This window comes from Enterobacter cloacae complex sp. 2024EL-00711 (assembly GCF_047529885.1).
Taxonomy (GTDB): Bacteria; Pseudomonadota; Gammaproteobacteria; order Enterobacterales; family Enterobacteriaceae; genus Enterobacter; species Enterobacter ludwigii.
This window is the reverse complement of the sequence record NZ_JBLIZC010000002.1, coordinates 230,130-460,815: the sequence shown is the minus strand read 5'-3', so window position 1 is coordinate 460,815 and position 230,686 is coordinate 230,130. Positions and strand designations below refer to the sequence as shown.

Annotated in this window: 204 protein-coding genes, 4 tRNA genes, 1 riboswitch and 1 other annotated feature (1 of these 210 running past the window's edge); of the genes, 74 read left to right on the top strand and 134 right to left on the bottom strand. The window is 53.9% G+C overall.

The window, feature by feature from the left end:
- From dgcQ to ACMVME_RS08515, 3 genes are all read right to left on the bottom strand, one after another.
- Positions 1–921: the 5' portion of a cellulose biosynthesis regulator diguanylate cyclase DgcQ gene (dgcQ, locus tag ACMVME_RS08525; protein ID WP_044867762.1), read on the bottom strand. Its footprint begins 780 nt before the window's first position; 921 of the gene's 1,701 nt are visible here — the first part of the coding sequence; its start codon is at positions 919–921; its stop codon lies beyond the left edge, outside the window.
- Positions 922–994: 73 nt separating this feature from the next.
- Positions 995–1,177: a YodC family protein gene (locus tag ACMVME_RS08520; protein ID WP_014170745.1), complete on the bottom strand. Its 183-nt coding sequence runs from the start codon at positions 1,175–1,177 to the stop codon at positions 995–997.
- Between the two features lie 78 nt (positions 1,178–1,255).
- Positions 1,256–2,167 carry a DUF808 domain-containing protein gene (locus ACMVME_RS08515; protein WP_020883330.1) on the bottom strand — a complete coding sequence of 304 codons (912 nt, stop codon included), beginning with the start codon at positions 2,165–2,167 and terminating at the stop codon, positions 1,256–1,258.
- Positions 2,168–2,345: 178 nt separating this feature from the next.
- Here ACMVME_RS08515 and yedA point away from each other — a divergent pair, with 178 nt between their 5' ends.
- Positions 2,346–3,260, top strand: coding sequence for a drug/metabolite exporter YedA (gene yedA, locus ACMVME_RS08510; protein ID WP_020883329.1), 915 nt, complete (start codon positions 2,346–2,348; stop codon positions 3,258–3,260).
- Here yedA and ACMVME_RS08505 read toward each other — a convergent pair.
- The 3 genes from ACMVME_RS08505 to ACMVME_RS08495 all read right to left on the bottom strand — a co-directional run bounded on the left by ACMVME_RS08505 (position 3,232) and on the right by ACMVME_RS08495 (position 5,882).
- Positions 3,232–3,723 carry a very short patch repair endonuclease gene (locus ACMVME_RS08505; RefSeq protein ID WP_020883328.1) on the bottom strand — a complete coding sequence of 164 codons (492 nt, stop codon included), beginning with the start codon at positions 3,721–3,723 and terminating at the stop codon, positions 3,232–3,234. The two genes, yedA and ACMVME_RS08505, sit on opposite strands and share 29 nt — an antisense overlap.
- Positions 3,704–5,119: a DNA cytosine methyltransferase gene (locus ACMVME_RS08500; protein ID WP_047355482.1), complete on the bottom strand. Its 1,416-nt coding sequence runs from the start codon at positions 5,117–5,119 to the stop codon at positions 3,704–3,706. Before ACMVME_RS08500 ends, ACMVME_RS08505 begins: the two co-directional genes overlap by 20 nt.
- Before the next feature lie 61 nt (positions 5,120–5,180).
- Entirely contained in the window at positions 5,181–5,882 is a 702-nt protein-coding gene (locus ACMVME_RS08495; protein WP_063924792.1) for a phosphohydrolase, read from the bottom strand.
- Positions 5,883–6,234: 352 nt separating this feature from the next.
- Here ACMVME_RS08495 and ompC point away from each other — a divergent pair, with 352 nt between their 5' ends.
- On the top strand, positions 6,235–7,401 hold the full coding sequence (gene ompC, locus ACMVME_RS08490) for a porin OmpC (protein WP_068794768.1): 1,167 nt from the start codon (positions 6,235–6,237) through the stop codon (positions 7,399–7,401).
- 57 nt (positions 7,402–7,458) lie between these two features.
- Here ompC and ACMVME_RS08485 read toward each other — a convergent pair whose 3' ends face one another.
- A complete protein-coding gene (locus ACMVME_RS08485; RefSeq protein ID WP_020883324.1) occupies positions 7,459–8,322 on the bottom strand; it encodes an N-acetylmuramic acid 6-phosphate etherase in 864 nt (287 codons plus the stop codon).
- A 164-nt stretch (positions 8,323–8,486) separates the two neighbouring features.
- Here ACMVME_RS08485 and ACMVME_RS08480 point away from each other — a divergent pair, with 164 nt between their 5' ends.
- On the top strand, positions 8,487–10,103 hold the full coding sequence (locus tag ACMVME_RS08480; protein ID WP_068794769.1) for a sensor histidine kinase: 1,617 nt from the start codon (positions 8,487–8,489) through the stop codon (positions 10,101–10,103).
- Entirely contained in the window at positions 10,100–10,819 is a 720-nt protein-coding gene (gene dcuR / locus ACMVME_RS08475) for a two-component system response regulator DcuR (protein WP_014170753.1), read from the top strand. Before ACMVME_RS08480 ends, dcuR begins: the two co-directional genes overlap by 4 nt.
- Here dcuR and ACMVME_RS08470 read toward each other — a convergent pair.
- Together ACMVME_RS08470 and ACMVME_RS08465 are read right to left on the bottom strand one after the other, a co-directional pair.
- Positions 10,800–11,762, bottom strand: coding sequence for an FAD:protein FMN transferase (locus ACMVME_RS08470; protein ID WP_068794770.1), 963 nt, complete (start codon positions 11,760–11,762; stop codon positions 10,800–10,802). The two genes, dcuR and ACMVME_RS08470, sit on opposite strands and share 20 nt — an antisense overlap.
- A 65-nt stretch (positions 11,763–11,827) precedes the next feature.
- Positions 11,828–14,608 (bottom strand): flavocytochrome c, encoded by a 2,781-nt coding sequence (locus ACMVME_RS08465; RefSeq protein ID WP_059306560.1) that lies wholly within the window; start codon positions 14,606–14,608, stop codon positions 11,828–11,830.
- 611 nt (positions 14,609–15,219) lie between these two features.
- Here ACMVME_RS08465 and ACMVME_RS08460 point away from each other — a divergent pair.
- Both ACMVME_RS08460 and fumA read left to right on the top strand, forming a co-directional pair.
- Positions 15,220–16,728 carry an anion permease gene (locus ACMVME_RS08460; protein WP_072126457.1) on the top strand — a complete coding sequence of 503 codons (1,509 nt, stop codon included), beginning with the start codon at positions 15,220–15,222 and terminating at the stop codon, positions 16,726–16,728.
- Positions 16,729–16,783: 55 nt separating this feature from the next.
- Complete coding sequence (gene fumA, locus ACMVME_RS08455) at positions 16,784–18,433, top strand: class I fumarate hydratase FumA (RefSeq protein WP_025203790.1); 1,650 nt, start codon at positions 16,784–16,786, stop codon at positions 18,431–18,433.
- Here the strand turns inward: fumA and ACMVME_RS08450 are convergent.
- Entirely contained in the window at positions 18,422–19,327 is a 906-nt protein-coding gene (locus ACMVME_RS08450; protein WP_044866315.1) for a LysR family transcriptional regulator, read from the bottom strand. The two genes, fumA and ACMVME_RS08450, sit on opposite strands and share 12 nt — an antisense overlap.
- Positions 19,328–19,422: 95 nt before the next feature.
- Between ACMVME_RS08450 and ACMVME_RS08445 the strand changes: the two genes are divergently transcribed.
- The 3 genes from ACMVME_RS08445 to ACMVME_RS08435 all read left to right on the top strand — a co-directional run bounded on the left by ACMVME_RS08445 (position 19,423) and on the right by ACMVME_RS08435 (position 23,114).
- Positions 19,423–20,730, top strand: a complete 1,308-nt coding sequence (locus ACMVME_RS08445) for a serine hydrolase domain-containing protein (RefSeq protein WP_044866324.1) — start codon at positions 19,423–19,425, stop codon at positions 20,728–20,730.
- 285 nt (positions 20,731–21,015) lie between these two features.
- Positions 21,016–22,329, top strand: coding sequence for an MFS transporter (locus ACMVME_RS08440; RefSeq protein ID WP_044866317.1), 1,314 nt, complete (start codon positions 21,016–21,018; stop codon positions 22,327–22,329).
- The gene (locus tag ACMVME_RS08435; protein ID WP_044866318.1) at positions 22,326–23,114 is read left to right on the top strand and encodes a substrate-binding domain-containing protein; all 789 of its coding nucleotides are present in this window, start codon (positions 22,326–22,328) and stop codon (positions 23,112–23,114) included. Before ACMVME_RS08440 ends, ACMVME_RS08435 begins: the two co-directional genes overlap by 4 nt.
- Here the strand turns inward: ACMVME_RS08435 and ACMVME_RS08430 are convergent.
- From ACMVME_RS08430 to flgB, 20 genes are all read right to left on the bottom strand, one after another.
- Complete coding sequence (locus ACMVME_RS08430) at positions 23,089–23,988, bottom strand: LysR family transcriptional regulator (RefSeq protein ID WP_014170763.1); 900 nt, start codon at positions 23,986–23,988, stop codon at positions 23,089–23,091. The two genes, ACMVME_RS08435 and ACMVME_RS08430, sit on opposite strands and share 26 nt — an antisense overlap.
- A 134-nt stretch (positions 23,989–24,122) precedes the next feature.
- A complete protein-coding gene (locus ACMVME_RS08425; protein WP_025203785.1) occupies positions 24,123–24,629 on the bottom strand; it encodes a chemotaxis protein CheW in 507 nt (168 codons plus the stop codon).
- Positions 24,626–26,560 carry a chemotaxis protein CheA gene (cheA, locus tag ACMVME_RS08420; RefSeq protein ID WP_251858755.1) on the bottom strand — a complete coding sequence of 645 codons (1,935 nt, stop codon included), beginning with the start codon at positions 26,558–26,560 and terminating at the stop codon, positions 24,626–24,628. Before cheA ends, ACMVME_RS08425 begins: the two co-directional genes overlap by 4 nt.
- Positions 26,547–27,452 carry a flagellar motor protein MotB gene (gene motB, locus ACMVME_RS08415; protein WP_025203783.1) on the bottom strand — a complete coding sequence of 302 codons (906 nt, stop codon included), beginning with the start codon at positions 27,450–27,452 and terminating at the stop codon, positions 26,547–26,549. Before motB ends, cheA begins: the two co-directional genes overlap by 14 nt.
- Positions 27,449–28,345, bottom strand: coding sequence for a flagellar motor stator protein MotA (gene motA / locus ACMVME_RS08410; RefSeq protein WP_025203782.1), 897 nt, complete (start codon positions 28,343–28,345; stop codon positions 27,449–27,451). Before motA ends, motB begins: the two co-directional genes overlap by 4 nt.
- A gap of 84 nt (positions 28,346–28,429) precedes the next feature.
- Positions 28,430–29,005, bottom strand: a complete 576-nt coding sequence (gene flhC, locus ACMVME_RS08405; protein WP_025203781.1) for a flagellar transcriptional regulator FlhC — start codon at positions 29,003–29,005, stop codon at positions 28,430–28,432.
- Position 29,006: 1 nt separating this feature from the next.
- Positions 29,007–29,357, bottom strand: a complete 351-nt coding sequence (flhD, locus tag ACMVME_RS08400) for a flagellar transcriptional regulator FlhD (protein WP_025203780.1) — start codon at positions 29,355–29,357, stop codon at positions 29,007–29,009.
- A 359-nt stretch (positions 29,358–29,716) separates the two neighbouring features.
- On the bottom strand, positions 29,717–30,442 hold the full coding sequence (gene fliA, locus ACMVME_RS08395; protein WP_025203779.1) for an RNA polymerase sigma factor FliA: 726 nt from the start codon (positions 30,440–30,442) through the stop codon (positions 29,717–29,719).
- Between the two features lie 158 nt (positions 30,443–30,600).
- On the bottom strand, positions 30,601–32,229 hold the full coding sequence (locus tag ACMVME_RS08390; RefSeq protein ID WP_047355491.1) for a methyl-accepting chemotaxis protein: 1,629 nt from the start codon (positions 32,227–32,229) through the stop codon (positions 30,601–30,603).
- A 75-nt stretch (positions 32,230–32,304) separates the two neighbouring features.
- The gene (gene flgL, locus ACMVME_RS08385; protein ID WP_251858786.1) at positions 32,305–33,198 is read right to left on the bottom strand and encodes a flagellar hook-associated protein FlgL; all 894 of its coding nucleotides are present in this window, start codon (positions 33,196–33,198) and stop codon (positions 32,305–32,307) included.
- Positions 33,199–33,208: 10 nt separating this feature from the next.
- Positions 33,209–34,852 (bottom strand): flagellar hook-associated protein FlgK, encoded by a 1,644-nt coding sequence (gene flgK, locus ACMVME_RS08380; RefSeq protein WP_251858756.1) that lies wholly within the window; start codon positions 34,850–34,852, stop codon positions 33,209–33,211.
- 108 nt (positions 34,853–34,960) lie between these two features.
- Complete coding sequence (gene flgJ / locus ACMVME_RS08375) at positions 34,961–35,881, bottom strand: flagellar assembly peptidoglycan hydrolase FlgJ (protein WP_134178644.1); 921 nt, start codon at positions 35,879–35,881, stop codon at positions 34,961–34,963.
- Positions 35,881–37,002, bottom strand: a complete 1,122-nt coding sequence (locus ACMVME_RS08370; RefSeq protein ID WP_324284838.1) for a flagellar basal body P-ring protein FlgI — start codon at positions 37,000–37,002, stop codon at positions 35,881–35,883. The genes flgJ and ACMVME_RS08370 overlap by 1 nt, the downstream gene beginning before the upstream one ends.
- A gap of 7 nt (positions 37,003–37,009) precedes the next feature.
- On the bottom strand, positions 37,010–37,723 hold the full coding sequence (locus tag ACMVME_RS08365; protein WP_025203773.1) for a flagellar basal body L-ring protein FlgH: 714 nt from the start codon (positions 37,721–37,723) through the stop codon (positions 37,010–37,012).
- Between the two features lie 49 nt (positions 37,724–37,772).
- On the bottom strand, positions 37,773–38,555 hold the full coding sequence (flgG, locus tag ACMVME_RS08360) for a flagellar basal-body rod protein FlgG (protein WP_040017866.1): 783 nt from the start codon (positions 38,553–38,555) through the stop codon (positions 37,773–37,775).
- Between the two features lie 21 nt (positions 38,556–38,576).
- Positions 38,577–39,314, bottom strand: coding sequence for a flagellar basal body rod protein FlgF (locus tag ACMVME_RS08355; protein WP_040017867.1), 738 nt, complete (start codon positions 39,312–39,314; stop codon positions 38,577–38,579).
- A gap of 9 nt (positions 39,315–39,323) precedes the next feature.
- Entirely contained in the window at positions 39,324–40,526 is a 1,203-nt protein-coding gene (flgE, locus tag ACMVME_RS08350; protein WP_251858757.1) for a flagellar hook protein FlgE, read from the bottom strand.
- A 23-nt stretch (positions 40,527–40,549) separates the two neighbouring features.
- Complete coding sequence (locus tag ACMVME_RS08345) at positions 40,550–41,257, bottom strand: flagellar hook assembly protein FlgD (protein WP_251858758.1); 708 nt, start codon at positions 41,255–41,257, stop codon at positions 40,550–40,552.
- 8 nt (positions 41,258–41,265) lie between these two features.
- The gene (gene flgC, locus ACMVME_RS08340; protein ID WP_059306718.1) at positions 41,266–41,670 is read right to left on the bottom strand and encodes a flagellar basal body rod protein FlgC; all 405 of its coding nucleotides are present in this window, start codon (positions 41,668–41,670) and stop codon (positions 41,266–41,268) included.
- A gap of 6 nt (positions 41,671–41,676) precedes the next feature.
- Positions 41,677–42,111: a flagellar basal body rod protein FlgB gene (gene flgB / locus ACMVME_RS08335; RefSeq protein WP_251858759.1), complete on the bottom strand. Its 435-nt coding sequence runs from the start codon at positions 42,109–42,111 to the stop codon at positions 41,677–41,679.
- Positions 42,112–42,336: 225 nt separating this feature from the next.
- Here flgB and flgA point away from each other — a divergent pair, with 225 nt between their 5' ends.
- From flgA to ACMVME_RS08320, 3 genes are all read left to right on the top strand, one after another.
- Positions 42,337–43,035, top strand: a complete 699-nt coding sequence (gene flgA / locus ACMVME_RS08330; RefSeq protein WP_134178642.1) for a flagellar basal body P-ring formation chaperone FlgA — start codon at positions 42,337–42,339, stop codon at positions 43,033–43,035.
- A gap of 72 nt (positions 43,036–43,107) precedes the next feature.
- Complete coding sequence (flgM, locus tag ACMVME_RS08325) at positions 43,108–43,407, top strand: flagellar biosynthesis anti-sigma factor FlgM (protein ID WP_025203765.1); 300 nt, start codon at positions 43,108–43,110, stop codon at positions 43,405–43,407.
- Positions 43,408–43,424: 17 nt separating this feature from the next.
- Complete coding sequence (locus ACMVME_RS08320) at positions 43,425–43,868, top strand: flagella synthesis protein FlgN (protein WP_414743409.1); 444 nt, start codon at positions 43,425–43,427, stop codon at positions 43,866–43,868.
- Between the two features lie 132 nt (positions 43,869–44,000).
- Here ACMVME_RS08320 and ACMVME_RS08315 read toward each other — a convergent pair whose 3' ends face one another.
- From ACMVME_RS08315 to fliD, 3 genes are read right to left on the bottom strand one after another with little or no spacing between them, the layout of a single operon-like run.
- Entirely contained in the window at positions 44,001–44,321 is a 321-nt protein-coding gene (locus tag ACMVME_RS08315) for a flagellar protein FliT (protein WP_040017882.1), read from the bottom strand.
- Complete coding sequence (gene fliS / locus ACMVME_RS08310) at positions 44,314–44,721, bottom strand: flagellar export chaperone FliS (RefSeq protein WP_025203762.1); 408 nt, start codon at positions 44,719–44,721, stop codon at positions 44,314–44,316. Before fliS ends, ACMVME_RS08315 begins: the two co-directional genes overlap by 8 nt.
- A gap of 45 nt (positions 44,722–44,766) precedes the next feature.
- Positions 44,767–46,236 (bottom strand): flagellar filament capping protein FliD, encoded by a 1,470-nt coding sequence (gene fliD, locus ACMVME_RS08305; protein ID WP_223399012.1) that lies wholly within the window; start codon positions 46,234–46,236, stop codon positions 44,767–44,769.
- Positions 46,237–46,539: 303 nt separating this feature from the next.
- Here fliD and ACMVME_RS08300 point away from each other — a divergent pair, with 303 nt between their 5' ends.
- Entirely contained in the window at positions 46,540–48,069 is a 1,530-nt protein-coding gene (locus tag ACMVME_RS08300; RefSeq protein WP_251858761.1) for a flagellin, read from the top strand.
- A gap of 73 nt (positions 48,070–48,142) precedes the next feature.
- Here the strand turns inward: ACMVME_RS08300 and ACMVME_RS08295 are convergent, their stop codons facing one another.
- From ACMVME_RS08295 to ACMVME_RS08280, 4 genes are all read right to left on the bottom strand, one after another.
- Positions 48,143–48,577: a hypothetical protein gene (locus tag ACMVME_RS08295; RefSeq protein ID WP_251858762.1), complete on the bottom strand. Its 435-nt coding sequence runs from the start codon at positions 48,575–48,577 to the stop codon at positions 48,143–48,145.
- Positions 48,578–48,880: 303 nt separating this feature from the next.
- A complete protein-coding gene (locus ACMVME_RS08290) occupies positions 48,881–50,776 on the bottom strand; it encodes a methyl-accepting chemotaxis protein (protein WP_025203758.1) in 1,896 nt (631 codons plus the stop codon).
- 52 nt (positions 50,777–50,828) lie between these two features.
- Positions 50,829–51,992: a methyl-accepting chemotaxis protein gene (locus tag ACMVME_RS08285; protein WP_251858763.1), complete on the bottom strand. Its 1,164-nt coding sequence runs from the start codon at positions 51,990–51,992 to the stop codon at positions 50,829–50,831.
- Between the two features lie 113 nt (positions 51,993–52,105).
- Positions 52,106–52,597, bottom strand: coding sequence for a DoxX family protein (locus ACMVME_RS08280; protein WP_251858764.1), 492 nt, complete (start codon positions 52,595–52,597; stop codon positions 52,106–52,108).
- Between the two features lie 451 nt (positions 52,598–53,048).
- On the opposite strand from ACMVME_RS08280, the gene ACMVME_RS08275 reads away from it, so the two are divergent.
- Together ACMVME_RS08275 and ACMVME_RS08270 are read left to right on the top strand one after the other, a co-directional pair.
- Positions 53,049–53,855, top strand: coding sequence for a winged helix-turn-helix domain-containing protein (locus ACMVME_RS08275; protein ID WP_241189985.1), 807 nt, complete (start codon positions 53,049–53,051; stop codon positions 53,853–53,855).
- Entirely contained in the window at positions 53,821–54,345 is a 525-nt protein-coding gene (locus tag ACMVME_RS08270; protein ID WP_251858765.1) for a hypothetical protein, read from the top strand. Before ACMVME_RS08275 ends, ACMVME_RS08270 begins: the two co-directional genes overlap by 35 nt.
- A gap of 5 nt (positions 54,346–54,350) precedes the next feature.
- Here the strand turns inward: ACMVME_RS08270 and fliR are convergent, their stop codons facing one another.
- The 13 genes from fliR to fliF form a co-directional block, all read right to left on the bottom strand.
- Positions 54,351–55,130, bottom strand: a complete 780-nt coding sequence (gene fliR, locus ACMVME_RS08265) for a flagellar biosynthetic protein FliR (protein WP_025203753.1) — start codon at positions 55,128–55,130, stop codon at positions 54,351–54,353.
- Positions 55,130–55,399: a flagellar biosynthesis protein FliQ gene (gene fliQ / locus ACMVME_RS08260; protein WP_251858766.1), complete on the bottom strand. Its 270-nt coding sequence runs from the start codon at positions 55,397–55,399 to the stop codon at positions 55,130–55,132. The genes fliR and fliQ overlap by 1 nt, the downstream gene beginning before the upstream one ends.
- 9 nt (positions 55,400–55,408) lie before the next feature.
- A complete protein-coding gene (fliP, locus tag ACMVME_RS08255; RefSeq protein ID WP_395290983.1) occupies positions 55,409–56,149 on the bottom strand; it encodes a flagellar type III secretion system pore protein FliP in 741 nt (246 codons plus the stop codon).
- Positions 56,146–56,517, bottom strand: coding sequence for a flagellar biosynthetic protein FliO (fliO, locus tag ACMVME_RS08250; RefSeq protein ID WP_241189988.1), 372 nt, complete (start codon positions 56,515–56,517; stop codon positions 56,146–56,148). The genes fliP and fliO overlap by 4 nt, the downstream gene beginning before the upstream one ends.
- A complete protein-coding gene (gene fliN / locus ACMVME_RS08245) occupies positions 56,517–56,900 on the bottom strand; it encodes a flagellar motor switch protein FliN (protein ID WP_025203749.1) in 384 nt (127 codons plus the stop codon). The genes fliO and fliN overlap by 1 nt, the downstream gene beginning before the upstream one ends.
- 7 nt (positions 56,901–56,907) lie before the next feature.
- Positions 56,908–57,900 (bottom strand): flagellar motor switch protein FliM, encoded by a 993-nt coding sequence (gene fliM, locus ACMVME_RS08240; RefSeq protein ID WP_040017897.1) that lies wholly within the window; start codon positions 57,898–57,900, stop codon positions 56,908–56,910.
- Positions 57,901–57,905: 5 nt separating this feature from the next.
- On the bottom strand, positions 57,906–58,412 hold the full coding sequence (locus ACMVME_RS08235; RefSeq protein ID WP_025203747.1) for a flagellar basal body-associated FliL family protein: 507 nt from the start codon (positions 58,410–58,412) through the stop codon (positions 57,906–57,908).
- A 129-nt stretch (positions 58,413–58,541) separates the two neighbouring features.
- Positions 58,542–59,591, bottom strand: coding sequence for a flagellar hook-length control protein FliK (locus ACMVME_RS08230; protein WP_251858767.1), 1,050 nt, complete (start codon positions 59,589–59,591; stop codon positions 58,542–58,544).
- On the bottom strand, positions 59,588–60,037 hold the full coding sequence (gene fliJ / locus ACMVME_RS08225) for a flagellar export protein FliJ (protein WP_047355509.1): 450 nt from the start codon (positions 60,035–60,037) through the stop codon (positions 59,588–59,590). Before fliJ ends, ACMVME_RS08230 begins: the two co-directional genes overlap by 4 nt.
- Positions 60,038–60,050: 13 nt before the next feature.
- The gene (gene fliI, locus ACMVME_RS08220; RefSeq protein WP_025203744.1) at positions 60,051–61,415 is read right to left on the bottom strand and encodes a flagellar protein export ATPase FliI; all 1,365 of its coding nucleotides are present in this window, start codon (positions 61,413–61,415) and stop codon (positions 60,051–60,053) included.
- Positions 61,412–62,116, bottom strand: a complete 705-nt coding sequence (locus ACMVME_RS08215; protein WP_221709471.1) for a flagellar assembly protein FliH — start codon at positions 62,114–62,116, stop codon at positions 61,412–61,414. Before ACMVME_RS08215 ends, fliI begins: the two co-directional genes overlap by 4 nt.
- Positions 62,103–63,089: a flagellar motor switch protein FliG gene (gene fliG, locus ACMVME_RS08210; RefSeq protein WP_025203742.1), complete on the bottom strand. Its 987-nt coding sequence runs from the start codon at positions 63,087–63,089 to the stop codon at positions 62,103–62,105. The genes ACMVME_RS08215 and fliG overlap by 14 nt, the downstream gene beginning before the upstream one ends.
- Positions 63,089–64,768, bottom strand: coding sequence for a flagellar basal-body MS-ring/collar protein FliF (fliF, locus tag ACMVME_RS08205; RefSeq protein ID WP_025203741.1), 1,680 nt, complete (start codon positions 64,766–64,768; stop codon positions 63,089–63,091). The genes fliG and fliF overlap by 1 nt, the downstream gene beginning before the upstream one ends.
- 264 nt (positions 64,769–65,032) lie before the next feature.
- On the opposite strand from fliF, the gene fliE reads away from it, so the two are divergent.
- From fliE to ACMVME_RS08165, 8 genes are read left to right on the top strand one after another with little or no spacing between them, the layout of a single operon-like run.
- Complete coding sequence (fliE, locus tag ACMVME_RS08200) at positions 65,033–65,356, top strand: flagellar hook-basal body complex protein FliE (protein ID WP_025203740.1); 324 nt, start codon at positions 65,033–65,035, stop codon at positions 65,354–65,356.
- 16 nt (positions 65,357–65,372) lie between these two features.
- Positions 65,373–66,227, top strand: a complete 855-nt coding sequence (locus tag ACMVME_RS08195; protein WP_025203739.1) for a CheR family methyltransferase — start codon at positions 65,373–65,375, stop codon at positions 66,225–66,227.
- A complete protein-coding gene (locus ACMVME_RS08190; protein ID WP_025203738.1) occupies positions 66,224–67,279 on the top strand; it encodes a protein-glutamate methylesterase/protein-glutamine glutaminase in 1,056 nt (351 codons plus the stop codon). The genes ACMVME_RS08195 and ACMVME_RS08190 overlap by 4 nt, the downstream gene beginning before the upstream one ends.
- A 12-nt stretch (positions 67,280–67,291) precedes the next feature.
- A complete protein-coding gene (gene cheY / locus ACMVME_RS08185) occupies positions 67,292–67,678 on the top strand; it encodes a chemotaxis response regulator CheY (protein ID WP_025203737.1) in 387 nt (128 codons plus the stop codon).
- Positions 67,679–67,680: 2 nt separating this feature from the next.
- Positions 67,681–68,322 (top strand): protein phosphatase CheZ, encoded by a 642-nt coding sequence (gene cheZ / locus ACMVME_RS08180; protein WP_040017906.1) that lies wholly within the window; start codon positions 67,681–67,683, stop codon positions 68,320–68,322.
- A gap of 18 nt (positions 68,323–68,340) precedes the next feature.
- Positions 68,341–69,486, top strand: a complete 1,146-nt coding sequence (gene flhB / locus ACMVME_RS08175; RefSeq protein ID WP_025203735.1) for a flagellar biosynthesis protein FlhB — start codon at positions 68,341–68,343, stop codon at positions 69,484–69,486.
- The gene (flhA, locus tag ACMVME_RS08170; protein ID WP_044857346.1) at positions 69,486–71,579 is read left to right on the top strand and encodes a flagellar biosynthesis protein FlhA; all 2,094 of its coding nucleotides are present in this window, start codon (positions 69,486–69,488) and stop codon (positions 71,577–71,579) included. Before flhB ends, flhA begins: the two co-directional genes overlap by 1 nt.
- The gene (locus ACMVME_RS08165) at positions 71,576–71,986 is read left to right on the top strand and encodes a flagellar protein FlhE (protein ID WP_251858768.1); all 411 of its coding nucleotides are present in this window, start codon (positions 71,576–71,578) and stop codon (positions 71,984–71,986) included. The genes flhA and ACMVME_RS08165 overlap by 4 nt, the downstream gene beginning before the upstream one ends.
- A 39-nt stretch (positions 71,987–72,025) precedes the next feature.
- Here ACMVME_RS08165 and ACMVME_RS08160 read toward each other — a convergent pair whose 3' ends face one another.
- The 4 genes from ACMVME_RS08160 to ACMVME_RS08145 all read right to left on the bottom strand — a co-directional run bounded on the left by ACMVME_RS08160 (position 72,026) and on the right by ACMVME_RS08145 (position 76,938).
- Positions 72,026–74,164 carry an autotransporter outer membrane beta-barrel domain-containing protein gene (locus ACMVME_RS08160; RefSeq protein WP_251858769.1) on the bottom strand — a complete coding sequence of 713 codons (2,139 nt, stop codon included), beginning with the start codon at positions 74,162–74,164 and terminating at the stop codon, positions 72,026–72,028.
- Between the two features lie 80 nt (positions 74,165–74,244).
- Entirely contained in the window at positions 74,245–74,922 is a 678-nt protein-coding gene (locus ACMVME_RS08155; RefSeq protein ID WP_414743408.1) for a class I SAM-dependent methyltransferase, read from the bottom strand.
- 89 nt (positions 74,923–75,011) lie between these two features.
- Complete coding sequence (gene traF / locus ACMVME_RS08150; RefSeq protein ID WP_251858771.1) at positions 75,012–76,217, bottom strand: conjugal transfer protein TraF; 1,206 nt, start codon at positions 76,215–76,217, stop codon at positions 75,012–75,014.
- Positions 76,218–76,557: 340 nt separating this feature from the next.
- Positions 76,558–76,938 (bottom strand): tail fiber domain-containing protein, encoded by a 381-nt coding sequence (locus tag ACMVME_RS08145; protein WP_251858772.1) that lies wholly within the window; start codon positions 76,936–76,938, stop codon positions 76,558–76,560.
- 577 nt (positions 76,939–77,515) lie between these two features.
- On the opposite strand from ACMVME_RS08145, the gene mtfA reads away from it, so the two are divergent.
- Entirely contained in the window at positions 77,516–78,313 is a 798-nt protein-coding gene (gene mtfA / locus ACMVME_RS08140) for a DgsA anti-repressor MtfA (RefSeq protein ID WP_014170764.1), read from the top strand.
- On the opposite strand, the gene ACMVME_RS08135 is transcribed toward mtfA, so the two are convergent.
- Positions 78,310–79,521: an MFS transporter gene (locus tag ACMVME_RS08135; RefSeq protein WP_068794772.1), complete on the bottom strand. Its 1,212-nt coding sequence runs from the start codon at positions 79,519–79,521 to the stop codon at positions 78,310–78,312. The two genes, mtfA and ACMVME_RS08135, sit on opposite strands and share 4 nt — an antisense overlap.
- A 138-nt stretch (positions 79,522–79,659) precedes the next feature.
- Here ACMVME_RS08135 and ACMVME_RS08130 point away from each other — a divergent pair, with 138 nt between their 5' ends.
- From ACMVME_RS08130 to ACMVME_RS08100, 7 genes are all read left to right on the top strand, one after another.
- Positions 79,660–81,402: an IucA/IucC family protein gene (locus tag ACMVME_RS08130; RefSeq protein WP_068794773.1), complete on the top strand. Its 1,743-nt coding sequence runs from the start codon at positions 79,660–79,662 to the stop codon at positions 81,400–81,402.
- Positions 81,402–82,349 carry a GNAT family N-acetyltransferase gene (locus tag ACMVME_RS08125; RefSeq protein ID WP_047744882.1) on the top strand — a complete coding sequence of 316 codons (948 nt, stop codon included), beginning with the start codon at positions 81,402–81,404 and terminating at the stop codon, positions 82,347–82,349. The genes ACMVME_RS08130 and ACMVME_RS08125 overlap by 1 nt, the downstream gene beginning before the upstream one ends.
- On the top strand, positions 82,346–84,088 hold the full coding sequence (iucC, locus tag ACMVME_RS08120) for an IucA/IucC family protein (protein WP_074439212.1): 1,743 nt from the start codon (positions 82,346–82,348) through the stop codon (positions 84,086–84,088). The genes ACMVME_RS08125 and iucC overlap by 4 nt, the downstream gene beginning before the upstream one ends.
- A complete protein-coding gene (locus ACMVME_RS08115) occupies positions 84,085–85,410 on the top strand; it encodes a lysine N(6)-hydroxylase/L-ornithine N(5)-oxygenase family protein (protein ID WP_047955799.1) in 1,326 nt (441 codons plus the stop codon). Before iucC ends, ACMVME_RS08115 begins: the two co-directional genes overlap by 4 nt.
- Positions 85,411–85,436: 26 nt before the next feature.
- The gene (locus ACMVME_RS08110) at positions 85,437–87,626 is read left to right on the top strand and encodes a TonB-dependent siderophore receptor (RefSeq protein ID WP_014170770.1); all 2,190 of its coding nucleotides are present in this window, start codon (positions 85,437–85,439) and stop codon (positions 87,624–87,626) included.
- 164 nt (positions 87,627–87,790) lie between these two features.
- A tRNA-Asn gene (locus ACMVME_RS08105) sits at positions 87,791–87,866 on the top strand.
- Positions 87,867–88,029: 163 nt separating this feature from the next.
- A complete protein-coding gene (locus ACMVME_RS08100) occupies positions 88,030–89,292 on the top strand; it encodes a tyrosine-type recombinase/integrase (protein ID WP_068794894.1) in 1,263 nt (420 codons plus the stop codon).
- A 262-nt stretch (positions 89,293–89,554) separates the two neighbouring features.
- On the opposite strand, the gene ACMVME_RS08095 is transcribed toward ACMVME_RS08100, so the two are convergent.
- The 4 genes from ACMVME_RS08095 to nac form a co-directional block, all read right to left on the bottom strand.
- Complete coding sequence (locus ACMVME_RS08095; protein ID WP_059305604.1) at positions 89,555–89,911, bottom strand: hypothetical protein; 357 nt, start codon at positions 89,909–89,911, stop codon at positions 89,555–89,557.
- Positions 89,901–92,222, bottom strand: coding sequence for a hypothetical protein (locus ACMVME_RS08090; protein WP_230941173.1), 2,322 nt, complete (start codon positions 92,220–92,222; stop codon positions 89,901–89,903). Before ACMVME_RS08090 ends, ACMVME_RS08095 begins: the two co-directional genes overlap by 11 nt.
- Before the next feature lie 480 nt (positions 92,223–92,702).
- Positions 92,703–93,653 carry an HTH-type transcriptional regulator Cbl gene (gene cbl / locus ACMVME_RS08085; RefSeq protein ID WP_025203722.1) on the bottom strand — a complete coding sequence of 317 codons (951 nt, stop codon included), beginning with the start codon at positions 93,651–93,653 and terminating at the stop codon, positions 92,703–92,705.
- A gap of 96 nt (positions 93,654–93,749) precedes the next feature.
- Entirely contained in the window at positions 93,750–94,667 is a 918-nt protein-coding gene (gene nac / locus ACMVME_RS08080) for a nitrogen assimilation transcriptional regulator NAC (RefSeq protein ID WP_014170773.1), read from the bottom strand.
- 320 nt (positions 94,668–94,987) lie between these two features.
- On the opposite strand from nac, the gene ACMVME_RS08075 reads away from it, so the two are divergent.
- Positions 94,988–95,063: transfer RNA gene (locus ACMVME_RS08075), tRNA-Asn, on the top strand.
- Positions 95,064–95,124: 61 nt separating this feature from the next.
- On the opposite strand, the gene ldtA is transcribed toward ACMVME_RS08075, so the two are convergent.
- Positions 95,125–96,024: a L,D-transpeptidase gene (ldtA, locus tag ACMVME_RS08070; RefSeq protein ID WP_063858302.1), complete on the bottom strand. Its 900-nt coding sequence runs from the start codon at positions 96,022–96,024 to the stop codon at positions 95,125–95,127.
- Positions 96,025–96,215: 191 nt separating this feature from the next.
- On the opposite strand from ldtA, the gene shiA reads away from it, so the two are divergent.
- The 3 genes from shiA to ACMVME_RS08055 all read left to right on the top strand — a co-directional run bounded on the left by shiA (position 96,216) and on the right by ACMVME_RS08055 (position 100,851).
- Positions 96,216–97,532, top strand: a complete 1,317-nt coding sequence (gene shiA / locus ACMVME_RS08065) for a shikimate transporter (protein WP_032680659.1) — start codon at positions 96,216–96,218, stop codon at positions 97,530–97,532.
- Between the two features lie 73 nt (positions 97,533–97,605).
- Complete coding sequence (locus tag ACMVME_RS08060; RefSeq protein WP_014170778.1) at positions 97,606–99,060, top strand: AMP nucleosidase; 1,455 nt, start codon at positions 97,606–97,608, stop codon at positions 99,058–99,060.
- 18 nt (positions 99,061–99,078) lie between these two features.
- A complete protein-coding gene (locus ACMVME_RS08055; RefSeq protein ID WP_063858301.1) occupies positions 99,079–100,851 on the top strand; it encodes an aminopeptidase P family protein in 1,773 nt (590 codons plus the stop codon).
- Positions 100,852–100,970: 119 nt separating this feature from the next.
- On the opposite strand, the gene ACMVME_RS08050 is transcribed toward ACMVME_RS08055, so the two are convergent.
- Both ACMVME_RS08050 and emmdR read right to left on the bottom strand, forming a co-directional pair.
- Positions 100,971–101,046 (bottom strand) — tRNA-Asn (locus tag ACMVME_RS08050).
- 80 nt (positions 101,047–101,126) lie between these two features.
- On the bottom strand, positions 101,127–102,602 hold the full coding sequence (gene emmdR / locus ACMVME_RS08045) for a multidrug efflux MATE transporter EmmdR (RefSeq protein WP_074439213.1): 1,476 nt from the start codon (positions 102,600–102,602) through the stop codon (positions 101,127–101,129).
- A gap of 193 nt (positions 102,603–102,795) precedes the next feature.
- Here emmdR and ACMVME_RS08040 point away from each other — a divergent pair.
- Positions 102,796–102,871 (top strand) — tRNA-Asn (locus ACMVME_RS08040).
- 53 nt (positions 102,872–102,924) lie between these two features.
- Positions 102,925–103,257 (top strand): gamma-glutamylcyclotransferase family protein, encoded by a 333-nt coding sequence (locus ACMVME_RS08035; protein WP_032680657.1) that lies wholly within the window; start codon positions 102,925–102,927, stop codon positions 103,255–103,257.
- Positions 103,258–103,306: 49 nt separating this feature from the next.
- Here ACMVME_RS08035 and ACMVME_RS08030 read toward each other — a convergent pair whose 3' ends face one another.
- From ACMVME_RS08030 to dacD, 4 genes are all read right to left on the bottom strand, one after another.
- Entirely contained in the window at positions 103,307–103,642 is a 336-nt protein-coding gene (locus ACMVME_RS08030; protein ID WP_008499467.1) for a DUF496 family protein, read from the bottom strand.
- 168 nt (positions 103,643–103,810) lie between these two features.
- Positions 103,811–104,869, bottom strand: a complete 1,059-nt coding sequence (locus ACMVME_RS08025) for an FUSC family protein (protein ID WP_032678500.1) — start codon at positions 104,867–104,869, stop codon at positions 103,811–103,813.
- Positions 104,870–104,961: 92 nt separating this feature from the next.
- Positions 104,962–105,435, bottom strand: a complete 474-nt coding sequence (gene sbmC / locus ACMVME_RS08020) for a DNA gyrase inhibitor SbmC (protein ID WP_068794777.1) — start codon at positions 105,433–105,435, stop codon at positions 104,962–104,964.
- 131 nt (positions 105,436–105,566) lie between these two features.
- Complete coding sequence (gene dacD, locus ACMVME_RS08015) at positions 105,567–106,733, bottom strand: serine-type D-Ala-D-Ala carboxypeptidase DacD (protein WP_068794778.1); 1,167 nt, start codon at positions 106,731–106,733, stop codon at positions 105,567–105,569.
- A gap of 198 nt (positions 106,734–106,931) precedes the next feature.
- Between dacD and sbcB the strand changes: the two genes are divergently transcribed.
- The gene (gene sbcB / locus ACMVME_RS08010) at positions 106,932–108,368 is read left to right on the top strand and encodes an exodeoxyribonuclease I (protein ID WP_369797549.1); all 1,437 of its coding nucleotides are present in this window, start codon (positions 106,932–106,934) and stop codon (positions 108,366–108,368) included.
- Between the two features lie 60 nt (positions 108,369–108,428).
- On the opposite strand, the gene plaP is transcribed toward sbcB, so the two are convergent.
- The 4 genes from plaP to ACMVME_RS07990 form a co-directional block, all read right to left on the bottom strand.
- The gene (plaP, locus tag ACMVME_RS08005) at positions 108,429–109,787 is read right to left on the bottom strand and encodes a putrescine/proton symporter PlaP (protein ID WP_014170786.1); all 1,359 of its coding nucleotides are present in this window, start codon (positions 109,785–109,787) and stop codon (positions 108,429–108,431) included.
- Positions 109,777–109,839 carry a membrane protein YoeI gene (yoeI, locus tag ACMVME_RS08000; protein ID WP_099458931.1) on the bottom strand — a complete coding sequence of 21 codons (63 nt, stop codon included), beginning with the start codon at positions 109,837–109,839 and terminating at the stop codon, positions 109,777–109,779. Before yoeI ends, plaP begins: the two co-directional genes overlap by 11 nt.
- Before the next feature lie 218 nt (positions 109,840–110,057).
- Complete coding sequence (locus ACMVME_RS07995; protein ID WP_014170787.1) at positions 110,058–110,987, bottom strand: LysR substrate-binding domain-containing protein; 930 nt, start codon at positions 110,985–110,987, stop codon at positions 110,058–110,060.
- A 41-nt stretch (positions 110,988–111,028) separates the two neighbouring features.
- On the bottom strand, positions 111,029–111,853 hold the full coding sequence (locus ACMVME_RS07990) for an SDR family oxidoreductase (RefSeq protein ID WP_063215330.1): 825 nt from the start codon (positions 111,851–111,853) through the stop codon (positions 111,029–111,031).
- 174 nt (positions 111,854–112,027) lie between these two features.
- Here ACMVME_RS07990 and hisL point away from each other — a divergent pair, with 174 nt between their 5' ends.
- From hisL to hisIE, 9 genes are all read left to right on the top strand, one after another.
- Complete coding sequence (hisL, locus tag ACMVME_RS07985) at positions 112,028–112,078, top strand: his operon leader peptide (protein ID WP_001364200.1); 51 nt, start codon at positions 112,028–112,030, stop codon at positions 112,076–112,078.
- Positions 112,054–112,177: a sequence feature (His leader region), on the top strand. (Overlaps the previous gene by 25 nt.)
- A 45-nt stretch (positions 112,178–112,222) precedes the next feature.
- Positions 112,223–113,122, top strand: coding sequence for an ATP phosphoribosyltransferase (gene hisG, locus ACMVME_RS07980; protein ID WP_000886595.1), 900 nt, complete (start codon positions 112,223–112,225; stop codon positions 113,120–113,122).
- A gap of 5 nt (positions 113,123–113,127) precedes the next feature.
- Entirely contained in the window at positions 113,128–114,432 is a 1,305-nt protein-coding gene (gene hisD / locus ACMVME_RS07975; protein WP_068794895.1) for a histidinol dehydrogenase, read from the top strand.
- Positions 114,429–115,490: a histidinol-phosphate transaminase gene (hisC, locus tag ACMVME_RS07970; protein ID WP_068794779.1), complete on the top strand. Its 1,062-nt coding sequence runs from the start codon at positions 114,429–114,431 to the stop codon at positions 115,488–115,490. Before hisD ends, hisC begins: the two co-directional genes overlap by 4 nt.
- Positions 115,487–116,554 carry a bifunctional histidinol-phosphatase/imidazoleglycerol-phosphate dehydratase HisB gene (gene hisB / locus ACMVME_RS07965; protein WP_025203709.1) on the top strand — a complete coding sequence of 356 codons (1,068 nt, stop codon included), beginning with the start codon at positions 115,487–115,489 and terminating at the stop codon, positions 116,552–116,554. The genes hisC and hisB overlap by 4 nt, the downstream gene beginning before the upstream one ends.
- Positions 116,554–117,144 carry an imidazole glycerol phosphate synthase subunit HisH gene (hisH, locus tag ACMVME_RS07960; protein WP_020883288.1) on the top strand — a complete coding sequence of 197 codons (591 nt, stop codon included), beginning with the start codon at positions 116,554–116,556 and terminating at the stop codon, positions 117,142–117,144. Before hisB ends, hisH begins: the two co-directional genes overlap by 1 nt.
- Complete coding sequence (gene hisA / locus ACMVME_RS07955; RefSeq protein ID WP_014170793.1) at positions 117,144–117,881, top strand: 1-(5-phosphoribosyl)-5-[(5-phosphoribosylamino)methylideneamino]imidazole-4-carboxamide isomerase; 738 nt, start codon at positions 117,144–117,146, stop codon at positions 117,879–117,881. The genes hisH and hisA overlap by 1 nt, the downstream gene beginning before the upstream one ends.
- The gene (gene hisF / locus ACMVME_RS07950) at positions 117,863–118,639 is read left to right on the top strand and encodes an imidazole glycerol phosphate synthase subunit HisF (RefSeq protein WP_414743407.1); all 777 of its coding nucleotides are present in this window, start codon (positions 117,863–117,865) and stop codon (positions 118,637–118,639) included. Before hisA ends, hisF begins: the two co-directional genes overlap by 19 nt.
- Positions 118,633–119,244 carry a bifunctional phosphoribosyl-AMP cyclohydrolase/phosphoribosyl-ATP diphosphatase HisIE gene (gene hisIE, locus ACMVME_RS07945; protein WP_014170795.1) on the top strand — a complete coding sequence of 204 codons (612 nt, stop codon included), beginning with the start codon at positions 118,633–118,635 and terminating at the stop codon, positions 119,242–119,244. The genes hisF and hisIE overlap by 7 nt, the downstream gene beginning before the upstream one ends.
- Positions 119,245–119,284: 40 nt before the next feature.
- Here hisIE and wzzB read toward each other — a convergent pair whose 3' ends face one another.
- Positions 119,285–120,265: an LPS O-antigen chain length determinant protein WzzB gene (gene wzzB / locus ACMVME_RS07940; RefSeq protein ID WP_068794780.1), complete on the bottom strand. Its 981-nt coding sequence runs from the start codon at positions 120,263–120,265 to the stop codon at positions 119,285–119,287.
- Between the two features lie 193 nt (positions 120,266–120,458).
- On the opposite strand from wzzB, the gene ACMVME_RS07935 reads away from it, so the two are divergent.
- Positions 120,459–121,463 carry an NAD-dependent epimerase gene (locus ACMVME_RS07935; protein WP_068794781.1) on the top strand — a complete coding sequence of 335 codons (1,005 nt, stop codon included), beginning with the start codon at positions 120,459–120,461 and terminating at the stop codon, positions 121,461–121,463.
- 51 nt (positions 121,464–121,514) lie between these two features.
- Here the strand turns inward: ACMVME_RS07935 and ugd are convergent, their stop codons facing one another.
- From ugd to ACMVME_RS07770, 33 genes are all read right to left on the bottom strand, one after another.
- Positions 121,515–122,681 (bottom strand): UDP-glucose 6-dehydrogenase, encoded by a 1,167-nt coding sequence (gene ugd, locus ACMVME_RS07930; RefSeq protein ID WP_068794782.1) that lies wholly within the window; start codon positions 122,679–122,681, stop codon positions 121,515–121,517.
- A 227-nt stretch (positions 122,682–122,908) separates the two neighbouring features.
- A complete protein-coding gene (gene gndA, locus ACMVME_RS07925) occupies positions 122,909–124,315 on the bottom strand; it encodes an NADP-dependent phosphogluconate dehydrogenase (protein WP_068794783.1) in 1,407 nt (468 codons plus the stop codon).
- A gap of 136 nt (positions 124,316–124,451) precedes the next feature.
- On the bottom strand, positions 124,452–125,333 hold the full coding sequence (locus tag ACMVME_RS07920) for a glycosyltransferase family 2 protein (RefSeq protein WP_068794784.1): 882 nt from the start codon (positions 125,331–125,333) through the stop codon (positions 124,452–124,454).
- A gap of 36 nt (positions 125,334–125,369) precedes the next feature.
- Positions 125,370–126,182: a glycosyltransferase gene (locus tag ACMVME_RS07915; RefSeq protein ID WP_068794785.1), complete on the bottom strand. Its 813-nt coding sequence runs from the start codon at positions 126,180–126,182 to the stop codon at positions 125,370–125,372.
- A 4-nt stretch (positions 126,183–126,186) separates the two neighbouring features.
- Positions 126,187–127,452 carry an oligosaccharide repeat unit polymerase gene (gene wzy, locus ACMVME_RS07910; RefSeq protein ID WP_068794786.1) on the bottom strand — a complete coding sequence of 422 codons (1,266 nt, stop codon included), beginning with the start codon at positions 127,450–127,452 and terminating at the stop codon, positions 126,187–126,189.
- Between the two features lie 5 nt (positions 127,453–127,457).
- Positions 127,458–128,543, bottom strand: a complete 1,086-nt coding sequence (locus tag ACMVME_RS07905; RefSeq protein WP_068794787.1) for a glycosyltransferase family 4 protein — start codon at positions 128,541–128,543, stop codon at positions 127,458–127,460.
- Positions 128,544–128,555: 12 nt separating this feature from the next.
- Complete coding sequence (locus ACMVME_RS07900) at positions 128,556–129,560, bottom strand: glycosyltransferase family 2 protein (protein ID WP_074439215.1); 1,005 nt, start codon at positions 129,558–129,560, stop codon at positions 128,556–128,558.
- A complete protein-coding gene (locus ACMVME_RS07895) occupies positions 129,553–130,146 on the bottom strand; it encodes an acyltransferase (protein WP_074439216.1) in 594 nt (197 codons plus the stop codon). Before ACMVME_RS07895 ends, ACMVME_RS07900 begins: the two co-directional genes overlap by 8 nt.
- Before the next feature lies 1 nt (position 130,147).
- Positions 130,148–131,248: a dTDP-4-amino-4,6-dideoxy-D-glucose aminotransferase VioA gene (gene vioA / locus ACMVME_RS07890; RefSeq protein WP_068794789.1), complete on the bottom strand. Its 1,101-nt coding sequence runs from the start codon at positions 131,246–131,248 to the stop codon at positions 130,148–130,150.
- A gap of 10 nt (positions 131,249–131,258) precedes the next feature.
- Complete coding sequence (locus tag ACMVME_RS07885; RefSeq protein WP_068794790.1) at positions 131,259–132,686, bottom strand: lipopolysaccharide biosynthesis protein; 1,428 nt, start codon at positions 132,684–132,686, stop codon at positions 131,259–131,261.
- 6 nt (positions 132,687–132,692) lie between these two features.
- Positions 132,693–133,559, bottom strand: coding sequence for a glucose-1-phosphate thymidylyltransferase RfbA (gene rfbA, locus ACMVME_RS07880; RefSeq protein ID WP_068794791.1), 867 nt, complete (start codon positions 133,557–133,559; stop codon positions 132,693–132,695).
- A gap of 1 nt (position 133,560) precedes the next feature.
- The gene (gene rfbB, locus ACMVME_RS07875) at positions 133,561–134,634 is read right to left on the bottom strand and encodes a dTDP-glucose 4,6-dehydratase (protein ID WP_068794792.1); all 1,074 of its coding nucleotides are present in this window, start codon (positions 134,632–134,634) and stop codon (positions 133,561–133,563) included.
- Positions 134,635–134,984: 350 nt separating this feature from the next.
- Positions 134,985–135,881: a GalU regulator GalF gene (gene galF / locus ACMVME_RS07870; protein ID WP_020883269.1), complete on the bottom strand. Its 897-nt coding sequence runs from the start codon at positions 135,879–135,881 to the stop codon at positions 134,985–134,987.
- Positions 135,882–136,058: 177 nt separating this feature from the next.
- Positions 136,059–137,450 carry a colanic acid biosynthesis protein WcaM gene (gene wcaM / locus ACMVME_RS07865; RefSeq protein ID WP_025203690.1) on the bottom strand — a complete coding sequence of 464 codons (1,392 nt, stop codon included), beginning with the start codon at positions 137,448–137,450 and terminating at the stop codon, positions 136,059–136,061.
- A gap of 12 nt (positions 137,451–137,462) precedes the next feature.
- Entirely contained in the window at positions 137,463–138,683 is a 1,221-nt protein-coding gene (wcaL, locus tag ACMVME_RS07860) for a colanic acid biosynthesis glycosyltransferase WcaL (RefSeq protein ID WP_068794793.1), read from the bottom strand.
- The gene (wcaK, locus tag ACMVME_RS07855; RefSeq protein WP_024908095.1) at positions 138,680–139,960 is read right to left on the bottom strand and encodes a colanic acid biosynthesis pyruvyl transferase WcaK; all 1,281 of its coding nucleotides are present in this window, start codon (positions 139,958–139,960) and stop codon (positions 138,680–138,682) included. Before wcaK ends, wcaL begins: the two co-directional genes overlap by 4 nt.
- A gap of 17 nt (positions 139,961–139,977) precedes the next feature.
- Positions 139,978–141,456 carry a colanic acid undecaprenyl disphosphate flippase WzxC gene (wzxC, locus tag ACMVME_RS07850; protein ID WP_068794794.1) on the bottom strand — a complete coding sequence of 493 codons (1,479 nt, stop codon included), beginning with the start codon at positions 141,454–141,456 and terminating at the stop codon, positions 139,978–139,980.
- A 1-nt stretch (position 141,457) separates the two neighbouring features.
- Positions 141,458–142,852 (bottom strand): undecaprenyl-phosphate glucose phosphotransferase, encoded by a 1,395-nt coding sequence (gene wcaJ / locus ACMVME_RS07845; RefSeq protein ID WP_014170813.1) that lies wholly within the window; start codon positions 142,850–142,852, stop codon positions 141,458–141,460.
- A gap of 62 nt (positions 142,853–142,914) precedes the next feature.
- Complete coding sequence (gene cpsG / locus ACMVME_RS07840; protein WP_032680630.1) at positions 142,915–144,285, bottom strand: colanic acid biosynthesis phosphomannomutase CpsG; 1,371 nt, start codon at positions 144,283–144,285, stop codon at positions 142,915–142,917.
- Between the two features lie 109 nt (positions 144,286–144,394).
- A complete protein-coding gene (gene cpsB / locus ACMVME_RS07835) occupies positions 144,395–145,831 on the bottom strand; it encodes a mannose-1-phosphate guanyltransferase (RefSeq protein WP_014170815.1) in 1,437 nt (478 codons plus the stop codon).
- A 3-nt stretch (positions 145,832–145,834) separates the two neighbouring features.
- Positions 145,835–147,058: a colanic acid biosynthesis fucosyltransferase WcaI gene (gene wcaI, locus ACMVME_RS07830; RefSeq protein ID WP_032678531.1), complete on the bottom strand. Its 1,224-nt coding sequence runs from the start codon at positions 147,056–147,058 to the stop codon at positions 145,835–145,837.
- Positions 147,055–147,534 (bottom strand): GDP-mannose mannosyl hydrolase, encoded by a 480-nt coding sequence (locus ACMVME_RS07825; RefSeq protein WP_074439217.1) that lies wholly within the window; start codon positions 147,532–147,534, stop codon positions 147,055–147,057. Before ACMVME_RS07825 ends, wcaI begins: the two co-directional genes overlap by 4 nt.
- Before the next feature lie 2 nt (positions 147,535–147,536).
- On the bottom strand, positions 147,537–148,502 hold the full coding sequence (fcl, locus tag ACMVME_RS07820; RefSeq protein ID WP_014170818.1) for a GDP-L-fucose synthase: 966 nt from the start codon (positions 148,500–148,502) through the stop codon (positions 147,537–147,539).
- A 2-nt stretch (positions 148,503–148,504) separates the two neighbouring features.
- Positions 148,505–149,626: a GDP-mannose 4,6-dehydratase gene (gmd, locus tag ACMVME_RS07815; RefSeq protein ID WP_014170819.1), complete on the bottom strand. Its 1,122-nt coding sequence runs from the start codon at positions 149,624–149,626 to the stop codon at positions 148,505–148,507.
- 24 nt (positions 149,627–149,650) lie between these two features.
- The gene (wcaF, locus tag ACMVME_RS07810) at positions 149,651–150,199 is read right to left on the bottom strand and encodes a colanic acid biosynthesis acetyltransferase WcaF (RefSeq protein WP_032678533.1); all 549 of its coding nucleotides are present in this window, start codon (positions 150,197–150,199) and stop codon (positions 149,651–149,653) included.
- A 15-nt stretch (positions 150,200–150,214) separates the two neighbouring features.
- Positions 150,215–150,961, bottom strand: coding sequence for a colanic acid biosynthesis glycosyltransferase WcaE (wcaE, locus tag ACMVME_RS07805; protein WP_014170821.1), 747 nt, complete (start codon positions 150,959–150,961; stop codon positions 150,215–150,217).
- A gap of 16 nt (positions 150,962–150,977) precedes the next feature.
- Positions 150,978–152,198 (bottom strand): colanic acid polymerase WcaD, encoded by a 1,221-nt coding sequence (gene wcaD, locus ACMVME_RS07800; protein ID WP_020883262.1) that lies wholly within the window; start codon positions 152,196–152,198, stop codon positions 150,978–150,980.
- Positions 152,173–153,390 carry a colanic acid biosynthesis glycosyltransferase WcaC gene (gene wcaC, locus ACMVME_RS07795; RefSeq protein WP_014170823.1) on the bottom strand — a complete coding sequence of 406 codons (1,218 nt, stop codon included), beginning with the start codon at positions 153,388–153,390 and terminating at the stop codon, positions 152,173–152,175. The genes wcaD and wcaC overlap by 26 nt, the downstream gene beginning before the upstream one ends.
- Positions 153,387–153,878 carry a colanic acid biosynthesis acetyltransferase WcaB gene (gene wcaB / locus ACMVME_RS07790; RefSeq protein WP_014170825.1) on the bottom strand — a complete coding sequence of 164 codons (492 nt, stop codon included), beginning with the start codon at positions 153,876–153,878 and terminating at the stop codon, positions 153,387–153,389. Before wcaB ends, wcaC begins: the two co-directional genes overlap by 4 nt.
- Complete coding sequence (wcaA, locus tag ACMVME_RS07785) at positions 153,878–154,720, bottom strand: colanic acid biosynthesis glycosyltransferase WcaA (RefSeq protein ID WP_014170826.1); 843 nt, start codon at positions 154,718–154,720, stop codon at positions 153,878–153,880. The genes wcaB and wcaA overlap by 1 nt, the downstream gene beginning before the upstream one ends.
- Positions 154,721–154,742: 22 nt before the next feature.
- Positions 154,743–156,905, bottom strand: coding sequence for a tyrosine-protein kinase Wzc (gene wzc / locus ACMVME_RS07780; RefSeq protein ID WP_032678534.1), 2,163 nt, complete (start codon positions 156,903–156,905; stop codon positions 154,743–154,745).
- A 2-nt stretch (positions 156,906–156,907) separates the two neighbouring features.
- Positions 156,908–157,351: a low molecular weight protein-tyrosine-phosphatase Wzb gene (gene wzb / locus ACMVME_RS07775; RefSeq protein WP_032678535.1), complete on the bottom strand. Its 444-nt coding sequence runs from the start codon at positions 157,349–157,351 to the stop codon at positions 156,908–156,910.
- Positions 157,352–157,357: 6 nt separating this feature from the next.
- Entirely contained in the window at positions 157,358–158,497 is a 1,140-nt protein-coding gene (locus tag ACMVME_RS07770) for a polysaccharide export protein (protein ID WP_014170829.1), read from the bottom strand.
- A gap of 692 nt (positions 158,498–159,189) precedes the next feature.
- On the opposite strand from ACMVME_RS07770, the gene ACMVME_RS07765 reads away from it, so the two are divergent.
- Positions 159,190–160,773, top strand: coding sequence for a TerC family protein (locus ACMVME_RS07765; RefSeq protein ID WP_068794795.1), 1,584 nt, complete (start codon positions 159,190–159,192; stop codon positions 160,771–160,773).
- A 46-nt stretch (positions 160,774–160,819) separates the two neighbouring features.
- On the opposite strand, the gene asmA is transcribed toward ACMVME_RS07765, so the two are convergent.
- The 3 genes from asmA to udk form a co-directional block, all read right to left on the bottom strand.
- On the bottom strand, positions 160,820–162,670 hold the full coding sequence (asmA, locus tag ACMVME_RS07760) for an outer membrane assembly protein AsmA (RefSeq protein ID WP_068794796.1): 1,851 nt from the start codon (positions 162,668–162,670) through the stop codon (positions 160,820–160,822).
- A gap of 22 nt (positions 162,671–162,692) precedes the next feature.
- Complete coding sequence (gene dcd, locus ACMVME_RS07755) at positions 162,693–163,274, bottom strand: dCTP deaminase (protein WP_020883257.1); 582 nt, start codon at positions 163,272–163,274, stop codon at positions 162,693–162,695.
- A gap of 91 nt (positions 163,275–163,365) precedes the next feature.
- Positions 163,366–164,007: a uridine kinase gene (gene udk / locus ACMVME_RS07750; protein ID WP_020883256.1), complete on the bottom strand. Its 642-nt coding sequence runs from the start codon at positions 164,005–164,007 to the stop codon at positions 163,366–163,368.
- 343 nt (positions 164,008–164,350) lie between these two features.
- Between udk and ACMVME_RS07745 the strand changes: the two genes are divergently transcribed.
- Complete coding sequence (locus ACMVME_RS07745) at positions 164,351–167,680, top strand: diguanylate cyclase (RefSeq protein WP_068794896.1); 3,330 nt, start codon at positions 164,351–164,353, stop codon at positions 167,678–167,680.
- Here ACMVME_RS07745 and alkA read toward each other — a convergent pair.
- Positions 167,645–168,517 (bottom strand): DNA-3-methyladenine glycosylase 2, encoded by an 873-nt coding sequence (gene alkA, locus ACMVME_RS07740; protein ID WP_068794897.1) that lies wholly within the window; start codon positions 168,515–168,517, stop codon positions 167,645–167,647. The genes ACMVME_RS07745 and alkA overlap by 36 nt on opposite strands.
- A gap of 130 nt (positions 168,518–168,647) precedes the next feature.
- On the opposite strand from alkA, the gene yegD reads away from it, so the two are divergent.
- A complete protein-coding gene (yegD, locus tag ACMVME_RS07735; RefSeq protein ID WP_032678538.1) occupies positions 168,648–170,000 on the top strand; it encodes a molecular chaperone in 1,353 nt (450 codons plus the stop codon).
- A gap of 41 nt (positions 170,001–170,041) precedes the next feature.
- On the opposite strand, the gene ACMVME_RS07730 is transcribed toward yegD, so the two are convergent.
- The 8 genes from ACMVME_RS07730 to ecpA form a co-directional block, all read right to left on the bottom strand.
- Positions 170,042–171,529 carry an EAL domain-containing protein gene (locus ACMVME_RS07730; protein WP_229216795.1) on the bottom strand — a complete coding sequence of 496 codons (1,488 nt, stop codon included), beginning with the start codon at positions 171,527–171,529 and terminating at the stop codon, positions 170,042–170,044.
- Between the two features lie 359 nt (positions 171,530–171,888).
- Positions 171,889–172,362 carry a hypothetical protein gene (locus ACMVME_RS07725; protein ID WP_020883251.1) on the bottom strand — a complete coding sequence of 158 codons (474 nt, stop codon included), beginning with the start codon at positions 172,360–172,362 and terminating at the stop codon, positions 171,889–171,891.
- Positions 172,337–173,065, bottom strand: coding sequence for a winged helix-turn-helix domain-containing protein (locus ACMVME_RS07720; protein ID WP_068794797.1), 729 nt, complete (start codon positions 173,063–173,065; stop codon positions 172,337–172,339). The genes ACMVME_RS07725 and ACMVME_RS07720 overlap by 26 nt, the downstream gene beginning before the upstream one ends.
- A 96-nt stretch (positions 173,066–173,161) precedes the next feature.
- A complete protein-coding gene (locus ACMVME_RS07715) occupies positions 173,162–173,857 on the bottom strand; it encodes a fimbrial protein (RefSeq protein ID WP_074439219.1) in 696 nt (231 codons plus the stop codon).
- On the bottom strand, positions 173,854–175,470 hold the full coding sequence (locus ACMVME_RS07710; protein WP_074439220.1) for a fimbrial protein: 1,617 nt from the start codon (positions 175,468–175,470) through the stop codon (positions 173,854–173,856). The genes ACMVME_RS07715 and ACMVME_RS07710 overlap by 4 nt, the downstream gene beginning before the upstream one ends.
- Before the next feature lie 4 nt (positions 175,471–175,474).
- The gene (locus tag ACMVME_RS07705; protein WP_068794798.1) at positions 175,475–177,967 is read right to left on the bottom strand and encodes a TcfC E-set like domain-containing protein; all 2,493 of its coding nucleotides are present in this window, start codon (positions 177,965–177,967) and stop codon (positions 175,475–175,477) included.
- Between the two features lie 55 nt (positions 177,968–178,022).
- A complete protein-coding gene (locus ACMVME_RS07700; RefSeq protein WP_032678543.1) occupies positions 178,023–178,700 on the bottom strand; it encodes a hypothetical protein in 678 nt (225 codons plus the stop codon).
- A 51-nt stretch (positions 178,701–178,751) separates the two neighbouring features.
- A complete protein-coding gene (gene ecpA, locus ACMVME_RS07695) occupies positions 178,752–179,336 on the bottom strand; it encodes a common pilus major fimbrillin subunit EcpA (RefSeq protein ID WP_020883247.1) in 585 nt (194 codons plus the stop codon).
- Between the two features lie 729 nt (positions 179,337–180,065).
- Between ecpA and ACMVME_RS07690 the strand changes: the two genes are divergently transcribed.
- From ACMVME_RS07690 to yegS, 9 genes are all read left to right on the top strand, one after another.
- Positions 180,066–181,274, top strand: a complete 1,209-nt coding sequence (locus tag ACMVME_RS07690; RefSeq protein WP_020883246.1) for an MdtA/MuxA family multidrug efflux RND transporter periplasmic adaptor subunit — start codon at positions 180,066–180,068, stop codon at positions 181,272–181,274.
- Positions 181,274–184,396, top strand: a complete 3,123-nt coding sequence (locus ACMVME_RS07685) for an MdtB/MuxB family multidrug efflux RND transporter permease subunit (protein ID WP_014170848.1) — start codon at positions 181,274–181,276, stop codon at positions 184,394–184,396. The genes ACMVME_RS07690 and ACMVME_RS07685 overlap by 1 nt, the downstream gene beginning before the upstream one ends.
- Positions 184,397–187,474: a multidrug efflux RND transporter permease subunit MdtC gene (mdtC, locus tag ACMVME_RS07680; protein WP_068794799.1), complete on the top strand. Its 3,078-nt coding sequence runs from the start codon at positions 184,397–184,399 to the stop codon at positions 187,472–187,474.
- Entirely contained in the window at positions 187,475–188,890 is a 1,416-nt protein-coding gene (locus tag ACMVME_RS07675) for an MFS transporter (RefSeq protein WP_068794800.1), read from the top strand. It begins immediately after the preceding gene.
- Positions 188,887–190,290, top strand: a complete 1,404-nt coding sequence (gene baeS, locus ACMVME_RS07670) for a two-component system sensor histidine kinase BaeS (RefSeq protein WP_020883244.1) — start codon at positions 188,887–188,889, stop codon at positions 190,288–190,290. Before ACMVME_RS07675 ends, baeS begins: the two co-directional genes overlap by 4 nt.
- The gene (gene baeR / locus ACMVME_RS07665) at positions 190,287–191,009 is read left to right on the top strand and encodes a two-component system response regulator BaeR (protein WP_068794801.1); all 723 of its coding nucleotides are present in this window, start codon (positions 190,287–190,289) and stop codon (positions 191,007–191,009) included. The genes baeS and baeR overlap by 4 nt, the downstream gene beginning before the upstream one ends.
- 135 nt (positions 191,010–191,144) lie before the next feature.
- Positions 191,145–191,477, top strand: a complete 333-nt coding sequence (locus ACMVME_RS07660) for a YegP family protein (protein WP_014170853.1) — start codon at positions 191,145–191,147, stop codon at positions 191,475–191,477.
- Between the two features lie 154 nt (positions 191,478–191,631).
- Entirely contained in the window at positions 191,632–192,993 is a 1,362-nt protein-coding gene (gene yegQ / locus ACMVME_RS07655; protein ID WP_014170855.1) for a tRNA 5-hydroxyuridine modification protein YegQ, read from the top strand.
- A gap of 248 nt (positions 192,994–193,241) precedes the next feature.
- Positions 193,242–194,141, top strand: coding sequence for a lipid kinase YegS (gene yegS / locus ACMVME_RS07650; protein WP_025203669.1), 900 nt, complete (start codon positions 193,242–193,244; stop codon positions 194,139–194,141).
- A 54-nt stretch (positions 194,142–194,195) separates the two neighbouring features.
- Here the strand turns inward: yegS and fbaB are convergent, their stop codons facing one another.
- Positions 194,196–195,248, bottom strand: coding sequence for a class I fructose-bisphosphate aldolase (fbaB, locus tag ACMVME_RS07645; RefSeq protein WP_014170857.1), 1,053 nt, complete (start codon positions 195,246–195,248; stop codon positions 194,196–194,198).
- A 251-nt stretch (positions 195,249–195,499) separates the two neighbouring features.
- Here fbaB and ACMVME_RS07640 point away from each other — a divergent pair, with 251 nt between their 5' ends.
- From ACMVME_RS07640 to ACMVME_RS07630, 3 genes are read left to right on the top strand one after another with little or no spacing between them, the layout of a single operon-like run.
- The gene (locus ACMVME_RS07640) at positions 195,500–196,777 is read left to right on the top strand and encodes a nucleoside permease (RefSeq protein WP_025203667.1); all 1,278 of its coding nucleotides are present in this window, start codon (positions 195,500–195,502) and stop codon (positions 196,775–196,777) included.
- The gene (locus tag ACMVME_RS07635) at positions 196,774–197,778 is read left to right on the top strand and encodes an ADP-ribosylglycohydrolase family protein (RefSeq protein ID WP_059306873.1); all 1,005 of its coding nucleotides are present in this window, start codon (positions 196,774–196,776) and stop codon (positions 197,776–197,778) included. The genes ACMVME_RS07640 and ACMVME_RS07635 overlap by 4 nt, the downstream gene beginning before the upstream one ends.
- Positions 197,775–198,728 carry a PfkB family carbohydrate kinase gene (locus ACMVME_RS07630; RefSeq protein ID WP_063924750.1) on the top strand — a complete coding sequence of 318 codons (954 nt, stop codon included), beginning with the start codon at positions 197,775–197,777 and terminating at the stop codon, positions 198,726–198,728. Before ACMVME_RS07635 ends, ACMVME_RS07630 begins: the two co-directional genes overlap by 4 nt.
- Here the strand turns inward: ACMVME_RS07630 and ACMVME_RS07625 are convergent.
- From ACMVME_RS07625 to thiM, 3 genes are read right to left on the bottom strand one after another with little or no spacing between them, the layout of a single operon-like run.
- A complete protein-coding gene (locus ACMVME_RS07625) occupies positions 198,702–199,448 on the bottom strand; it encodes a GntR family transcriptional regulator (protein WP_014170861.1) in 747 nt (248 codons plus the stop codon). The genes ACMVME_RS07630 and ACMVME_RS07625 overlap by 27 nt on opposite strands.
- Before the next feature lie 42 nt (positions 199,449–199,490).
- The gene (gene thiD, locus ACMVME_RS07620; protein ID WP_068794802.1) at positions 199,491–200,291 is read right to left on the bottom strand and encodes a bifunctional hydroxymethylpyrimidine kinase/phosphomethylpyrimidine kinase; all 801 of its coding nucleotides are present in this window, start codon (positions 200,289–200,291) and stop codon (positions 199,491–199,493) included.
- Positions 200,288–201,058: a hydroxyethylthiazole kinase gene (gene thiM, locus ACMVME_RS07615; protein ID WP_068794803.1), complete on the bottom strand. Its 771-nt coding sequence runs from the start codon at positions 201,056–201,058 to the stop codon at positions 200,288–200,290. Before thiM ends, thiD begins: the two co-directional genes overlap by 4 nt.
- A 35-nt stretch (positions 201,059–201,093) precedes the next feature.
- Positions 201,094–201,191, bottom strand: a riboswitch (TPP riboswitch).
- Positions 201,192–201,684: 493 nt separating this feature from the next.
- Here thiM and ACMVME_RS07610 point away from each other — a divergent pair.
- Positions 201,685–203,061, top strand: a complete 1,377-nt coding sequence (locus ACMVME_RS07610; RefSeq protein ID WP_014170865.1) for a diaminobutyrate--2-oxoglutarate transaminase — start codon at positions 201,685–201,687, stop codon at positions 203,059–203,061.
- An 18-nt stretch (positions 203,062–203,079) separates the two neighbouring features.
- Complete coding sequence (locus ACMVME_RS07605) at positions 203,080–204,546, top strand: pyridoxal phosphate-dependent decarboxylase family protein (protein WP_025203662.1); 1,467 nt, start codon at positions 203,080–203,082, stop codon at positions 204,544–204,546.
- 36 nt (positions 204,547–204,582) lie between these two features.
- On the opposite strand, the gene ACMVME_RS07600 is transcribed toward ACMVME_RS07605, so the two are convergent.
- On the bottom strand, positions 204,583–205,098 hold the full coding sequence (locus ACMVME_RS07600; RefSeq protein WP_032680611.1) for a protein disulfide oxidoreductase: 516 nt from the start codon (positions 205,096–205,098) through the stop codon (positions 204,583–204,585).
- Positions 205,099–205,168: 70 nt separating this feature from the next.
- Positions 205,169–206,089 carry a LysR family transcriptional regulator gene (locus tag ACMVME_RS07595; RefSeq protein WP_160890458.1) on the bottom strand — a complete coding sequence of 307 codons (921 nt, stop codon included), beginning with the start codon at positions 206,087–206,089 and terminating at the stop codon, positions 205,169–205,171.
- A gap of 122 nt (positions 206,090–206,211) precedes the next feature.
- Here ACMVME_RS07595 and ACMVME_RS07590 point away from each other — a divergent pair, with 122 nt between their 5' ends.
- Positions 206,212–207,990, top strand: a complete 1,779-nt coding sequence (locus ACMVME_RS07590; protein WP_068794805.1) for an adenine deaminase — start codon at positions 206,212–206,214, stop codon at positions 207,988–207,990.
- A gap of 20 nt (positions 207,991–208,010) precedes the next feature.
- Complete coding sequence (locus ACMVME_RS07585) at positions 208,011–209,354, top strand: NCS2 family permease (RefSeq protein WP_068794806.1); 1,344 nt, start codon at positions 208,011–208,013, stop codon at positions 209,352–209,354.
- Here ACMVME_RS07585 and ACMVME_RS07580 read toward each other — a convergent pair.
- From ACMVME_RS07580 to ACMVME_RS07570, 3 genes are read right to left on the bottom strand one after another with little or no spacing between them, the layout of a single operon-like run.
- A complete protein-coding gene (locus ACMVME_RS07580) occupies positions 209,351–211,549 on the bottom strand; it encodes a polysaccharide biosynthesis tyrosine autokinase (RefSeq protein WP_068794807.1) in 2,199 nt (732 codons plus the stop codon). The genes ACMVME_RS07585 and ACMVME_RS07580 overlap by 4 nt on opposite strands.
- Positions 211,549–211,998, bottom strand: a complete 450-nt coding sequence (locus tag ACMVME_RS07575; protein ID WP_020883220.1) for a protein-tyrosine-phosphatase — start codon at positions 211,996–211,998, stop codon at positions 211,549–211,551. Before ACMVME_RS07575 ends, ACMVME_RS07580 begins: the two co-directional genes overlap by 1 nt.
- A complete protein-coding gene (locus ACMVME_RS07570) occupies positions 211,998–213,137 on the bottom strand; it encodes a polysaccharide export protein (RefSeq protein WP_014170873.1) in 1,140 nt (379 codons plus the stop codon). The genes ACMVME_RS07575 and ACMVME_RS07570 overlap by 1 nt, the downstream gene beginning before the upstream one ends.
- A 489-nt stretch (positions 213,138–213,626) precedes the next feature.
- Between ACMVME_RS07570 and ACMVME_RS07565 the strand changes: the two genes are divergently transcribed.
- A complete protein-coding gene (locus ACMVME_RS07565; protein ID WP_068794899.1) occupies positions 213,627–213,959 on the top strand; it encodes an RcnB family protein in 333 nt (110 codons plus the stop codon).
- A complete protein-coding gene (locus tag ACMVME_RS07560) occupies positions 213,934–214,389 on the top strand; it encodes a GNAT family N-acetyltransferase (RefSeq protein WP_014170875.1) in 456 nt (151 codons plus the stop codon). The genes ACMVME_RS07565 and ACMVME_RS07560 overlap by 26 nt, the downstream gene beginning before the upstream one ends.
- 94 nt (positions 214,390–214,483) lie before the next feature.
- On the opposite strand, the gene apbC is transcribed toward ACMVME_RS07560, so the two are convergent.
- A complete protein-coding gene (apbC, locus tag ACMVME_RS07555) occupies positions 214,484–215,593 on the bottom strand; it encodes an iron-sulfur cluster carrier protein ApbC (protein WP_020883218.1) in 1,110 nt (369 codons plus the stop codon).
- A gap of 137 nt (positions 215,594–215,730) precedes the next feature.
- Between apbC and metG the strand changes: the two genes are divergently transcribed.
- On the top strand, positions 215,731–217,764 hold the full coding sequence (metG, locus tag ACMVME_RS07550) for a methionine--tRNA ligase (RefSeq protein ID WP_068794808.1): 2,034 nt from the start codon (positions 215,731–215,733) through the stop codon (positions 217,762–217,764).
- A gap of 64 nt (positions 217,765–217,828) precedes the next feature.
- Here metG and ACMVME_RS07545 read toward each other — a convergent pair whose 3' ends face one another.
- The 3 genes from ACMVME_RS07545 to ACMVME_RS07535 are packed head-to-tail and all read right to left on the bottom strand — an operon-like array spanning position 217,829 to position 220,750.
- Positions 217,829–218,299: a DUF1456 family protein gene (locus ACMVME_RS07545; protein ID WP_014170878.1), complete on the bottom strand. Its 471-nt coding sequence runs from the start codon at positions 218,297–218,299 to the stop codon at positions 217,829–217,831.
- A 52-nt stretch (positions 218,300–218,351) separates the two neighbouring features.
- The gene (btsR, locus tag ACMVME_RS07540) at positions 218,352–219,071 is read right to left on the bottom strand and encodes a two-component system response regulator BtsR (protein WP_020883216.1); all 720 of its coding nucleotides are present in this window, start codon (positions 219,069–219,071) and stop codon (positions 218,352–218,354) included.
- Positions 219,065–220,750: a sensor histidine kinase gene (locus tag ACMVME_RS07535; RefSeq protein ID WP_025203652.1), complete on the bottom strand. Its 1,686-nt coding sequence runs from the start codon at positions 220,748–220,750 to the stop codon at positions 219,065–219,067. The genes btsR and ACMVME_RS07535 overlap by 7 nt, the downstream gene beginning before the upstream one ends.
- A gap of 217 nt (positions 220,751–220,967) precedes the next feature.
- Here ACMVME_RS07535 and mlrA point away from each other — a divergent pair, with 217 nt between their 5' ends.
- Positions 220,968–221,708, top strand: coding sequence for an HTH-type transcriptional regulator MlrA (mlrA, locus tag ACMVME_RS07530; protein ID WP_044867647.1), 741 nt, complete (start codon positions 220,968–220,970; stop codon positions 221,706–221,708).
- 69 nt (positions 221,709–221,777) lie between these two features.
- Positions 221,778–221,891 (top strand): protein YohO, encoded by a 114-nt coding sequence (locus tag ACMVME_RS07525; protein ID WP_010433613.1) that lies wholly within the window; start codon positions 221,778–221,780, stop codon positions 221,889–221,891.
- Here ACMVME_RS07525 and ACMVME_RS07520 read toward each other — a convergent pair.
- The 5 genes from ACMVME_RS07520 to bglX all read right to left on the bottom strand — a co-directional run bounded on the left by ACMVME_RS07520 (position 221,866) and on the right by bglX (position 228,061).
- Positions 221,866–222,603 (bottom strand): ABC transporter permease, encoded by a 738-nt coding sequence (locus ACMVME_RS07520; protein ID WP_068794809.1) that lies wholly within the window; start codon positions 222,601–222,603, stop codon positions 221,866–221,868. The two genes, ACMVME_RS07525 and ACMVME_RS07520, sit on opposite strands and share 26 nt — an antisense overlap.
- Positions 222,587–223,537: an ABC transporter ATP-binding protein gene (locus ACMVME_RS07515; RefSeq protein ID WP_068794810.1), complete on the bottom strand. Its 951-nt coding sequence runs from the start codon at positions 223,535–223,537 to the stop codon at positions 222,587–222,589. Before ACMVME_RS07515 ends, ACMVME_RS07520 begins: the two co-directional genes overlap by 17 nt.
- Positions 223,530–224,687: an ABC transporter permease gene (locus ACMVME_RS07510; RefSeq protein ID WP_068794811.1), complete on the bottom strand. Its 1,158-nt coding sequence runs from the start codon at positions 224,685–224,687 to the stop codon at positions 223,530–223,532. The genes ACMVME_RS07515 and ACMVME_RS07510 overlap by 8 nt, the downstream gene beginning before the upstream one ends.
- A gap of 12 nt (positions 224,688–224,699) precedes the next feature.
- Positions 224,700–225,617, bottom strand: a complete 918-nt coding sequence (locus ACMVME_RS07505; protein ID WP_014170886.1) for an ABC transporter substrate-binding protein — start codon at positions 225,615–225,617, stop codon at positions 224,700–224,702.
- A gap of 146 nt (positions 225,618–225,763) precedes the next feature.
- Positions 225,764–228,061: a beta-glucosidase BglX gene (gene bglX / locus ACMVME_RS07500; RefSeq protein ID WP_068794812.1), complete on the bottom strand. Its 2,298-nt coding sequence runs from the start codon at positions 228,059–228,061 to the stop codon at positions 225,764–225,766.
- A gap of 189 nt (positions 228,062–228,250) precedes the next feature.
- Here bglX and dld point away from each other — a divergent pair, with 189 nt between their 5' ends.
- Together dld and ACMVME_RS07490 are read left to right on the top strand one after the other, a co-directional pair.
- The gene (gene dld, locus ACMVME_RS07495) at positions 228,251–229,999 is read left to right on the top strand and encodes a D-lactate dehydrogenase (RefSeq protein ID WP_020883209.1); all 1,749 of its coding nucleotides are present in this window, start codon (positions 228,251–228,253) and stop codon (positions 229,997–229,999) included.
- A gap of 111 nt (positions 230,000–230,110) precedes the next feature.
- Positions 230,111–230,665: a GNAT family N-acetyltransferase gene (locus tag ACMVME_RS07490; protein ID WP_068794813.1), complete on the top strand. Its 555-nt coding sequence runs from the start codon at positions 230,111–230,113 to the stop codon at positions 230,663–230,665.
- Positions 230,666–230,686: the final 21 nt, after the last annotated feature.

The following is a 230,686-nucleotide window of genomic DNA, read 5'->3' as shown; positions in this document are numbered from 1 at the left end:
CGTTTCGCGTTCGTCAAACCGGTTCACCAGGCTGCCGGTCTCTTCTGACGTGGCAATCATATTCAGCCGGGTGTCGTACAGCTGATATTCCCCCTCTGTACGCTCTTGCGTTGCCTCTTCCAGCAGATGTTTCATGGTCTTCAATGAGAAATCCATCGCCACAACGCCATACCAGTAATGGTCAAAATAGATCGGTACGCTGGCCGTGATCATCCGTTCACCACCGGTCCAGGGCGACGGGCTGGAGATAAACCAGCGCACCGCGCGAGCGCGATTGTTACGTTCAGACTGCTGGGTAAACCACGGCTGGGTAACCAGATAGTAATAGCGCTGGCTAATATCACTCGTCTGTTCAGGCGTGTCCGTCGCAAGGTAAAACCCGGCGCGTGACGCATAGATAACCCGCTCTTCACTTTGCCCCACCGAGGACGCCAGTCGGAGTAAATACCCCACTTCGAGGGCGGCAGAAATTTCATTGCTGATACGCTCAGGATCACGATTCAACAGCGTGGTTTTTTCGACGAACGCATCCGACACGCCGTTAATGGGGAGAGTGCGTTTTTTATCAACGGCGAGCTGCCAGCTGGGGCGCGTGCGAAAGGCGTTAAAGCGTGAAATCGCTTCATACAGGACATCAAAGGCCAGCGGCGTCTGGATGGCATCACGCATGCTTTTGCGGAAAAACAGCATTTTATCCACGCTGTACTGTAACTGCCGGTCCAGCGAAGTGGCTACCGTTTCCAGATGATTACGCTGGCTGGAGATATACGCATCTTCCAGTACCACCACCTCTCGCCAGGTCAGGAGCGTGGAAAATATCAGTACGATGAGAAAACAGAGATTAACAATCAACCCCGGATTGCTACGCATATGCAGCCATTGCAGAAAAGATCGTCTTACAACAAAGGTCTCGCGCTGCACACACACTCCCTGATTACTGCCCGACGCCGGATACGGAAGGTAAAAACGCCCGGCAAAGCCGGGCGTTATGTCATTAAGCCTTGTCTCGCTTGCGCTGCCCGTCTCCCGGCTGAAGCTCATCTTCACGGAACGCTTCCCGCTTGATGCTATAACCGTCGTGCCACCGGCATTCCACCATACCGCTGGAATACCCGGTGACAATCATACGTGGGCCGCCCTTCTTAGGCTTAACTTCATCACTGACCAAAAAGACCATACCTGCCTCCTGTATCAGGGTGAAACGTTTTCAATTTAGACGAGGAATGATCTTTTTGCACCCCGCAACAGGTAACAATTAGTGCGACGTTCCGCGGATTTTTTCGACCAGTTTTACGGCCCCAACCACGATAATGCCAATGATAAAGCCCAGCACAAGATTAAGCAGCGTGGGCAGAATTGCCGCCACTATGCTGCCCTGCGCCGAGGCGAAATGTTCAATAGCATGGTGCAGCGGCGCGATACCGTGAACCACAATACCGCCTCCGACAAGGAACATCGCCAGCGTGCCAACCACTGACAGGCTCTTCATCAGCCAGGGCGCGGTCACCAGCAGGCTTTTGCCGATACCTTTGGCGATAGCGCTCGATTTTTCTTCCAGCCAGTAGCCGATATCATCCAGCTTAACGATAAGCCCCACCAGCCCGTACACCCCCACCGTGACCAGAATGGCGATCCCTGAGAGGATCAGGACCTGGTTCAGAAGCGGTGCTTCAGAGACAATACCTAACGTAATGGCCACGATCTCCGCCGACAGAATAAAGTCGGTACGAATGGCACCTTTCACCTTATCACGCTCGAAGGTTTTAGGATCCTGCGCGGCCAGCGCCTCAAGACGCTGCTGGCGCATTTCCGGCGTGTCGCTGTTCTTACGTGCGGCGAACGAGTGCAGGATCTTCTCAGCGCCTTCGAAGCATAAAAATGCGCCGCCAATCATCAGCAACGGCGTGATCGCCCATGGGATAAACGCGCTGATCAGCAGCGCAAGCGGCACCAGGATCACCTTATTCAGGAATGAGCCTTTCGCTACGCCCCATACCACCGGTAATTCACGGTTGGCCCGAACGCCGCTCACCTGCTGGGCGTTGAGCGATAAATCGTCTCCCAGAACCCCGGCGGTTTTCTTCGCCGCCAGTTTTCCCATCACCGAAATGTCATCCAGTAAGGTGGCAATATCATCCAGTAATGTTAATAAGCTACTTCCTGCCAAAATCTCATTCCTTCTTTTTTTGGTAATTAAGTGAATAGTATGGAGCAAAAGTGTAAACCCGGAAACAGGCACCTCGCGTCAACAAAAAATTCACATCATCTACACAATTAAAGCGCTCGCCAGCCCGATAGTTTTGGCGTTTACTGTCAGCGACCTTTTCATTTTGTCGCGAGGGATTATGCGTTTCCGGCAACTGCTACCGCTCATTGGGGCACTTTTTTCGCTGTATATCATCTGGGGTTCCACCTACTTTGTCATTCGTATCGGCGTGGAGAGCTGGCCGCCGCTCATGATGGCGGGCGTACGCTTTCTCTCGGCGGGCGTGTTACTGATGGCCTTCCTGCTGTTACGGGGTCATAAGCTGCCTCCGCTTCGCCCGATGCTCAATGCCGCCCTGATTGGCCTGCTGCTGCTGGCCATAGGGAATGGATTTGTGACGGTCGCCGAGCACCAGAACGTGCCGTCCGGAATTGCCGCCGTCGTGGTCGCGACCGTCCCGCTGTTTACCCTGTGCTTTAGCCGTCTTTTCGGCATCCGCACCCGCAAGCTCGAATGGGTAGGGATTGGGATCGGGCTTGCCGGGATCATCCTGCTCAACAGCGGCGGTAACCTGAGCGGAAATCCGTGGGGCGCAGTGATTATCCTGATCGGCTCCATGAGCTGGGCATTTGGGTCGGTATACGGTTCACGAATTGAGCTGCCGACCGGCATGATGGCGGGCGCGATTGAGATGCTCGCGGCGGGAATTGTGCTGCTGATTGCCTCAACGCTGACGGGCGAAAAACTGACAGCCATGCCGGACCTTTCGGGCTTCCTGGCCGTGGGTTACCTGGCTCTATTTGGCTCTGTCATCGCCATTAACGCCTATATGTTCTTGATCCGCAATGTTTCGCCGGCGATCGCGACCAGCTACGCTTACGTGAACCCGGTGGTTGCCGTACTGCTGGGCACCAGCTTTGCCGGCGAAACGTTATCTCCCGTGGAATGGCTGGCGCTGGGCGTGATTGTCTTTGCCGTTGTGCTGGTAACGCTGGGGAAATATCTGCTTCCTGCGAAGCCGGTTGTTACGCCGTGTGAGGTGGAGAAACCGTAAGCGGGTGAATACCCTGGGTGTCGATCTGCGCGGCCTGCCCGCCGCCGCAGATCCACTCTTCCAACCGTTCTGTCAGGTCGGCATCGGTACGTCTTAATCTGCCGCGCAGCGCGCACTCCCAGACAATCAACACCCGCCAGCCCTGCGCGAGAAGCGTGCTAAGGTCACGGTTGTCCCGCGCGACGTTCTTGCCAATCTTCTCCAGCCAGAAATCCGTACGCGTCGCGGGAACCTTAAACAGGTAGCAGTCGTGGTGATGCCAGAAACAGCCGTGGGTAAAGATGATGCATTGATACGCATCGATAACGAAATCCGGACGGCCCGCAAGCGCGGCATCCTGCACGCGGAAATCAAACCCCGCCTCGGTCAGCAGCCCGGCTAGTCGCTTTTCAATGGCGGTATCACGCGTGCCGATGGCACGCATGTTTTTACTGCGCGTCGCCTTATTGTGAACATCCGTCATTGACGGCCTCACTCTCACGTAACGCCACGGCCTGTCTGATGCGGGAGGCCAGCAGTTTTGCCACCGCCGCAAACGCGGGAACGACCACCGAGTTACCAAACTGCCGATAAGCCTGGGTGTCCGACACCGGAATGCGGAAGGTGTACCCCTGCGGGGTCTCAAACCCCATCAGCCGAGCGCATTCACGCGGCGTTAAGCGGCGCGGACGATGACGCTGGTTATCGGGATCGTCAAAATCTTTCTCCCCCAGCGCTTTATCCCAGCCCCGGTCGATCAGGATCTCTGCGCCATCTTTATAGTAGCGAGCGGACAACGTGCGCGTCACACAGTGCGGATCGTTCGGATTAACCATCCCGAAGCCAAAACCGTTGCCTTTGGCCTGGTGTTTTTTCGCATAGCGGTAAAGGTATTTCCACAACACCGGGGTGAGGATAAATTTCGCGTCGACGACAGGTTCCAGCAGGTCGGCCACGGTTGGGCGACGCGCAGGATATAAAGAGGGAATATCCCGCAGGGTAAAATCCCCCTTCAGGTTGAGGTCGCGGCGAAAACCAACCAGCACAATGCGTTCGCGGTGCTGCGGCAGGAAATGCTTACCGTCGATGATTTTCGGGTCATCCGCGCCCATATGCTGAGCGTCCGCTACGTCATACCCCAGCTCATCGAGCGTTTGCATGATAATGCGGAAGGTCTTTCCGCCGTCATGGCTCTTGAGATTCTTGACGTTCTCCAGCACGAAAATCGCCGGACGACGGGCATCGATAATGCGGACAACATCAAAGAACAGCGTGCCTTGCGTATCGCAGGCAAAACCGTGAGCGCGTCCGAGGGCATTCTTTTTCGACACGCCGGCCAGCGAGAAAGGCTGGCACGGGAAACCCGCCAGCAGGACATCATGGGCCGGAATTGACTGGCGAATGTGCTCAGCCGCCTCTTCATCACTCACGCCGCTTTTGTGGCTCAGCGTAACATCACGGATATCGGCGTTGAAACGGTGTTCATGGGGATCGCAGTACCAGTTGGCTTTGTAGGTACGGACCGCATGTTTGTTCCACTCGCTGGTAAACACACACTGCCCGCCAATGGCCTCAAACCCGTGTCGAATGCCGCCAATGCCGGCAAACAGATCGATAAAACGGAAGGCATAGTTCGGGTGCGCGGCTGAAGGACGCGGAAGCAGGTTTTGCAGGTAACGAAACTCGCCCTCACTCAGACGCTGCCCTGCCCGCTCGCTGGTCAGCAGTCTCTTCAGGATTGCCGGGCTCCAGTGGCTCTCACCGTGCGCCACCAGCTGATTCGCCAGCGTTTTAGCATCATAGATATCCAGCAGCTGGCGCAATAAAGCCTGCACCGTTGCCGTTGATTTCTCAGCCTGCTCTGGCGCGGGCTCACTCACTGATCGATTTTCCTGCATTCTTTTAACCGGAGAATAAAGACTGGAAACAGATTACCACAGTTCACTCGCTCAAACTGCGACGGAAGCGGCTCAGCACCTGGCTATCCAGCCCCAGGCAGTCGCCCTGTAATTCGGCACTTAATTTCGCCATAAACTGGATGAGAAAATCGGCGTTGTGTTGCGCAAGTTCGCGCCCCACGTCTGTGTGCATTGTATCAGGCAAGCGCAGCAGCTTGGTCTGAAAATGGTCGAGGGCAAAGGCGCGGTCATTAAGGGTGCGCGCGTCGGCAAACGGGTCTTCAGCGTTAAAGAGCGCCACGCCCAGCGCCCCCGATACCGCAAAGACGCGCGCAAGACCAATAGCACCAAGCGCTTCCAGCCGGTCAGCATCCTGAACAATTTTGGCTTCAAGACTGTGCGGCGCGATACCGGCGCTAAAACTGTGCGCTTCAATGGCATGCTCCACGGCCGCATAGCGTTCAGAGGAGAAATCCGGAAAATCGCGACGCAGAATGTCGAGCGTCTTGCTGGCCGCCAGACGTGATGACTGGCTGCGTTGGGGATGGTTTTTCGGCAGGCTCACAATGTCATGAAAATAACATGCGGTCAGTACCACCAGTGAATCGACCGCCTGGTTCGCCATGATTTTTTGCGCCGTCATCCAGACACGACGAAAGTGCGAAATATCATGCGCAGCGTCGTGGGTCGCGTGGTTTTTATCGAGCCAACGCTCAAAGCGAGACTGCCACTGCGTAAGTTCCATCATCACGTCCTGTTGTTAAAACGGCTACAATAGCAACTTTCCCCGCCGCTATCACGGCTTGTCCTGACAGGGACGCGTGTACCCTGCATTCCCGAGGAAATATATTTAATATCAATTGGAGATATTAAATAATACTGCCGCTAAATACTTAATGATAATTTATTTCTATATATTCTAAACTCTAATTCACCAGAAAAATAAAGCGACAGATAGAAATGTTTTGCAATATTTCTACGATTTTAATTACATTTATTTTTGAACCAAAATGACATTGCGTAGAATAGTATCAATCCTGTAATGACAGAGAGTGATTACATATATTCATATTAATTATCTTTAAAGGGAATATATAATGAAAAGAAAAGTTCTGGCAATTCTCGCACCCGCATTATTAATGGCTGGCGCAGCACATGCAGCTGAAATGTATAACAAAAACGGCAATAAAGTTGATCTGTACGGTAAGATCGATGCGCGTCATACTTTCTCTGATCACCCTGGGGATGATGGCGATGAAACCTATGTACAAATTGGTTTCAAAGGCGAAACACAAATCACTAACGATGTTATTGGTTATGGCCAGTGGGAATATAAAACTTACGCCAATAATACCGAAAGTGCCGGTGATACTTCATTTAACCGTCTGGCGTACGCTGGCCTGAAATATGGCGAATACGGTTCGTTCGATTACGGTCGTAATTACGGCGTCGTGTATGATGTTGAAGCCTGGACCGATATGCTGCCCGTATTTGGGGGCGATTCTTATACCTGGACCGACAACTTCATGGTCGGCCGTGCAAACGGTGTGGCGACCTACCGTAATGCCGATTTCTTCGGCCTGGTTGAGGGGCTGAATTTTGCGCTGCAGTATCAGGGGGCAAACGAAGGTCAGGACGCAACAGAAGATCAGGAAGGGACCAAGAACGGTCATAACGACGTGCGTTTCCAGAACGGTGATGGCTTCGGTATGTCCACTAGCTATGATTTCTCCGGCGATCTGTCTGGCCTGACCTTAGGCGCGGCCTACTCCTCTTCTGACCGTACCAATGAGCAGGAAGCGAAGGGTATACAAGACAGCGCACGTTTCGCCGGCGGTAAGACTGCGGAAGTGTGGACCGTTGGCGCGAAATATGATGCCAACAGCGTTTATCTGGCGATGATGTATGCGCAAACCCGTAATATGACGCCATATGGCGATACCGGGATTGCGGATGAGACGCAGAACTTTGAAGCCGTGGCGCAATACCAGTTCGACTTCGGCCTGCGTCCGTCCCTGGCATGGGTTTACTCCAAAGGCAAGGACATGACTTATCCTGGCAATGCGGGTAACCCACAGGGCCAGCATGGCGACATGGATCTGGTTAACTATATCGACGTCGGTATGACCTACAACTTTAACAAAAACTTCTCCACCTATGTTGATTACAAAATCAACATGCTGGACAACGACGAAAGCTTCTACGAAGCAAACGGCATCTCTACAGATGACATCGTTGGCGTAGGTATGACGTACCAGTTCTAACTTCCCACTATGATAAAAGCCCGCATCGCGGGCTTTTTTTTATTCAACAGAGAAATGTTACGGAGCTTCCTGCAGTGCCAGACGAATAAAGCCGTTATTCTGCGCCAGCAGTTCATGCGCCTTCCAGGCATCCAGCCCTGTCAGCACCATCAGCACCGCTGTTTTACAGTTATGGTTGCAGCTCTCCAGCGCGGCTTTCGCCGCTGACCGGGTGCATCCCCCCGCTTCCATGACGATGGCAATTTGCCGTTCAGACCATTTGGTGTTGCTGGCGTCCAGATCCACGCGCAGGTTGCTGAACACGCGTCCGGTTCGAACCGCCAGGCCGGTGGTTATCATGGTCAGGATCATTTTTTGTGCGATCCCGGCTTTGGTATTGATATAACCCGCGATCGCGTCCGCGCCAAGCTCCGGGGCAATCACCATGCTCGCCAGCTGCGCGGCTTCACTTTGCGCGTCATCCGTAATAGCCGCGACCGGGGAACCCAACGACCACGCATGGCGCATCGCGCCCCAGACCCACGGTGTTTTGCCGCTGACGGTGACCGCCAGCATCATATCCTGTTCACCAAATTTGATGGCCTGCAGGTCGGCGACACCGCGCTCGTAGCTGCCCGCCTCCTCTCCCGCCGTTATGGCGATCACAGGCGTTTTTCCCGGGGCATACTCATCGGCTGCCTGCTGCGCGACACGGCCTGACGGGCCGGCGCCAACAATGACCAGACGTCCACCGTGACTCAGGGTCGCAGCGGCGTTATCCACCACGCGGGCGATCGTTGTTAAACATGGGGTTATTGCAGCGGAGATGAGGGCATCATCCTGGTGAATGACTTTCAGCATGTCCAGCGTGGACAATCTATCGATATTCATCGTGCTGGCGTGCCGTCTTTCCTTGACCGAACCGGTAAGCGTAATGCTCATAAACAACCTCCTTATTATGAGTACCCCTACACTATAAAGTGTTTTAGACAGGTGACCTGCGAGGAGGGTCACGAAAAGAGGACCGAATCCATGCCTTTACATGGCTTTAAGAAACGCGCGTCATCGGCGATAATTACCCCTTTCTTAATCATCGCGGAGTTTTGATGAGCGATTTGCAGCCCTTCCCCCTGACGCGCAAGCGCCCCATGAAACTGAACACCCTGGTCACGTTAATGGTGTGCGCGATTATCGGTTCTGTGCTGCTGGTGGTATTTGCGCTCTATTCCGTCCAAATCACCCGCGCCACCCGCGATGATGTTAAGGATACGGCCCTTGGTATCGCGCGAACGCTGGCCGACAGTCCCGAAATTCAACGCGGTCTGATGCAGGCTCCCCAGGCGGATATTATTCAGCCCATCGCCCAGGCGGTCACCAGGCGCAACGACCTGCTCTTCACCGTGGTCACCGACATGCGCGGTATTCGTTACTCGCACCCGAACGAAGCCCTGTTAGGTCTGCACTTTATCGGCGATGACCTGACGCCCGCGCTGGAAGGAAAGGAGCATGTCGCCGTTAACCGGGGTGCCCTCGCGGAAGCGCTTCGCGTCTTTACTCCCGTCTTTGATAGCCAGCACGAGCAGATCGGCGTGGTGGTGGTCGGCATCTCCCTTAAAAAAGTGGAAGATCAGATTGCCCGCGGGCGGCTTAACGCCGTCTGGACCATATTATTCAGTATATTGATGAGCTCGCTGGCTATCTGGGGTCTGGTTCGCGTGCTCAAACGTATCCTGTTCGGCCTTGAGCCGTATGAGATCTCGGCGCTGTTCGAACAGCGGCAGGCGATGCTGCAGTCGCTTCGCGAAGGGGTACTGGCCGTGGATATTCAGGGCCGGGTGACGATGATTAACCACACCGCCAGAGAAATATTGCTTCTGCCTTCCGGCAAACAGACCGAAAATGCCAGTGCTCCCCTGCTGGCAAGCCTGCGGGAAGTCTCGAAGAGTGGCATTGCACGCAAGGATCAGGAGATCAGCTGCAACGGGCGACTCTTGCTGTGCAACATGGTGCCTGTAAAAAGCCAGGAGCGGGTTATTGGTGCCATCACCACTTTTCGCGATAAAACGGAAATCAGCCAGCTGATGCAGCGTATTGATGGCATGGTCAATTATGTCGATGCCCTGCGCTCCCATACGCACGAGTTTATGAACAAACTGCACGTGATCCTCGGGCTGCTGCATATGAAGCGCTACGACAAACTTGAAGAGTACATCATCCAGACGGCGCATAATTATCAGACCGATATTGGTACCATTCAGAGCAAAGTTAAATCTCCGGTGATAGCCGGGTTCCTGCTGGGTAAAATCAACCGGGCTAAGGAAGCTGGGATCGCCCTGACGCTGGCCGATGAGTGCCAGATACCGGATACCGCCAACGAAGAGCAGGTTGCGGTGCTGATTACCGTGCTGGGTAACCTCATTGAAAACGCGCTCGACGCGATGGAAGGACAGCAGGAAGGCGAAATTGGCCTGCTGCTACATTATCAGAATGGCTGGCTCAGTTGCGAAGTCAGCGACGATGGCCCCGGTATTGTTCCGGCTCAGCTCGAGGCTGTTTTTACAAAGGGCTTCTCAACCAAAGGCGAAAATCGCGGCGTTGGGCTGTTCCTTGCTCGTCAGCAGATCCAGAACCTGGGCGGAGACATTACCGTCGAGTCTGAGCCTGGTGTATTTACCCAATTTTTTGTTCACATCCCCTGGGATAGCGAGAGGAATATCGCGTGATAAATGTGTTAATTGTCGATGATGACGCCATGGTGGCCGACCTCAACCGTCTGTATGTCAACCGTGTTGAAGGCTTTAGCTGCTGCGGCGTCGCCTCCACGCTCAACCAGGCCAGGGCCATCATTAACGACCCCAGCCAGCCTGTCGATCTGGTGCTGCTGGATGTCTATATGCAGCAGGATAACGGGCTGGATCTCCTTCCCGTCATACGTGCCTCAGGCCGGCCGATTGATGTCATTATGATCTCCTCCGCCGCCGATGCCGCCACCATCCAGACCTCCATCCATTACGGTGTGGTGGATTATCTGATTAAACCGTTCCAGTTCCCGCGTTTTGAAGAGGCGCTGAACGGCTGGAAGGCAAAGCACAGCCTGATGGGATCGCATCAGTACTATGAGCAGGCCGACGTCGACAGATTGATCCACGGCGGTGCGCCGGAACTGGCGGACAGTAAAAAACTGCCGAAAGGGTTAACGCCGCAAACGCTGCGTACGATTTGTCAATGGATTGATGCGCACCCGGAGACGGAGTTTTCCACCGATGATCTGGCAAACGCGGTTAATATCTCGCGCGTGTCCTGTCGCAAATACCTGATCTGGCTGGCGCAAATCAACATTCTGTTTACCAGCATTCACTACGGTGCCACCGGGCGGCCGGTGTATCGCTATCGCCTGCAGCCCGAGCAGACGGCACTGCTCAAGCAGTACTGTCAGTAACGCGGTAGCTGTTATCCAGCAAGGTAAAGCGGAAGTGGTGCGCTGAAGAGAGCACCACTTCTTTTGTTTTGGTCACGAAGATTGCTTCAATGTCGGGTCGTGCACGCAGCGCTGAACAGCCTTTACTGACGCCCATGCCGTACATCAGCGTGGTCCAGATATCACCGTCAATGGAGTTTTTCGAAATGATGGTGACGCTGTCCAGTTCGTTATCCAGCGGATAGCCGGTGCGCGGGTCAAGTATGTGGTGATAACGCCTGCCGTTCTGCTCAAAAAAGCGTTCGTAGGTACCCGATGTCACCACCGACATGTTCTCTACGGTCATCGTACCGAGCAGCGCCTCCCCGGCGAACGGTTTTTTGAGCCCCACGCTCCAGCCCCCTTCCGGTGAACCCAGCGTCTGGATATTACCGCCAAGATTAATAAGCCCCAGTTGAGCGCCCTCTTTACGCAGGTAATCGCGCACTCTGTCGGCGATATAGCCTTTGGCGATGGCCCCCAGATCAATCTCCATGCCCGCCCGGGTCAGGAACACGCTGCTGCTGGCCTCATCAAGGACCACATCCTCAGGATGGGTAATGGCGAGCAACGACGCGATTTCATCGGCAGGCGGAACGCTATCTCCCCGAAAACCGATTTTCCAGCGTTTCACCAGCGGGCCGATAGCCAGGTTAAATGCGCTGTCCTTGAGCTGGCTTGCCGCTTTCGCACAGCGGATAAGCTCAAAAACCGGGCGACTGACGGTGACAGGATGCTGACCGGCAGCATGGTTGATATCCATCACCTGCGAGCTGGCACGGTTGACGGTCAGCAGGTCTTCATACTGTTTAATCAGTCTAAAAACGCGAGAAGCGAGGGCTTCATCATGAGAGAAAAGCTTCAGGAGAATGGGCGATCCCATCAGAACGGCGGAGTAACTGTAGACGCGGTGGTCAGAAAACATGGTGCAAGCTCCCTGGTTGAAATGCCGGATACACGGTGCGTATCCGGCATACCCTTACGGCTGACTTACGCCCTTTTCGCGCGCATCGCCGCCTGATGTCCGGCAAGCGTACCAAAAATAATGATATCTGCCACCGCGTTACCCCCGATGCGGTTACCACCGTGGATACCACCGACCACTTCACCGGCCGCAAATGCCCCTGGCAGCACGTTGTGGTTGCTGTCCAGTACGCAGGTTTCGGTGTTAATGGTCACACCGCCCATGGTGTGGTGCACGCCCGGCGCAATCTGAATGGCATAGAATGGCCCTTCGTTGATCGGCGCACGCAGCGCGGTCGTACGGCCAAAATCGTCATCGTGCTGTTTTTCAACAAAGCCGTTGTAACGCTCCAGGGTCGCCAGGAAAGCGTGATAATCCATACCCAGGGCTTCAGCCAGCGCTTTAGGTGAGCTGGCGCTGGTGACAAACCCTTTGGCGATGTACTCATCTGCCGCTTTGTTTTTGGCGCGTACATGCTCATCAAAGACGATGTAAGCGTATTTCTCCGGCAGGGCGATAATTTGTGCAGAGACTTTATCGCGGGTTTCCATCTCGTTGAAGAAACGGTTCCCCTGCTGGTTCACCAGAATCGCCCCGCCACCGCGGATGGATTCGGAAATCAGGTACGAGGTTTTCTGCTCAACGGTTGGGTGGATCTGGATTTCACCCATATCGACCGTACCGGCGCCAATACGCTCCAGCAGCGCGATACCGCCCCCTGTCGCCCCTTTGTGGTTGGTGGTCACGAAACCTTCCAGGTCAGGACGGTACTTAACCACCATCTGGCTATTGGCGCTGAAACCACCGGTAGCCACAATGACGCTTTTGGTTGCTACGGTAAGGGTTTCGTTTTCTTCCGTGGTCAGACGTACGCCGGTGACTTCGCCGTTCTCGAAGAGAATATCGCTGACCGACGTATCGAGCATGACCTCGATGTTGCGTTTGTTGACGTTACGCACCAGGCCGCTAATCAGATAGCCGCCCACCGCAGAACCGTCTTTTGGACGGTGAGTACGGTCGATGCTCATCCCGCCGGTGGTGGTGATGTCGTTGAGCATAATGCCGCGGGTCGCCAGCCACTCGATCGCCTGTGGGGCATTTTCCACAAAGCGGCGCAACAGTGCCGGGTTGTTCTTGTTTTTACCGCCTTTCAGGCTTTCCTGATAGAACAGCTCTTTGCTGTCCTGAATTCCTTTCACCCGCTGGAAGCGTGTTTCCGCGGCGTTCATCCCCGCAGACGCTTTAATGGTGTTACCGCCGATGGAGGGCATTTTCTCAACAATCAGCACGCTTGCGCCTTCGTCATGCGCCTGGATTGCTGCGGCCAGACCCGCGCCACCGCTACCGACCACCACAACGTCAACGCTTCGGGTCTCGTTCGGGTCGACACCCTCTTCGGCTGCCAGCGCTTTGCTGGATTTCAGCATGGCTTTAGACACCGCTTTTTTGACCGCTTCACTCTGGCTGGTTGCACCGGTAATGGCATCCACGTGCGGGGTGTTTGCATCCAGAATACGGGTGCGGATCTCTTCGAAGCTGGTGACAAACTCAACGTCCTGGGTCGGGCCAGAAGCCAGTTCAATGTCGGCGATGCGGTCGGTCTCCAGGCTGACGTTAATCACCAGTTCGTTGCTATCGTCCCGAACATTCTCAATAAACATGCCCGGTTTAAATTTCGATTCACCCATGCTCATATCGCGGATCATCGCCTCCACCAGCGAGAAACGCCACAGCGGCTCAGGGATGCTTAGCGCTTCGCGTCGGGTGCTGTCCATAAACAGTTCCAGCGTTTCTCCCGCCGCGATGCGGTCTGTCCAGTCCGGATAGGCGATGGTCGCGCGGCCTACGGCGATAAGATCGTAGCCATGTTCCAGCGCCTCGTTCGCATCCGCGGCATTGACCACGCCACCGACGCCCATGACCGGCACCTGCGCCAGCGTGTCAGAACGCATTGCGCGGTATTTTTCGATAAGCGGGGTCGGATCCTGCGTGTCGACAATAGAAGGACGCAGGGTTGCGCCAACGGAGAAGTGCAGGTAATCCACACCGCGCGCGGCCAGCTTTTCCAGCAGGTACATGGTGTCTTCAAAGCGGATGCCCGGCTCTTCCAGCTCTTCAGGGGAGAAGCGATAGCCGATGATAAAGGCGTCATCGGCGTACTGGCGCACCATTTTATGGGTGATGTCGAGCACGGCCAGCGGGAATTTCGCGCGGTTATCGCGGCTGCCACCCCACTCGTCGTCACGCTGGTTAGAGTTTGGAGAGTAGAACTGCTGAATCAAATAGGTGTTGGCCCCATGGATTTCAACGCCATCGAAACCCGCCTGAATCGCACGGCGTACTGCTTCACCGAACTTACCGATCATCCCTTCGACTTCTTCTCCCGTCAGGGCAACCGGCGTGGCGGCGCCGTCACGCGGCGCGGCAACGGCACTTGGCCCCACCGGCGTGCGGCCACCGATCAGTTTCGGATCAACCATGCGGCCGCCGTGGTAGATCTGCAGCAGCGCTTTAGAGCCTTTGGACTTAATCGCCTCAGCGATCTTCGCCAGCCCGGCGATTTTCTCGTCGTTATCAATGCCAATCGCACCCGGGAAGGCGAGACCGAGATCGTCAACAAAGCAGCACTCAACAATAATGGTACCAATACTGCCTGAGCGGGCGCGATAGTACTCAACCAGCTCGCTGGTCACCGTACCGTCGTAATAACCGGTACAGGTCGTCATAGGGGCCATTAACAAACGGTTTTTCAGTTCGGTACCATTCGGTAATGTGAAGGGGCTTAGAATACGTTCGTTAGTGCTCATAATAGAAACTCCAAACTTTAAAATTAAGAATTCGTTATCGGGCTCAGTTTTATTTCGATTTTTTATTCCGATGTCATAATACTAATATAATGATTTTTTTAGTTTCTAAAGATATTACGTTAGTTAAAAAACTATTTAATCCCCTCAATAACATTAATAACACATTGGTGTTAGCAATATTAATTACTCTATTCACAATCCTTTAAACACTGTTAACGTATCAATGACCTTTTCACGATCCCAAGAGGCAAAAACAAACCATTAAAAACATAGAGTTATATGGAAATGATTATTTGAAATGTTAACAACATTGAGTAAAATCCATATCAAAATAAATAATACCCACATACGCCAGAGTGGTTATTATCAACTGGACAAAAACACCACCGCCACTCTATTTTTTTGATCGCGATCAATCATCGAGACAGTCAAAGGCGCAATATATAAATATCATCAATTTTTAATTTAGCGCATCAAAAATGCGTTAAATCGCTATTACTGAAATAGCAAATGCGCACCTTTAGTAACTAAATAAAATAAAAACAAACTAAAGAAAGCAAATGAATATTTCAGCGCATAACCGAATTCCTGACAACTTAAGACGCGAAACTATGAATACAAAAACTGCTGTAACGCCCCCTGTGGCGAGTCAAGCATCCAACGGAAAGGCAAAACGTCTGCTAATGATGGCATTGCCCATTGTCGTTGCCGTGCTGTTACTGTTTGTTCCGGTCCCGGAAGGGCTTCCTCCTTACGCGTGGCACTACTTCGCTATCTTTGTCGGCGTGATTGTCGGTTTAATCTTCGAACCGCTGCCAGGCGCGGTCATTGGCCTGACCGGCGTCGTGGCAATTGCGCTCTGCAGCCAGTGGGTGTTGTTCAGCCCGGAACAATTGGCCGACCCGAAATTCAAACTGGCGGGTGCCTCCTTTAAATGGGCCGTGAGCGGTTTTGGTAACTCTACCGTATGGCTGATTTTCGGTGCCTTCATGTTTGCCGCAGGCTATGACAAAACCCGCTTCGGCCGCCGTCTGGCGCTGATTCTGGTGAAATATCTGGGTCGTCGCAGCCTGACGCTCGGTTACGCTATCACCTTCGCGGACCTGCTGCTGGCACCGTTTACACCTTCCAACACCGCGCGTAGCGGCGGGACCATCTATCCGATTATCGCTAACCTGCCGCCGCTGTATGGTTCAAAACCGAACGATCCAAGCGCGCGTAAAATTGGCTCTTACCTGATGTGGGTGGCGATCACCGCGGCCTGTATTACCAGCTCAATGTTCCTGTCTGCCCTCGCACCGAACCTGCTGGCGCTGGCGCTGGTGAAAAGCACCGTGGGGATCGACATCTCCTGGGGCACCTGGTTTATCGCATTCCTGCCGCTGGGCGTGCTGCTGATTCTGACCATGCCGCTGCTGGCCTACTGGTTCTACCCGCCTGAAGTTAAAGTGAACAACGAAGTGCCACTGTGGGCGACCCGTGAACTGGAAAAACTGGGCAAACTGTCCCGTAACGAAATCCTGCTGCTGATTTTCGTCTGCTGCGCGCTGCTGATGTGGATTTTCGCCGCCGCGTGGATTGAACCGGCGATGGCTGCATTGTTAATCGTGGGTCTGATGCTGTGGACCGGGGTGCTGGAGTGGAACGATATCACCGGGAATAAAGCCGCCTGGAACACCTTCGTCTGGTTCGCCACCCTGGTTGCGCTGGCGGATGGCCTCTCCTCCACGGGCTTCATTAGCTGGCTGGGTAAAGAAGGCGGTCTGCTGATGAGCGGTATCTCGCCGGGTGTTGCCACCATCGTACTGCTGCTGGCGTTCTACCTGCTGCACTACCTGTTTGCCAGCACCACCGCACACACCACGGCGCTGCTGCCAGCGATGCTGACCATCGCCTCTACCATTCCTGGCATGAATATGGAGGTGTTCGTCCTGCTGATGGTGACCTCCCTGGGTGTCATGGGGATTATCACCCCTTACGGTACCGGCCCTAGCCCTATCTACTACGGTAGCGGCTACCTGCCAACCAAAGACTACTGGCGCCTCGGCACCATCTTTGGTGCCATCTTCCTGGCGGCCCTGCTGCTGATTGGTTATCCGTGGATGTCCATGATGTTCTGATCCCTGACCGCCGGGCTACCTCTCCGGCGGTTTTATTTTTTTGGAGCAATACGCTATGTCAAACAAACCGTTTTACTACCAGAACCCCTTCCCTCTCGCACACGACGATACCGAATACTATCTGCTGACCAAAGAACACGTCTCTGTTGCCGAATTTGAGGGTCAGGAGATCCTGAAAGTGGAACCCGAAGCGCTGACGCTGCTGGCACAGCAGGCCTTCCACGACGCCGCCTTTATGCTGCGCCCTTCGCATCAGAAACAGGTTGCCGCTATTCTTAACGACCCACAAGCCAGCGAAAATGATAAATACGTTGCCCTGCAGTTCCTGCGCAACTCTGAAATTGCGGCCAAAGGCGTGCTGCCCACCTGCCAGGATACCGGCACGGCGATCATCATGGGTAAAAAAGGCCAGCGCGTCTGGACCGGTGGCGGTGACGAAGCCGCGCTGAGTCAGGGTGTCTATAACACCTACATCGAAGATAACCTGCGTTATTCCCAGAATGCCGCGCTGGATATGTATAAAGAGGTCAATACCGGCACTAACCTGCCTGCGCAGATCGATCTCTACAGCGTCGACGGGGACGAATATAAATTCCTGTGCATGGCAAAAGGCGGCGGTTCCGCGAATAAAACCTATCTCTATCAGGAAACCAAAGCGCTGATTACCCCGGCGAAGCTGAAAAACTATCTGGTTGAGAAAATGCGTACCCTGGGTACCGCGGCCTGCCCGCCTTACCATATTGCCTTCGTGATTGGGGGAACCTCGGCTGAAGCGACGCTGAAAACCGTTAAGCTCGCCTCAACGCGCTATTACGACGCGCTGCCCACCGAAGGTAACGAACACGGTCAGGCGTTCCGTGATGTTCAGCTCGAACAGGAACTGCTTCAGGAAGCACAGAACCTCGGCCTGGGCGCACAGTTTGGCGGGAAATACTTCGCCCATGATATTCGCGTGATCCGTCTGCCGCGCCACGGTGCCTCCTGCCCCATTGGCATGGGCGTCTCCTGCTCCGCTGACCGCAACATCAAAGCCAAAATCAACCGCGACGGTATCTGGATTGAAAAACTGGAGCACAATCCGGGCCAGTATATTCCTGAATCCCTGCGTCAACAGGGTGAAGGCGACGTGGTCAGCATCAATCTGAATAAGCCGATGAAGGAGATCCTGGCCCAGCTTTCTGCTCATCCGGTCTCTACCCGCCTGTCGCTGAACGGCACCATCATCGTGGCGCGCGATATTGCCCACGCGAAGCTGAAAGAGCTGCTCGACAACGGTGAAGAACTGCCGCAGTACGTCAAAGACCATCCAATCTACTACGCAGGCCCGGCCAAGACTCCGGAAGGCTATGCATCAGGCTCTCTCGGCCCAACCACGGCAGGACGGATGGATTCGTACGTCGACCTGCTGCAGTCTCACGGTGCGAGCATGATCATGCTGGCGAAAGGCAACCGTAGCCAGCAGGTGACCGATGCCTGTCATAAGCACGGCGGTTTCTACCTCGGCAGCATCGGCGGCCCGGCGGCGGTACTGGCACAAAACAGCATCAAGCGTCTGGAGTGCGTGGCCTATCCTGAACTGGGTATGGAAGCCATCTGGAAAATCGAAGTGGAAAACTTCCCGGCGTTTATCCTGGTGGATGACAAGGGTAACGACTTCTTCCAGCAGATCCAGAATCAGCAGTGCAATGGGTGTTCACAGCGCTGAGTTTTTCCACAACGCCGGTAACAGCGACAGCATTTCAGCGATCCTCTCTCGCTTGTCGCTTCCCGGCTTCCAGATGGTCACCATCGTCTGACTTATCCCCTGGCTGCCCACTTCGGTGTGCAGCCTTTTTACCTTTTTCCACCCGGTCGGCTGGAAATGCGTCGGTAAAAATCCCCAGCCGCATCCCTGCTCCAGCAGGCCCCGCAACATCTCCAGCTCGTTGGTGAAAAGGGTGTGCCCCGAAATTTGCAGACGACGCGCCACCGGCTCATCCGAGGCGGCGTGCATAATCACCTGCGGCACCAGCGACAACTCAAGCAGCGACAGCGGCTGCGTGGCTTCGGCGAACAGCGTGTTGCAGGCGTAGAAATCCATATCGATCGCCCCGAGCGCCCGCCACTCCATTTCATTACCCACACTGCGATTACGTGCCTGGCAAATGCCCAGATCCGCCTGCCCGCTGGCCAGCATCGCTTCCGCCTCATCCCGGGAGGCGCTGACCAGGCTCAGACGTAAATGTCGCTTCGCCATCTCGCCAATCAGCGCCTGCAAAAATGGCCTCGAGGTAAAGGGATCGTAAACCAGCGTGATGTCCTGCGTAGCACGCTCCGGTACCGCGCTGGCAAATGCCTCAAAGGCTTTCACCTGGCGCATCAGCAGGTGCGCCTGCCGCTGCAGTTGCTCGCCCTCAGGGGTCAGACGCAGCGTGCGTCCTTCACGCACAAACAGCCTGTACCCTAATCCATCTTCGAGAAAATCAATCAGGTCGCGCAGCGTCGTACGATCTTTCCCGAGCTTCATCGCCGCTTTTGCCAGGCCACCGTATTCCACCACGGCGGTAAACGCTTCCAGTTGGGCAAAGGAATAAATTACCGTCGTCACGCCACTCTCCATTCAGTTTTCGGGGGGAATTTCCCCCATTACGCGTTTTTTATTATAAGTCGCGGGTTCTTAAACTGAAGGCGTTCCTATTCACAGCGAGAAAAATGATGAATTATCCTTCACTGAACCGCACGCTGCTGGCGGGCGTTGTAATTAGCCTGTGCAGCGGTCTGTTTGCGCCTGTCGCGCTGGCGGCCTGCGACGGTACTGACCTGAACACCTGCCCTGCTCCGTTCGACAAACAGCTTCCTGACACGCACAAGATGCTCACCTGGAGCCAGGCGGATCGCGTGGTCGGCTTTCGAAATGACTACCGCAACTACGCGGGAGATGTGTTCCATCACGGCAACGCCACGCCGCTGCCCAGCGCAGAGAAACCGCTCACTGACGCCCGCTATCAGGTCAACGGCAAGACCTATAACCTGCAGGACTACCTGAAACGTCAGAACGTGAGCGGCATGCTGGTACTGAAAGACGGCAAAATCGCGTGGAAATATCTCGGCGAAGGCAATACGGATACGACGCTCTGGACCTCCCGTTCGGTCGGGAAATCCGTGGTCTCAACGCTGGTTGGCGTGGCTCTCAAAGAGGGAAAAATTCGCTCACTCGACGACCTGGTCACGCAATACGAGCCAGACCTGAAAGGCACCGCCTGGGACGGTGTGACGTTAAAACAGCTGATCACCCACACCTCCGGCGTGGCATGGAACGAAGACTACACCAATCCCGCCTCCGATTTCGCACAGCTCACCGAGTGCGAAGCGAAACCAGGCACCTATGACTGCGTGCGTAAGCTGGTGTCCGGGCTGAAACGCGAACACCCGGCAGGCCAGCACTGGTCTTACTCCTCCGGTGGCGCCTGGCTGTTGGGTGACGTGCTTGAGCGTGCAACGGGCATGACCCTGGCCGCCTATCTTGAGAAGAGCATCTGGCAGCCGTACGGCATGGCGAGCGACGGTGTATGGCATGCCTACCGTAAAGGTCAGCATGATGTCGGCGCGCATGGCTTTAACGCCACGCTGGAAGACTGGGGACGCTTCGGGGAGTTTATCCTGCATAACGGCACACTATCGAATGGCAAACAGATCCTGCCTGACAACTGGGTGAAAGACGCCTCACGCTGGACGCAGGCTGATGGCTCTGTCTCTGACGCACACCCGACCGGCTTGTACGGCTATCAGTGGTGGAACAACGAAGTGCCCGTCACGGCCACGAAGGTGGTGCCCGCGGCGAATGAGTCGCTGAAAGGCTCGCTCTGGGCGCTGGGGATCTTTGGGCAGATGATCATGGTAAACCAGGCGGAAAATCTGGTGATCGTTCAGTGGTCCACCTGGCCGCAGGCCGAACCGTCGTTTAGCGCTCAGCCGCTGGAAGCCTCACTGATGTTCAGTGCGATTGCCAACGCGTTGCGGTAAGTCATCGTTAACAGCCAGGCATCGCCTGGCTTTTGTATTCGCTGCAAACAAGGGTGCCTCTGCGCGATGTCACAAAACGGCAATATCAGTGACTTACCCAAACTGGTGAATAAAAAATCAATTAATTGTTAAGTTGTTGTTACGACAATCACTCCCGATCGACCACGCGCTATTGATGCGTTAAATGCATCAGTCCATGTATTAATTGCGCTTATAAATTTGGGGTTCTTGATCCAGTTTTCAGAAACAGACGAGCAAAACGTCAACAATAAACTGGAGATAACCATGTTTTCCTCAACCTCAACTGCAACCGTTCGCTCGAAAGCGGGCGCGATACTTCGCGTGACGTCCGGCAACTTTCTCGAGCAATTCGACTTCTTCCTCTTCGGCTTTTATGCGACCTACATCGCGCATACCTTTTTCCCGGCGAGCAGTGAATTTGCTTCCCTGATGATGACGTTTGCCGTCTTCGGCGCAGGATTTTTAATGCGCCCCATCGGGGCAATCGTACTGGGTGCCTATATCGACAAGGTTGGGCGCAGAAAAGGACTCATCGTGACCCTGTCGATTATGGCGGCGGGTACCTTCCTGATCGTGCTTATTCCGTCTTATCACAGCATAGGTCTGTGGGCACCGTTACTGGTTCTGACTGGCCGACTGTTGCAGGGGTTTTCTGCCGGAGCGGAGCTGGGTGGCGTATCGGTCTATCTGGCAGAAATTGCCACGCCTGGCCGCAAAGGTTTTTACACCAGCTGGCAGTCCGGCAGCCAGCAGGTCGCGATTATGGTTGCGGCAGCCATGGGTTTTGCGCTGAATGCGCTGATGGCAGAGAGCGCCATTCGTGAATGGGGCTGGCGTATCCCGTTCCTGGTCGGCTGTTTAATCGTACCGTTTATCTTTTTCCTGCGCCGCAAGCTGGAAGAGACAGAGGAGTTCAACGCACGCCGCCATCATCTGGAGATGCATCAGGTCTTTAAAACCCTGCTCGGTAACTGGCAGGTGGTCATTGCCGGCATGCTGATGGTGGCAATGACCACCACGGCCTTTTATCTGATCACCGTTTACGCGCCGACTTTCGGGAAAAAAGTGCTGATGCTCAGCGCTTCGGACAGCCTGCTGGTCACGCTTCTGGTGGCAATTTCCAACTTTATCTGGCTGCCAGTAGGCGGTGCGCTGTCGGACCGCTTTGGGCGTAAACCGGTGCTTATCGCCATGACGCTGCTGGCTCTGGCGACGAGCTACCCGGCACTGACGCTGCTGGCGCAGGCACCGAGCTTCTCAATGATGCTGAGCGTCCTGCTGTGGCTCTCTTTCCTCTATGGCCTGTACAACGGTGCGATGATCCCGGCGCTCACGGAGATCATGCCTTCTGAAGTTCGCGTGGCGGGGTTCTCTCTAGCCTACAGTCTGGCAACGGCGGTATTTGGGGGGTTCACGCCGGTAATGTCTACCGCGCTGATTGAATATACCGGGGATAAAGCCTCTCCCGGCTACTGGATGAGTTTCGCCGCGGTATGCGCCCTGCTGGCAACGCTCTACCTGTACCGTCGTCGTGCAGTGACGCTGCAAAATACCGTGAAATCAGAGGGGGCGGCATGAGACTGATTCCTCGACTGACCACCAGCGCGTTGATACTGACCATCCTGAGCTTCAGTGCCGCAGCGAAAGAGGTGACGGTCATGATCTCAGGCGGTTTTAAAGCCGCCCTTGAAAAGCTGGCACCGGAATATGAACGCCAGACCGGAGATAACATTGTGCTCATTCCCGGCCCGTCTATGGGAACGACTCCGCAGGCAATTCCTAACCGGCTTGCGCGCGGGGAAAAAGCCGACGTGGTGATCATGGTGGGCGATGCGCTGGCAACACTTGAAAAGGACAACCTGACTCAGCCTGGCTCGCGCACGGAACTTGCGGACTCCCCTGTCGGTATGGTGGTAAAAAAAGGCGCAGACGTCCCGGATATCAGTAACGAGGCAAAACTTCGCCATACGCTGCTTCAGGCGGAGTCCATCGCCTACTCCGACAGCGCCAGCGGCAGATACGTCAGCCAGACGCTGTTCAAAACGCTGGGGATTGAAAAAGAGGCGATGGGTAAAGCAACGAAGGTTGAGCGCATCCCCGTCGCCGAAGAAGTGGCGAAAGGGAAATACGCGGTAGGTTTCCAGCAGGTCAGCGAACTGCTGCCGATTCCAGGGGTGACGTTTGTTGGCAAACTCCCGGACAACCTGCAATACATCACCCGCTTTGCTGGCGCCGTGACCCGCCACGCCGACCATCCTGGCGAAGGGAAAGCGCTGCTGGATTACCTTTCCTCGACACAGTCCAGCGCCGTGATTCGCGACACGGGGATGAGCCCCGTCACGTCCCGCGGTACTGCTCAGTAATGTGTTTTTCCAGTTCAGCCGCAATGTAAGACTGGATACGCCCCCGGCGTCGAATCAGCCCCACAGTGCGTTTCACCTCCGGTGCCACGAGCGGGACAGACGTCAGTAGCGAGTGCTCTGACGTCGGCATCGACATGGCGGGCACGGCAGCAATGCCGATGCCCGCCTCTACCATACCGAGCATCGTGGTCACATGGCGCGTTTCGCAAACGCTGGGACGCGCAGGCACGATATCCCCCAGCATCCGGTCGAGCAGGTTACGGTTGCCTGACGTTTTGTCGAGGATGATATAGTCCTGCTGATAAAACGCCTGCCACGTCAGGTGAGTCTTTTTTGCCAGCGGGTGATCGCGCCTGCACGCGGCGACATAGCTATCTTCCACAAGGGGGAAAAACTCGATTTCAGAGGGCAAACTCCCGGCGAAACAGATCCCGAAATCCGCCTGGCTACGGGCAACCGCGTCAATGACATTCCCCGCGCTGCTGTCGATGAGCTTAATCCGGACACGCGGATAACGGGACTGAAAGCGACGAATGACATCCGGCATAAAGTAATAGGCCGCAGACGGTACCGTAGCGACGGTAATCAGCCCGGTCCGCTCTTCACTCACTTTATCAATATCAGCCAGCATGGACTCAACGTTATCGAGCAACTGCGCTGAACGTTCAGCAAAGTTCTGCCCGTACAGTGTCAGAGCCACGTGGCGGGTGGTCCGGTCAAACAGCTTCGCTCCCAGCGCCGCTTCCAGTTTTTCAATCCTGCGGCTCAGTGCTGACGGGGACAAACAGATAGATTCAGCAGCAACCCGAAAGTTGCCGTATTCCACTAACGCTCTGAAAGCATAAAGATCGTTAAGGTCAAAATTTACGGGCATAGTATCGACATCTCTCCGTTTTGATGACGATCATCATGACGGGTTGACGCACATTTTAACAGGCCCTTAACGTTTCAACCTAACGTACAGCGGCAAAACGCCAGGCTGTTCTCTGGCGTTTTGCGTCAGGGACTTCACCCGGCAAACGACTCAGTGACGGCGTCGACAAGTTCCATCTCTTCCCGGCTCAGGAGCATTTCGATATTGACGAGAATAATCATGCGGGTATCGAGTACGCCCAGCCCAAGCAGATAGCGTCCGGACAGCACCGAGGCCACGTCCGGCGTCGGTTTAATCTGCTCGACGCCCATCGACAGAACATCAACCACGCCGTCGACAACAATGCCCACCACCCTATCGTTGAGATTAAGCACAATCACGACCGTACTTTCATCCTGCGAGGGGTCGGGCAGATCAAACCGCACGCGCAAATCGACGATCGGGACAATCACGCCGCGCAGATTGGTTACACCGGTAATGAAGTTTGGCGCGTTTGGAATTCGCGTCAGGCGATCGCAGCCGCGGATCTCCTGCACTTTCAAAATATCGATGCCATATTCTTCGTCTCCCAGGCGGAATACCAGGTACTCCTGAGCAATGGCATCGGTACTGGTCGGTTTTGTGGCGGTTGCTACGGTCATGCTTTTACCCCCTCCCTTCGGGGTTGTGGAACGTTGAGCGTTGAGAGTTCAACCACGTCAAGGATCAGCGCCACGCTGCCATCGCCAAGGATGGTTGCCGCTGAGACGCCCGGAACTTTGCGGTAGTTCTGTTCAAGATTTTTCACCACGACCTGCTGCTGACCAATAAGCTGGTCAACCCACAGCGCATAGCGGCAGCCCGCGCTTTGTACGATCACAACAATGCCGTCATCGGCGGGTACCTCTCCCGCCACGCTAAGCCGTTGGCGCAGCAGAACCAGTGGCAGATACTCACCGCGCACCTGCAACAACCGTTCCTCACCGACAAAGCGGCACAGCATCTCTTCGTTCGGACGGAGCGACTCCATTACCGCGCCCAGCGGCAGGACATAAATCTCGTCACCCACTTTCACCAGCATGCCGTCGAGAATTGCCAACGTCAGCGGCAGAATAATGCGAATGGTGGTGCCCGTGCCCGGCGTGGAAAGCACATCGACGTGCCCGCCCATCGCCAGAATATTTCGTCGCACCACGTCCATGCCAACGCCGCGCCCGGAGACGTCCGTCACGCTTTCTGCCGTCGAGAAACCGGCGGCAAAAATCAGCATCCACACGTCTTCATCGCTCATTGAGTCGCTGAGCGTCATCCCCTGGGCACGTGCTTTGGCGAGAATTTTCTCGCGATTAAGTCCTGCGCCGTCGTCGCTGACTTCAATCACGATGTTGCCACCATGGTGCTCAGCCGACAGCGTCAGATTCCCGACCTCAGATTTCCCTTTGGCCACGCGCATCTCTTTCTCTTCGATGCCATGGTCCAGGCTGTTACGTACCAGATGCGTGAGCGGGTCGATAATGCGTTCAATCAGGCTTTTATCCAGCTCGGCGGAGCCGCCCTTGAGCGTCAGTTCAACCTGTTTATTCAGGCGGGACCCGAGGTCATGCACCAGTCGCGGGAAGCGGCTAAAGACATAATCCATGGGCATCATACGGATTGACATCACCGACTCCTGCAGCTCGCGGGTATTGCGCTCCATCTGCGCAACACAGCCGGAAAGCAGATCGTAGCTGGCCGGGTCGAGCGTTCGCGATAGCTGCGAGAGCATGGCCTGTGTGATGATCAGTTCGCCGACCTGATTAATAATCTGATCGACTTTACTGACCGCCACACGAATGCTACCCGACTCCTGATTTGCCGCACGAGGCGCCGCGGTGGTTTTTCTGACCACCGGGGCAGGCGCAGGATTTTCCGCAACAGGCGGCGACGCAATGGCTTGCGTCTGAGCGGCTGGTGTGACCTTAATCTGTTCAGCCTCCAGCACAAAGCAAAGCACGGCAGTGATGTCGTCGGCCGACGCACTGGTCATCAGCGTTACCGTCAGGCTGTCCGCGCTGGCCTCCGCGGCCACCAGCTCCCCGATATGGGTTAGCTCTTCACGTAACATCGCCTGCTCGTGGGCATCCACGTTACTGAGCGTTATCAGTAGCGCGACGTCTTCGCCAGCCCCCACCTGCGGGACGGGTTCCGGGGCTGGCGCAACGGGTGCTTTACTGTCCAGCGCGATCTCTCTTAAAGCCTCGCAAATATAGCGAAAGCTTGCTTCATCAGGCTCCTGCGAAGACTGATAGGCTTCCAGCTGCGCTTGCATAATGTCCTTACATTCCAGAAAAAGGTTAACGATCGTCCGGCTCAACGCGCGCTCACCGGCCCTCGCCTGATCGAGCAAGTTCTCGAGAAGGTGCGTTGTCTCCTGTAATGCGCTAAAACCGAAGGTGGCTGCGCCCCCTTTCAGTGAGTGCGCGGCGCGAAAAATGGCGTTCAGTTGCTCCTGGTCGGGAGAAGCAACATCGAGCTGTAAAAGCTCCTGTTCCATTTCAGCAAGCAGTTCTTCTGCTTCGGTAAAGAAGATCTGCGAGAAATCATTCATGTCCATCGGTATAACCCTGCACGTTTTGCAGATTCACGTCGCTCAGCACGCTTTCTGCACGCTGTGACTGCGTATCTTCCAGACGGATCGCCTGCTCTTTTGAACGACTGAGGATCAGGATGCTGATTCGGCGGTTCACCGCACTGTCAGGAGACGTATTTTCCAGCGGCATGCGGCTGGCGGTACCAATGACGCGCAGAAATCGCTCGTCATTCAACCCGGCGCGAACCAGCACGCGCCTGGCCGCGTTAGCACGTCCGGCGGAGAGTTCCCAGTTACTGTATCCTCCCTCACCGCCGGCATACGGCAGCGAGTCGGTATGTCCCGTCAGGCTGAGCGCATTGGGCAACTCCTGAAGTAGTGGCACCAGCGCCTGCAGGATCCCGTTCATATAGGATTCTGGCAGCTCGCTTCCCACGCGGAACATAGGGCGATCCTGCGAGTCCGTAATCTGAATCAACAGCCCGTCGTTGGTGAGGTTCAGCAGGATATTTGACTTAAAATTGTTAAGCCGCGGATCCGTTTCAATCATCCGCTGTAGCTTCTCTTTGGCCTGCTGAAGACTTTCAAAGCGCTTATGCTTATCGAGGGCGTTGATCTGGCTTTTAAACACGTCCCCCTGCTGCTTGAGGATGTCATCCCCGCCGCCGGGGATGACGCTGTCGCTCAGGCTGGTTTTATTGCCATTGGACATGGAGGGCTTGATCGGCATACGGAAATAATCGGCAATCAGCTCTCTCTCCATGTCCGTGGACTGCGCCAGCAGCCACATCACCAGAAAGAAGGCCATCATGGCGGTCATAAAGTCCGCATAGGCAATCTTCCACGTCCCGCCGTGGTGCGCGTGTTTTTTCTTTTTGCGCTTACGTGAAATGATGACAGGCGTGACGTTTTTCATGCTGCGTTGTCCGCCGATTTGGTTTTCAGCGTGGCGTTGGATTTCACCTCACGAACGTGCTCCTCCAGCTCCTCAAACGACGGACGTTCACTGGTAAAAATGGTCTTACGGCCGAATTCCACAGCAATTTGTGGGGCATAGCCGTTCAGGCTGGAAAGCAACGTCACTTTAATACACTGTAAAATCTTGACCTGATCGGAGCTCTTCTGGCGCAGCAGCGTTGCCAGCGGTAACACAAAGCCATAGGCAATCAGAATGCCGAGGAAGGTACCCACCAGCGCATGGCCAATCAACATTCCCAGCTCTGCGGCAGGGCGATCGGCGGACCCCAGGGCGTTCACCACCCCCATCACCGCTGCGACAATCCCAAACGCCGGAAACGCGTCGCCCACGGTATTCAGGCTGTGTGCCGGGACTTCCAGCTCCTCTTCACAGGTTTCGATCTCTTCATCCATTAAGGCTTCGATTTCGTGTGAATTCATGCTGCCGCCAATCATCAGGCGGAAATAGTCGAGGATAAAGTTGCTGAGCATCGGGTCGCTCATCAGGCGCGGATAGGCATTAAAAATGTCGCTGTTCTGCGGATCTTCAATGTCCTTCTCAAGTGACATCAGCCCGTGAACACGGCTTTGCGACAGCAGCAGGAACATTAACGCCATCAGGTCCATATAGACCGCTTTGTTGTACCGTTTACCGACAAACAATTTCACCAGCGCTTTGCCGGTGGCTTTGAGTGATTTGACGTTGTTGCCGACGATAAAGGCACCGACCCCGGCACCGCCGATAATCAGCAGCTCCAGCGGCTGGAACAGCGACATAATATTGCCGCCGGAAAGGATAAAACCACCAAAAACGGTCAGTATGACAACAAGATAGCCAACAATAACTAACACACTCTCTCCTTTAACTTTATTCGACCGATGCCGGTCATCCCGGCATCAGGTAAACGCCATCTTGCGCATAGCCGCCGTTCAGGTTTACGCCGTCATGATTTCCGGGGCGGCAAAGGTTCCACGCAACCCGGAATGGCTCACCTGGGATTTTTTAAGCGCACGCGATGGCGGGCTGCACAAACTGCAGGTAAATGGATTTTTAATAAATTCCGTGGTAACGATAAAACCGCCGCCACACGTACTGCAGGCTTTGCGGGAAATAATGCCGCAGTCGATAAAACGTAATAATGTCCAGGCACGCGTCAGCCCCAGGACCGGCTTCTCATCCGCACAGGTGCTACATTGCTCAAGATAAAGACGATAGGTCTTCATCAGCATTTCAATTGAACGGCCCTGCTCGGTCTTTTTCAGATACAGATAAATGTTGTAGAACATGGATGAGTGGATATTCTGTTCCCAGGACATAAACCAGTCCTCCGAAAAGGGCAGCATGCCTTTCGGCGGCGGACAACCACGCAACTCTTTATATAATCGTAAAAGACGACGGCGGCTCAGCGACGTTTCAGATTCCAGTACCTGCATTCTTGCACCGAGTGAAATTAACCCCATCGCGATGTTGATTTCATCAATTTCCTGCAGCAGACTTTTTTCACCACACATATTACGCCTCCTCCGCTGCAGCCGCAGTTTCTTCGCTAAGCCCATTCAGAAGATTGGTCGACAAAATAATGCCCGTGTGAATCTGTTGTAGCGCTTCAATACGAGAATCTTTGGTGAGATTTTCAATGACAACTTCATCGTCCACGCGCAGACGACAAATAAGCTGATTCGTTGTTGCCAGTTTCATTAACTGCGGCAACGAAAGCTCTTTAAGATTGTCAATGGTTCCCTCGGACAGTCCGAGGCGAAAACCGGCCGCAAATTTATCCTGGCGAATAAGCTGCTGTGCCAGCAGCAAATAGGACAGGTTGATGTCATGGATATTCTGCAGATACTCGTCGAAATTGGACACAGGTGAAAACTCCCAATGTTATCCAGCCAATAAATGGCATGTCAGTTTAGAGATATAAAACTACCGAACTGATGCAGAGAGTCTTTTGGTATTGATATTCACTGAAGTAAATCTGTGTTCTTCAGAAAATGCGTTATTACCTTGTCAATGCCAAAGGAGGCTGCATCACAAAACTGGCAAAATCATAAACATTAAGTATTTTTCGAACAAGCGACAGAAATCGCCACAAATCATCGAATTGATGTTAACTACATGATTAACATAAGATTAATACCTTTGTTAAACGTTATTAAACCTGATAATCACTGCACATCCCGCAGGCTTTAACATATTAAAACTGTGAATACTCAAATACACCTTTATCTTGAAGACGATTCCATCCGGCTTCTCAATCTTTTGAGTGCCAGACTGTGCAACTGGCTCACACGCGTTTCCGTGATGCCGAACACCAGCCCAATCTCTTTCATGTTCATATCCTGAAGATAATAAAGCTGAAGTAAGACCTGCTCTCGTTCAGGTATGTACTGCAAATGTTCTGTAATTTGCTCAATTAAATTTTGCCTGACAGCATGATGGACAGGATTAAGCGACTCGTTTTCATCGCCGCAGGACTCCCAGCTGTCGGCAAAATTCTCCTGTAACTCATCGACAGAATACATTTGGCTGTTGTTATTATCCGCCAACATTTGCTGAAACTCTTTTAGCGACACGCCCATACGCCCGGCAATATCCGCTTCGGTGGCCTCCCCCCCTTTTTCCTGCTCGATTTGTTGAATAATACTGACAATTTCTCGCGTATGCGTTCTTACCCGTCGCGGGACCCAGTCACTTTCTCTCAACTCATCTAACAATGCCCATTTTACGCGTTGTGTTATCCACGCGCTGAGCGCTATCCCTTTTTTCGGATCGAAGGTTTCTACCGCATTTAAAAAACCCATCGAACCTGCCTGAATCAAATCATCCAGCTCCACGCTGGCAGGAAGCCGCTTATGTAGACGCAATGCTTCCTGCCGCACAAGATAATGATATTTTGACCAGACGACTGTTTTGTCTTCCAGCCCTTCGGCTGTATATATACCATCCACGATTGCATTCCACCCGCTATTCTCTCAGAGAATTATCCGGTGAAATTAATCATTCAAATAGTGCAATAAGCCTTTATAAAAATGCGCATTCCGTTACTTCATTTAATATCACGCCCAGACAATGAATAAGGCGTTAATACTGGCGGTATTTCATCTCTTTAAAAGGTTTCCCACTGCGCAAGAGCAGAATCATCTTTTTGACGCTGTGGTTTACTGGATACAGGCAATACTTTTGCAGCGGCACTGCCTTCATTCAGCCTGAATTGTGAGACCAGTTTTTCCAGGGAATCAGATTGTGCTTCAAGATCACCGGCGGCGAGGGCCGCCTCTTCAACCATCGCGGCATTTTGCTGCGTCACCAGATCCATTTCATTTACCGCTTGCGAAATCTGATTAATCCCCGCGCTCTGTTCATCAGATGCCGAGGTGATCTCGCCCATAATTTGGGTTACCTGCGCCACCGATGTCACAATTTCCTGCATCACGTTACTGGCCTGCCCGACCTGGCGTGAACCGGTATCAATATTATTGACGCTGGTGTTGATGAGCTGATTAATCTCTTTGGCAGCGTCCGCGCTGCGTTTAGCCAGATTACGCACCTCTTCGGCAACCACGGCAAAACCACGCCCCTGTTCACCGGCGCGTGCTGCTTCTACCGCCGCGTTCAGGGCAAGAATATTGGTCTGGTTCGCAATGCTGTCGATCACGCCGTTAATGTCGGCAATCTGTCGGGAACTGGTGGTGATCTGCGCCATGATTTGCTCAAGACTGTGCATAACTTCGCCACCGTTATGGGCATTGGTACTGGCGCTTTCCGCCAGCTCACGGGCCGCATGCGCGTTATCGGCATTCTGACGCACGGTAGTTTTGATCTGCTCCATGCTGGCCGCTGTCTCCTGCAGCGCGGCCGCCTGCTCTTCCGTACGGGAAGAGAGATCGTTATTACCGTGGGCAATTTCCTGGGCGTTACTGTGAATGCGCTGCACGCTTTCACGAATGCCCAGAATGGTGCTGGTCAGGGAAGTGCGCATCGTTTCCAGTTCGGACAACATGCTGCCAATTTCATTCTGGCTTCCGCTTTCGATCGCCTGACTCAGATCGCCCGCTGCCACGCGACGCAGCGTCTCCACCGTGGTTTCCATACGACGGACCAGGGTATTGCGCAGCCAGAAGCGAACGGCAAACAGCATTCCCACACCGAGCAGAATCACGACCAGCCCAACGCCGAGCATAATCTTGTAGCCACGCTCTGATTCATGAATATAGCTTTCATTCAGGCGGGCACTGGCATCCGTATACTGCTCAACCTTATTACGCAACTCCGTGCGCAGGTTCATGTCGTGCTCCAGTGAGCCGGTATAGCCTGTCGGATTGTTCAGGTAGCCAAGCTTCGCTTCTGCCGCTTTGTAGACTTCGTTAAACGCCGCATTCACTTCCGCCGCAAGACGACTCTCCTCCGGCGTATTGAACGGCGATGCCATAAAGTCATCCATATTCCGGCGAGCAAATTTCACGACGTTTTGCGTGTGGGTCGTCACGTTCTGCGAGACCGGATTACCCATCGCAGCCTGGAGCATTAAGCCGTTGGTGTTGGCCATTACGGCGCTGATGTTATAGACCGCATCACGCATCTGATCGTTATTTTCAGAGGCGACAACAATACGTTTAAAATTATTGTTATTTTTGACGGCGTCATAAACTGAATAGACGGTAATACCAAACAGCAAGGCAGCAAACAGCCCAATAATAAGGCTGACTGCGGTATAGATTTTAAGTTTTGTTAACATAGATTTTCACCTGCCGCGCACGAATTCATCGTACGCGGCGACGCCTGAAGAAAAGTGAATTAAACAGTTATGTACTCACATATTAAACAGAGTCATCTTCTGCATATTTTTGTAGACGTACATAGAGGCATTAAAGGCGAGCTCGGACATCTGTGACTCCGACACCAGCGTCACCAGCATGCTGGTATCGGCGCCGATGGCATCCTGCACTTTGACAATGGTGTCGTTAATCAACACGTCTCCGGTGAGATCCAGCGCGTCAAGTTGCTGCAGGTTCGTCCCCAGTTCGGCCTGGGCTTTGCCAAGGCGGTCAATACCCGCATCGATGGCGTTGCTGGCGGCGCTAAGTGCCGCATCCAACATGTCCCGATCATCCGGCAGCGTCGTTAATGCGGCGACGGCATCGTTCAATACCCTAAAAATATCATCAAATATCTCATCGCCGAGATGGCCCGTTTGCATTTCCGTTCCATCGGAAACGGTCTGTGTGCGCGCTTCATTACCCCCACGATAATTACCGACTTCATCAAACGCGGGCGTATCGGTTTTAAATCCGGAGAAAATATAGCGACCGCTACTGTCACGACTGTTTGCTAAATCCAGCAGATTTTCGCGGATCCCTTTTATCTCTTCACCCAGTGCCCGACGATCTTCAGCAGAATAGGTATCGCTTTTTGCCGCAATGATTTTTTCTTTCAGGGTGGTTGTCATAAGATTACCGACACCGTTCAGAATATTGTCCTGAAACTCCAGTGCGCTGCGCGCGCGGGAGCGCACGCTGCTGTACATCTCAAGCTTCGCCAGCGCGTCCTGATGTTTTACCGCATCGGTTGCGGCGGTCGGGTCGTCTGAGGCTTTGAGTAGCGTTTTACCTGCTGACATCCGCAGATAAGCGTCGTTACTCTGACTCATGCGCTTTGTCATCGACTCCGAACTTTGCTTGTACATATAAAGCGTACTTAATCGCATCATCTTTTCCTTATCGGATGGCCAGCAGGGCATCAAACATGGCGGTTGCCGTTTTCAGCAACTGCGCGCTACCGTTGTAGTACTGACGGAACATGTCCAGGTTGATATATTCCTCATCCATGTTGACCCCGGAGAGTGCCTGTTTGGTGTCAAATTTGGTGCGTAAATCACTTTCGGCGCTACTGGCATAGGATTTCACCTCGCGGGCGCTTTCACCGATCTTGCCCGCCAGGCTCGCATAGGCCGCACTCAGCGTGTCGTTGCCGATCAGCGCCTCCTCCTGGATTTTCAGCATTTCCTGGAGATTTTTGTTATTTCCCGGGCCACCCGCAGCGTCGTCAGATGCCGCAAACTCCTGGCCATTGGTTATCTTACGGCTGATGCCTTCGGCGGCCCCGGCCATAGGATTAAGGGTGAATTTATCCCCCGCTTCGGCAGTTGAAGGGAAGGGAAGGGTAATTTCGATGCCCTCAAACTTTAATACCCCAAGTGGCGCGGCGGGATCGAGAGGGACGGTACGACCATCAGCCCCTTTCACTATCCAGTCTGTACCATCGAAACTGATGTCATAGTTTTCCGACTTGACCTCTTTGAAATCAGTGACCTTGATATTATCCAGCGCATCGGTACCCCTGTTTTTGGCGTTCGCAATGGCTTTGATATCCGGCAGAGAGAAGAGATCGCCACCCGCCTCACCGTCCGGGGTGAATCCTGCTCGGTTCTGCTCGTTCATCCGGTGCGCCATCATAAAGGCGATCTGATCCAGATCCTGACGCGCGACGGTAAGATCCTCATTGCGGAATTTGAACAGCCCACCCAGACGCCCTTTGGTAATGGCGTTTTCATCCAGCGGCGATGCTTTGCCGTTAGCATCCACGTAGGAGACAATGGTCTTGTTGGGATCGGCATCCGACGGCGAGGTTTGCAGTTTATACGCAGTGCCGCCAGAGACCAGTGGACGCCCATCAGCCAGCGTGACGCTCACGCGGCCAGAAACCTGATCCTCGGTGACGGTAATCCCCAGATGCTCGCTCAGCCCTTCCAGCAGCGCGTCACGCTGGTCAAGCAGATCGGCAGGCGGCGTGCCATTTCCCTGTACGCGCTCCAGCTGTTTGTTGATCTCTGCCAGCTGTTCGGTGAAGCTGTTAATCTCCTTGGCGCTGCGCTCAATCTGGGTATTGGTGCTTTTTTCAAGGCCGGACAGGCGCTTGGCGCTGGCGTTATAGCGGTTCGCCAGCACGTCGAGGGAGGTAAATACCGCCGCACGCGCCGGGCCATCCGCCGGGTCACCGCTCAGCGTCGCCATATCCTTAAACAGCTTGCCCAGTGAAACCGAGACGTTATCCGACTCGTCCGCCAGCATGTTGTCGATATCCGCCAGCTGCTCCATCCGTCCGGTCAGGGAGGCGTAGCCGGACAGCGAATCCCGCAGTTGATTGTTGGCAAACGCATCATAGGCACGCTCGACACCGCTGGCGCGGGCACCGTAGCCATAAAAACCCTGCGCGGTCGACATGCCGCCGAGCTCACCGATAATCAGGTTGCGACGACTGTAGTTGGTAGACATACCGTTGGTCAGGTTATCGCCGGTCACCCGGATCGCAGCCTGCGCCACGCTGATGCCGTTTCTGGCTAAATTAAATAGGTTATTCATACGTTCTGGATATTCCCTGATTGCGGGCCCGGCATTCGCATCCGGGCCAGAAAGTTCATGACTCTGTTTATTTCATCGGTGATTCAAAAAATCTCTAAAACATCTTTTTCAGAAAATTTTGTCGATATCGTTTTTATAGGCATTTACGCCCTGCTGAATATCGCCTTTCACCTTCTGAATAATGGTGATGAGTTTTTTGGCGTAGGCCGGGTCTGTCGCATAGCCCCCCGCCTGCAGCGCTTTCGCTCCCTGCTCCGGTGAAGCAGACTGCGCCACACCGCGATAGCGAGGATTTTTGGTCAACAGTGCCGCGTAGTCTTTCAGCGCATGCTCATAGGAGTCATAGACGCGGAATGCCGCCTTCACCTTCTGCTTCACGCCGTTGATGTATTCCGTAGTGGTAATCTCGGTGGTTTTTCCGCGCCAGTCGCCGGTGGCCTTTATGCCGAACAGGTTGTGGCTCGGGGAGCCGTCGGCGGCCGGAATTTCACGTTTCCCCCAGCCGGACTCCAGCGCCGCCTGGGCCAGAATCAGATGCGGGTGCAGCCCGCTCTGGGCTGCCGCCTCCTGTGCCGGGCGCAACAGACGCGAGATAAACGGATGCGCGCCTTCAACTGGTTTCGCGAACGACACCGGGGCAGGCAAGCGCAGCGGCCCGGTGGCCGGAACAGAAGAAAGTCCGGGACGTGAAAAATCACGTCCCGGCGTGCTTACGACAGGCGCATCGCTCTCGCCACCCAGTTGACGAACGATAAGATCGGCAAAGCCGAGCTGACCACTCCCGGCAATATTTTGTGCAACCTGCTGATCGTGCATGGCGGTGTACATCTCGGCGGACTGGCTGTTCATCAGTTCGTCCTTAAAGGTGGCGTCGCGCATGCTTTTCATCATCATCTGCACGAAGATCCCTTCCATCTGCTTCGCCGCCGCCTTCAGTGCGCCGGGCGATTGCCGCCCGGCCTCCCGTTTCAGGTGGTCCAGCGAACGGACGTCAAAGGCGGGCTGGTCGAACTTATCGAAGGCATTCATCAGTTCACCTCCAGCTTCGCACGCAGACAGCCGGCGTTTTTCATCGCCTGCAGAACCGACATCAGCTCGTTTGGCGTGGCCCCCAGGCTGTTCAGGGCGCGGATCACCGCGTTCAGATCGGTGCTGCTGCGCACGTGCTGCAGCGAGCCACCGCTGTCGCGCACGGAGATGTCCGTCTGCGGCACCACCACCGTTTCACCGCCACCAAACGGTGTATCCGGCTGGCTGATAATGTTGTTCTGCATCACTTCTACCGTCAGCGAGCCGTGCGCGACCGCGCAGGAGTCCAGCGACACGTGGCGGTTCATCACCACCGATCCGGTTCGGGAATTCACGATGACTTTCGCATCCTGCACGTTCACCCGCAGGGGAATGTCCTGGATGTTCGCCAGAAAACGCACGCGCGAGGGGCCATCCGGCGGTGCAAAGAGACGCACGGTACGCGCATCTTCCGGGATAGCCGCCCCGCCGCTGTAGCGCTGATTAATGGCGTCGCTGATCTGCTGTGCCAGCGAGAAATCGCTCTCGTTAAGCTGCAACCGGACAATGCTCTGGGTGGCAAAATCGTTCGGCACCTCGCGCTCGACGGTCGCCCCGCCGCTGATACGCCCGCCGTTGAGCTGGTTGACCTGTACGCGGCTGCCGCCCGCCTGCGCGCCTGCGCCGGAAATCAGGATGTTGCCCTGGGCAATGGCGTAGATCTGGTTATCCGCACCTTTCAGCGGGGTCATCAGCAGCGTGCCGCCGCGCAGGCTTTTGGCGTTACCGACCGAGGAGACCACGATGTCCAGCTTGTCGCCCGGACGGGCAAACGGCGGCAGCTCGGCGGTGACCATCACCGCCGCGATATTTTTCAGCTGCATGTTGGTGCCCGCCGGCACGGTGATCCCCAGCTGCGAGAGCATATTGTTGAGGCTTTGCCCGGTAAACGGTGCCTGCATGGTCTGGTCGCCCGTGCCGTCCAGACCCACGATCAGGCCATAGCCCATCAGGGAGTTGGAGCGAACGCCCTGCACCGTCGCCAGATCGCGAATGCGATCCGCGCTGGCGGTTTTGGGTACGACCAGCATCATGCCGTAGAGCAGGATGCTGAGGAAAAACAGGATAGATTCTTTTTTCATGGTCTTATCAGAATGGAGAAAGGTTCAGGAACAGGCGCTGCAGCCAGCCCATGTTCTGCGCTTCGTTGATGTAGCCGTTGCCGACATACTCGATCCGCGCGTCCGCCACCTGGGTGGAGGGCACGGTATTCCCGCCACTGATAAACCGCGGATTCACCACGCCGGAAAAACGGATAAATTCCGTGCCCTGGTTAATGGCGATCTGCTTTTCGCCCACCACGCGCAGGTTACCGTTAGGCAGAAGCTCATTTACGGTCACGGTGATCGTCCCGGTAAAGGTGTTTCGCGCCGCGGCGCCGCCCTTGCCGGAAAAATCATTTTTGCCTTCGGCTTCAAAATCCGCTTTGCCGTCACCCAGCCAGCTGTTGAGCTTTGTGGGTACCGCGATCAGCCCCATCCCGGCCGATCCATTACGGTTGGCACTGGCGGAGGAACTTTTGCTGGCGCTCACGTTCTCCTGCAGCAGGATCGTCAGCGTATCGCCTACGTTACGCGGGCGGCGGTCTTCGAACATCGGCTGATAGCCGTAGTTCATGCCCTGCCCCGCCTGAAACAGCGAGCCGCCGGTCGCTGCCGGTGCCATCGGTAATGGTGTTGCCGTCGTCGGACCTTCAACGAGCTTGTTTTGCATAATGTGCGCACAGCCGCTCAACAGCAGCACGCTCGCCGCCAGTGCGCAACGACGCGCGACGACAGGGGTATTCATTAAGAGTGTTTTCATTTCAGTGTCGATAAAATATCTGGCCGCTCGTGCGGCCAGAAAGAGGACATTACAGCTGGGAAAGACGCTGCAGCATCTGGTCCGATGCTGAAACCGCTTTGCTGTTGATTTCGTAGGCGCGCTGCACCTGAATCATCGTCACCAGCTCTTCCGCCACGTTGACGTTGGAGGTTTCGACGTAGCTCTGCTTCAGCGTGCCCGCGCTTTCCATGCCTGGGTTCAGTTCATTCGGCGCGCCGGAAGACTGGGTCTCTTTGTAGAGATTGCCGCCGATGCTTTCGAGCCCCGCGTTGTTGACGAAGGTGGTCAGCGTCAGCTGGCCGATCTGTTGCTCTTCAGCCTGACCGGGCACTTTCACGCTGACGATACCGTCGCTGCCAATCGTTAGCTTTTGCGCATCCTGAGGAATAACGATGCCCGGTTGGATCGGATAACCTTCTGCATTCGTTAACTGCCCGTCAGGGCTTTTGCCAAAATGCCCATCGCGGGTGTAGGCGGTGCTGCCGTCTGGCATCTGCACCTGGAAGAAACCTTCCCCTTCGATAGCCACGTCATACTCGTCACCGGTCGAGTTCATTCCACCCTGAGTGTGTACCCGCTGGGTGGAAACAGGACGCACGCCGGTACCCAGTTGCAGACCACTCGGCAGGGTGTTCTGCTCGGTGGACTGGGCGCCTGGCTGGCGCATGTTCTGATAGAGCAGATCCTGGAACACGGCGCGCTGGCGCTTAAAGCCGTTGGTATTGACGTTCGCCAGATTGTTGGAAATAACGTCCATATTGAGCTGCTGTGCTTCCAGCCCGGTTTTCGCGATCCATAAAGAACGAATCATGTTGTAACTCCTTGCGCGAACTTAGCTCACGCTTAATAGCTGGTTAGCCTTCTGGGCATTTTCGTCGGCGGTGCGAATGACCTTCATGTTCATGTCAAAGCCACGGGAGTTGGCGATCATCTGGGTCATCGCGTGCACCGGACTGACGTTGCTGCCTTCGATGGCTTCCGGCGTCAGGCGCAGAGTTTCATCCTGTGCCAGCACATCGCCCGCGGCTGACCGAAACAGACCGTCGTCACCGTGCTGCAGGGCATTGATTTCCGCGTTGACCAGCTTAATGCGCCCGACAGGGACCAGAGCCGTGGGGTCATCGCCCATACCGAGCGCGGAGACGGTGCCGTCCGTACCGATAGTGATATGTGACTGCGGCGGCACTTCCAGTGGGCCACCATCCCCCATTAGCGGACGGCCGTTGACGCTGAGCGCTCCGTCTTGATCCACCTCGATTGCGCCGTTGCGGGTATAACCTTCGCTGCCGTCATCCAACGCCACCGCCAGCCAGCCGTTTTGCGGCAGTGCCACGTCCAGGCTGCGCCCGGTGTGGGTGATGGGCCCCATGGTGGTGTCGTGAAAGGGGGTGGATTCCGCCACCAGCGCGCGCGTACGCAGGGTTTCGCCTTCGATGGGTACCGAGCGAAACGCAGCAAGCTGAGAGCGGAAACCGGCGGTAGAGCTGTTCGCCAGATTATTTGAGGTGACCGCCTGGCGGTTGAGCGCCGCGTTGGCGGCACTCATGGCGGTATAGATAGCGCGATCCATCACTCAGCCTTAACGCAGGTTAACCAGCGTCTGCAGGATCTCAGACTGGGTTTTGATGGTTTGCGAGTTGGACTGGTAGTTACGCTGGTAGACGATCATGTTGACCATTTCGTCGCCCAGGTTCACGTTGGAGGACTCCAGCATACCGCCATCGATATCTCCGAAGCTGCCGGTGCCCGATGTTCCCAGAAACGGCTGGCCGGACTGCACGGTTTCCGCCCACAGGTTGTTGCCCTGCTGTTCCAGACCGCCCGAATTGGCAAAGTCTGCCAGCACCACCTGCGCGACGGTCTGACGCTTGCCGTTGCCGTAGATGGCAATCACTTCGCCCGTGTCACTGACCTGATAGGTACTAAATTTACCCGGCGCCTGACCGTCAATTTCGTCGAGCATGACCTGGGTATCGCTGGCGTTTTGGGTAATATTCAGATCAATATTCACATTCAGCGCTGCTGAGCCGTTGTAAGCGGACCCTATGACGTTCAATGTCACCGGCGCGGTAAGTTTGCCATCGGTCCCAAACGTAAGCGTCTGCACACTCCACGCATCCGTACCCGTGCCCGGCGCGGTGGAATCCTGGGCATGTGCCTGCCACTTCCCTTCCGCGGTATGCACGTAGTAGACCTTAATTGCATGCTTATTACCCAGGCTGTCGGTGGCGGTGACTTCACTGACATAGTTGTAGGTGTCTGCATTGTCAGGATCAAAGACCGGTGTCGCGGGGATAATTTTATCATCAGACTTCAGGTTGCCGGTCACGGAGCCTGCGGTTGACGCTGCTGGCGGCATGTCATCCTTTGGAATGCGGATCGGCCCCACCTGCGCGCCCGGGTTGATCACCCCGTCCGTCGCCTGGTAGCCGGTTAAAAACATCCCGTTGGTTTTGTTGACGATAAAGCCGTTCTGGTCTTGCTCAAACTGACCGTTACGGCCATAGAACACGCTGCCCGCCTGATCGACCATGCGGAAAAAGCCGCGACCGGAAATCCCCATATCCAGCGCGGAGGCGCCGTTCATTAGCCCGCCGTCGCCCATATTCTGATTGACGCCCGCAACCTGCACCCCCATCCCGGTCGAACCGGCAAAGATATCGGCGAAGGAGACGGAGCCTGCTTTAAACCCTACGGTCTGGGAGTTGGCAATATTGTTACCCACGACATCCAGCGCTTTTGCTGCGGCACTCAGACCGCTAAGACCTTGTGAAAAACCCATAATTAATTTCCAGAAAGTAATGACTATTTTTGAATGACAACAACCTGGCCCATGCCGATCGGATCGTTGTTCACCAGATGCAGAATCGGCCCGTTCGGATCCATCGTGACGCCCTGCACCTGGTCCGGTACCAGACCAACCACTTCCGGTTTTTCCCCCTCAGGGTTGCTGGCTTCAAAGGAGAGGGTGTATTCCCTGTCATGCGGCGGCCCCGGCTCCGGCTTGAAGTTTTCCAGGTCGTCGAGGTTGTAGGTATTAATCCCCTTCTTCACATTTTTCAGCTCTGCGGTATACGCCTTGTCGCCGTCGTGCAGGGTGACGGTCACCGTTTCGGCATCACCCGCTAATACGAAGTGGAAGTCGTCCGAGCCGCCAGGACGATCCGCACCGACCTGATGAATACCAATGCCCTCTGGCTCGCCGAAGGAGACCTTCGCCTCCCCTTCAATCAGCACGCTGCGGCCTACCCAGGAGGAAGCGCTCATGCTGCCGAGCTGAACCATCATCGCCTGCACACCCGCCACGGAGCCGTTGAGTTTTTCCACGCCCGCAGTCATGTTGATCTGCGCCAGCTGCGAAGTGAGCTGGTTGTTATCCATCGGGTTGGTGGGATCCTGATTTTTCATCTGCGCGACTAGCAGGGTCATAAACTGATTTGACAGATCTGCCGCGCTGTTGCCGCTACCAATGCCACTTGAGCCATCGTTGTTGTTAATTGAAGAGACCGCCATATGCGTCCTTACTGACCAAGAGTTAATGTTTTCAGCAGCAGACTTTTGGCGGAGTTCATCACTTCCACGTTGGCCTGGTAGCTGCGGGAAGCCGAAATGGTGTTGACCATCTCGTTCATGACGTTAACGTTCGGCATACGCACATAGCCCTGCTCGTCGGCCAGCGGATTGCCCGGCTCGTAGACCAGACGATCCGGTGCGCTGCTTTCCACCACGTCACTCACCTGAACGCCGCCGATCTCCTGCCCGACAGCGTTGTCGACACGGAAAACCACCTGACGGGCGCGATACGGCTGGCCGTCTGGCCCCGCCACGCTGTCAGCGTTCGCCATGTTACTGGCGCTGACGTTGAGGCGTCGGGACTGGGCAGCCATTGCCGATCCCGAAATATCAAATACGCTAAAAAGTGACATCGTTTATTACCCCTGACTTAACACTGACATCATTTTCTTAATATCCGCGCCCAGGAAGGTCAGGCTCGACTGGTATTTCATGGCGTTATCCGCGAAATTCACACGCTCACGATCCATATCCACGGTATTACCGTCGACGCTCGGCTGATCCGGCACGCGATAAAGCAGTTGACTGTCATCAAAAGGCTTTGCTTTCGCTTCAATATGCCGCTGAGACGTCAACGAAAGTGAGACCGGTGATTTGGCCATCGAATTATTTTCCATGGCCTGTTTTAACTGCCCGGTAAAATCGATATCTCGCGCCTGATAGCCTGGCGTATCCGCATTTGCAATATTCGACGCCAGAATATCCTGACGGCGCGACAGCAAACCTAATGCCTGCTGCTGAAAGCGAAAGGCGTCATCGAGTTTATTCATAACGATAGAGTTCCTGCTTCGCATTATTTAAACTGCGTTAGTGTAGTCACCGTGGGTGAAATATCACACTGCAAAGACCCGACACAAATAGGCGCATTTAGGGAAATAGAACGAGCCAGAGAAAAGTTAAAACAATGATTAATTTAATTACCGCCAAAGATGTCACTATTTAATTCAATAAAACCCCTCGCGGAACGTATATAATTTATCCACTTTTTTATTATCATCCCGCTCTATAAAGGCAATACGATGAAGTTGCGATTATTCAGCCCGACAGTAGCCGTTTTACTGTGTTCGGCCTCCGCCCTCGCCAGCGTTCCGTCAACCCAAACGGCAAAACAGCGCCTGTTGCTCAAGCTAGATGCCTTGATTCAGCAACCCGAATCGGGGCCTGATATCGTCCGCACGGTTTCGCTGCTCGCCACCCCCGCGCAGCTGGAGGCCGTCTGCGATAACCCGGAACTGAGCCTGGTCGGGCGTGACAGTCGCCTTACCGGCAAACGCACCGTGCTGGCGCAGTGTGGGCCTCGTCGCCACTTCCTTCCCGTGCGCCTCAGTGCTCAGGGCACATGGTGGATTGCCAGCCAGAGTCTGCCGGGCGGGGCCATTGTTCAGCGCAGCGATATTGAGCCCGTCACTGGCAATCTTGACCACCAGCCCGCCGGCCTGATTTTCAATCCCGACGAAATAGTGGGCCAGCGCCTGACGCGCGCTGTTGTCGCCGGTAAACCGCTGCTGGAAAATCAGCTCCGACAGCAATGGCGGCTGCGCGCCGGGCAGACAGTGGACCTGGTCACCACCGGCTCCGGCTTTCGTATTCGCAGCCAGGGAAAGGCGTTAAACAACGCGGCGGTGGATGAGACGCTGAAAGTGAAAACCGCTGGCGGGCGCACCGTGAGCGGGAAAGTCGATTCGTCAGGACAGGTCATCATTATTTCACAACAATAAATTTTAGGTTTTTTGTGAATCACCGATGAAAGAAGTATCAGTCACATAAAATCATTATCTGTGAGGACAATTATGAGCATCTCCAGCAGCCAGAACACTGCGCCGATTACGAAAATCGCGCCCACTCAGGATTTGCGCGCGCGTATTCACCCGCAGGACGGCGACGTGTCAGCTAACGTGACGCAGCCGCGTCAGGATGACAAAACCGACGTCACCCTGACCACACTGACGAAAAAGATCCAGAACGATGACAGCCGCGATATTGACTACGCGCGCGTCGAGGCGATCCGCACCGCGCTGGCGACAGGGTCGCTGCGCATAGAGCCTGAGAAAATTGCGCAGGCCATGGTGCAGGATATATTTCAGTTTTAACCGCAAGCAGGACCGTTATGGACAAGCTTTATCCCATTCTCACGCAAATGAAAACGTCTCTGGATGAACTGGAGGCGATCATGATTGAAGAGGTCAATCAGCTCAACCGTGCGCAGATAAACCCGGTTTCTCTGCAGGTGCTGGCAGACAATAAAAATCAGCTTCTGACGACCATTCAATATTATGACGACATGCGCCGCCAGCAGGAGCAGCACAGTGCCACGCAGGCCCCCTACCCTGGCCACGGAAAACTGTTCTCGAGCTGGCAGCAGGTCAATGAAAAAGTGCGCAACACGAAAGCGCTCAATCAACAGGTGGAATCGCTGCTGCAGAGTCATATGAAGAAGAACCAGCACATTCAAAAAGCGATTGACCACGTAGTGCGCAACAGTTCGCTTTACGGCCCGGCGGGGGAATCCAGCCAGGTTTCTGGCGGCCACAAATACAACATCAGCATCTGACCCATTCTGTCTGCGTTGTCCTCTTTGCTCGCCTCTGGCGAGCTTTTTTTTACCCGGGAAGCAGGAACAGATGCCCCTCCCCCAAAGGAGGGGAAGGCCATCCGTACATGTTTTTTGAAACAAAGAGAGGAATTAAACCGCGGTATACGCTTTCGCTGAGGCGCTGGATTTACGCATGGTGGACAGTTCGGTGCCAAGCGTGGAGAGGCGGTCCTGAATGGCACGCGAGAGGCGTGCATCAACATCCAGCAGCTGCCCCAGCTGCCCCACCACCTGCTGTTTATTGTGTTGTGCCAGCTGGGTCAAATCGATTTCACACAGCGTTCTCATGCCGATGGAATAGGCCGCCGACTCCTCTACAAATGCGTCCCACTCACCGTCTTCGGCCTGTCGCAGGAGCGTCGCATTGCTCACCAGCATCTGCTCAATAAGTGACAGTACTGCGTTATCCATGTTTCACCTGCTTGTTTTCCGGGTTGATGGCCTGCCAGGTTTCCTGCATCTCCGTCATCAGCGAAATCAGATGCGGCAGGTTTTCACCGGATTTGTTGAGATTCGCCTCCAGCAGCGTGCGCGAAATATATTCGTACAGGCTCTCCAGCTCGGCGGCAATCTGCCCGCCCTTTTCGTGGTCCAGCCCGGCACGCAGGCCGTTGTCGATAATGTTAATCGCGCGGGAGATCATCTCCCCACGGCGGGCAATATTGCCGGACTGAAAGTAGATTTCCGCCCGACGCATGGCGTTGATGGCACCGTCATACAGCAAGACAATCAGTTGGTGCGGTGTGGCGCCCGCAATCTGGCTGTCCAGCGAGACAGCGGTATAGGCGTTATAGCCATTGTTGGTGTACATCGTAAAATCCTGCCGGGCAGTATCCTGCCCGGATTATGATAAAAATTAAATCAACCCTGCCAGCGAACCCTGTAGCTGACTGCTCATGTTGTTCATATCGCTTATCACCTTGTCGAGACGCTGAAACTCTTTTTCCTTGCGCGCCATAGCCTCTTCAATACGCCGTTCCATAGCCGTGATTTGTTTGCCGATACGTTTATCCTGCTCTCGCAGCGACTCAAGGGCGGTTTCGATCACGCCCTCTTTTTTGGTGATGGCGTCTTTATCCCCGAGGTAGGTATCAAAAATACCCTCCATGCGATCTTTGATACCCTCTTTACCGTCTTTGCCCAGGAACAGCGCTTCCACCGCTTTAGGGTTGTCTTTCAGCGCCGCATCCAGCTTTTTGGTATCAATCGACAACTCCCCCAGATTCCCGCCACGCTCGTCGCCAATCTTGCCATCAAACTTCACGGTAATACCGATACTGCCGAGCGACTGTATAACGGCGTCGGCATCGGGATAGTTCCCCCCCACGGTCGCTTTAAGCTGACTGGTGAGGCGGCGAAGTGAGCCATCGCTGAAGAGCGCGCCGTTGGTAGTTGCGGGAGCCGTTGACTGGCTGTCGCGATCCGGGGCGGTATATTTGGTGGCGCTGGCGACGGTGCTGAGGTAGCTGTTGTAATTCTTTACGAATTCCTCAATCAGCGTTTTCACTTTTGAAGTGTCTTCGGTGATGGTGAGAGATTCGGTTTTGTAGCTCTGCGGGTCGTCTGCGGGGAGTCCAGGGTCCTTCAATTCGGAGACTTCTCGTAGTTCCAGCGTCACACCGGTGATCATATCGTTGATGGTGTTTGAACTGCGGGTAACGAGTTTTCCGTTCAGAACAAGTTCGGCATTCTGCGATTCGGTTTCAACGTCCGCACCTTCGAGCTTCTTCTGGAAATCAGTATCAGTGCTCGTCACGTTGATAGTCATATCACCGGCCTCACCGGTCTTTTTCGAGGTCAGCACCAGCTTATGCTTCCCGTCCTCGAGGGTGATTACTTCCGCAACCACATCACCTTTCTGCTCATTAATTTTTTTTGCAATCTGATCGAGAGAGGTTTCATCCTGAGCTAAATTCACCTCCAGCGGTTTTTCACCCTCTTTCAGGGTGATTGTCACCTTCGCACTCGCCTTACCCATCGGTTTATCACGCGTGTTATTCTCGACCGCCAACTGATGCGCTTTCGCCAGCTGTTTTACGGCAACAGAATAGCTGTTAGGGATCGCCCCGCTACCTGCCGTGGCCTTGAAGGTTTTATTGTCGCTGACGCTGACGCCGTTGAACCCTTCATTCTCAAGCTTACCGAGATTGTCCTTCATGGTACTCAACGCGCTGGAGATAGACCCCCAGGCGGAAATCTGCCCCTGAAAGGTGCTTTGCTTTTGCAAATAGGGGTTCAGCTTTTGGCTAATACCCTCACGCTCCACCGCCAGCCACTGGTCGAACGGCAGGTTAGAACCAACGCCTAAGAAATTGGTTGATGCCATAATAAAATGTTCCTCTTGTAATAGGTTAGCCTGTCACTATTCCTATCGGGTAATAGAGACGTAAGTTTAATTTTTCATTTATACGTCAACAATGATTACCCTTCTCCAGAACAGAATTGTGGGCTTATTACGCTATTGCGTTGGGCTAGTTGTGTAATTAATGTCAGTTGTGAGCGTATTTCTTTGGTTTATAAAAAACCTAAAAAAATAATTTAGTCATTTTTATTTCCCCCGATGAATTCAGTATGCGCATCAACGAACGCATAGCACATACAGTTATTATCACTTAAAAGGATATAAACAATGGCACAGGTCATTAATACCAACGCGCTGAGCCTGATGGCTCAGAACAACCTGAACAAATCCCAGTCTTCCCTGGGCACCGCGATTCAGCGCCTCTCTTCCGGTATGCGTATTAACAGCGCAAAAGACGATGCTGCGGGTCTGGCGATTTCCAACCGCTTCACCTCTTCTATCCGCGGTATGACTCAGGCGGCGCGTAATGCTAATGACGGTATCTCACTGGCGCAGACCACCGAAGGTGCGCTGGAAGAAGTGACCGAAAATATGCAGCGTATCCGTGAGCTGACCGTGCAGGCGAAAAATGGTACCAACTCCGATAGCGACCTGGACTCCATCAAGAAAGAGATCGGTACCCGTCTGGAAGAAATTAGCCGCGTTGCGGAAGTGACCAACTTCAACGGCGTGAAAGTGTTCGACGGCTCTCAGGACGAAATTTCCATTCAGATCGGCGATAAAGACGGCGATACCATCGACATCAAACTGAACAAGCTGGACATGGAAACTCTGGGTCTGGATAAATTTATGGATGATTTCGCGGATATCGGGATTACCATGAATGGGGCAGGTATTGCGAGCAGCCAATATGATCAAGCAGCAACTAAGCTTACAGCTGATCTCGTCACTGGCATCGACTCACCAGCTAATGGCAAGTGGAAATACACTGCTGCAGAAGCTGATTTATTCAAAACGGCAATACAAAACAAATCAGGCACAGCTCCTACCGGTGATGTTGAAGTGTATCAGCTCAATGGCGAAGTTTTTGCTTACGATGTTGCCGCTGAAAAAATGTATAAAGTCGATGTTACTGCAATTACATTCGCTGAGCACGATGTCGATAACACAAAAGCTAAAGTGACTGCAGTGGCTGGAACTGGCCTGGAAGAACTCGGAGCTGAAGATACGGACATGCTGCTGACGGGCCCATCTGACTTAAACGCAGGTTCGTCCACTCCACTTGGTGACGGAGCTGTAGTTAATAAAGCAGGTGGTGGTACTCTGACCCTTAATGCCACTAAACTCGACGAAATTGCAGAAGAAGCCTTCGGTACGGGTCAGACAGCTGAAAATTCAGGCATGAAGCTGATCAAGATGACCAGTGCTGGTGGACCCGAACGTTACTTTGCGTACGGCGAGGATACTTCTGGTACTAAAATATTACAAGAAATCACATTTAGTGCTGCTGATGTGCCAGCGGCAGCTGATGTCCGTCCTGCCGACAGCGACCTTGTTCTGAAAGAGTTTGGTGCGGTGGCAGCTGATGGCCTGCTGGCCGACCTGGATGCCGCCCTGACCAAAGTCGCTGACTTCCGTGCCGACCTGGGTGCCGTTCAGAACCGCTTCAGCTCCATCATTGCGAACCTGAACACCAACATCATTAACACCACCGAAGCGCGTTCTCGTATTCAGGACGCTGACTTCTCCGTGGAAGTGTCCGCCATGAGCCGTGCAAACATCCTGCAGCAGGCTGGCGTGTCCGTACTGGCCCAGGCCAACCAGGTTCCGCAGAACGTGCTGTCCCTGCTGCGTTAATCTGCGTAACCCCCTCAAACACTTACGCGCATGTCCTCCATGCGCGGTTGCCCTCCCAGGTGGAGGGCTTTTTTTATTCGATAAACGCCCGTCCTTCCTGCGTGTGTATCCAGCGCGGGAACTTCAGTCGTTCGGCAAAATAGCCGGTCAGGTCGTACAGTAAATCCATCATCACCCGTGCGCTATTGTCAGAGAGCCCTCCCCCCAGCAGCTGTTGGGTAATCACTTCGCAGTAGTGGCAAAGCTGATCGGTTTCCGGGTTAAATTCCGGGTACGTTACGGGTTCACTGTCTACAGTCAAAAAGTCCACCAGATGGGGCGGAATCGGGTCGGTCAGCGTCGGTTTAAGTAGGGCCAGACAGGCGCTTAAGCGACCGCATAATGCTGCTTTTACGACGGGATCGCGCTCTTCCAACAACGCGTCGCAAAAACGTTCGCAGTGGTCGGCAAGATCGGTGAAATCGGTATGATGGTCGAACGGGGTGGTGAAAAGATGTTGTAAAGCCATAGCGTAACCTCCAGAAAATGGTATGCGTTGTCCCCAGTGCATTTTTCAGGAGGTCAATCCCGACGCCAGCTGTGGCTGACGTGCGTGCACATTACGCCCGGCGATAAGGGATGAACAGAGGGTCATTCGGGAGAAATTTAAACTTGCGAGGCGTCTTCAGAAAAGCGAAAAAAATGGGATGAAAAGCATGAAGTCTGGTGCTGTATTTTCCCCCGCACCCCAGCCCTCTCCCTCAAGGGAGAGGGCGTATTCGGTGCAGTTCGTCGGCCGGGCAAGCGCAGCGCCGCCCGGCAAAAACGAAAATTAAACGTTAAACCGCTTCACCACGCTTTCCAGCTCCATGGACTGCTCTTCCATCGCTTTCGCCGCCGACGACAGTTCCGCTACCAGCGTCGTATTCTGCTGGGTCGCCCCTTCGAGCTGGCAAACCGCGACGTTGACCTGTTCGATACCCGCACGCTGTTCACGGCTGGCGGTCTTGACCTCTTCCATCAGGGTGGAGACCTCCCCCACGGACGTTACCAGCGCATTCATCGTCTCTCCGGCATCCTGCACCAGGCGACTGCCGTCCTGTACGCCGCTCACGGCCTCGTTAATCAGCTCGCGGATCTCCTTCGCGGAGCTGGAGGAACGCAAGGCGAGATTACGGACTTCTGTGGCCACCACGGCAAACCCGCGCCCCTGCTCACCGGCACGCGCGGCCTCCACCGCCGCATTCAGCGCCAGAATATTGGTCTGGTAGGCGATACCGTCAATCACGCCGACAATATCCGCCACCCGCGCTGAAGACGATTCAATATGGCCCATTTTGTCCACCGCCGCGTTCATTAGCGCTGCGCCGCGCCGGGCAATTCCTGCCGCCTGCGTCGCCAGCCTGTCGGCATGCTCTGCGTTATCCGCATTGTTGGCCACGATACCGGCAATCTCCTCCATCGACGCTGCCGTTTGCGTGAGCGAAGCAGACTGCTCTTCGGTACGCGACGAAAGCGACAGGTTGCCGTCGGCAATCTGGTGCGATGCCGCGGCAATGGTCCGGGTGCTGGCCCCGACCTGTTGCAAAAGTCCCTGAAGATAATTCATAAACGTGTTCACGTGGGTGGCAATCGCGTTCAGCTCCTGTGTACCGCTCTCAGGAAGACGGCGCGTCAAATCAGCACCGCCAGCAGAGAGCGCAGCGAGACGCTCTCCCACCCCCTGAAGATTACGCATCAGGATGCGAACGCTCAGGAGCAGTACGCCAGCCAGCAGAAGCAGAAGCGGGATCTGCACCATTGCCAGACGCACTAAAATATCGCGGGTCTGCTTGCTTAGCACGCTGCTCCGGGTATCGGTCGCCACAAACCACGGACTGCCGGCAATCGGATAGAGAAAGATGGTGTGTTCGCCATCCTCAGCGTCATAGGTTTGCTCACTGTGACCGTCCACCTGCCGGCTTAACATCGCCTGCAGCAGGGCAATCTCTTTGCCGGGGATCTCGCTGATGTTTTTCAGCGCCGGCGTATTATCCGTTGCTCGGCTGTAAGCCACAATTTTGCCGCTGGCCTCTACAATCAGCACGCCACCTTCCAGAGGTTCAGCCATTTTACGGGCAAGCTGATTGAAGAAGCCCAGCGTGACGTCAAGCGTCGCCACCCCCCATAGCTGGCCATCACGATAAATGGGCATCGCGCAGTTGGTGCGCGGCTGAGGACTCGCCGCATCCATATAGGCCTCAGCCCAGGCGCACTGTCCTTTCGCCGCGCGCATCCCCGCCTTAAACCACGGCTGCTGCCAGTAGGCCGGGGCATCAGGCTGATTCCAGGTGGTATTCAGACGCAGCGTTTTTTGCGCGTCGCGGGCAAAGAAGGTGCTGTACTTTTCGATACCAGGCTCTCGCTTCCCCGGCAGCGGCCACACGCCGCCGCCGAAGAGAGTGGCATCGCCGTACTGATCAACCAGCGCAGGAAGCAAACGATCGATATCCGCGCTATCCAGCCGCGAGACGGTTTCAGTAATAGTGCGCTGCTGCGCCTCTACGCGAGACATCAGTTGCGTAATGGCGGCAGCCTGCTCACCAATTTCATGGTGGACGCGCCGGTATTCGTTTTTCAGCAATTGGGGTGCGACAAAATTCAGCACGACCCAGACGGTGAGTGCCGTAAGCAATAAAAAGAAAGCAGAGACCAGTAAGAAGGCTCTACTTTGAAGTGACGTAAACATAAATAACAACTCTAAAAGAAAAAATTTAAGGTGGAATTATTGATGGCGAGGATTAGCCCTTCACCCGCTGCGTTAACGCATTCGCCACCGTATACACTTCTTCAATCAACACGCTGTTATTGTGCGCAACGGATGGCACACCGCTTTGTGCCTGCATCATCGCATCGTCAATTAAGGCTCTGAGCTCTTTCGAAGAGCGCGCGCAACGGCTGGCCAGATTGCGTGACTCCACAGCAAAAACACTCTCTTCATTATCCATCGAGTAGCTGTAGGCCCGGCTGGCAAGCTGTACCAGCGTGCCGCTGCTGTTGGCAATGTTCAGAGCAGCATCATTCAACGCCCCCATCGCCTGGACGACATGGGTCGCACTTTCGCTCAGCGTTGCCAGGGTATTCGGATTGGCCTCAGGAACCCGCAGCAAACGCTCATTTTCCTGGGCAATAGTCATGGCAGCGCGTGCAATCACATTCACCTGCTCGCCGATATCTTTCATCAGCGGTGGTAAATGCGCTCCCTGATCGCTTTTTAACTGTGTGGGGAGTTCTTCATTCAGACGAGAAAGATGAAGGTTGAGGCTTCGCAGTAGCGTGAGCGTAGAAACCAGCAGCAGGGCCGCCAGCGGCCAGGGCTTGTGCAGGAGAATCCCTGGTCGTTCCCCCATGCGACGGGTGGGTACGTCAATGGCCAGCTGCCACGGCGTATCAGCAATTGGCACAACCACCAGCGTATGTTCTCCGCTGGCGCTACGAAAACGGGTATGTCGCAACCCCTCTCCGGACTGAGCCAGAAGCGAACGTAGCGGCACTGCCATCGGCAGGTCAGTATCGTTAAGGGATTGCACATTGGGCGCCCCTGCGGCATCACCAATAATGCGTCCTGTATCCTCCACCATCCAGGCCCGGCCCCCCAGACGCTCGCCCATCTCTTTAACCAGCGCATTGAAGAACTGACGATGGCTCCCCGCCTCTTCCGCCACGTCGGTTTCCCCCGGAGGCCCCTTGTCCATGGCGAAGCTTTTCAGGGTCACGACACTTTCGGTCACCGTGCGCTGCTGTGCTTCAACACGATCGAGCTGTTCACGTAACTGGGTCGCGAGGGTGTCAACCTGCGTGCGCAGGCGCTGCCCTTCGGTGCGGATAAACCAGGGCATGATGCCGGTCTGCACCAGAATCAGGAGTGTAATAAAGATAATGATCAGTATGACTGTGAAAACCATGTATTTAGCGCCTGTACGTTAAACGGCAGCACGACGCTGCCTCAACAGGGCTATTTTATTATGCGGGGGTCAGGAAATATGCTCTTCAAACCGTTGATAACAGCGCATTCCTGTTATCCATCGATAAAAATAATTTTGCGCACACTCTGCCAGCGCTTAACCAGCCAGCCATCGACGCTATAGCAGGTTCCGCCCAGGCTCATCAGTACCAGCCCCAGAACGATATAAAGCGCTTCTGGCAGGTAAAAGAGCCAGCTCAGCCAGGCTATCAGGTTAAGCCCCGGTGGAATAGTGTAAATACCAATCGTGACCAGTGCGACGCTGCTGATTATCATCAGCGTCAGTGCACTAAAACGGGTGAATAAACCCAGCGTTAACAGCATCCCCATAAAACATTCAAGAAATGCCACGACCACCGCCATCACCGCAGGAAAAGGAATACCGGCATCGTGCAGGGTACCCAGCATCAGCAACTGGTTCTCAGGAACAAATAACTTATTAAACCCGGCCGTAAAGAAAAAGATCCCCATCACCAGGCGGCAAATAAAGACCGGCAACATCGCAGGGGTATCTGACGTCTGTAAACAACGCGTGAGAGTGAACATTAGCCTTCCTTGTAAAATATTTACTGTTTAATAAATTCAATGACATGTGTTTACAACAGTATAAATTGATGGTCTTCTTGCGCAACCATTCCCATACATTCTTCCCTACAATTAATAATCTTTGTCATATTAATTTTTATTAACTCAAGACATTGATTACCTCTCCCCAGCAAAGCCTTGCGCCTGGCGGCCTGACCGCTCCAAAGGTAAGCAATTGGTTTTAATATGATTAAAATTACATTCACTTCACCAGACAATTAGCAAGGTTATTTTACCACCGATTAATAACCTTAAAGTGGGTATGGCTGTTATTACTTAGTGGTTGCAAAAAAATGAAGTACGACATAAAAAGCATGTCGCTCTGACCACTCGCTAGCAATAAAGTGGAATCATTACTATTAATTACAATAGCCAACAGCGATACCCATTACACCAGAAGAATCAAATAACTATGCTCAATTACATCGCGATTGGAACAGGCGTGACGCTGGATCTTCAGACGCGCACGCTTGCCCGCACGGACCGGGAAGCCAACGTCACGCTCCCCCAAAGTGCCTGCCTGTGCCTCGCCGCCATGGCGGAAGCACAGGGCGAGGTGCTGTCGCAGGAACAGCTGATGGATATAGGCTGGCGCAGCGCTGGCGTGGAAGTCACAGAAAACAGTGTACGAGTGATGATAACAAAACTTCGCCGCGCATTTGCCCAGCTTGAGGTGCACGAAACAGTCACCCTCGTCGCCGTAACGCGCAGCGGTTACCGGCTGGTCGTACGGGAAAACGGTGCGGAGCAGCCTGCACCAGACGCGAAGTCACCTGTGCTGCTCGCCGAAACAGACACGACAACCTCCCCAACCGTTACCCCTGCCCTACCGCGCGCACGTCAATCCATTACGCTTGCTGTGGGTGTCACCCTCGCCGGTCTGTTCGCGGGCGTGGGTCTGGCTATTTTACTGCGAAACCTTTTCTTCTTTAGCCCAATCCCTGTGCATTTTGTCCCGTGGAATGGACCCGGCATACCGCCTGGTGCGGAAGTGCTGGTTCAGCAGAGCGACCAGAACAAACAAGCGCTTATTGAAGCCACGCTGCAAACCTATAAGCAACACGTGCTGGACAGACGCGCAGATGAACAATCTGCCCCGGTGCTTTACGTCACGACCGGCTCAGAAAAAATGAGCAAGTTCCAGGGGCTGATTGCCTGTCAACAACGCTTAAAGGACTCAGGGAATGACTGTGAATCGTTCTATTTTCGCCTCTACTAAATTCAGGCTCGCGCTGCTGTTCACCGCTGGCGCGTTAGTGGGGCTTGGCGGGAAAGTATTTTACGGGATTTATTATTCGCCGTTTAAATCCACGTGCGTCGCGCCAACTTCCTATTACACCATTGAGGACGCTAACAATGCGACGCTGGTACGCGGGATATATCGTTCGTATCGCGACAGTCTCTTTAGCGGGCACACCACCTATATTGGCAGTCTTAGCCACTTTAAGGAGGGTAAGCTGGCAGGACGACCCACGGCGATACACCGTGAAGTGCGTTTTGACACGGATGTGGAAGGGAAACGCATCCACCTGACGGTCACGAGCCAGCACCGCAAGCTGGGGGATCAGAGTAGCGATCGGGAAGTCAAAGACTATGTCTACCCGCATATAGAGCGGGGAGAGGTTGCAACCAGCACCATCTATATGCTGGATAATAAAGTGCTGGCCAGTGGTACCGAATCCGTTGCCCGTATCGTCTGCACCAACTGACGCCGCTACACCAGCGCCTGAATCAGCTGTGCCACGTGCTCAAACCCTGTCGCCATCAGACGCTCAAAGAACGGTGCCAGGGTTTGCGCGAGTAAAAACAGCGCCAGCATGCCGAAGGTCAGGGTCAGCGGGAAGCCAATCACAAAAATGGAGAGTTGCGGCGTCAGGCGGTTTAATAGCCCGAGGACGAAGTTGATGCACAGCAGCAATGAAACGATTGGCAGACCGAGCATCAGCCCCTGGCTGAAGATCAGCCCGGCGTGCGTCACCAGGTACAGAAAACCCCCGGCGTGCAGTGGCGTGGCGTTGACTGGCAGGGTCTCGAACGTTTCGGCGAGCATCGCCAAAAGCCAGAGGTGGCCGTTAAAGACCAGAAACAGCAGCGTCACCAGTAAATTGAGAAAGCGCGAAATAACCGGGCTGTTCCCCGCCCCGGGATCAAAGAAGGTGGCGAACGATAAGCCCATTTGCATACCGATGATTTCACCCGACATGCGTACGGCAGCGAACAGCAGCTGAAGCGTGAGCCCCATTGCGGCACCAATAATCACCTGCTTTGCCAGCACCCACACGCCTTCCCAGGAGTACAGTCCCACCTGCGCATCGGGCAGCGAACCCCCAATCAGGATGGCGATCAGCAGTGCCAGACACGCACGCAGCCGCGCGCTGATCGCTTTTTCGCTGAATACTGGCGCAACGTGCAGCAACGCACCAATGCGCACCATGATAAAAAAGTAGTGGCTGACCAGCCCGTAAAGCTGATCGAGGGGAAGTCCAAAGGCCATCAGCCGATCACATAAGGAATGCTGGCGAACACTGCGCGGGTATATTCAATAAAGATTTTCATCATCCACGGGCCGAGCGCCACCGCGATCCCGACAATCATCAGGATTTTCGGAATGAACGTCATGGTCATTTCATTGACCTGCGTCGCGGCCTGCAAAATGCTGATAATCAGGCCGGTGATCAGCGCCGCAACAAGTAGCGGGCCTGATACCATCAGCCCCACCTTGATGGCCTGCATGCCAATCACCATGACACTTTCAGGGGTCATCGGGGTCTCCTAACTGTAAAAGCTCTGGGCAAGCGATCCCACCAGCAGCTGCCAGCCATCCACCAGCACAAACAGCATCAGCTTGAACGGCAGCGCAATCGTGGTCGGCGGAACCATCATCATCCCCAGCGCCATCAGAATGCTGGCGACCACCAGATCGATAATCAGGAACGGAATAAAAATGGTAAAGCCTATCTGAAATGCCGTTTTTAGCTCGCTGGTGATAAACGCCGGGATCAGAATGCTCAACGGCACCTCTTCAGGGGAAGCGATGTCCGGTGCTTTCGCAATCCGGGCAAACATCGCCAGATCGCTTTCACGGGTCTGATCGAGCATAAAGGCCTTCAGCGGCTTAACCCCTTCCGTCAGCGCCACCTCCATGGTGATTTTGTTTTCCTGCAGCGGCTGCCAGGCCTTTTCATAGATCTGGCTAAACACAGGCGACATCACAAAGAAGGTCAAAAAGAGCGATAGCCCCACCAGTACCTGGTTTGGCGGTGCGGTGGGGGTGCCGAGGGCGCTTCGCATTAATCCCAGTACGATGATGATGCGGGTAAAGCCGGTCATCATCAGCAGGACAGCCGGGATAAAGGTAAAGCCGCTCAGCAGCAGAAGGGTTTGCACCGGGAGCGTCCAGCCGCCCTCACCCGTGGGTTGACCAAGGGTGATATCGGCATTGGCCGCCGTCGCACAGGCAGCGGGCAGTAGCAGACCGGTAGCCAGCAACAGGCGTAACGTAACGCGATTCACTTATCACCTCCCTGACGATACGTCTGGCGCAGCTTTTCCAGCATCAGCGGAAATGTTGCCGCCGGCGCCGTTGTCTGCGGGGCGTTTTCCGGACGCGGCTGCGTCGTGAGACACGCGATCTGCGAGGCGGTAACGCCCAGCACCAGGCGCTGCTCGCCCACATCCACCACGACCAGCCGCTCTCGCGGCCCCAGCGACTGCGTTGCCACCAGGGTTATCGTGCCCTGAGCCGCGTTCAGACGACGCGACAGTCCACTGCGGCGGACGGCCCAGGCCAGTACGACCATCAGCAGGACAATCAGCGCCAGCGCGCCGGTTACCGTCATCAGTACCGAGCCAGTGGCCGGGAGGGAATCTGTTGCGTTCATTAGCGGCTCAGGCGATGCATGCGCTCAGACGGGGTTATAATATCCGTGATACGGATACCGAATTTATCGGAAACCACCACCACTTCACCCTGCGCAATCAGATAACCGTTGATCAAGATATCCAGCGGTTCACCCGCCAGCCCGTCCAGCGAGACCACCGAGCCCTGGCTTAAGCGCAGCAGCTCTTTGATGGTCATCTTGGTGCGTCCCAGCTCAACGGTCATTTTTACCGGGATATCCAGGATCAGGTTCATCTCATCAGAAAATTGTGGTGCACCCATTGTGTCGGTAATTCCCGCAGCGTGCTGTTCGGTCATGGCCTCACCCCAAAGATTATCAATGGACTGATCGTCAGAACCCGATGAGGTGTTCATGTCGCTCATGGGGAAATTACTCCTTGTTTAATGATAGTAATGAAGGCTGAATCATCTGCTCGACCTTCAGGGCATATTGATTATTTACGGCACCGTATCTGGCCGTGAAGACCGGCACGCCACCCACGCTGGCTTCGATCAGCTCCTGTTTATCCAGGCCGATGATGTCGCCTTTCTTCATCTGCATGACGTTCGACAGCCGGGTGCCGATATCCGCGAAGCGCGCCGCAAGTTCGAGCTCCGTTTCGCGCATCTGGCTTGCGAGCATGCCGCGCCAGTGGGTATCTTCATGCCGGGAATTGTCCATCGGCGGATTACTCAGCAGCTCGCGCAGCGGCTCGATGGTGCTGAAGGGAATACAGATATTGAACTCCCCCCGGTGCGAGCCAATCTCCACTGAAAACGGCGTGGTCACCACCACATCGTTTGGCGATGAGGTGATATTGGTGAATTTCACCTGAATTTCAGAACGGATATATTCCGTTTTGATTTTATAGATAGAACTCCAGGCAAATTCATACGCCTCACGCGCCATCGACAACATGCGGTGGATCACGCGCTGCTCGGTGGGGGTGAATTCTCGTCCATCCGCTTTTGTTGGAAAGCGTCCGTCGCCGCCAAACAGGTTATCCACGGCCATAAACACCAGGCCCGGTGAAAATGCCATCAGCGAGGTTCCGCGCAGCGGGTTAAGGTGCAGCAGGTTCAGGTTTGTCGGCACCGGCAGGTTACGGGCAAACTCGTGATACGGCTGAATCTTGATATTTCCCGCCGTAATATCCGGGCTACGGCGCAGCAAATTAAACAACCCCATCCGAAACTGACGGGCAAAACGTTCGTTTATAATTTCCAGCGAATGCAGACGTTCACGAATAACACGACGCTGGGTATGCGGATCGTACGGTTTAATGCCGCCATCGCTCCGGCTGTTATGCAGTTCGCTGCTGCTCTCTGCATCTGCGTTCAGCAGCCGGTCGATCTCATCCTGGGATAAAAAGCTGTCAGCCATAATAATTACCGCAGAATAAATTCATTAATGAGCACGTCAGTGACGCGAATGGACTGGTTAAACGCCAGCGGTTTATTTAGCTCGTTTTGAATCGTTGTAATCAGATGGCGTTTTCCTTCATCCGTGGCTAAATCTTCATACGTCTGATGGGTCAACAACATAAATATTCGGCTACGGTATTCCGGTAAATATTTTTCCAGCACAGTAAGCGACTTCTGTTCTGCCACACGAATAGACAGCCCCAGATATAAAACACGATCCGATTCGTTTGCCGTCGGTTTCAGGCTCACGGTAAAGGTATTCATCGAGGCATACAGCGGCTCAACGGGCACCGGTGCTGGCGGCTCTTTAACCGCGCCTTCCACTGCCACATCTGCGGGTTTCGCGAATTTCATTTCCCAGAACAGGTAGCCGGAAATTCCGCACGCCGCAACGGCAGTCAAAAACAGGAACGTCATCAGAAGCGAACGAGAACCTCCGCCGCTGGCGACCTTTTTATTTTTATTACTCATCGAACGTACACCTGATAAATAAGAGAAGGTAGCTCGCTACCCTCAGTTCAATATGGCCGTTATTGTAGTCCATTTGATCACCCTGATAATCAGGCGATAAAATTTCATTCATGAACGTAATTCAACACTTCAGGCGAAAGTATTTATTCCGTATATATTGCCCGGTGTGGTTGTTAACAGTGTTGGGACGATTTCGGTATCAGCCTGCTCATCTTCGCCTTCATGCTGATGTGCATGCTCACCCTGCGCTGTCTCGCCGCGTTCACCTGTCGCACCCTGGCCGTCCGCGCTGACGTTTGCCTGGCCCAGCTGGATACCCGAATCCGCCATGGCTGCACGCAGTTGCGGCATGGCCTGCTCCATCGCCTGACGAACATGCGCATGATCGCTGACGATATGGATCTGCGCCTGGTCGTGCTGCATACGTAATGAAATATGCAGCGCGCCCAGTTCTTCCGGATGCAGACGGATCTCCGCACTGTGCAGGCCGTTGCGACTAAACAGCGCAATATGCTGGCTAACGGACTGCTTCCACTCTGGCGTCTCGGGTGGATGGTTGACGGTCACCACCTGCTGTGGCGCATGGGCGACGCGGGTACGCACTGCGGCAGGGAGCGGGGCAGCGTTGGGAACAGACGTGAACTCAGGCGCTACAACATCGTCATTCGTAACGGGAATGGGTTGTGAAAGCGGCGCAGCACTGTTTGCGGCTGGCGTTTTGTCAGTAGCCTCCAGCGCTGTCGGCGCAGCAGCACTTTGTGCAGCGGGCTTATCACCGGACACCGTCGCCACCGGTTTAGCTGAATCAGGCCGCGCGGGCACCTCACTCCCGTTCACACTGCGCATGACCAGTTGCTGTAACTGCCACAATGGATTCTCTTCGCTCTCGCCATCACCCGACATCGCACCCGCCAGAACGTCTGCTATCTGCGGGTTCGCTGCCAGTAACTCACCGTCGACTGCGGGGAGGTCGGTCATTGTCTGCCTGAGCGTCTCCTGCAACTGTCCTTCTACCGGTAACGCTGCCGCCAGCGCCTGAGGATCGAGACCGGGAAATACCTGGATCAGTTCCGCCAGTTTGTCATCCATCGCAAGGCTAAAACCTTCATCAGCCACCCTTCCCGCCTTTGGTTTACCCTGCGTTCCACCCAATAGCAGGGTGGCGATATCAATATTCATAGTCTCTCTCTTTTCTGTCCGGCACGCTGGGCAAATTCATCCATCAGTTTTTGTTCATGCCGGCTTTCAACCAGCGCCTGCGCCGTCGCGCGACGGTCAATAAGGGTTTCAAATGCGTTCAGACGTTGTTTGTTTTGCATCCAGTTCTGTTTGACCTGGTCCACCGCCTTTTCACAGGCGCTAACGTGACCTTCCTGCTGTCTGACGACCTGTTTCAGCGATAAAATAAACGACTGATGATTCACCAGATCCGCCACCGACATGCCGTTGCCCATCATTCCCTGGCGCAGGGATTGCTGGTATTCCCGCTCGTAATTCTGCAATTGCTCATGCTGAACCACCGCTTGCTGAAGCTGCTGCTGAACGCCACCCAACGCGCGGGTGGTTTCCGTCAGCGTCTCTTGCGCCATGTCGCGCAGCAGAGCCATGGGATTATTTACGTTCATTCACTCTCCACGATTACGCGTTTAGGTTGGGAAAAAGCCCGCTGAGGGCGCGGACAGCCTCTTCATAGCCGCTGCGCTCGTGGATCGCCTGGTGGAGAAACGCCTCCAGAGAGGGGTAGCGCTCGATAGCCTGATCGAGTAAAGCGTCACTTCCTTTCACGTAAGCCCCCACACTCACCAGATCGCGGTTACGTTGCCAGGCAGAGAGCAGCTGCTTAAAGCGCTGCACCTGGCGGTACTGCGCGTGCGGGATCAGCTCGGTCATGGCGCGGCTGATGGAGGCTTCAATATCGATAGCCGGATAGTGCCCCGCCTCGGCCAGACGACGTGACAAGACAATATGACCGTCAAGGATCGCACGCGCTGAGTCGGCAATCGGATCCTGCTGATCGTCCCCTTCCGTCAGTACGGTGTAGAACGCGGTGATAGACCCGCCCCCCTTCACCCCATTACCGGTACGTTCCACCAGCGCGGGCAGACGGGCAAAGACGGACGGCGGATAGCCTTTCGTCGCGGGTGGCTCACCAATCGCCAGCGCCACCTCACGCTGCGCCATGGCATAACGTGTCAGAGAATCCATAATCAGCAGTACGTTCAGGCCGCGTTCACGAAAATCTTCCGCAATGCGGGTGGCATAGACGGCGCCCTGCATGCGCAGGATCGGTGATACATCGGCCGGTGCGGCCACCACAACCGCCCGCGACAGCCCCTGCTCGCCCAGGATGTTCTCAATAAAATCTTTTACCTCACGACCACGCTCGCCAATCAGTCCGACCACGATGACATCTGCGGTGGTGAAACGTGCCATCATGCCGAGCAACACGCTTTTGCCCACGCCGGAACCGGCGAAAAGCCCCATACGCTGGCCCCGTCCGACCGTTAAGAGGCCATTGATTGCGCGTACGCCTACATCGAGCACCGTTTTAATCGGGTCGCGATGCAGCGGGTTTAACGTGGGCGTAAAAAGCCCGGCGGTCGGTTTACCCGGTGCCGGACGACCATCCAGCGGCCGGCCCTGTGCATCCAGCACGCGACCAAGCAGGTGCGGGCCCACGGGCAGTTGCTTGCCGGTATGGCTGTCTGTCTGCAGCGCGTAGATGCGTGCCCCCGGCAAAATGCCGTCGACATGTTCAAGCGGCATCAGATAGAGCGTCTCGCCGTTAAAGCCCACCACCTCGCTTTCTACCGCGATGATGCCTTTCTCAGTCTGCCGCTCGACAATACAGAGCGCACCGATGGGCAGCTTCAGCCCTACGGCCTCCATCACCAGCCCGGTGGCACGCGTTAACTTGCCGTACTGGCGATAATCGGGTACCTGAGTCAGTCTCTCCTCGACCCGATCAAGCGTTGATAACCATGTTTTTAACTGCTGGCTCATTGCGAGAGTTCCTCTCGCGCCAGCTGACAGAGTGCCTGCCAGCGTGTTTCCATGCTGGCATCCACTTCTACATCCGGTGAAACAACCCGACAACCGCCGGCTGCCAGCTGCGCGTCACGATGAAGCGTCCAGCCCATCGCCGTGAGCGTCTCGCCCAGCGCCTGTTCAACCGCCGGAAACTCTTCCGGGCTGACGTACAGCTGGAACGTGCCATTCAGCAGCGGATCCTGCTTCATGAGGGTGCGGATTTGGGTAACCAGCGCGTGGTTATCCGCAACACGGATCGAGCCATACAGCTGCTGTACTGCCGTCAGTGACAGCTGGACGAGGCGACCCGGGATCAGGCTCTCGAGGTTTTCCAGCGACAGTTTGAGGTTGCTCACCCACTCCCCGGCCTGGCGCAGCAGCGCCTGCTGCTCGACGCGCGCCTGTTCGACTCCCTGTGCAAATCCAGCGTCACGGCCCTCTTTTAGCCCCACTTCATAGCCTTGTTTGCGGCCCTCTTCCTGCCCCTGCTGTTGCCCCTGAGCAAATCCTTGCTGCTCCGCCTGCTTACGCAGGCGCGCCAGTTCTGCCTTCAGCTGTGCGTCCGACTGGGTGTTATCCAGCGTTGGCAGTGGGGGCTCGGCAATATCACCGAGCAGGTTCTCCGGCTGCCAGCTGCGCCATCCCTGAGCGTTGTTATCATTAAACGTAGGCATCGTCGCTGCCTCCGATCAGGATCTCGCCGGACTCGGCCAAACGACGCACCACGTTGAGGATCGTCTTCTGTTCGGCCTCGACCTGAGACAGACGCACCGGCCCGCGAGAGGCCAGATCGTCGGTCATCAGCTCGGCCTGTCGACGGGACATGTTGCGGAAGAACTTCATGCGCAGCGGTTCGTCTGCCCCTTTCAGCGCCACGATAAGCGTCTCGCTTTCGATTTCCTGCAGCAGACGCTGAATGCTTCGGTCTTCCACATCCACCAGGTTTTCGAACAGGAACATCTCGTCGATGATTTTCTGCGCCAGCTCGCCGTCGAATTCGCGCACCGCTTCAATGGCAGCCTCTTCCTGCTGAGATTTCATCAGGTTGAGAATTTCGGCTGCCGGACGTACGCCGCCCATCTTGCTGCGTTTGAGGTTTTGCCCATGCAGCAGGTTATTCAGCACCTCTGTCAGCTCCTGCAACGCGGCAGGCTGTACACCACCGAAGGTCGCGATACGCAGCATAATGTCGTTACGCTCACGATCGTCGAACTTGCCCAGCACGTCCGCAGCCTGATTACGTTTAAGGTGCACCAGAATGGTGGCGATAATCTGCGGGTGCTCCTCGCGGATAAGATCGAACACCGCCTGCGGATCCATAAAGTTCAGCGTCTCAATACCGTTGGTTCCCTGATGGGTATCCAGCAGATCTTCGAGCAGCGACGAGGCGCGCTCTTCGCCCAGCGCCTTCACCAGCACGCTGCGCAGATAGTCGTTGGTGTTAAGGCTCAGCGCGGCATACTCACTGGAATCGTTCTTAAACTCTTCCAGCACCGCAGCCATCTGATCGTGGGTAAAGCCCGCAATATTGACCATGGAGGCGCTGATCTGCTTTACCTCGTGGGCGTTGAGGTGTTTAAACACCTCCGCAGCGAGGACATCTCCCAGCGTCAGCATGACGATGGCGCTTTTTTCTGAGGCATTCATTATTTTGGCTCCTTACTCATCCACTGACGAATAACCAGGGCGATCACGCGTGGCTCCTGCTCCGCCAGCTCACGCAGCTGTTGACCATTGAGTTCGGTATCCACCCGCTGCTGTGCGCGGTCGCGCATCTCTTTTTCGGCAGCACGCTTTTTCGCTGCCTGTTGCTCTTCGCGGGCCTCTTTCTCCATCTCCAGACGGCGAATCGTCGTTTCCTGATGACGGATCCAGGCCGGCTGCACCAGCTTGCGCCACATAATCCAGGCGATAATCGCAATGACCAGGTAACGGGCAATCGCCATCAGCAGCGCGTAGAAACTTTCCTGCTCCCAGAATGGCGGTACTGGCTCTTCCACCACGCCATTAAAGGCTGAGTTGAGAATGTTGACGCTGTCACCGCGCGTGGCGTTATAGCCAATCGCCTCTTTCACCAGCGCATTAATGCGGGCGAGCTCTGCCTCGCCGATCGGTCCCGGCTTGCCCTCTTCGCCCTGCGGTAAATGGTTGATAACCACCGCGACCGAGAGACGCTGGATACGTCCGGCATTGGATTTGGTGTGGGTCAGCGTGCGATCCACCTCAAAGTTCGTCGTTTCATCACTGCGGTTGTTATAAGGCTGCGCGGGTTCATTGCTGCTCCCGGTGCCTGCGGCTTTCTCTGTTTTGTCATCCGCGGGTGTGTTGAGCGGCTGCGTGATCGGCGCGGTGGCCGGGGCGGGCGGCGTATTACTCAACGCCCCCGGCACGCCCCCTGCACCACGGCGATTACCTTGTTCTGCGAGGCTTGCCTGGCGGCTGCGAATTGCCATCTTTTGCGGATCGGCATTTGGCTGATACTGCTCCTGCGTCTGCTCCTGCTCGGTGAAATCAATCTGCGCCGTCACCTGTGCCCGAATGTTTTCATCCCCCACCAGCGGTGCAAGAATGCGCTGGATACGCTGCTGATAGTCGCTCTCAATTTCATTGGTGTATTTAAGATGCGCCGTTTGCAGACCGCGCAAGCCGCTCTGGGTCAGAAGATTGCCGCGCTGATCGACAATGGTGACGCTCTCGGCGGCCAGCCCGGTAACCGCACTGGAAATAAGATGGGTAATGGCGACCACCTGGGCATCATCCAGGGTACGTCCCTGGAGCAGATTGACGGTGACCGATGCGGTCGGTTTTTTCTGTTCGCGCACAAACATCGACGGCTTCGGCGTCGCCAGATGGACACGAGCACTCTGAATGGGTCCGAGGTTCTCAATAGTGCGAGCCAGTTCTCCTTCCAGCGCACGCTGATAGTTCACCTGCTCGGTAAACTGGCTGATGCCAAACTTTTCCTGATCCAGCAATTCAAAGCCTACCGAGCCGCCTTTTGGCAACCCCTGCTGGGCCAGCTTCATGCGCACCTCATGCACCTGCGATCCCGGTACCATGATGACGCCACCCGGCGTGTCAATGCGGTAAGGGATATTGAGCTGCGTTAACTGCGCGACAATCGCACCGCCCTCTTCATCACTGATGTTGCTAAACAGCACCCGGTAATCCGGCTCTTTTGCCCAGAACATCAGGGCGATGATGACGGAAAGCGCCGCGGCGCCGCAAATCACCAGCAAGAGTTTCGGGCTGCCGCGCAATGCGCTCAGCATCGATTTAATTCGCTCTGCGGGATTATTCGTTAATTCATTTAGTGTGGCACTCATGCCGTATTCCTGTATGAAATAGCACGCATCAGCGATGCGCGTCAGCTCACGTAATTCGCGAGAGTGATGTCGACGATTTCAAAAATATAAGAATTTTCAGGCGGGCATTATCGTCTGAAAGGCATTTTTTTTAAGGATAAATAAGCTCAAAGTTCTGTCGGCTTATTGGATTTTCTGACGTTTTTATTCACGTGTTAAGCTGTCGACGTTTAAAAGATGTGCAACCAACACCCGTTTTTTATCTCTTCAATCAGGAATTGAACAATGTCAGCAACTTTAATGCGTGGCGTACTCGATCAAATTCAGACGCAGGCGCAGCAGGTCAGTGGCCCGTCAAACCTGCGTAAAACCTCGCACGGCGACATGCCCTCGTTTTCTGATGCGTTATTTAACAGCATTAATGAAATAAATAAAACGCAGGTCGATGCGAAAACCAAAACTCAGCAATGGATGTCCGGAAGTAGCGATATCGGCCTGAATGATGTAATGCTGGCAATGCAGAAATCTTCTATTTCATTCAGTTTTGGCATGCAGGCGCGGAATAAAATGATCGGCGCCTATCAGGAAATAATGAACACCCCGGTTTAAGGCCAATCCACTTTCTATGAGTGAAATTAACAGCATTCCTGCACGCTTATCCCTTAATACGCTCTCTTTATCTGACAGCGAATTACAGCGTGTCGGCAAATTAATCTATAAGCGCGCGGGAATTGTCGTCAACGCCCAAAAGCGAGAGATGATTTTTAATCGTCTCTCGCGTCGCGTCCGTACGCTGGCGTTCACCAGTTTCAGCGAGTACATCGGCCTGCTTGAATCGCATTCAGAACATCCGGAGTGGCAAAACTTTATTAATGCGCTCACCACTAATCTGACCTCCTTTTTCCGCGAATCCTATCACTTTCCGATTCTGGCGGAACATGCGCGCACACGAGGCAACGGCTATCGCGTCTGGTGTACCGCCGCGTCTACCGGCGAAGAACCTTGCTCTATCGCCATAACGCTGGATGAGAAACTGGGGGCCGCCATCGGCGGGCCGCGCGTGTGGGCGTCGGATATCGACACTGACGTACTGACCAAAGCGGAAGCCGGCGTCTATCGCCTGAGCGATCTGGATTCCCTGACGCTGGCGCAAAAGCGCCACTATTTTCTGCGTGGCGCAGGGGATAACAGTGAGTGGGTCAAAGCGAAGCGGGAACTGCTGTCGGCTATCCATTATCAGCAACTTAATTTGCTGGATGAGACGTGGTCCGTACCGGGTCCCTTTGACGCCATTTTTTGCCGCAACGTCATGATTTATTTCGACGCGACGACCCAGCAGCGTCTGTTGCAGCGTTTTGCCCGCTTACTTAAGCCGGGCGGTCTGCTGTTTGTGGGCCATTCAGAACACTTTACGCATTCACATATTCCGCTGCGCCTGCGCGGGCAGTCGGTGTATGAACTGACGGAGACAATACGGTGAGCCCAATTCGCGTGCTGGCGGTCGATGATTCAGCCCTGATGCGTAACATGCTAAGCGCGGTAGTGAATCAGCAGCCTGATATGGAAATGGCAGGAACAGCGCCGGATGCGTTTATTGCACGTGAGCTGATCAAACAGCTGAATCCGGATGTGCTGACGCTGGATATTGACATGCCGCGTATGGACGGGCTGGAGTTTCTCTCCCGCCTGATGCGCCTGCGCCCCATGCCGGTCATTATGATCTCCTCCCTGACCACGCGAGGCTCAAAGGCCACCCTGAGCGCGCTTGAACACGGTGCGGTCGACTTTCTGCCTAAGCCGGAACATCGCGCCGCAGAAAACATTGAGAGCTGGGGGCAACAGGTGGTCGAGAAGATCCGCATTGCCGCTCGCGCGAAGCTGAACCTGCGCAGTCAGCGCACTCGTCCCATACTGGCCGGAATACCTGTCCGCCAGCAAAGCATTATTGCAATCGGCTCATCAACGGGCGGTACCGAAGCCCTGCGTCAGGTTTTGATGCCGCTTCCCGTCAGCACCCCGGGGATCGTTATCGCCCAGCATATGCCATCAGGGTTTACTCACTCGTTTGCCCAGCGCCTTGACTCCTTGTGCCAGATTGCCGTGCGCGAAGCGCAGGACGGTGAGCCCGTCTTGCCCGGCACGGCCCTGATAGCGCCAGGCGATCGGCATATGGAAATCATCGGCCAGGACAATGGCTATCGGGTGAGGCTCAGCGATGCGCCCGCGGTCAACCGCCACCGTCCGTCGGTGGATGTTCTGTTTGATTCAGTGGCCCGTCAGGCCAGCAAACATGCCAGCGCCGCGCTCCTGACCGGCATGGGCGCCGATGGCGCGCGTGGTCTGCTGCATTTGCGGCAAACCGGTGCGTTTACGCTGGCGCAAAGCGAAGCAACCTGTGTGGTCTTCGGTATGCCCCGCGAAGCTATCGCCCTCGGTGGCGCGAAAAAGGTCGTCGACCTTGACGATATCAGCCAGTGCCTGCTGGACAGTTTTCATTATAAAAATGCATCCACAAAGGATGTCAGACGTTAAGGAGTTTCACCCATGTCAGATAAAAACCTGCGTTTTCTGGTGGTGGACGATTTCGCCACTATGCGACGCATCGTACGTAACCTGCTGCAGGATCTGGGCTACAAGCACATTGATGAGGCCGAAGACGGTCAGGATGCGCTCAACAAACTGCGTGCCAGCAATTTCGATTTCGTTGTAAGCGACTGGAACATGCCGAACGTCGACGGACTCGAGCTGCTTAAAACCATTCGCGCCGATGCCGGCATGGCAAAACTGCCCGTGCTCATGGTCACCGCTGAAGCGAAAAAAGAGAACATTATCGCGGCCGCTCAGGCGGGTGCGAATGGTTACATCGTCAAGCCTTTCACCGCCGTTACGCTGGAAGAAAAGCTGGGCAAAATCTTTGAAAAACTCGGGTAACGATGATGAGCACCCCGTTAAATATGCAGGCGGATAACGCCAAAGATATCTTTTTACGTATCGGACAACTGACCCGCCTGCTGCGCGACAGCATGGCCAACCTCGGGCTGGAGCAGGCTATCATGGAGGTGGCTGACGCGTTCCCTAACACACGCGACCGCCTGAACTACGTGGTAGGTAAAACCTCTCAGGCCGCCGATCGTGCCCTCACCAGCGTAGAAGTGGCGCGTCCACTTCAGGAAGGGTTAAGCGAGAACGCGTCACAACTGACCGAACGCTGGGATGCATGGTTCGAGGAGCCACAGCCGCTTGACGAGGCCCGTGAACTGGTAAAAGCGACCCGTACCTTCTTGCACACCGTGCCGGATATCACTCAGCAGACCAACCGTCAGTTAACCGAAATCATGATGGCTCAGGATTTCCAGGATCTGACCGGCCAGGTACTGCAAAGCCTGATGCAGGTTATCGAGACGGTAGAAAAAGAGCTTATCAGCGTACTGGTTGAGAACATGACCGAGCGCGATGCCGATGCTGAAAACGGTGACGATCATCTGAAAAACGGTCCACAGATTGATACCAGCGTGGAAGGTATTGTCGCCTCGCAGGAGCAGGTGGACGATTTGCTGGAGTCACTCGGCTTCTAATCACGCCGGGCTTATGCCATGTCAGAAGAAAACGACAGCGAAAAAACAGAAGACCCCACCCCCCACCGAAAGCAAAAAGCGCGTGAAGAGGGCCAGGTTCCCCGCTCGCGCGAGCTGACAAGCCTTTCCATGCTGCTGGCAGGATGGGGGTTGCTGCTCGTGGGCGGAAATTACCTGGCAAAGCAACTGCAGCATTTGCTGCATAACGGCTTAACGTTCGACCGGCTGCTGGTCAGCGATCCTCAGCATATGTTGCACCATGCGGCCGCGTTACTGGGAATGGCGTTTCTGGCGATCCTGCCGTTCGTCGGCGGGCTGTTTATTACTGCCCTCGTCACGCCGTCAATTATTGGCGGCCTGAATATGAGTGCCAAAGCCATCAAATTTAACCTTAAGAAGCTCAACCCCCTGAGCGGCATTAAGCGTCTGTTCTCCGGCCAAATGGTGTCGGAAATGGTGAAGAGCATTCTGAAGGTTTTGCTGGCGGGGATCGGTGGAGGGCTGTTTTTGTGGTTGAACAAAGCGAAGTTTATCAACCTGATTTTTGAACCTTTGGGCATGGCGCTTGCGGATATCAGCGCCCTGCTGATTGGCTGCATGCTGGTCATTATTTTATCGCTTATCCCGATGGTGGCCTTCGACGTGATTTACCAGCTCTGGAGCAACTTCAAGAAGCTGCGCATGAGCCTCAAAGAGATCAAAGACGAATTCAAAAATCAGGAAGGCGACCCGCAGATCAAAGCGCGAGTCCGCCAGCTGCAACGTCAGATGGCGCAGCAAAGAATGATGACCGATGTTCCCACCGCCGATGTGGTGGTGAACAACCCGACCCACTATTCGGTGGCCCTGAAGTACCAGGAGGGAGCAATGGGCGCCCCGATGGTGGTTGCCAGCGGCAGTGGGCTGATTGCCCTGCGTATTCGCGAGCTGGCCGAAGAGAACCGGGTTCCCATGCTGGAGGCACCGCCACTGGCGCGCGCCCTGTATCGCCATTGTGACCCGGGCACGCCGGTTCCCGCCGAGCTGTATAGCGCGGTGGCCGAAGTGCTGGCCTGGGTTTATGGCCTGAAGCGCTGGCGTAAAGGCTATGGCTCACGTCCGCTGACACCTAAAGATCTTCCCGTCCCCGCGACGATGGATTTTGTACAAGAGAGTAGAGAGTGATGGCCAATATCGCCACCAAGTTACGATTACCCAATATGAAGGAAACCCAGTGGCAAGTGCTGGCCGGGCCGGTATTGATCATGACCATCCTGGCGATGATGATCCTGCCGCTGCCCACCTTTGTGCTGGACCTGCTGTTTACCTTCAATATCGTCCTGGCGATCATGATTTTGCTGGTCGCCATGTTTACCCAGAACACGCTGGAGTTTTCCGCTTTTCCTACGGTCCTGCTGTTTTCGACCTTGCTGCGCCTGGCGCTAAACGTGGCCTCCACGCGTGTGATCCTGATGAACGGTCATACCGGTTCCGAAGCGGCAGGCCAGGTGGTGGAGGCCTTTGGTCACTTCCTGGTGGGCGGCAACTTCGCCATCGGGATCATCGTCTTTGTCATCCTGATCATCATTAACTTTATGGTCATCACGAAAGGTGCAGGACGTATCGCAGAAGTTGGTGCTCGTTTCTCACTGGACGGGATGCCGGGTAAACAGATGGCAATTGACGCCGATCTTAATGCCGGATTGATTGGAGAAGACGAAGCCAAACGCCGTCGTAAAGAGGTCACACAGGAAGCTGATTTCTACGGCTCGATGGACGGTGCCAGCAAGTTTGTGCGCGGTGATGCCATCGCGGGACTGTTGATTATGGCGATCAACATCATCGGCGGACTGGTGATCGGCGTCATGCAACATGATATGACCGTGGGTCTGGCAGGTGAAACCTACACCCTGCTGACCATTGGTGATGGGCTGGTGGCGCAGATCCCCGGGCTGGTGATTTCTACCGCCGCAGGGGTGGTGGTGACCCGCGTGGCAAACGATCAGGACGTGGGTGAGCAGATGGTTGGCCAGCTGTTTACCTCTCCGCGCGTGATTGTTCTCGCCGCAGGCGTCATTGGAATGCTGGGCATGATCCCCGGAATGCCGAATTTTGTCTTCCTGCTGTTTACCGTGACGTTACTGGCCATCGCCTGGTGGTTGCGTGGCCGCGAAGGCGAGACGAAAAAATCCAGCACGGCGCAGGCGAATTCAGACATTACCGACGCCGAGGTGGCCCAGGTGAATGAAGCCACGTGGTCCGATGTACAAATGGAAGATATGCTGGGTCTGGAAGTCGGTTACCGACTGATTCCAATGGTGGATCATGAGCAGCAGGGTCAGTTGCTGACACGTGTGCGTGGGATCCGCAAGAAATTTGCTCAGCAGATGGGCTTCTTGCCTCCTGCCGTGCATATTCGCGATAACCTGGATTTGGCCCCGACGCATTACCGCATTCTGCTCAAAGGGGTCAATATTGGCCACGGCGAGGTACAGCCGGACCGCTGGATGGCGATCAACCCAGGCTGTGCCGAGGGTGAAGTGCCTGGCACGCCGTGCACGGAGCCGACCTTTGGCCTCCCGGCGCTGTGGATTGACGAAGTCCATCGCGAACTGGCGCAGACGCTGGGCTACACGGTCGTCGACCCGAGTTCAGTCGTGGCGACGCACCTCAACCATCTGATCAGCACCCATACCGACGAGCTGTTTGGTCGTCAGGAGGCGCAACAGCTGCTCGACCAAATCGCCAGACAGTCGCCGAAGCTGATTGACGATCTGATCCCGGCGGTCATTAGCCTTACCACCCTGCATAAAGTGCTGCAGAACCTGCTTTCAGAGCGTGTGCCGATCCGCGACATGCGCACCATTATTGATACGCTGGCCGAGTTTGCCACCGCGCAAAGCGATGCTGATGAGTTGACGGCCCGCGTGCGTGCGCGCCTCTCTCGTGCCATTACACAGCAATGGTTCCCCGGCGAGGACGATATTCAGCTGATTGGCCTTGATCTCTCGCTGGAGCAGTTGTTGATACAGGCCACCCAGAGCGGCAGCGCCATCGAGCCGGGGATTGCCGAAAACCTGATGAAACAGACAGAAAAAGCGCTGCTGCATCAGGAAGGATTAGGCGCACCGCCGGTACTGCTGGTGAACCCCGCACTGCGGCTGATGCTGTCGCGTTATCTGCGCCGCATCTTCCCTCAACTGGCGGTGCTCTCCAGTCAGGAGATCAATACCCAGCGTAACGTGCGTATGACCTACCTGATTGGAGGCAAAGGATGAGTAAACCATATCTGGCGGGACTCCTTCTGATCTCGCCGTGGGCGCTGGCCGCCAGCGGCAGCTGGAGCAGCGAGAGCTTTGGCGGTACGATGACGCGCGGCCAACAGTCCGTAAAAAGTAAACCGCTCCAGAGCCCTTCTCCCCTTCCTCCTGGGGCTCGCGCGACGACTATTCACTGGAAGATAAAAACGGATGGCCTTACGCCTTCAGGATTGCGTATTCGACTGTGCAACGCGGCACGCTGTGTGAGATTAGCCGGGTGGGCGGGAGAAATGCCCCTCCCGGCCGGGATTGCGCCAGAAGGACCGTTTCGGTTTGAATATTATGCCTCTGAAGCGGGGACGCTTCGTTCCCCGGTGTCCATACTGAGCAATCAGTTGACGGTGAGTTATCGCTCCAGCCATTAAAAAAGGCTTTACCGGCGAGCCGGTAAAGCCTTTGTCCGTTTAGAACGCGACGCGGAAACCAACGTTCCCCGCTAACGCTGATTCCGTCTGCTCACTTTTACCATACTCCGCTTCCAGCCAGACGCTCGCCGTTGGGGCAATTGCCACGCTGATCCCTCCTGCAATGGTACCGCCCGTGCCGGTGAAATCGTTGGTGAAGTCATACGCATCATTAATTTGCGTGCTGCCACTTTTTACAAGTTCCTGCTGCACTGCAAGGGTCACGTAGGGCGTTACCGCCATCTCAGCCACGTCCAGACGGGTACTCATGCGTACCCCCGCTTCTGCCAGCAGGGAGCGGTTGTCACCTGTTTCTGCCGTCATACCGTTGCTCAGCGTAACGTTTTCGGATGGCGTCAACCATGCGTTTACCCCTACGAACGGCGTCAGGCTTGTGGTTTCCCCCACCGTAATCTGGCGGCCCGTCTCGACCATCAGGCCGTAGCCCAGGCTGTTCCAGTCAGCGTGCGCCGTACCACCATCGCTCATGCGGGCATTAAGTTTATTGCTGAAGTGACCGATTTGCGCAGAGGTACTGGCATACGCGCCATTCTCTGCACTCAGGCGGGCATATACGCCACCGCCGTAGCCGGTGACCTTGCTGTCTCCGCCGCGGGCATGCTTAATGTTACCCGTCGACTGGCTAAGATAGGCGCCTGTAGTCAGCTCACCTGCGCGGGTGCCGGTGACCTTATCGCCACCAAGCATCATGCCGTTCTGCGTCAGGCGATAAGCGGAACCCTGTGCTCCCTCAATGTCGCTGCGGTTGTACAGCATGGCGCCCCAGACGCCAGCGGCACTGTCAGTGTCTTTAACTGCAAGACGGGATCGCAGGACTTTCAGTTCGCCCTGATGCATAAACTGGGGTGCCGAGGCCATCGCCAGCATTGCATCGGTGGAGGCCGAGGTCGCGCCCTTCGCCTGAACCAACTCCCACTGATTGCCGTTACGCACCAGCTCTTGCTGCCAGGCCCCCATGTCCACCCGACCGCCGTTCAGCGCAAATTCAGCGTCACCACCGCCGGTGCGGACAAGAGTCAACGGGTCGGTGTTTTCAGCTTCACGTCCGCTGGCCGCCAGGTGCAGGGTGTGTGAACCTTCCGCATGACCGGTCACATCCAGCAGGTCGCTGCTCCCGTTTTCGGTATCAATGTTCATCATAAAGTGGCCGTTCCCTTCAAGAGAACCGAGGGTCAGCGTGTGATGCTCACCTGCCTCTGCCGGGGCAAATTTCACCATCCCCCCTGCCATTGACAGCGTCCTGATGTCAGAACTGGATGTCATTTCATAAAGTGAAGCATTGCCCAGCATCAGCGAGTTAACGTTGGTCATACCACCTGAAAGAACGCTTCCGTTTGTTAATGCCACGTCAACAATGGCAGAACCTTCGGCACGGATATCGCCTGCTGCGTGGCTGGCATCAAGAGCTAAGTTAACGCTGCTCCCCGTTCGGGCAACCAACAACTCACCAGTTTGCGAGCTTGCGCTACTGCCCTGCAGCAGGATTTTTTGGTTACCTCGGGCGATATCAAACACAGAACCTTCTGTTGCCCAGATACTTGATCGAATCAGATCAACAGAACCATTTCCTTCCAGGTAGACCGCGGTTTTTATCCCCTTGATCACGCTGTCAGTAAATATACCTTCGCTGGAGGTGAGGTAGACTGCGCCCGCGTACATTCTCTCAGTCTGTTCGAAATACCCTTTTTCGACGGTGCTTTGCGCTCCGGCAGCATAAAATTGCTGTGCGCTAATACTGTTCGCAGAGAGGTTCATAAACCATATACTCAACTGTCCCTCAATCACCGTGCGAGAAAGCCGGGAATCCCCCTGCAATGCTGCAGTCTTAAGCGTCGCATCCGCTATATCTGCTGTAGCACCATATTCACCGTATAGAACATTTACGCTTCCCCCGTTCATGGCTAAATGCCCGTCAGAGATAGTAATATTTCCGGTAGTGGCACCGTTGACTGACAATGTTGCACCGTTTTCGATGCGGTAGTTTTCATTCACAGGAGAATTAGCGTCGATAAAAGTGTCTTTATCAATGAGGGTAGTAGCAGATGAGGTACCGGTTACACCCAGCATGGCGACCAGAATGGCCCTGCGCAGAAGAGAGTATTGATATAATAGTTTCATGAATTGCCTTAACAATAAGAAAGAATGAAGAGAAGATTTCCTCTCACATTACTTATCGGTGAAAAGACAATTCACTGAAATTAACTCACCGGTATGCGGCCTGTTTTTTTATTCGCAGCCTTAAACAGGGCGACTTTACCTTCTACTTTAATGTCAACCTGATGAAAAGCCTCTGACAGGATCGTCTGCAAATCGTCGATATTGTCGGTTCTGTTAGAAAATATGCCTTTTTTGTTATAAACGGCCATCAGTTTACGCCCGAAAGCGTTATGGCCGATATCGTCGCCGAGGATGGTCGCGCCAAACAGGCAGCCTTCATCGTTTAATGCAGTGGCAGCGTTGCGGATAACCGGGGATTTCTCTTTCATCGTGCCGGGCAGGTAATGAAGCAGATAAAACAGAGAAACAGAATCAAACTGGTCATGCAGATGAGACGGAAAAGGATTGAAAACATCATGAAGAATAGATTCTTTGATCCTGTCTCTTCCCACGCGAGCATTTGCCGCTTCGAGACTTGCTCTGTTTAAATCCAACAAAGATACAGTGCAAAGGGACGGGGCATAATTCAGGTAGAACCCCGTTCCCACCCCGATATCCAGATGATGATTTCTCATGTTGTTTCTGAAATACGGAATAAGATGACGCTCTGTGGCGCATTTCCAGGCGTAGCGATTTGATATATTTAACACCCACCAGTCATAGAATTTCAATGCGAGCGGTGTATAAACTTTTATTTCATCATTTGTTTCTTTTTTCACGTAAGCCACCTGAAATAATAAATCACAGAAGTAGGGAAAATCAGGATGATGACAGCTGAATAAAGGCCACTCTCGTGGCCTTTATTCGATCAGAAATGGAACGTAAATTGTGCGACACCGCCAATCGTGCGATCTCGCCCGGCGATAGCCGTTAAATCAATTTGCATGGCCTCACCGGCGGATAAGCCAACCCCACCGGTGACAACACGACGATCGTTACCGCGCATATCCAGCCGGTAGCCCGCCCGCAATTGCACCCAGTCCGCTGCACGCAGTTCTGCCCCAAAGGCTGCATACTGGCTTTTATCAACATACTGGAAATTGCTCGCCGGGGTGAGGTCGATATCTGCACTCAGGGTTACGCGCTCGTTATTCCAGGCCGTACCAGCCGTCAGCTCGGGACGAATGATAAACGCCGGCTGATAACCGTTGATTTCACGCGTTTTCACTTTGTTTTCAAACAGGTTCTGCGCGGAAAGGGCTACCATCCACTCTGGCGTGACGGAGGCAAAAAAGCCTGCGTCAATATTGGCGCTCATCGTTTGATGCTGCCAGTTGCCGTCGCGCAGATCCGATGAATCATAATTATTAATGGCGACGTTGTAGTTCCAGGTTTCAATACGCTGGATTTTAGGCGTGATCCCAACACCCACCGGCAGTTCGCCGAGCGTAAAGGGGTGCGCAACCGTCACGCCATATTCCGTCACCAGCGCCGCCATGCCTTCCGCACGGGAAGTGAGTTTATCAAGGTCATCTTTTCCCGGAATGATAATACCTTTGGCGACATCATCCAGATAATCCAAATCAGACTGGCTGATCAGGGCGCGTGCATGCCCTTTCGCCCAGCTGTTGACGGATAAGGCCACCGGTAATTCGTCATCCGGCACCGCCAGCACCATGCTTAACCCCAAGCTCGCATAGGCATGTTCACCCGCCAGGCCCGCTACGGTATCAGCCAGTTTGCCAGCAGCTTCCGCCTCATTGCCACTGCCTAGTGCGTTTTCCAGGTTATCCCATGCCGTCGTTACGTCATCAAAACCATCAATCAGATTCGCCGGATCGCTGGCCTGCGCACCGATTGACGGTGCAATCAGGCTTATTTTATCCTGCTCGCGGGAGGTCGCCAGCAGCGCCGGGTTGGTCAGAGGGGCAGCACCGAAGTGTGCCGATGCAACACCGACCCCGCCCATGGCGGAGCTACGTGCGTCAAAACCATTGCTGGACGCGCTGGCGTAAGGAATTGCCGCAATCAGACCTGCGGCAATGAGAGACTGTGTGAGTAATTTATTATCCATAATTCCCAGAGAAATAATCTTATCAATATAGCGTTCAGGATGTCATCATTCGACGAGGTCGATAATTTGGTGAAAGAGATGACTCTCCTGGCGAGACAAAATGGTTCTTTTTCAGAATATCAATAAGTTCATTATTTCAAATGGGCAATAAGATAAAACTAATGCACGTAATAGGTCGCTTCCGGAAATTAAAAGAGGAATAAATTCTATCTCTTATAACACACTCAGATCTGTCGGCTTTTTCCGGCATTCACCCTGTTACTCACCAAAGACAGTCTTTTTTACGCAACACAAGAAATGCCCGCAATGGTTACACGGCGGGCGTACACCAAAAAACCGACTAGTTTGCTTTACGTGCACATTGGGCGACGTCTGCTTTCAGCGCGTTGATTTCATTCTGCTGCTCACGTACGGCTTCAATCAATGGCGCGACAAGCTTTTGATAATCAACATGTTTTATTTCACCTTTAGTTTTAACCAGCTCCGGATACACCTTCTCTACATCCTGAGCAATTAAGCCGACATCCCCTGTTTTATCCTCTTTCCAGGTATAAGAAACGCCTTTCAGTTTGAGGATTTTTTCCAGAGAATGATCCAGTGGCTTGATATTTTCTTTCAGATTTTCATCGCTGAAAGGGCAACATGGCGCACCAACATCAGCCCATGCAACGGAGGAAAAAAGTAAAGGAACAGCAACGAAAGCGATTTTTCTGAACAGCATATATTCTCCATTAATATACGTAGCGCGTTAGCACCGTGAATTATCAGGTAGGAATAATGGGTATCAACAATATCGTTTTGCTGACCGTCAAACCATAGCAATAAAAACGCCTCCACTCTATAGAACCAATATTCCTTTAAGCGCACATAAATGACGGCTTTTAATACGTTATAGTGAAATCTTCAAATACAGGACGTTTTGTGTATTTATGATGAATCAATAATAGTTTCCGTAGAATAAAATTGCCTGCTAAATACTTATACAAATAATAATAAACCTCTTTAGCATTGACCGTGCTTCAGAGGAAAGCGTCTCACCTGTGAGACAAAGTGAAGGCAACGACAGGCGCAGAGAACGTTCATTGCGCTTACGCTTGACGACCAGAGTCACAAAACGAACGTCAGTTTTTCAAAGCACTATCCACTCCGTGACCTAAATGATAACGTGCATGCAGAAAAGGTGTAGGATCCCCTCCACATCTCTCCTGTTTGGAGTTGCCCTGGTGGCAGAATGTCTGGCATTTTAACAGAACCTTACCTTCCCCTTTTGTTCAAGTGACGAGTTTGCGAGCAAAGCGATGATTAAGTGGCCCTGGAAAACGAATGACGCTGGCCGAAATATGGCGCTGCCGTGGGATGAAGCGCTGGCGATCCCTGTTCTGGCTAATCTTCAGCCGGATGAACAATCAAAACTGGTTCAACTGGCGGATCGCTTTTTGCAGCAAAAACGTCTGGTTCCGCTGCAGGGCTTCGAGCTGGATCCCCTGAAAAACGCGCGTATCGCCCTGCTTTTCTGTCTGCCGGTACTGGAACTCGGTATTGAGTGGCTGGATGGCTTCCATGAAGTACTCATTTACCCCGCACCGTTTGTGGTGGACGATGAATGGCAGGACGATTTCGGCCTGGTGCATAACCAGCGGGTGGTGCAGTCCGGGCAAAGCTGGCAGCAAGGACCGATCATCCTGAACTGGCTTGATATTCAGGACTCCTTCGACGCATCAGGCTTTAACCTGATCATTCACGAAGTGGCGCATAAGCTGGATACCCGCAACGGGGATCGTGCCAGCGGTGTACCGCTGATCCCGCTTCGTGAGGTTGCAGGTTGGGAACACGATCTGCATGCGGCAATGGATAATATCCAGGATGAGATAGATCTGGTGGGCGAAAGTGCCGCCAGCATCGATGCCTATGCGGCAACCGATCCTGCGGAGTGCTTTGCGGTGCTGTCAGAATATTTCTTTAGCGCGCCTGAGCTTTTCGCCCCCCGTTTCCCGGCCCTCTGGCAACGGTTCTGTCAGTTTTATCAGCAAGACCCTCTGCTGCGTCTGCGGCAAAATGAGGATCCTGCCGGCAATTCATCTCACCAGCTCCATTAAGACGGGTCGACATGGGTACGATTGACCGCCCGTACCCATAGGCTCATCACCAGAAACATCAGCGCCATCACCCAGGCGGCCTGCGTTAAAAATACCTCGCCGAATAAACGCGTGACGACAGGCACCAGCAGCGCACTCAGCCCGTAGCCCAGCGTGTGGCTGGTGGCAATCACTCCCGCCCCTTTTCCGGTGGTCAGCCGTTCATTCAGCAGCAGCTGGTATCCCGGCGTCGCCATGGCGGCTCCCAGCGACGTCATGACAATCCCCACGTAGAACAACACCAGACCGGCAATACACATTAGCCCCAGTCCCGTCACCATCAGTACCGCGGCCAGGCAGAGCAATGTCACCGGGCTGAAATGCTGCGGACGGACCACCAGAAATTGTGCAGCGAGGGTTGCCAGCGCGGCCAGGCTCAGCAGCAGCGCGACATGATGGCTTACCTCTCGCGGGTCACCGTCCAGCAGAGGGCTGAGATGCGGTGACAGGCCAAGCTGCATCAGGCTCACCAGTGCGGCCAGAAGCAACGCCAGCACAAGGTACGGCAGCATTGAAACCTGCACACGCGTCGCCTGATGCGCGACCGGCGGCAGCGGCGGATCGGCGACCTCTCGAAGGACCAGCAGGAGAGCGATAAACGGTGCAATCGCCATCAACCAGAGGGGAGCCACCGGATTGACGCTAAGCATCATCGCCGCCAGCGGCGGCCCCAGCAGACGACCACAGCTGAGGCCGGAGCTTATGGTCGCCAGCGCGGCCATGCGTTTATCCAGACCCGCGCGCTGAATGGCCCATGTCTGAGCCGCGGGCACCAGCCCTGAGACGGTCAGGCCGTACAGCGTACGCGAGAGGATCAGGCCCGCCAGCCCCCAGACAGCACTCATCATCCCGCTTGCCATCGCCCAAACCACCAGCGCCATCACGACGAAACTCGCCAGATAGCCACTTAGCGAGGCCTGCATCACAACCTTGCAGCCGTGTCGCTCGCTCTGACGCCCCCACCAGGGCGATGCGGGTAAAAAGAGCATGGAGCCGAACATTAACAGCCCCGCCCAGACGGAGAGCGATAACCCGGTCAGGGTGACCAGTTGCGGCAGCATGACCAGCAAACCGTTTTGCCCAATACCTAACAATCCGGCGCATAACGCCAGTGGCCAGTTCGCTTTCGGGGTGAGGTTTTCCGTCAGTGTTTCAGGGTAAGTGCGCATGAGAATGTGAACATAGTGTCAATAAATGTGTGGAAATCATGAAATTTATGAAAACAAATATTGCAAAAATAGTTGCGACTGTAAACAGAATGCATATCATAACGATAATTATTATCAATCATGGAATGAGGTACACCTATGCGTACTCTGCCCCGCTCCGCCGGTACAGACGTTGCGGCCCAGTGTTTTTTGAACGCCCTGTTGCGTGAAACGAAGGACTGGCGCTATCTCCCCGCTACCGTTGCGGATGAGCTATCGCAGATTCATATTCCGCTCTCTTCAACCCAGGCCATTCGGGTTCCGGTACGCTATTTCTCTCCGACTCAGCATCATCAGTATCACTTTCCGGCGACGCTTATCCAGCGCGACAGCGACAGCGGTGACGCCGTCACTTTCACGCAACTGGTTGACTTAATTCTGGAAAAACCTTCAGTTAAAGGCTCACTCGATACCGAAACGCTGGCTCGCTTTAAGCAACGTGCCCTTGAAAGCCATGCCCACACCTGGCAGGCCATAGATTTGCGCCACAACTGGGCAAACCTGCGTGACAAACCGCTGAATTTTGCGCAAGCAGAACAGGCGCTGCTGGTGGGGCATGCGTTTCACCCGGCCCCCAAATCTCACGAGCCGTTTAACGAAAGTGAAGCGCGCCGCTATTTGCCTGATTTTGCCTCCCGCTTCCCGCTGCGCTGGTTTGCGGTTAAGCGTGAATTGATTGCCGGCGACAGCCTGGCCGTCTCTCTTCGCGAACGCCTGCTGCGCTTCGCAGCGCAGAGTGCCCCTGAGCTCCTCGGTCACTTCACCGATACCTGCTGGCTGCTGCCGATGCATCCGTGGCAGGCCGAGCATCTGCTGGGTCAGGCCTGGTGCCAGCGTCTTGTGGCTAACGGCGACCTGCAGGATTTGGGCGAAGCGGGCGCGCAGTGGCTGCCCACCAGCTCCTCGCGCTCGCTCTACAGCGAAACCAACAGCGACATGATCAAGTTTTCCCTCAGCGTGCGCCTGACCAACTCCGTGCGCACGCTGTCGGTGAAAGAGGTTAAACGCGGTATGCGCCTGGCGCGTCTGGCTAAGACAGCGCGCTGGCAGACCTTACAGGCACGCTACCCGACCCTGCGTGTTATGCAGGAAGACGGCTGGGCGGGGCTGCGTGATGAAAATGGCGTCATCCAGGAAGAGAGCCTGATGGCCCTTCGCGTGAACCTGCTGTTCGAGACGCCAGACAATCAGACCAATGTACTGGTGAGCCTGACGCAGGCGGCACCGGACGGAGGTGACAGTTTGCTGGTTGCGGCGGTACGTCGTCTGAGCCATCGCCTGGATTTACCCCTCGCCGAGGCTGCGCGCTGCTGGGTGCAGGCGTATTGCGATCGCGTCTTACTTCCGCTGTTTAGCGCTGAAGCGGATTACGGCCTGGTTCTGCTGGCGCACCAGCAAAATATCCTCGTTGAGATGCAGCAGGATTTCCCCGTCGGGCTGATCTACCGCGATTGTCAGGGCAGCGCCTGGACTGAAGGCGCCGATGAATGGCTAAAAGAGGCGGGTGAACATGATGTGGAAAACCGTTTTGGCGAAAGCCAGCTGCTGCGCTACTTCCCCTACTACCTGCTGCTGAACTCAACGCTTGCCGTGACTGCCGCCCTCGCCGCCGCCGGTTTCGACAGCGAAGAGAGCCTGATGGCGCAGGTGCGTGACGCACTGGCCGAATTACGCAAAACAGCGAAACAGACCCGCTGCCTCGACTACGTGCTCGACAGCCCAACCTGGAACTGTAAAGGCAACTTTTTCTGCTATCTGCACGATCGCAACGAAAACACCATCGCCGATCCGGCAGTGATCTATTTCGACTTTAGCAACCCGTTTTACAAGGAGAAGGCGTGATGGCAAACGCGAATATCGTCCATTCTGGCTATGGCTTTCGCTGCACCGCAACGGAGAACACTCTGCCCCTGACGTTAGGTCTCGACGGCAGCGCAGTGCTTGAGCGCGTGAGTGGTATCCCGGAAGGCTGGTTAGTCGACGCGCTGGATCAGCTGTTTATCGCCGCACCGGCACTGACCGGCGTCACGCTCCCCTGGTCTGCCTGGCAGGATGAACCGCAGGCGCAGGCGCTGTTTACGCTTGCCAGCGGAGATTATCTGCCGCGCGAAACGTTCTGGCAGTTGCCCCTGTGGCTGCAGGGAGAACGGCCCCAGAACCACGGCGGCATGCAGTTCGATGAAAGCCGTCAGCTTTACTTCCCGCGGCGCCCTCACCGTCCGCAAGGCGAAGTCTATCGCCGTTACGACCCGCAGATTAAACGCACCCTGAGTTTCCGCGTGGCCGATGTGGCGCAGGACGGCGAACGTTTCACCCGCTGGATGAACACCCCGCGCGTTAACGCCTTCTGGGAGATGGCCGGCCCGCAGGCGGAGCAGGAAAATTACCTGCGCCGTCAGCTCGACTCGACCTATTGTTATCCGCTTATCGGCTGCTTTGATGACCAGCCGTTCGGCTACTTTGAAATTTACTGGGCGGCGGAAGACCGTATTGGCCGTCACTATCGCTGGCAGGCGTTTGACCGCGGCCTGCACATGCTGGTTGGGGAAGAAAACTGGCGCGGCGCGCAGTATATCCGCAGCTGGCTGCGCGGTCTGAGCCATTATCTGTGGCTGGATGAGCCACGCACAACACGCATCGTTGCCGAGCCGCGTTTCGACAACCAGCGCCTGTTCCGCCATCTTTCGTCTGCCGGTTTCGAAACCGTAAAAGAGTTCGACTTCCCGCATAAACGCTCGCGCCTCATCATGAACCAGCGTCACCGCTTCTTCAGCGAGGTGGGACTGTGAACGTGTACTGGCAGAAAGTGAACCGCGACATGGTGGCGAAGATCCTCGCCGAGCTGGAATATGAACGCACCCTGAGCGCCCGGCAGCTTGCAGACAATCGCTGGCAAATCACCATGGGCGCGGAGACCTGGCAGTTCCAGGCCACGCGCGGGATCTGGGGCTGGCTGCATATCGACCCCGAGAGCCTGACCACCGTCAGCGGTAACGCAGTGGACGCAGAAACTGCACTGCTGCAGCTTGCGACGGTACTGGAGATGAGCGACGCGCAGACCGCGGAGCATCTGGAAGATCTCTATGCCACGCTGCGGGGTGACATTCAGCTGTTACAGGCGCGTGAAACGCTGGATGCTGACGCGCTCATTCATCTCGACCCGGACGAATTACAGTGCCTGATGAGCGGCCATCCTAAGTTTATCTTTAACAAGGGACGCCGCGGCTGGGGGCTGGATGCGCTACGCCAGTATGCCCCGGAATACCGTGGCCGTTTTCGCCTGCACTGGGTCGCCGTGCAACGTGCGCACCTGGTCTGGAGCAGCGATGTTGATTGCGATATCAGTACTCTGCTGGCGAGCGCCATGGATAACGCCGAGCGCGCCCGGTTTGATGCCCGCTGGCAGGCGCTGGATCTTGATGATAACTGGCTGCCCGTGCCGCTGCATCCGTGGCAGTGGCAACAAAAGATTGCTGTCCATTTCCTGGCGCAACTCGCGCGCGGCGAAATGGTTGAGCTGGGCGAGTTTGGCGACGAGTACCTGGCGCAGCAATCGTTGCGTACCCTCACCAATGCCAGCCGCCGCGCGCCGTTTGACATCAAGCTGCCGCTGACCATTTACAACACCTCCTGCTATCGCGGTATTCCGGGTAAGTACATTGCCGCTGGCCCGCTGGCCTCACGCTGGTTACAGCAGCAGTTCGCCAGCGATTCCACGCTTATTCGCTGTGGCGCGCAGGTGCTTGGCGAGCCCGCGGCCGGGTATCTTTCCCACCCGGGTTACGCCGCGCTGCCGAAAGCGCCTTACCGCTATCAGGAGATGCTGGGGGTTATCTGGCGCGAAAATCCGTCCTGTTATCTTCAGCAGGGTGAAGAAGCGGTGCTGATGGCTGCGTTGATGGAGAGCGATAACGCCGGACGCCCCTTGATTGACGCATGGATCGCCCAATCCGGTTTGACCGCTGAAGCCTGGCTGGAAAAGCTCTTTGACGCGACGGTCATCCCCTTCTATCACCTGCTCTGCCGCTACGGCGTGGCGCTTATCGCCCACGGCCAGAACGTGACGCTGGTGATGAAAGACGCCATCCCGCAACGCATCCTGCTGAAAGATTTCCAGGGGGACATGCGCCTGGTGGATGAAGATTTCCCGCAGGCAGCAAGCCTGCCTGAACAGGTGAAGTCCGTCACGGCGCGCCTGAGTGCGGATTACATCATTCACGATCTGCAAACCGGTAACTTTGTCACGGTGCTGCGGTTTATTTCACGCCTTACCCTGCGAAGCGGCGTCAGCGAAACCCGTTTCTACCAGATCCTGGCCGAGGTATTGCGCCGCTATATGGCCGCGCATCCCGATCTCGCCGAACGCTTTGCGAAGTTTGATCTGTTTAAGCCGCAAATTATTCGCGTGATCCTCAACCCGGTCAAACTGACCTTCTCCGAACACGACGGCGGCAGCCGCATGTTGCCGAACTATGTCACCGATCTTGATAACCCTCTTTTTCTGGTCTCCCAGGAGTCAGCGCAATGAAAACGTATGATTTCATCGGCATTGGTATTGGCCCGTTTAACCTCAGCATCGCCGCACTGGCTGAAGGACTGGACGGTTTTAGTTCGCTGTTTCTTGAACGCAAGCCGCATTTCTCCTGGCACCCTGGCATGATGGTGCCGGACTGCCATATGCAAACCAGCTTCCTGAAAGATCTGGTGAGCGCCGTGGAGCCCACCAATCGCCACAGTTTTCTTAACTATCTGGTGCAGCGTAAAAAGTTCTATCGTTTTCTGACCACCGAGCAGCGTACCGTTTCTCGCGAAGAGTTTGCCGATTACCTGTGCTGGGCCGCGGAAAATCTCACTAACCTGTCCTTCAGCCAGCAGGTACAGCAGGTCAGTTTTGATGAAAAAAACGGTCTGTTCGACGTGGTGACTCAGCGCGATCGCTTCCTGGCGCGTAACGTCTGCGTGGGAATTGGCAAACAGATTAACCTGCCTGACTGCGCTCCGGCGCAGGATGACAGCTGCTTCCACGCTAGCGAGATGATGCTGCGCACGCCGGACTTAGCGGGCAAGCGCGTCACCGTCGTCGGCGGAGGTCAGAGTGGTGCGGATCTGTTTCTGAATATCTTCCGCGGGGAGTGGGGTCAGCCACTGAGCCTGAACTGGGTTTCCCGACGCAACAATTATAACGCGCTGGATGAAGCGGCTTTCGCCAACGAGTATTTCACACCGGAATATGTAGACAGCTTCTCCACGCTTGGCGAAGAGGCGCGTCGTCAGATGCTGCACGAGCAGAAGATGACCTCCGACGGCATCACCACGGAGTCTCTGCTGGCGATTTATCGCGCCATGTATCACCGCTTCGAAGTGCTGCGGGAAAAACCGTGGGCACACCTCCTGCCCTCTCGCTCGGTCACCGCGATCGCGCAGCAGGAGAACGGCAAGCGCCTGACGTTACAGCATCACCTTGACGGTGGCCGTGAACAACTCGATACCGACGTGGTGATTTTCGCGACCGGCTATCGCACCGTGCAGCCTGCGTTTCTGGCACCGCTCTCCCATCGCCTGCGTCTGGACGCCGACGAAACCTTCTGCATCAACAATGATTTCACCCTTGAATGGGACGGTCCGCAGAGCAACCGCCTGTTCGCCGTGAATGCCGGGATGCACCGTCTTGGCATTGCCGAACCCCAGCTCAGCCTGATGGCCTGGCGCGCCGCGCGTATTCTGAATCGCGCGCACGACGACGAGCCGTTTGAGCTGGCCACTACCCCTGGCGTGATCCACTGGCGAAGCACTCCCCGCCTGGACAGCAGTCAGGTTTATCAATCTTTAGCAAGAACCACCGAGTACTGACACACACATTCAGGAACTACATAACAATGAAACGTTCTCATCTTTGGGTTTTAAATCCTTGCTTGCTTGCAATGCTTTCTACCTCTGCGTGGGCGGAAGAACAAAAGGAAGAAAATATTGTTGTCTCCGCCAGCCGCGCGCACCGCAGCGTGGCGGAGATGGCGCAGACTACCTGGGTTATTGAGCGTGCTGAGATTGAACAGCAGGTTCAGGGTGGAAAAGAGATTAAAGAGGTGCTGGCGCAGTTGATCCCGGGCATGGACGTCAGCAGCCAGGGCCGCACCAACTACGGTATGAACCTGCGCGGCCGCTCGATGATGGTGATGGTGGATGGCGTGCGTCTTAACTCGTCCCGCAGCGACAGCCGCCAGCTTGACTCTATCGATCCGTTCAACATTGACCGTATCGAAGTGATCTCCGGCGCCACGTCCCTCTACGGCGGCGGCAGCACCGGCGGTCTGGTGAATATCGTGACCAAAAAAGGCCAGCCGGATACCGAAGTGGAGTTCCAGACCGGAGCAAAGAGTGGCTTTAACAGCCACAACGACCACGATGAGAACGTGTCAGCCGCGGTGAGCGGCGGCAACGACAATGCCTCTGGCCGGCTGTCAGTATCGTATCAGCGCTACGGCGGCTGGTACGACGGCAAAGGCAACGAGGTGATTATTGATAACACCCAGACCGGATTACAGTATTCCGACCGTCTGGATGTGATGGGAACAGGCACCCTCAACATCGACGATCATCAGCAGCTGCAGCTTACGACGCAATACTACAAGAGCGAGTCCGACGGGAAGCATGGCCTGTTCCTTGGGGAAAACTTCTCCGCGGTTACGGGTGATGCCAAAGCCTACAATAAAGGCAACCTGAACTCTGACCGCCTGCCGGGCACAGAGCGGCATCTGATTAACCTGCAGTACTCCAACACCGATTTCTGGGGCCAGGATCTGGTCGCACAGATTTACTATCGTGACGAAAGCCTGACCTACTACCCGTTCCCGACACTGACCAAAGGCGTGGTGAGCAGCATCGGTGCGTCGCAGCAGAAAACCGATTTTTACGGCGGCAAGCTGACGCTGAACAGCAAACCGATGGATGATTTAACGCTGACCTGGGGTGTGGATGCTGACCACGAAACCTTCGACGCTAACCAGCAGTTCTTCAACCTGGATAAAGCGGCAGCAAGCGGCGGCATGGATCTGGAGAACGCCTATAACGTGGGCCGTTACCCGGGTTACAGCATTACCAACCTCGCCCCGTTCCTGCAGGCCAGCTACGACATTGATGCCATTACCCTGAGCGGCGGCGTGCGCTATCAGTACACCGAAAACAAGGTGGATGACTTCGTAGGTTATACCCAGCAACAGGCCATCGCTAACGGGAAAGCCACATCGGCTGATGCGGTACCGGGCGGGAAAACCAATTACAACAACTTCCTGTTCAACGCCGGGATCCTTGGCCGCCTGACCGAACAGCAGCAGCTGTGGTTTAACTTCTCCCAGGGCTTCGAAATTCCGGACCTGGCGAAGTACTACGGCTCCGGTACCTACCAGCTTGTCGACGGGCACTATCGCCTGCTGAACAGCGTGAACGTTAACGACTCGACGCTGGACGGCATTAAGGTTAACGCGTATGAGCTGGGCTGGCGCTACACCGGCGACAACCTGCGTACGCAGGTTGCGGCGTATTACTCGCTCTCGGACAAAACCATCACCATCAACAAAACGGACATGACCATCAACCTGGAAGACGACAAACGTCGTATCTACGGGATTGAAGGCCAGGTGGACTATTTCTTCACCGACAGCGACTGGAGCACCGGCGCGAACTTTAACGCCATTAAGTCTGAAACCCGCGAAAACGGTAAATGGGAGAAGCTGACGGTAGACAGCGCCAGCCCGTCGAAAGCCAGCGCCTGGGTCAACTGGGCACCGGGCGACTGGACCCTGCGCGTGCAGAGTACGCAGACCTTTGACGTGTCAGATGCCGACGGTAAGAAGATCGATGGCTATAACACGGTCGACTTCCTGGGCAGCTACGACCTGCCGGTGGGTAAAGTGAGCTTCAGCGTGGAAAACGTGCTGGACAAAGACTACACCACCGCCTGGGGTCAGCGTGCGCCGGGGCTGTATAGCCCAACCTACGGTGCACCAGGTCTGTATACTTATAAAGGCCGTGGCCGTACGTTTGGTCTGAACTACTCCGTACTGTTCTAATCCTGCGCGCCGCCTGCGGGCGGCGCAATTTACTGTGTAATTTCAGCACAAATTTGCTATAAAATCAGCGATTTGCTGAAATTGTCGGCAAACGAACGAAAAGTGCGTTTTCCCCCTTTGACAAGACGAACTGAGGTCGATACTATGCGCCTCGTTCACACGATTCCTCTGTAGTTCAGTCGGTAGAACGGCGGACTGTTAATCCGTATGTCACTGGTTCGAGTCCAGTCAGAGGAGCCAAATTTTAGTCTTAAGACATCTCAGTGAGTCTTAAGACGTTTTAAAAACAAGCAGTTAGACTGAACCGGTTGTCCTGATAAGGATTGCCGGTTTTTTTGGCATCTGTGTTTTTGGGCTTGCTCGGGGGCCTCACGGTTCGTTGAACGCATGGAGCCCCCCCGCTATATCACTCACAGATACCGCTATCCGCAATCTCAGACCCACTGACAAACCCTTCAAACTCGGCGACAGTTCAGGACTGTACCTGCTGATCAAGTCTAATGGCTCAAAACTCTGGTATATGAAGTACCGCATTGACGGGAAAGAGAAGAAGCTGGCCTTTGGCCCCTACCCAGATGTTTCCCTTCTTAAGGCGCGCCAGTTCCGGGATGCGGCACGCAGTAAAGTGCGTGAAGGAGCCGATCCCGCCGTTGACAAAAAAATCGCACAGCAGAAAAAGAAAAACAGACAGACATTCCGCCAGATCGCCATGAACTGGCATGCCGACCACCGGCGCTGTTCTGCACATTATGCGACGACCATCCAGCGCAGGCTGGAAAGGTATATGTTTTCGGATCTCGGGGACAAATATATCCATCAAATCGTCACGAAAGATCTGCTGTTTACCCTGCGTAAAGTGGAGAACAAAGGCTTTCTGGAGATCACCGCAATGCTGAAAAACTACGTCACCGAAATCATGCGCTATGCGGTGAAAAAGCAGTTCATCAAATCAAACCCGGCGCTGGATCTGGATGGTGAGTTTACCCCACCGGGGACGCAACATTACCCGGCCCTGCCGCTTGAAAAACTGCCTGAACTGTTATCCCGGACGGATAACTACTCCGGCAGGCTGCTGACACGGTATGCGCTTAAGCTGTCGCTGCTGTTCTTTGTCCGCTCCAGCGAACTGCGCTTTGCCCGCTGGAGTGAGACCGACTGGCGGCAGAAGCTCTGGATAATCCCGGAAGAACGGGAACAGCTCGAAAACGTGCTCTTCTCCCATCGTGGCACAAAGATGAAAACACAGCACATCGTCCCGCTATCCGTTCAGGCGATCGCGATCCTGAAGCAAACTGAAGCGCTCTCTGGGCATCTGACGTTTATTTTCCCCGGCGAATACGACCAGGATAAGTGCATGAGCGACAACACTATCAACAAGGCATTACGTGTGATGGGCTATCACACCAAAAAAGAGGTCTGCGGTCACGGTTTCCGGGCGATGGCATGCAGTGCGCTGAGTGAGTCGCGGCTATGGAGCAAGCAGGCCATTGAAAAACAGATGAGCCATCAGGAAAGAAACAGCGTGGGTGCCGCCTATATCCATAAGGCAGAATATCTGGAAGAGCGGATCAGCATGATGCAGTGGTGGGCGGATTATCTGGATGTAAACATAGAGCGGTATCTATCGCCTTATCAGTATGCGGGACACGAGAGAGAAGCTTCATAGCACAGACCTCTTTTCAATCGTGTATGTTTGTAGATTTTACGTAATTGCCGGATATTGAGGTATTCAATTCAGAATAAAATGTAATTCAGTTCTGCACCAGACCAATTATCAACCCACTATAATTATATAAGAATTAACGCTTTTCAGCGCCTCAAAGAGGCCGCTACAAGATTGTATCTTGCGGCGGCTTTTTTAAACTTACTGTTATTCGTACAGTAAAACCTTGCTTCGACAAACCAAGACCAGGAGCCTGAGGATACAATTATGGAAGCATTGCATCAAAATACTTCATTTCTTCCTGATAATTTTTAATAAGACAATTATTCATTTCGGCCATTTCTGCATCAGTCCCTTTTGACTCTATAGTTTCCAGCTGGCATTTTTTATTAATCATCTGCCCCCACGAATTTTTCAGATCCAAAATCAAAGACTTACGCTCTATATTGTTATCGATTTGTTCATCAATAGATTTATTCAAATTGTCCAGTGCGGATTTAACTTCTCCTGAACTTTTCTGATTAATGCTCGCCAGTTGATTATTTTCCGCCTCGGAAAATGCGGCAAAACCTGCTGTAGAATATGAAGCAAATAAAATAAGTAACAGACATTTAATTTTCATAAAATCTAACTCTCCTTAAGAATCTATCTTGTGGAACATTTGACCACTGAGCTCTATTTGATAATATCTGACCGAATGCAGATAAATCCCCAATGTATGCGTAGCGCTGAATTAAAGAGCGAGCATGAGATGTGTAATCTCCACGATATCTAAGGTCAACAAGTACCTCTTTTATTTTTTCTGGAATATCATTCCATGCCTGTTCCGGAGTGATATTTTGATTCGGATGATATGCCCTGATGGTTGCAGGCTTCTGACATATTCTTTTGACATCGGCTTCTAACCTATTGTAAATGATAACAAAAATATCATATTGCTGTTTTCTGGTTATCTCATAACTACTGATGTCATTGTTTGCTGATTCATAACGATTTTGAGCCTCTAAGCCAGACAGACCTTTTGATTCGACAAGCCAGGTATTAAGCGGTTGACTTAATTCAATAGAGTCAAGGTCTGATGTTGGATCATTTTGTTGACCCAGGTCATATCCCCGGCCAATCGTTATTCCTGAAACACCACCCGGCCAGTGAATATGGCGACTGAAATAAGGACTACTATTATTATCATTTCCTTCAGCATCAAACGTTAACTGCCCTTTAGGTACAGTTAACCATTTTATATCCATATCATCATCACCGGACATTACATATAAGAACTCCAGAGGATGAAAGTGCCATACTGAACGTTGACTGGCGAACGGCTGAACCTTATCCATCCAGTGCGTGGCGTCCAGAAATCCGCCGTTAGCCAGTTTCACAACTGGACTTTCGTCCTTGTCCTTAAATACCGATGACCAGCGTGTATCATCCCGGGTACTGTGCCAGTCGCTGTCATGTTTCACTATCAGCCGTCGCGCATACTCCGGGATATTCATCTGATTCGTATGCAGTGCGTCAAACAAATACTGGTCCTGTGATTTATCAGGGTATGGGCTGGGTGGTCTTCTGTTTTCAGCGTTGTGGATCAGGCTGTCATAAAACATTTTTGCCTGTGAACTTTGTGGCCCTTTTTCGCCATCAAAGTGAGAATCGATGCTTCTCAGGGCATCAATAACCCAGGGTTCATCCAGCGTGCGGGTAAAATCGGTTGTGGGGGCAGCTTCGATGCAGTGAAAGTTTAACGCGGCTAAATCATGCTGACTGAGCTGCTCAACATCGTCCTGGTGCATCCAGCTGTGTGGGCGGATCTGAAAGTACGTTATCCCGGTTTTATCCGTAAACGGGTACGTGGCATCGCGCGGGATAATTCTTCCGGCATCAGCGCGGGTAATGGCGCTCATCTGCTCAAAGGTACTGTCTTCATTCTCTCCGTTTCGCAGGTACATTGGTCGTTTCAGCTTAAGCTTGATAAACTTTTTGCCGGTTTTAATGCCCTTCACGTTGGCCACAAAATCCGGCACATGCTCATCAAGGCTCAGCAATTCGATATGCGTTTTATAGTCCGTGGTGATTATTTGTGGGTAATTATCTTCATCGGCCAGATCCTGAGCGCCGAGGAATCCGACCGGATCACCCGCCTTAACCGTCACTTTAAGTGGGACAGGTGGCACCACCACATCATCAAACATGCCGTGATTCAGCGCATCGTGCATCCAGTCAGGTAGACACACGTGACATTCACCGTCAGGCTCCAGATATTCAGGACGCATTGAAACCCAGAAGAGCTCCCCGGCGGGTTTACCATCCTGAAGGCGCTGCACCAGGGCGAACGGCTCAGGCTGTCTTTCCATCAAAAACGATATTTGTTGCAGTACTGCGAGCGTATCGCCCTGCATCAGCGTCCTGCTGTGACCGTGTTTGTTTGTCAGTACTTCCGGCACAATTTCGCGGCTGTCGTCATGGCGGGAATATTTACGCATCCGCACACCATGACCTTTCGGCGTAACCCGATAAAGCGGGCGTTCAGGATATTCTGACAAAGGTGCCAGGTGCATATAAAGCTGATACAGCGTCAGCCAGGAGGACTCATCTTGTTCATCAGGCTTGTACACAGATCTGACAAGCACAAAGGTACCGGACTGGCGAAGCGATTGCGCCTGCATGCATTCAATATTCGCGTAGTCCCGGTTCACCCGCCATGCCACCACTTCGCCGTCCATCATGAACTGGAGCGGTACAGACGTTTCCGGTACATTCTGGCTCAGCACCGATGCCGGAGAGGAGGATGATCCGATATGGATACCGCCGTGCCAGTAACGACTCATGCCAAGTAACCACCAACCGTGGGCATTTTTGCGGATGTCGGTCAGCAATTCGTCATAGTTCTTATACTCCCGCCCGTCGGCCTTCCGTACCGGGTAACGTATGTCCATCGTTTTTCCTTAAGTTAAATCCCTAAAACCATAATAGTCGCAGGGAGTTAATACGAAGGGGAGTAAAATTTATGCAGATTTTATTACAGGCAGGTAATTATGCGTTTGCAGACGATAACAGATGTTACCGCAACAGCACGTAGATATTAAGGGTCTTACGAAAGGGAAAAGGCTGAAGGGTATTGGCGCATAAAGGTAACGGCCCTGCCCGAAAAGGCTACAGGGCTGAAGGCCAAAAGACAGGGCTGATGCGGCATTGCGTACTCAGACTGTATCAGGAATCAATTTCGGACAGTCTGCCAACTCAGCCACGTTACCGTCAGGATGTTTCCGCCCCCTGTCTGAGGTGGCGTATGTGATAAAAATACATACGCCACCTCAGACAGGCTTCTCTTTGGGCAACTGCTTCCGTTTACTATGATGGTTCGGCGCGTGGCGATTTCCCTTGAGCTTTATGGCGTTGCGTTTGAAAGCCAGCCGCTAAATCTGATAATCAATCGCCACTTCTTCTGGCTCCATCACCTGACGTTTAATCTCATCCACGGACAGCCCGGCGTTGCAGAGTTCGATAAAGCGCCACACATAGTTGCGCTGCAGTTGTCCACGCTTCAGGCCGAGCCATACGGTATTGGCATCAAAGAGATGACGCGTATCCAGTCGTACCAGGTTCTCCGTCTCGCGTTCACCACCGGACTGTTCCGCCACCAGACCAATGCCCAGCCCCAACTCGACGTAGGTTTTGATCACATCAGAGTCCTGTGCACTCAGCACCACATCCGGCGTTAAGCCTTTGCGGTTAAAGGCTTCATCAATGCGCGAGCGTCCGGTAATACCCTGCCGATAGGTAATCAGTGGCCATTTCGCGATATCTTCCAGCGTCAGGGGCGTAACCTGATTCAGCGGATGGTCGACGGGAAGTAACAGACTGTGGTACCAGCGAAACCACGGGAAAGCCACCAGCAGCGGATCGTTGCTCAGGCGTTCACTGGCAATGCCGATATCTGCCCCACCGTTTTGCAACAGCACGTCAATTTCCTGCGGTGTGCCCTGGATAAGCTCCAGACGGACGTCAGGGAAAAGTTCACGGAAGGCTTTAATCACCGGCGGCAGGCTGTAACGCGCCTGGGTGTGGGTGGTGGCGATAGTGAGGACGCCCGAGGCGTCATTGGTAAAGAGATCCGCCAGGCGACGCACATTGCTGGCCTCGTTGAGGATCCGCTCAGCGATGGTCAACAAGGCTTTTCCCGGCTCCGTCATGCCAAGCAGACGCTTGCCGCGGCGGATAAAAATCTCTATACCCAGTTCTTCTTCCAGCTCGCGGATATGGCGACTGACGCCGGACTGAGAGGTATAAAGCATATTGGCGACCTCGGTCAGGTTGTAGTCCCGCCTGGCCGCCTCACGGATAATTTTAAGTTGCTGGAAATTCACGATTCACTCCGGCGCATCTGACATAACGCTATTGTTAGAGTCAGCCGACCTGCAGAACAAATAATAAAAACCAGCATCTTATGCTTTTATGGAATATCAACTCACCAGCTGCAGCTCACGGTTCTCCAGAGACGGTTTGCTGACCAGCGACATCAGAATCTCTTTTACCGCCTGCGCCTGAGGTGACAGCGATCCGCGCGCGGACATATTCAGCGACAGCGGTAAGCTCATCGAAGGCGTGGTGATGCGCGCCATCCAGCCGTTTGCCGCGCTGCACAGCGAACGTGCTGCGGATTCAGGCAGGACGGTCACACCCATACCGCTGGCTATAGCGGCGGTTAGCGTGGAGATGGAATCAATTTCACCGATAATTTTTGCCGTCAGGCGGCGCAGGGAGAACGCTTCATCCACACGCACGCGCACCGCGCTGTAGTCACGTGGCAGGAAAAGATTCATTTCTGCTACGGCCGTCAGATCGACGCTCTGCCCCGGACAGTCGCGGGTGCCCACAAGGTAGAGATCTTCTTTCAGCAGCGGCTGGCTGGTGATCCCGGCCACCGGTGAGCGGTCGTACAGCACCGCCATATCCAGCTGGCCGCTAAGAAGTTTGTCATTCAGCACAGAACCGCTGTTCTCATGCAGGTAAACCAGTACTTCTGGCAGCTCTGCGCGGACGGCCTGCAGCAGCGGCATGGTAATAGAGGACGCGGCCGTTCCCGGAGCCAGCCCAATGGATACGTGGCCGCTCAGCGTCTGGCCCACGTTATTCACCGCCAGCTGCGCCTGTTCGCACTGGCGAAGGATGGTGCGCGCATGGGTATAAAGGATTTTGCCTGCTTCCGTTGGCGTCACGCCACGTTTGGTGCGGATCAACAGCTGCTGATCCATCTCGCCTTCCAGAGTAGCCACCTGCTGGCTCAGCGCAGGCTGCGCGATATGCAGCACTTCCGCCGCTTGAGTCAGGCTGCCGATATCGACGATTTTTACGAAGTATTTCAGTCGTCTTAAGTTCATTTTGCCCCCTGTTCGAAATGCTGTGCCGGTACTGGCTTTTCATTGTTGATAGGGTTTTGCAATATGAATGCCAGTTTTACGAAGAGGTCTGATTTGTCGCTAAGCGGCTGAAAATAAGGAAAGCTAATCATAAGCAGCGGTTTTATTACTGAAACAGCAGTTTATGATCTGCCCCATTAGGGGTATGCGCGCACCATTACGGTGCATTCCGGCGTCAAAAACGCCATTTTGCTGATTTTGTCAGCAAACGATCAAAAGGCGTTGATCCACCCTTTGACAAGGCCGGCTGACGTCGATAATATGCGCCCCGTTCACACGATTCCTCTGTAGTTCAGTCGGTAGAACGGCGGACTGTTAATCCGTATGTCACTGGTTCGAGTCCAGTCAGAGGAGCCAAATTTGAAAAGCCTGCTTTTATAGCAGGCTTTTTGCTTTTCTGCGGCAGGTAAAATTGCCCTCAGTTGCCGAGCTTAACCGGCATCCCTGACCGACGTTCCAGTTCCGCGCCCGCCCCCTCGTTGACAAGCTCGGTTCGCAGCGAGGCAGATATCGGCAAAGGCACTTTCCGGGTCGATTCAAATTCCGCCCGGTTCCGTGATAGCGGTTCATGCACCTCAACCCAGCGGCTGCCGTCCGGCTCTGTCGTCACTTTAACGGGCTGATCGATAAGCTGCACACGGGTGCCTACCGGGACGTTATCGAAAAGATATTTAATGTCGTTATTGCGCAGACGAATACAACCCTGGCTCACCCGCAGTCCGATGCCAAAATTGGAGTTTGTCCCGTGAATGGCATACAGCCTGCCAATATAAATCGCATACAGTCCCATTGGGTTATCGGGCCCGGCGGGCACGAATGCAGGCAGCGTTTTCCCCTCTGCCGCATAGGCGCGTCGCGTATTCGGCGTAGGAGACCAGGTGGGGCCTTCCTGCTTACGTTCTACCGCTGTGACCCAGTTTCGCGGGGTTTCGCGCCCGGCCTGACCAATGCCGATGGGTAACACTTCAACAGTGTTACTTCCCGGTGGGTAATAGTAGAGGCGCATTTCTGCCGCATTAACGATAATTCCCTCGCGGACGGTGTCAGGCAAAATCAGCTGCTGGGGTATCACCAGTCGCGTACCGGATTTAGGCAAAAAAGGATCCACGCCCGGGTTCGCTTCCAGCATATTGCTCAGACCCTGCCCGTATTGCGCGGCAAACGCTTCGAGCGGTAGCGTATTGTGATCCGGCACGGTAATGGTTTGCGAAGTGCCCACCAGCCGACTGCCTGTCGGCGGTAAAGGATAACTTACCGCCTGAACGCTCTGGCTGATAAGTAATGCAGCAAGACAACTCAACACATTTATACGACACATATTCCCTTCCTCAGTCGCACCTCGATTTGCTAAGCATAGCGTAGCCACTTTGCATTACCCATCAGGAAATAAAATCAGTTTGCACACGCGCCCTGGCGCGGTAGTCTCATACGTTCCGTTTATATGACGGTGGCTATGTGAGTGACCTTTTCTTATACCAATAATTAGAAATACGTGCAGACAGGACAACTATGGACTCCACTCTCACCTCCACACATCCCAACGAGGAGACACCTTCGCTCAATCGTGCCCGCCGCGCAGCCCTCGGCAGCTTCGCGGGTGCCGTCGTCGACTGGTATGATTTTCTGCTTTACGGCATTACTGCCGCGCTGGTGTTTAACCGCGAATTCTTCCCCCAGATTAGCCCGGCAATGGGTACGCTCGCCGCGTTTGCCACCTTTGGCGTCGGCTTCCTGTTTCGTCCACTGGGCGGAGTGATCTTCGGCCACTTCGGTGACCGTCTCGGACGCAAACGCATGCTGATGCTCACCGTCTGGATGATGGGCATCGCCACCGCGCTGATTGGCGTTCTCCCTTCATTTTCCACCATTGGCTGGTGGGCGCCGGTGCTGCTGGTTACGCTGCGCGCCATTCAGGGCTTCGCGGTAGGCGGCGAATGGGGTGGCGCGGCGCTGTTATCCGTTGAGAGTGCCCCGAAGAACAAGAAAGCGTTTTACAGCAGCGGCGTGCAGGTGGGCTATGGCGTAGGTCTGCTGCTCTCCACCGGGCTGGTGTCGCTGATGAGCCACTTCACCACCGATGAACAATTCCTGAGCTGGGGCTGGCGCATTCCGTTTATCTTCAGCATCGTGCTGGTTGTCGCTGCACTGTGGATCCGCAACGGCATGGAGGAATCTGCTGAGTTCGAACAACAGCGGCAAGAACCGCCCGTTGCCAGAAAACGGCTTCCAGTGATGGAAGCGCTTGTCCGGCATCCTGGCGCTTTTCTGAAAATTATCGCCCTGCGCCTGTGCGAACTGCTGACGATGTATATCGTGACCGCCTTTGCCCTCAATTATTCAACGCAAAATCTCGGTCTGCCCCGCGAGCTGTTCCTGAACATTGGCCTGCTGGTCGGCGGGATCAGCTGCCTGACTATCCCCTGCTTCGCCTGGCTGGCGGACAGGTTTGGTCGCCGTCGCGTCTATATCACCGGGGCGCTGATTGGCACCCTCAGCGCCTGGCCGTTCTTCATGGCACTGGAGGCACAGTCGATCTTCTGGATTGTCTTCTTTGCCATCATGCTCGCTAACATCGCCCACGATATGGTGGTCTGCGTGCAGCAGCCCATGTTTACCGAACTGTTCGGGGCGAGCTATCGCTACAGCGGCGCGGGCGTAGGCTATCAGGTGGCAAGCGTGGTCGGCGGCGGGTTTACGCCATTTATTGCCGCCGCGCTGGTGACCTTCTCCGGCGGCAACTGGCATAGTGTGGCACTTTATCTGCTGGCCGGTTGCCTGCTGTCAGCAGCGACGGCGCTATTGATGAAAGAGACGAGCCACACCTGATCTCACTTTTGTTTCACAGGCGTGTGACATACTATCGGGTAGAGTCGCACACCTGTGGAACAAGGAGACAGAGATGAATAATAAGGGCTCCAGCCTGACCCCGGCTCAGGCACTGGAAAAACTCGATGCACTGTATGAACAGTCCGTCAACGCGCTGCGCAGCGCCATCAGTGAGTATATCGAAACAGGGAAACTCCCCGACGAAAAGGCCAGAAGTAAGGGCCTTTTTGTTTATCCATCGCTTTCCGTCACCTGGGACGGCAGCGCGACTAACACGCCGAAAACGCGCGCCTACGCACGCTTTACCCACTCCGGCTGCTACAGCACCACCGTCACCCGCCCTGCACTGTTCCGCCCTTATCTTGAAGAGCAACTCACGCTGTTGTATCAGGATTACGGCGCGCACATTGCCGTTGAACCTTCACAGCATGAGATCCCGTATCCGTATGTGATTGACGGTTCAGCATTAACCCTTGACCGCTCCATGAGCGCGGGGCTGACGCGCCATTTCCCGACCACCGAGCTGTCGCAGATTGGCGATGAGACGGCGGATGGTATCTACCACCCGGCAGAATTTTCACCGCTGTCGCACTTTGATGCCCGCCGCGTGGATTTCTCTCTGGCGCGCCTGCGTCACTACACCGGGACGCCCGTCGACCATTTCCAGCCCTTTGTACTGTTTACCAACTACACCCGCTATGTCGACGAGTTTGTCCGTTGGGGCTGTAGCCAGATCCTCGACCCGGATAGCCCTTACATCGCGCTGTCCTGCGCCGGCGGGATCTGGATCACCGCGGAAACCGAGGCACCCGAGCAGGCCATCTCCGACCTGGCGTGGAAAAAACACCAGATGCCTGCCTGGCACCTGATCACCGCTGACGGCCAGGGGATCACCTTAATTAACATCGGGGTTGGTCCGTCAAATGCCAAAACCATCTGCGACCATCTGGCGGTATTGCGCCCGGACGTGTGGCTGATGATTGGACACTGCGGCGGCCTGCGTGAAAGCCAACTGATTGGCGACTACGTGCTGGCACACGCCTATCTGCGTGATGACCATGTGCTTGACGCTGTGCTTCCACCGGATATTCCTATCCCGAGCATCGCCGAAGTGCAGCGTGCGCTGTATGACGCCACCAAAGAGGTGAGCGGTATGCCGGGTGAAGAAGTTAAACAGCGTCTGCGTACCGGTACGGTAGTGACGACGGATGACCGCAACTGGGAACTGCGTTACTCCGCCTCCGCGCTGCGTTTCAATCTCAGCCGTGCCGTCGCGATTGATATGGAAAGCGCCACCATCGCCGCACAGGGATATCGCTTCCGTGTCCCTTACGGCACGCTGCTGTGCGTTTCCGACAAACCGCTGCACGGCGAAATTAAGCTTCCGGGTCAGGCCAACCGTTTCTATGAAGGGGCTATCTCCGAACATCTGCAAATCGGCATTCGCGCCATTGATTTACTGCGTGCGGAAGGTGACAGGCTGCATTCCCGTAAATTACGTACCTTCAACGAGCCGCCATTCCGCTAACCAGAACAAGGAATAACCATGCACACCCCATCACGCTTATCGGCCCTGCGCCGATGGCTACAGGAAAACAATCTTGATGGCATGATCGTGCCGCGCGCGGATGCCTGGCAGAGTGAGTATTGCGCGCCGTACGATGAAAAGCTGGCCTGGCTGACGGGCTTTGATGGCTCCGCAGGTCTGGCGCTGATACTGAAAAACACAGCCCTGCTGTTTGTCGATGGCCGCTATCAGGTTCAGGCTCGCCTTCAGGTCAATATGGATGAAATTGAAATCCACCATCTGCACAATGAACCGCTGGCCGAATGGCTCACAGCCAACGCCGGGGCCGGCATGCGTATTGGGTTTGAAGCACTGCTGATGACCAATACGGAGTTCGGGCAACTGTCTGCAACACCCTGTGAACTGGTTCCGCTCAGTAAGTCGCCGTTTGATACCTTATGGCACGATCGCCCTGCCGCGCCGGCGGGACGTATTCGAGAAATGCCGGTGGAGGTCAGTGGCGAAAGCAGCCTCGCCAAACGCCAGCGCGTTGCCGCCGTGCTGGCCGCACACGATGCCGATTATCTGGCCGTGACTCTGCCGGATAACATCGCCTGGCTGTTGAACGTGCGTGGCGCCGACATTCCATCCAGTCCTGTTCCCCTCTCCTTTGCCCTTCTTGACCGTGACGGTAGCGTGGAGTGGTTTGTTAACGACAATAAGCTTAGCGAGCTACCCGAGAGCGTGAGAAACGCGTTCAGGATTGCGCCACAGGATGCCTTTATCGAACGCTGTCAGCGCCTGTCACAAGGTAAGCGGGTGATGGTTGATGCCGATTCCGCGCCGGTCGCCCTGCGCTTTGCCATTGAGCCAGAGGGCGAAATAGCCTGGCGAACCGATCCCATCACTCTGATGAAAGCCACTAAAAACCCGGTCGAACTTGCCGGGTACCGCGAGTGTCATCACCAGGACGGTGCTGCCTGGGTAAATTTCCTGGCCTGGCTAAGCCGTGAAGTCCCCCTGCGTGAGGCGGCGGGAAAACCGCTGACGGAGCTGGAAGCGCAGGCGCAGCAGCTTGCGTTCCGTAAACAGCAGCCTGGATTTATTGAGCAAAGTTTTGCCACCATCTCCGCCTCCTCCAGTAATGCGGCGATGTGCCACTATCACTCAAGCGAAGCCAGCAATAAGTCCATCGGTCATCATCATTTTTACCTTAATGATTCCGGCGGTCAGTACCATAACGGCACCACTGACGCCACGCGTACGCTGGCATGGGGTAGCGTGCCGTCACAGCAGAAGTTGCACTACACCGCCGTACTGAGAGGGTTCCTGTCGTTGATAACCTTACAGTTTCCCTCCGGCAGCCAGGGCCATCAGCTTGATGCCTTCGCGCGTCGCCCGTTGTGGGAAATGGGGCTGGATTACGATCACGGGACAGGGCATGGCGTAGGACATCAGTTGCTTATCCATGAGAACCCGCATCGTCTCGCCAAAAAGGTTAACCCGTGGCCCCTGGTGGCCGGCACCATCATGACTATCGAGCCTGGATATTATCTGGCGGACAGCCATGGGATCCGCATTGAAAACCAGGTGGAGATAGTCGAAAGCCGTCCGGGATTCTGCACGTTTTCCTCACTGACGCTGATCCCGATCGACCTGAGCCAGGTCGAGTTACAGCTGTTGAACGAACAGGAAAAACAGTGGCTGGATGAGTATCATCAGCAGGTGCGTGAGGCCCTGTTACCGTTGGTCGACAGCGACGCGCGGCAATGGTTGCTTGAGGCGACGATGCCGGTTGGGGTTAACCACTAGAAATATCAGGTGGATGCCGGGCGGCGGTTTCGCCTGACCCGGCTGTAAGCCCGTCGCATCGGACTTTTTCAGAACGCAGAAAAGCAAAAAGCCTGCTATAAAAGCAGGCTTTTTAAATTTGGCTCCTCTGACTGGACTCGAACCAGTGACATACGGATTAACAGTCCGCCGTTCTACCGACTGAACTACAGAGGAATCGTGTGAACGGGGCGCATATTATCGATGCTCCCCGATGATGTCAAAGGCAGAATGCATATTTCTGACTGTTTGCCGAATTATTCTCCACTTCGCGCATTTGTCAGGCATTCTGTTGATTCTGTGGTCGTTGGTTCCTGTTTTATTCGCGGGTATTTCCAGAGCCAGCGCCCACTGACCATACGCCAGTAGAACAACGCCCCACGCACCGCCCAGTCAAGGAACATCCCCAGCCAGACGCCGACTACCCCCATGCCAAGCATGACCCCGAGCGTGTAACCCACCACCACGCGGCAACCCCACATGCCGAGCATCGACACCCACATCGCGAAGCGTGCATCGCGTGCCCCTTTCAGCCCGGCAGGCAGAACCCATGAAGCCGCCCAGATGGGCATAAAGGCCGCATTCAGCCAGATCAAGATCTTAACGACCTCTTTGACATCATCTTCGTGGGTATAAAAAGAGGCCATAAGCCCGGCAAAGGGGGCGCTTCCCCAGGCGATCAGCGTCAGGCCAATGGTTGACAGCCAGAAGACGTGCCGCAACTGCCGTTCCGCCTGCCCTATCTGCCCTTTCCCCAGCCGTTTACCGGTGATGATGGTCGACGCCGAACCGAGGGCGTTGCCCGGCAGGTTTATCAGGGAGGCGATGGAGAAGGCAATAAAGTTACCGGCGATAACGTCGGTCCCCATCCCGGCGACAAACATTTGCGTCAGCAGCTTGCCCCCATTAAACAACACGGATTCAATACTGGCGGGAATACCAATTCCCATCACTTCCCAGATAATGGCGAAGTTAAAGGGGCGGAAATAGCTCTTCAGCGTAAGGCGCAGTGACGGCGTGATCCCCGCCATCAGCACCCCGAGAATGGCAGCAGCACCGATATAACGTGAAATCGTTAACCCCAGCCCGGCCCCCACGAACCCGAACCCGTCCCAGGAGAAGACGCCGTAGATCAGCACGCTGCTAATAATGATATTCAGGATGTTCATCCCGCCGTTTATCAGCAACGGAATTTTGGTGTTGCCCGCCCCGCGCAGCGCGCCGCTGCCAATCAGCGCGATGGCTGCAGCCGGATAACTCAGGACCGTCATTTCCAGGTAGGTCAGCGCCAGGTCTTTAACTTCATTTGTGGCCTCACCGGCGACAAAATCGATAATTTCCCTGCCGAAATAGTGGATCACCGCCGCCAGCACGATCGAGAAAATGGTCATGATCATCAGCGACTGTCGGGCAGCCTCGCGCGCACGTTTAGGATCGAGCTTACCGAGGCTAAAGGCGACGACAACCGTCGTCCCGAGGTCAATGGCGGCAAAAAAAGAAATAACCACCATGTTAAAGCTGTCCGCCAGCCCGACACCGGCCATCGCCTCTTTACCCAGCCAGCTGACCAGGAAGGTACTCAGCACCCCCATCAACAGAACGCAGGTATTTTCCAGGAAAATAGGCACGGCAAGGGGGGTGATTTCACGCCAGAACAGAACACGATAGCTTTTACGCTTTGCATACCATGGCGTGCGCATAATCGCCTGGCGTAGGGGGGCAGTGACGTTCAAAATGGACCTTAACGAGAAAGTTGAAACTCCATTTCAAATGATGGGGGAGAAATGCTAAACCTGCAAAGTATTTTCCATAAAAAGATGTGTGGATTTACAACAAACTGTCGACAGAATCATCAATCGATCGCTAATCGCTAAGATCAGGTTTGACAAAACTTTTTTCGCCGCTAAGATAAGCCTCCACAACGATTCCTCTGTAGTTCAGTCGGTAGAACGGCGGACTGTTAATCCGTATGTCACTGGTTCGAGTCCAGTCAGAGGAGCCAAATTTAAAAAGCCTGCTTTTATAGCAGGCTTTTTGCTTTGCTGGTGAGGGAAAATGAACGCTCTGTTTGTCTACGGCACGCTACGCCCGGGTCACGCGAATGCACATATTCTTGAAAACATCGGTGGCGAATGGCAGGCCGGTTTTGTCACCGGGACGTTTTACGAACGTGGCTGGGGCGCGGCGGCAGATTTTCCGGGGATAGTGCTGCACCCGGACGGCCCACGCGTGGAGGGCTTTCTGTTTATCTCTGATAGCCTGAGTGCACACTGGCCAATGCTGGACGAATTTGAAGACGGCTACGATCGGGTTGAGGTCAATGTGACCACGCCGGATGGAAAACAGGTCAACGCCTGGATTTATCAGCTACAGCCGCGTACTGCGTAATAAAAAAGGCTCTCTGTCACCAGAGAGCCTTTTTTGTATTCATCGGCGATTACTCGCTTTTGGCTTCACCGTTTTTGATTTCGCCCATTACTTTCAGTTTCTTGGAGATATCACGGCGTTCTTTAGACAGCTCAGCGTTTTTGATGATGTAGTCATCAACGCGGTCTTCGTAGTCACTCTTCATGCTGGCGATGATGCCCTGAATAGCCTCAACGCTCATGCCTGGCTTGATGTAGTCGCTCAGGTTATCGAGCAGCAGGACACGTTTCTGGTTGTCACGGATCTTCTTCTCAACGTCCTGGATTTCACGCTGCAGTTTGTTTTTGCGGCGGAACAGGCGGACGAATTCCAGAACATCCTGGAACGAAGGCTTGGTAGTTTCCATTTTTACACCCCTGATAATGTGAGATTCGGATTCGTTAAAGCAACCGTTGTAACAATAACCTTACTGACAGCGGCTGCGAATGACAATGAGTATATCGTTTAAAGCTATCATAACCCCAATTGATGCTGAATCGAAGCAGCAGGCGTCACATATGGAGATAGCTGCTCTTTATTTGCGCAGCGCCCGGCAAATGAGATGCGACAGTAGCTCCAGCTGCCGCGCCAGTTCCATGCTCAGCCAGACATAACCATGAATAGGCGTTTCCGCGACGTTATCGCTCTGACGCTCATTCATTAACTGCTTCAGCTCCGCAACGATCTCATTCAGACGTTCACTGTTCGCCAGGATGGGCTGCGGGTTACCTTCATAAAGCGCGTGGGCGATGGTGAGCAGCGTTTGCTGCGTCATCTGCTGCGTCTCTTTTAAGGTATGGGCGTTGAGCATTAAAAGGTGGCTGGGACGAGAAGCCCAGTGCGCGTTGATTTGCAGCTCAAGCATGCATACCAGATTGCGGCTTACCGTCTGTATGGCTTCAAAAATGGATTTCTGGATATGGGTTTCTTTGCTGGCCGGAGTAATCAGCCCGCGCATCCTGACCACATCGTTGAGGATCGTTTGCAGGTGTTTTTCCAGCCGGGGGCGCTCAACCAGGTTAGGGGAAAATCCGGCCTGATAGACACGGTTAAACGCGGTGACATAGTTAGCCATCTGAATACGCCAGTGCAGAAAAGCACGCTGTGGCCAGATGCCGGTAAAGAGCATAGCCAGCAGTGAGCCGAGGATCACGTCCCCGCTTCGCCACAGGGCGGTCGTCATATCCCCCGCCGGTGCACCGACCACCACCGACAGCGTGATACCAATCAGCAGCGCCTGATAGGGCCTTTTGCCTAATGCCAGCCAGCCGCAAAGGAACATCGCGACACCGCACCAGATCAACATAACCGGAAACGAGATAAGCTCAAGCTTCAGCGCGATAAGCCCCAGGGCAGAGCCTAAAACGGTACCGCCAATGCGCTCGAAGGCGCGTGGAACAACGTTCCCCCAGAACGAAATAGGCCCCATCACGACCACCAGCGTGATAAGCGGCCATGTTCCCTCAGGAACATCCAGCAAACGAACCAGCACAAACGTCAACACAAAGGCCAGCGCGATACGGCACCCATGTACCACGCGGTAGTGTTTGTACAGACGAATTTCAAAAGGGGTTAATGATTTGTCGGGACGCACACCCGCTCTCCAGCTACACGGCAAATCACAATTGTACTGTGTTTTCAGCCGGGCGGATCACACCCGGCTGAAAAACCCTGTAATAACCAGGCTTAACCGGCTTTGTGCTCTACACCAATATACATTTCGATGTCCCAGTAACCGTCCGCGTTACCATCATTAAGGTAGCGCTCGAAGCAGGGTTTAGGGGCCATCTGGTAGCTGTTGTCCTGCAAGAGGGAATTAAAGAACTGGTTCCAAGGGGTCGCGAAGTCATGGTTTTCAACGCGTGCCGTCGCCACCGCATACCCTCCAGCGGCGATTTCCGTCATCATGACGCCTTCGCTGTTTTCAGGAATGACAAAATCGTCCGGGACCGTTACGGCCGTGTCACAGCGCAATTTTTCTGCCGGGACCTCGTCCGGATTATCGTAATAAACCGCAACCCACTCCAGCGGCTGAATGTGACGTCCATCCACCCACATGACTAACTGTTCGAAGCCCTGTTTTACCGTTTTGTCCCACGGCCCGACCAGATGAAAGCCGGCGATTTTACGTTTCTGTTGCTGCTTGATGCTGTAGTCCATGCTGCCTCCTTTTATTACTGTATATTTATACACTATAAAGCAGGTTTTAACTGTTCAGCAAACGAGGAGTGTTTATTATGTGAGCAGACTCGCAACCGCGCCAGTCTGCTCATGTGCTTTAACGCAGGCCGTTACAGCGTGTGATGCAGATAATCGCTCAGACGGGAGAAGAGGCCGCCTTTATTCACCGCTTCGAGCGTCACCAGAGGCCAGTGCGCCACGACTTTGTCACGGTCGTAAAGCTGGATCTCCCCTACCCGCTGATGAGCCGCAATCGGCGCTTCCAGCTCTTTTTTATCCAGCACGTACTTGGCTTTGATGTTAGGAACTTCTGTTTTTGGCAAGGCCAGCCAGAAATCCTGGTCGGTGCCCAGCTCCACCTGCTCTTTATCGCCGTACCAGATACGCTCTGTTCCCACTTTTTTGCCGTTATGCAGGATCTGCACCGTATCAAAGTTCTGCTGCCCCCAGTGCAGCAGCTTCCGGGCCTGTTCCTCACGCCCTTTCGGGCTGTCAGCACCCATCACCACCGCGATTAAACGACGCTGACCGTCAACCGCTGACGCAATCAGGTTAAAGCCCGCTCCCGACGTGTGCCCCGTTTTCAGGCCATCAACGTTCATGGTTTTATCCCACAGCAGGCCGTTACGGTTTTGCTGGGTGATCCCGTTCCAGGTAAGGCTCTTTTCGCTGTACATGTGGTAGAACTCTGGCTCGCCGTGAATGATAGCCCGGGAGAGCACGGCCAGGTCATAGGCAGAGCTGTGCTGGCCCGGCGCGTCCAGACCGTGGACGGTTTCAAAGTGGGTATCGCGCAGGTTCAGCTTTTGTACATAGTCGTTCATCATCTTCACAAACTGCGGCTGACCACCCGCTACGTGATCCGCCAGCGCCACGCAGGCGTCGTTACCGGAATCCACAATCAGACCACGGCTCAGGTCGCGCACCGAGACGCGATCGCCCTCTTTCAGGAACATCAGCGACGATCCTTCAAACACCGGGTTCACTTTTGCCCACGCGTCGCGGCCAACGGTAACGATGTCATCCGGGGTAATGCGGTGGCTGTCGATGGCCCGATCGACAACGTAGCCCGTCATCAGCTTGGTCAGGCTCGCCGGATTACGTTGTTGATGTTCGTTGCCCGCCGTTAAGATCTGACCAGTCGTGTAATCCATTAGCACCCAGGAGCCCGCCTGAATGGCCGGAGGCTGCGGCGAAAAATCCAGCGGATCGGCCGCGAAGGCAGAAGAGACACTCGAAGCGAGTAAAGAAACAGCAATAAACAGACGGCGTTTCAACGGTATATCCTCAGGTCATTAAAAATCGATGACCTTTTTACGGGAGTTCTGTTGTCGTTACCTGGCTTAATTGCAAAAAAATGTGACAGAAAGCAGATTTTACGCTGAAGCGGCCTCGCAAATTTGCACGGTGATGGCGCTTTTTATTCGGACTGACCTGCACGATCGTTTACCATAGAGACGTCATTTTTTAACAGGATGGTATTACTGGTGTCTGATTCAGCCGCGCGCCCTACATTTTTGTTCCACGACTACGAAACCTTTGGCACCCACCCGGCGCTGGACAGACCGGCACAGTTTGCGGCCATCCGTACCGACGACGAATTCAACATCATTGGCGAGCCTGAGGTCTTTTACTGTAAGCCGGCCGATGACTACCTGCCCCAGCCCGGCGCGGTAATGGTCACCGGGATCACCCCACAGGAAGCCCGGGACAAAGGCGTGAACGAGGCCGCATTCGCCCGGCGCATTCACGACCTCTTCACCGTCCCGAATACCTGCGTGGTCGGTTACAACAACATCCGTTTCGATGACGAAGTGACGCGCAATATCTTCTACCGCAACTTCTACGATCCTTATGCCTGGAGCTGGCAGAACCGCAACTCGCGCTGGGATTTGCTCGACATTATGCGTGCCTGCTATGCGCTGCGCCCGGAAGGCATCAACTGGCCTGAGAATGATGAAGGGCTGCCGAGCTTCAGACTGGAACACCTGACGCGCGCAAACGGTATTGAGCACAGCAATGCCCACGATGCGATGGCCGATGTCTACGCCACCATTGCTATGGCAAAGCTGGTGAAAACCGCTCAGCCACGGCTGTTTGACTATCTGCTGAGCCACCGCAGCAAGCAGAAACTCACCACGCTGATTGATGTGCCGCAGATGAAACCGCTGGTACATATCTCCGGTATGTTTGGCGCCTGGCGCGGCAATACCAGTTGGGTCGCACCGCTGGCCTGGCACCCTGATAACCGTAATGCCGTGATTATGGTGGATTTAGCCGGTGATATTACACCGCTGCTCGATCTCGACAGCGATACGCTGCGCGAACGGCTCTATACCCCGAAAGATGAACTCGGCGATCTGCCCGCGGTGCCGGTCAAACTGGTCCATATCAATAAATGTCCGGTCCTGGCCCAGGCCAATACTCTGCGCGCAGAGGATGCCGACAGGCTGGGGATTAACCGTCAGCGTTGCCTGGATAACCTCAAGGTGCTGCGTGAAAACCCGCAGGTGCGTGAGAAAGCGGTGGCGATCTTTGCCGAAGCCGAACCCTTTGTTCCGTCAGACAACGTCGATGCGCAGCTGTACAACGGCTTTTTCAGCGACGCAGACCGTGCGGCAATGAATATTGTTCTGCAAACCGAACCGCGTAACTTACCCGCGCTGGATATTACCTTCGCGGACGCACGTATCGAAAAACTGATGTTTAATTATCGCGCGCGCAACTATCCTGGCACACTGGATGAAACCGAACAGGCGCGCTGGCTTCAGCATCGTCGTCATGTGTTTACACCGGAGTTTCTGCAGAGCTACGCGCAGGAGCTGGAGATGCTGTATAGCCAGTATGAAGGAAATGCTGAAAAGCAGGCGCTGTTAAAAGCGCTGTATCAGTATGCGCAGGAAATCGTCTGACAGATTTTGGGCGAAAAAAAACCGGAGGCGATGGTCTCCGGTTTTTTTTTTACTTAGTTCTTACGCAACGTCTTCGTACTGAGGAACCGGGTTACGGAAGCTCTTCGTGACGCACGCCAGGTAAACCAGGCCGATACCCGCCCAAATCAGGCCAAGCACCATGGAACTCTCTTCCAGGTTAACCCACAGCGCACCCACGGTCAGCGCACCACACATCGGCAGGAACAGATACTGGAAGTGGTCTTTCAGCGTTTTATTACGCTTTTCACGGATCCAGAACTGAGAAATAACCGACAGGTTAACAAAGGTGAACGCCACCAGCGCACCGAAGTTAATCAGCGCAGTTGCCATCACCAGGTCAAAGTTAATCGCCAGCAGAGCAATAGCGCCGACCAGGATGATGTTCATCGCCGGCGTACGCCAGGTTGGGTGAACGTAGCCGAAGAAGCTTTTCGGGAATACGCCGTCACGACCCATTACATACATCAGACGTGCAACGCCTGCGTGCGCGGCCATGCCGGATGCCAGTACCGTGATGGTGGAGAAGATCAACGCGCCAACCTGGAACGCTTTACCCGCCACGTAGAGCATAATTTCTGGCTGAGAGGCATCCGGATCCTTAAAGCGAGAGATATCCGGGAAGTACAGCTGCAGGAAGTAGGTCGCAAAGATAAAGATCAGACCACCAATCAGCGCCGTCAGGAAGATAGCACGCGGGATAACACGCTCTGCGTCCTTGGTCTCTTCAGACAGGTTGCTGATGCCGTCAAAACCGGTAAAGGAGAAGCACAGAATAGTTGCCCCAGTAATCATTGGGATCACATGCGCATCACCAGACCAGAAAGGCTTGCTGCTCGCCAGGGTACCTGCACCTTCACCGTGGAAGACACCAAAGATAACCATGCCCAGAATCACGGCAATCAGGATGACCTGAAGCACAACAATAACGGAGTTAAAGTTCGCAACGGACTTGATGCTGCGCAGGTTGAACGCCGTCATAAAGGCCACCAGCGCCACGACGAACATCCACGAAGGGATCGACGGCACCAGTGCTTCAAAATAAATTTTAGCCAGCAGAATGTTGATCATCGGCGCGAACAGATAGTCGAGCAGCGAAGACCAGCCCACCATAAAGCCAACGGTCGGGCTGATGGATTTCTGGGCATAGGTGTAGGCAGAACCGGCAGACGGATAGCGACGAACCAGTTTACCGTAGCTCAGCGCGGTAAAGAGGATCGCAATCAGCGCGAAGGCGTAAGCCGTCGGCACATGACCGTCTGTGAGGCCTGATACGATACCGAATGTATCGAACAGCGTCATTGGTTGCATATAGGCAAGGCCCATCATAACAACCGGAACTAACGTAAGGGTTTTACGTAATTCCACGCGAGAGGTGTTTGGAGTTGCGTTATGCGACATAGTTATTCTCCTTTACGGTGATAACCGCCACGTAAGCGAAAAATTGCCCCATTTCTGTATTCCTCAGCGACAACAACTGTCGGATTTTAGTAAATATCTATCCGGTACGAAGCCCGGCCTCTTGGTTTTTAGTTTCGTTTCATACGTGCAAAAAAAAATAACCGACGCCTTTTATATCGTCGATTATTCATTTGGTTGCAGCGGCGCATTTTGCCCCACATCGGATACAAAAGGCAATACTTTGCAACGCCCGGGGCGATTTTCTTTTTTCTAACTGGCTGATTTCTCGACGCTGCTTTGCGAGTAAACGGCAGCAATAGCACTATTTGCTAAAATTTCGTCCCGCCACCACGCGCTTGCCAGCCCCGCAGTTTGTTCATTCCAGCCGACCCACACCGATTCATTGCTGCTTTGTGCAAGCACCTGTTTTTCAACAAGCGCACCGCTGTCTAAAAACCGCTGTGCCAGATAGCGGGGTAAATAGCCGCACCCCAGGCCACTGATTTGCAGCTCCAGCTTGGTTTTATAGTCGAACACCGTGATCGCCTCCTGCTCATCAAGCAACTGCGTGGAGGCCGCACAATCGGGACGCGAGCTGTCACCGACCACAATGGCGCGGTAGCCTTTAATCGTGCGCCGGTTAAGGGGTTCCGGCTCCTGCGCGAGCGGATGGTGTGGCGCGACGGCGAAAACCTGCTCCAGCACACCCAGCCGGGCGAAACCGAAATCACTTAACTGGGGCGGTTCATGCAGCGCACCGACAAAAATATCGGCCCTGCCCTGAGTTAAGGCATCCCATGAATCGCCCAGCACGCCATTAATGAAGATTAACCGGGTTACGCTGTGGTGCTGATAGAACGCCTCAATCAGCGGCGTCAGAAGAGAAAACGGAAAAGTATCATCAACGCCGATGACCAATTCGTTCTCCCAACCCTGGTGCAGTTTGACGGCCTGTTTTTCCAGTTCGCGAACGGTATGCAGGACGTCGCGCCCCTTCTCCAGCAGCATCTGCCCGGTACGGGTAAAACGGGCGCGGTGACCAGAGCGATCGAGGATCTGGATATTAAGATCGCTTTCCAGTTTATGAACGGTATAGCTCAGCGCCGACGGGGTTTTGAAGAGCTTTGCCGAAGCAGCGGCAAAGCTCCCCTCTTTTTCCAGTGCATCCAGAATAATAAGAACATCCAGCAGCGGTTTCATGTTCGCCCCCTTCCGGTGTGCGATCGTTTCCGCTGAGAAACTTATTCCATCGGCATCACCAGCGGATCGGGATATTGATACTCAAACCCCAGTTCATGACAAATGCGATTGCCATCAACAATTTTGCCTTTACTTTCGTCCTTTGCTTCACCAAAAACAGGCGGAACCAGACCCAGCTGGCGTGCCATCAGCGGGTAAAACGTGCTACGCGCTGGATGAGAAGGCGCACATATATTATAGATGTGCCCACCTTTTGGAGCCTGTAAGAGTAGTTCTATTGCGGCAATTACGTCATCAAGATGCACAAGATTGACGCCATGTTGTCCGTCTGGCGCGGATTTTCCCGCGAAGAAGCGCCCTGGATGCCGTCCGGGGCCAACCAGACCTGCCAGCCGTACGATATCGACCTGGGTGCCGGGAAGATGATGCAGCCAGTCTTCCAGCTCTTTCAGCACTTTACCGCTCGCGGTAACGGGATGACGCTCAGAGGTCTCTTTCACCACGCCGTCAACATCGCCGTAGACCGAGGTTGAGCTGGTAAAAATAATGCGTGGGATGTGATGCGCCAGCGCGCTGTCGACAATCTCCTGCATCGCCTGCAGATAAAATGATTCGCCCGGGCCACTGCGCCGTGCCGGTAACGTAATCACCAGCGCATCAACGTTCATCAGCGTGTCCAGATCGTCAGCATCACACACCAGTTCGGGTTCCAGACGCAGCTCGACGCCGTCAATACCGCACATACGCGCCGCTTCAACCCCATCCGCCGTGGTTTTGCTTCCGGTCACCTGCCAGCCTTTTGCGGCCAATGACATCGCCAGCGGCATTCCCAGCCAACCTAAACCGACAATCGCGACCTTTTTCATGCGAATTCTCCTGACTTTTACTCGTCTTTCTTAAGGCTACGCCAGCCCGACAGAACACACAATTCATAGCGTCAATATGAAATGAATTAATGATCAAAAAAAGCCCTTGCAATGAGTCATACAACTGGTTTAGGTTAAAAGACATCAAATGAATAAGCATTCATCGAGAATTTTATGACACGCGTTCAATTTAAACACCACCATCATCACCATCATCCTGACTAGTCTTTCAGGCGATGTGTGCTGGAAGACGTTTGGATCTTCCAGTGGTGCATGAACGCATGAAAAAGCCCCCGGAAGATCTTCTTCCGGGGGCTTTTTTTTGGACCAAATTCAGACAGGTTAAAACAGGTTAACGAGGAAAACAGAATGTTAGATAACTCACGTTTACGCATAGCTATTCAAAAATCAGGCCGTTTGAGTGATGATTCACGCGAACTGCTCGCCCGCTGCGGGATTAAAATCAACTTGCACACCCAGCGCCTGATTGCCCTGGCTGAAAATATGCCCATCGACATTCTGCGCGTGCGTGATGACGATATTCCCGGCCTTGTGATGGATGGCGTTGTTGACCTCGGCATCATCGGTGAAAACGTGCTGGAAGAAGAGCTCCTGACCCGCCGTGCCCAGGGTGAAGATCCACGCTATTTTACCCTGCGTCGTCTGGACTTCGGCGGCTGCCGCCTGTCGCTGGCCACGCCTGTCGATGAAGCCTGGGACGGCCCGGCCGCGCTGAACGGCAAACGTATCGCCACCTCCTACCCTCACCTGTTAAAACGTTACCTGGATCAGAAAGGCGTGCAGTTTAAATCCTGCCTGCTGAACGGCTCTGTTGAGGTGGCGCCGCGCGCGGGTCTGGCTGACGCCATCTGTGACCTCGTCTCTACGGGCGCCACGCTGGAAGCGAACGGTCTGCGCGAAGTGGAAGTGATTTACCGCTCCAAAGCGTGCCTTATCCAGCGCGACGGCGAAATGGCCGATGCGAAACAGCAGCTGATCGACAAACTGCTGACCCGTATTCAGGGCGTGATTCAGGCCCGTGAATCGAAATACATCATGATGCACGCGCCAACCGAACGTCTTGATGAGGTCATTGCCCTGCTGCCGGGCGCAGAGCGTCCGACCATCCTGCCTCTGGCCGGTGACCAGCAGCGCGTCGCCATGCACATGGTCAGTAGCGAAACCCTGTTCTGGGAGACCATGGAAAAACTGAAGGCGCTGGGCGCAAGCTCAATTCTGGTGCTGCCAATTGAGAAAATGATGGAGTGATGGCCATGAGCTTTAACACAATCATCAACTGGAACGATTGTTCGCAAGAACAACAGCGCGCGCTGCTGATGCGTCCGGCGATTTCCGCCTCAGAAAGCATCACCCGCACCGTGGCCGAGATCCTTGATAACGTCAAGGCCCGTGGCGACGATGCGCTGCGGGAATACAGCGCAAAGTTTGATAAAACCGAGGTTGGCGCTTTAAAGGTAACCGAACAGGAAATCACGGACGCGGAAAGCCGCCTCGGTGACGAGATCAAACAGGCGATGGCCGTCGCGGTGAAAAACATTGATACCTTCCACACCGCGCAGATATTGCAGGCGGTCGATGTGGAAACCGTGCCCGGCGTACGCTGCCAGCAGGTCACGCGTCCGGTTGCGTCGGTGGGGCTTTACATCCCCGGTGGTTCCGCCCCGCTGTTCTCTACCGTATTAATGCTGGCAACCCCGGCACGCATCGCCGGTTGTCAGAAAGTAGTACTGTGCTCGCCGCCTCCGATTGCCGATGAAATTCTCTATGCGGCAAAACTGTGTGGCGTACAGGCGGTGTATAAAGTGGGGGGTGCACAGGCAATTTCCGCGCTGGCGTTTGGTACCGAATCCATTCCTAAAGTGGACAAAATTTTTGGCCCGGGCAACGCGTATGTGACCGAAGCCAAGCGTCAGGTCAGCCAGCGTCTGGACGGTGCCGCAATTGATATGCCTGCCGGTCCTTCTGAGGTGCTGGTGATTGCCGACAGCGGTGCAACGCCGGACTTCGTCGCCTCCGATCTGTTATCACAGGCAGAACATGGCCCGGACTCACAGGTTATTTTGCTGACGCCGGATGCGGATATGGCAAAACGCGTGGGTGAAGCCGTTGAACGTCAGCTTGCCGACCTGCCGCGCGCCTACACGGCACGCCAGGCACTCTCAGCAAGCCGCCTGATTGTGGCGCGCGATCTGGCGCAGTGCATTGCCATCTCCAACCAGTACGGCCCGGAACACCTGATTATCCAGACCCGAAATGCGCGCGATCTGGTTGACAGCATTACCAGCGCAGGTTCGGTCTTCCTTGGCGACTGGTCACCGGAATCCGCCGGCGATTACGCTTCCGGCACCAACCACGTTCTGCCAACCTACGGCTATACATCAACCTGTTCGAGCCTCGGGCTGGCGGATTTCCAGAAACGCATGACCGTACAGGAGCTGTCCCGCGAGGGGTTTGCCTCTCTGGCCTCCACCATTGAGACCCTGGCCACTGCCGAACGTCTGACCGCCCACAAAAACGCCGTTACGCTGCGCGTTGCAGCCCTGAAGGAGCAAGCATGAGCATTGAAGAATTAGCCCGCGAAAATGTCCGTCGCCTGACGCCTTATCAGTCTGCTCGTCGTCTGGGTGGCAACGGTGATGTCTGGCTGAACGCCAACGAATACCCGACGGCCGTACAGTTCGAGCTGTCGCAGCAAACGCTGAACCGCTATCCGGAATGCCAGCCGAAAACGGTTATCGAAAATTACGCCCGGTACGCAGGCGTAAAGCCTGAGCAGGTGCTGGTCAGCCGGGGTGCAGATGAAGGCATTGAACTGCTGATCCGAGCCTTCTGCGAACCGGGCAAAGATGCTGTCATGTACTGCCAGCCAACCTACGGAATGTACAGCGTCAGTGCAGAAACCTTTGGCGTGGCGTGCCGTAACGTGCTTTCGCTGGAAGACTGGCAGCTCGACCTACAGGGGATTGCCGATAATCTTAACGGCGTGAAAGTGGTGTTCGTCTGCAGTCCAAATAACCCGACCGGGCAGATTATCAACCCGCAGGACATTCGAACCCTGCTGGAGATGACGCGCGGTAAAGCGCTGGTGGTGGCTGACGAAGCCTATATTGAGTTCTGCCCGCAGGCGACGCTGGCTGGCTGGCTCGAGGAGTACCCGCACCTGGTTGTACTGCGTACGCTGTCAAAAGCTTTCGCCCTCGCTGGCCTGCGCTGCGGCTTTACGCTGGCCAATAAAGAAGTCATCGACCTGCTGATGAAAGTGATTGCGCCATATCCACTCTCTACGCCGGTTGCCGACATTGCGGCGCAGGCTTTGGCCCCTCAGGGGATCAAGGCGATGCGCGAACGCGTGGCACAAATCCTTGAAGAACGGCAGTATCTGGTCACTGCCCTGAAAGATATTCCCTGCGTGGAGCAGGTATTCGACTCTGAAACCAACTACATCCTGGTACGCTTTACCGCGTCGAGTGCTGTATTTAAATCTTTATGGGATCAGGGCATTATCTTACGAGACCAAAATAAACAACCATCCTTAAGCGGCTGCTTGCGTATTACCGTAGGCACCCGTGCAGAGAGTCAGCGCGTGATTGACGCCCTGAAAGCGGAGAAAGTATGAGCCAGAAGACCCTCTTTATCGATCGTGACGGTACCCTTATTTCGGAGCCGCCAACCGATTTTCAGGTCGATCGTTTCGACAAACTGGCTTTTGAACCCGATGTAATCCCGGTGCTGCTCAAGCTGCAGAAAGCCGGCTATAAGCTGGTGATGATCACTAACCAGGACGGGCTGGGTACCGACAGTTTCCCGCAGGCGGATTTTGACGGCCCGCATAACCTGATGATGCAGGTGCTGACCTCTCAGGGCGTTAAATTTGATGAGGTGCTGATCTGCCCACACCTGCCTGCCGATGAATGTGACTGCCGCAAGCCAAAGGTAAAGCTGGTCGAACGCTACCTGGCGGATGACGTGCTGGATAAAGCCAATAGCTATGTTATTGGCGATCGCATGACCGATATTACGCTGGCGGAGAACATGGGTATCTCCGGGCTGCGCTATGACCGTTCCACCCTTAACTGGGCAAAAATTGGTGAGCAGTTGACCCAGCGTGACCGCTACTCGCACGTTGAGCGCAACACCAAAGAGACGCAAATCGACGTTAAGGTCTGGTTGGATCGTGAAGGCGGCAGCAAGATCCACACCGGTGTGGGTTTCTTTGACCATATGCTGGACCAGATCGCGACCCATGGTGGTTTCCGCATGGAGATCGCCGTGAAAGGCGATTTGTATATCGACGATCACCACACCGTGGAAGATACCGGCCTGGCGCTGGGTGAAGCGCTGAAGCTGGCGCTCGGCGACAAACGCGGCATCAACCGTTTTGGTTTTGTGCTGCCGATGGACGAGTGCCTGGCGCGCTGCGCAATGGATATCTCCGGGCGCCCACACCTGGAATACAAAGCGGATTTCACCTACCAGCGCGTGGGCGACCTCAGCACCGAAATGGTTGAACACTTCTTCCGTTCATTGTCCTACACCATGGGCCTGACGTTGCACCTCAAGACCAAGGGCAAGAACGACCACCACCGCGTGGAAAGCCTGTTCAAAGCCTTTGGCCGTACCCTTCGCCAGGCGATTCGTGTGGAAGGTGACGCCCTGCCCTCATCGAAAGGAGTGCTGTAATGAATGTGGTGATTCTGGATACCGGATGCGCCAACCTGAACTCCGTAAAATCGGCAATTGCCCGTCACGGCTATGCGCCGGACGTGAGTCGCGACCCGGACGTCGTACTGCGCGCCGATAAACTTTTTCTGCCCGGCGTAGGGACAGCGCAGGCGGCGATGGATCAGATCCACGAGCGTGAGCTGGTGAGTCTCATCAAAGCCTGTACTCAACCGGTGCTGGGAATTTGTCTGGGCATGCAGCTCTTGGGCCGACGCAGTGAAGAGAGTAACGGTGTTGATCTGCTCGGGATTATCGACGAAGACGTGCCGAAAATGACCGATCACGGTCTGCCTCTGCCGCACATGGGCTGGAACCGTGTTTATGCCAAAGCCGGTGACAGACTGTTTCGCGGCATTGAAGACGGGGCCTATTTTTACTTCGTGCACAGCTACGCCATGCCGGTAAATCCGTACACCATTGCCCAGTGCAATTACGGCGAAGCATTTACCGCGGCGGTGCAGAAAGATAACTTCTTCGGCGTGCAGTTTCACCCGGAACGTTCGGGTGCCGCAGGCGCACAGTTGCTGAAAAACTTCCTGGAGATGTAATGATTATTCCCGCTTTAGATTTAATCGACGGCACGGTTGTCCGTCTCCATCAGGGCGATTACGGGCAGCAACGCGACTACGGTAACGACCCCTTGCCACGTCTGCAGGATTACGCCGCCCAGGGCGCGCAGGTGTTGCACCTTGTGGATTTGACTGGCGCAAAAGATCCGACAAAACGTCAAATCCCGCTTCTTAAAAAACTGGTGGCCGGCGTGGATGTGCCCGTCCAGGTAGGCGGTGGCGTGCGTACGGAAGATGACGTTGCGGCGCTGCTGGACGCTGGCGTGGCGCGCGTGGTCGTCGGCTCGACTGCCGTTAACGATCCTGAAAAGGTTAAAGCCTGGTTCCGCCGCTTTGGCGCTGACGCGCTGGTGCTGGCGCTGGATGTTCGTATCGACGAACAGGGTAACAAGCAGGTTGCAGTCAGCGGCTGGCAGGAAAACTCCGGGGTGACGCTGGAAGAGCTGGTCGAGAGGTATCTGCCCGTTGGCCTGAAGCACGTGCTGTGCACCGATATCTCCCGCGACGGCACGCTGGCAGGCTCTAACGTTTCTTTATATCAAGAAATCTGCGCGCGTTATCCGCAGGTGGCCTTCCAGTCGTCGGGCGGTATTGGTGATATCACTGATATTGCCGCGTTGCGCGGAACGGGTGTACAGGGCGTGATTGTGGGCCGGGCCCTGCTGGAAGGTAAATTTACTGTGACGGAGGCGATTCAATGCTGGCAAAACGGATAATCCCTTGCCTGGACGTACGTGACGGCCAGGTAGTGAAAGGCGTGCAGTTCCGCAACCACGAAATCATTGGCGATATCGTCCCGCTGGCAAAACGCTACGCTGAAGAAGGCGCAGATGAACTGGTATTTTACGATATCACCGCCTCCAGCGATGGCCGCGTCGTGGATAAAAGCTGGGTGGCGCGCGTGGCAGAAGTGATTGATATTCCCTTCTGCGTGGCAGGTGGGATTAAATCTGCGGAAGACGCGGCAAAAATCCTCTCCTTTGGTGCCGATAAGATTTCCATTAACTCCCCTGCTTTGGCAGACCCGGAGCTGATTACCCGTCTGGCCGATCGCTTTGGGGTACAGTGTATTGTCGTGGGGATTGACACCTGGTATGACGCCGCAACGGGTAAATACCATGTCAACCAGTACACCGGCGATGAAATCCGGACCCGTGTAACCCAATGGGAGACGCTGGACTGGGTGCAGGAAGTCCAGAAACGTGGCGCAGGCGAAATTGTGCTGAACATGATGAACCAGGACGGCGTGCGTAACGGCTATGACCTTGAGCAGCTGAAAAAAGTCCGCGCGGTCTGCCACGTACCGCTGATTGCTTCCGGCGGTGCAGGCACCATGGAACACTTCCTTGAAGCCTTCCGCGATGCAAACGTTGACGGCGCGCTGGCGGCCTCTGTGTTCCACAAACAGATTATCAATATTGGTGAGTTAAAAACGTACCTGGCCGACCAGGGCGTGGAGATCAGGGTATGTTAACAGAGCAACAACAGGCACAACTGGACTGGGAAAAAACTGACGGATTACTGCCGGTGGTTGTACAGCATGCCGTCTCAGGTGAAGTGCTGATGCTGGGATATATGAACCAGGATGCACTAACCAAAACCATCGACAGCGGCAAGGTCACCTTTTTCTCGCGTACCAAACAACGCTTGTGGACCAAAGGGGAAACCTCTGGCCATTTCCTGAATGTAGTCAGCATTACGCCGGACTGCGATAACGATACGCTTCTGGTACTGGCGAATCCGATCGGCCCAACCTGCCACAAGGGCACCAGCAGCTGCTTCGGCGACGCAAGCCACCAGTGGCTGTTCCTGTATCAGCTGGAACAGTTACTCGCTGAGCGTAAAACGGCGGATCCTGAAAGTTCGTATACGGCGAAACTCTACGCCAGCGGAACCAAACGTATCGCGCAAAAGGTGGGGGAAGAAGGCGTTGAGACAGCGCTGGCCGCGACCGTGCATGACCGCGAGGAGCTGACGAACGAGGCGTCGGATTTGATGTATCACCTGCTGGTGCTGCTGCAGGATCAGGAGCTGGATTTGACGGCGGTGATTGAGAATTTACGTAAGAGACATAAATAAAAAAACCGGGGAATTTCCCCGGTTTTTTATCTGATGAGAATCACGCTTTTGGTTTGTAGTTCCGCAATGCGTTGCGGCCCAGCACCACACCCGAACCGATAATCCCGCCAAGCAGGACAGCAAGGATCAGAGTGATGGCCTTTTTCGGACTGTCACGTTTGATCGGTAAATCTGGCTTCATCACATAACGGTAGACGTGGATAGTGTCAGGGTTAACGTTCAGCTTTTCGATATCCAGCAAGTTCTGCTTGGTCTGGTAGTACGCTCCTGAGAACACCAGCGGACGAGACGCTTCGTTTTCAATCATCGATTTTAACGCTTCGCTGCCCAGCAGGAACATGGTTTCCTGCGTCACGTCCTGAGTTTGCTGAATCTGTGGAGAGGTGATTTTCGCTGCTTCTGCGTTCTTCAGCGCTTCCGTAATCTGTTTGATACGCAAATCTTTTTGCTCCTGAGAGACTTTCTCCTGGTTTTCCAGGGAGTCATTCAGGGTTGTAATCTGCTGCTTAATGTTATCTTTTAGGTCAAGCGTAAGTTCTTTCGCCGTCTGTTCATCAACCTGCTGAATATACTGGGCAAGCTGCTTTTGCGCAGCTTCAGCAGTTTCACCAACATAACTGACGGTCAATGGAAATGCTTGTCCCTTAACCGTGGAATCGATGGTTAGCTTTTCCGGGATTTCCTGATTTTCAAGCGCCTGCGCTAATGCAGAAAAGGATGAATTAAAACGACTAATTGCACGGGTCTGGATATCCAAAATTGAAGGCGCGGCACTTCCGTACAGAATATTCAACGCATTTGCATACGTTGCAATCTGTGCGGCATCCGGCTGGGCTATGATAGCGGACGATGTCCATTTCTCTTTTGCTACGGTGATGTAGATCCCAGCCAATATGATAAATACAGCAACAAAAGCTCCAACAACCCACTTTCCACGCCACAGTTGCAGCACTAAATCAAGTAAATCAATTTGCTCCGGGTCATTACTTCTGCTGACCAGGTTATTGTTGTTCTGCGTCATACAATCCCTAACAGATGATAAAGGGCAAAAATAAACATGTTCACATAGTGTATCTGTTGCTATGAATTTTTCTATAAGAATCCGATGAGTTAAATCGGAAAGATGGGTTATGTAACTGGCATCCGCCGCGCTATGATAGACGCAATGTGATGCGTGATGGCATCAGTAAGAACACATGTTTATGAGGGAAGATATGAAATTTCTGGTAACGGGTGCAGCAGGCTTTATCGGCGCAAATGTCAGCAAACGACTCCTGGATGCCGGTCATCAGGTCGTCGGTATTGATAACCTGAATGACTACTATGATGTCAATCTTAAGCTGGCACGTCTGGATCTGCTGACATCTGACAGTTTCGCCTTCCACAAGCTGGACCTGGCCGACCGTGAAGGCATGGCCACACTGTTCGCCCGTGAGAAATTTGATCGCGTCATCCACCTGGCCGCACAGGCAGGCGTACGCTACTCGCTTGAAAACCCTCACGCCTATGCAGATGCCAACCTGGTAGGGCACCTCAACGTGCTGGAAGGCTGTCGCCATCACAAGGTACAACATCTTCTGTATGCATCTTCCAGCTCCGTTTACGGTCTGAATCGCAAGATGCCTTTTTCGACTGACGATTCGGTCGATCACCCTGTCTCACTTTATGCCGCGACCAAAAAAGCCAATGAACTGATGTCGCATACCTATTCCCACCTGTACAACCTGCCCACGACGGGCCTGCGTTTCTTTACCGTGTACGGTCCGTGGGGTCGTCCGGATATGGCGCTGTTTAAATTCACCAAAGCGATGATTGAAGGCAAAAGCATTGATGTCTACAACTACGGTAAGATGAAGCGCGACTTCACTTACATTGATGATATCGCCGAAGCCATTATCCGTCTGCAGGATGTTATTCCTCAGGCCGATGCAAACTGGACCGTTGAAACCGGTTCACCGGCAACCAGCTCTGCGCCTTATCGCGTCTATAACATCGGAAACAGCTCTCCGGTTGAACTGATGGATTACATTACGGCTCTTGAAGAGGCGCTCGGGATAGAGGCAGAAAAGAATATGATGCCAATCCAGCCGGGTGACGTACTTGAAACCAGCGCAGATACTAAAGCGCTGTATGAGGTTATTGGCTTCAAACCGCAGACTTCCGTTAAAGAAGGCGTGAAGAATTTCGTTGACTGGTATCGCGACTTCTACAAAGTATAAAAATAAAAAAACCGGCAAGTGCCGGTTTTTTTATGCGCCTTAAGCAGAGACTCAGTCGCTACCAAACAGATCGCGGGTATACACTTTATCCGCCACGTCGGCCAGTTCTTCCGCCATACGGTTAGAGATAATCACATCCGCTTCCTGTTTGAATGCATCCAGGTCACGAATCACACGGGAATGGAAGAATTCATCTTCCTGCATCGCTGGCTCATAAATAATCACCTGAACGCCTTTAGCCTTAATACGCTTCATGATCCCCTGAATGGAAGAGGCGCGGAAGTTATCAGAACCGCTCTTCATGATCAGACGATATACACCCACCACTTTCGGCTGACGCGCGAGAATGGAATCAGAAATGAAGTCTTTACGCGTACGGTTTGCATCAACAATCGCTGAAATCAAATTGTTTGGCACAGCCTGATAGTTCGCCAGCAACTGTTTCGTATCTTTAGGCAGGCAATAGCCGCCGTAACCAAAGGACGGGTTGTTGTAATGGTTACCGATACGCGGGTCGAGGCACACCCCTTCGATGATCTGGCGGGTATTCAGGCCCAGACTCTCGGCATAGCTGTCCAGCTCGTTGAAGTAAGCCACGCGCATTGCCAGGTAGGTATTTGCGAACAGCTTGATCGCTTCGGCTTCGGTGGAATCTGTAAACAGCACCGGGATATCTTTCTTGATTGCGCCTTCCTGAAGGAGAGCAGCAAAACGCTCCGCACGCTCAGAGCGCTCACCGATCACGATACGGGATGGGTGCAGGTTATCGTATAACGCCCTGCCCTCGCGCAGAAACTCTGGCGAGAAGAAGACATTATCAATACCCAGCTCTTCTTTGATTGATTTAGTGAAACCGACCGGAATGGTCGACTTAATGATCATCACTGCATTCGGATTAATCGCGATAACGTCTTTGATCACCGCTTCAACCGTCGAAGTGTTGAAATAGTTGGTTTTTGGATCGTAGTCTGTTGGGGTCGCAATGATGACAAAGTCCGCATCACGATAAGCATCTTCTTTATCGGTGGTAGCACGGAAATTCAGCTGTTTGTTCGCCAGATACTCTTCAATCTCTTTGTCGACGATCGGAGATTTCTTCTGATTCAGCATATCCACTTTGGCCTGCACGATATCCAGCGCAACCACTTCATGGTTCTGGGCAATCAGAATGCCGTTAGAAAGACCGACATAGCCAGTTCCGGAGATAGTTATTTTCATTCGCTAATGACTTCTGTAAGTTTAATGAAGAGATGGTCGCCTGACCATCGCGATAAATATGACTGTTGGGCTTTGTACCTCCTGGCAGCCAGAACTGTCAAGGCAAACCAGGAGCAATCCCTACTCCCGAGATAATATTCAGATATCTTCGAGTACTACGTGCCAGACTTTACATAAAAAAAACCCGAAGACGAGCTTCGGGCCTTGATTACATTGTGTAATTTAACTTATTCCATCCATTCAGTATGGAACACACCTTCTTTATCAGTACGCTTGTAGGTATGCGCGCCAAAATAGTCGCGCTGCGCCTGAATCAGGTTCGCAGGCAGAACGGCAGCGCGATAGCTGTCATAGTACGCCACTGCAGCGGAGAAGGTTGGTACTGGTATACCGTTCTGAACGGCATAAGCAACCACATCGCGCAGCGCCTGCTGGTATTCGTCGGCAATCTTCTTGAAGTATGGCGCAAGCAGAAGGTTAGCAATACCCGCGTTTTCCGCATAAGCATCGGTAATTTTCTGCAGGAACTGCGCACGAATGATGCAACCTGCGCGGAAGATCTTCGCGATCTCACCGTAGTTCAGATCCCAGTTGTTCTCGTCTGACGCGGCACGCAGCTGAGAGAAGCCCTGCGCGTAAGAGACGATTTTACCCAGGTACAGAGCGCGGCGAACTTTCTCGACGAATTCAGCTTTGTCACCCGCGGGTTTAGCCTGTGGGCCAGACAACACTTTGGATGCCGCAACACGCTGTTCTTTCAGGGAAGAGATGTAACGCGCGAATACGGATTCGGTGATCAGAGACAGCGGTTCCCCCAGATCCAGAGAGCTCTGGCTGGTCCATTTACCGGTACCTTTGTTCGCAGCTTCGTCCAGAATCACATCAACCAGGTATTTACCCTCTTCATCTTTCTTGGTGAAGATATCTTTGGTGATGTCAATCAGGTAGCTGTTCAGCTCACCTTTGTTCCACTCGGTAAAGGTTTCAGCCAGCTCTTCGTTAGAGAGGTTCAGGCCGCCTTTCAGAAGAGAGTAAGCTTCTGCGATGAGTTGCATGTCGCCGTATTCGATGCCGTTGTGAACCATCTTCACATAATGGCCCGCACCGTCTGGACCAATATAGGTCACACACGGCTCGCCATCTTCAGCAACCGCAGCGATTTTTGTCAGGATTGGCGCAACCAGTTCGTACGCCTCTTTCTGACCACCAGGCATGATAGATGGGCCTTTCAGTGCGCCCTCTTCGCCACCGGAAACACCGGTACCGATGAAGTTGAAACCTTCAGCAGACAGTTCACGGTTACGACGAATGGTGTCCTGGAAGAAGGTGTTACCGCCATCAATAATGATGTCGCCTTTTTCGAGGTAAGGTTTCAGAGAGTCGATAGCAGCATCGGTACCTGCGCCCGCTTTCACCATTAACAGGATACGACGAGGCGTTTCCAGAGACTCAACAAACTCTTTCACCGTATAGAACGGAACCAGTTTCTTGCCTGAGTTCTCGGCAATCACTTCTTCAGTCTTATCACGGGAGCGGTTGAAAACGGAGACGGTATAACCACGGCTTTCGATGTTGAGCGCCAGGTTGCGCCCCATCACTGCCATACCGACAACGCCGATTTGTTGCTTGGACATTACATACTCCTGTCAGGTGTGGTCGCCACGACTGTGCGCGGCTTGAATGTTTAGTCAATGTTAACTCAGGTTGCGGACGAATGTGTAGTGGAAGGTGCAATCAGATGCAGACAATAATTAAAATCATTACGAGTCCCTACGCAAAGAGATATGTGCGTTTCAATATTGTATAGGGAGTCAAGAGTAATATGAGTCCTTTAAGTGAAAACACTGAAGTTAAAGATAGTAAAGCGTAACGCATTCTGTGAATATATGACGTTGAAGCGGACGATAGCGCGACGCGGAAGTACAGATTAGCCATAAACTGCTTACGCTGACTTTCATTAATTAGCGCACTGTATTTACTCAGCAATACCTCCCCAGTTTCAAGATACTTCATAAAATTAGAGCTTATTTGCCTCTTATTGTTATGAACGGTATAAATTACTGTCGCGCTATTATCATGTTTGATCTTGCAATGCTGAGACATTCTGATCCAAAGATCGTAATCCTGCATGCAAGGTAACGTCTCATCAAATTTTCCCGCCGCCATGAAGAATTTTTTACGAATCAACACCCTTGATGTCGAGCCGATGACATTTCCTTTGGAGAAAAGAGCCTCTGTGTAATCAGAATATTCACGAGGAAATACGGTTCGTCTAACGTTATTAAGATCTGAACTTAAAACAATTTTGATACCGGTAAAAACAAGCCCAATCCGTTCATCCTTTAAGAGGACATTCATGCGTTTTTGAAATGAATCTTCTTCAACAGCATCATCATCGTCTAACAAAAAAACGTTTTCGGCTGAGGAAAGTTCAATTCCTTTATTGCGGGAATAATTAGCCCCCAAACTTGAGTCATTATTTTTGATAATTAAACTGACAGTGCCAAAATCTATATCTGAAAAATCAGGTTTTTCACCACCATCATTAACGATGATAATCTCGTTCGGAAGCAACGATGAATTAAGAATACTACTTACGGCTCTTCGAAGAAAAGCCAGTCTGTTTTTTGTTGTAATTACAATTGAAAACATTACCTCACCTCATTTACAGCAATATAATGTCGTTAGTTAGCGCATGTTGCGATACATAAAGCGCATAAATGAAACAGGCAACAGATGAAATACAACTCGCGATGTAATTAATAAAATGTTTTTAACCGTAAGTTGTTTCAGAATTATCATGTATTTAAAGCGTAATCTCACTTCACTTATCGACTTTTTAAAGCCACGACGCCGCAAAATAGTATCTTCAGTCAGGCGGTAATCAAGTAACACCCTATCGACGTTGCCAAGCGTATAACCGCCTTTGATCAGCTCAAACCATAATGCCATATCTTCTGTGTAGGTGGTATGCGTAGGGTAACGATGGCCGCTTTCAAAAATGTGACGTCGGAAAATCACAGTTGGATGAATGAAAGGACATCTGGCAATACTGAATTTAACCAAATCCTCATGCGCTTTAGGAAGACATTTTTCTGTTAATGCATAGGTGCTACCGAACTCCTGACAATATGTTCCACAGAGATCAACCTCAGGGTGGTTCTCAAGGAAAGAAACCTGCTCGGACATTCTATTAACACGTGAAATATCATCGCTGTCCATTCTGGCAATGAAAGCGTAATCCTCCTTAAGAACGCAGTCGATAAGGGTATTGAGTCCATGAGCCAGTCCTTTATTTACCGGGCTGGTAGTCAACTTCACTTGATTAAAATGGAGATAATCTTGCAAAACAGTGTTAAGTTCAGAAGGGATTTCACCATCTTGATAAAGGAAAATGTCACATGGGTAGGTCTGATTTATCAGACTATCTAATGCCACTTTAAGTGCTTCCGGGTCATCAGATTTATAAATTGACATAATTACTGCAAGTTTACCAGTCATGCTATTACCTGATATGTTGTATCTGTTTTCGTCCCACATTAAAAACTTGCAATGTAATAATGACGAAAATAAAAACCACTAATGATTGAATGTAATTAATAAATGGAATAAACCAACCGTGGCATACCAGAAATAAACACATGAGCCAAGTTAATGTTAAAAAGTAACGATTGGACATTAACTTTCTGGAAAGGATTATACTAATGAAAACAAAGATTATCATCAATGTATAAACCAATATGCTGTAAAAACCGAAGAATGGAATATACCCCAAAAAACTGATGTGTGAAGACCAAGTATCTTGACCATTTATTGCCGTTGCCATAAAATCTTGTGGCGCCATACCTGTGGCAAAAAAATTCTCTCCAAAAACTCTTCTTAGTATTGCATCAATGAACCAGTATGAGGATAGGAAACTATATCCACTCACAGCGTTATTGTATGCATAAGATAAAGCAGCCCACTTTTCCATGATGAATTGTATATTAGCGACCATTTGAAAACGCTCAATACTTTTAAAGAAAAAATCAAAATATATATCTGTCGCACCGCCACCTAAATTACTCTGGAAAGTGTTAACTAATTCCATATTTTGTCGACCGCTACTGACAATTGCATATTTTAAAAACCTAATGACTGGATAAATTGCCAATCCTAATGCGGTGAACATAAATAGTTTCCTTCCGGAAACCCTAATCTGTTTAAGTTGAAGATAAACAATAAATAAGGCAAATAACGTCAAGATGTTAACTGTCTGAGCACTAACAATAACATAAACAACATATAAACACACATTCAATAATAATAACCTATTTACACGGCATGGTATTACTCTATAGAAAAGATAGATAAGTGCTAAGTTTACAGGTTGAAATATGGAGATTAAAAAGAAATAAAACTTAGAGCTACCGTCAGGCTCATCAAGCTTTAGCCCAGAGATTCCTACATTAAGGTTAATTGCTGCATAAATGGATAATACCAATAATACAAGTATAAAATAATCGAGGAGTTTGCTTCTGCAATATGTTAATTCTCTCACTCTTACTTTTTCAAAAAACGGAAACAAGAGTAATAGTACAAAATAAAAAATAGCGAGTACAAGTATAATGGCAATAATCATCAGGGTCGGTTCGGTAGGATATACCCCTTGAAAGTCCCCCCCCAGATTACCATCGTAAATAAAATAAATACCGCAAATTACGTTAAAGAAAATATAAATCTTTAAAAAGTACCTTCTTATCAGTAAGGCTTGATTTTGTTCATAAGACATATTAATTAAGCCTCAAATAAGCGTTTCCATTTCTCAGCAATGACATCAATTTTAAAGCGATATAAATATTCAGGGCATTTTCCTGACATCTCGTTTCGCAAAGCATCATTATTCAACAGAGTGGACAATTTACTGATGAACTGTTCTTCATCGCCGTTTTCTACCAGATAACCTGTTTCACCATCGACGATAACTTCGGAAGGCCCGCTGACATCGTAAGCAAGCGCGGGAAGTCCAAAGGCTTGTGCCTCTATTAGAACCATAGCCAATCCCTCATGGTATGAGGTCATTAATATAAGCTGGCTGTCATTGTAGATCTTTGCAATATCTGAGGTAAACGTTGATATTGTTGCATTCGCTATACCTACATTTTCTATTCTGTTACTTAAAGATTCTCTTAATGGCCCGCTACCAATTATCTCAAGACAATAAGGTGTATCCGGATGTTGTGTAACGAATTTTTTCCATATATTTAAAAGCCGATCAAAACCCTTAACCTGTACCAAACGCCCTACGGCGATTATTCTTTTAGTTCTTTGAGAGTAAGGAGCAGAAATAGTTTCATCAGAATAAGGAGAAGGATTAGGTATAATATTTACTTTAACATTATTCCAAGCTCGCGCATCACTCGCTGTCAGCACAACGATAGAGTGGGCAAACATTAAAGATAATTTTCGCCCCAGTCGAGCCCAGAGTGGTTTTCTGTCGAAGCTAGTATGATCGCAGCAAATGTATTTTAATCTATTTAAACATGCCGGCAGAAAAGACCACATAACACTTTCCATACCGTTAGCAATCAAAACATCAATTTTTTGTTTTTTCAAAAAAAAATAAAGTTTAGAAATTGCAAAGAGGGTCTTTATCTTTTTGATGATTTTATTATGCGTCGTGCTCTTATTAATAAAACCTTTGAAATTAACGTTCTTATTTAATTTATACGGCAATATACTGATATCATTACTATCTTTATAGAAAATGCTAACGATCCATATCTCGTAGCCATTAACGAAGTGATTAGAAAGCTCGGTAATGACACGTTGAATTCCACCTTCATCAGAAGCGTCTGTCAAGAAAAAACAAATTTTTTTCATTTCGCATCCAGATTATTTATTTAACATTGACTTAAGCTTATGAAAATAATTTAATAAAACGGGAAAAGCCTTGAATCTTAAATACAACTCCTGTTTTCTAGAAGAGTGTGGATGACAAGAGTAAGACTTTACCAGATATTTTTCAAAAGAGATATAATCTTTTCTAATAAGAAACTTAGTCGCAATATCGCAATAAATCCTTGAAAAGCGAAGATCATAAATCTTTTCGTACTCATCAAAATCTGCAATACTTAACTTAGTATATTTGATGATATTTTTCTGCGTTTCAATATTTTTGGTGAAATCCTTTTTGATAGCACTTGACCAAGAGTTATCAGCGAACAAACGATACACAGACATCGTAGAAGGTAAATATAACCCACCCGCCTCTTTCATTGCATAAAGTTCAATAAAGAGATCGCCAACAGGTGCATTTTCAAACCATGCCGGAAGCGATGCCACTACCTCTTTTTTGAACATATAGGAAGACGTTGGAGAGAATTGCCCATTTTTATTTAGAACATCCTCAACGTTGAAACGACGAACCAAATCACCTTTGTCAAAGCGCTTTACTTTGCTTCCATCTGGATTTAACGCAAAGGCAGGATGAAAGCAGAAGTTAATTTCTGGATGCAGAATCATCGCATCGTATTGTTTTTGGATTTTATTGGGATCCAGCCAATAATCATCGCCTTCACAAAAAGCTATATAACTTCCCTGCGCATGTGAAATGACATTTCTGATATTGCCATTTGCACCAAGATTTTTTTCAGCGGTAATAACTTTAACAATCCCTGGGAATTTTTCTTGATATTCATTGATGATAGTAAGTGTGCCATCGCCCCCCTTATCTTCACCAATTAATATTTCAAACGCAAAGTTTGTTCGCTGCGCTAAAAAACTGTCTATCGCTGCAGCGATATATTTTTCATGGTTATACGTTATACAGCAAATTGATACTTTAATCTCAAAACTTTGCCAATTTTTTTGAATCAATTCTTGGCTTTCGTTATACATCTGTTTTACCTGTCGGAGCACGTTGAATATCTTCATTTAACTGGGCTTCAAACTCTAAAAGTTTCCTGCTTCTTTCTCGTATTTTGCGCGCAGGATTACCAGCATATATTGAAAAGGTTTCACAGCTATTTTTAACCAATGAATGGGCACCAATTGCACATCCGTCATTCAGAGTTACTCCCGGTAAAACGATACTTCCTGAGCCAATAATGACATGTTTTCCTACGACAACCGAATCATGTGTGACATTTGTGAAATCCGTCGGTACCATAGGATTACTCATGTAATTTCCAGAGTAATCATCGTTACTAGCGTAAATAGAAACCCGTGATGAAATATTTGCAAAATCCATTAATGAAATTTTTCCGGCACCAATCAGGGAAGAATACACCGCTATATGAATGTAATTACCAATAAAAACGCCTCCTTCTCCTGCGGAAATAACACAGAAGTCGTCTATCCGGACATTGTTTCCGATATGGATTCTAGATACACCGTAGAATGACGCTTTCGTTGAGATAAGGACATTTTCCCCTACGGAGGCAAATCCCATCTGTTCAATTTCTTCACGGGTTAAGATAGCCATATTATCCTCGGATAATATTTATAATACGAGAAAAATCATTCTCATCCATTTCGTTAAAAATGGGCAGACACAGTACTTTATCCGAAACGGCATTAGACAAAGGCAGATTCTCAATAGCTGCTGATTCAATTCCGCGGTACATAGGCATGTTGCTGATCAAAGGATAGAAATAGCGACGCGATAAAATATTATTCTTTTTCAGTTCGAAATAGAGCTCATCCCTGGTCATGCGGAACTCAGGTTCAATGAGAACTGGGAAATATGAATAGTTACTGTTAGAGTGTTCAGAAGCTGCAGGAACAGTAATACCTTTGATTTGCGTAAGCTCCTGGCGATAAGCCAGATCAATCCTTCTACGCTGCTCAATGGCACTGTTGATATGTTTCAACTGAACTAAACCAAAAGCAGCATTGATCTCACTCATTTTACCGTTGATGCCCGGCGCAGTGACTGTTAACTCATCGGCAATACCAAAATTCTTCAATCTATCAATACGCTGCTTGGTCTTGGCATCTTGACAAATTATCGCACCGCCTTCAAAGGTGTTGAAGACCTTTGTAGCATGGAAACTTAGGATGGACATATCGCCATAGCGTAATATGCTCTGCCCCTTATAATTTACGCCAAATGCATGTGCAGCATCATAGATCACGCGAAGCCCGTAATTATCAGCAATTTCCTGAATTGCTTCTACTTCGCATGGGCTGGAATAGCAGTGCACGGGCATAATCGCGGTAGTATTAGGCGTAATAGCCGCTTCGATTTTCTTCGGGTCGATGTTGAACGTGTCGGGATCAATGTCGACGAATACCGGCTTCAGGCCGTTCCACAGAATAGAATGACTGGTGGCAATGAATGAGTACGGTGTGGTAATCACTTCACCCGAAATACGTAATGCCTGAAGTGCAGTGATTAACGCGATTGTTGCGTTATTAAAAAGAGAAATATAATCAACGCCTAAATACTCACACAATTCTTTTTCAAGCTGCTGATGGAATGGACCATTATTTGTTAACCACTTATTATCCCAGATTTTTTCAAGATAAGGAATAAATTCACTTAATTCAGGAAGAAAGGGTTGAGTCACTGGTATATTTTTCATTTAGTTTACTCTATTCTCTGATAGACAATACAATCTTAAATAAGTTTCTTTGCGTAAGGTAAATCATTCCAATATATATACCAGGCGCTAAAGTTAACATAATTATAATCTGCCAAATGTTTTGCGCTGATAGATTCATCGCAATAATTTTGGCAATAAAGCAAGAAAGCATAGTAATTAACCAGATAGGTGACACTTCTTTGAACTGTCGCCAGACCGTTAAACCAGTCAGTTTTCCGGTGTAATACGTATTTAATACGAGTGCAAAGTAAGAATGAATCAATAAACCAAAGCACATTATGTAAATGCTGTAATTCATTGTTACGGTAACGATTGAAATCCCAATGATTTTTTTAATTATTTCCAGCTTCAGGAACAAATCACTTCGACCTTTTACCTGTAAAACATTCAGATTTATGGCATGGATTGGATAAAGCATATAAGCAAGGGCAAGGATTGTTACAAGTCCTGCCGCTTCATGCCATTGCGAACCTAACACAAGTTGCAGCAAAGGTTGTGCGAGTATGGCAACACCGGCCATCAATGGAAAGATGAACAGCGCAGCCACTTTCATTGTGAGCAGGTAATATTCGTCCATCTTGTGACTATCTTCCTGCATATGACTAAACATAGGATAGGTTACGCGCTGAATAATATTAGTCATTGTCATGGCAGGAATGCTTGATACCTGGTTGGCCTGCGTAAACTGACCAACATTTTCAGCACTGAATTTCTTGCCAATGATGAGTTGATAGACATTATTATATGTCGTATCAAGTAACCCGGATACCAATAATTTACCGCCAAAACCAAACAGATAGTTAAATGATTTTTTTGAGAAAATTAGTGCTGGAACCCAACGTGTTATTATATTAAGAAACAATGCGCTCAAAACAGAGACAGACAGAGTTTGCGCAACCAGCGCCCACACACCATACCCTTTCCAGGCGAAAATCAACGCAACGCCCCCCCCCAGAATAACAGAGCAAATCGACGCTTTCGCTTGCGCTTTGAAGTTCATTGACACTGTCAAAATAGTTCTTGGCACAACTGAGAAGCTATTCGCTATTAATGATAAGCCAATGACTTTCGCTAATAACACTAATTCGGGTTGCTGATAAAAATTAGCGATATATCCTGCAGAAAAATACAGCAAAAGATAGCAACAGATAGCAACTATAATATTAAAATAGAATGCAGTCGAATAATCAGTATTCGTGCGATCGGTCTTTCTTATCAGTGCTGAACTGAAGCCGCTATCTATAAATACCTGACCTATTGCAATAAACATTGCTAACATTCCAATGAGACCAAAGGCTTTTGGCCCTAACAGACGAGCTAGAATCAGCATCAGAATGAGCTGAATGCCCTGAGAAAGTATTCGCTCTAGGGCACTCCATTTTAGACCATTGACTGTTTTATTTTTTAGTTCAGACACTATTTATTACTTAATAAGTTGGGACAGGTATTGGCCATATCCATTTTTGGACATTAAGGCAGCTTGTTTTAATACGTCTGCCTTAGCTAACCATCCATTGTTAAATGCAATCTCTTCAAGACAAGCGACTTTAAACCCCTGTCTAACTTCGATAGTCTCAACGAATTGAGCTGCTTGCAAAAGGCTTTCATGAGTCCCAGTGTCAAGCCAGGCAAAACCACGGCCCAGCATTTCAACCACAAGGTTACCCTTCTCAAGATACATTTGGTTGATTGACGTAATCTCAAGCTCACCACGTTCTGATGGTTTAACCTGTTTTGCGTATTCTACGACTTCGTTTGTATAAAAATAAAGCCCGGTAACTGCATAATTACTTTTTGGTTTAGCGGGCTTCTCTTCTATCGATAACACATTGCGATCCTCATCAAATTGGACAACGCCGAAACGCTCTGGATCTTTAACCTGATATCCAAACACCGTCGCCTTAGATGTCGCACGGACTGCAGCTTCTCTTAGTTTAGGAGAGAACCCTTGTCCATAAAAAATATTATCACCTAATACCAGACAAACAGAATCATTACCGATGAATTCTTCACCAATAATGAATGCTTGTGCCAATCCGTCTGGCGAAGGCTGAATTGCATACTGTAAATTCAAGCCCAGTTTTGCTCCATCATCCAGAAGACGTATAAACCCGTCCTGATCTTCGGGTGTCGTAATAATTAAAATATCTCTTATACCCGCAAGCATCAAAACTGATAATGGATAATAAATCATTGGTTTATCATAAATAGGTAATAATTGCTTCGAGACACCCATTGTAATAGGGTACAAACGCGTCCCCGATCCACCCGCAAGGATAATACCTTTCATTTTATACTAACCCCAGACGTTCACGTTGATAACTACCATCCTGCACTCGCATGCACCAACTTTTATTATTCAGATACCATTCAACAGTCTTACGTATTCCGCTTTCGAATGTCTCTTCAGGCTTCCAACCCAGCTCAACACCAATTTTATGCGCATCAATCGCGTAGCGGCGGTCATGCCCGGGGCGGTCAGCGACGTAAGTAATTTGATCGCGATAGGAAACTTCTTTCGGCACGATTTCATCCAGCAGATCGCAAATGGTGTGTACCACATCCAGATTCTGCTTTTCGTTATGCCCACCGATGTTATAAGTTTCACCCGGTTTACCCTGGGTTACAACGGTGTACAGCGCACGCGCATGGTCTTCAACATACAGCCAGTCACGGATCTGGTCGCCTTTGCCGTAAATTGGCAGCGCTTTACCGTCCAGCGCATTCAAAATCACCAACGGGATCAGCTTTTCAGGGAAGTGATACGGGCCATAATTATTTGAGCAGTTGGTCACGATTGTTGGGAAACCGTACGTACGCAGCCATGCGCGTACGAGGTGATCGCTGGACGCTTTAGAGGCGGAATACGGGCTACTTGGTGCATAGGCTGTGGTTTCGGTAAACAGCGGTAGCTCAGCAGACGCGGGATGTTCATCAGGATGCGGCAAATCACCGTACACTTCATCCGTAGAGATGTGGTGGAAACGAAACACCGCTTTGGCCGCGTCATCCAGCGTCAACCAGTAAGCTCGCGCGGCTTCCAGAAGGACATAGGTACCCACAATGTTGGTCTCAATAAACGCTGCGGGGCCGGTAATAGATCGGTCAACGTGACTCTCTGCCGCAAGGTGCATCACCGCATCCGGTTTGTGCTCGGCGAAAATACGATCCATAGCCGCCTTATCGCAAATATCCGCATGTTCAAAGACATAACGATCGCTACCATTAACGTCGGTCAGTGACTCCAGGTTACCTGCATACGTCAGTTTATCCACATTGACGACTGCATCCTGGGTATTTTTAATAATATGCCGCACCACCGCTGAGCCGATAAAACCGGCACCGCCGGTAACAAGAATTTTCACGTTAGCTCTTCCATCTATTGGGTATATCGAGATATTGATGCTCAGGAAACCGATTAAAAATATCGTTTTCAGAAATTTTGCACGCTACCGCCCCTGGCTTAACAGCTACCAGTGCACTGAGCGAATGTTGAAAAAAGGTTTTGGGAGTCTGATAACAGACAAAAACTGGCGTTAATTGTCATCCTAAATGGTCTTAGAAACAAGCACAAATCGTTACAAATCAGTCCACATTTGAATCAGATAACCCCATGTTATCATTATAATTAATAACAAAAAACGGCAGTCACCATTTTGGTTATGTTTTACATAGCCAAATGATAACTGCCGCTTATTCAAAAGACAGAGAGGAATCAGTCGTTAGCCAGCAACTTCTCAATCCGGCTTCTGAACTTCTGACCTTCCTTCAGGTTACGCAGGCCATACTTCACAAATGCCTGCATATAGCCCAGTTTCTTACCGCAGTCGTAGCTGTCACCGGTCATCAGCATCGCATCAACAGACTGCTTCTTAGCCAGTTCAGCAATCGCATCGGTCAACTGGATACGGTCCCAGGCACCCGGCTCGGTTTTTTCCAGCTCGGCCCAGATATCCGCGTTGAGAACATAACGGCCGACGGCCATCAGGTCAGAATCCAGCGTCTGCGGCTGATCCGGTTTCTCGATAAACTCAACGATACGGCTCACCTGCCCTTCCGTTTCCAGCGCTTCTTTAGTCTGGATAACAGAGTACTCGGAGAGATCGCCTTTCATGCGCTTAGCAAGTACCTGGCTACGGCCCGTTTCGTTGAAGCGCGCCACCATTGCCGCAAGGTTGTAACGCAGCGGATCGGCAGATGCGCTGTCGATAATGATATCCGGCAGTACAACGATGAACGGGTTGTCACCCACGACCGGGCGTGCGCAAAGAATGGAGTGGCCCAGACCCAGCGGCTGCGCCTGACGCACGTTCATGATAGTTACGCCAGGAGGACAGATAGACTGCACTTCAGCCAGCAGCTGGCGTTTTACGCGCTGCTCAAGCAACGCTTCGAGTTCGTAAGAGGTGTCGAAGTGGTTTTCTACCGCATTCTTGGAGGAGTGCGTAACCAGGACGATTTCTTTGATCCCTGCAGCAACAATTTCATCGACAATGTATTGAATCATCGGTTTGTCGACAATCGGCAGCATCTCTTTAGGAATGGCTTTTGTGGCTGGCAACATATGCATGCCCAGGCCTGCTACCGGAATGACTGCTTTCAAATTAATCATTATTTCTTCCACCTTAAAATGGTTGACGAATTATAGCTCTTTAACCTGTTTTCGCCAGCATGATTTGCCGTGATTCTTATATGATGTTAGGGGACCACATCACAAAAAACAGTAGTTGTAATCTGAATAGATCGCGTTTCTGTGCCAGGAATAGTCGCAAAAAAAGACAATTGTCGATTATCTGTGCGGGAGCGCAAAATTCAGCCGCTCCGTATTCACCACCTGCTGGTCCACGCGGTCAATATCCACGGAGCTCTGCCCTTTCTCATTCACAGCCTTGATGTTCGCCAGCGACAGTAAGGTCTCATCTTTAGCCATAAACTTGCCTCGGACATCCTTACGCAGGTCGAAATTCATCTTCAGCGCCGGGCCGACGGCAGCTTCCTGCATCACGTTGATATTACGCAAGAAGAGGTGTTGCGGTTTGTTGTGCAACTCAAGCGTTGCCCGCTGCATCTCAACGTTGGTGATGGCCACAAAGGAGGTGGCGTTGCCGGATGAAATTTGTATTCCGCGCAGTTTGTACGCAAGCTGGCGATTATCCAGGCGAATGTCGTTCAGCTTAAAGTTCTGAGGTATCGAGAGATAGTCACCTTTTATTACACCGTAGCCGATCAGCATGCCAGCACTATTGACCATATCGACATTATCAATAATGAAATTATCACAGCCATAAATGGCTACCGTGGCGTTGTCTATTCCCGCCTTCTTGCTGAAGTCAGGAGTGATATTCTTGGCCTTAATATTGCGAATAATAAAGTGCTTACCGTTTTCGACGTGGACTAACTGACGACAGTTGCTGCCGGTGATATTTGCCACCACGAAGTTCTTCACGGTTTGCTTTTCCGGATAATCGTTGTCGTAGGTGCTGCCGGCGAGACCAATGCCGATGCCCCAGTTGATCTTGCCGTTCGTACAGTTAATGTTGTCAATCACATGATCGGAGATCAGGATGTTACGGTCATTAATGGCGACGTTCCACTCAATCGCGTCGCCCTGGAGATGGCTGAATTTACTGTTAGTGATGCGCGCGCCATCTATCTGATTATGGAATCCCTGGCGCAGGATGGCGTAGTTCGCCTGGCTTACGCTGATGTTATCAATCAGCAGGTTGCGCATGACGCGCGGCTTTTTGCCGCCAATGTAGATCTGCGTCACCGGTCCAAAGCCGCTCATTGCCAGCCCTTTAATCACACAGTCTGAACCGCGAATGTCCAGCGTAATGTTCTCCGTGCGGCCGTCACCTTCACCAATCACTTTACTGCCTTCCTGCAGCACGAAGCGTCCGCGACCATTGCCCGTTAACGCACCGCGGATCAGCAGCGTTTTACCGTCAGGAATGAAAATGCCCGTATTGATGTTTTTACAGGTGAGCCCGGCAGGGACAACAACGGTGTCGCCTTCGTTAAACGCCTGCTTAAAGGCGGCGATCCAGTCGTTGTTATTGTACTGGTTAACAGAGACCGTCTTTCCGGTTGCCGCCCGCGCAATGCGGGACGACAGCAGCGGCGTAGCCGCCAGGACGGATAAAGAAGAGACAAAGGTGCGTCGGGTAATCTTTTTCAGCATACAACCTCGGCGTTACAACGTTTGCAGCAGGCTCGCTAACTGGCGATTAATCACCTGCTGGTTAAAATCTGCTTCAACTTTTTGTCGGGCGTTGTGGATAACGGGCTCCAGCGCCTGTTGGTCGATGCCGCTAAATTCGGCTAAACGATCCGCAAGGGCCATCGCATTATTCTCCGGTACCAGCCAGCCGGAGTAATTAGACTTGATTAACTCCGGGATCCCGCTGTGCAGGGTCGACACCACCGGAATACCGACGGCCATCGCCTCCATTAACGCAACCGGGATCCCCTCCATATCGCCATCGGCGCCGGTCACGGAAGGCAGCAGGAATACATCCGCCTCATCCAGCATGGCCTTCACCTCGTGGCTTGGCTTAAAACCTGGCATCTCCACGTAATCTTCCAGCTGATACTGTTCGATAAGCGTGCGAAGACGACGCTCCCACGGGCCAATACCGAGAATGCGATAGCGGAAATCCACGCCGCGCGCTCGCAGCTGGCGGCAGGCTTCGATGGCCACGTGCAGACCTTTTTTCTCCGTCAGACGCGCAACAGAGATTATCTGCAGCGGTTTTCCCGGCACCTTGACCGGGCGGCGGGTAAAGCGCTCTAAATCCACGCCCATACGCGAAACGGTGATTTTTTCCTGCGGACAGCCCATGTTTTTCAGACGCCCGGCCCACAGGTCGCTGATGGGCAGCATCATGTCGCCACGGCGGAAAAGCTGCTGATACTCCGGCGTGTAGTGGTTCAATACCTCGCGGCTGGAGATGTCGATACCGTGGAAGATGGTCGCAATCTTACCGTCAATCACCCCCAGCTCACGCAGTTTGGCGGCGGTCACGCCCGCCGGGCCAAAGTGAGCAATAAACACATCGGCGCGGTACGGCTGCGCCGTTTGACCACAAATGGCAGACAGGATCAGGTTGCGAGATTCCGCGCCATAGCGGGAAACATTCAGCGCGCGCCAGGTCGACGCACGATGGATCCCGCGTAAGGTCTGGCTGGCCCGGTGGCGCAGCTTATTTACTCTTCCTGAGGGCTCGTCCTGCAGCCAGCGGGTTTTCGCCTCCAGCCCATACTGCGTATACGCCGCATGGGTATTTTGTGTATCGCCCTTTTGCAGGGCGATGATCTCCACGTCGTATCCCATATCGATAAACGCGGTGATTTGGTTCAGCACAAAGGTTTCAGACGACAGCGGAAATTTCAGTAAGAAGAAACCAACCTTCATTTCCCCTCCCGGACGCGGTCGAGCACCGATTTCACCATCCCAATTCCCTTCTCGCGCTCGGCTTTCACCGCGACGGCCAGGCGTTCATTGATGGCAGGCAATTGCCCCAGGGTATCGCCCACCATCGCGCCAAGCGAACCATCCAGTAGATGACGAATATCAACGGCCATTTCAGGCATGCCAAGCTGCTGCATAATACCGGCTGACTTGTGCTCGTAGTTAATCGCAATGGCCGGCGTGCCAAAGTTCATCGAAATGATCGCCGAGTGCAGACGCGTGCCCACGGTGAGGTCACAGGCTGAGAGCAATTTGCCCATCTCGAGGTCGTTCAGTTCGTCCATTACTACGTGATAACGGGACGGATCGTTTACCAGGTTGCGCAGGTTCAGCGCCACCATGCGGTCATCTTTGTTATAGCTGTCGATGCCGGTACAGGTTGAAAGCGCCAGCACCTGGTATCCGCTGTCCAGCACACGGTTAACCACGTCAGCAAACGCTTTCTCATACGCCGCCTGGGTGGTGCCTAAACGTTTATCAAACGGTGCAAGTTCGCGCAGGGTGATGGCGACCGTTTTCTGTTTCGCCGCCACGTCCAGCCAGTGCTGCACTGCGTAGCTCGCCTGGAAACTGTCGTCCTGATGATCCACCAGCCAGGCGGTGTCCACCCCGTGTTCGACTTTAGAGGTGTCAATCTCGCTGCGTTTCATCATATCGAGGCTTACCGACTCACGCAGGATCAGGGCATCGCAGTGGCCGAAGACATAGTTTGCCAGCTGGTTAAACTGCGGATCCTGGAACGGCCCGACGCTGTGACCAATCATAAACAGCGGTTTTTTCGCCATGAATGTGCAAAGTGCGTGCTCAAACTGAGGCACACCGTAAAGATCGACGAAGAACGATCCGCCGACCTGAATAATGGCGTCGTAGCCCGACAGCAGTCGAACGAAATCCGTGAAGCCCTGAGCAATGGCGATGTTACGCAGCTTGCCGGTATCAGTTACACGGGACAGCAACACCTGGTGCTGATAGCGACGGCGCAGAACTTTCTTCACGCGTCCCATCACGCCGGCGGCGTTGTTGTGCTGCTTCATCTGGCTGTAGAGCGGGTCGCCCATTACCGGGCGGTTCAATAACCAGGAAGAGCTGACCGGATAACGGCTCATCACGTCCACTTCAGTCTCAGGCTTAAGGGTGTTAATCGCATCCAATAAACCGCGCAGAATGGCGCTGTCGCCACGGTTGCCGCAGGTATGGTTGCCAAGAATAAGTAATTTCATAATGGCCTCTTAAATAACTAGCCTGCGCGAAGCAGCGTTTTCATTTTTTCGTTACGGCAAAACTGGCGCTTCATCTCCACCACCAGCGCATTACGTGACAGCACAATCATCACGCCAAACGCCAGTGCACCTGCTGCGACCTGTATTGCCAGCATGGCCGCGAGCGGCAGATGGCCAGTGAGCACGATGCCCAGGCCATAGCTCACCGCAAGGGTAGGCAGTGACAGATAAAACGGCAGCCACAGGCTCAGAATGTACTGCCGGTAGCTGGAGCCCAGCACCGGCTTGATCATCACGAAGTAGCTCAGTATGGTGTTGATGATCTGCACCAGCAGAAAACCAAGCGTGACCCCAATGGCGCCGGCCATATGTCCACCGACGATAATCGCCGGAATAAACAGGAACGTTTTAAACACGTTGAATTTGAAGCTGATATCAACCCGCGCTTTAGCCATCAGCAGTGAGCCAATCGGGTTGCCAACGGATCGCAGCAGCCCCACCACGCACAGCAGCTGCAGGATCGGGATAATGCTGTTCCACTTCTCGCCAAACACCAGCGGCACGAAGTTGCTCGAGACCACCATCAGCCCCAGCAAAACCGGGAAATTGATAATGCCCACCACAGAGAGCAGCTTGTAAAAATTGACGCGCAGCTTCTCGGTGTCGTCCTGAATTTTGGCGAACGCCGGGAACAGTACGCGGGTGATAATCGGGTTGAGCTTCATTGGTGGTACTACCGCGACGTTGTACGCCAGGTTGTACCCCCCCGCGACGCTCGCGCCGAGGATGCGTGCCAGCACCAGCGTGGAGAGGTTGGTGTTGACATAGTTGATGATGCTGTCGGCGGTGAGCCACGCACCAAAACGCAGGTTGGATGACACCGAAGCGAGAGAGAAATGCAGCCCAGGACGGTAAATCTTGCGGCCAAAGTAGCCGAACAGCAGCGTACGCACAGCAGAGTTAACCAGATACCCGAGGATAGCGGTCATGGCCAGCGGCCAGAAATGGGCGCTGACCACGGTAAAGGTAAACCCTGCGAGAACGGCGCTGGTCTCGATCATCCCAATCTTGTTGAATTCCAGCTCTTTCTGCATCAGCGCGCGGAACTGTTGCCCGTGCGGGATCACCACAAAAGCAAACGAGAGCGTACGCATCAGCGGTGCCAGATCGGGGTTGTGCAGCACGCTGGCGATGGTATCGCTCAACAGGAACACCAGCACGAAAACGAACACCCCCAGCCCAACGTTCAGCCAGTAGAGCGTGGTCAGTTCCAGATGGCTGATCTCTTTGCGCTGGATAATCGAGTTAGCAATGCCGAAGTCAGACAACGTATCGGCCAGCGCGATAATCACCAGCGAGACGGTCAGCAGACCGAACTGGTGGTTATCGATAATGCGCGCCAGCACCGTCATCTGCACCAGGCCGAGGCCAATGATGACAATGGTCGCCATCGCTGACCATTTGGCGCCGCTGATGGTTTTTTCACGTAAGCTCATCTTAGTACGCCGCTTTGTTCACGAAACCTTTGAAGATGGTCAGAAAGACGATCTTGATATCGAACCAGAGGCTCCATTCACGGATGTACTCCAGGTCGAATTCGATGCGTTTTTCCATTTTTTCCAGCGTGTCGGTCTCGCCGCGCCAGCCGTTGATCTGCGCCCAGCCTGTAATGCCTGGCTTCACTTTATGGCGCAACATGTAGCCTTCAATCAGCGAGCGGTACTGTTCGTTGTGAGCCACGGCATGGGGACGGGGTCCGACAATCGACATGCCACCGGTAAAGACGTTGATAAACTGCGGCAGCTCATCCAGCGAGGTACGGCGCAGGAAGTTCCCCACCCGCGTAACGCGTGGATCGTTCTGCGTCGCCTGGGTCACGACCTTGTCGTTCTCCATCACCTTCATTGAGCGGAATTTCCACACCATGATGGGCTTACCGTCCATGCCGTAGCGGGTCTGACGGAAAATAACCGGGCCCGGGGAGCTCAGCTTCACCGCCAGAGCAATGCAGCACAGCACCGGGGAGATCAGCAGTAAGATCAGTGAAGAGAGCACGATATCTTCCAGGCGCTTGAGCACGCGATTGATACCCGACAGCGGGGTGTCATACAGCGGCACGACCGGCACGCCGTTCACTTCTTCAATACGGGAGTGGAGGATGTTAAAGGTAAAGACGTCCGGGATCAGGATCACCGAACAGGTGGTATCGGCCAGTTCACGCATCAGTTTCTTAATGCGGGATTCATCTTTCATCTGCATCGCGATGTAGACGTTATGAATTTTGCCGGCTTTCGCGTCCTCAATAAGCTGTTCGTAATTACCGGCCCAGTCTGAAGGCACGCCGCCAGGCTTCGCGTCGTGATAAATCCCGACCACTTCAAAACCTAACCATGGCTCTTTGCGGAAGCTATCGAGAAGCACCTTCCCTACCGGCAAATCCCCCGCCACGGCGACAAAGCGACGGTTATAACCGCGGTTACGCAGCCAGCCGGCGCCAAAACGGATCAGGGTGCGGCATACGACCATGCCGACGCTGGTAATCAGGTACCAGCACAGATACGTCACGAGGCGATTATCAAAATCATGGCTGAATGCCACCAGACCTGCACTGAAGATCAGGCTTAATGTCCAGTTCTGCAGCAACAGCATCAGTTCGGTGGTCATTTTCACACCACGCCACGAACGGTAGAAGTCGGTCATCCCCCCGATCATCTGGAACACAACCAGCGCAATCAGCGCCATGAGCAGATGCATGTAGAAGAAGGATTGCCCGCTTACCCAACTCACCACCCATAATCCGCCGACCATGATGGTGATATCAGAAAAACGCTGCACCATGGAGATTAACGATGCATTCGTTCTCGCTCGTTCGCGTTTTTTTAGATTCGTCATCGTTGTTCCTTTAGTTCAACACCTGCCCCCTCACCCCACATCAGGGTGAGGGGGAAAGCTATTTACTGATTCAACAGCGCCAGAATGTCCTTCGTTCGCGCTTCCATCAGCGCGGTATCCGCGCGGGATTCCACGTTCAGGCGCACCACCGGCTCGGTATTTGAAGAGCGCAGGTTAAAACGCCACTGCGGGAACGCCATGCTGATGCCGTCGGTACGGTCAATTTCCAGCGCATGGAGGGCAAAATGCTGCTCCACACGGGCAATGGCCTCGGCCGGCTGCGCCAGTTTGCTGTTGATTTCGCCACTTGCCGGGAAGGCCGCCATGCGGTCGCGTACCAGCTCGCCAAGGGTCTGCCCTTTCAGACACAGCAGCTCGGTCACCAGCAGCCACGGGATCATCCCGCTGTCGCAGTAGGCAAAGTCACGGAAATAGTGGTGGGCGCTCATCTCGCCGCCATAAATGGCGTCTTCTTCGCGCATACGCTCTTTGATGAAGGCATGACCGGTTTTGGACATCACCGGCTGGCCGCCCGCGGCGTTCACCACATCCACGGTGTTCCAGGACAGACGCGGATCGTGAATGATCTTCGCGCCCGGGTTTTTCTCAAGGAACGCTTCCGCCAGCAGGCCGACAATGTAGTAGCCTTCGATGAACTGGCCTTTTTCGTCGAACAGGAAACAGCGGTCGAAATCGCCGTCAAAGGCGATACCCATATCGGCACCGTGTTCGATGACCGCGTTACGGGTGTCGTCGCGGCACTCCGGCAGCAGCGGGTTCGGGATACCGTTCGGGAAGTTGCCGTCCGGGGTGTTATGGACCTTAACGAAGGTTACCGGCACATTCAGGGCCTTAAAGCGGGCTTCGAGCGCATCCACCACCGGGCCGGCCGCGCCGTTACCGGAGTTGATCACCAGCTTCAGCGGTTTCAGGTTTGCAACGTTGATGTAGCCCAGCAGGTGGTCGATGTACGCTTTACGCAGGTCGATCTGCTTATAGCTGCCGCGTTTTGCTTCATTCACCGGCGGGAAATCGTTAGCTTCGGCGAGACGCTGCACGTCACGCAGACCGGTATCGCCGCTGATAGGACGCGCGCCCTTGCGCACCAGCTTCATACCGTTGTAGTCCATTGGGTTATGGCTGGCCGTCACTTCGATACCGCCGTCCACGCCGAGGTGGAAGGTGGCAAAGTAAATCTCTTCGGTGCCGGACAAGCCGATATCCAGCACGTCCACTCCCGCATCCTGCAGCCCTTTTGCCAGCGCCAGCTTCAGGGACTCACTGGTCAGGCGCACATCGCCGCCAAGGACAATCGTTTGTGGCTTAAGATATTCGCCGTATGCGCGGCCAATGCGCCACGCAATGTCTTCATTCAGCTCTTCGCCCAGCTTGCCGCGAATATCGTAGGCTTTAAAACAGGTTAATTTTTCCATGATGACCCCTTTTTCAGGCAACAGTTGGCCCGCCCGATTAACAGGCAAATTTGTTTTTATTCATTCGCAGGCCGGATGCGCGAAACGCTATCCGGCTTTAGAGACGGCGCTATACCCGCCCGTAACGGTCCTGGAAACGGACAATATCGTCTTCTTCCAGGTACGAACCGGAGCGCACTTCAATTAAGTCGAGAGGAATTTTCCCCGGGTTTTCCAGGCAGTGCGTGGCTCCCAGCGGAATATAGATTGACTCGTTTTCGCCCAGCAGTTTCACTTCGCCATCAATCGTGACTTTGGCGGTACCCGCCACCACGACCCAGTGCTCGGCACGGTGGTGGTGCATCTGTACCGACAGCCCCTCACCCGGTTTCACGGTGATGCGTTTCACCTGGTAACGTTCACCGGCATCGATGGAGTCATATTTGCCCCACGGACGATACACTTCGCGGTGGATATGGTGTTCATGGCGACCATCGGCCTTGATCTTCTCCACCACTTTTTTAACGTCCTGCACGGCATTACGGTCAGCAATCAGCACGGCGTCTTTCGTCTGTACGACCACCAGATCCTTCACGCCAACAGTGGTCACCAGACCGGACTCGGCGTAGACATAGCTGTTTTCCGTTTTGTGGCTGATAACATCACCGTGGTGGACGTTACCCTCCGGGGTATGGGCGCTGATCTCCCACAGGGAGGACCAGGAGCCAACATCACTCCAGCCCGCATCCATCGGTACCACAACGGCATCGGCCGTGCGTTCCATTACCGCATAGTCAATTGACTCTTCCGGGCAGGCGAGGAAAGACGCTTCGTCAACACGGATAAAATCGAGATCCGGATCCACTACCGCCATCGCTTTCTCGCAGGCGTCCAGAATATCCGGGCGATATTTGCGCAGCTCTTCCAGGTAGCGGCCAGCGCGGAACAGGAACATCCCGCTGTTCCAGTAATATTCACCGCTGGCCACATACGCCTGCGCGGTTTCCAGATTCGGTTTTTCGACAAACTGCGCCACGTCAAACGCTACGCTGTCGCCTTCGCCCGGGGTCACATTGCCACGACGAATATACCCGTAGCCGGTTTCCGGCAGGTCCGGCACGATGCCGAAAGTCACCAGTTTGCCGTTTTCGGCGTAAGGAATAGCCGCGCGTACCGCCTCGCGGAACGACTCTTCCTGTTGAATAACATGGTCTGCCGCCAGAACCAGCATCAGCGGATCGCAATCCGGGCTGCTGCGTTTGGCCGCCAGCGCAGCCAGCGCAATCGCGGGGGCGGTGTTACGTCCGGCAGGCTCCAGAATGATATTTTCTGTGAGTTTGTTCAGCTGGCGCAGCTGCTCGGCAACAATAAAGCGGTGTTGTTCGTTACAAATCACCACCGGGCTTTCACACTCCACACCCTGCAGGCGGTTAACCGTCGTCTGCAGCATGGTGAGCTCCCCTTTCAGGCAGAGGAACTGTTTTGGATAGAGCACGCGGGACAGCGGCCACAACCGGCTACCAGAGCCACCCGCCATCACAACCGGATACAAAGTGGTTTGACTCATGATTTATCCCCGTATATCTGCAATAAATTGGCTCAGCACGTTCTCTTTCTCGAGCGTGCGTTCGGCATATTCACGTGCCACCGTGTTCGTTTTTGGCATGGCAAGTGCCCGTTCAATGCCAGTGACCAGCGCCGGGACCGATTCCGGTTCCACGCAAACGGCGATCCCCGGATAGCTGTCGCACAGCTGGCCTAATTCTGTTTCGGCTTCCGCCGTGATCACCGCGTTACCGCCCACTGCCAGAATGTTGGTCAGCTTGGACGGCAGCACCGCGTCTGCCGCGCCGCGCTTTTGTACCACCAGATGGCAGTCGCCCATCTTCAGCAACGCAGGCAGTGCCTCGTAAGACTGAAGCGGGAAAAATTTCACGTTCGTCAGGCCGCGGTCATTGGCCATTTTTTCCAGTCGCGCTTTTCCGCCGCCCTGCCCGACGATGACAAACATCCAGGGTTGATGGCTCAGTTGCTGTGCGGCGTCGATGACGCTCTCCAGCCCCTGCTTCTCGCCGATGTTGCCTGAGTAAAGAATGATTTTTTGGTCGTCAGGCAAACCGAGCTGAGCGCGTAGCGCCTGAGCGTCACTGTCTGTCACGTCGCGAAAACGCGCCACTTCAGACCAGTTAGGGAAAAAGATCACTTTTTCCGCCGGTACGCCCTTCTCCTGCGCTTTGTTCATCATTGAGCGCGAGATGGTCGAGACATAATCCACGTTATGCAGGCCGCTGCGCTCGAAGGCGCTGGCGAGTTTCGCCACCTTCCCGCTCTTACCTTTGCCGGCCATTCCCAGGCCGAGCATGGCGTCCACTTCATAATCCTGAATGTGAAGCAGCGTGCGCGCGCCGGAGAGTTTGCCCAGCAGGCGCATGCCTGGGGTGCAGAACAGCGTTGGCACCACACCGATAATGCGATCCGGCTTCCAGCGACGTTGCGCCATCAGCGGGAAGAAACTGCTCAGGGCAAAGCTGCCCAGATGAAGTAACCGTTTCAGCGTTGAGGGCTGTTTCGGCACGTACAGCGGGCAACGCCAGACGGTCGCGGCACCCTCTTCGCGACGGTAGCGCCAGCCTGAATAGCGCTCACCTACTTTCCATTCCGGGTAGTATGGCGGCGCGGTAATGACCCGCACGTCATGTCCCTGGCTCGCCATCCACTCGACCATTTCGCCGGTGTATTTACCGATGCCGGTTAACTCCGGCGAATAGTTGATTCCGTACACCAGAATTTTCATAAGCCCGGCACTCCGGACTGACGATCGGCCAGGAAATAGGCACGACTGTTGTCATGCACCTTGTCACTGGCCAGCAACGCCTCTGGCGTCTGCCAGCGGTAGTCGTCATGCTGAGAATCAGGCAGACGCAGGTCTGCCTCACTCACCTTCAGGCGAAAACCGAGCACCACATAGTGCGTGGTGAAACCGGTGCCCGAAAAGTTATCGTCATAGAAGTGCTGCCAGACCCCGTAAAACTGGCCTGCCGCCATCGGCAGTTGCAGGCCCAGTTCCGCCAGAGTGAGACGCTCAAAAGCATTTTCCAGCGTCTCATCCTTCTGCACGCGCCCGCCGGGCACGAACCAAAAGCCCTGTGCAGGACGGTTGGTTCGTTTTCCCAGCAAGAACTCGCCGCGTTCGTTTTCCACCACCAAATCAATTGAGATGAGCGGAGTGGAACGCACTACCGTGGCAAAATCTTCCTGACTTAAAAACATCATTACCCCCGGAAGCGGTGCTGGTTTTCAAGGAACCACTGGTAGGTGCTTGCCAGCCCCTGCTCCAGAGATACCTCGTGATACCAGCCCAGCTGATGCAGACGGGTCACGTCCAGCAGTTTGCGCGGCGTGCCGTCCGGTTTGGTGGCGTCAAAGACCACGCGGCCTTTGTAACCCACCACCTGCGCGATGGTTTGCGCCAGCTCGCGAATGGTGCAATCCACGCCAGTACCGACGTTAATGTGTGACAGCATCGGTTCGGTGTTTTCCTGCCACACCTCACGATCCAGCTCCATTACGTGAATGCTGGCAGCCGCCATGTCATCCACATGCAGGAATTCACGCATTGGCGTCCCGCTGCCCCACACCACCACATCCGGTGCATTTTCGGCCGTTGCCTCGTGGAAACGACGCAGCAGCGCCGGGATCACGTGCGAATTGCTCGGGTGGAAGTTGTCATGCGGTCCGTACAGGTTGGTCGGCATCACCGAACGATAGTCGCGGTTATACTGACGGTTGTAGGATTCGCACAGCTTGATCCCGGCAATCTTGGCAATCGCATACGGCTCGTTGGTTGCTTCCAGCGTGCCCTGCAGCAGTTCGCTCTCAGCGATCGGCTGCTTCGCCATTTTCGGGTAGATACAGGATGAGCCGAGGAACAACAGCTTATTCACGTTGTGCAGATGCGCTGCGTGAATGATGTTGCTCTCAATCATCATGTTCTCGTAGATGAAATCCGCCGGATACGTGTTGTTGGCAACAATGCCGCCCACTTTCGCCGCCGCCAGATACACCTGGTCAATACGTTCACTGGCGAAGAAGTCCTGTACCGCTTTGCTGTCGAGCAGGTTCAGCTCGTCACGGGTACGGACAATCACATCGACATCACCGCGCTGTTCAAGCTGGCGAACAATCGCGGAACCCACCATTCCGCGATGACCCGCGACAAAAATACGTTGTTTTGTCATTCTCAGGACTCCAGCGCGATGGCAACCTCGTAGCCATGAGACTTGAGCAGCGAGTGTTTTTTCGCTGCTTCAAGATCTTTGGCAACCATCTCGGAAACCATCTCCTGCAGAGTCGTTTCTGGTTTCCAGCCCAGTGTTTCGTGTGCTTTGGTTGGGTCGCCCAGCAGGGTTTCCACTTCAGCAGGACGGAAGTAACGTGGGTCAACCTGTACAATCACGTCGCCCGGTTTCACGCCCGGTGCGTCATGGCCCGTTACGGAAACCACGATGCCTTTCTCTTCCACGCCGGTACCTTCGAAGCGCAGTTTGATACCCAGCTGAGCGGCAGCCATCTCAACGAACTGACGTACGGAGTACTGCACGCCGGTTGCGATAACGAAGTCTTCTGGTTTTTCCTGCTGCAGCATCATCCACTGCATTTTTACGTAGTCTTTGGCATGGCCCCAGTCACGCAGGGAATCCATGTTGCCGAGGTGCAGGCAAGATTCCAGACCCTGTGCGATGTTAGCGATAGCGCGGGTGATTTTACGGGTAACGAAAGTTTCACCACGACGTGGGGATTCGTGGTTGAACAGAATGCCGTTACAGGCATACATGCCGTAGGATTCACGGTAGTTCACGGTGATCCAGTACGCGTACAATTTCGCCACGGCGTACGGAGAACGTGGATAGAACGGGGTAGTCTCTTTCTGAGGAATTTCCTGCACCAGACCGTACAGCTCAGAGGTGGATGCCTGGTAGAAACGGGTTTTCTTCTCAAGGCCGAGGAAGCGAATCGCTTCCAGCAGACGCAGCGTACCCATTGCGTCAACGTCAGCGGTGTATTCCGGAGATTCGAAGGAGACCGCAACGTGGCTCATCGCGCCCAGGTTGTACACTTCATCCGGCTGCACTTCCTGCAGAATACGGGTCAGGTTGGAAGTATCGGTCAGGTCGCCGTAGTGCAGATGGAATTTCGGGTTCGCCGCATGAGGATCCTGATAAATGTGATCCACACGTTCGGTGTTGAATGAAGAAGCACGACGCTTAATACCGTGTACTTCATAACCTTTTTCCAGCAGCAGTTCTGCCAGGTAAGAACCATCCTGTCCGGTAACGCCGGTGATGAGAGCGACTTTAGACATGTTTATATTCCTCTACTTATGAATTTAATCAGTTTCAACGCGTTCGCGTATCACCACTGCGGGGTTGCCACGGCAAATTTTATTTGCCGGTAGCGATTTAAAAACGCTGCTGCGGGCACCGACTACCGTGCCATCGCCAACAGAAACACCAGGTGCAACAAAAACATCTGTCGCCAGCCAGCATTTTTCGCCAATCACAATCGGAGTGGCGGTAATATCAAAATGCTGACTCATAAAATCGTGACTGCCGGTGCACAAATAACACTTCTGTGAAACCACTGAATTTGCGCCAATCGTAATATCGCCAAGGGTATATAACACCGCGTCATCCCCTACCCACGCATAATCCCCAAGCGTTAATTTCCACGGGTAGGTAATTTTTACCGACGGGCGAATGACTACGTTTTTTCCGATTTTTGCGCCAAACAGACGCAATAAAAAAGCTCGCCAGCGGTACAGTATTTGCGGTGACCAGGCAAATAAGGTGGCCTGTACGGCCCACCACAACTGCACTTTAATACCGCTCCCGCCCCGAAAGCCTTTCGGCACGGAGAAACCATTAAGATCCTGCATTACGTTTCCTTATATTCAGGCTTTGTTATATAAGGTTTTCGTTTTACCCGTGGTACGCAGACGTAATAAATAAGATAATTCCGCCCAGAACCCCGGCACGCCTAATATTTTACGCTGCACATTTCTGGCATCCTGGCACAGTTCCAGATTATTAGACGTTGACACACCGCCCATTGAAAATTCAGATACCAGCCCTTTAATTCGACGGAACGGGTAACCTGATTTATACAGGCTGGCAGTCAGCGCATAATCTGAAGAAACTTTATACTGCAGATCGTAAGGCTGTTTTTTCAGACCTTTTACCGGGAAGAAAATGGCCTGATGGCTGGCAGGCAAACTGTGGTAGATATACCAGCCGGGTTTCGCACTGCGGCAAACTTTATGGCCATCGCCAAAATCGAGCAGCGCGTCGCCAATGTACATCGCATCCTCTTTCTGGCGCGCCAGCTGACGGGCAAATAACGCCACATCCTCATGGAATACGTCACCGGAATTCAGGAAGATGGCATAACGGCCTTGCGCCATGTCGATGCCTTTATTCATCGCATCGTAGATGCCTTTATCTTTCTCGCTGATGAAACGTAAGTTGAACTCACCGTTGAGTTTTTCCAGAAACTCCGCCGTACCATCGTTCGAGCCGCCATCGACCACAATCCACTCGAAGGTGAGGCTTGGATCGCGCGCCAGGTTGCGCAGCGAGCGCCAGGTTTTTACCACCCCTTCGTAATTACGAAAAGCGACAGTAATGACGCTAAGAAACATAAATCACCTCATTTCGTCATACGTTCGTAATATTAAGCGCTTTGCGCAGAATAAACGGACAGACAATCAAGAAAGCATATTCCGGGCTAAATATTGACCCGGTAAAAAACAACGACACCGGTGTAAACAGATAAAGCTGCACGCGAAAGTTCTGGTTATCACCAAACGCGTTAATCATCATTTTGAAAACTTTAAACAGATACCACAGTGTCAACAGTACGGCGAACCACGAAAAATAGATAATTAACAGATACAGGCCATTGTCTATGGTTTTACCGACATCCGCACCGTTAAAGATTCCGAATGATGCAACATATTCGTAAAGTGAGCCGAATCTTACTACACCATCGATATGGGTTAAGGAATAACCCACCATCACCAGCGGACCAATGATACGATAATAGGATGACGAGCCTTCGGTTCCCAAATCTCCCAGGCGTTCTGAGATGTATGGGAAGGCAAATATCACGCCAACCATAAATACTGTCAGAGAGATAATCGCCAGCGGCAGTTTTTTCTTAATCGCATCTTTGTTCAGGTACTGGAACGCCCACTCCAGCAGGTAAAACAGGATAAATGTCATTACCCCTGAGAACGATCCTGACAGAACAATTCCTGCAAGAATCATAGCATCGGTCTTAGGGGTTTTGATACCAAACTGTTTGATGCTGAGCCAAATTGAGATTAGTGCCAGAGCAAAAAACGCCGGTTCAAAATAGAGGGCTGTCGTACGTTTTCCGCCAAACTTGATGAAGTTCAATACATAGCTGTTACTGTAAATGAGATATTTCGAAATTATCTCCATCAGGCTACTGCCACCGGTCAAAATAATTTGCGCCATTTCCAGTGCAGCAAGCATAACAATTAACGCAACGGCAATATAAAAGAACCTAAGGATTTTCCGATAATTGTGTGGCGAAATAACCTTGAAACGAATACTCCAGACCATGCCAATAATAATGACGATATAAACAAACAGCATGGTGGAGGTGACGTATTTACTGGCATCCAGAGACTGTCCAAAGATGTAGTTAAATAGCGTCAGACCCACGCCCAGCCCTAAGGCCATCATCAGCTTCTTGAGGTTGATTTTGTCGACATACAGCAGAAGCAGAACGGGCAAGAAGGTCACTATGGTTATCGGGAAGCTTTCGCCAAGCTGGGCAATTTTGACGTTGACCAGCAGGTAAATCAGCGGCAGCAGCAGATAACTACAGACTCTGATAGAACGAGACATATTCCTCCAGCATCTGTTGTCCACTGTAGGCCTTGCGGCTGCGGTTGCGGAACGATTCCAGGTCGGTGCCAAAAACGGCCTGCGCGATCTGCGCCTTCGGCAGTTGCACCAGGGGCAGCACCTCATGCTCCGCAAACGTGGTCCCGCCCGATTTTTCCAGCACTTCACGTGCCGCATCGCTGTGGGTGGCAATCACCGGCACACCGATGGAGAGCGCTTCACACAGGATCAGCGGGTAGTTATCCACGCGCGAACTGAATACTAGCGCATCCATCCCATTGAGGGCGCTCATCAGTTTGCGCTTATCGGTTTCAAACCCGTGATTCACCACGTTAGCCCCTTCGAACGGCGAGAACTTGCCGAAGGTGTGCAGTTCAATCTTGTCACCCAGCGCCATCATGTCGCGCACCAGTTGCTGATTGGTTTTGCCGTCGTAACGCAGGTCATGCGCAACGATAGCGATTTTTGGTTTACCCGGGGTTTCTGCAACCGGGGTAAGTTCGGCCAGAATCGCTTCCGTCGCCACGTCGATACCGTTATTGATGATCTGACAGCGCCCTGCCCCATACAGACTGTTAAAGGCATCGGCCACGTGCTGGCTTGGGGAGATAAACGTACAGCCGAGCGAGAGCATGTCGCGGAACAGCTGGCGCTTTCCGGCCACCAGCTGATGGGCACGATCCACTTTCACCGGCGGGTAGTTGCTCAGCGTCGGGCACTTCTGGCAGTTGCTTTTCCAGCCTTCACACCCGTCGGTAAAGGCGCAGCGACCGGTCACGCTCCAGTGATCGTGCAGCGTCCAGACGAAGCGGGTATCCGGTTTGTGGGCCTGCACCTTCTGGCAAAACGCCACCACCTCTTCCAGATTCAGCCAGTAGCTGTGAAGCACGTGGAAATGCAGCACAACCGGCCCCTGAGAGCGCGTCACTGTGCGATAAAGGGTATTAAGATTGCCAAACAGATCGCGGTTAAACAGGCGGAACAAGGCAATGTTAGCCACGGAAGTCAGGCGCGGCGTGTGCTTATGCACCTGCGGGTAGTTATCGTGGCTGACGCTTTTCTTACCGCCTTTGCCATAACCGTAAATAAAACGAGACTGAAGTCCTTTTTGCAGCGCGCGCTGGTGAAGATCCAGCGCCACACCGGCCGCCCCGCCCTCTGCGAGACGGACGTTAAATTGCAGAATGTTCATTTGATCACCTTCACGCGGGCTTTTTCACCCACCACCAGCGCGTTATCCGGAATACTGTCCAGCACCACGCTCCCTGCGCCTATCGTGACGTTATTACCAATCGTGATGTCGCCAATGATGACCACGTTCGCGCCCAGCTCGACGTTATTGCCAATCACCGGGCAGGCCAGGCTGTCGGGCCCACGGTTACCGATGGTGACCGCGTGGCGAATAGTGAAATCATCACCGGCTACAACGAATTTGTTGATCACCACGGCATAACCGTGATGAATGGTAAAACGGCGACCAATGGTGGCAGCGGCCTGAATTTCATAACCAAAAAAACATTCAGTAATGATGCGGTACAGCACCAGCACCGGTGCTGCCCAGAGATTGTTTAAAACATTTTTCTTGCGCCACACCGAGCAAAAATGCGCGATGCGGTACGCCAGAACCATGCAGCACGGGCGCAGGCTCCAGCTGTTAGCGCGGCAATCTTCCAGAAACATTATTTCCCCCGAAGTCCATCAGCCAGACGCTTGCCGTTACGCACGGACAACAACGTGAGCAGCGTGCGCCAGTTCATGCGCTTATTGCGGATCTGATAGAGGGTAAACAGCTGATACTTCCGGCTGGCACGGTCGAACTTGTCCTTGTGCTTGCGGTAAAAGTGGAAGTAACCAGAGAATTTCTTCGGCGACGAGGTGATTTGCATCTCCCCGTGATTGATATGCAGGATCTGCGTCGCCTCTTCCACCTTCCACGGCTCGCCATACTCCATCACCATGCGCAGGAAGATGTCGTAATCCTGCGCAGCCTTCAGCTCGGTATCGAACAAGCACTCCTTAAAGCGCCACGCCCAGGTAAAGACCTGATTACCGATGATGTTGCGTTTATAGAACAGGCGGCGTGAGTAAGGCGATTTCGGGTACAACGGCAGGCTGGCAGGCTGCGAGTAAACTTCACCCTGACAGACATAGTCGTTGGCATACAAAAACGCATGCGTCACCAGCTGTGCTTTGTGCGACAGGAAGATCGACAGACGGTTCGGCGTCCATTCGTCATCGTCGTCGATGCCGGTCAGATACTGGCCTTTAGCCTGCATAATCGCCTGGTTACGCACCGCGCACGCACCGGAGTTAATCTCGTTGTGCGTGTAAACCACGCGCGGGTCGTTAAGGTCAGTCACAAACTTTTGCAGCTGTTCGTACGAGGAAGAACAGTCATCAACGATGATCAGTTCCCAGTTATCGTAATCCTGTCGCAGCACAGATTTTATTGCGCGGATCGCCAGCTGCTGACGATTCCATGTCGGCATATAAATAGAAACTAAAGGGCGTTGTGTAGTCATGGTCTTCCCCGAAAGCTAACGATTAGTGACTGTCAGACTTGTATTCGTACTCGTAGTAACCGTAGTCCTGGTAACCGGTCGCACGACGGAAGATGGAGTTCAGGATCACCCCTTTCACTTCAATTCCGTTTTGCTCGAAGCGGCTCAGGCTGGTTTCCACTTCCTTCAGCGTGTTCACCGCGTAACGCGCCACCATCAGCGTGGTGCCGGCATGGCGGCCCACAATGGCGGCATCGGTCACCGCCAGAATTGGTGGGGTATCAATCAACACCAGGTCATAGTTTTTGCTCGCCCACTCCACCAGCTCGCTAAAACGTTCACTCATCAGCAGCTCTGATGGATTCGGCGGCACCTGACCACGCGGAATAAGGTCAAACTTCGGCACCGTCGTCGGTTTTGCACTCTGGCTAATCTCACCTTTGCCCAGCAGGATTTCCGACAGCCCGTTGACGTTATTGGTACCCAGCAGTTCGTGGGTATAGCCCTTACGCATATCACAGTCGATCAGCAGCACCCGTTTATTGGTCTGGCTCACCACCGCCGCCAGGTTGGCACAAACAAAGGTCTTACCAATTGACGGGCTGACACCGGTCAGCATCAGGACGTTGTTTTTGGCCTGCATCATGGCGAAGTGCAGACTGGTACGCAGACTACGAATCGCTTCGATGGCCAGATCGGTTGGGTTACCCACGGCCAGCAGCTGGCTTTGTTTGTAACGCTTAACGCCTTTGGTGGTTTTGGCGCTGTCACGCGATTTTTGCCACTCCGACAGCGGGATGCTGGCGTAGACGTTGATACCGCTCTCTTCCAGTGCCTGCGGGCTTTCGATTCCACGGTTGAACAGCGAGCGAAGCAGCACGCCAACGATGGAGAGGATAAGACCCAGAATAATGCTGCCGAGAATGATGAGGGCTTTCTTCGGCTTCAACACCCCAGGCTGGGTGATGGCCGGGTCAACGATGCGCACATCACCAACGGTACTGGCTTCGGTGATTTTCAGCTCCTGCTGTTTATTCAGCAGCTGCATGTACACCTGCTGTCCGGATTCCACATCGCGGGTCAGACGTACGATTTCCTGCTGCGTTTTAGGCATCGCAGTGACGCGGTCGTTGAGTTTCGCCTTCTCTTCTTCCAGCGTGCGGCGTTTCTCAAGCAGCGTACGGTAGGCCGGGTGACGCTTGGTATAAAGCTTGGAAATCTCCGCTTCTTTGAAGGTCAGCTCGTTAAGCTGCGCATCAATGTTAACCATCGAGTCGAGAACGGATTTCGCTTCCAGCGGCAGGTCGACAGAGTCTTTATCCTGACGATAGGCGTTCAGCTTGTTCTCGGCATCATCCAGACGGGCGCGGACTTCCGGAAGCTGTTTGGCGAGGAATGCCAGGCTTTTCGCTGCTTCAGCCGATTTACGCTCAACGTTCTGCTCAAGATAGTTACGGGTGATGCTGTTGAGGATGTCGCGGATCTGATCCTTATCTTCACCGGTAAAGGTCATGCTCAGGACACCGGTGTCCTTGCCGTTTTCGGTGACGGTCAGGTTGTTCTGCAGATTGTTAATCATTCCCAGCGTGGAGAATTTGGTCACGGTAAATTCACCGCCCTCCTGGGCGTGGATCGCGCTGACCATCATGCTGACACCCTCTTTCGTCAGCATCTGCCCCACTTCACCGCGCGCGCTAAAGCCCGCATCGCTGGTCAACTGGTACTGTTTCGGGCCTAACACCGTCAGGGTAAAGGTCTGATCCGCGCTTCCTTTTGGCAGCACAAAGTCAGTCACTTTGACCGTGTCGTTGCTGCGTCCCATCAGACGGTCCCAGCCGGCACCAAAGATCGGGAAGGTATTTTTGGTGACGGAGATATCAAGGCCGAGGTCGTGAACGGTTTTACCCAGAACCAGGCGCGACTGGATCAGCTGAATTTCCGCATCGGAGGCCGGCGGTTTGTTCGCCAGTGCGGAGCCAATGTCCTGCACCAGCGAGTTACCGGTATTCTGCTCAATCTGCACCAGCGCATCGGCACTGTAGATGGGCGTCGCAAACAGCGTATAGACGACGGCCGCCGCGGCAAACACGGCGGTGATCCCAAGCACCCACCACTTTGCCTCTACGACGGTGCCGACCAGGCGACCAATATCGATTTCATCACTGCCCGAAGTCGGGGCGGCAGAAGGTTTTGTTTTTTCTGTCATTGTTATCCCTGCTGAACTTTCAGTGCCTGCGCCCACTGACGGGCAGACTGGTCAAGTAAGGTGTATACCGCCTCGAAGGCCTCATGGCTTTTGCGATATGGATCGGGGATTTCGCGTTCATTGTCCCAGTGACCAAACAGCATCACCTTGCCGCGCATCTCCGGTGCGATATCACACAGCGCATGGATATGGCGTTTTTCCATCGTCAGGATCAGGTCATACTCCCGGCACATACGGCCGGTGACCTGACGGGCGATGTGCCCGTCGAGCGAAAGGTTATGATCGCGGGCCACGCTCGTTGCGCGCTCATCGGCACCTTTACCGACCAGCGCACCCAGCCCTGCGGATTCAACGGTCAGTTCGGGCTGGTAGAGTTTCAGCAGCCGTTCAGCCGTGGGGGAACGGCAAATGTTCCCCACGCATACCACCAGAATTTTGTTAAACATCGCGGATTACCAGGTATGAATGTCGCGCGCCGTATCCGTCATGTAGCGAACGCCACTGATGGTTGGCAGCAACTGGTTGATCAGACGGTTCCAGCGGGCAACCGGTGCGGTGGTGACATACACCACATCGTATGGCTGGAGACGGAACTCCGTTGCCATCACCAGAGACGTCGCATCGGACATATCCAGCTGGTAGATGTTGGCAATCTTGCCTTTCGCACTGCCCTCACCTTTCAGCGGACGGATCACGAAGATACCGGTGGCGTTGGAGGTGGTCAGATCAATACCCTCTGCATTACCCAGCGCTTCGGTCAGGGTCATGCCGCTGAAGTCCATTTTGAGGGTGCTCTGTTTCTTAACTTCGCCCATCACGAACACTTTCAGATCGTCATTGCGCGGTACGTAGAGAATGTCGCCCGGATAGAGCAGACGGTTCTGAGTCAGGTCACCGTTTTGCATCAGCGCCTGCAGCGAAATGCGCTGCTCTTTGCCGTTGTGCGTCAGAACCACGTTGCGCCAGTCGGCACCGTCGGTTAAACCACCAGCGGCGTTAATGGCATCCAGAACGGTCAGCGGTACGTTGGTGATGGCCTGTTGACCGGATTTATTCACCTGTCCGGAGATATAGGCTTTTTGCGAGCGGAATGCGGCGATATTAACGTCCACCTGCGGATCGGCGATGTACTGCGCTAAGCGGCCGGTAATATCACTGCGGATTTCGGCGAGCGTTTTCCCGGCAACGTGTACCTTGCCAATATAGGGATAGAACATGGTGCCGTCTGACTGTACCCAGTTACCGGTGTCGCTTGAGCTACGGTACTGGCCCGCTGGTGTGGTCAGTTCAGGGTGGTCCCAGACGGTGACGTTGATGACATCACCCGGCCCCACGCGGTACTGGTAGGAGGCAATCTCCTGATCCAGAGACATATTCGGCTGAGCAACATTCGGACGTGGACGTAATTGTTCGACCAGACGTGGCGTGAGTGGATAAACATTCACCATTTTGTCGAGATCAAAATCGGCATCCTGCTGCTTGATCACATCCTTACCCATTGTTGACATATTGCTGCCGGGAAAGACCGTACAACCACTCATCAAGGTCACAGACACCAATAATGGCATCAATTTCATTTTGGATTTCATCATTGATTATTTATCACTTTGGCAGAGTAATTATCCTGTGCAATTTAAAATAAGCCGGGTCGTATTGGGTTTCAGCATGCAGTTAATCAAATAGAAATATAACTGGCATCAGTCCTAAAAAAAGCTTATTCATCCATTGGCTATTGACAGAATAATCGAGGCTGATTCACACGCTTTCAGGCACGCTACCGCCCTTGGCTTTCAGTTACCAATCCACTGACTAAACAATGTGTTATGGATAGACACCCTCTTGAACAAGGTCTTCTGGAAATATATCAGCCGCAAAAACGCCCGACGGATAATCAATAACCATTCCTGAAGACCGAAACAATAATAGCAACAAGGAGATTTAACATTTGATGCTGGAGGAATTGTTGCAGCTAACCTAATAGCAGGCAAGGAGACAACTGTCCTAATAACTGTTTTTAAGATTAATATTAAGAGCAAAGTTTTGACCTTTTAGGATTTTCTTTATATTGACAAAGCAACAATAAAAACCATTAATTGCGATATATCCTAAAATGTACTGTGCGTAATAAAATATACGTAATTACCTTATTTACAGCGCCAGCGTATTGCTCTCTTTTTGTTCGGCCTTATTAAGAGAAATCTCAGCCCGGCATTGCAATTTCCCGCCGCTTTATCCATGATCGAAGTGTGACATTCGTCATATAACAGAAGGTATTGCTATTACTATGGAATGGATTGCCGATCCATCAATCTGGGCCGGACTGGTGACGCTGGTTGTCATCGAATTGGTGCTCGGTATTGATAATCTGGTCTTTATCGCCATCCTCGCCGAAAAACTGCCCCCTTCTCAGCGTGACCGCGCTCGCGTAACGGGCCTGCTTTTGGCGATGGTGATGCGGTTGCTGCTGCTGGCCTCTATCTCCTGGCTGGTCACGCTGACACAGCCTCTGTTCTCCGTTCACGGCCTGAGCTTCAGCGCCCGTGACCTGATCATGCTCTTCGGTGGCTTGTTCCTGCTGTTTAAAGCGACAGTTGAACTAAATGAGCGGCTCGAAGGCAAAGACAGTGAAAACCCGACCCAGCGACGCGGGGCAAAATTCTGGCCTGTGGTGGCGCAAATCGTGGTGCTGGACGCCGTCTTCTCACTGGACTCGGTGATCACCGCCGTCGGGATGGTTGACCACCTGACCGTGATGATGGCCGCAGTGATCATTGCCATCACGCTGATGGTGATGGCAAGTAAAGCCCTGACCCGGTTCGTTAACAGCCATCCGACCATTGTTATTCTCTGCCTGAGTTTCCTGCTGATGATTGGCTTTAGCCTGGTGGCGGACGGGTTTGGATTCCACATTCCGAAAGGCTATCTGTATGCCGCCATTGGTTTCTCAGTAATGATTGAAGCGCTGAACCAGTTGGCGATATTCAACCGTCGCCGTTTCCTCTCAGCAAATCAGACGTTACGTCAACGCACGGCCGACACGGTCATGCGCCTGCTGAGCGGGAAAAAAGAGGATGCAGAACTGGATGCGGAATCCGCCGCGATGCTTGCCGATCACAGTGACGGGCTGATCTTTAATCCGCAGGAGCGACTGATGATTGAGCGGGTGCTCAATCTTAATCAGCGGACGGTCAGCAGCATCATGACATCACGGCATGACATCGAGCATATCGACCTGACGGCACCGGAGGAGCACATTCGCGCCCTGCTGGATAAAAACCAGCACACCCGCGTGGTTGTCACCGGTGGTGAAGAGGAAGAGGAGTTGCTTGGCGTGGTGCACGTCATCGACCTGCTGCAACAGCAGCTGCACGGTGAAGCACTCAATCTGCGCGCCCTGGTGCGCCAGCCGCTGGTCTTCCCTGAAGGACTGCAGCTGCTTTCTGCCCTTGAGCAGTTCCGTAATGCGCGCACTCACTTTGCCTTCGTGGTGGATGAATTCGGTTCCGTTGAAGGACTGGTCACGCTCAGCGACGTCATGGAAACCATCGCCGGTAATTTGCCCAACGAGGTGGATGAGATTGATGCGCGCCACGACATCCAGAAAAATGCCGACGGGTCGTGGACGGCGAACGGCCATATGCCGCTGGAAGACCTGGTGCAATATGTGCCGCTGCCGTTGGATGAAAAACGCGAATACCACACTATTGCCGGTCTGCTGATGGAATATTTGCAGCGTATCCCGCAACCGGGAGAAGAGGTTCAGGTGGGGGACTATCTGCTTAAAACGTTGCAGGTTGAGAGCCACCGTGTACAGAAGGTGCAGCTCATTCCACTGCGGGATGATGAAGAACTGGACTATGAGGTTTAGTGAGTTGTTTTGCCCGGTAGCATGTGCGCTACCGGGCGCCCGGGCATCAAAGCTTATCTAACAGCTTCTTCACATCCTTCCCTGACTGAGAATCTTTATTCCGATCCGCCCAGTCGTTCAGACGACGTTTCGCTTCGTCCTGCAGATGTTTGCGCAGGATCTGATCCACCTGAAGGCTGTAATTCAGCGCCTGCCATTTGCCATAAACAGTGAGCGGAACCGGCGTCTCTTTAAGGAAGTCGATCAGTTTACTTTCACCCTGCCAGCCGGAAAGTACCCGCACGTTAAATCGGGTATCCGCCGTCTCTTTCACCAGATCCAGCTTACCTTCACCGGTTAACGACAGGAGTGAAGAGGTTCCCTGCATTCCGTCGAGGGTGAGCTGCCCGTTATCCAGCGTCAGGTCAGTGGTAAAGCTGTCGAGGCGCGTTGCGCTGTCGTAGTTTTCCTGGGCTTTGACATCACTGCTGCGCTCCACCGCCTGTTGTACCAGCTGCTGGAAGTTAAGCCCTTCCATACGGGAGTCTTTCAGATCAAGATGGGCCTGCCCCTGCCATTCGCGGCGGAAAGCCTCAGCATCAATCTTTGTCCCCGAGAAGTCACCCGCCAGCGTCAGTTGGCCCGTTAAGGAGATCGGGTAATTAAAGGCTTTAAGGATGGTACCAATCTCAACGTTGTCGAGACGCGGCTGGAATTCGGCGCTGGCCGTCTCTTTACGCACGTCCAGCGTGCCCGGCAGAGAAAGATGTCCGGCACCCATTTTGCCGCTCAGTTCGGAGATCACCAGCAAACCGTTATGGTTAAACATCTGGCTGCTCACGTCGGTAAAATTGATACCGCGCCAGCGCAGGCTGTTAGCTTTCAGTAAGATATCGGCCGTGAATCCACGAAGACCGTTATAGTCTGGCTGATCAAGACTCGAGGAGATGACCGGACGCGGCTTGGACGGCTGGCTTTGCCCATTCTGAGCAGCGTTACCGTCGGTTGCACCTGCTGGCTGAGGCGGAAGTAAGTTCTCCAGATTGAGCTTGTCAAACTGCAGATTCATTACCCACTTCGGCTTCTCCTCAAGCGTGACGCTCGCCTGCCCTGTCAGACTGCTGTCGTTCGCCTGCAGATTGAGGTTATCCAGCTCAAGCTGTTTTTGCTCTTCGCGCCACACGGCCTGCAGCGTTCCCTGACCGGTGATCCCCTGGGCAGGAAGATCGGCTCCCGTCAGTTGCCAGTTCAGTTGCTGAATATCCGCCGTGAGCTGATGGGGGTAATCTGAGGCATTCACGTTGGCGTTCAGCGACAGATTCAGATCGCGCTGATCGCGGTTCAGCCTTCCGCTAAACTCCAGCGAGGCAACATGATGGTCGTCCTGCTCCATCTTCAGGTTGATGTTACGGACGGTTACCTGCTCGTCGGACTCATGCTGGAAAACCAGCACGCTGTCGGCGACTTTCAGTTTGGCGATATCAAATGACCAGCCCGTATCCGTCGGCTCGTCGGGCAGCGTATTTTCCCGCGGGGCGACCGGCGCATCCGAGTCACGCACGGCTTCAGTTTGCGGCGTCAGCTGAATCACCGCCCCTTTCAGCATCACCTGGTCGACCTGCAACTGGTGTGAAAAGAGCGGGATCAACGCCACATCAAGACGCATGTTATCGGCAGAGACCAGCGGCTGGGAGGCACCCGGCGCGGTTAACGACATGCGGCCTGAGAGAATGCTGAGTTGCGGCCAGACGTGCCAGCGCAGCGGCCCATCAAGCTTCAGTTGATAACCACTACGCGCTTCGACCTGCCGCACCATGTAAGCACGGAAATCATTAGGGTTAACAAGCAGGACTAACGCCGAAAGGCCAGCAACCAGAACCACCAGCAAAATCATCAGCGTTGTCAGAACTCTTCTCATAGCATCCTCAGTGGACTAACGATCAGTCTTTATCAATACGGCTCGCGACCGCACCCTGCTGGTCGCGATATTTAGCGTCCTGACGGCGGTTATAAGGACGATCTGCCGGACCGGTTAGCGGTTCAAAGCTCAGCGCACCGATCATCATCCCTGGACGCAGTGCCAGAGGCAGTTTACCGGCATTGAAGAACTCGAGCACGATACGGCCCGACCAGCCTGGATCGATACGGTGCGCGGTCACGTGAACCATCAGCCCCAGTCGCGCCAGAGAAGAACGGCCATCGAGCCAGCCGACCAGGTCCGCAGGCAGCGTCACGGATTCATAGGTCACCGCCAGCGCCAGTTCACCCGGATGCAGATAAAAGGCTTCGCCCTCGTCAATAACGATTTCATCACTCATCACGCGATCAAGCGCGGCGCTGACTTCATCCTTCGGCCCGCTAAGGTCGATGAACGGTGCGGTATGGCCGCTAAAGGTGCGGAATTTATTTCCCAGGCGCACATCAACAGTCACACCATTGATACGCTCCACGGGTGGACGTGGTGTAATAGACAGACGGCCTTCATCCAGCCAGGCTTCAATATCGCGATCACAAAGACGCATCGCACTTTCTCCTTTCATGCATCGTACCCTGAAGCCATAAAGACTCAGGGCAAAACCAGGTTATCCCTGAACGGTACACAATTCGCGCGGCTTATTCAAAAAACTGGCTGATTTTCGCTTTTAAGATATCAATGGCTATGCGGTTTTTACCGCCGCGAGGCACGATGATATCGGCGTATTGCTTGGATGGTTCAATGAATTGCAGGAACATCGGGCGGACAGTTTTCTGGTATTGCGCCATCACGGAGTCCATCGAACGCCCACGCTCATTCACGTCACGCTTAATGCGGCGCATCAGGCAGATATCCAGCGGCGTATCGACGAAAATCGAGAAGTTCATTGATTCACGCAGACGGGAGTCGGTCAGAAGCAAAATACCTTCAAGGATAATGACCTTCTTCGGTTCGATACGGATCGTTTCCTGCGTACGGGTATGTTCTACATAACTATAGACGGGAAGTTCAATTGCCTGGCCGCTTTTAAGTGCTTCTAAATGCTGGAACAGTAAGCTGTGATCCATCGCATTAGGATGGTCATAGTTAGTTTTTACGCGTTCTTCCATCGACAGATGGGATTGATCTTTGTAATAGCTGTCTTCGGGAATGACGCCGATATGCTCATCACCAACTTGTTCACGCAGTTCGCGGTAAAGCGTACTGGCAATAAGACTTTTACCTGAAGCCGATGCGCCGGCGATGCCTATAATGACGCACTGATGAGACTTATCAGTCATAAATTTAGCGACCTGATTAACCTGGATGTTAAGGAAGGACGACGCCGGAGCGTCAAACGCGGCAATTATAGGGATTTCGCGGGCATGATACCAGTCGAAAGCGCAGGTTCTGCGAGACAGGGTGAAAAGCGACGAAATGATCCCTTTGTGAAATTTAAACGCACGTTTTTTCAGCGTTTGCCGGGGATTTTTTACCGAGTAACTATTTAATAAGTCTATGATGTCAAATTATGAGCAGTCGCCATATGAATTGTAAATTGTTTGTACTAGCATAAACCAAATTATCAAATTCACTCGTCCGGATTTCTCTCCTGACGGCATGGCGTCTCTGGATAAAGCGGTAATGAATAAACAATACCAGCGGGTTTTGGTTACCACCCCACATCCTTTATTGCGACTTGTCTGTCTGGGCCTGGTCACCTTTATCTTTACCTTATTTTCGCTGGAGCTGACCCGCTTCGGCACCCTGCTCGCCCCGCTCTGGTTCCCTACCGCCATCATGATGGTGGCCTTTTACCGTCATGCAGGAAAGATGTGGCCGGGTATCGCCCTGGCCTGCTCGTTTGGCAATATCCTGGCCGCGTGGATGCTTTTCTCCTGGTCGTCGATCAACCCGACCTATACCGCTATCAACGTGGTTGAAGCCGTGATTGGCGCGGTGTTACTGCGTAAACTGCTCCCGTGGTATAACCCCCTGCAGAATCTGAATGACTGGATCCGTCTGTCCATCGGCAGTGCGCTGGTGCCACCGCTGGTTGGCGGGGTGCTGGTGTATCTTCTGGTGCCGGGTCCGGAGCCGCTGCGTAATTTTCTCGTCTGGGTGTTATCAGAAGCCATTGGTGCGCTGGCGCTGGTACCGTTAGGGTTACTGTTTAAACCACATTATCTGCTGCGTCACCGCAACCCAAAATTGCTGCTGGAAACGCTGGCCACCATGGCCGTGACGCTGGCTCTCAGTTGGATGGCGATTACCTGGCTGCCGTGGCCCTTCACCTGCGTTATCGTTCTGCTTATGTGGAGCGCCGTGCGCCTGCCGCGAATGGAGGCGTTTCTGGTGTTTCTGGTCACCGTAATGATGGTCTCGCTGATCATGACGCGTAACCCTATATCCATGACGCCGCAAAACCTGCTGGTGACGCTGAACGCGCCCTGGCTGCCCTTTTTAATGATGCTGTTGCCGGCCAATATTATGACCATGGTGATGTATGCCTTTCGCGCCGAACGCAAACATATCACCGAAAGTGAAGCACGTTTTCGTAACGCGATGGAGTATTCCGCCATCGGCATGGCGCTGGTCAGCATTGAGGGGCAGTGGCTTCAGGCCAATAAAGCCCTGTGTAACTTCCTGGGATACAGCCAGACGGAGCTTCAGGCCCTCACCTTCCAGCAGTTAACCTGGCCGGAAGATTTGAATACCGATCTCGAACAGCTGGAGCAGTTGGTCAACGGCGACATCAACACCTACACCCTTGAGAAGCGTTACTACACCCGCAATGGTGAAGTGGTCTGGGCCCTGCTTGCCGTCTCCGTGGTGCGCCACACCGACGGTTCACCGCTCTATTTTATCGCCCAGATTGAAGATATTAACGACCTGAAGCAGACCGAGTGGGTCAATAAACGCCTGATGGAGCGCATCACCCTCGCCAACGAAGCGGGCGGTATCGGCATCTGGGAGTGGGATCTGGAGCCGGACATTATCAGCTGGGATAAGCGGATGTTTGAGCTGTATGAGATCCCGCCGCACATCAAGCCCACCTGGCAGCTCTGGCACGAAACGATGCTCCCGGAAGACCGCGCTCACGCTGAAAAGGTGCTCCGGGATTCCCTCATTTCACGTTTGCCGTTTAAGCTTGAGTTCCGCATTCGTGTTAAAGAAGGCGTGCGCCATATACGCTCTCTGGCGAACCGGGTACTGAACAAACAGGGTGAAGTCGAACGCCTGCTCGGCATCAACATGGACATGACCGAGGTGAAGCAGCTCAACGAAGCGCTGTTCCAGGAAAAAGAGCGTTTGCACATTACCCTCGATTCCATCGGCGAAGCGGTGTTGTGTACCGATATCGACATGAATGTCACCTTTATGAACCCGGTTGCCGAGAAAATGAGCGGCTGGCTGCAGACCGAGGCTATCGGGCAGCCTGTCCTGAAAGTGTTGCACATCACCTTTGGTGAAAAGGGACCGCTGATGGAGAATATTCACAGCGGCGATATGTCCCGTTCCGATATAGACCAGGACGTGGTGCTGAACTGCCGTACCGGCGGCAACTACGATATCCACTACAGCATCACCCCGCTCAGTACGCTGGACGGGCAGAACATTGGCTCCGTGATCGTAATTCAGGACGTGACGGAATCGCGCAAAATGCTGCGTCAGCTCAGTTACAGTGCCTCGCACGATGCCCTCACCCACCTCGCAAACCGGGTCAGTTTCGAAAACCACCTCAAACGGCTCTTACAGACCGTACAGGAGACACGCCAGCGTCATGCGCTGGTGTTTATCGATCTCGATCGTTTTAAAGCCGTCAACGACACCGCAGGCCATGCGGCGGGTGATGCTCTGCTGCGGGAGCTTTCGTCATTAATGTTGACCATGCTCCGTTCCAGCGACGTGCTGGCTCGTCTCGGCGGGGACGAATTCGGGTTGTTGCTCCCGGACTGCAATATCGAAAGCGCGCGTTATATTACCGGCCGCCTGATTAACACCATCAATGACTATCACTTTATGTGGGAAGGACGTCTGCACCGGATCGGCGCCAGCGCGGGTATCACTCTGATTGATGAAAATAACCATCAGGCTTCAGAAATCATGTCGCAGGCGGATATCGCCTGTTACGCCTCGAAAAACAGCGGACGCGGCGTCGTCACGGTTTACGAACCCCAGCAGGAACGGGACCACGGCATGCGCAGCATGATGTCGCTTGATGAGCAGTGGCACATGATTAAAGACAATCACCTGATGATGATTGCCCGCAGCGTCGCGTCTCCACGGATACCGGAAAGCTGCAACTTCTGGCTGATTTCATTACGCCTGTGGACCAGCCAGGGCGAAGTGCAGGAAGAGCATGCGTTCCGCTCCGGACTTGCGGAGCCTGAACTGTTGCACGCCCTTGACAGACGTATCTTCAACGAGTTTTTCCGCACCTCCGCCGCACAGGTCGCCCACAAAGGCATGGGGGTTGCGCTTCCGCTGTCTGAAGCGGGTTTAGCAAGCGTCACGCTGGTTGATGAACTTGTCGACCTGCTGGAGAAGAGCCCCATGCCGGGCCGTCTGTTGCATCTGGTTATCGCTGCCGACGTGGTATGTAACCCGGATGAGAACCTGCAGCAGGGCCTGCAAAAGCTTCGCCATGCTGGCTGCCGCGTCGTGCTCAGCCAGGTGGGACGCGATATGAACGTCTTTAGCCACCTCAGCGCCAATATGGCCGATTATCTGATGCTTGATACGGAAATGGTGACGAATGTTTATGGCAACCTGATGGATGAGATGATGGTGACGATCGTTCAGGGGCACGCCCAGCGCCTGGGCATGAAAACCATCGCCGGTCCGTGTAACCAGCCCATCATGATGGACACGCTCTCCGGCATCGGCATTGATTTTATTTACGGCGACACCATCGCCGAGCCGCAGCCGTTGGATCTACTGCTTAATACCAGCTATTTCGCCATCAACTGATGGCGCCCAGCCGTCGGTATACCAGATGTGCAGCAACGCATACGAGCGCCAGGGCTGCCAGCGCTGGGCGTACCGCCGAATTTGCGCAGGCGTCATCCCGGCAAAACGTTGCTTAATCAGATAATCATCCGGCAGAAAAACGTCCTTCGCCTGCCAGCCGCGCAGGGCCAGGTAGTTTGCCGTCCAGCGTCCTATTCCGGGCCGCTGCTGTAAGGCCTTCATTCCCGCCTCAATATCCGCAGGAGGGAAAAACGGAAACGTCCCGTCCACCACAGACTGAGCCAGATGAACGATCGACTCCGCCCGCTTTACCGGCATTCCAAGCGCTTTCAACGCCAGCGGGTCCGCTGCGGCCAGCGCGTGCGGGGTCGGGAAGCAGAGATAACCCGGGGCGTCTTCAACCGGCTCCCCGCACAGGGCGACAACGCGGGAAGCCAATTTTGCCGCCATCGCCACGCTAACCAGTTGCCCGAGTATCGCCCGCACACCCTGCTCCCAGGCATCCATCGCCCCCGGCAACCGTAAGCCTGGCCGTGCGGCCCCCAGATCCCCCAGTGTCGAGCGGATCGCCTGAGGATCGCAGTCAAGATCGAAAAGTCGCCCGATACGCTCAAGACAGCTCTGCGCAACCGGAATCAAGCCCGGGCTGAGCGTCACGGTAAGCGTAGGGGTTTGGCTGTCCGGCGTAACGCGAAATATCCCCTGATGCCCCTCGCAGGCGAAACTGCGCTCGTAATAGTGGTCCGTGACGGTCTCTACGCCCGCTACCGCACGTGCGCCAAGGAAACCAAACATCCATTGCCAGTCGTAAGGGGGTTGCCAGGTCAGGGTATACATCATCGCTCCTTTTTTGTTCCCCTCAGCATAAACCGAAAGGCCTTGTTTCGCCTTGCTTTCATATTCCTGTTGTCGCCAGGCAGACATTTCGCTAAAGTCTCGCCCCTTCTCACTGGCATGGGGACTAATCGTGTTTATTGGATTTGACTACGGTACGGCAAACTGTTCGGTTGCCATTATGCAAAACGGGCAACCACAGCTCCTGAAGATGGAAAACGAGAGCACGCTGCTGCCATCAATGCTCTGCGCACCCACTCGCGAAGCGGTCAGCGAATGGCTGTTCCGTCATCATCAGGTTCCCGCTACCGCGGCGGAAACCCAGGCGCTGCTGCGCCGTGCGGTCAGTTTTAACCGCGACGAAGATATCGACGTGACCCCTTCCAGCGTGCAGTTTGGCCTCTCATCGCTGGGCCATTACATTGACGATCCGGAAGAGGTTTACTTCGTTAAATCACCGAAGTCGTTTCTGGGCGCCAGTGGGTTAAAACCACAGCAGGTGGCGATGTTCGAAGACCTGGTGTGCGCCATGATGCTGCACATCCGTAACCAGGCGCAGACCCAGGTACCCGATCCCATCACGCAGGCCGTTATTGGTCGTCCGATCAACTTCCAGGGTCTGGGCGGTGAAGAGGCTAACCAGCAAGCGCAGGGGATCCTCGAGCGCGCCGCACACCGAGCCGGTTTCCGTGACGTGGTCTTCCAGTATGAGCCGGTAGCGGCAGGACTGGATTTTGAAGCCACATTAACGCAAGAGCAACGCGTGCTCGTTGTGGATATCGGCGGGGGCACCACCGACTGCTCTTTACTGCTGATGGGGCCACAATGGCATCAGCGTCGTGACCGCGAAACCAGCCTGTTGGGCCACAGCGGCTGCCGCGTAGGCGGTAACGACCTGGACATTGCTCTGGCATTTAAAAGCCTGATGCCGCTGCTCGGCATGGGCGGACAAACCGAAAAAGGCATTGCCCTGCCAATTCTGCCCTGGTGGAACGCCATCGCCATCAACGACGTTCCGGCGCAGAGTGATTTTTACAGCACCGCGAACGGGCGCTTCCTGAACGATCTGGTACGCGACGCGCAGGACGCGGATAAAGTCGCCCTGCTCTATAAAGTGTGGCGTCAGCGTCTCAGCTATCGCGTAGTGCGTACCGCTGAAGAGAGCAAAATCGCCCTCTCTGACCGTGCTGAACACGCTGTCTCATTACCTTTTATCAGTGATGAGCTGGCGACCGCGATATCGCAGGAAGGGCTGGAAACGGCACTCGCCCAGCCGCTGCAGCGGATCCTCGAGCAGGTGCAACTGGCGCTGGAGAATGGCAAAGAGAAGCCGGATGTGATTTACCTGACCGGCGGTAGCGCCCGTTCACCGCTTATCAAGAAAGCGCTGGCGGAACAGCTTCCGGGTATTCCGATTGCCGGTGGCGATGACTTTGGCTCCGTAACGGCAGGTCTGGCCCGCTGGGCACAGGTGATGTTCCGTTAAGCCCCGACGGAAGCCCTCGAAATGCGCAGGGCTTCCGTCGTTTACAGCGCGTTAAAACGCACATTTTCCTTTTTACCTGGCAGCACGCTGCCCTTTTTGCATGCCGCTTCTCTTGTCGTCGGCTGGCTTTGCTCGACAAATCGCCGGAAATCAGCGAACGGCACCGGGGGCAGGAAATGATACCCCTGCAGGTAATCCACCTGTTTGCTGATAAGCCACTCTCGCTGATAAGCGTACTCCACCCCTTCCGCCACGGTACGCAGCCCAAGAATCATCGCCAGATTAATAATCGATTCCAGCATCGGCAGCGGTTGGTTATCAGCCTGGATAGCGTTGATAAAGGTCTTATCAATTTTTATGACATCCAGTTCGAGTTCATTCAGATAGCATAAATTCGCGTATCCTGTACCAAAGTCATCCAGCGCAAACATCACCCCGCGATTACGCAGTGAACGTATCAGTTCTTTTATTGCAGGCGTCACGGCCAGCGTTTGATTTTCGGTGATCTCAATCATGAGCTTCACCGGTAACGATTCTGTCAGCTCTAAAAAATTGAGGCACTCCCAATAAAACACCGGGTTACTTAACGTGGTTGGACTGACATTAAACGCCACAAACAGCGGTGTATTTAACCCGTTATTCTTTTGCTTTAAGTCACTGGCAACTTTATGCATTAAATAGCTGGTGAGTTCATTAATCAGGCCACAGCTTTCTGCCAGCGGAATAAATTCTCGCTGCGAAATCGTGTAATTATGCCCTAATGGCCAGCGGGCCAAAATCTCTATACCACACAGCTCACCACCTGCACCGACAACGGGTTGATAATAAGGTAAAATTTCATCATTTTTGAGTGCCAGACTCAGACGCCCCGCATCATTATTATCATAACTACGCCCGGTGGATTTGCGCATTAACGTACTGTTCTGCCCCACATCTCTTTCAGTCAGGAAACCATTGCGGATAAGAAAAATAATAGATTCAATAAAATTTTTAAAACCAAGCCTGTGCGTTATTTTATCCCGGTAGCGATACAGGGATTTTGTGGTCAATGAATTTGCCCGGCAGAATTCGGCCTGCCCCTCTTTCGTCATCATGGCATTAAGCATGTCTGCCTCAAATTCGGTTAACGCGAAAACGTCCAGCTCATCTGATTTTACGCGTGATTCCGGTTGCGGGGTGGTCATCAGTATACGCGTGAGTATATCGATGACGGTCGTATAATGCAGTGTTACATCAATTGAGGTACTGTATTCATAGCCTCGATTAATACACTCATTTTCGCTCAACCTGAGAACAACGCTGTTTACCATGATAAACTGGCTACTGTTACGATGTAGCCATTTCTTCACCAGGAAAAAGGGCATCCGGTTATCAACAATTAACAGACAGGAGTTGTATTGCTGAAAAGAAAGGTCTGACTCTGATATAAATGTCTGACTGTCGACCAGTACCAGATTAGGCAAAAAAGCCCTGAGCCCGGCGAAAAGATAAATGTCATAACTGAGCAGGAAGACCTTTTTCTTATTCATAATAATCACCATCACGTTTTCATTGTAAAACGCAGCCTTCCCGAACAGGAAAGTGTATTCACAATTGACCTGGTATTCACATAGACTTAAGGTAAAACAAATAAAATGCCTTTAGATTGCATAGTGTGTAGTAGCTCATCCCCCTTGCAATAAAACTGAGCGCAGGGGAAATGATAAGAATATTCTTGCTGTATCGGTAGCGAATTCTGAGGTCCGAAATGAGTACAAACTTATGCGCTTATATTCACATTCGGACAAACTTTAGTGATAATAAACACTATTTTAACAGAATAAAAAACCATAAATGATGCGACACATAGGTTATTATTTCAGAATAAGACGATACCCTATTCTGAGGATTACGCTGCCCGACACACCAACAGGGTGCGTCGCAAATCGCGTATACCGTACACATTGTGCGCAATATGCATTATTTTATAATAGAAGTTGTGTTGCTTAGACATAATTAATCCCGTGATCTCATCAGGCAAATCATCATTATCATTTTTGATCACAGAAACCCGTTGGGTACGTATGTAGCCGTCACTATCATTACCTAAAAATTTAAGCATCGTGGAACGGTTAATGGCGTAGCTTTTCCCATTAACATTAATCACGCCCACTTGTGACAATACCCCCTCTTCAGCAGATGATATCCTGAAAACCAGCAATACCTCCCCTTCGATGTGCATACCTGTTTTTTGCGTATTGAGCACAAGATGGTTCTTCGCTGAGCATACCAGCGCTGCCGGAACCTCATGACGTTTAAATAAAAACAAAAAAATGATAACAAGCGCTACGGCAAGACTAAAATACATAATTTTCGCACGCATGTGCAACTCCCCGGGAGCCTAACGTACATATACTGAAAAATGATTCCTTTAGTTTATTACCCGCAGACAATCCATTGTCATCATAAAACACAATGACCTTATTTCTTCCCTTACAGATAGATTTGAATTGCTGCCATCGGGATGAATTCAAAAAAGTGGATATTTTCTCAACTGAATTATCATCTGTCGTAAATATTTCACAGGAACCGGATTTTTGTACATGCACGACACCATCGGTATCTCGTAATAATTTTGGCAGAAGGACAAAGCCAGATATCACCAGGCTGATGCCTAACATTCCGCCAACGATCGTTTTACCGTATCGCCTTAACCCGGGTTTGGTGGCAGAGGTTAATGCAGTGATGCTATGCGGCAACGCATCTTCTTTTACGTTTTCGATCTGCGCCTGAAAAACAAATCCTTCTCGGGGGATAGTTGCGATCAGATTATCCATTCCCAGTTCTGCTAACGTTTTGCGCAAAATACTGACATTTTTATTCAGACTGTGACCTGATGGGATCAACCCATACCTTCCCCACACTTCTTCTATAATCAGATCCCGATGTAATTGTTTGCGGTTATTCGCAATAAAGAGCTCCAGTAATCTTGCCGTTGCAGCGGACAGAACCACTCTTTCTCCCTGTACACTTAGCGTTCTGGTCTCTGAATCGTATACAATATGATCATTGATTATCTTTTTCATCCGGGAACTCTTTTATTATCGGCGGCAATGCCAGCACGCAGTACAGAATATATTCCCAGAGTTCAGTTAGCAATATAAGAACTGTTTCTTTAAACTTTAACTGTTATTTTTAAAACAACCATCGCCTATCGGTATATATTTTTTCAACGCAACGATGAATTTTTTATTTTTAGTGTTTAACGCGCTGCTTCGGTAGGTCTCTCCAGGCAGCAGGTAGCGCATCGTCGCCTCGTCATCGGTTGACTGGCATCCCTTGTGTACGATGATCCTGAAAAACGTATTGCCGGTATTTGTCAGCGCCCCTTTTTGCTCATCCAGAGTATAACCTAGCGTCAGCTTTCTGGGCCTGACCACAAGTATCGTATCCAATGCAATAGCGGGCACAGCTTCACTTGCTTTGCCTGAATGACGTTCAGCAAACAGCGTTACCGGCATCTCGCGAAACTGAATCCGGTAGTAACGCTCTTTGTCATCCTCGGGCCCGCGATAGAAGATCTTAAAATACTCCCCGGCGTCCGGGGCGAGCGAAAACGTGAGCGGTGTAAACAGCAACTCCCCATCCTCTATTGGCAGACGCTTTTCCCCACCCGGTCCTGGACGGTCGATTTTAATCGCCGAAATGCTGTACACATTCTGTTTGTGGCTGTCGTTGTAAATACGTTTGCTAATGAACGACCGCTCTGCGGGAATATCATAGATCGTGGAGTCCAGATACAGCGCGTGGGCAGAAAGCGTGTAAAGCGCAATGCAGAGTCCCACCACACCCTCCGTGACCTTCCGCCAGCGCATCATTTTGTTACTCCCAGCCAGTTCGCGGTGACTTTGATTTCACCACTGGCGCTGACCACGCCTTCCCAGTCAGCGCCAGCCACCGTCAGTGCTGAGCGGGAATCATTCATCGGGAACAGCAGCGTTAAGTTGGTGCTGAAAAAGCTGCCATCATCCGTGTTGTTGGCATCCCATGGCACCTGTTGCCATAACGCATCGTTCAGACTAATGGCATTTTCACTGCAGCTGTTCCTCACCTGAGTAGGGCTTCCCGACGCGGTGTTGTATTGCAGATAGGCAGGGACAGGCACGTTTATTCCCCCCTGGGCCGACGTAAACAGGCAGTAAGGGGTATCGTTGATTGTCGTGCTGTCCCCGATAACCTGGGCCGTAATACTGTCAGCCTGACGAGGTCCCGATACGGTGACGACGTAATCCATCTCAATCGGCGCGTCATCTCCGATGGTGCCGCTTCCACTGGCAGAGGCCGTATTATTCGATGAGACAATGCTAATCCCATACTCCTTCGGCACAATATTGAGCTGCAAAGAGGGGGTAAACTGGTAATAGCCTGACTCCGGAGTTAATGCATTCGTAAACGCAAACGTAAAGGGCTGGCTGTTGGTAATACTGACGCCTGCATCCACCAGATTCTTAAGGAATGTTTTCGACAAAAAGACATAGATATACTGGCCAGATGTCGAAAAGACGTTGTAATACGCCGTCGAGGCGCTGAAGTTATACCATGTCGAGCCATTTCCAGAATATTTCACGGTGGTTGCGGAAGGGGTAAAACCCAACGCAGCAGAATCGATATACGCTCTGAACGTCAACGATGCCGTCAAATTTTGCGCCTGCTCAAGGTTGTATTTGACCATTTTACAAATTACGCCATCAACGTTACTGACGACACCCAGCTCACAGGATCCGGAATCATTTGTGATGCTTGGGGTTCCATCACTGGCGATCCACAGCTCCTGAAAGGCACTTGTTGATTCCAGCGCCAGATGTCCCCGCTTGTTTAACGTGTAATTGATGTAATTCCAGCGACCTGTTGTCTGATCCTTACAGCGTTGTCCTGAGGCGTAATCATAGTTAACCGAGGTATAGCAGCGGTTAAAAACATAGGTTTCGCTGCCACCCGTCGGCATATTACGAAAATACTCATAGGCTGAGTTGCTCAGCGAAGCAAAGCCATACGCTCCGCCAATAACCCCCGCCACGGATCCAACCTGCGCGTGGTAAAAACCATTGTTATCCACCCCCTGCCCGGCAATGTAGCCCGTCGTCGGACACTGCGAACCTCGGTAGCAGCGTATTCCTGTGAAAGGAGCATCAATGGGCGAATTATCAATCCACATATCCTGATAATTATTGGCCGGCGCAGTCCAAATGACATAACCCAGGTAACCGAGGCTGACCTGGGATGTGCCGTATTTAACCCAGGTATTTGAGCCGCTGAAACGGGGATCTAACGCGGACGGCGTAATGAAATACTCACCGTCAATGTCGTTCTCGATAAATAAAAACGTGTTGTTGATCGCCCCTGACGATGAGGCGGTCAGTGCCCTTGCGGTGAAGGGAATCAATCCCGCCAAAAACAGGAGCGGAATAAAAACGGAAGCACTTTTTTTCATAGCATTATCTCTGCGCCATCGTGGTTTGCGGTGCACATTTAACATCCCCTACCCACGCAGCGCCCCTGGCTTTTTCCAGATCTAAATCCGCTTCGCAGATATTACCGTTGGCGGACACCAGGGTAATAACGGGATACTTCTTATCAATATCAATGGCGAACTCACCTTTCGCGTCGGTGCGCGTTTTGCCAATGTGGTTATGGATGTCCGTATTTGACGCCAGTTCACCATTGGGATATCGCACCCGGCCAAACACGGTCACCATGCTTTTCACCTCAGGTGACACCACGCCGACGTTACCGGGATAAAGGTTAAGCGCCTGTTTACGGCCCGAGACAATGTCAAAACTGTCTTCAGAGTTTTTATCATTCATAATTTCCAGCTTGTATTGCGCGTAAGGCGGGAGTGCAATAAAGCTCGATTTGCCGCTAAGAATATAATTTCGGTTATTTATTTTTGCGGCCAGCTTTCCATCACCCACAAGATCGGTTTTCACAATAATGCCCGAGCGCTGTCGCTCTTTGCTCAGACCAAAATCCCCACCCGCCCAGGCAACGGAACCCTGAGAGGAGAAGTTCATATTGGTCGAGTTGTCCGCTGAACGGGTCACCGAAACCGTCCCGCCGTTATAGCGGGTGTCATAACTCAGGTTGCCATTTACAGCGTAATTGTTGTCGTAGTTCTGCTCTCCACTCAGGCGAGTCGAGGCGGAAATGCCTGCAGACGTAATGACGCTATCCTCAAATTGTTTACGCGCGCTGATATTGCCCTGTGTTGCGCCGTAGCGATCGCGTGAAACCCCGACACTCATCCACGAGGCCAGCGGCAGCGATAAATCCAGGCTGACATAGCGTTCCTGACGTCCGTCATCATTCGTATTGTTGTAGTAATAGCGCTGTATCCCGGCCCGTAACCCCACTGTGGCGTACCGTCCCGCATAGAGGGTGGTACTGTAATCCAGGTTTCGGTAGGTATTACCGGAATAGCGGTTTTCGGTCTGGCTGACCGTTAACGTGCCACCGTGCGGAATAAACCGGCTCAGGTTCAATGTTGCGCCAACCGAATAGTTATCCCGCTCCTGCACCGGCAGACGGTTACCGATTTTGCTGTCTTCCCGCGACGCCCACAGCGAGCCAAACCCGCCTGGAGCATTAAGACTGGCGCTGCTGACGTTGCGCCATGTTCCGTCGTTCGCCACCAGCGTTTGTGTCCCGACGCTGACATATTCGTTGACGTTAAGAGTAATGTCCGTTTCATTGACGGCATTGTCATCAAACCCATAACCTGTCGTTTTCAGGGTGAGCCCGGAGAGCATTGCCAGGGTTAACGAGGCCGCACCACCCGCAATCCAGGTCTGTTCACTGCCGGCATCACGGTAATGATTGCGTTTATAACTCACGCGGTCGTAATCAAGTGAACCGCCAAAAATTTGCCATGCGACTTCATGCAGGCCTGCGGCCTGCTGGCGGGCAAATATTTTATTCACCCGACTGACGCGGGTGTTCACCGTCCGGCCATTTACCACGACATCCACCGTGACGTCATACACACCGTAAGGGAACCGGCTGGTGTCAATTTCGTAGCTGCCCATGTTGAAGTTCTGAACGCTTAACAAGCGCCCATCACGAAACACATGCACTTCGCCGGCAGACGGTAAAAATATGGTTATTGGGATCAAGGACAGGGAGGTGTTTTCAACCACCGTACTGCCTTTATTGCCGTAGCTGACGCCGTAGATCTTGCCGCCATTCAGCGCATTGAGGCTGGCGATCGACTGAACGTTCCAGGTGTCGAGCATGCCCAACGCCAGACGATAACCCTCATAATCGCGCTCATACATGGCACGATACAGTTTGCTGGAGCGGTTACTCTCGCCAATACCATAGACCGAGCCATTGATATTGAGGTGGTGCTCTCTCAACGAGGTGGTGTTATCCAGTGTTAAATAACTGCGAGAGCTGCTGCCATTGCGGTAGTCATTGTAATAGGTACCAAAGTTGTAATTCAGCACAGTAGACAGTCGATCAACGCTGGACGGTCCCAGCAATGAACTGCGGGCGACTACCGCTTCAGTCAGGGCATCCCGGCTGACAATCATCTCCAGATGAAAAGAGGAGACGTTTAATTTCAGCCGTGCGTCTCGCGAAAGGGCAAGAGAGGTATTGTCGATAAATTTCGCATCGCCTATTTTTTCCACCATCTCGCGCGTTTTCTCTGAAAGCACCGCGTTATTGGGCAAATCGGCAATCATAATGGATTTTACAACGATATTTCCCTCAACCAGCGAGATGACCGCATCAGCAATTTTTTGTTGGCTTTTTGTATCCGTCTCCTGGTAGCGGATATAAACGGGGACCGTCATCCCCTGTTCAAGAGAACGCGCGAATGCCCCTGGAATAACATAATTACCAATCTTAACCGGTGCAGAATGCGCAACCCCTGATGTTAGCGCATAAGAGAGTAATAAACTCCCTCCTATAAGATATTTAAAAGACATACGCATCCTTACTTTTCGGTATTTTTATTACTGGTACCGGAAATGACGCCGTGTATTACTTCACTGTAATAAATTGCTTGCCATGCCAAATCCCAATGCGGGTGCGACTGTTTGACACATCGCTTTTCTGCAATCTTATTTTTGTACCTGGCATGACGTAATAACGCTCGCGACACCCGCGTCCCCGATCCTGTGACGCCTCTTTGCAGGCTCCGTAAGCAATGACCCGAAACGAGACGTTGCCTTTGTTGGTGATGACATCCCCGTCACGACCGTATTCGAATCGTTCCTTGCGTGGCGCCACGACCAGTATTGTCCCGATTTCTGCCGACGCCGTCGCAATCGCGGCTTTGCCAGCCTTAGTCGATGCGCTTTCGCTTACGGGTTCGTCAACCCACTGCAGCCGGTAATAACGTTCTTTATCATCTTCTGGCCCTTTATAGAAAAAGCGAAAAACATCTTTTGCATCACCGGGTAAAATAAGGCTCGCCGGTGTAGAAAGTAATTCTCCCGACGTTTCAAATTGCATTTCTGTTCCGTCAGGCAGCGGTGAAGAGAGCCTTTTTACGGTAACGCTCACATAGCGGGCGGAATCAGTGGTGTTGATAATTTCTTTTGATAACGCGTTTTGATCGGCCGTCATTATTGACGTGATATCACCCACATTAATCGCCAGACTGGAAAAGGATATAGCCATCCCTGCCAGCGCTGCGAGTGGCAAATATTTCTTCATCAGTGCATTCCTGCGAAATTCGGGAGAGAGCCTCTCCCGAATTAATATTCATTACGCTGGAGTGGTCCAGGTTGCATTGAACTGAACTTTTACGTCACCCGTCCAGTAACCATCCGGCAGCGCAGAATAGTCAGTTACAGCAGTCGAACCGTCAGAAGTCGCTGAAGCGATGGAGAATTTGAAGCTGGACTGATCGCTTACACGCTCAGCGCCGTTATAGGCTCCATCGGCCAGCAGGCTTTCCAGACCTGAAGTGGAAGCCGCATTCACCAGAACGGTTTCGGCAGAGTTAGACAGCGCCTGACCATTCCATGCCACGCCCACATTCAGGGTAGATGCATCACCGCTTGCATTGGTCAGCGTATTGCTGATGACCTGAGCAGTCAGTTCAAAATCGGTTGCACTTTCCTGTCCCTGAATCGTCACATCAAAAGCGCCATCCTGAGTGTTAAACCCATTCAGGCCCTCTGCATACTGGAACGTCAGCGAGTTCAATGGGGTCACGACCAGCAGGCTGGTTGTATCTTTCGTTGCCGTTGCATCCCATGATGCGGTGGCAGATGCCGTAACATCAGCCATAGCATTTGCAGCAGCAAATACAGAAACCAGAGAGGCCACCAGTAATAATTTTTTCATTTTCATCTCCTGAGAACAAACGTACTGCCAGGTGCCATTTAATAAATAACCTGGAAGCTCCATTTAAATGCGAACGGGATTTACCGCGCCAAAAAAGTATTATTTGAATTATGTTTCAGGACAACCAATCGAATGACGAAAAAACCCTCCGCCGTTAGGATTTTTCTCATAATCATTCATGACGAGATCGCTTAAATAAAAACATAAAACCATTTAAATAACATTTTTAAAATAAAAATCTATAATTATCGCAATTTTAGGTAATTTAAACTGTTTTAGCTTTTTGATACAAATCAAAAGAAGTGCATTGAAAGGAATAACAAAAACATATTTTAAATCAAATAAATACGTCACATTGCAAAAAATCATTAGTTTGTTAATGATTTGATAACAAGATGAAAAATATTGGTATAACAGAGAATATTCCGATCCTTACATGATGAATAATGAAATTTTCCTAAAGACAAATTAAATAATAAAACCAATTGTTATCTTTCTCCGTTTCTCACCCGGCAGATAAATAATAAGAATATTTCAGGTGGCAGGGAATATTCCTGGTAAATTACGCACTGGCAATTGATCCGATTTGAAGGCCGTCTCACGCCGCGCCCCTCCCCCTGCCAATCAGACAAATCCAGACAGTCTTCCATATTTCCTCCATTTTTCTGCCGTGTTGCCTGACTAAACTAGTATCATTCCCCGAAGTATTCAGGATGAGAACGTATAACGATGAAAGGCAGTAACAAATCCCGCTGGGCAATCGCCGCTGGCATCATTGTGGTGGCTCTTGCCGCCGCCTGGTTCTGGCACAATCACTCTTCTGACACTTCCGCAGGTGCCAGCAGCCCATCTCAGCGTCCCGCGAGTGGCGGACGTCACGGCATGCGCGGCGGTGCGCTGGCTCCCGTTCAGGCGGCTACTGCGGTAAATAAAGCGGTGCCCCGTTATCTCTCCGGGCTGGGAACCATTACCGCCGCCAACACCGTTACGGTTCGCAGCCGTGTGGACGGGCAGCTGATGGCGCTTCACTTCCAGGAAGGCCAGCAGGTTAAAGCCGGGGACTTACTGGCGGAAATTGACCCAAGCCAGTTTAAAGTCACCCTCGCGCAGGCGCAGGGTCAGCTCGCGAAAGACAAGGCCACGCTCGCGAACGCCCGACGCGATTTGGCACGCTATCAGCAACTGGTGAAAACCAACCTGGTATCGCGTCAGGAACTGGATACGCAGCAGTCTCTGGTCAGCGAAGCGCTGGGCACCCTTAAAGCTGACGAAGCCGCTGTGGCCAGCGCACAGTTACAGCTCGACTGGAGCCGCATCACCGCCCCGATTGACGGCCGCGTCGGTCTGAAGCAGGTTGATATTGGCAACCAGATTTCCAGCGGCGATACCACCGGTATCGTGGTCATCACCCAGACGCATCCTGTCGATTTAGTCTTTACCCTGCCGGAGAGCGACATCGCAACCGTGGTTCAGGCGCAGAAAGCCGGCAAAGGGCTGGTTGTGGAAGCCTGGGATCGCACCAACAAGCAAAAATTGAGCGAAGGCACCCTGCTCAGTCTGGATAACCAGATTGACACCACCACCGGCACCATCAAGTTAAAAGCCCGCTTTAACAATCAGGATGATGCGCTTTTCCCGAATCAGTTCGTGAATGCGCGGATGCTGGTCGCAACGCAGGAAAATGCGGTCGTTATCCCGACGGCGGCGCTGCAGATGGGCAACGAAGGGAACTTTGTCTGGGTGCTTAACAGTGAGAATAACGTCAGCAAGCATCTGGTGAAAACCGGCATTCAGGACAGCCAGACGGTGGTGATCAGCGCCGGCCTTTCCGCAGGTGACCGCGTGGTTACCGACGGTATTGATCGTCTCACCGAGGGGGCGAAAGTCGAAGTGGTTGAAGGCCAGCAACAGCCTGCTAAGCAGGGAGCGACTTCCTGATGCAGGTTATGCCCCCGAGCTCTACAGGTGGGCCTTCACGCCTGTTTATTCTGCGCCCTGTTGCCACCACGCTGTTAATGGTGGCAATTCTGCTGGCCGGGATTATTGGCTATCGCTTCCTGCCCGTCTCGGCGCTGCCGGAAGTGGATTATCCCACCATCCAGGTGGTCACCCTTTATCCGGGTGCGAGCCCGGATGTGGTGACGTCGGCCATCACCGCGCCGCTGGAGCGCCAGTTTGGTCAGATGTCTGGCCTGAAGCAAATGTCCTCGCAAAGCTCCGGCGGAGCATCCGTGGTGACGCTGCAGTTCCAGCTTACGCTCTCACTCGACGTTGCCGAACAGGAAGTACAGGCCGCGATTAACGCAGCCACCAACTTGCTGCCATCCGACCTGCCCAACCCACCGGTCTACAGCAAAGTAAACCCGGCGGATCCGCCGATCATGACGCTCGCCGTCACCTCCTCCGCCATGCCGATGACTCAGGTCGAAGACATGGTCGAAACGCGCGTGGCACAGAAAATTTCACAGGTCTCTGGCGTGGGACTGGTTACGCTTGCCGGCGGTCAACGTCCGGCGGTGCGCGTGAAGCTCAATGCCCAGGCCATCGCCGCGCTGGGCCTCACCAGCGAAACTATCCGCAGCGCCATCAGTAACGCCAACGTCAACTCGGCAAAAGGCTCGCTTGATGGCCCAACCCGGGCCGTGACCCTCTCGGCGAACGATCAAATGCAGTCCGCGGATGAATATCGACAGCTGATCGTCGCGTACCAGAACGGTGCGCCGGTGCGCCTGGGCGATGTGGCAACCGTTGAGCAAGGTGCGGAAAACAGCTGGCTCGGCGCCTGGGCCAACAAACAGCAGGCGATCGTGATGAACGTCCAGCGCCAGCCGGGTGCCAATATCATTGAAACCGCAGACAGCATTCGCACTATGCTGCCGCAACTGATTGAAAGCCTGCCCAGGTCAGTTAGCGTGAAAGTGCTGTCTGACCGGACCACCAATATTCGCGCGTCCGTGACTGACACCCAGTTTGAACTGATGCTGGCGATTGCGCTGGTGGTGATGATCATCTACCTGTTCCTGCGTAACGTGCCGGCGACCCTCATTCCTGCCGTCGCCGTGCCGCTCTCACTGGTGGGAACATTTGCCGTCATGGTGTTCCTCGATTTTTCGATAAACAACCTGACGCTGATGGCCCTTACTATTGCCACCGGCTTTGTGGTCGATGACGCTATCGTTGTTATCGAGAACATCTCGCGCTATATCGAAAAAGGTGAAAAACCGTTAGCCGCGGCGCTGAAAGGGGCGGGCGAGATCGGCTTTACCATTATCTCCCTCACCTTCTCACTGATTGCGGTACTGATCCCGCTGCTGTTTATGGGCGATATCGTCGGGCGTTTGTTCCGCGAATTTGCCGTGACGCTGGCCGTCGCCATTCTGATTTCCGCCGTGGTGTCACTGACCCTCACGCCGATGATGTGCGCCCGTATGCTGAGCCACGCCTCCCTGCGCAAGCAAAACCGCTTCTCGCGCGCCTCTGAGCGGATGTTCGAACGCATTATTGCCGCTTACGGACGGGTGCTGGCGAAAGTGCTTAACCATCCATGGGCAACCCTTGGCGTGGCGCTTGGTACGCTGGCGCTCAGCGTTATGCTGTGGATTTTCATCCCGAAAGGCTTCTTCCCGATTCAGGACAACGGCATTATCCAGGGTACGCTTCAGGCACCGCAGACGGTCTCCTTCGCTAACATGGCGCAGCGTCAGCAGCAGGTGTCAGAGATCATCATGAAAGATCCGGCAGTAGAGAGCCTGACGTCATATGTCGGTGTCGATGGCACCAACCCGTCGCTAAACAGTGCCCGCCTGCAGATCAACCTTAAACCGCTTGACGATCGCGACGACCGCGTGCAGACGGTAATCGACCGCCTGCAAACTGCCGTGGCGCGCGTCCCGGGTATTGAGCTGTACCTCCAGCCAATTCAGGATTTAACCATCGATACCCAGGTGAGCCGTACCCAGTACCAGTTCACGCTGCAGGCCACCACCCTTGATGCACTCAGCACCTGGGTACCGCAACTGGTGGATAAACTCAACGCCCTGCCGCAGCTCTCGGACGTCAGCAGCGACTGGCAGGACAAAGGGCTGGCGGCATATGTGAACGTTAACCGCGATACCGCCAGCCGGCTTGGGATCACCATGGCCGACGTGGATAACGCGCTGTATAACGCATTCGGTCAGCGTCTGATCTCCACCATCTATACCCAGGCGAATCAGTATCGCGTGGTGCTGGAACACAACACGGAAAACACGCCCGGCCTGGCCGCGCTCGATTCGGTGCGCCTGACCAGCAAAGACGGGGGCATCGTGCCCCTCAGCGCCATCGCGACGGTGGAAGAGCGCTACACACCGCTGTCGATTAACCATCTGGATCAGTTCCCGTCCACCACCATCTCGTTTAACGTACCGGACGGTTATTCGCTGGGCGAAGCGGTGGAGTCCATTCTGGCCGCAGAGAAGACGCTGAACTTCCCGTCCGATATTCAGACCCAGTTCCAGGGCAGCACGCTGGCGTTCCAGGCCGCGCTAGGCAACACCATCTGGCTGATTGTCGCGGCCGTGGTGGCGATGTATATCGTGCTCGGTGTGCTGTATGAAAGCTTTATTCACCCTATTACCATCCTCTCCACCCTGCCAACGGCGGGCGTGGGGGCACTGCTGGCATTGATGCTGGCGGGGAGCGAGCTGGACGTGATTGCCATCATTGGGATCATCCTGCTTATCGGGATCGTGAAGAAAAACGCCATCATGATGATCGACTTTGCCCTTGCCGCCGAGCGCGAGCAGGGGATGTCGCCGCGCGAGGCAATTTTCCAGGCCTGCCTGCTGCGTTTTCGCCCGATCCTGATGACCACGCTCGCCGCCCTGCTAGGTGCCCTGCCGCTGATGCTCAGTACCGGTGTTGGTGCCGAGCTGCGTCGTCCGCTGGGGATTGGTATGGTCGGTGGCCTGCTGGTAAGCCAGGTCCTGACCCTGTTCACCACGCCGGTCATTTATCTGCTGTTTGACCGTCTGGCGCTGTGGACGAAAAGCCGCTTCCCGAAACGTGAAGAGGAGGCGTAAATGAAGTTTTTCGCCCTCTTCATTTATCGCCCGGTGGCGACGATTTTACTCTCACTCGCCATCACCCTGTGCGGCGTCCTGGGCTTCCGGCTGCTGCCGGTGGCCCCGCTGCCGCAGGTGGATTTCCCGGTGATCATGGTCAGCGCCTCGCTGCCCGGTGCATCACCGGAAACCATGGCCTCGTCGGTTGCCACACCGCTGGAACGTTCACTCGGGCGAATTGCCGGGGTCAACGAGATGACTTCCAGCAGCTCGCTTGGCAGCACGCGTATCATTCTGGAATTCAGCTTCGACCGGGATATTAACGGCGCCGCGCGCGATGTGCAGGCGGCGATCAACGCCGCGCAGAACCTGCTACCGAGCGGGATGCCGGGCCGTCCGACATACCGTAAAGCGAACCCGTCCGATGCGCCGATCATGATCCTGACGCTTACCTCGGAAACCTATTCGCAGGGGCAACTGTACGATTTCGCCTCCACCCAACTGGCGCAGACTCTCGCCCAGATTAACGGCGTGGGTGATGTCAGCGTTGGCGGAAGCTCTCTGCCCGCCGTGCGCGTGGGCTTAAACCCGCAGGCGCTGTTTAACCAGGGTGTTTCACTGGACGATGTGCGCTCTGCCATCAGCAATGCAAACGTGCGCAAACCGCAGGGGGCCATTGAGAACAGTAGCCACCGCTGGCAGATCCAGACTAACGATGAGCTGAAAACCGCTGCGGAATACCAGCCGCTGATCATTCACTACAACAACGGTGCGGCGGTGCGCCTGAGCGATGTCGCGAGCGTCACCGACTCGGTGCAGGACGTGCGCAACGCCGGGATGACCAACGCCAAACCGGCTATTTTGCTGATGATCCGCAAGCTGCCGGAAGCCAACATTATTGAGACGGTGAACGGTATCCGCGCGAGATTGCCGGAACTCCAGCAGACCATCCCGGCGGCGATCGATCTGCAGATTGCCCAGGATCGCTCCCCCACCATTCGCGCCTCGCTCGAAGAGGTGGAGCAGACGCTTGTGATCTCCGTTGCGCTGGTGATTCTGGTGGTCTTCCTGTTTCTGCGTTCAGGCCGGGCCACGCTGATCCCCGCGGTGGCTGTGCCTGTCTCGCTGATAGGGACCTTCGCGGCGATGTACCTGTGCGGATTTAGCCTTAACAACCTGTCGCTGATGGCGCTGACGATTGCCACCGGCTTCGTGGTGGATGACGCCATTGTGGTGCTGGAGAACATCTCGCGCCATCTGGAGGCGGGGATGAAACCGTTGCAGGCCGCGCTGCAGGGAACGCGTGAAGTGGGCTTTACGGTACTGTCGATGAGCCTGTCGCTGGTGGCGGTGTTCCTGCCGTTACTGCTGATGGGCGGCCTGCCTGGCCGGCTGTTACGGGAATTTGCCGTCACGCTCTCGGTCGCCATCGGTATTTCATTGATTGTGTCCCTCACGCTTACGCCGATGATGTGCGGCTGGATGTTAAAACGCAGCAAGCCCCACTCTCAGCCGCGCCGTAAGGGATTTGGTCGCTTCCTGCTGGCGATGCAGGAGAGCTATGGCAAGTCCCTGAAGTGGGTGCTGAGACATACGCGCATTGTCGGCCTGGTGCTGATTGGCACCATCGTGCTCAACGTCTGGATGTACATTACTATCCCGAAAACCTTCTTCCCGGAGCAGGACACCGGGGTGCTGATGGGCGGGATCCAGGCAGACCAGAGTATTTCGTTTCAGGCCATGCGCGGCAAGCTGCAGGACTTTATGAAGGTCATCCGCGAAGATAAAGCGGTAGATAACGTAACCGGCTTTACCGGCGGTTCGCGGGTGAACAGCGGGATGATGTTTATCACCCTGAAGCCGCGTGACGAGCGCAATGAAACCGCCCAGCAGGTTATCGACCGCCTGCGCGTGAAGCTCGCCAAAGAGCCGGGCGCTAATCTGTTTTTGATGGCCGTTCAGGATATCCGCGTCGGCGGGCGTCAGGCTAACGCCAGCTATCAGTACACGTTACTCTCTGACGATTTAGCCGCCCTGCGCGAGTGGGAGCCTAAGATCCGCAAGGCGCTGGCCGCCCTGCCACAGCTGGCGGACGTTAACTCCGATCAGCAGGACAACGGCGCAGAAATGGCGCTGACCTACAATCGCGAAACCATGTCACGTCTGGGGATTAACGTCGATGCTGCCAACAGCCTGCTGAACAATGCCTTCGGCCAGCGTGAGATTTCCACCATCTACCAGCCCATGAACCAATACAAGGTGGTGATGGAGGTGGACCCGCGTTACACCCAGGACATCAGCGCGCTGGACAACATGTTTGTGATTAATAACGACGGTAAGGCGATCCCGCTCTCTTACTTTGCCAGCTGGCAGCCGGCGAACGCGCCGCTGTCGGTGAACCACCAGGGCCTTTCGGCGGCATCGACCATCTCCTTTAACCTGCCAGCCGGTTCGTCCCTCTCTGAGGCCAGCGATGCGATCAACCGTGCGATGACCCAGCTTGGCGTGCCGTCCACGGTACGCGGCAGTTTTGCCGGTACCGCGCAGGTGTTCCAGGAGACGATGAATTCGCAGGTGATTTTGATTCTGGCCGCCATTGCGACGGTCTATATCGTGCTGGGCGTGCTTTATGAAAGCTACGTCCATCCGCTGACCATTCTCTCCACGCTGCCGTCGGCGGGCGTCGGGGCGCTGCTGGCACTGGAGCTGTTCGGCGCGCCCTTCAGCCTGATTGCGCTGATTGGTATCATGCTGTTAATTGGCATCGTGAAGAAAAACGCCATCATGATGGTGGACTTCGCGCTGGACGCCCAGCGAAATGGCAACCTGACGCCAGAAGAGGCCATATTCCAGGCCTGTCTGCTGCGTTTTCGCCCGATCATGATGACCACGCTGGCGGCGCTGTTTGGCGCGCTGCCGCTGGTGATTTCCAGCGGTGACGGCTCAGAATTGCGCCAGCCGCTGGGGATCACCATTGTCGGGGGGCTGGTGATGAGCCAGCTGCTGACGCTCTACACCACGCCGGTGGTCTATCTGTTCTTTGACCGTCTGCGGGTGCGTTTTTCGCGTAAAAACAGAACGACGGTAACCGAATAAATGACCGACCTCCCACGTCACGTGCGCTGGCAGCTGTGGATTGTCGCCTTCGGCTTCTTTATGCAGTCGCTGGATACAACCATCGTCAATACCGCCCTCCCCTCGATGGCAAAAAGCCTGGGGGAGAGTCCGCTGCATATGCATATGGTGATTGTCTCCTATGTATTAACGGTGGCCGTTATGCTTCCGGCCAGCGGCTGGCTGGCGGACAAAGTGGGCGTGCGGAATATCTTTTTCACCGCCATCGTGCTGTTTACCACAGGCTCGCTGTTTTGCGCCCAGGCGAATACGCTGGATCAACTGGTGATGGCCCGCGCGTTACAGGGCATTGGCGGGGCGATGATGGTGCCTGTCGGGCGGCTGACGGTGATGAAGATTGTGCCCCGCGAGCAGTATATGGCAGCGATGACCTTCGTCACCCTGCCAGGCCAAGTCGGCCCGCTGCTTGGCCCGGCGCTGGGCGGAGTGCTGGTGGAGTATGCCTCCTGGCACTGGATCTTCTTAATCAACCTGCCGGTGGGCATCATCGGCGCGATTGCCACCCTGATGCTGATGCCTAACTACACCATGCAGACCCGGCGCTTTGATTTCCTGGGTTTTATCCTGCTGGCGGCGGGGATGGCGATGCTCACCCTCGCGCTTGATGGCCAAAAAGGCCTCGGGATTTCCGCCCTGACGCTTGGCCTTCTGGTGGCGCTCGGCATTACCGCTATCCTGTGGTACCTCTTGCATGCCAGAGGTAACGAGAGCGCGTTGTTCACGCTCGATCTGTTTAAAAACCCCACCTATCGTCTGGGCCTGTTCGGGAGCTTTGCCGGGCGCGTCGGCAGCGGCATGTTGCCCTTTATGACGCCGGTCTTTTTGCAGATTGGAATGGGATTTTCACCGTTTCACGCCGGGTTGATGATGATCCCGATGGTACTTGGCAGCATGGGAATGAAACGCATCGTGGTGCAGGTGGTTAACCGTTTTGGTTATCGCCACGTCCTGGTTGCCGCGACGCTTGGGTTGGCCCTGGTGAGCCTGCTGTTTATGGCCGTGGCGCTGCTGGGCTGGTACTACGCGCTGCCGCTGGTGCTGTTCTGCCAGGGCATCATTAACTCTGTGCGCTTTTCATCAATGAATACCCTGACGTTAAAAGCACTCCCGGATGACCTGGCGAGCAGCGGAAACAGCCTGCTGTCGATGATCATGCAGCTCTCCATGAGCGTAGGGGTGACCCTTGCCGGTTTACTGCTCGGCATGTACGGACAGCATCATCTCAGCGTCGACACGCCGGTCGCCCATCAGGTCTTTTTGTATACCTATCTCAGCATGGCGGTGATTATCGCCCTGCCCGCGTTCATCTTCGCCAGAGTGCCGGATGATACCCGTAAGAACGTCGTTATCCGACACGGCAAAAGGAGTGCACCATGAAATTCTGGCGTCCGGGCATTACCGGTAAACTCTTTGTGGCGATATTTGCCACCTGTATCGTGCTGCTGGTCACCATGCACTGGGCCGTGCGGGTCAGTTTCGAACGGGGTTTTATTGATTACATTAAGCATGGTAATGAACAGCGTTTACAGGGGCTGAGCGATGCGCTGAGCGATCAGTATGCCCTGCACGGTAACTGGCGTTTTCTGCGCAATAACGACCGCTTCGTATTCCAGATCCTGCGCTCGCTTGAGCATGATACCGGTGACGATCGTCCGGGCCCCGGGATGCCGCCGCACGGCTGGCGCACCCAGTTCTGGGTGATAGACCAGGATATGCGCGTACTGGTTGGCCCGCGCGCGCCCATTCCGCCGGATGGCACAAAGCGGGCGATCACAGTGAATAACGCCACCGTCGGCTGGGTGATCGCCTCGCCGGTTGAACGCCTGACGCGCAACACCGATATCAACTTTGATCGCCAGCAGCGCCGCACCAGCTGGTTGATTGTCGCGCTCTCCACCCTGCTGGCCGCGCTCGCGACCTTCCCGCTGGCCCGCGGTCTGCTCGCGCCGGTTAAACGGCTGGTGGAAGGGACGCATAAGCTGGCCGCCGGGGATTTCTCCACCCGCGTCGATACCCGTAGCCAGGACGAACTCGGCAAGCTGGCGCAGGACTTTAACCAGCTCGCCAGCACCCTGGAAAAAAACCAGCAGATGCGACGCGATTTTATGGCTGATATTTCCCATGAACTCCGCACGCCGCTGGCGGTGCTGCGCGGCGAGCTGGAAGCTATTCAGGACGGCGTGCGTCAGTTCACTCCCGAATCGGTGGCCTCGCTGCAGGCGGAAGTGGGCACGCTGACCAAACTGGTCGATGACCTCCACCAGCTCTCCATGTCGGACGAAGGCGCGCTGGCCTACCAGAAAGCGCCCGTCGATGTGATAAACGTGCTGGAGGTGGTAAGCGGTGCCTTCCGCGAACGTTTCGCCAGCCGCAACCTGAAAATCGATCTCTCACTGCCTGACAGCGCCGTGGTGTTTGGCGACAAAGACCGCCTGATGCAGCTGTTCAACAATCTGCTGGAAAATAGCCTGCGCTACACCGACAGCGGCGGTGGCCTGCATATTTCCGGCAAACAAGAAAACGGGCATTTTGCCCTGACCTTTGCGGATTCCGCCCCCGGCGTGCAGGATGCACAGCTGGAAAAACTGTTTGAGCGATTTTATCGCACCGAAGGCTCCCGCAATCGCGCCAGCGGCGGGTCCGGTCTGGGACTGGCGATTTGCGTAAACATCGTCGAGGCCCATAATGGCACGATCCGCGCCGCCCATTCGCCTTTTGGCGGGGTAAGCATTACAGTAGAGTTACCTCTGGAACGGGATTTATCGAGAGAAGCATGACCGAGTTACCGATTGACGAAAACACGCCACGCATTTTGATTGTCGAAGACGAGCCGAAGCTCGGGCAGTTACTGATCGACTATTTACGCGCGGCAAGCTATGCCCCCACGCTTATCAGCCATGGCGATCAGGTGCTGCCTTATGCGCGCCAGACGCCGCCGGACCTGATCCTGCTGGATCTGATGCTCCCCGGAACCGATGGCCTGACCCTGTGCCGGGAAATTCGTCGCTTCTCGGACGTGCCGGTGGTGATGGTGACGGCGAAAATCGAAGAGATCGACCGCCTGCTGGGCCTCGAAATTGGCGCGGATGATTACATCTGCAAGCCATACAGCCCACGTGAAGTGGTCGCGCGCGTAAAAACCATTCTGCGCCGCTGTAAGCCCCATCGTGAACTGCAGGTACTGGACGCGGAAAGCCCACTTATCGTCGATGAAAGCCGCTTCCAGGCGAGCTGGCGCGGCAAGCTGCTGGATCTCACCCCCGCCGAATTCCGCCTGTTGAAAACCCTCTCCCACGAGCCGGGGAAGGTCTTCTCCCGCGAGCAACTGCTGAACCGTCTGTATGATGATTACCGCGTCGTGACTGACCGTACCATCGACAGCCATATTAAAAACCTGCGCCGCAAGCTGGAAGCGCTCGATGCGGAGCAGTCATTTATCCGCGCGGTGTATGGCGTGGGCTACCGATGGGAAGCGGATGCGTGCAGGATAGCCTGAGCATTTAGCTTACCGAACCCGCCTGCTGGCGGGTTTTTCATTTCTGGAAAGCAACGAAGAATCAACCATACTCACATTACCGGTTCGCTTATTGATAACTGGTGCAGATAATTCCACTTCGTTCAAGGAGTTCCTATGTCTGGTTGGTTCGAGTTAAACAAAAGCAGTGATGGGCAGTTCAGGTTTGTTCTCAAAGCAGGAAACGGAGAAACGATCCTGACCAGTGAGCTTTACACCACCAAAAATTCCGCCGAAAACGGTATCGCCTCCGTTCGCACCAATAGCCCTTCTGATGAACGTTATGAGAAGAAAGTGGCCACCAACGGTAAATTCCACTTCAATCTGAAGGCCGGGAATCATCAGGTTATTGGTAGCAGCCAGATGTATGCCTCGGAACAGTCGCGAGATAAAGGCATCGCGTCGGTCAAAACTAACGGTTCAAGCCAGACGGTAAAAGACAATACCTGACGACACGCCTCCGGCCGGGTTAGCGATGGTACGACCCGGCGCTTTACCTCCCTGTCCCTCAGCGCTACAATGCCCGCCCTTAAAGTGGGGGATCTCCCCTTACCGCTGCACCTGGTGCATGCGGATCTGACCTGTCATCAGAACGAGAACAAACATGTTTAAACCGGAACTCCTTTCCCCGGCGGGAACGCTGCAAAATATGCGTTACGCTTTCGCCTATGGCGCTGACGCCGTCTATGCTGGCCAGCCGCGCTACTCGCTGCGCGTGCGTAACAATGAATTCAACCACGAGAACCTGCAGCTCGGCATTAACGAAGCACATGCCCTGGGCAAAAAATTCTACGTGGTGGTCAACATTGCGCCGCATAACGCCAAGCTGAAAACGTTCATCCGCGATCTGAAGCCGGTGGTTGATATGGGACCGGACGCACTGATCATGTCGGACCCGGGTTTAATCATGCTGGTTCGGGAGAACTTCCCGGAGATGGATATTCACCTCTCCGTTCAGGCCAACGCCGTTAACTGGGCAACGGTGAAATTCTGGAAACAGATGGGGCTGACCCGCGTCATTCTGTCTCGTGAACTTTCGCTGGAAGAGATTGAAGAAATCCGCACGCAGGTGCCGGATATGGAAATCGAAATCTTCGTTCACGGCGCGCTGTGCATGGCCTACTCCGGTCGCTGCCTGCTCTCGGGATACATCAACAAGCGTGACCCGAATCAGGGTACCTGCACCAACGCCTGCCGCTGGGAATATAACGTTCAGGAAGGCAAAGAAGACGACATTGGCAATATCGTCCACAAACATGAGCCGATCCCGGTGACCAACGTGGAGCCAACCTTAGGCATCGGCGCGCCAACTGACAGCGTGTTCATGATTGAAGAAGCCAAACGTCCGGGTGAGTACATGACCGCCTTTGAAGACGAGCATGGCACTTACATCATGAACTCCAAAGACCTGCGTGCGATTGCGCACGTTGAGCGTCTGACGCAGATGGGCGTGCATTCCCTGAAAATTGAAGGCCGTACCAAGTCCTACTACTACTGCGCGCGTACTGCTCAGGTGTACCGTAAAGCCATCGACGATGCCGCTGCCGGCAAGCCGTTCGATACCAGCCTGCTGGAAACCCTGGAAGGCCTGGCGCATCGCGGTTATACCGAAGGCTTCCTGCGTCGTCACACCCATGACGATTACCAGAACTACGAACACGGCTATTCCGTTTCCGAGCGCCAGCAGTTTGTCGGTGATTTTACCGGTGAGCGCAAAGGTGCGCTGGCCGCCGTGGCGGTGAAGAACAAATTCACCAAAGGCGACAGCCTGGAGTTGATGACCCCGCAGGGCAACATGAACTTCACCCTGGAACATCTGGAAAACGGTAAAGGCGAAGCAATTGACGTGGCGCCAGGCAACGGCCATACCGTCTGGCTGCCGGTACCCGAAGAAGTGGAGCTGGAGTTTGCGCTGCTGATGCGTAATTTCAACGGTGAAAGTACCCGTAACCCGCACAGTAAATAATCAAGCAGGGAAATTTTTTCGCGCTGGGATAATTCTTAGAATCGGATCACATACCGCTTCGTTCAATACGGGTATTATCCCCCCGCTGAAAAACATAACCCATAAATGCTAGCTGTACCAGGAACCACCTCCTTAGCCTGCGTAATCTCCCTTACGCGGGCTTATTTTTTCCCTTTCATCCTGTTCTTACCCGCTTTTTTCCTCCCTGCTATACACTCTTACTAACGCTAAAAAAGGGAGCAGCGCGGATGGCAATCTATCCAGACAGTTTATTGATTCTCAATGGCAAAAGTGCGGGCAACGATTTGTTGCGCCAGGCAGTGACGGATTTGCGTGAAGACGGTGCGCGTATACACGTGCGAGTGACGTGGGAAAAAGGTGATGCGGCACGCTATATCGACGAAGGTCTGAAGCTCGGGGTCGAAACCATTATTTCTGGCGGGGGCGATGGCACCATTAATGAAATTGCCGGCGCTCTGATAGATCTTCCCTCAACCGACCGCCCGGTGATGGGCATTTTGCCGCTCGGTACGGCCAACGATTTCGCCACCAGCGCCGGAATCCCCGAAGAACTGGGAAAAGCCCTGCAGCTGGCTATCCTCGGCAAAGCCACCGCCGTGGATATTGCTCAGGTGAATGAAAAAACCTGTTTTATTAATATGGCGACCGGTGGATTCGGGACGCGCATTACCAGCGAAACCCCTGAAAAGCTGAAGGCAGCGCTGGGCGGCGTCTCGTATCTGATCCACGGCCTGATGCGCATGGATACCCTGAAGCCGGACCGCTGTGAGATTCACGGCGAGAACTTTCAGTGGCAGGGTGATGCGCTGGTGATTGGTATCGGCAATGGCCGTCAGGCCGGTGGCGGACAGCAGTTATGCCCGGAGGCGCTGATCAATGATGGTCAGTTACAGCTGCGTATTTTCACGGGTGATGGCCTGCTGCCTGCGCTGTTTACCACCCTGACTCAGCCAGAAGAGAGCCCGAATATTATTGCCGGTAAATCCGCGTGGTTTGAAGTGAATGCCCCACACGGCATGACGTTTAATCTTGACGGAGAGCCGCTGAGCGGGAAGCAGTTCCGCATTGAGGTGTTACCGGGCGCGCTACAGTGCCGGCTGCCACCGGACTGCCAGCTTCTGCGTTGACAGTGTGGCCGGGCGGCGGTAACGCCTGACCCGGCCAGCGTTTTACAAAAAGTCTTAAGCGATAGTCACTTTGCTGTCCAGGTACACATCCTGCACGGCATTGATCAGCTTCACGCCGTCAGCCATCGATTTTTTAAACGCCTTACGGCCCAGGATCAGCCCCATACCGCCCGCGCGCTTATTGATAACCGCCGTGCGCACCGCATCGGAGAGATCGGTGTCGCCACCCGCCGCACCACCGGAGTTAATTAACCCGGCACGTCCCATATAGCAGTTCGCCAGCTGATAACGCACCAGGTCGATAGGGTTTTCGCTGGTCAGTTTGCTGTAGACCCGGTCATCGGTGTAACCGAAGTTTACCGCTTTATAACCGCCGTTATTTTCCGCCATCTTCTGCTTCACAATATCCGCGCCAATGGTCGCCGCCAGATGGTTCGCCTGGCCGGTCAGGTCGGCAGAAACGTGGTAGTCCACTCCGTCTTTCTTAAATGCGGAGTTACGCAGATACGCCCACAGAACGGTGACCATACCCAGCTCATGCGCGCGTTCGAAGGCAGCAGAAATTTCTTCAATCTGGCGACGCGACTGCTCAGAACCAAAGTAGATCGTCGCCCCAACCGCGACCGCACCCATATTGAACGCCTGCTCTACGCTGGCGTAAAGCGTCTGATCGTATTCGGTCGGGTAGCTCAGGGTTTCGTTGTGATTCAGTTTGACGAGGAATGGAATGCGGTGGGCATAGCGACGCGATACGGAGGCCAGTACGCCATAGGTGGACGCCACGCAGTTACAGCCCGCTTCTATCGCCAGTTCGACGATGTTCTTCGGATCGAAATACAGCGGGTTCGCCGCAAAGGAGGCGCCCGCGGAGTGCTCAACGCCCTGGTCAACCGGCAGAATAGAAAGATACCCGGTTCCCCCCAGTCGCCCGGTATTATAGAGGGTCTGCATATTTCGCAGTACCGCAGGCGGACGGTTGTTATCAACCATCACGCGGTCGACGTAATCGTGGCCAGGCAGATAAAGCTGGTCGGCTGGAATGGTCATACAACGATGCTGTAAAAGGCTGTCGGCGTCTTTGCCAAGCAACTGCGCAATATCAGTCATGTGATGCTCCCGTAAGCCCGACGTGATGTCGGTGAGTGTTTATCCAGACCCATAGCGTTATGGGCAGACTAAGCCTGGTACCGACTTAACAGATTTTCCACCATTTGCATTTTTTTTCAGCACAATCTGCTGGCTCGATTCGTGTACAACAAAACTGTTACATTGATCAAACAATCACCGCAAAGGTATTTAAAAGGTATTATTAAGTGGTATGTTAAAGGCGTACCCTCTCTGACATGCAGGATTAAACAATGAAAACGAAAGTCCAACTGTCATTCATGATGTTTGTTGAATGGTTTATCTGGGGCGCGTGGTTTGTACCGCTGTGGCTGTGGCTGAGCAAAAGCGGTTTTACCGCCGGGGAAATTGGCTGGTCTTATGCCTGTACCGCGATTGCCGCGATCCTCTCCCCCATTCTGGTGGGTTCACTGACCGACCGCTTTTTCGCTGCGCAGAAAGTACTGGCCGTACTGATGTTCGCCGGTGCCATTGTGATGTACTTCGCCGCACAGCAAACCCAGTTCAGCACCTTTTTCCCGCTGCTGCTGGTTTACTCCCTGACCTATATGCCGACCATTGCGCTGACCAACAGTATTGCCTTCGCCAATGTGGATGATGTGGAGGCTGATTTCCCGCGTATCCGCGTGATGGGCACCCTCGGCTGGATCGCCTCAGGACTGGCGTGCGGTTTTCTGCCGCAGATGATGGGCTATAACGACATTTCCGATACCAATATTCCGCTGCTGATGACGGCGGGCAGCTCCGCCCTGCTCGGTGTCTTTGCGCTGTTCCTGCCGAACACCCCGCCGAAGAGTACCGGCAAGATGGATTTCAAAGTCATGCTGGGGCTGGATGCGCTGATCCTGCTGCGCGATAAAAACTTCCTGGTGTTCTTCTTCTGCTCATTCCTGTTCGCGATGCCGCTGGCCTTCTATTACATCTTTGCTAACGGCTATCTCACCGAAGTGGGGATGAAAAACGCCACCGGCTGGATGACGCTCGGCCAGTTCTCCGAAATCTTCTTTATGCTGGCGCTGCCGTTCTTCACCAAACGCTTTGGTATTAAGAAGGTCTTGCTGCTGGGCCTGCTCACCGCCGCCATCCGCTATGGCTTCTTTGTTTACGGTGGTGCCGATCAGTACTTCACCTATGCCCTGCTGTTCCTCGGCATTCTGCTGCATGGCGTGAGCTACGACTTCTACTATGTGACCGCGTATATCTACGTGGATAAAAAAGCGCCGGTGCATATGCGCACCGCCGCACAAGGCCTGATTACGCTGTGCTGTCAGGGGTTTGGTAGCCTGTTAGGTTACCGCCTGGGCGGCGTGATGATGGAAAAAATGTTCGCATACAAAGAGCCGGTGAATGGGTTGACCTTCAACTGGGCCGGAATGTGGGCATTCGGAGGGATCATGATTGCCGTGATCGCCGTGCTGTTTATGCTGTTTTTCCGCGAATCGGACAAAGAGATCACCGCAATTGAGGTGGTTGAAGGCGATACCGCGCTGACACGAGGGGAAGTTAAATGAAACAAGAACGTGTTCTCGGTGCCCTATACGGGCAAGCGTTAGGGGATGCGATGGGCATGCCGTCGGAGCTTTGGCCGAGAAAGCGCGTCAAAGCGCACTTCGGCTGGATCGACCGTTTTTTACCCGGACCGGCTGAAAATAACGCCGCCTGCTATTTTAAGCAGGCAGAATTCACCGACGATACGTCAATGGCGTTATGCCTGGCGGATGCGATTATCGAATGCGACGGGCAGATCAACGCGGATGTTATCGGCAAACATATTCTGCACTGGGCGGAGTCGTTCGATGCGTTTAACAAGAATGTGTTAGGTCCGACATCGAAGATTGCGCTTAACGCCATTCGTGACGGCAAGCCGGTCAGTGAACTGGAAAACAACGGCGTCACCAACGGTGCGGCGATGCGCGCCTCTCCGCTGGGCTGCCTGCTGCCGGCCACGCGTCTGGAGCACTTTGTCGCAGAGGTGGCGCTGGCCTCCAGCCCGACCCATAAATCCGACCTCGCGATTGCCGGCGCGGTGGTGATAGCCTGGGCAGTGTCGCGTGCCATTGACGGTGAACGCTGGCAGAACATCGCCGATGCCCTGCCAGGCATTGCCCGCTACGCACAAGAAGCGAAAACAACCACCTTCAGCGCATCGCTGGCGGCACGGATTGAGCTCGCCCTTAAGACCGTGCGTGAAGCCAACGGCATCGATTCCGCCAGCGAGCAGGTTTACCAGCTTATTGGCGCGGGCACCAGCACGCTTGAGTCGGTTCCAGCGGCGATTGCGATGGTCGAACTGGCAGGCACCGACCCGAACCGCTGCGCCATTTTGTGCGCCAACCTCGGCGGTGATACGGACACCATCGGCGCGATGGCGACGGCAATCTGCGGTGCGCTTCACGGCGTACAGGCGATTGACCCGGCGTACAAGGAGGAACTCGACGCCGTAAACCGCCTCGACTTTAACCACTACTGTGAAAAACTGCTGCACTTCCGGGAGCAAAGGGAGGGCGTATGAGTGCTTTTGCTGCACGCCTTGAAACACTGCACGCCACTCGCCCGGTCACGGTGTTGGGTGCCGCGGTCATCGACGTGATCGCCGACGCCTATGCCCTGCCCTGGCGCGGGTGTGATATCGAACTCAAACAACAGGGTGTCAATATCGGCGGCTGTGCGCTGAATATTGCTATTGCGCTGAAACGGCTCGGGATCGCCGCGCAAAACGCGCTCCCCGTCGGTCACGGGGTGTGGGCAGACATCATCCGTAACGCCATGGCAAAACAGGATCTGCACAGCGTCGTTGAAGTAGAAACGGGCGACAACGGCTGGTGTCTGGCGCTGGTCGAACCGGATGGTGAGCGGACCTTTATGTCGTTTAGCGGCGTGGAGAACCAGTGGCAACAGCGCTGGCTGGATGCGCTGCACGTGCCGCCTGAAAGCCTGGTCTACCTCTCAGGCTATCAGCTGGCGTCACCGTGCGGAGAGCTCCTGACGGACTGGCTGGAAGGCCTGGAAAACGTTACCGCGTTTATCGACTTTGGGCCGCGCATTGCCGATATTCCTGATGCGCTGATGGCGCGGATCATGGCCTGTAAGCCGATGGTATCGCTTAATCGCCAGGAAGCCGAGATGGCAGCGGGACGATTTGGCATGGAAGCTGAAACACTCGGCCCGCAGTGGCTACAGCGTTTTGGTTCTGCGCTGATTATTCGCCACGATAAAGACGGTGCCGCCTGGTATGAGGGTGATAAATCGGGCTACGTTCCGGCGTTTCCCGCAACCGTCGTCGACACGATCGGTGCGGGCGACAGCCACGCCGGTGGCACGCTTGCCGGGCTGGCGGCAGGATGGTCGCTGGCTGATGCCGTTACGCTTGGCAATGCAGTGGCGGCCTGGGTCGTTAGCCACCGCGGCGGCGACTGTGCGCCAGGACGCGAGGCGTTACTCCTCGCACACAAAGACGTATAAATCGCTACGGCAGTAGCTGATGCTGAACTCAATGGGCCGGTTCTGCTGATCAAGTGCAACCTGCTTGATCACCAGCACCGGGATTTTGTCATCCATACGGATATGCGTCTGAAACTCGCTGTCCGGCATGCGGGCACTGACGCGTGAGCGGGTGCGTTGCGGGAAGATATTCTGGCTACGGAAGTAGTCATAAAGGGAAATCCCAATTGCATCCGGATCGTGAATCAACCCTACCGGCACCCAGGACTCCTCAATCGATACGGCATCATCATCCACATAGCGGATGCGCTTAAGCAAAAAGACCTCGCTCTCCGGCGGCACTGACAGCTGGCTGGCCACCTCTTCCGGGCATTTCACCACCCGTTTATTCACCCACAGCGTGTTGGGCTTTTTGCCGCGCAGCACCACCTGCTGAGAAAAACCGCGCGCTTCCTTGAGCGAGTATTCAAAGATGTTATTGATTTGCGTCCCGTAGCCCCGGGCACGCGTCACTACGCCCTCGGCTTCCAGAGCCTGCATCGCTTTGCGCACGGTAATGCGCGACACGCCGGTTAACTGACTGAGATCGCGCTCGCCGGGCAGTATATTCCCATGCTCCAGCACCCCGTTGCGTACCGCGTTTTTTACCGTTTCGGCAAATTTCAGATACAGCGGCGTGTTGTCCGGGGCGGCAATGCGTTCATTCAGTTGGTCGATTAACCGGGTATGCGCTTGTTCCATCTCTGTTTTTCTCAGGCCTGGTGTGTGTTGCCAGTATACGGCTTACCACCAGGCATGAAAATGGTGCACCGGACCAATACCGTGACCAACCTCGAGAGTATCGGCTTTTGCCAGCGCTTCGGAGAGCCAGATTTTAGCGTCGCGGACCGTATCCCCCCAGTTGTCACGACGGGGGCGCAAAGCCGCCAGCGCGGCAGAGAGCGTGCAGCCGGTCCCGTGGGTGTTTTTGGTCTGTACCCGCGGGGCCGTGAAACGCAGCGCACCGTCGTGGGTAAACAACCAGTCAGGGCTTTCTTCATCATCAAGATGACCGCCTTTCATCAGCACGGCGCCGCAGCCCATCGCCAGGAGCGCATTCCCCTGCTCTTTCATTTCGCACTCATTCTGCGCGTGCGGCGCATCCAGCAGCGCAGCGGCTTCAGGCAGATTAGGCGTGATAAGCGCAACCTGCGGCAGCAGCTTACTTCGCAGCGTCTCGACGGCGGAGGCGGACAGCAGCGGGTCACCGCTTTTTGCCAGCATCACGGTATCCAGCACCACGTTTTGCACCTGGTAACGTTTAAGCCGTTCTGCCACCGCTTCAACAATGTCGGTCTCGGCCAGCATCCCAATCTTGGTGGTGTCGATTCGCACATCGCTGAAAACCGAATCCAGCTGTGCGGCGACAAAGTCCGGCTCAATGCGGTAAACCGACTGCACGCCACGCGTATTTTGCGCCACCAGCGCGGTAATCACCGAGCAGCCGTATGCGCCGAGTGCGGAGAATGTTTTCAAATCAGCCTGAATGCCCGCGCCGCCGCTTGGGTCGGTACCGGCAATAGTAAGGGCGTTAATCCGTTTCATACCCGTTCCTCCAGAGTGTAGAGCGCGTCGAGGAACGCGCTGGCAAAACTGCCGGGACCACCAGACCGGGTGACGGCCGCCGTTCCGGCACGTTTCATCCATCCGCAGGCGGCGGCGATGTTGTCCAGCCGGTCGCCGGGAAGCGAGCAGCTCGCCGCCACGACTGCCGAGAGCGCGCATCCCGTTCCCACCACGCGGGTCATCATCGGGTCACCGCCCACGACCGTGCGGGTGCGCTGCCCGTCGGTGACGTAATCCCGTTCACCGGTGACCACCACAATGGCATTCGTCTGGCGAGCCAGCGCCTGCGCGGCAGGCAACGCAGCCGCCGCCGTGTCGGTGGTATCGACGCCGCGCCCGCCCGCACTCATCCCGGCAAGGGCGAGAATTTCCGAGGCATTGCCGCGAATGGCCGCCGGTTTCAGGGCGAGGATTTGGTGGCAAAAACGGGTGCGGAACGTCAGCGCCCCTACGGCAACCGGGTCAAGCGTCCAGGGTTTCCCTGCTGCCACTGCACGCTCAATCGCCCGGCGCATCGACTGGGCGCGCGGCGCCGTCAGCGTCCCGACGTTAATCAGCAGGGCATCTGCGAGCGCGGCAAACTGCTCGGCCTCTTCGGCTTCAATCACCATAGCCGGGGAAGCGCCAAGCGCCAGTAACACATTGGCCGTAAAGGTCTGTACCACATCGTTGGTCATACAGTGGGTAAGCGGGGAACGGGTTCGAAACTGATGTAAAACGTGTAAATCGAGCAGGTCAGGCTGCATGGTATCGCTCCTGCCGTGCGTGAAGAAGCGATGACCGGGAAGGCATCTGACTTCCCTACGCTGGCATTATCCAGATCAGGTAATACGGGTATTTCTCAGCCTTCATTTAAGAAGGGCACCCCGAGTCATTGGTAAGAATTCACTTACATTTGGCAGATTAGGGGAAGAGTACCAGTGATGCAAGACCTGTTGATTTCTCGCTTTCATGATTTTGTTATACCAATCAGATGTAACGAGAAGCCTGTAACCGCTATGTCCGGGAATAAAAACAACCTGTCGTGACCCCGGTATTTTGCAGGTAATGTCGAGATAATGCGCTTAAAGGGGCTATCTGCCCCCCTTAACGTCCCTCAATGGCACGATTTGTCACACACTTTTCTCTCTTTTTACAGTCCTGACAAAATACGCGTAACCGGCTGTTTTTGTTTGGCATAAAGCGCAATTTTCATTCTTAAAATGAGGATATTCCCTCCCCCGTACCGCATGTCACAAAACAGTAAACAAATTAACCATTGAGCCTCGTGACAAAAGGCTCTATATTGGCGGCGTTTTTTTCAGGCCCCCATCTGTTTTTTAACTTTTTATTCAATCGTTGCTCATAACGAAGCGGCGGTTGTAGGAGTGATATGATGACGGATAAAGTCCGTATTGACACCGTAGATGCCCACAAAAGCAACGAAACCTATCTGGCCCGTCAGGCCGAGTTTGAATCTAACGTCAGGAGTTATCCGCGCAAACTGCCTTTAGCAATCACTAAAGCAGAAGGCGTGTGGATCACCGATGCAGACAATAAAGAATACCTTGACTGTTTAGCAGGCGCAGGCACCCTTGCGCTTGGACATAACCATCCTGATGTGCTGAAAAGCATCCAAAATGTCATTACCAGCGGCTTGCCGTTACATACTCTGGATCTGACTACGCCTCTGAAAGACGCGTTCTCAGAATATCTGCTCTCTCTGCTGCCTGGTCAGGGCAAAGAGTACTGCCTGCAGTTCACCGGTCCATCCGGTGCTGATGCCGTTGAAGCGGCGCTGAAACTGGCGAAAAAAGTGACCGGTCGTAGCGGTATCATCAGCTTCTCTGGTGGTTACCATGGTATGACTCACGGCGCACTGGCCGTTACCGGCAACCTGTCTCCGAAAGAAGCGGTTAACGGTATGATGCCAGAAGTGCAGTTCATGCCTTACCCACACCAGTACCGTTGCCCACTGGGTATCGGCGGTGAGGCGGGTGTGAAAGCGCTGACCTACTATTTCGAAAACCTGATCAACGACGTTGAAAGCGGCGTGCGTAAACCTGCGGCAGTGATCCTTGAAGCCGTTCAGGGTGAAGGCGGCGTGAACCCGGCTCCGGTTGAGTGGCTGCAGCGCATCCGTAAAGTGACTCAGGAACACGGCATTCTGCTGATCCTCGACGAAGTTCAGGCTGGCTTTGCCCGTACCGGTAAATTCTTCGCCTTCGAACACGCGGGCATTGAGCCAGACATCATCGTGATGTCTAAAGCGGTTGGCGGCGGTCTGCCACTGGCGGTACTCGGCATCAAAAAACAGTTCGATGCGTGGGCACCAGGCCACCACACCGGTACCTTCCGCGGCAACCAGCTGGCAATGGCAACCGGTCTGACAACGCTGAAAATCCTGAAAGACCAGAACATCGCGGGCAAAGTGGCCGCACAGGGCGAATGGCTGAAAGGCCAGCTGAACGAGATGGCGAAACGCTATCCGGTTATCGGTCACGTTCGCGGCCTGGGCATGATGATCGGGATTGAGATCGTTAAGCCACACGAAGCGGCAGACCACATGGGTTGCTACCCGGGTGATGGCGAGCTGTCTGCACTGATTCAGAAGAAGTGCTTCGAAGCCGGCCTGATTCTGGAGCGCGGTGGTCGCAACGGTATTGTTCTGCGTCTGCTGCCTTCCCTGCTGATCAGCGATGATGAGCTGAAAGTCTTCCTGGATAAATTCGAGCAGGCACTGCTTGCTGCGGGCGTTCGCCCGGCGTAACCGGAGTTGTTGAACAAGATGTCAGATTCAAACCCAATTTTGTTCTCCTCTGCACAGAGCATTGAAGCTTACCAGCAGGCGATTGAACAAAGCACTCAGGCTGTGATGCAGTGGCTGAAACAGCCTGAGATGTATCAGGGCAAAACGGTCGCGGAACTGCGCGACCGTATTAAGCTGGATTTCAACCCGAAAGGGCTGGGCAACGAAGCGGCGATTGAACGCGCCGTGGAGTTCTTCCTGAAAGACAGCCTGTCCGTTCATCACCCGCAGTGTGTGGCGCACCTGCACTGCCCAAGCCTGGTGGTTAGCCAGGCGGCGGAAGTGCTGATTAACGCCACTAACCAGAGCATGGACTCCTGGGATCAAAGCCCGTCCGCAACCATCATTGAGATCAAGCTGATCGAATGGCTGCGTACCCGCGTGGGTTATCAGGCTGGCGACGCCGGTGTGTTCACCAGCGGCGGCACGCAGAGCAACCTGATGGGTCTGATGCTGGCCCGTGATGCGTTCTTCGCGCGTCAGGGTCATTCCGTTCAGCAGGACGGCCTGGTTGGCGATCTGCGTAAAATCCGCGTGCTGTGCTCTGAAAACGCACACTTCTCCGTGCAGAAGAACATGGCGCTGATGGGTCTGGGCTACCAGTCCGTCGTGCAGGTGAAAACGGATGAATTCTCGCGCATGGATCTCAACGATCTGGCAGCGAAAATTGAGCAGTGCAATGCTAACGGCGAGCAGATCCTGGCGATTGTTGCCACTGCCGGTACTACCGATGCAGGTGCAATCGATCCGCTACGTGCCATTGCTGAACTGGCGGCGAAACAGAATATCTGGGTACACGTTGATGCGGCCTGGGGCGGCGCACTGCTGATGTCTGAGCAGTATCGTCACTACCTGGACGGTATCGAGCTGGTGGATTCCGTTACTCTGGACTTCCACAAGCAGTTCTTCCAGACCATCAGCTGCGGTGCGTTCCTGCTCAAAGAAGCGCGCCACTATGAGCTGATGCGCTATCAGGCGGCCTATCTGAACTCTGAGTTCGATGAAGAAGCTGGCGTGCCTAACCTGGTGTCCAAATCTCTGCAGACGACCCGTCGTTTCGACGCGCTGAAGCTGTGGATGAGCCTGGAAGCGCTGGGTCAGGAACAATACGCGGCGATCATCGATCACGGTGTTACGCTGGCACAGCAGGTTGCGGCTTACGTGAAAGAGCAGCCTGCTCTGGAACTGGTTATGCAGCCGCAGCTGGCAAGCGTACTGTTCCGCTTCCGTGGACAGGTACAGATGGACGACGCGGGTATCGCCCTGTTGAACCAGAAAATTGGTGATGCGCTGCTGGAATCCGGCCGTGCTAACGTCGGCGTGACCGAGCATAACGGCGTCACCTGCCTGAAGCTGACTCTGCTGAACCCAACCGTGACCCTGGAGGACATTAAAGTCCTGCTGTCGCTGGTTGAGCGTACCGCACAGGAAGTTCTGGCGAAGTAATATCCAGCCCCTCTTCCGCCGGAAGAGGGGCTCTCTTTACAGCCCTGCCCACCACAGTCTGAGCTTCATTCCCCAGTAACTTGTCCACCCCGTGGTGGTACTGACCACTTTCCCCTTCGACACGATCACCAGCGTCGGTGTTACGCTCACCTGCCACGCCTGTGACAGCGCACCGTTGGCATCGTTGACCACCGGCATGACCAGCTGTTTCTTGTCGACCCAGCGCGCCAGCTTTGCATCGTCGCCGGAACGCATGGCGATACTCACGACGTTGCCACCCTGTTCTGCCAGCGTATTGACCGAGGGCGTCGTAAACCGGCAGATGCTGCACCAGGTTGCCCATACGTATATCAGCAGCGGGCGTTCCTGGCTGAGTGCCGTTATATCGTGGATCTTTCCGTCGATGCTGTGCATCGGTGCAGCGCTAAAGCTGGCGGGGAGTGTGGGCTTGCGGTATTGATCCACGCCCCACATTACGGCCAGCGCGAGCAGAAAGAAGATGATCCCTTCCCGCGCCCAGCGGCGCAGTCGACTGAATTTGCGGTTTTCCATTGTGACCTCTTGATGAATCGACGGTCATCTTAGCGAGCAATGCGCCATCACGCTGTAAAGAAGTGTCGGGTCATTTCGTTCGCAACGTGTCGGCCATCAGCGTAAAGCAGGATTCGATAAGCGGAGGAAGCGGCTGGGGGGCACGCATTAACGCCACCGTGCGGGCCAGGGCCGGTTGTTGAAGATGTACCACCCTGAGCTGCGGGTCCTGGAGGTGCGTGGTATAGAGCTGCGGTAAAATCGCCACGGCGAGTTTCGAGCGCACCAGACCATACAAAGTTTCGATGTAGTCCACCTGATAGCGTGTCGGCAACGACAAACGGTGGCTTTCCGCGAGCGCCGCAACCAGACGCTGAATATTACCTTTTGAGAACACGGCGATATCCCGCCCTGCCAGTTGCTTCCAGGGCAGGTGCGCCGACGCGGCCAGCGGATCGTCGCTGTGAATGACCGCGACAAACGGGTCATCCTGTAAGGGAAACACGTTCAGCTGGTCGGGAACCGAGTTATCGAGCGCACCAATGCCGAAATCAATCTGCCCTTTCAGCAGCTGGGCCACCAGCGCATCGTTGGTTTGATCGTGAAATTCCACCCTGAGGCGGGGAAAAGCCTGCGCGAGCGTCCGGGGCAACAAGGGGAACAGCAGCGAACTCACAGAAGGGATCAGCCCGATACGCACCGTACCTTCTCCGCCCGCCTGAACAATGTGCTGCATGTCGTCAAACGCAAGCTGCGCCACGCTGAGCACCCGCTGCGCGTGCGGCAGGATGGCATTGCCAAGCTCCGTCAACGTCACGGCCGAGGCGGTCCGGTTAACCAGTTTACCCCCAAGCACCGTCTCGATTTGCCGCAACGCACTGCTGAGCGCCGGCTGGCTGATAGCCAGTTTGCTGGCCGTATCAGTAAAATGACGCAGCTGCGCCAGAGTGACAAAATACTGTAGCTGTCGAAGAGAAAGCGCGGGCAAGCGCTGCCAGGGTTCCGTCATGATTATCCATTACACGCGTCACAGAATAACCCGGGGTTATCGGGCGATAAATTTTATCAGCTGGGCAAACGTTTGCCGTGTGCATAGAGTAGCGTCATTATTTTGATGCTGGAACTGTTAATTGCATGACTGCTGAAACCCGACGCCGCGCCGTTCAGGCTGCACGAGGCGAAATGCCCTTTGACCTGCTGCTCACCGATACCCGTATTGTGGATATGGTCACCGGAGAGATCCGCGAAGCGGATGTTGGTATCGTGGGATCACTGATTGCCAGTGTCCATCCGCGCGGCAGCCGCAACGACGCACATGAGACCCACGCGCTGAACAACCAGTTTCTGTCGCCTGGGCTGATGGATACCCACGTCCACCTTGAAAGCTCCCATCTTATGCCCGCCCGCTACGCGGAGATTGTGCTTGCACAGGGCACCACGGCGGTCTTCTGGGATCCGCATGAACTGGCCAACGTGCTGGGCATTGACGGCGTCCGTTTTGCCATTGAGGCCAGCCGCAATCTGCCGCTGCAGGTGATGGTCGCCGCGCCTTCAAGCGTGCCCTCAACGCCCGGCCTGGAAATGTCCGGGGCGGATTTTGCCGGAGACGAGATGAACACCCTGCTTGGCTGGCCGGAAGTGCGCGGTGTGGCTGAAGTGATGGACATGCACGGGGTGCTTAATGGCAGCCAGCGTATGCTTGAAATTATGCAGGCCGGGCTCGACAGCGGAAAGCTGATTGAAGGCCATGCCCGCGGTCTCAGCGGTGCGGATTTACAGGCTTATCTGGCAGCAGGCGTGACTTCTGACCATGAGTTAACGTCAGCTGACGATGCGCTGGAAAAACTGCGTGCCGGGCTGACGGTGGAGATCCGCGGTTCGCACCCTTATCTGCTGCCCGATATTGTCAGCGCCCTGAAAACGCTCCCCCATCTTTCGTCTCACATCACGGTTTGCACCGATGATGTTCCGCCAGACATCCTCATGGAAAAAGGCGGGATCATCGCGCTGCTGAACCTGCTGATTGAACATGGATTAGCGGCCACCGACGCACTGCGTTTTGCAACGCTCAATGCGGCCATTCGCCTGCAGCGTAACGACCTGGGGCTGATTGCCGCCGGGCGTCGCGCGGATCTGGTGGTGTTTGACTCGCTGGATAAACTGACGGCGCGCCAGGTCTACGTCGCCGGAAAGCTGATTGCCCGGGACGGGGCAACGCTCGAACCTGTTGCTGATACGCCTCTTACGTTGCCGCGTGATACCGTACGGTTGTCTGCCCTGACCGCTGATGATTTTTGCATGCGCATTGGCAATGCGAACCATGGCGTGGCTCGCTTGCGCCACATCTGCGGCGCGCGCTTTACCCGCTGGGGTGAAACAGATGTGCAGGTGCGCAACGGGTGCGTGCAGATCCCGGACGGCTTTAGCCTGATCTGGGTTCAGCATCGCCATGCCCGTCATGCAGCAAAACCGCAAATTGCCCTGCTTGAAGGCTGGGGGGAACTGCGCGGGGCGATTGCCACCAGCTACTCGCACGACTCTCACAACCTGGTGGTTCTGGGCCGCGATCCGAACGATATGGCACTGGCTGCCAATACGCTTATCAACAGCGGTGGTGGCATGGCGCTGGCGCAACAGGGTGACGTGATTGCCCACGTTGCCATGCCGGTTGCGGGCATGCTGTCGGAACTGCCACCTGCCGAGCTGGCGCTGCAGTTCAGGACGCTGCGCGATCGCAGCAGTCTGATTGCCGACTGGGAACCGCCGTATCGTGTCTTTAAGGCCATCGAAGGAACCTGCCTTGCCTGTAATGCCGGGCCACATTTGACCGATCTTGGACTGACCGATGGCAGCACGCGCCAGATTGTCGATCCGCTGATTTCTTACCGGGAAACCCCGGACAACACACAATAATACCGAAGGAGAGCCGGATAATGGCCGACAATACCGTGAATTCGCCAGCACCAGGGCGCTGGCTTGAACGTCGTTTTGCACTCCGTGCACGCGGGAGCACCGTGCGCGCCGAGTGCCTGGCGGGTATCACCGGTTTTCTCGCCGCCGCCTATTTGCTGGTGGTGATCCCGGGGCTGCTGGCCGTGGGAGGAATGGATAAAGGCGCCGCGACCACGGGCACCATTCTGGTCTTCGTTGCCGGGACGCTGCTGATGGCGTTTTACGCCAACCTGCCGTTTATCGTCGGGCCAGGAATTGGTGGCTCGGTGCTGGTCGGGGTGACGCTTGCGGGCAGTGAAGGCATTGGCTGGCAAATTGGTCTGGGTATCGCCTGCTGGTCGGGGATTTTATTCTTTCTGCTGACCCGGTTTGGCCTGCGTGAAGTGGTGACCCGCTCGGTGCCGCAGTCCATCAAGCTGGGGCTGACGGCCTCCATCGGGCTGTTTGTCGCCGTACTCGGTTTCCGCAACGCCGGGCTGGTGCTGGCGAATGCCAAAACGAACGCACTGATGCTGGGAGATTTTTTATCACCCGGTGCGCTGGTGGCGTTGCTCGGCCTGTTCCTGGCTATCGGCCTGCAGGCTCGTCGTATTCCGGGTGCGATCCTGTGGGCTATCCTGCTCGCGACCCTCGTGGGTATTCCGATGGGCGTCACGAAATTACCCGCCAGTTTTATCGATGTGCCCCACGCCATCGCTCCCGTCCTCGGGCATGTCGATATGCTGGGCGCGCTGAATATTGCCTTTCTGCCGTTCCTGTTTGTCTTCTTCGCCTCCGAGTTTTTCTCCACCATGGGAACAACGCTGGCGGTGGGCGGGGAAGCAGGGCTGCTGGATGAAGAAGGCAATATGCCGAACATTAACCGCCCGTTTATGGTGGACTCCATTGCCGCCGCGATTGGCCCGTGGGTAGGCATTCCTGCCGCCACGGCGCTGATTGAATCGTCCGCAGCCGCGGAAGCCGGCGGCAAAACCGGCATGACCGCGCTGGCCGCGGCGGTAATGTTCCTGCTGATGCTGCTGTTTACCCCTGTGGCGCTGATGATCCCGAAAGAAGCCACGGCGCCCGCCCTGATCCTCATCGGGCTGAATATGTTTAGCGGTCTACGTAAGGTTGATTTGGCGAACTTCACCGACGGCTTGCCGGTGTTGATGATGGTGATGATTACGCTGATTGCCAACAGTTTCGGGACCGGTATTGCGGGCGGGCTGCTGTTTTATATCGTTATCAAAGCGATAGCCGGGAAATGGCGCGATATCCCCGTCGGCCTTTGGATCCTCGCCATTCCCCTGGTGTATTACTTCGCCACGCTGGTGAAGCACTAACCCTCACGCCGCTTTTCCTTCGGGGTATAGCCGTAATCGAAATGGCTATACCCCGCGCTGTAATACAGCGCCGCAGATTTCACGATATCATTGAGAATGGCACCGTTCACCTGCACACCCATCTGCTGCAGACGCTTTACACAGTTTTCCGTCTCTTTCACGTTGGTTTTACCAAAGCGGGCAACCAGTAACGTGGTTGCGGCCACTCTGGCAATCAGCACCGCATCGGTCACGGCCAGCACCGGCGGTGTATCAACGATAACAACGTCATAGTGTGCGTTCATCCCCGACATCACCTCCTGGAAGCGTTCTCCCATGAGCAGCTCCGCGGGACGTAACGGCTGAGGACCGCAGGTCAGAACATCAAATCCCGCCTTATCAACGCGCTGGATCGCCTCCTGCCACGCCACATTTCCCTCAAGGACAGCGGATAATCCGTGATGGTTGTTCAGCTTAAAGAGATTATGCACATAGCCTTTACGCATATCCGCATCGATAAAGAGCACCCGCTTTCCGGCCTGAGCCGCTATTGATGCCAGTGACGTGCTGACCAGCGTTTTGCCGCAATTCTGCGTGGGGCCCGTAATCACCACGATCTGGTTTGAGGCGTCCATCATCGTGAAGTGCAGGCTGGTACGCAGTCCGCGCATCGCTTCAACAAACATATCCGCTGGCCGGTCTGTGGGCAGGAAGGGGATATCCGAAGTTTTGTGTTTCCCGTGGGGCGCCAAAAAGTGCTTTCGGCGCAAATGCGTTTTTTTCCACAGCCAGACCGAGCGCGGCAGCGTCGCCAGAACCGGCATCCCCTGCTCTTCTATTTGCTCTGACGAGGTGATCCCTCGCCGACAGGCAGTACGAACCAACACCCAACCCATGGAGACCATCAGCCCTAGCAGCACGCCAGGCAGAATAATAAGCGCTTTACGGGGCTTTATTGGCTCAGGTTGCGTAACCGCGGTATCAATGATCCGCACGTTGCCGATGGCGCTGGAGCGTGAAATGTTCAGTTCCTGTTGGCGTGTCAGCAGCTGCAGGTAAATGGTACGCCCGGACTCGACATCACGGCTCAGGCGCAACACTTCCTGCTGGGTAGAAGGCATAGATGAAACGCGGCTGTTCAGGCGCGCGCGTCCCTCTTCGAGCGTTTGTCGCTTCTCCCGTAATGCGCGATAGGTCGGGTGATCCTTTTTGAAAAGCTGAGAAACCTCTGCCTCACGAAAGGTCAGTTCGTTGAGCTGATTTTCCACGTTAACGACCTGATCCAGTACGGACTTCGCCTCAAGGGATAAGTCGACGGAATCGCGCTGCGCCCGATAGGCATTCAGTCGTGCTTCGGCCTCATCCAGTTCGTGACGGACCTTAGGTAACTGCTCCTGCAAAAACGCCAGACTTCGGGAATCCTGTGCCTCCTGGCGCGCAATATTCTGGCTGAGATAATTTTCTGCAATCGTATTGAGCACCACCGCTATCCTGTCCGGGTCTTCACCCGTCAGCGTCAGGGTGATCATACCGCTCTGTTTACCGGATTCCGCGACAAAAAGTCTCTTCTGCAGCGCGTTAATTGCCTCAAGCCTGGTAAAGGCTTGAAGGGTAAATTGGGTCCCCGGCTCCGCGCTGAGCGAGGTCACCAGAAGCGTGATCCCGTCTTTCACCAGCCGTTTGCCAACCCTACCGTCAGCCTTAAGCGTCTCCCCTTCCAGACGATACCGGCCCTGCCCCAGCACGGTCAGGACAACCGCTTGCGGTTTCCCCTCCTGCTGGGGCAGGGTAAGCTCACCTATCGTCATGTTGCCCGGTTTGCTGCCGCGTAGACGTTCCCAGAGGCGCCCCACAACCGGGAGAACGCGCTGTTTTACCTGATATGTCAGCCCCAGATTATCAACGGTTCCCCCCAGGATCATGCGCGATTTAAGCAGCAACAGTTCAGGTTCAGCGTCGGGTGAAAGGTCAGACCCAAACTGGCTTAAGCTTTTAAGCAACGAGTTGTCCTGCTTTGCTTCTATTTGTACCAGGGCATCCGCCTGGTAGACCGGCGTGGCGCTAAACGCGTAGAGCCCCGCGCACACCGTAAACAGGAGCGTGACCAGCCCGATTAGCATGCGGTGATCAATCATCTCAGCAAGTAGCTGCATAAGATCGATTTCATTACTGTGCGGTGCGGCAGCACCGTATTTGTCTGATGTATGAGAAGACATTAACGCTTCATTCCTTTTTGACCCACACGACGAGCCCATTCCTGACTGGCTTTTACCAGCTGCCCGAAAACATATTCAAACGCTTCACGACTTTTGCGGTAAGGATCGGGAATGTCCCTGTTTTCCAGCCATTGGCCAAACAGCAGCGATTTTCCGCGACATTCGGGCGACACAGCGGCAATAAAACGCAGGTGCTCCGGCTCCATCACCAGAATCAAATCGGAGGTTTGCAGCATGCTGCGCGTCATCTTGCGTGCCACGTGCCCCTCCAGCGAAACGCCGTAACACCGGGCCACCTCCCGTGCAGTTGCATCCGCCGGGCGTCCTTCAAATCCGTAAATCCCAGCCGATGTCACGAGTCTGCCGGGCAGCTGTTGTCGCAACAGCCGCTCCCCCATCGGCGAACGGCAAATATTGCCGGTGCAAACCACTAAGATTGAGTTGAACATTATTGCGGCCATGAACGGATGAAGCGGACGGTTTCGGTCAGGTCATGGACACCGCTGATGGTGGGTACCAGCTGGGTGATCACGCGATTCCAGCGTGACAACGGCGCGGTGGTGACGTAGACAATGTCATACGGTTCAAGCTGGAATTCCGTCCCCAGTACCATCGCGGAGGCATCCTTCGCATTGAGCTGATAGATATTGGCAATTTTGTCCGTCGCCCCTTTTTTCGCTACCGAGCGAATAACAAAAATCCCGGTTGCATCGGCCATATTCTGATCCAGCCCGCCTGCATTCCCCAGGGCTTCCGCCAGGGTCATTCCGCTACGATCCATCTTCAGCGTGCTCTGCTTCACCACCTCGCCCATCACGAACACTTTTAAGGCATCGTTACGCGGAACAAAGAGGATATCGCCCGGATACAGCAGCTTATTCTGGCTTAAATCACCGTGCTGCATCAGCGCATAGAGCGAAAGGCGCGCGTCCTGGCCATTATGCGTGAGGACCACGTTACGCCAGTCGGCATCCGCTGAAAGCCCACCTGCGGCGTTGACCGCGTCCATTACCGTCAACGGGATATTGGTTATCGGTTGCTGGCCTGATTTTGCCACCTCTCCTGTCACATAGGCTTTTTGTGAGCGGAAAGACGCCACGCTGACATCCACCTGCGGGCTCTCAATAACCTTCTCCAGTTGCGCGGTGATTGCTTCACGCACCTGCGCGACCGTTTTGCCTGCAACATGCAGTTTTCCGACGTAGGGGTAGAAGAGCGTTCCATCCGCATTCACCCAGTTACCCGCGTCACTCGCGGTACGATACTGCCCTGCGGGCGTGGTTAATTCCGGATGATCCCAGACGGTGACCGTCAGGATGTCGCCGGTGCCTATGCGGTATTCCCAGTTTTTAACCTGCTCATCCAGAGTAGGATTTGCCTGAGATTTGAGGACAGGCGGTCGCAATCTTTCAATGAGCGCCGGGGTCAGGGGATAAATTTCCACGTGTTGATCGAGCTGATAATTTGTTTCTCCGTCAGTCATGACTTTTTTCCCGGTAATGCTGAGATCCTGACCTGGCGAAAATACGCAACCAGTTAACTGGCCGACTGAAAGAAATAAAAGTGAAAATAGCGTTGTATTTTTCATTTATATAAAAAGTTCTTTTATTGTTGTGTTTGTTGTTAAACAGATAAAAAATAAATTCATTTACATTAAAATTTTCAACGGGTTATTGTTTTAGCAGACGTATTACAAAAAACAGACAACGTTTCCCTTCCTGGCGATAAAAAAGCAAAATCGTTCCCATTCTTTTGAAAAAAATGGAAAGAGATTGATGTCATACGGAGGCGATATTAAATGTTCTTACGTGGGAAAGCATGCGTTGAACAGTCCATTGGCGAAGTGAGAAGGTATTTTCAGAATTGATTAATGGAATAATAAATATTGGAAATATCAAATTCGTGAGATATTGACCGTAGTGATACTGCACGCGTCATTACGACTACACAAAACCGTCCACTTTTGTTACATTTTTTTTCAAACACACCATGCTTTGGTACTTAAAATGGACCGTCTGCCTCGCGTTCCATGAACCCGCAGACGAAAAGTATCTGTAACGATATCACTGGAGAAAAAATGGCTAAGCGTAAATTGCTGCTTCTGGGTGTATTACTGTCTCTGGCGGGTTCCGCGTTTTCTGCCCCGCAAACCGCCGCTGCGCCATCAGGCATTAAAGCCTATGAGGAACAAGATTTCATCGCTGATTTCACCAAATTCAAGATTGGCGACACCGCACCGGCGCAGTATCAAACGCCTGAGTACACCATTAAACAGTACCAGCTGCGTAACCTGCCGGCCCCGGATGCGGGTACCCACTGGACCTATATGGGCGAGAACTACGTCCTGATTGGCGATGCAGATGGCAAAATCTACAAAGCCTACAATGGAGATATCTTCTATCACCGCTAATGACATTTTAATCCGACCCTGGCAGGAGAGCGATCGCCCCTTTTTGCGAACACTCTATCTCCACGCGCGGCGCGAGGCCTGGCCATGGCTGGACGGTTCCGAGTGGCAGCTTGAAGACTTTGACGCGGCAACACGCGACGAAGTGATTTGGGTGGCCGTTCAGGACGGGCATCGACTGGGTTTTGCTTCGGTATGGACGAACGACAATTTCCTGCATAATCTGTTTGTCGATCCGCAGTATCAAGGTCTGGGCGTCGGTCATTTGCTCCTTGAACAGGTGCAAAACGCGTTCACCAGTACGGGTTCGCTGAAGTGTCTGGTAAAGAATGACAGGGCTGTTGCCTTTTACCAGCGCCACGGCTGGCATATTGAAGCGAAGGGTGACTCGCCGGAAGGCGAGTACTTTTTAATGCATTACGTACAGCGTTAAACGCGGGTGACGCTTCGCTGAGCCGGCCTACAACACGTTATCTCCGTAGGCCGGGTAAGGCGCAAACGCCGCCCGGCAATTCAGACTAAAGCACTCACACCGCGCGAAACGCAATTTCACTCGGGATGACTTCGCCCTGCCAGTAAAGCTGCGCCGCAACGCGCCCCGCCAGCTGTCGATACATCTCTGCAAATTCGCTGTCCGGACGGCTGACGACCGTCGGCTTCCCGCTGTCCAGATCTTCACGCAGCGAGATGTGCAGCGGCATCTGCCCAAGCAGCTGGGTGTGATACTGCGCAGCCAGTTTTTCTGCCCCACCGGTGCCAAAGATAGGCTCATGGTGTCCGCAGTTGCTGCAGATATGCATGCTCATGTTCTCGACAATACCCAGCACCGGCACGTCCACTTTCTCGAACATCACGATGCCTTTTTTGGCGTCGATCAGCGCGATGTCCTGCGGGGTGGTCACCACGACCGCTCCCGTGACCGGAATGTTTTGCGCCAGCGTCAGCTGAATGTCACCGGTGCCCGGCGGCATATCCAGCACCAGATAATCCAGATCGGGCCACATTGTCTCCTGCAGCATCTGCATCAGCGCTTTGCTGGCCATCGGGCCACGCCACACCATGGCGTTATCGTCAGTCACCAGATAACCAATGGAGTTGGTTGCCAGACCGTGGGCCATGATCGGCGCCATGTGCGTGCCATCCGGCGAGGTTGGGCGCTGGTTTTCCGCGCCCAGCATGTTAGGCACAGACGGTCCGTAAATATCGGCGTCCAGAATACCGACTTTCGCCCCTTCGGCTGCCAGCGCGAGCGCCAGGTTTACCGCCGTGGATGATTTACCCACCCCACCCTTGCCTGAACTGACGGCAATGATGTTTTTCACGCCGTTCACGCCCGGGTGGTTTTTCACACGCTTGAGGGTGGCGATGCTGTGGGTCAGCTTCCAGTCAATGGCTTTCGCGCCGGTAATGCGCAACAGCTCAGAGCTGGTTTGCTCTTTCAGCGCGTCAAACGCGCTGGTCCAGACGAAGGGCATCTGCAGCTCGATGTGCAGCGTATCGTCCAGCCATGCGACATGGTGTAACGCTTTCAGCGTGGTGAGATTGTGCTTCAGGGTTGGATGCTGAAAGTTAGCCAGCGTCCCGGCGACCATTGCTCTTAAGGCTTCCGGTGATTTGGCCTGGGATTGAGAACTCATCCCGACTCCTTTGTTCTTGTGAATAAGACCTTAGATGAACAAGTTTACCTGAAAGGCCGTGGTTTGTGCTTACTTAATAATGCCCCTTTTGGTAATATCAAAAACCCTTTTCACAGTTAAAAGAAGTAATGCCTACTATGACTCAAGTCGCGAAGAAAATTCTGGTAACGTGCGCACTGCCGTACGCCAACGGCTCAATCCACCTCGGCCACATGCTGGAGCATATCCAGGCTGATGTCTGGGTCCGTTACCAGCGAATGCGCGGCCACGAGGTTAACTTCATCTGTGCGGACGATGCCCACGGCACGCCGATCATGCTGAAAGCGCAGCAGTTGGGGATCTCCCCAGAGCAGATGATTGCCGAAATGAGTCAGGAGCATCAGACCGATTTTGCGGGCTTTGACATCAGCTATGACAACTATCACTCCACGCACAGCGACGAAAACCGTGAGCTGTCGGAGCTGATCTACTCTCGCCTGAAAGAGAACGGTTTTATTAAAAACCGCACCATCTCTCAGCTGTACGATCCGGAAAAAGGCATGTTCCTGCCGGACCGCTTTGTCAAAGGTACCTGCCCGAAATGTAAATCACCGGATCAGTATGGCGATAACTGCGAAGTGTGCGGCGCAACCTACAGCCCGACCGAGCTTATCGATCCGAAATCTGTTGTTTCGGGTGCCACACCGGTAATGCGTGATTCCGAGCACTTCTTCTTCGACCTGCCGTCCTTCAGCGAAATGCTGCAGGCGTGGACCCGCAGCGGCGCGCTGCAGGAGCAGGTCGCGAATAAAATGCAGGAGTGGTTCGAATCCGGTCTGCAGCAGTGGGATATCTCCCGCGATGCACCGTACTTCGGTTTCGAAATTCCGAACGCACCGGGTAAATACTTCTACGTCTGGCTGGATGCGCCAATCGGGTACATGGGTTCCTTCAAGAACCTGTGCGACAAGCGCGGCGACACCGTCAGCTTTGACGAATACTGGAAGAAAGATTCCGACGCCGAGCTGTATCACTTTATCGGCAAAGACATTGTTTACTTCCACAGCCTGTTCTGGCCGGCGATGCTGGAAGGCAGTAACTTCCGTAAACCAACCAACCTGTTTGTGCACGGCTATGTGACGGTCAACGGCGCGAAGATGTCCAAATCTCGCGGTACGTTCATCAAAGCCAGCACCTGGCTGAACCACTTCGACGCGGACAGCCTGCGTTATTACTACACGGCGAAGCTCTCTTCCCGCATCGACGATATCGACCTGAACCTGGAAGATTTCGTGCAGCGCGTGAACGCCGACATCGTCAACAAAGTCGTGAACCTGGCTTCCCGTAACGCAGGCTTTATCGCCAAGCGTTTCGACGGCGTGCTGTCTGCCGAACTGGCCGATCCTGAGCTGTACAAAACCTTCACCGACGCCGCCGCGGCGGTTGGCGAAGCCTGGGAAAGCCGTGAGTTCGGTAAAGCGATTCGTGAAATCATGGCGCTGGCTGACGTGGCTAACCGCTACGTTGACGAGCAGGCACCGTGGGTTGTCGCGAAACAGGAAGGCCGCGACGCCGACCTGCAGGCGATCTGCACCATGGGCCTGAACATGTTCCGCGTGCTGATGACCTGGCTGAAGCCGGTACTGCCACAGCTGGCCTCCCGCGCTGAAGCGTTCCTCAACACCGAGCTGACCTGGGATGCTATCCAGCAGCCGCTGCTCGGCCACAAGGTGAATACCTTCAAGGCGCTGTACAACCGCATCGAGATGAACCAGGTAGAATCCCTGGTGGAAGCGTCTAAAGAAGAGGTGAAGGCTGCTGCCGCGCCGGTAACCGGCCCGCTGGCAGACGATCCGATTCAGGAGACCATTACCTTTGATGATTTCGCCAAGGTCGATCTGCGTGTTGCACTGATTGAAAACGCGGAATTTGTCGAAGGCTCGGACAAACTGCTGCGCCTGACGCTGGATCTGGGCGGTGAGAAGCGTAACGTCTTCTCCGGAATCCGTTCTGCCTATCCTGATCCGCAGGTGCTGATTGGCCGTCAGACCGTGATGGTCGCCAACCTGGCACCGCGCAAAATGCGCTTCGGCATCTCGGAAGGCATGGTGATGGCGGCAGGTCCTGGCGGGAAAGATATCTTCCTGTTAAGCCCTGATGAAGGCGCCAAACCAGGTCAGCAGGTGAAATAATAAAAAAGCCGGAGATAATCTCCGGCTTTTTTTTGTCTCTTCATCCTTCACGCCCCGCTACCACTCACGGCTTAGCGTGATGCACCCGGTGAGTCAGTCCGCGTAAAAAATAACGCAAAAACTGGTCGCCGCACTCGCGGTAGTTCTTATGGTCCGGCGCACGCATCATGGCGGTGATCTCCGGCATCGACACGCGGTGCTTCTGCTCTGTCATAATCGCCAGAATGTCGTCTGTTTTCAGTGAAAACGCGATACGCAGCTTTTTCAGCACCGTGTTGTTATTCACCCGACGCTCAAGCGCCAGTTCTGGTGCTGAGTCATCTTTCCCGCGCTTGTCGTAGATGAGGCCGTTCAGGAAGCCAGACAGGATAATGTCAGGGCAGCGAACAAACCCCTCTTCATCCTCTTTTGTCATCCAGGTGTCGAAACCGGCAGAGGTGGACTCCATGCCAGCAAGCGCAAGAATGCGCACCATATCGTTATTGTTTGCTTTCAGGGTGTAGCGCAGGCTACGGAGAATATCATTACTGAGCATGGGTGCCTTTAACTTAACTGTCGATGATGCAATGGGGCGCAGTGTACCAGTTTTACAGGCCGATCGCCTCTTTCAAACTCTTAAGGTAGCGGCGACTGACGGGGACGGTTTGCCCGGCACGCAGCACCAGCTCTGCCTGTCCGTTGTCTTCCAGCCGGATCTCTTTCAGGTGCGCCATGTTCACCAGATACTGGCGATGGCAACGAACGAGCGGCGTTCGGCTCTCCAGCGTCCGCAGCGTCAGTTCGGTAAAGCCTTCGTTCCCCTCCGCGCTGGTAACAAATACGCCGCTCAAACGGCTGCTGACAAACGCCACATCGTCCATCTGCAGAAGGTAAATCCGACTGTGGCCGGTGCAGGGGATAAACTTCAGCGGCTGCTGGTTTTCCGGCAACAGCGTGACATCCTGCACGGTGCGCTCCTGGCGCAAACGGCTGAGGGTCTTTTCAAGACGCTTCTCTTCAATCGGTTTCAGTAAATAATCGAATGCGTGCTCCTCAAAGGCTTTGACGGCGTATTCATCGAAGGCGGTCAAAAACACAATGTAGGGGCGATGCTCCGGGTCGAGCATTCCGACCATCTCCAGGCCGCTAATTCGGGGCATCTGAATGTCGAGAAACAGCACGTCCGGGCGCAATTTGTGCACGGCGCCAATGGCCTCAATGGCGTTTGCGCACTCCCCCACAATCTCAATGTCAGGCTGCTCCTGCAACAGAACGCGCAGGTTTTCCCGTGCTAACGGCTCATCATCCACAATCAGCACTCTTAGCATGCGTTTTCCTCCAGCGGCAGTCGTAACGTAATACGGGTGAATCGGTCGGGCTCACAGGCCACGGTAATGCCACAGTCATCACCAAAGTGCGCGCGCAGGCGTTTATCCACCAGGCTCATCCCTAATCCGCCTGAGGTGGAAGGCACGTAAAGCCCGGCGTTATCTTCAATATCCAGCACCAGATGATGGTTAAAGCGGCTGGCGGAAATGGTGATTTCCCCAATCCCCAACAGCTGTGACGTACCGTGTTTAATGGCGTTTTCCACAATAGGCTGCAGGGTAAAGGCCGGAAGATGCTGATACGCCAGCTCATCCGGGACGGATAACGACACCTGCAGACGAGTCTGGAAGCGGGCCTGCTCAATCTGCAGGTAGGCATTAACGTGTTCTATTTCATCGGCCAGGGTTACAATCTCGGACGGACGTTTAAGGTTTTTGCGGAAAAACGTCGACAGGAACTGAACCAGCTGCGCGGCCTGATCGCTGTCGCGGCGGATCACCGCTTTGAGCGTATTAAGCGCATTGAACAGGAAATGCGGATTCACCTGAGCGTGCAGGAGTTTAATTTCGGATTGCGTCAGCAATGCTTTCTGACGCTCATACTGCCCGGCGAGGATCTGCGCGGAGAGCAGCTGAGCGATGCCCTCTCCCAGCGTACGGTTGATAGAGCTGAACAGACGGTTTTTCGCTTCATAAAGCTTGATGGTGCCCATTACCCGCTGGTTTTCCCCGCGCAGCGGAATGACCAGCGTGGAGCCCAGTTTACACTGCGGGTGCAGCGAACAGCGGTAAGGAACTTCGTTGCCGTCGGCATACACCACTTCGCCGGTTTCAATGGCGCGCAGCGTATAGGCGGAGGAGATCGGTTTCCCGGGCAGATGGTGGTCGTCGCCCGTGCCGGTAAAAGCCAGCAACCGTTCACGGTCGGTTATCGCCACCGCGCCGATATCCAGCTCCTTATAAAGCACCTGCGCCACCTTCATGCTGTTCTCTTCGTTAAAGCCCTGACGCAGGATCCCCTCCGTCGAGGCGGCGACCTTCAGGGCCGTTGCGGAAAACGCCGAGGTGTACTTCTCAAACATGGCGCGCTTGTCGAGCAGAATACGCATAAACAGCGCAGCACCCACGGTATTCGTCACCATCATCGGGGCGGCGATATTGCTCACCAGATGGAGCGCATCGTCAAACGGCCGGGCAATCAGCAAGATGATGGCCATTTGCGCCATTTCAGCGACAAAGGTGATCGCCCCGGCGGTGAGCGGGCTAAAGACTTTATCCGGACGACCGCGCTTAATCATGTAGCTGTGAACCAGGCCGCCGAGCAGCCCTTCGACGATCGTTGAGATCATACAGCTCAGCGCCGTCATGCCGCCCATCGAATACCGATGCAGGCCACCGGTTAACCCGACCAGCCCACCGACCACAGGGCCGCCAAGCAACCCGCCCATCACGGCACCGATGGCTCGCGTATTGGCAATGGAGTCTTCGATATGGAGACCAAAATAGGTTCCCATAATGCAGAAAATAGAGAAGGTCACGTAGCAGAGCAGCTTGTGCGGCAGGCGTACGGTAACTTGCATCAGCGGAATGAACAGACGCGTTTTACTCATCAACCAGGCGATGACAAGAAACACGCACATCTGCTGAAGCAACAGCAGCACCAGATTAAACTCGTACATACTCAAAACCGCACACCCTCAAAACGCGTAACATACACTGCTGGCGGTAAACTTTCTTTGAAGCGCGGCAAAAAAGCTGCAATTCGTGCCCGGCATCACACCTTTTGCCGAACCTAACGCCTGCTTCGCATTATTCGTGCAAAAAACAACCATTTCTTCCTGGTTCAGTAAACAGGGACTACAGTTAAGCTGGGGACGCGTAAGCCAGGGGGCGAATATGGCGCTTTACACAATCGGTGAAGTGGCACTCCTTTGTGATATCAATCCCGTCACGCTACGGGCATGGCAGCGACGGTATGGATTACTCAAACCGCAGAGAACGGAAGGAGGCCATCGTCTCTTCAACGATGCCGATATCGACCGGATCCGCGAGATCAAAAGCTGGATCGATAACGGTGTGCAGGTTGGCAAAGTGAAATCCCTGCTCAGCCATGACGATCCTGACACGCAGCTTCTCTGGCGCGAACAACAGGAAACGTTGCTGCGCCTTCTGCAGGCGGGCAATCTGCAGCGCCTGCGCGCATGGATAAAAGAGCAAGGGCGCGATTATCCCGCGCAAACGCTGATCACGCATCTTTTCATCCCGCTCCGTCGACGCCTGCAGTGCCAGCAGACCACCCTGCAGGCGCTGCTGAGTATGCTCGACGGCGTCCTGATCAACTACATTGCCGTCTGCCTTGCCTCGGCGAAGAACAAGCACGGAAAAGACGCGCTGGTGGTCGGCTGGAACGTGCACGATACTACTCGTCTGTGGCTGGAGGCCTGGATTGCCACCCAGAATGGCTGGCGCGTTGACGTCCTTGTGCACTCGCTGGCGCAATTTCGCCCTGAATTGTTCGACGGCCAGACCCTGCTGGTCTGGTGCGGAGAAGTGCCTTCCGCCTCGCAGCAACAGCTGATGACGGAATGGCGTGAACATGGCTACCCGGTTTACTCGCTTGGCCCGGAAGAGCCGTAACGGCATTTAATGGTTCATTAACAGCTGCGCTTCACCGTATAATTGTTCCGTTAACAACAGGAGCACATGATGAAGGCAACCAAACTGGCCGTAATTACCCTTTTTGTTCTGATGGCCGTAAGCGGTATCGGCGGCGTGATGCTGGCCGGGTATTCGTTTATTGTTCGTGGCGGTGTCGGCTGAGATACTGCGCCAGACGCTCAAAAATGCGATCGACGACGATTGCCGCCAGCGCGACCAGCAACGCCCCCTGCACAATATAGGCCGTATTGAACCCGCTTAAGCCGATGATAATCGGCGTTCCCAGGGTATTGGCTCCCACCGTCGACGCAATGGTCGCCGTCCCGATATTGATGATCACCGACGTGCGGATCCCCGCAAGGATGACCGGTGCCGCCAGGGGGAGTTCAACTTTGCGCAGCCGCTCTGCGCGACTCATCCCCATTCCTTCAGCAACGCTCAGTACCGACGCAGGTACCGCCGCAATACCGGCCAGCGTACCCTGCAGAATGGGCAACACACCGTATAAAATCAGCGCAATGATGGCCGGTTGCTGACCAAAACCCATCACCGGCACTGCAATCGCCAGCACCGCCACCGGCGGAAACGTCTGGCCAATCGCCGCAATGGTTTCCACCAGCGGGCGAAACTCCCGGCCCGCGGGGCGCGTGACCGCGATGCCCGCCCCCACGCCCAGTACAATAGCGATGGCACTTGAGAGCACCACCAGCCAGAGATGGGCCAGGGCGAGATTAATAAAACTCTCCTGCTGATACACCGGGCGCGGCAAGTCGGGGAAGAGCGTGCTAAACAACGCCGCGCTGTGCGGCATCAGCAACAGCAAAGCGACAAAGAGCACGACCAGCCAGAGCAGCGGATCACGAAGTGCCTTCACGTGTCACCTCCCCTGCCAGCAGATCGCGAAAATGCAGGGTGCCACTTGGCGCGCCCCGGGCATCCGCAACGGGCAACACTTCACACTGACGGGCAACAAACGCCGAAAGCGCATCCCGCAAGCTCATCTGTTCCTGCAGAGGCTCGCCACTCACCGTCGCGTCCTGTCGACGCATATAGTCGCTGACCGTACGCAGCGAGAGCAGCCTGACGCCCAGCTCGCTGCGGCCAAAAAACTCACGCACAAAATCGTTTTTCGGCCAGGTCAGCAGCTCAAGCGGCGTCCCCTGCTGCACCACCTCACCATGGTCCATCAGCACCAGATGGTCGGCCAGACGCAGCGCCTCATCAATATCGTGCGTCACAAGAATGATTGTTCGCCCCAGAATGCGATGAATGCGGGTCATTTCCGCCTGCAGTGCGGCGCGCGTGACCGGATCCAGCGCACCGAAGGGTTCATCCATCAGTAACACCTGCGGATTGGCCGCCAGCGCACGCGCCACGCCCACCCGCTGCTGCTGGCCTCCGGAAAGCTGGTGCGGGTAGCGGTCACGCAGCGCAGGTTCTAACCCGAGCAGAGACATCAGTTCATCAACCCGGTCGGCAGTTTTTGCCCGCGACCATTTCTCCAGCTGCAGCACGGTGGCGATGTTCTGCGCGACCGTCCAGTGCGGAAACAGGCCGATGGACTGGATGGCATACCCCATACGACGACGCAGTTCCAGCACAGGCAGGCTGCGGATCTCTTCTCCGGCAAAGCGGATCTGACCGCTGTCATGCTCAACCAGGCGGTTAATCATTTTCAGGGTGGTGGATTTTCCCGACCCCGATGTGCCAATCAGCACAGAAAATGCGCCCTCGGCAAAGTTCAGGTTGAGATGGCTTGCCGCCGGACGACCCGCAAAGGTTTTACTGACATCGTGAAATTCAATCATTGGCTCTTCTCCTGAGCAGCGCGAGCCATAAGGCAAACAGCGCGTCGATGACAACCGCCAGCGCAATCGTGGGCACCACGCCCAATAACACCAGGTCCAGGGCGCTACTCAACAGCCCCTGGAAAACCAGCGCGCCAAAGCCGCCCGCGCCGATCAGCGCCGCAATCACCGCCATGCCAACGGTTTGCACCGCCACCACCCGCAGGCTGCGCAGCAGCAGGGGCAAAGCCAGCGGCAGCTGGATCTTCCAGAAACATTGTCTCGCGCTCATCCCCATTGCATGGGCACTTTCCAGCACGTCCGGCGCGACCTGGCTCAGCCCGGCCACCACGCCGCGCACCAGCGGCAGCAGCGCATAGAGCACCAGCGCGATAAGGGCTGGCGTTAAACCGGTTCCGGCGATCCCCATCGTTCCCAGCACCGGGAACGACGTCACCAGCCCGGCCAGCGGAGCAATTAACAGGCCAAACAGAGCGACGGACGGGATGGTCTGAATTACATTCAGTACGGCAAACACCCCGCCCTGACGTGAAGGATGGCGATAGCACCACATACCCAGCGGTATGCCGAGCAGTAAGGCCGGGATCAGGGTGCCGAAGAGGATCGTGAGGTGTTGCGCCAGGGCGTCATTAAACACCTCCTGACGGTTGGCGTACTCTTTTAACAGCGAGAGATTATTCAGCTCACCGCTAAACAGCAGCAGCAATGGAATACACCATATCTGGGCATTGAGTATCCAGCGCCAGACGGATGTTGAGATAAGACGGCGAATAGCGTCGCTGCAGGCCAGCAGACACAGCGCCAGCCAGAGCCACAAACCGCTACCCACAGAGGTTCTTGCCAGCGGACTTTCCGCCGAGGTCATGTGTGTTGCCGCAAGCCCGCCTCCCCAGAATAAGGCGATAAACAGCCCTTCACAAAGCAGCAGCGTCAGCCACTGGGCCGTGCGTCCTTGCCAGAGCGACAACGCAACCCACGCGCCCAGTGCCGTCACCAGTAACCACGGCGTAAATGACCAGACCTGCCAGAGCGAGCGACTCTCCCCCGACATCAGACGATTCGGGGCCACATTCACAAACGGTAACGCGACCGCCGCGATGGCCACACAGGCCAACAGCAGCAGTACGCGGTTATGACATTTTATTGGCACAGCCCTGTCCTGTTACTTCACAAGCCCTTGTTGTTTCAGGAAATCGGCGGCCACTTTTTTGGCATCCAGTCCCTCAACGGCAATGCTGGCATTCAGCTGTTGCAGCGTTTTTGCATCCAGCTTTTCGAAGACCGGTTTGAGCCATTCAGCAATATCCGGGTACGCTTTAAGTACCGCTTCCCGCACGACAGGTGCCGGGGCGTAAATCGGCTGGACGCCTTTTGGATCGGTTAAGGTTTGCAGGCCAAGCGCCGCGACCGGGCCGTCGGTGCCGTAAGCCATCGCCGCATTAACGCCCGACGTTTGCTGCGCAGCGGCTTTGATGGTCACCGCGGTATCACCGCCCGCCAGAGAGAGCAGCTGGGCCTGATCCAGTTTGAAATCATAGGCTTTTTCAAACGCCGGCAGCGCATCCGGACGCTCAATAAACTCAGCGGAAGCCGCAAGCTTAAAGTCACCCTTCTCTTTCAGGTAGCGACTCAAATCCGCAAGCGAGGTCAGCTTTCCTTTCTCCGCCACGTCCTTGCGCACCGCGATGGTCCAGGTATTGTTGGCCGGCGCTGGCGTCAGCCAGACCAGCTTATTTTGCTCAGCGTCGAGTTTTTTGACTTTTTCATACCCGGCTTTGGCATTTTTCCACGCCGGATCGTTTTCATCTTTGAAGAAAAACGCGCCGTTGCCGGTGTATTCCGGGTAGATATCCAGCTCGCCGGAGGTAATCGCGCCGCGTACCACAGGCGTGGTTCCCAGCTGGACTTTATTGACGGTTTTAACACCGTGGCTTTCCAGTACCTGCAGAATAATGTTACCGAGCAGCGCACCTTCGGTATCTATCTTGGAACCCACTTTTACCGGTTCTGCCGCCTGTAATGGCAGACTCAGCGCCGCCAGTAACACCGCTGAACCCAACATCCCCTTTGCAATCGTCATTCCACTGTCCTCATTTTTTTGCTGCCTTTTTCAGAGGCTTGAGAGAAAAGCGTAGCTTAAAACGGCGGAATTAACCGTCAAAATGCCTTTTTAACATAAGGTAAGACGCATCCCCCGCAAAGCGGGGGATGCAAGGGAGGGAAACGTCAGATCAGCTCGAACTCGCCTTTATTAACGCGGGCGGAATCGACCCCGATAAAGACGTTAAACTTGCCTGGCTCCGCATCATATTTCATCTGCTGGTTCCAGAACTTCAGCGCATCCACGTCGATGGGGAAGCTGATGGTTTTGGTTTCGCCCGGCTTCAGGTTGACCTTTTCGAAGCCACGCAGCTGTTTCACCGGACGGCTCATGGAGGCGGTCACATCCTGGACGTACATCTGAATGACCGTTGCCCCTTCGCGTTTACCGGTGTTGCTCACCTCGACGCTTGCGGTAACTTTGCCGTCACGCTTCAGGGTCGGCGCAGACATTTTGACGTCAGAAACTTTGAAGGTGGTGTAGCTCAGACCGTAACCAAACGGATACAGCGGGCCGTTCGCTTCATCGAAGTAACGGGAGGTGTACTTATTCGGTTTGTCGGCGTTGTACGGCCGGCCGGTATTCAGGTGGCTGTAGTAAACCGGGATCTGCCCGACCGAGCGCGGGAAGGACATTGGCAGCTTCCCTGACGGGTTGTAATCGCCAAACAGCACGTCGGCAATCGCGCTACCGCCTTCGGTACCGGCGAACCAGGTTTCCAGGATCGCGTCGGCCTGCTGGTCTTCTTTGACCAGCGCCAGCGGACGACCGTTCATCAGCACCAGCACCAGCGGCTTGCCGGTCGCCTTCAGGGCGGCAATCAGATCGCGCTGGCTTTGCGGAATGGTGATGTCGGTACGGCTGGAGGCCTCATGCGCCATCCCCTGCGCTTCACCCACTACCGCGACAACCACGTCAGATTGCTTAGCGGTGTTCACCGCTTCATCAATCATCTCTTTCGGCGAACGCGGATCGACCTTCACCGCCTCTTCGTACTGATTGAGGAAGGTGACAATGTCTTTATCATTGGTGACGTTCGCCCCTTTGGCGTAAACCACTTTCGCGTTCTCACCCACGGCGTTCTTGATACCGGTCAGCACCGTGACGGACTGATCGGCCACCCCCGCTGCAGACCAGCTCCCCATCACGTCGCGCTTGCTGTCAGCCAGCGGTCCCACCACGGCAATGGTGCCAGATTTCTTCAGCGGCAGCGTGTCGAGGCGGTTTTTCAGCAGCACCAGACTTTCGCGTGCCACATCGCGGGCCTCTTTACGGTGCAGACGGCTTTCCGCGTTGGTGTCTACCGGGTCAGAATCTTTCGGCCCCAGGTGGCTGTACGGGTCGTTAAACAGCCCCATATCATATTTCACGTTCAGCACGTGGCGTGTGGCGTCGTCCAGCTCCGCCATGGTCACCTTACCGCTCTTCACCAGCCCCGGCAGGTATTTGCTGTAGTACTCGTCGCTCATGCTCATGTTGATGCCGGACTTGAGCGCCACGCGTACCGCATCTTCCGGATCGGAGGCGGTACCGTGCTTAATGAGCTCTTTAATGGCGCCGTGGTCAGAGACGGTGATGCCCTTAAAGCCCCACTGGTCACGCAGAACGTCTTTCAGCAGCCACGAATCGGAGGTCGCCGGCGTGCCGTTGAGGGAGTTCAGCGCCACCATCACCGCGCCGCTGCCGGCATCCAGCCCCGCTTTGTACGGTGGCATGTAGTCGTTGAACAGCCGCTGCGGGCTCATATCCACGGTGTTGTACTCTTTACCCCCTTCAACGGCGCCATAGGCCGCAAAGTGTTTGACGCTGGTCATCACCGCGTAGCGATCTGCCGGGCTCTTACCCTGCATCGCTTCCACCATGGTTTTCCCCATCGTGGCTGTTAAATAGGTATCTTCACCGAACCCTTCTGAGCCGCGGCCCCAGCGCGGATCGCGGGAGACGTCCACCATCGGTGCCCAGGTCATATTTAGGCCATCATCCGCCGCTTCATAGGCGGAAACGCGCCCCACGGTTTTCACCGCATCAAGGTTAAAGGACGATGCCAGGCCAAGGCTAATAGGGAAGACGGTACGCTGACCGTGCACCACGTCATAGGCGAAGAACAGCGGAATTTTCAGGCGACTGAGTTCCATCACCTGATCCTGCATTTTGCGGATATCCGGGCGGGTGACGGTGTTAAAAATAGCCCCGACCTGCCCGTCTTTGATCATCTCGCGGATGGCCTCTTTCGGGTTATCCGGGCCGACGCTGATAAGACGCAACTGGCCAATTTTCTCATCGACCGTCATTTTCTTGAGCAATTCCGTGACAAACGCGTCCCGGGCTTCAGGCGTGAGCGGGTGATTGCCAAACAAATCCTCTGCCAGCGCAGGTTGCAGCGCCAGGCTGACGGCGACACCTACAGAACATAGCCATTTCATGTCGTTTTACTCTCTCATCAATAACCGCCGGAAGAACTCGGCCAGACCGTGCGAAAAGCGCAGTGTGCCACAAACCCTCAGAACGTTGCAGGGTTATTCTCTGATTTTTCTCGTGAATACTCGACCGCTTAACAGTTAATCGCGCTATGCTTTACAGCGAGAAATTTGCCCCACAACAAGGAGTGGAAGATGTCTTCTGTTCGAACTCACGATAACACGACGTTTATTAACGAACTGTCGCGCCTGGTTGGCTCCTCTCACCTGCTTACCGACCCGGCAAAAACCGCCCGCTACCGTAAGGGCTTTCGTTCCGGTCAGGGCGAGGCGCTGGCGGTGGTATTTCCCGGCACGCTGCTTGAACTCTGGCGCGTCCTGAGCGCCTGCGTGGCCGCCGACAAAATTATTCTCATGCAGGCGGCTAACACCGGTCTGACTGAAGGCTCAACGCCGAACGGCAACGATTACGATCGTGACATTGTGATCATCAGCACCCTGCGTCTCGACAAACTGCATCTGCTGGATAAAGGCGAGCAGGTGCTCGCGTTCCCTGGCACGACGCTCTACTCCCTTGAAAAAGCGCTTAAGCCGCTGGGACGCGAACCGCATTCGGTCATTGGCTCATCCTGTATTGGCGCCTCCGTGATCGGCGGGATCTGTAATAACTCCGGCGGTTCGCTGGTGCAGCGCGGCCCGGCTTACACCGAGATGTCACTTTTTGCCCGTATCGACGAAAACGGCAAGCTGACCCTGGTCAACCATCTGGGCATTGATCTTGGCGTTACGCCGGAACAGATCCTGAGTAAGCTCGACGACGATCGGGTGAAAGATGAAGACGTCCAGCACGACGGTCGTCATGCTCACGACCACGATTACATCACCCGCGTGCGGGATATCGAAGCGGATACCCCGGCACGTTACAACGCCGACCCTGACCGCCTGTTTGAATCTTCGGGCTGTGCGGGCAAGCTGGCTGTTTTTGCCGTGCGCCTCGACACCTTCCCGGCCGAGAAAAAACAGCAGGTGTTCTACATCGGCACCAATCAGCCGGACGTGCTGACCGAGATCCGTCGTCATATTCTGGGCGAGTTCGCTCACCTGCCGGTGGCGGGCGAGTACATGCACCGTGATATTTACGACATCGCGGAACGCTACGGCAAAGATACGTTCCTGATGATCGACAAGCTCGGCACCGATAAAATGCCGTTCTTCTTCACCATGAAGGGCCGTACCGACGCGATGCTGGAAAAAGTGCCGCTGTTTAAACCCCACTTTACCGACCGCTTTATGCAGAAACTGGGCAACGTCTTCCCGTCACATCTGCCGGAGCGGATGAAAACCTGGCGCGATAAGTACGAGCATCACCTGCTGCTGAAAATGGCCGGGGACGGAATTGCCGAAGCGCAAACCTGGCTCAGTGAATTCTTCAAAACTGCCGAAGGCGATTTCTTTGCCTGTACCCCTGAAGAAGGCAGCAAAGCCTTCCTGCACCGTTTCGCCGCTGCGGGTGCCGCCATTCGTTATCAGGCGGTGCATTCAGACGAGGTGGAAGACATTCTGGCGCTGGATATCGCCCTTCGCCGCAACGATACCGAGTGGTTTGAACACCTGCCGCCGGAAATTGACAGCAAGCTGGTCCACAAGCTCTATTACGGCCACTTTATGTGCTACGTCTTCCACCAGGATTACATCGTTAAGAAAGGTGTGGATGCGCACGCGCTGAAAGAGCAGATGCTCGCGCTGCTGCACGCGCGAGGCGCACAATATCCTGCGGAACATAACGTGGGGCATCTTTATAAGGCTCCTGACGCACTTAAGCAGTTTTATCGCGAGAATGACCCCACAAACAGCATGAACCCCGGCATTGGTAAAACAACGCGGAATAAATACTGGAAAGAGAGTCCTGACGCGGAGCAGCCCGTGACGCAAGCGTCTGATTAATTCCCACAGCCAAATTTGAGAGATTGTTAAGCGCGCCTTAATCGTACTAGAGTAGCGTTCTGTCGCCGGAGAAACGTTTCTCCGGCATCTGTTACGAGGAGCAGGCACATCATGTCGGCTGTTGATATTTTATCCGAAACCGAAGTGGAAGTGCGCGATGCCCTTCCCGACGATGTGCATGCTATCGCCGCTATCTACGCCTGGCATGTGCTTCACGGGCGCGCATCCTTTGAAGAAGTTCCCCCCACCATTGATGAAATGCGTCAGCGAATGAAAAACGTGGCCGAGAATGGCTTACCGTGGCTTGTCGCGCTGTATCGCGGCATCGTCGTAGGCTATTGCTACGCGACGCCTTACCGTCCGCGCCATGCCTATCGCTACACTCTGGAAGAGTCGATTTACGTGGATGCGAGCACTACCGGTCGTGGTTTTGGCTCCGTCCTGATGGATGCGCTGATCGCCCGCTGCGAGCAAGGACCGTGGCGGCAGATGATTGCCGTTGTGGGGGATGGCAACAACAATGCCGGCTCGTTACGGCTGCATAAGAAATACGGCTTCGAAATCGTCGGTCAGTTACGCAGCGTTGGGTATAAGAAAGGTGACTGGCGGGATACGGTGATCATGCAGCGCTCACTCAATGACGGAGACTGGACGCTGCCGGAGTAAGGCGCAGCGAGGTCTGTTGCC

What these genes read in the sequence shown, in the direction of transcription:
- sbmC (WP_068794777.1), bottom strand. Translation starts at nt 105,435, where the DNA reads ATGGACTACAGCATCAAGCAGCAACAGAAACGTAAAATCGCCGGCTTT.
- ACMVME_RS08425 (WP_025203785.1), bottom strand. Translation starts at nt 24,629, where the DNA reads ATGACCGTAGCAACCGCCACAAAACCGACCAGTACCGATGCCATTGCT.
- fliN (WP_025203749.1), bottom strand. Translation starts at nt 56,900, where the DNA reads ATGAGCGACATGAACACCTCATCGGGTTCTGACGATCAGTCCATTGAT.
- ACMVME_RS07605 (WP_025203662.1), top strand. Translation starts at nt 203,080, where the DNA reads ATGTCAGATTCAAACCCAATTTTGTTCTCCTCTGCACAGAGCATTGAA.
- ACMVME_RS07690 (WP_020883246.1), top strand. Translation starts at nt 180,066, where the DNA reads ATGAAAGGCAGTAACAAATCCCGCTGGGCAATCGCCGCTGGCATCATT.
- ACMVME_RS08445 (WP_044866324.1), top strand. Translation starts at nt 19,423, where the DNA reads ATGAATTATCCTTCACTGAACCGCACGCTGCTGGCGGGCGTTGTAATT.
- gndA (WP_068794783.1), bottom strand. Translation starts at nt 124,315, where the DNA reads ATGTCCAAGCAACAAATCGGCGTTGTCGGTATGGCAGTGATGGGGCGC.
- flhB (WP_025203735.1), top strand. Translation starts at nt 68,341, where the DNA reads ATGTCAGAAGAAAACGACAGCGAAAAAACAGAAGACCCCACCCCCCAC.
- ACMVME_RS07715 (WP_074439219.1), bottom strand. Translation starts at nt 173,857, where the DNA reads ATGATGCGCTGGCGGAAGGTCACGGAGGGTGTGGTGGGACTCTGCATT.
- galF (WP_020883269.1), bottom strand. Translation starts at nt 135,881, where the DNA reads ATGATTAATTTGAAAGCAGTCATTCCGGTAGCAGGCCTGGGCATGCAT.
- flhA (WP_044857346.1), top strand. Translation starts at nt 69,486, where the DNA reads ATGGCCAATATCGCCACCAAGTTACGATTACCCAATATGAAGGAAACC.
- fliE (WP_025203740.1), top strand. Translation starts at nt 65,033, where the DNA reads ATGTCAGCAACTTTAATGCGTGGCGTACTCGATCAAATTCAGACGCAG.
- ACMVME_RS07675 (WP_068794800.1), top strand. Translation starts at nt 187,475, where the DNA reads ATGACCGACCTCCCACGTCACGTGCGCTGGCAGCTGTGGATTGTCGCC.
- ACMVME_RS08465 (WP_059306560.1), bottom strand. Translation starts at nt 14,608, where the DNA reads ATGAGCACTAACGAACGTATTCTAAGCCCCTTCACATTACCGAATGGT.
- fliO (WP_241189988.1), bottom strand. Translation starts at nt 56,517, where the DNA reads ATGAACGCAACAGATTCCCTCCCGGCCACTGGCTCGGTACTGATGACG.
- flgC (WP_059306718.1), bottom strand. Translation starts at nt 41,670, where the DNA reads ATGTCACTTTTTAGCGTATTTGATATTTCGGGATCGGCAATGGCTGCC.
- ACMVME_RS07770 (WP_014170829.1), bottom strand. Translation starts at nt 158,497, where the DNA reads ATGATGAAATCCAAAATGAAATTGATGCCATTATTGGTGTCTGTGACC.
- mlrA (WP_044867647.1), top strand. Translation starts at nt 220,968, where the DNA reads ATGGCGCTTTACACAATCGGTGAAGTGGCACTCCTTTGTGATATCAAT.
- ACMVME_RS07905 (WP_068794787.1), bottom strand. Translation starts at nt 128,543, where the DNA reads ATGAAAAAAATTTGTTTTTTCTTGACAGACGCTTCTGATGAAGGTGGA.
- ACMVME_RS07825 (WP_074439217.1), bottom strand. Translation starts at nt 147,534, where the DNA reads ATGTTTTTAAGTCAGGAAGATTTTGCCACGGTAGTGCGTTCCACTCCG.
- traF (WP_251858771.1), bottom strand. Translation starts at nt 76,217, where the DNA reads ATGGATAATAAATTACTCACACAGTCTCTCATTGCCGCAGGTCTGATT.
- fliG (WP_025203742.1), bottom strand. Translation starts at nt 63,089, where the DNA reads ATGAATGCCTCAGAAAAAAGCGCCATCGTCATGCTGACGCTGGGAGAT.
- bglX (WP_068794812.1), bottom strand. Translation starts at nt 228,061, where the DNA reads ATGAAATGGCTATGTTCTGTAGGTGTCGCCGTCAGCCTGGCGCTGCAA.
- fliI (WP_025203744.1), bottom strand. Translation starts at nt 61,415, where the DNA reads ATGAGCCAGCAGTTAAAAACATGGTTATCAACGCTTGATCGGGTCGAG.
- wzy (WP_068794786.1), bottom strand. Translation starts at nt 127,452, where the DNA reads ATGTCTTATGAACAAAATCAAGCCTTACTGATAAGAAGGTACTTTTTA.
- sbcB (WP_369797549.1), top strand. Translation starts at nt 106,932, where the DNA reads ATGGTATTACTGGTGTCTGATTCAGCCGCGCGCCCTACATTTTTGTTC.
- vioA (WP_068794789.1), bottom strand. Translation starts at nt 131,248, where the DNA reads ATGAAAAATATACCAGTGACTCAACCCTTTCTTCCTGAATTAAGTGAA.
- wcaM (WP_025203690.1), bottom strand. Translation starts at nt 137,450, where the DNA reads ATGCTGAAAAAGATTACCCGACGCACCTTTGTCTCTTCTTTATCCGTC.
- fliQ (WP_251858766.1), bottom strand. Translation starts at nt 55,399, where the DNA reads ATGACCCCTGAAAGTGTCATGGTGATTGGCATGCAGGCCATCAAGGTG.
- baeR (WP_068794801.1), top strand. Translation starts at nt 190,287, where the DNA reads ATGACCGAGTTACCGATTGACGAAAACACGCCACGCATTTTGATTGTC.
- wcaA (WP_014170826.1), bottom strand. Translation starts at nt 154,720, where the DNA reads ATGACTACACAACGCCCTTTAGTTTCTATTTATATGCCGACATGGAAT.
- fliM (WP_040017897.1), bottom strand. Translation starts at nt 57,900, where the DNA reads ATGGCTGACAGCTTTTTATCCCAGGATGAGATCGACCGGCTGCTGAAC.
- ACMVME_RS08165 (WP_251858768.1), top strand. Translation starts at nt 71,576, where the DNA reads ATGAGTAAACCATATCTGGCGGGACTCCTTCTGATCTCGCCGTGGGCG.
- ACMVME_RS08195 (WP_025203739.1), top strand. Translation starts at nt 65,373, where the DNA reads ATGAGTGAAATTAACAGCATTCCTGCACGCTTATCCCTTAATACGCTC.
- ACMVME_RS07920 (WP_068794784.1), bottom strand. Translation starts at nt 125,333, where the DNA reads ATGTTTTCAATTGTAATTACAACAAAAAACAGACTGGCTTTTCTTCGA.
- ACMVME_RS07590 (WP_068794805.1), top strand. Translation starts at nt 206,212, where the DNA reads ATGACTGCTGAAACCCGACGCCGCGCCGTTCAGGCTGCACGAGGCGAA.
- ACMVME_RS07560 (WP_014170875.1), top strand. Translation starts at nt 213,934, where the DNA reads ATGGAGATATCTTCTATCACCGCTAATGACATTTTAATCCGACCCTGG.
- ACMVME_RS08145 (WP_251858772.1), bottom strand. Translation starts at nt 76,938, where the DNA reads ATGCTGTTCAGAAAAATCGCTTTCGTTGCTGTTCCTTTACTTTTTTCC.
- fbaB (WP_014170857.1), bottom strand. Translation starts at nt 195,248, where the DNA reads ATGACTGATATTGCGCAGTTGCTTGGCAAAGACGCCGACAGCCTTTTA.
- ACMVME_RS08300 (WP_251858761.1), top strand. Translation starts at nt 46,540, where the DNA reads ATGGCACAGGTCATTAATACCAACGCGCTGAGCCTGATGGCTCAGAAC.
- asmA (WP_068794796.1), bottom strand. Translation starts at nt 162,670, where the DNA reads ATGAGAAGAGTTCTGACAACGCTGATGATTTTGCTGGTGGTTCTGGTT.
- wcaC (WP_014170823.1), bottom strand. Translation starts at nt 153,390, where the DNA reads ATGAACATTCTGCAATTTAACGTCCGTCTCGCAGAGGGCGGGGCGGCC.
- wzzB (WP_068794780.1), bottom strand. Translation starts at nt 120,265, where the DNA reads ATGACGCAGAACAACAATAACCTGGTCAGCAGAAGTAATGACCCGGAG.
- ACMVME_RS07745 (WP_068794896.1), top strand. Translation starts at nt 164,351, where the DNA reads ATGAATAAACAATACCAGCGGGTTTTGGTTACCACCCCACATCCTTTA.
- ompC (WP_068794768.1), top strand. Translation starts at nt 6,235, where the DNA reads ATGAAAAGAAAAGTTCTGGCAATTCTCGCACCCGCATTATTAATGGCT.
- wcaK (WP_024908095.1), bottom strand. Translation starts at nt 139,960, where the DNA reads ATGAAATTACTTATTCTTGGCAACCATACCTGCGGCAACCGTGGCGAC.
- fliF (WP_025203741.1), bottom strand. Translation starts at nt 64,768, where the DNA reads ATGAGTGCCACACTAAATGAATTAACGAATAATCCCGCAGAGCGAATT.
- ACMVME_RS08320 (WP_414743409.1), top strand. Translation starts at nt 43,425, where the DNA reads ATGGACAAGCTTTATCCCATTCTCACGCAAATGAAAACGTCTCTGGAT.
- shiA (WP_032680659.1), top strand. Translation starts at nt 96,216, where the DNA reads ATGGACTCCACTCTCACCTCCACACATCCCAACGAGGAGACACCTTCG.
- plaP (WP_014170786.1), bottom strand. Translation starts at nt 109,787, where the DNA reads ATGTCGCATAACGCAACTCCAAACACCTCTCGCGTGGAATTACGTAAA.
- ACMVME_RS07515 (WP_068794810.1), bottom strand. Translation starts at nt 223,537, where the DNA reads ATGATTGAATTTCACGATGTCAGTAAAACCTTTGCGGGTCGTCCGGCG.
- dld (WP_020883209.1), top strand. Translation starts at nt 228,251, where the DNA reads ATGTCTTCTGTTCGAACTCACGATAACACGACGTTTATTAACGAACTG.
- ACMVME_RS08450 (WP_044866315.1), bottom strand. Translation starts at nt 19,327, where the DNA reads ATGGAGAGTGGCGTGACGACGGTAATTTATTCCTTTGCCCAACTGGAA.
- udk (WP_020883256.1), bottom strand. Translation starts at nt 164,007, where the DNA reads ATGACTGATAAGTCTCATCAGTGCGTCATTATAGGCATCGCCGGCGCA.
- baeS (WP_020883244.1), top strand. Translation starts at nt 188,887, where the DNA reads ATGAAATTCTGGCGTCCGGGCATTACCGGTAAACTCTTTGTGGCGATA.
- dcd (WP_020883257.1), bottom strand. Translation starts at nt 163,274, where the DNA reads ATGCGTCTTTGTGATCGCGATATTGAAGCCTGGCTGGATGAAGGCCGT.
- ACMVME_RS07705 (WP_068794798.1), bottom strand. Translation starts at nt 177,967, where the DNA reads ATGTCTTTTAAATATCTTATAGGAGGGAGTTTATTACTCTCTTATGCG.
- cheY (WP_025203737.1), top strand. Translation starts at nt 67,292, where the DNA reads ATGTCAGATAAAAACCTGCGTTTTCTGGTGGTGGACGATTTCGCCACT.
- ACMVME_RS08230 (WP_251858767.1), bottom strand. Translation starts at nt 59,591, where the DNA reads ATGAATATTGATATCGCCACCCTGCTATTGGGTGGAACGCAGGGTAAA.
- wcaF (WP_032678533.1), bottom strand. Translation starts at nt 150,199, where the DNA reads ATGCAGGATCTTAATGGTTTCTCCGTGCCGAAAGGCTTTCGGGGCGGG.
- thiD (WP_068794802.1), bottom strand. Translation starts at nt 200,291, where the DNA reads ATGAAACGGATTAACGCCCTTACTATTGCCGGTACCGACCCAAGCGGC.
- wzb (WP_032678535.1), bottom strand. Translation starts at nt 157,351, where the DNA reads ATGTTTAACAAAATTCTGGTGGTATGCGTGGGGAACATTTGCCGTTCC.
- ACMVME_RS08370 (WP_324284838.1), bottom strand. Translation starts at nt 37,002, where the DNA reads ATGAAAAAAGAATCTATCCTGTTTTTCCTCAGCATCCTGCTCTACGGC.
- ecpA (WP_020883247.1), bottom strand. Translation starts at nt 179,336, where the DNA reads ATGAAAAAATTATTACTGGTGGCCTCTCTGGTTTCTGTATTTGCTGCT.
- cpsB (WP_014170815.1), bottom strand. Translation starts at nt 145,831, where the DNA reads ATGAGTCAAACCACTTTGTATCCGGTTGTGATGGCGGGTGGCTCTGGT.
- ACMVME_RS08440 (WP_044866317.1), top strand. Translation starts at nt 21,016, where the DNA reads ATGTTTTCCTCAACCTCAACTGCAACCGTTCGCTCGAAAGCGGGCGCG.
- ACMVME_RS08135 (WP_068794772.1), bottom strand. Translation starts at nt 79,521, where the DNA reads ATGCGCACTTACCCTGAAACACTGACGGAAAACCTCACCCCGAAAGCG.
- hisF (WP_414743407.1), top strand. Translation starts at nt 117,863, where the DNA reads ATGCTGGCAAAACGGATAATCCCTTGCCTGGACGTACGTGACGGCCAG.
- ACMVME_RS07710 (WP_074439220.1), bottom strand. Translation starts at nt 175,470, where the DNA reads ATGAAAAAAAGTGCTTCCGTTTTTATTCCGCTCCTGTTTTTGGCGGGA.
- flgB (WP_251858759.1), bottom strand. Translation starts at nt 42,111, where the DNA reads ATGCGAAGCAGGAACTCTATCGTTATGAATAAACTCGATGACGCCTTT.
- rfbA (WP_068794791.1), bottom strand. Translation starts at nt 133,559, where the DNA reads ATGAAAGGTATTATCCTTGCGGGTGGATCGGGGACGCGTTTGTACCCT.
- yegS (WP_025203669.1), top strand. Translation starts at nt 193,242, where the DNA reads ATGGCAATCTATCCAGACAGTTTATTGATTCTCAATGGCAAAAGTGCG.
- ACMVME_RS08520 (WP_014170745.1), bottom strand. Translation starts at nt 1,177, where the DNA reads ATGGTCTTTTTGGTCAGTGATGAAGTTAAGCCTAAGAAGGGCGGCCCA.
- nac (WP_014170773.1), bottom strand. Translation starts at nt 94,667, where the DNA reads ATGAACTTAAGACGACTGAAATACTTCGTAAAAATCGTCGATATCGGC.
- hisH (WP_020883288.1), top strand. Translation starts at nt 116,554, where the DNA reads ATGAATGTGGTGATTCTGGATACCGGATGCGCCAACCTGAACTCCGTA.
- ACMVME_RS07990 (WP_063215330.1), bottom strand. Translation starts at nt 111,853, where the DNA reads ATGAAAAAGGTCGCGATTGTCGGTTTAGGTTGGCTGGGAATGCCGCTG.
- hisA (WP_014170793.1), top strand. Translation starts at nt 117,144, where the DNA reads ATGATTATTCCCGCTTTAGATTTAATCGACGGCACGGTTGTCCGTCTC.
- wcaD (WP_020883262.1), bottom strand. Translation starts at nt 152,198, where the DNA reads ATGTCTCGTTCTATCAGAGTCTGTAGTTATCTGCTGCTGCCGCTGATT.
- ACMVME_RS08495 (WP_063924792.1), bottom strand. Translation starts at nt 5,882, where the DNA reads ATGGAACTTACGCAGTGGCAGTCTCGCTTTGAGCGTTGGCTCGATAAA.
- ACMVME_RS08130 (WP_068794773.1), top strand. Translation starts at nt 79,660, where the DNA reads ATGCGTACTCTGCCCCGCTCCGCCGGTACAGACGTTGCGGCCCAGTGT.
- yedA (WP_020883329.1), top strand. Translation starts at nt 2,346, where the DNA reads ATGCGTTTCCGGCAACTGCTACCGCTCATTGGGGCACTTTTTTCGCTG.
- flgL (WP_251858786.1), bottom strand. Translation starts at nt 33,198, where the DNA reads ATGCGATTAAGTACGCTTTATATGTACAAGCAAAGTTCGGAGTCGATG.
- flgJ (WP_134178644.1), bottom strand. Translation starts at nt 35,881, where the DNA reads ATGAATGCCTTCGATAAGTTCGACCAGCCCGCCTTTGACGTCCGTTCG.
- wcaB (WP_014170825.1), bottom strand. Translation starts at nt 153,878, where the DNA reads ATGTTTCTGGAAGATTGCCGCGCTAACAGCTGGAGCCTGCGCCCGTGC.
- fliR (WP_025203753.1), bottom strand. Translation starts at nt 55,130, where the DNA reads ATGGCCTTTGGACTTCCCCTCGATCAGCTTTACGGGCTGGTCAGCCAC.
- ACMVME_RS08235 (WP_025203747.1), bottom strand. Translation starts at nt 58,412, where the DNA reads ATGAGTAATAAAAATAAAAAGGTCGCCAGCGGCGGAGGTTCTCGTTCG.
- ACMVME_RS07765 (WP_068794795.1), top strand. Translation starts at nt 159,190, where the DNA reads ATGGAATGGATTGCCGATCCATCAATCTGGGCCGGACTGGTGACGCTG.
- thiM (WP_068794803.1), bottom strand. Translation starts at nt 201,058, where the DNA reads ATGCAGCCTGACCTGCTCGATTTACACGTTTTACATCAGTTTCGAACC.
- hisIE (WP_014170795.1), top strand. Translation starts at nt 118,633, where the DNA reads ATGTTAACAGAGCAACAACAGGCACAACTGGACTGGGAAAAAACTGAC.
- ACMVME_RS07535 (WP_025203652.1), bottom strand. Translation starts at nt 220,750, where the DNA reads ATGTACGAGTTTAATCTGGTGCTGCTGTTGCTTCAGCAGATGTGCGTG.
- ACMVME_RS07565 (WP_068794899.1), top strand. Translation starts at nt 213,627, where the DNA reads ATGGCTAAGCGTAAATTGCTGCTTCTGGGTGTATTACTGTCTCTGGCG.
- ACMVME_RS07625 (WP_014170861.1), bottom strand. Translation starts at nt 199,448, where the DNA reads ATGGAACAAGCGCATACCCGGTTAATCGACCAACTGAATGAACGCATT.
- wcaI (WP_032678531.1), bottom strand. Translation starts at nt 147,058, where the DNA reads ATGAAAATTCTGGTGTACGGAATCAACTATTCGCCGGAGTTAACCGGC.
- ACMVME_RS07900 (WP_074439215.1), bottom strand. Translation starts at nt 129,560, where the DNA reads ATGTATAACGAAAGCCAAGAATTGATTCAAAAAAATTGGCAAAGTTTT.
- wzc (WP_032678534.1), bottom strand. Translation starts at nt 156,905, where the DNA reads ATGACAGAAAAAACAAAACCTTCTGCCGCCCCGACTTCGGGCAGTGAT.
- hisG (WP_000886595.1), top strand. Translation starts at nt 112,223, where the DNA reads ATGTTAGATAACTCACGTTTACGCATAGCTATTCAAAAATCAGGCCGT.
- ACMVME_RS08110 (WP_014170770.1), top strand. Translation starts at nt 85,437, where the DNA reads ATGAAACGTTCTCATCTTTGGGTTTTAAATCCTTGCTTGCTTGCAATG.
- ACMVME_RS08295 (WP_251858762.1), bottom strand. Translation starts at nt 48,577, where the DNA reads ATGGCTTTACAACATCTTTTCACCACCCCGTTCGACCATCATACCGAT.
- flgE (WP_251858757.1), bottom strand. Translation starts at nt 40,526, where the DNA reads ATGGGTTTTTCACAAGGTCTTAGCGGTCTGAGTGCCGCAGCAAAAGCG.
- btsR (WP_020883216.1), bottom strand. Translation starts at nt 219,071, where the DNA reads ATGCTAAGAGTGCTGATTGTGGATGATGAGCCGTTAGCACGGGAAAAC.
- ACMVME_RS08470 (WP_068794770.1), bottom strand. Translation starts at nt 11,762, where the DNA reads ATGTTTTCTGACCACCGCGTCTACAGTTACTCCGCCGTTCTGATGGGA.
- ACMVME_RS08055 (WP_063858301.1), top strand. Translation starts at nt 99,079, where the DNA reads ATGCACACCCCATCACGCTTATCGGCCCTGCGCCGATGGCTACAGGAA.
- ACMVME_RS07585 (WP_068794806.1), top strand. Translation starts at nt 208,011, where the DNA reads ATGGCCGACAATACCGTGAATTCGCCAGCACCAGGGCGCTGGCTTGAA.
- wzxC (WP_068794794.1), bottom strand. Translation starts at nt 141,456, where the DNA reads ATGAGCTTACGTGAAAAAACCATCAGCGGCGCCAAATGGTCAGCGATG.
- ACMVME_RS07630 (WP_063924750.1), top strand. Translation starts at nt 197,775, where the DNA reads ATGAGTGCTTTTGCTGCACGCCTTGAAACACTGCACGCCACTCGCCCG.
- ACMVME_RS07915 (WP_068794785.1), bottom strand. Translation starts at nt 126,182, where the DNA reads ATGACTGGTAAACTTGCAGTAATTATGTCAATTTATAAATCTGATGAC.
- fliJ (WP_047355509.1), bottom strand. Translation starts at nt 60,037, where the DNA reads ATGAACGTAAATAATCCCATGGCTCTGCTGCGCGACATGGCGCAAGAG.
- cheA (WP_251858755.1), bottom strand. Translation starts at nt 26,560, where the DNA reads ATGGACATGAATGATTTCTCGCAGATCTTCTTTACCGAAGCAGAAGAA.
- ACMVME_RS08345 (WP_251858758.1), bottom strand. Translation starts at nt 41,257, where the DNA reads ATGGCGGTCTCTTCAATTAACAACAACGATGGCTCAAGTGGCATTGGT.
- flgM (WP_025203765.1), top strand. Translation starts at nt 43,108, where the DNA reads ATGAGCATCTCCAGCAGCCAGAACACTGCGCCGATTACGAAAATCGCG.
- ACMVME_RS07700 (WP_032678543.1), bottom strand. Translation starts at nt 178,700, where the DNA reads ATGAAGAAATATTTGCCACTCGCAGCGCTGGCAGGGATGGCTATATCC.
- ACMVME_RS07505 (WP_014170886.1), bottom strand. Translation starts at nt 225,617, where the DNA reads ATGACGATTGCAAAGGGGATGTTGGGTTCAGCGGTGTTACTGGCGGCG.
- fliS (WP_025203762.1), bottom strand. Translation starts at nt 44,721, where the DNA reads ATGTACACCAACAATGGCTATAACGCCTATACCGCTGTCTCGCTGGAC.
- ACMVME_RS07610 (WP_014170865.1), top strand. Translation starts at nt 201,685, where the DNA reads ATGATGACGGATAAAGTCCGTATTGACACCGTAGATGCCCACAAAAGC.
- metG (WP_068794808.1), top strand. Translation starts at nt 215,731, where the DNA reads ATGACTCAAGTCGCGAAGAAAATTCTGGTAACGTGCGCACTGCCGTAC.
- flgG (WP_040017866.1), bottom strand. Translation starts at nt 38,555, where the DNA reads ATGATTCGTTCTTTATGGATCGCGAAAACCGGGCTGGAAGCACAGCAG.
- fliD (WP_223399012.1), bottom strand. Translation starts at nt 46,236, where the DNA reads ATGGCATCAACCAATTTCTTAGGCGTTGGTTCTAACCTGCCGTTCGAC.
- cheZ (WP_040017906.1), top strand. Translation starts at nt 67,681, where the DNA reads ATGATGAGCACCCCGTTAAATATGCAGGCGGATAACGCCAAAGATATC.
- alkA (WP_068794897.1), bottom strand. Translation starts at nt 168,517, where the DNA reads ATGTATACCCTGACCTGGCAACCCCCTTACGACTGGCAATGGATGTTT.
- ACMVME_RS07935 (WP_068794781.1), top strand. Translation starts at nt 120,459, where the DNA reads ATGAAATTTCTGGTAACGGGTGCAGCAGGCTTTATCGGCGCAAATGTC.
- hisD (WP_068794895.1), top strand. Translation starts at nt 113,128, where the DNA reads ATGAGCTTTAACACAATCATCAACTGGAACGATTGTTCGCAAGAACAA.
- ACMVME_RS07545 (WP_014170878.1), bottom strand. Translation starts at nt 218,299, where the DNA reads ATGCTCAGTAATGATATTCTCCGTAGCCTGCGCTACACCCTGAAAGCA.
- ACMVME_RS08115 (WP_047955799.1), top strand. Translation starts at nt 84,085, where the DNA reads ATGAAAACGTATGATTTCATCGGCATTGGTATTGGCCCGTTTAACCTC.
- ACMVME_RS08090 (WP_230941173.1), bottom strand. Translation starts at nt 92,222, where the DNA reads ATGGACATACGTTACCCGGTACGGAAGGCCGACGGGCGGGAGTATAAG.
- ACMVME_RS08290 (WP_025203758.1), bottom strand. Translation starts at nt 50,776, where the DNA reads ATGTTTACGTCACTTCAAAGTAGAGCCTTCTTACTGGTCTCTGCTTTC.
- hisB (WP_025203709.1), top strand. Translation starts at nt 115,487, where the DNA reads ATGAGCCAGAAGACCCTCTTTATCGATCGTGACGGTACCCTTATTTCG.
- ACMVME_RS07660 (WP_014170853.1), top strand. Translation starts at nt 191,145, where the DNA reads ATGTCTGGTTGGTTCGAGTTAAACAAAAGCAGTGATGGGCAGTTCAGG.
- ACMVME_RS07730 (WP_229216795.1), bottom strand. Translation starts at nt 171,529, where the DNA reads ATGAATAAGAAAAAGGTCTTCCTGCTCAGTTATGACATTTATCTTTTC.
- ACMVME_RS08365 (WP_025203773.1), bottom strand. Translation starts at nt 37,723, where the DNA reads ATGAAAACACTCTTAATGAATACCCCTGTCGTCGCGCGTCGTTGCGCA.
- gmd (WP_014170819.1), bottom strand. Translation starts at nt 149,626, where the DNA reads ATGTCTAAAGTCGCTCTCATCACCGGCGTTACCGGACAGGATGGTTCT.
- flgK (WP_251858756.1), bottom strand. Translation starts at nt 34,852, where the DNA reads ATGAATAACCTATTTAATTTAGCCAGAAACGGCATCAGCGTGGCGCAG.
- mtfA (WP_014170764.1), top strand. Translation starts at nt 77,516, where the DNA reads ATGATTAAGTGGCCCTGGAAAACGAATGACGCTGGCCGAAATATGGCG.
- ACMVME_RS07685 (WP_014170848.1), top strand. Translation starts at nt 181,274, where the DNA reads ATGCAGGTTATGCCCCCGAGCTCTACAGGTGGGCCTTCACGCCTGTTT.
- fcl (WP_014170818.1), bottom strand. Translation starts at nt 148,502, where the DNA reads ATGACAAAACAACGTATTTTTGTCGCGGGTCATCGCGGAATGGTGGGT.
- ACMVME_RS07580 (WP_068794807.1), bottom strand. Translation starts at nt 211,549, where the DNA reads ATGTCTTCTCATACATCAGACAAATACGGTGCTGCCGCACCGCACAGT.
- yegQ (WP_014170855.1), top strand. Translation starts at nt 191,632, where the DNA reads ATGTTTAAACCGGAACTCCTTTCCCCGGCGGGAACGCTGCAAAATATG.
- wcaE (WP_014170821.1), bottom strand. Translation starts at nt 150,961, where the DNA reads ATGTTTCTTAGCGTCATTACTGTCGCTTTTCGTAATTACGAAGGGGTG.
- ACMVME_RS07525 (WP_010433613.1), top strand. Translation starts at nt 221,778, where the DNA reads ATGAAGGCAACCAAACTGGCCGTAATTACCCTTTTTGTTCTGATGGCC.
- ACMVME_RS08030 (WP_008499467.1), bottom strand. Translation starts at nt 103,642, where the DNA reads ATGGAAACTACCAAGCCTTCGTTCCAGGATGTTCTGGAATTCGTCCGC.
- ugd (WP_068794782.1), bottom strand. Translation starts at nt 122,681, where the DNA reads ATGAAAATAACTATCTCCGGAACTGGCTATGTCGGTCTTTCTAACGGC.
- ACMVME_RS08270 (WP_251858765.1), top strand. Translation starts at nt 53,821, where the DNA reads ATGACTGTGAATCGTTCTATTTTCGCCTCTACTAAATTCAGGCTCGCG.
- ACMVME_RS08430 (WP_014170763.1), bottom strand. Translation starts at nt 23,988, where the DNA reads ATGCCCGTAAATTTTGACCTTAACGATCTTTATGCTTTCAGAGCGTTA.
- ACMVME_RS07720 (WP_068794797.1), bottom strand. Translation starts at nt 173,065, where the DNA reads ATGAAAAAGATAATCAATGATCATATTGTATACGATTCAGAGACCAGA.
- ACMVME_RS08460 (WP_072126457.1), top strand. Translation starts at nt 15,220, where the DNA reads ATGAATACAAAAACTGCTGTAACGCCCCCTGTGGCGAGTCAAGCATCC.
- ACMVME_RS07600 (WP_032680611.1), bottom strand. Translation starts at nt 205,098, where the DNA reads ATGGAAAACCGCAAATTCAGTCGACTGCGCCGCTGGGCGCGGGAAGGG.
- ACMVME_RS08160 (WP_251858769.1), bottom strand. Translation starts at nt 74,164, where the DNA reads ATGAAACTATTATATCAATACTCTCTTCTGCGCAGGGCCATTCTGGTC.
- ACMVME_RS08095 (WP_059305604.1), bottom strand. Translation starts at nt 89,911, where the DNA reads ATGAAAATTAAATGTCTGTTACTTATTTTATTTGCTTCATATTCTACA.
- ACMVME_RS07570 (WP_014170873.1), bottom strand. Translation starts at nt 213,137, where the DNA reads ATGAAAAATACAACGCTATTTTCACTTTTATTTCTTTCAGTCGGCCAG.
- wcaL (WP_068794793.1), bottom strand. Translation starts at nt 138,683, where the DNA reads ATGAAGGTTGGTTTCTTCTTACTGAAATTTCCGCTGTCGTCTGAAACC.
- ACMVME_RS08390 (WP_047355491.1), bottom strand. Translation starts at nt 32,229, where the DNA reads ATGTTAACAAAACTTAAAATCTATACCGCAGTCAGCCTTATTATTGGG.
- ACMVME_RS07635 (WP_059306873.1), top strand. Translation starts at nt 196,774, where the DNA reads ATGAAACAAGAACGTGTTCTCGGTGCCCTATACGGGCAAGCGTTAGGG.
- wcaJ (WP_014170813.1), bottom strand. Translation starts at nt 142,852, where the DNA reads ATGACGAATCTAAAAAAACGCGAACGAGCGAGAACGAATGCATCGTTA.
- motB (WP_025203783.1), bottom strand. Translation starts at nt 27,452, where the DNA reads ATGAAAAACGTCACGCCTGTCATCATTTCACGTAAGCGCAAAAAGAAA.
- ACMVME_RS08035 (WP_032680657.1), top strand. Translation starts at nt 102,925, where the DNA reads ATGAACGCTCTGTTTGTCTACGGCACGCTACGCCCGGGTCACGCGAAT.
- ACMVME_RS08435 (WP_044866318.1), top strand. Translation starts at nt 22,326, where the DNA reads ATGAGACTGATTCCTCGACTGACCACCAGCGCGTTGATACTGACCATC.
- flgA (WP_134178642.1), top strand. Translation starts at nt 42,337, where the DNA reads ATGAAGTTGCGATTATTCAGCCCGACAGTAGCCGTTTTACTGTGTTCG.
- ACMVME_RS07490 (WP_068794813.1), top strand. Translation starts at nt 230,111, where the DNA reads ATGTCGGCTGTTGATATTTTATCCGAAACCGAAGTGGAAGTGCGCGAT.
- ACMVME_RS08485 (WP_020883324.1), bottom strand. Translation starts at nt 8,322, where the DNA reads ATGAGCATTACGCTTACCGGTTCGGTCAAGGAAAGACGGCACGCCAGC.
- flhC (WP_025203781.1), bottom strand. Translation starts at nt 29,005, where the DNA reads ATGTGTGGTGAAAAAAGTCTGCTGCAGGAAATTGATGAAATCAACATC.
- ACMVME_RS07640 (WP_025203667.1), top strand. Translation starts at nt 195,500, where the DNA reads ATGAAAACGAAAGTCCAACTGTCATTCATGATGTTTGTTGAATGGTTT.
- ACMVME_RS07995 (WP_014170787.1), bottom strand. Translation starts at nt 110,987, where the DNA reads ATGAAACCGCTGCTGGATGTTCTTATTATTCTGGATGCACTGGAAAAA.
- ACMVME_RS07575 (WP_020883220.1), bottom strand. Translation starts at nt 211,998, where the DNA reads ATGTTCAACTCAATCTTAGTGGTTTGCACCGGCAATATTTGCCGTTCG.
- ACMVME_RS08280 (WP_251858764.1), bottom strand. Translation starts at nt 52,597, where the DNA reads ATGTTCACTCTCACGCGTTGTTTACAGACGTCAGATACCCCTGCGATG.
- cpsG (WP_032680630.1), bottom strand. Translation starts at nt 144,285, where the DNA reads ATGGAAAAATTAACCTGTTTTAAAGCCTACGATATTCGCGGCAAGCTG.
- ACMVME_RS08275 (WP_241189985.1), top strand. Translation starts at nt 53,049, where the DNA reads ATGCTCAATTACATCGCGATTGGAACAGGCGTGACGCTGGATCTTCAG.
- ACMVME_RS08480 (WP_068794769.1), top strand. Translation starts at nt 8,487, where the DNA reads ATGAGCGATTTGCAGCCCTTCCCCCTGACGCGCAAGCGCCCCATGAAA.
- fumA (WP_025203790.1), top strand. Translation starts at nt 16,784, where the DNA reads ATGTCAAACAAACCGTTTTACTACCAGAACCCCTTCCCTCTCGCACAC.
- mdtC (WP_068794799.1), top strand. Translation starts at nt 184,397, where the DNA reads ATGAAGTTTTTCGCCCTCTTCATTTATCGCCCGGTGGCGACGATTTTA.
- ACMVME_RS08285 (WP_251858763.1), bottom strand. Translation starts at nt 51,992, where the DNA reads ATGGTTTTCACAGTCATACTGATCATTATCTTTATTACACTCCTGATT.
- ACMVME_RS07895 (WP_074439216.1), bottom strand. Translation starts at nt 130,146, where the DNA reads ATGGCTATCTTAACCCGTGAAGAAATTGAACAGATGGGATTTGCCTCC.
- ACMVME_RS08215 (WP_221709471.1), bottom strand. Translation starts at nt 62,116, where the DNA reads ATGCCTACGTTTAATGATAACAACGCTCAGGGATGGCGCAGCTGGCAG.
- ACMVME_RS08060 (WP_014170778.1), top strand. Translation starts at nt 97,606, where the DNA reads ATGAATAATAAGGGCTCCAGCCTGACCCCGGCTCAGGCACTGGAAAAA.
- ACMVME_RS08125 (WP_047744882.1), top strand. Translation starts at nt 81,402, where the DNA reads ATGGCAAACGCGAATATCGTCCATTCTGGCTATGGCTTTCGCTGCACC.
- ACMVME_RS08505 (WP_020883328.1), bottom strand. Translation starts at nt 3,723, where the DNA reads ATGACGGATGTTCACAATAAGGCGACGCGCAGTAAAAACATGCGTGCC.
- ACMVME_RS07725 (WP_020883251.1), bottom strand. Translation starts at nt 172,362, where the DNA reads ATGCGTGCGAAAATTATGTATTTTAGTCTTGCCGTAGCGCTTGTTATC.
- apbC (WP_020883218.1), bottom strand. Translation starts at nt 215,593, where the DNA reads ATGAGTTCTCAATCCCAGGCCAAATCACCGGAAGCCTTAAGAGCAATG.
- ldtA (WP_063858302.1), bottom strand. Translation starts at nt 96,024, where the DNA reads ATGTGTCGTATAAATGTGTTGAGTTGTCTTGCTGCATTACTTATCAGC.
- ACMVME_RS08315 (WP_040017882.1), bottom strand. Translation starts at nt 44,321, where the DNA reads ATGGATAACGCAGTACTGTCACTTATTGAGCAGATGCTGGTGAGCAAT.
- ACMVME_RS08355 (WP_040017867.1), bottom strand. Translation starts at nt 39,314, where the DNA reads ATGGATCGCGCTATCTATACCGCCATGAGTGCCGCCAACGCGGCGCTC.
- hisC (WP_068794779.1), top strand. Translation starts at nt 114,429, where the DNA reads ATGAGCATTGAAGAATTAGCCCGCGAAAATGTCCGTCGCCTGACGCCT.